This is a genomic window from Micromonospora sp. DT46 (assembly GCF_049841735.1).
Lineage (GTDB): Bacteria > Actinomycetota > Actinomycetes > Mycobacteriales > Micromonosporaceae > Micromonospora > Micromonospora reichwaldensis.
This window is the reverse complement of record NZ_JBNCKW010000013.1, coordinates 1-190,769: the sequence shown is the minus strand read 5'-3', so window position 1 is coordinate 190,769 and position 190,769 is coordinate 1. Positions and strand designations below refer to the sequence as shown.

Sequence of the window (190,769 nt, the reverse complement as noted above, 5' to 3'; positions counted from 1 at the left end):
CCAGTCCGGGGTATAAATCATAATTGGCACTGGCTTATCAAGCACCCTGTTGAGTTCTCAAAGAACAACCACACACCACTCAGGTGTCCCACATCGTGGGAACCCGCTTGGGGCAACCTCTTTACCTTACTCGGCCCACTTCCCATCGTCAACCCCGTGTCCGAGGTGATCAAGGAAGTGTTCCGAATCCACGATGACGCTCGCCGTATCACGGCGGTCGTTGCTGTCGTGGGGAACCGCAGACCGGCCGATCGCCACTGCATGGCCATCCGCCCGGCTCCTGCCGGCTTCCGAACTCTAACCGGTCGGCCTCGCGATCGCAACCCCATCTTGGAGTGTCCTCGCACCGCCCGGATCCTCAGCCTCGCTCGGCGTCTCCGCCACGAGCCTGGTGCCGTTGTCGGCCGGTTTGTCCGGCCTTCCGCGTGCAGAGAGAAAGTTACGCCGCCCGCCCGGAGAAGGCAAATCGGCGTTCGTCACTGTCAGTCCGGAACGACCGCCGGCGGTCGCGCATTCGTGATGACCGCCGGGGTCCGAAGGCGGTCCCGGCGTGCCAGAGTGTCTGTCATGGCTGACCTCCCGCGCACCCGGGTGACCGTGCTCGCCGAGGACGCGCTGACGGGACTGCTGCTGCCGTTCTGGCAGCTGGTCATCGGCGCCTTCGTGGTCTTCGTCGTCCTGGTCTCGGTGGCTCGGCTGGCCCGCCGTGGTCGGTCCCGCATGACGACGGCACTCCTGGTCACGGCCGCCGCGATCGCCGGCTTCGCCGTGCTGGGCGTACTGCTTCAGGGGTGAGCGTCAGAGGCGGCGGTTCGCGAGGCTGGGCAGCTCGGCGCGGATCGTCCGCAGCCGGTCGAGATCGAGGTCGGCGACGGCGAGGCCCGGGCCGTCGGGCACCTGGGTGAGCACCGTCCCCCACGGGTCGACCACCATGCTGCGGCCGTAACAGCTCCGGCTCGGCTGGTGGTCGCCGGTCTGCCCCGCCGCGGCGACGAAGCACTGGTTCTCGATCGCCCGCGCGCGCAGCAGCACCTCCCAGTGATCCCTACCCGTGTGGAGGGTGAAGGCCGCCGGCACCACGAGCAACTGGGCGCCGCCCTCGATCACGAGCCGCCGGTACAGCTCCGGGAACCGGAGGTCGTAGCAGATCGACAGGCCCACGCGAAGGCCCTCGACGTCGACGACCACCGGCTGGTCGCCCGGGGCCACGGTGGCCGACTCCAGGTAGGAGACCCGGCCGGGGATCTCCACGTCGTACAGATGGATCTTGCGGTAGCTGGCGGCGAGCGTGCCGGAGCGGTCGAAGACCAGGGAGGTGTTCCAGGTGCGGGCCGGATCCGGCCCGCGCTCGTGGATCGACCCGGCGATCAGCCACATGCCCAGCCGCCGGGCGACGCCGGCGAAGAACTGGCCGACCTCGCCGTCGACTGGCTCCGGTTCGGGGAGACCCGCGGTGGGGCCGAGGTAGTCGACGCACTCCGGCAGGAGCGCCAGGTCCGCGCCGGCTGCCGCCGCGCGTTCCAGCAGGGCCTCCGCGGCCGCGAGGTTCGCCTCACGGTCCTCCCGCGAGTTCAGCTGACAGACGGCGACGCGCATGGGATCAGCGTACGACCGGAGGGGGCGCGGCGACAGCGTCGAAGAGGTGGCGGGGCTCCCGGGCCACGGGTGGATCGGGCCACCGGCGTCGGCCGGGCCGGACACGACACCGCGCCCGACCGGAGTGGTCGGGCGCGGCGGCGGTGGATCAGGCCGACTTCTCCTCGCGGTCCCGCCGGGCACGCCGGCCGGTGAACTCGCGGGGAACGATCGTCGGGTTGACGTTCTCGAGCACCACCTCGCGGGTGATCAGCACCCGGGCGGCGTCGGGGTTGCTCGGCACCTCGTACATCACGGAGAGCAGGACCTCTTCCATGATCGCGCGCAGGCCGCGGGCGCCCGTGCCGCGCAGCATCGCCTGGTCGGCGATCGCCTCCAGGGCCGGCGGCTCGAACTCCAGCTCGACGCCGTCGAGCTCGAAGAGGCGCTGGTACTGCCGGACCAGGGCGTTGCGCGGCTCGGTGAGGATGCGCACCAGGGCGATGCGGTCGAGGCTGCGCACGTTGGTGATCACCGGCAGCCGGCCGATGAACTCGGGGATCAGCCCGAACTTCAGCATGTCCTCCGGCATGACCTGGCTGAAGATGTCGTCGGTCGACCGCTCGGAGACCGACCGGAGCCGGGCGCCGAAGCCCGTGCCGCCGTGGCCGGTGCGGGCCTCGATGATCTGGTCGAGCCCGGCGAAGGCACCACCACAGATGAACAGCACGTTTGTGGTGTCGATCTGGATGAACTCCTGGTGGGGGTGCTTGCGCCCACCCTGCGGCGGCACGTTGGCCACCGTGCCTTCCAGCATCTTGAGCAGCGCCTGCTGGACGCCCTCGCCGGAGACGTCCCGCGTGATCGACGGGTTCTCCGACTTGCGGGCGATCTTGTCGACCTCGTCGATGTAGATGATGCCGGTCTCGGCGCGCTTGATGTCGTAGTCGGCGGCCTGGATCAGCTTGAGGAGAATGTTCTCCACGTCCTCGCCGACGTAGCCGGCCTCCGTCAGCGCGGTGGCGTCGGCGATGGCGAACGGCACGTTCAGCATCCGCGCCAGGGTCTGCGCCAGGTGGGTCTTGCCGCACCCTGTCGGGCCGAGCAGCAGGATGTTGGACTTGGCCAGCTCGACGGCGTCACTGCCGGAGCCCGGCGCGCCGGCCGCCTCAGCCTGGATCCGCTTGTAGTGGTTGTAGACCGCGACGGCGAGCGCCTTCTTGGCCTGGTCCTGCCCGACGACGTAGGTGTCGAGGAACTGGCAGATCTCCATCGGCTTGGGAAGCTCTTCCCACTTCACCTCGCCGGACTCGGCCAACTCCTCCTCGATGATCTCATTACAGAGATCGATGCACTCGTCGCAGATGTAGACCCCAGGGCCCGCGATGAGCTTCTTGACCTGCTTCTGCGACTTCCCGCAGAACGAGCATTTCAGTAGGTCGCCGCCGTCACCGATCCGTGCCACCTACGTTCTCCCTGCACTCGTCGGCCGGAGACCCGGCCCTTGCCTGCGGACGTGGAAGCGCCCGCCTCGTTTCACCCCGCTCGTTTCACCCCGCCGGCGGACCGGTGGAGCGGCACAGACCCGACGTTACCCGCTGGCGGAGGTTTCTCCGACCCCCAAATCGGGTGTGTCAGACGGTCGGCCGGGAGCGGACTCCCGGCCGACCGCGACCCGAGCTGTTCAGCTGGCGGCGTTGGCCGCCAGCAGGCCCTTCTTGCGGCTGGTGAGGATGGTGTCCACCAGCCCGTACTCCTTGGACTCCTCGGCCGTCATGATCTTGTCACGGTCGATGTCCTTGCGGACCTTCTCGATCGGCCGGTTGCAGTGCCGGGAGAGCATCTCCTCGAGCTGCGTCCGCATCCGCAGGATCTCCCGGGCCTGGATCTCGATGTCCGAGCCCTGCCCGTAGCCGCCCTCGGTGGCCGGCTGGTGGATGATGATCCGCGAGTTCGGCAGCGCCATCCGCTTGCCCGGGGTGCCGGCGGCCAGCAGCACGGCCGCCGCGCTGGCGGCCTGGCCGAGGCAGACCGTCGAGATGTCCGGCCGGACGTACTGCATGGTGTCGTAGATCGCCGTCATGGCGGTGAACGAACCGCCGGGCGAGTTGATGTACATGATGATGTCGCGGTCCGGGTCGGTGCCCTCGAGCGTCAGCAGCTGCGCCATCACGTCGTTGGCCGACGCGTCGTCGACCTGGACGCCGAGGAAGATGATCCGGTCCTCGAAGAGCTTGTTGTAGGGGTTGGACTCCTTGACCCCGTACGACGTGCGCTCGACGAACGACGGCAGGACGTAGCGGTTGTGCACGGCCGCGAACTGGGGCGGCAGGCTCAGGTCGGTCATCGTCAGCTCCTCAGCTCAGGGTCCCGGCGCCATCCGGAACCTGGGCGGCCCCGATGATCACCTTGTCGATGAAGCCGTAGTCCAGGGCCTCCTGGGCGGTGAACCAGCGGTCGCGGTCGGAGTCGGCCTCGATCTGCGCCTGGCTCTGGCCGGTGTGGTGCGCGACCCGCTCCTGGAACATCCGCTTGGTGTAGAGCATCTGCTCCGCCTGGATGGCGATGTCGGACGCGGTGCCGCCCAGACCGCCGGAGGGCTGGTGCATCATGATCCGCGCGTGCGGCAGGGCGTAGCGCTTGCCCTTGGTGCCGGCGCAGAGCAGCAGCTGACCCATGGACGCCGCCATGCCCATCGCCACGGTCGAGACGTCGTTGTCGATGAACTGCATGGTGTCGTAGATCGCCATGCCGGAGTAGACCGAACCGCCCGGCGAGTTGATCCAGAGGTTGATGTCGCGGTCCGGGTCCTCCGCGGCGAGCAGCAGGAGCTGCGCGCAGATGCGGTTGGCGACCTGGTCGGTCACCTCGCTGCCCAGGAAGATGATGCGTTCCTTGAGCAACCGGTTGTAGACCGAGTCGTCGAGGTTGCCAATGGTGTCGCCACCGCGGGCATCGATCGCCCGGAGCGGCTTCGCTTGGATGTGCATGTCGGTCATGGCAGCCCTTCGCTCTCCGTACCGTCCTACCCGACACTAACCGCTCAGCCGGATGGCAGAGCGCCGGTCCGGGCAGTGTTCGCTATCAGCGCAGTACCGCCGAGGCGTACCCGAAAAGGGAATCGGCCGCCGTCCACCGCAGGCGGCGGACGGCGGCCTCCCCGCACTGTCAGTGCTCGTGGTTGTGCTCGGCCTCGTTCTCGGCGCGCAGCGCGTCGAGGGTGACCTCGTTGCCCGCCGAGTCCTTGATCTTGATGCGCTCCATGACCGAGGCCAGGGCCTTGCCCCGCCGCACGTCACCGAAGACGGCACCGGCCGCGCCCGAGCGGACCAGCTGGTCGTAGTACTGCTGCGGAGCCATCCCGGCGCGCTGGGCCCGGTGCACGATCTCGTGGCCGAACTCGTCGTCGGAGACCTGCACGTCCTCGGCGTCGGCCAGGGTGTCCAGCAGCAGCTGGACCTTGACGCCCTCGGTCGCCGCCTCGGTCAGCTCGGCGTCGATCTGCTCCTCGGTCTTCTCCTCGGCCGCGAGGTATTCCTCCAGGGAGGCGCCGATCCGCTCGAGCTGGTCGACCATCGCCTGCTTGCGGCTCTCGACCTCCTCGCGGACGATGCCCTCCGGCGCCGGCACCTCGGCGGCGGCCACCATCTGCTCCAGCGCCTTGTCGCGGGCGGCGTAGATCTGCTCGACCCGCTTGCCCCGGGTGACCCGCTCCCGCAGGTCGCCGCGCAGCTCCTCGATGCTGTCGAACTCGCTCGCCATCTGGGCGAACTCGTCGTTGAGCTCCGGCAGCTCCTTCTCCTTGACCGTGCGGACGGTCACCGCCACCTCGGCGTCGCGGCCGGCGAAGTCGCCGCCGACGAGCTGGGTGGTGAAGCTGGTGTCCTCGCCGGCGGCCAGGCCGACGACGGCCTCGTCCAGGCCCGGGAGGAGCTGCTTGCTGCCGACCTCGTGGGAGATGTTGCTGGCGGAGCCGCCCGGCACGTCCTCGCCGTCGACGGTCGCGTTCAGGTCGATCTGGACGTAGTCGCCCTCCTGGGCGGCCCGCTCGACGGTCTTCAGGGTGGCGAACCGCTCGCGCAGGTTCTTCACCTGCTCGTCGATCTCGCTGTCGTCGATCTGGAGCTCGTCGACGGTCACCTCGATGGTGGCCGGGTCCGGCAGGGTGATCTCCGGGCGGACGTCGACCTCGGCGGTGAAGTTCAGCGAGTCACCGTCGTTGAACTCGGTGATCTCGACCTCGGGGCGGCCGAGCGTCTTCAGGTCGTGCTCGCGGACGGCGGCGAGGATGTTCTGCGGGATGGCCTCCTGCACCGCCTCGTTGAGGACGGTGCCCCGGCCGACCCGCTGGTCGATCACGGCCGCAGGAATCTTGCCCTTGCGGAAGCCGGGCACCTGGACCTGCTGCCCGATCTCCCGGTACGCCTTCCTGAGGCTCGGCTCGAGCTCGACGAACGGCACCTCGATGGCGAGCCGCACGCGCGTCGGGCTCAGAGTCTCGACGGTGCTCTTCACAGGCGTACTCCTTGACGGATCTCGGTTTTAGTCTGGGCGTGATTAGCCCATCGAGTGTAGGCGAGCCGGCCGGACGCACCGGCAGCGGCCGGGGACCGCACAGAGGGCGACCCCGGCGACCGGCCGCGGACGACAGTCGGGGTGGCGGGATTTGAACCCACGGCCCCTCGCTCCCAAAGCGAGTGCGCTACCAAGCTGCGCCACACCCCGTGGCGACGAGCAGTCTATGCCGTCGCGACCCGCCGGAAGTCCCGGGGCGTCCCTCAACGCGCCGAAGGGGGACCAACCGGACATCCGACGCTCCGACACCACCCGCCGGGGATACGGCCGCGCGGAGCACGCGGGTCATTCGGTACGCTGTCGGCGCGCCCTGCGATGGCGGGGCGCACGCGGGCGTAGCTCAATGGCAGAGCTTCAGTCTTCCAAACTGACGGTGCGAGTTCGATTCTCGTCGCCCGCTCCAGCAGTACCGGCCCAGGTCAGCGGCGTTCTCGCCGAGCCTGGGCCGCTCTCGTCTCAGCTCTCTCTGATCTTACGTGCCATTGGCGGGCCAGTAGCGTCGGCCGTGCCGTCCGAGGCGGGTCCTTGTGCCGGTGGCCGACAGTCTGGTTCCCCGGCCGTCCGTTACCTTCGCCGACTCGTCGATGCCCCTGACCGATCCGTGTTGCTCAGCCGACCGGTCCCGTTGTCGCATGCGGCCGTACCGCCGGTTCGAGCAGTGACAACGTCCGCTGCTGGGCATCGAGGCCGACGTGGATGCCGACCGGCATCGGCAGATTCGGGCCGGCGTGTCCGAACTCGACGTTACCCAGGACCGGGATGTCACGTTCACCGAGGACGTCGAGGACTATCTCGGGCAGGGTCGGGGACGCGTCGGGCGCCCCGAGCCCGTCGATCGCGTACGGGACGCCCACGACCATGCCGGAGATCCGATCGAGGATGCCGCAGTGCCGCAGCACCTGCAGGTAGCTCCACACGTACGACGCGTGGCCGCCCATTTCCTCCCAAAACAGCACCGCACCGTCGAACCACTCGAGCGGCAGCGCGTAAGGCGTCGCCTGCGCCAGCACAATACGATTGATCACCCCGCCGATCAGCCGGCCTTCGGCACGACCGGCACGCCAGCACTCCCATGACGGGGTGGCAGGCAGCGCACCGATGGCCTCGGTACTGGTCAGCAACGTCGAGTAGAGCCTTTCAAGTTGCGCTCGGCGCGCTGCGGGCGCAACCTGCCACGCCCCGCCAAGTCCAGGCGTGGCCAAGTCGGCATGAAACCCGACGAGTCCCGTGCGTGCGTAGAGCACCAGATGCAGCAGCGAGATGTCGCTGTAGCCGAGGATCGGCTTGGGGTCGGCAGCGATCGCCGCAACGTCGATCAGGTCGAGGTAGCCGAGCGCTGTCTGGCCACCGTCGTGCGCGATGATGGCGCGCACCTCAGGATCACGCAGAAGAGCATTGAATTCCCTGGCGATCTCCGCTGGCGTAGCCGCGCTCCACCAATGGTGGCGTCCTGCTTCGAGTAGCGGAGCCCGACGCACGCGAAATCCCATCCGCTCGAGCACGACCATCGCCTGCTCGAGGTCGGGCTCGTAAGCGGCATGGAGCGGCCCGGACAGCGATGCGATGACGACGAGATCTCCGGGCCTCAGGGCACGAGGCCGAAGCAGCTGAGGCAGTGCGGATCCGGTCACCGGCGCAGTGTCCCAACACGCGCAAAGACACGCTACGCACTTACCGCCTGGACCGGAACGTACGGTCAGGCGTTGACCGAAGCAGGGTGAGGACCGCTTCCTCGATGGGTTCGATGACCGGATCCCCATGGCCTGAGGTGTCCACTTCGACGACGGCGTCGACTCCGTCCGGCGGCTCGAAGATCGACCGCTTCATGTCGCCTCGCTGGAACTGGGATTCGAGCTGTTGGTCGACAGCCGCGCCGCTGACCGCTCTGGCACGGAGGCGATCGCGGATCACTGCCTCATCGGCCACGACGTGCACAGCGAGCACTCGTGCGCCACACGTGATCAGCGCATCGAGCAGCCTGTGCGACAACACCGAGGACTCCACGACGAAACTCACCCGTGCGGTCGCGAACAGCCGGGCCGCGTCGGCCATCACGGCCTCGGCGCGGAGGCTGAAGGGACCACCGGCGATGTGGAAATCGGAATCGAGCTGGACACCGCCACCGTGCGTGACGGAAGCGGAGGACAACCCGAGACCGGCCTTCAACTCGTCCCGGGTCAGCAGCGGTAGCCCGAGGCGGCGCGCCGACGCGATGGCGACCGTGGTCTTTCCGGCTCCGGGAGATCCGCATACGGCAACCACCACCGGCCTCTCCCTTCCGAGCATCCGCCGATGGTGGCAAACCTCCAGCCGGCTGTCGACGGGCCCCACAGCTATCCCGGAGTCGTTCGCCGGGCGGGGTCGTCGACCGCGATGCCGGTCCCGCCCGCGCCTGGAGGTGACCCAGGGTCGCCGCCGAACCGGAGGGTGGTCGTCAGCGGGTCGCGGTCGGTGACCGATTACGGGCGGAGCCTCGTACCCGAACTTGAACGGCCTGCTGGCCCGCACGGCACGGCAGAAAGCGACATGGTACCGAAACACCGTCAGGCCGAGGCGGTAGTGAGCAAATTAGGTCGATCCGCCGATCACTCGCCTATCGTGGCCATTGATCACACCAGGGAATGGCCGAGGCGGAGCAATGACCGCCCTGTCGGAAGAGGTGGGAAATGGCGAAGAAGGTTGCCGTCAAAGTCAACGAGGATGCGATCGTCTGGAAGGAGTTCACCAGCGCCAGGGGGAAGAAGTACGAGGTGGGCTACCTCGGCGAATCCGGCGCGGACCAGGGCGGGTCGGGTGCACCCATGGGGAAGACCGACTTCGGCATCAGCTGCAACTGGCCTGTTGGCGGAAACGACTGGATAACCACCGAGAGCAGTTTCAAGACCACGACGGCCATCTCGAGGTACAAGCTGCATTCCAATGCTGACATGTCGGGTGACAATGTCGGCGGCTATGCCTACCGGCTGGATTTCTCCAACGAAGAGCATTACGACTACGAATTCTTCGACCAGGAAGGTGACAGCTACCGGTGCAACACCTTCAGCAATACTGACCATTTTGTTCGGTACAACTCCGACAAGCCCACGATTGCGTACATCAAAGGTAGTTAGCGTCGAGAGCCGCCGATCGGCAGGTGCACGGGCAGCGCCGGGAGGCGCTGGAAGCACCCGCCCGCGGCCCGCCGGGTGTGCTGGCCAAGCTGCTCCTGTGCGTTGTCGGCGGAGTTCATCGACGCGGTCGGGGGCCTGTCGACCTTCGACAACCCGGTCACCTTGCCGCCTACGCCGGCCTGGCGCCGGTAGAGCCCTCGGCGAACGCGCCGTCTCCACCCTCAAGACCACGCTGACCGGCAACAGCCGGTAGCCCCGGCCCGACCGATCACGACCCCGGTGGACTCGAAGTAGCGGGTGTGCGCGGTGCAGAAGAGCAGAGCCAGCCGGGCTTCTGGGCAATCACGACAGTGGCGCGGCGAGGAACGTCGCGACGACCGGCGCTCGGCTGGTGAACATGGGTCCATTAGACCGGAGCCGGGGCCAGGCATCGGTGGATGCCGACGTCGTCGACGAAACCCGACCGCCCCGGGCAGTGCTGGCGCGTACCCTTCGGACGTGGAACTTGATGATCTTTCCCCTGCGGAGTTCGCGTTCCCCGGGCCGCTGCGGGACCAGTTGGTGGCCGCGATCCTGTCCGGTGCGAAGACGTCGACGTCCAGCCTCGTGCTCGGCTACGAGCGGACGGACGAGCCGATGCCCGAGGTGGGTGAGCGCTCGGCGGTGGTCGACTCGGCGGGCCGGCGGGTCGCGGTGATCGAGGTGACCGAGGTACGCGTGGTCCGGCTCGGCGACGTCGACCTGCCGCACGCCCTCGACGAGGGCGAGGGCTACGAGTCGGTGGCGCAGTGGCGGGCTGGGCACGAGACGTTCTGGCACAGCGCGGAGGTGCGCGCGGAGCTGGGTGACCCGGGCTTCACCGTCGACGACGACACCCCGGTGCTGCTCGAGCGCTTCCGGCTGGTGCACACCGTCTGAGCGCCTCTTGGCGTACGCGGCGCGACCCGGGCGTGCGGCGGCGCGCGCCGTACGCCCGGGTCGGTCGCCCGCTCAGCCCCAGTTCTGCGGGGCGGGCTGGCGGGTGGTGGCGTTCAACCGGTTGAAGAAGTTGGTGGTCGCGAGCCAGAGCACCAGCGCGGCCAGTTCCTTCTCCTCGAAGTGCCGGGCGGCCTCGTCCCACACCTCGTCGGGCACGGGGTCGGCCCGGTCGGCCAGCCGGGTCGCGGACTCGGCGAGCGCGAGTGCGGCCCGCTCGGCGTCGGTGAAGTACGGCGTCTCCCGCCAGGCGGCCAGCGCGAACAGCCGCTCCTCGGTCTCCCCCGCCTTCCGGGCGTTGCGGGCGCCGGAATCGAGGCAGGCGCTGCACCCGTTGATCTGGCTGGCCCGCAGGTGGACCAGCTCCAGGGTGCTCCCCGGGACCCCGGCCGAGTGGGCCGCCTTGTAGAGCAGATTGATCGCCTTCACCGCGTCGGGAAGCAGGGTCGCGGGGTTCCGCATACGGGCCTGTACGGACATCGTGTGCCGTCCTTCCTGTTACGCTGCCGACGCCCCCGCCGCAGCGCTTTCCTCGTTCGTCACCCTGCTGTCGACAGCCGGAGGGGCGACGTGACAGATGTGACCCGGGCCACACGAAGGCCGGAGGCCGACCGGGATGGCGATGCCGTGAGCGACACCGACCTGCTCGCCGAGCGCTTCGAGGAGCAGCGCCACCGGCTGCGCTCCGTGGCCCAGCGGATGCTCGGCTCCCGGGCCGAGGCCGACGACGCGGTCCAGGACACCTGGCTGCGGCTCAGCCGCGCCGACGTCGATGGCATCGAGAACCTGCCGGGCTGGCTCACCACCACCGTCGGGCGGGTCTGCCTCGACCGGCTGGGCTCCAGCGCCGCGCGGCACGAGCGGCCCGCCGACGTGGCCGCCGACGAGTCGACCACGCCCGGAGACGGCGAGCCCGACCCCGAGCGGGAGGCGATGCTCACGGAGTCGGTCGGGCGCGCGCTGGACGTGGTGCTCCGGACCCTCGGCCCCACCGAACGGCTCGTGTTCGTGCTGCACGACATGTTCGCGGTCTCCTTCGACGAGCTCGCGCCCGTGGTCGACCGCAGCCCGGCCGCCGTCCGGCAGATCGCCAGCCGGGCCCGCCGGCGCGTGCAGGGCGGGTCGCCGGCGCCGGAGGCCGACCGGGCCCGGCAGCGTGGGACCGTCGAGGCGTTCCTCGCCGCGTCCCGCGAGGGGCGCTTCGACGACCTGCTCACCCTGCTCGACCCGCACGTCGTCCTGCGCTCCGACGCGGCGGCCGTGCGGATGGGCGGGGCCGGCGAGGCGCGCGGCTCGGCCACGGTCGCCAGCTTCTTCTCCGGCAAGGCGCAGGGGGCGGTGCCTGCGTTCGTGGACGGCGCACCGGGGGCGGTGGTGCTCGTCGACGGCCGTACCCGCCTGGTGCTCAGCTTCGTGGTCACCGACCGGATCCTCGGCATCGAGGTGGTCGCCGACCCCGAGCAGATCGCCGGCCTGGACCTGGTCGTCGGGTGACGGTGCGCGCCGCCTGAGTCGCACGTCAGGGCGCGATCGGCGCTGGTGCGGCTGCTGCGTACGATTCGGGGCCGGGCATCCCCTCGTCCCGCGGAGGTAACGGCAGATGGCAGGCCAGCACGAGGGGTACGCCCTCGGCGTCGACCTCGGCACGTCCCACACCGTCGCCGTGCTGCGCCGGCCCGACGGGCACACCCGAGCACTGCTCGTGGACGGGCAGCCGATCATCCCCTCCGGCGTGTACGCCGACGCGGACGGGCTGCTGCACGCCGGCCGGGACGCCCAGCGGCTGGCCCGCACCGATCCGGGCCGGTACGAGCCCAACCCGAAGCGGCGCATCGACGAGCCCGCCGTCGTGTTGGGTGACCGCCGGTATCCGCCGGCCGAACTGCTGGCCGCGACGCTGCACGCGGTGGCCCGGGCGGCCGTCGAGGCGGTCGGGTTCCTGCCCCCGGCGGTGCTGACGTGCCCGGCGACCTGGGACGCCGCCCGCCGCCAGGTGCTGGCCGACGCCCTGGCGACAGCGGGTTGGCCGTCGGCGGCCGAGCACACGCTCTCCGGTCCCACGCCGCCGGGCACCCGTCTGCTGCGGGAACCGGTGGCCGCCGCCCGCTACTACACGCAGGTGCTGCGCCGCCCGGTGCCGGTGGGCGGAACGATCGCGGTCTTCGACTTCGGCGCCGGGACGCTGGACGTCGCGGTGCTGCGCAACGAGGGCGCGGACCCGTGGGGCGACTCCGGGTTCACGGTCGTCACCGCGGGCGGCGCGGACGACCTCGGTGGCCTGGACGTGGACACCGCCCTGCTGGGTCGCCTCGGCGAACTGGTCGCCGAGGCGCACCCCGACCGGTGGGAGCGGCTCACCCGCCCGGAGTCCGCGACCCAGTGGCGGGAGCGCCACGAGCTCTGGGAGAACGTCCGGGGCGCGAAGGAGATGTTGTCGCGGGTGCCGGCGGCGCCGGTGGCCGTACCGGGGGTGGAGGCGGCGGTCACGCTCACCCGGGCCGACCTGGAGCGGGTGGCCGGGCCGCTGCTGGGCCGGGCGGTGGCGGTGACCCGGGACGTGATCGGCGCGGCCGGCCTCGACCCGCAGCAGCTCTCCGGCCTGTTCCTGGTCGGTGGCGCCACCCGGATGCCGATGGTGGCCCGGCTGCTGCACGCCGAACTGGGCATCGCCCCGACCGTGCTGGAGCAGCCGGAGCTGCCGGTGGCCGAGGGGGCGCTGACCGACCTGCCCCTGCCCCGGCGCGCCCGGGCCGCCGACGCCTTCGCCGCACCCGCGCAACCCCCCGCTGCGGCGCAACCGGCCGGCGCACCACAGCCCGATCCCGCCGCGCCGGCACCGCAGGCCTCCGCACCGGCACCGCCCGCCGTGCCGGCGCAGCCCGCATCCGCCGGCAGCACGCCGCACGCGCCCGCCGCGTCGGGGGACGGCGTCGGCGGCCAGGACGGCAGTGCGCCGACCGTGCCCGCCGGCCCGGCCCCCACGCCGACCGCCGTCGCCGGACCGGAGGGCGTCACGCCGGCCCTGCCCGCCGGGCTGACGCCGACCATGGTCGCCGGGCCGCCGACCGCCCCGACCGTGCCCGCCGCACCGTCACCGGCCGACCCGTTCGCACCACCGGGCGCGGGCCCGGCACCGTTCGCACCGCCGGGAGCGGGCCAGTCACCGTTCGCACCGCCGTGGGCGCCGGCCGCTGGCTCGTCGGGCGCACCGGCCGAAGGCTCGGCACCGTACGCACCGCCGGGGACTCCGGCCGCAGTCCCGGCCTCGGGCGCACCGGCGGGCGGCGCGGCACCCTACGCGCCGCCGGGCGTACCCCAGGGTGGTCCCGCGGGGGTATGGCCGGGCGTACCCGTCTCCGGCACGCCGGTGTCGGCGTCGCCCGGCGGCGGCCGGAGTGGGCCGGCGCTCCCCCGACGCCGGGCGCTGTGGGTCTCGCTCGCCGCCGTGCTCGCGCTCGCCGGCGTGGCGACGGCGGCGGTGCTGTACCTGACCCGCGACCGCTACCCCGCCCTGGAGTTCCGGACCGTCGACCAGCTGACCCGGGTGCCCGCCGGCACGGAACGACCGGCGGACATGTTCACCGCGGTCCTCGGGCAGCGGGCCTATCTCGGGTATCCGCTCGGCGACGGGCGGCTGGAGGTGGTGGCGGTCGACGCCGGCACCGGCGCGGTGAAGTGGCGCAAGCAGACCGCGGCGTCCTCCGAGCGGTGGAAGCGGATCGTCGCCCTGCCCGGCGCGGTCGCGGTCTTCGCCGACGCCATCGGCGACGACACCCCCCGGGACCTCGTGCTGCTCGCCGGCGACTCCGGCGACCAGCGGTGGCGCCGGTCGATCCTGGGCAACGACGACGTGATCTTCGGCGACGGCGTCGCGGTGCAGGTGGACCGCGCCGGGAAGCGGCTCGTCGGGCTGCGCCTCGGCGACGGCGGGGAGGTCTGGTCGCAGCCCACCCCGCGCGACGAGTACGACAACACCCGCACCAGCGTCCACCCGGTCACCACCGACAAGGCCCTGGGCGGCCCGGCCTTCCTCGACGGCTCCCCGCGCGATCCCTGGCGCGGCGAGGTCAACCGGATCGTGCAGGTGGGCGCGGACCGGTCCGTCCGACTGGTCGACATGGGCAGCGGCCAGGTGGTCCGCACCCGCGCCGGGGTGGCCGACCACGACGACCTGGTGGTGGCGCACGAGGACCGCCTCTACGTGGCCCGCGACGACGCCGGTTACCAGCTGCTCGCGTACGACCTGACGAGCGACGCCCAGCCGAAGGTGCTGTACACGGCCGAGGACGACAAGCGCCGGCCGGAGGCCCTGGTGCCCTGCGGCGAGCGGCGGGCGTGCCTGCTGGAGGTGACCGGCGGCGACGACGAGACCACCGAGGTCGTGGCGGCCACCGAGGAGAAGGTGAGCCGGTGGAAGGCGCCCCGGGCGACCCGGCTCGTGCCGCTCGGCGAGCACCTGCTCGCCCGGCGGACCTCCCCGGAGTCGGCCGGCACGCTGTTCGGCCCCGACGGTCGCGCCGTGCTCTCCGACCGTCGCGGGGTGGCGGTCCGGCTCGACGCGGGCAACCTGCTGCTCCTCGCCGACCCGCCCAGCTCGGTCGAGGACGACCGCAGCGTCGCCGGGCTGTCGGTGGGCTCGGGTGAGGTGGCCGAGCTGGGCCAGCTGGCGGACGTACGCAGCGACACGTGCTCGTGGAACACCAGCGTGATCGCCTGCGGTGCCGGCAGGCAGAGCGGGGACGCCGGGGCGGAGTCCCCGTACGGATTCGTGCTCTACCGGTTCGCCGGGTAGCCGACACCCCGACAGGCATTCAGATGGATCTATATAGCCGATAGCCTCCTCTCAACGGCCAGGCTGCTCCGCGTCCGGTCACGAGCCGGCGCGGGGCCGACAGGAGGAGGACCGGCAGATGACACTTCCCCGTACCCGGCGATGGCGGGCCCGCGCGGTGGGCGTACTCGCCGCCGCCGCGGTCGTCGCCGCGATGGGCACCCCCGCGGCGGCCACCCCGGCCACCGGCGAGATCCTGCACGCCGACGCCCCGAACGCGGTGACCGACGGATACGTCGTCGTGCTCAGGGACGACGCCATCGGACGCGCCGACGACCGGCGGGCCACCGTCACGGACGCCGCCGGGCGGCTGGCCGACCGCTACGGGGCCACCGTCGACCGCGTCTACGGGCACGCGCTCAACGGATTCGTGGCGCACCTGCCGGAGCGGGCCGCCCGGCGGCTCGCCGCCGACCCGGCCGTGGCGTACGTGGAGCGGGACCGGGTGGTGACCCTCGTCGGGCCGGGCGTACAGCTCAACCCGCCGTCGTGGGGCCTGGACCGCATCGACCAGCGCAACCTCCCGCTCGACGGCCGGTACGCCTACCCGAACACCGCGCACAACGTGCACGCGTACGTCATCGACACCGGCATCCGGAGTACGCACGGCGACTTCGGCGTCCGGGCCGGCGGCGGCGTCGACCTCGTCGACGGCGGCCCGGCGGACGACTGCAACGGCCACGGCACCCACCTCGCCGGCACCATCGGCGGCACCCTGCACGGGGTGGCGAAGGAGATCCGGCTGCGGCCGGTACGGGTGCTCAACTGCGCCGGCAGCGGCACCTTCTCCCAGGTGATCGCCGGGGTGGACTGGGTCACCGCGAACGCCGTGCGGCCGGCGGTGGCGCTCCTGGCACTCGGCGGCGGCGCCAGCACGGCGCTGGACGCCGCGGTGAACCGGTCGATCTCGTCCGGGGTGACCTACTCCGTCACGGCGGGCAGCTCGAACGCCAACGCCTGCAACTTCTCGCCGGCGCGGGTCGCGGCGGCGCTCACCGTGGCGGGCACCACCAGCACCGACGCCCGGATGCCGAGCGGCAACCACGGCAGCTGCATCGACCTGTTCGCCCCCGGCGCCAACATCACCTCCACCTGGCACACCGGCGACGCGGCGGTGACCACCATCAGCGGCAGCTCGATGGCCGCCGCGCACGTCACCGGCTGCGCCGCGCTCGCCCTCTCGGCCAATCCGACCTGGAGCCCGGCGCAGGTGGCCGCGTACCTGGTCGGCAGGGCGACGACGGGAGTGGTGACGGGCGTGGTCAGCGGCACGCCGAACCGTCTGCTCTACTGCGGCCCCTGACCCGCGCGGCCCGTCGCACCGGCGGGCCGCACGGCTCACCCGCGGCCGCGGCCGTGAACTCCGGCTGCGGCCGCGGCTGGGGCCAGGGCTGCGGCTGCGGCTGCGGCTGCGGCTGCGGCTGCGGCTGCGGCTGCGGCTGCGGCTGCGGCTGCGGCTGCGGCTGCGGCGGGAAGATCGATGTTCGGCGGGCCTTGTCCGCGCAGGGCTCGCCGACTACCGTTCAATCGATGATCGACTATCTGGTCATCGGCGGCGGAATCGCGGGCGCCAGCGCCGGACACCACCTCGCCGCGTACGGGACCGTGGTGCTGCTGGAGATGGAGCAGGTCCCCGGCCAGCACTCCACCGGCCGCTCGGCCGCCGTGTTCTCCGAGTACTACGGCGGGCCGGCGGTGCGCGCGCTGACCCGGGCCAGCCGGGGCTTCCTCACCGCGCCGCCGCCGGGGTTCGCCGAGCACCCGCTGCTCACCCCGCGCGGCACGCTCAGCCTCTGCCCACCGGGCAGCGAGGACGCCTTCGAGGCGGCGCTGCGCGACGGGGCCGAGGTGGACCCGCCGGCCCGCGAAATCGACGTCGCCGACCTGCCCCGGCACTGCCCCGTCGTACGGCCGCAGTGGTGCCGGCGGGCGATGGTGAAACCGGCCGTGCGGGACCTCGACGTCGCCGCGCTGCACCAGGGCTACCTGCGCGGCATCCGGGCGGCCGGCGGCCGGGTCGTGTGCGGCGCGCGGGTACGCCGGCTGCGGCGCGGCGGCGACGGTTGGCAGGTGGACACGGACGCCGGCGAGTTCACCGCCCGGGTCGTCGTCAACGCGGCAGGCGCCTGGGCCGACGAGGTCGCGACGGCGGCCGGCGTACGACCGGTGGGGTTGACGCCCCTGCGGCGCACCGCCTTCCTGGTGGACGCGCCGGCCGGTGTCCCGGCGGGGGACTGGCCGATGGTCAACGACGTCGACGGCACCTTCTACTTCAAGCCGGAGTCGGGGCGCCTGCTGGTCTCCCCGTGCGACACCACTCCCGTGCCGCCGGGCGACGCCCGCCCCGACGACCTCGACGTGGCGATCGGCGCCGACCGGGTGCAGGCGGCGACCACACTGGACATCCGTCGCGTCCACCAGCCCTGGGCCGGGCTGCGGACCTCCGTCCCGGACGACGTGCCCGTGATCGGCCCGGCGCCCGACGCGCCGGATTTCCTCTGGATGGCCGGGCTCGGCGGCTACGGCGTCCAGACCTCGCCGGCGGCGGGCGCCCTGCTAGCCGCGCTGGCGGTCGACGCCCTGCCCCCGGTCGACCCCACCCCGCTGTCCCCGTCCCGCCTCCCCTGACCCGACCCGGCCACCCGGCCACCCGGCCACCCGGCCACCCGGCCACCCGGGTCGATCATGAGGTTGGCGGGCGCCGAGGAGATCGGCTTCGCCGCCAACCCCATGATCAGCGAGGCATGGGTGGGTGGGAGGTCAGCCGGAGTGTTGGTTCAACGGGGAGCGGCGGGGCAGCATCGTCCACGCCGAGAGGGCCGCCGACAGCAGCGCCGCCAGCAGCATCACCTGGAAGACCGCCGGGTAGCCGGCCATGCTGGCGACCAGGCCGGCCAGCGGCGCCCCGGCCACCAGGCCGATGTCCCAGAACGAGGTGAACGCGCCGAGCGCCGTCCCCTGGTGGGCCGGGTCCGTGCGGTTGATCACCAACAGGGCCAGCGCCGGGAAGAGCAGCGAGAGCCCGGCGCCGATCACCAGCCCGCCGAGGACCGCGACCAGCAGGTTCGGCGCGACCGCGACCAGGAGCAGCCCCACCGCCTCCACCAGGGCCGACCCGACGGCCACCCGGCCGGCGCCGAGCTTGTCGGGCAGCCCGCCCACGACGAGCCGCACCCCCACGTAGGTGAAGCCGAACGCGTTGAACGCGACGATGCCGTTCTCGATGCCCCGCTCCGCCATGTGCAGGGCCACGAACGCGGCCAGCGCGGCGTAGCCGAACCCGGCCAGGGAGAGCGCGACGCCGGGCGCCACCGCGCTGCGCGGCAGGATGCCGGCCCGGCCCGCCGGGCTCGCCTGCTGCGGCCGCGGTCGGGTCGCGACGAGCGCGGCCCCGACGGCCGCCGCCAGGACCGCGAACAGCCACACCGCGGGATAGCCGGAGGTACGCAGCAGCACCGCGCCGAGCAGGGCGCCCAGCGTGATGCCCAGCCACATGTAGATGCCGTACAGGCCGACGACGCGGCCCCGCCGGTCGGCCGGCGCCAGCGCCACCAGCCAGGCCGCGCCGGCGGTGTAGACGGCCGCCTCACCGATCCCGTGCAGGACCCGGACGCCGACCAGCACGCCGATGTTGCCGGCCACCAGGTAGGCCGCCCCGGCGGCGGCACACACCACCGCCCCGCCCAGCATCACCGTCCGGTACCCGTGCCGGTCGCCGACCCGGCCGGCGATGGGCCGGGCGATCACGGCGGAGACCGCGATCGCGGCGATCACCACCCCCACCTCGACCCGGTTGCCGTCCAGCTCGTCGAGGACGTAGAACGGCAGCACCGCCAGGGACGCGCCCACGCCGAGCAGGCACAGGAAGATCGCGGCGAAGAGCGGGACGATGGGCCGGTAGAACGATAGTTTCCCGCCGGTCGTGGTCATGCGGTGACGCTCCTAGCCCGTGCTCCGTGAGGCCTTGCTGGGCGGTGAGGTGGTCCGGCATCGCGGTTGCCGACGCAGGTCGAGTCCCCAGTGGACCGACCAGCGACCAGGCAGACCGAAGGCCGACCGGGCACCTCGCGCTCAGGATAGCGGCATCGAAGCGGAACGATCCAATCGACGACTCAAGACCGTCGCCGACGGCTGCGCCACCACCTGGATCCACGACCCCTCAACCGGGTCCGCGAACGCACCAGCCCCGGCGGCAGCCTGCTGACGGAGCAGCCCCGGGGCGAACCTCCGCGTCGCGTGACCTCATCCAACGACCGCCAGGAAATCCGAGTAGAACAGGCCCAGGCCGACCGCCACACAGACACCGGCCACGATCCAGAACCGGACCACGATGTTGACCTCGCTCCACCCGGCCAACTCGAAATGGTGGTGCAGCGGCACCATCCGGAAGACACGTCTTCCGGTGGTCCGGAACGAGACGATCTGGATCACCCAGGTCGTCGTGATGATGACGAAGAGCCCGCCAATCATGACCGAAAGCAGCGTCGTGCGGGTTGCCACCGCGAGCCCGCCGATCAGGCCGCCGAGCCCGAGCGAGCCCACGTCACCCATGAAGATCCGCGCCGGAGACGTGTTCCACCACAGGAAGCCCACGCAGGCGCCGGCCGCCGCCGCCGCGATCATGGCGATCTCCAGGGGGTCCCGGACCTGGTAGCAATAGTCGTTCACGCGGGCGTACGCGTCGTCGGCACACCAGTGCCGGTACTGCCAGAAGCCGATCACCGCGTACGCGCCGAGCACCAGGATCGACGCGCCCGTGGCCAAGCCGTCGAGGCCGTCGGTGAGGTTCACGCCGTTCGACATCGCCATGATCACGAAGACGATGACCAGGACCGCGCCGACCTTGCCGACGTCCAGCCAGCTGATGTCGCGGATGAGCGAGATGTGCTCGCTGGCCACGGTCTGGCCGTCGGTGCTCGGCACGTAGAGCGCGGCGATGCCGAACCCGCCGCCGACGATCGCCTGGCCGAGCAGCTTGCCTTTGGCGGACAGTCCGTCGGAGTTGCGCCGGCGCACCTTCAGGAAGTCGTCGAAGAAGCCGACCGCGCCGCAGAAGACGAACAGGCCGAGCAGGACGAGGGCCGTCATTGTCGGGCCTTCCTGCGCGATCTGCCGTTCCGGGAGGGTGGTCAGGGCGATGTGCCCGGCGACGTAGGCGAAGACGGTCGCCACGATGAAGATGACGCCGCCCATCGTGGGCGTGCCCTTCTTTCCCTGGTTGCTGGCAAGCCCGATGGATCGGATCGGCTGGCCTGCCTTGAGCGCGGTGAAGACGCGAATCGCCACCGGCGTGCCGAACAGGGAGATGACGAATGCGACCACAGCCGCGACGATGACCGCCCTCACGGGCGAGCCTCCACGCCCGGGGTCACCCGCAGGTCGCTGCCGTCCGCGCCCTGCCACCGCGGCAGCGATTCCGAGAGCGGGCGGTCGAAGATCTCGCCAAGATTCCTGGCCTCCCCGGTCGCCAGGCGCTTGACCAGGCCGGGAGCATTCGTCCCTATCGCCTGACGGACAGATCTGAATCGGCCATGCAGGTTGTCCTTCGCGAGATCATCGATCACGGGACACGAGCATGCCATCCGACCGCGAGCGGAGCAGCCCCCTTTGAGGTACATGGCGTCCTGATCACGAACGACTGGTCCGGCGTTCGGTCGGGTAACCGCTGGGGGGAACCAGCATTCCGACCGAGGCGCGGGTTCGCGATGAACTCCAGGGTCCGTCATGGTGTCCGTCGGCGGAAGTGTCCGCACGTGGGACGCTGTCGAGCTGATGTCGCAGACGATTCACCGCCGTCTGGGGCCACGGTGGCCCGGACGACGCCTGATGTCACAGACGACTCAGCTCGACAGCGTCACACACCCTCCCACCCCAGACCGGCTCGGCGGCCACCACCGTCCCTAGCAGCCCGGATCACCCGGCCAAGGCTGTACGACGAGGCGCTAGGCCGGTACGACGTGGAAGAAGTGGGTCGGCAGGTGCACGGCCAGTCCCTCGTGGATCTCGGCGCAGACGGCCGGGCCGTCGGTGGACAGGGTGCCGGGCGGCGGGGTGTCGACGCGGATCGCGGACCGCCCCGCGTCCAGCAGGCGGGCCGCCATCGCGAAGTCGCCCACCACCGCCTCGCCCGGCGCCACCATCCGCGTACGGCTGATCTGGACGCCGTTGCGGGTCAGGTCCGTCAGGAGGGAGCCCTTCCCGAGCAGGTGGGTGTAGTAGTCCCGCGGGTTGACGATCATCGCGTGCGGGGTGGCCCCGGTCTGCTCGATCTCGTCGCAGGCGGCGAGCAGGCCGCTGAGCCAGTCGTGCCGGTACGGCAGCCGCCCGATCTCCGGGTGCCGCAGCAGGCCGCCCTCGCCGATGGTCAGCGCCTGGTTCTCGGCCGTGGCGAGGCGGACCAGCAGCCGGTAGTCGATGAAGGAGGCCAGCGCCTCCGGGTCGTCGGCGAGTTCCTCGGGGATACGCACCCAGGCGCGGATCGGGTGCACCCCGGCGGAGGCGGTGCCGAACCGGAAGGCGGCCTCCCGGCGCAGGACCGACTCGTGCACGGCGGCGGCCTCGCCCGCGTCGGGCCGGCCCTCGGACCAGAACCGGACCGGCTCCATGCCGACCGGCCGCTTGCGGAACAGGTTGCGCACGGTCACCCGGGGGCGTTCCTTGGTCGGCTGGAAGGCGTCCGTGATGGTGTAGTCGAAGCGCACCTCGGCGCCGGCGGGATCGTCGGCGTACGCGCGGGCGAACAGCTCACCCGGCGACAGCGTCGACGACGCGGTCACGGGCGGCGCGGCGGTGGTGGTCATGAGTCCTCCCCGATGGAGATGGCGTGCCGGATCAGCCGCTCGTAGAAGGGCTGGTGGTAGTCGTGGTACGACCGCAGGGTGTCGTTGTTGGCGACGGTCACCTCGAAGGACTTCTCGACCGGCGAGAAGCCCGAGGTGCGTTCGACGTCGAGGTGCCACTTGCGCGTACGCCGCCACTCGGTGCGCTCCCCCGGCGCCCAGTTCAGCGCCTCGGGCAGGAACGGCAGCCCCACGGCCTCGCACCAGGCCGACACCGTCTCCCCCGGGTGCCGCAGCAGGTCCTCGGCCCGGATCACCACCGGCGGCCGGTGCGCGGTCCGGCTGACCAGGTCGTACAGCTCCCACTGGTGCTCGTAGCCGATCTCCGGGCAGGTCACCGTCGGCTTGATCGCGTAGTGCGAGCTGATCGTGCGGGCCGGTTCCCGGACGATGAAGGTGTGCGTGACGTCGGCGATCGCCCCGGGATCGGCGAACAGGTGCCGGTAGCGGTATTCGAGCGTGTCCTTGACGAAGACGGTCCGGTCCCGGCCCAGCTCCGTCAGGTGCGCGACGACCTCGGCCGCATCGGTCACGGTGACGGTGCCGCCGTCGGCGGCGGGCAGCTCGACGTGTCCCTCGTCGACGAGGGTGACCAGGGGCTCGTGGACGACCGTGACGTCGCCGCGGGCGATCATCATGCGCAGGAACGCGGTGGAGAGCGCCCGGGGATGCGCCCACATGGCGATCACCGGCATGCCGGCCTCCCGTACCGCGTCTCCCGCCACCCCGGGGCGGCGCCGCGGCGGGGCGCGCTCACTGCGACCACGACGTCGGCTTGCGGTCCCACCGGTGGCCGCGCAGCGTGTCCAGCAGCCCGGCGTCCAGCGGTACGCCGTCGCTGACGGCCAGGTTGGCGCGGACGTGCTCGGCGCGGCGCATGCCGGGGATCACCGTGCTCACCGCGGGGTGGTGCAGGATGAACCGCAGCGCCAGCTCCGGCATGGTCATCCCCGCCGGCACGTCGGCGGCCAGCCGCTCGGCGCGCTCCACGCTGGGCAGCAGGTTCTCCGGCCCGAAGTACGTGCTGCGCCAGTCCTCCTCCGGCCAGGTGCTGTCGGCGGTCAGCGTGCCGGTCAGCGTCCCCTCGTCGAACGGGACGCGGGCGATGATCGCGATGTCGTCGCGCTGGGCGCGCGGGAACAGCTCGTCCTCCGGCGCCTGGTCGAAGATGTTGTAGATGACCTGCACGACGTCGATCAGGCCGGTGTCGAGGGCGGCGTGGCAGTTCGTCGGCTCCCACCGGTTGACGCTGATCCCGACGCCGTCGACCAGGCCCTCCCGCTTGAGGTCCGCGACGGCCTCCTGCCAGCGGCCGTCGGCGGCCCACCGGTCCTCCCAGACGTGGAACTGGAGCAGGTCGATCCGGTCCACGCCGAGGTTCTCGAGGCTGCGGTGGGTGAACTCGCGGATGTGCTCGGCCGGGAAGACGTCGTCCAGGGTGTCCTGGGGGCCGGGCGGCCACTCGCGGTTCTTCGGCGGGATCTTGGTGGCCAGGTACAGCCGGCGGTCCGGGTGCCGGCGCACCAGGCCGCCGAGGAGCTGCTCACTGACGCCCCGCCCGTAGACCCAGGCGGTGTCGAAGAAGTTGCAGCCCCGTTCCACCGCCTCGTCCAGGCAGGCCGGCGCGGTGTCGTAGTCCCAGCCGGTGAAGCCGCCGGGCCCGCCCCCGATGCCCCACATCCCGTACCCGACCTCGCTGACCTGCCAGTCGAGCCGACCCATCCTGCGGTATCGCATTCCACTCCCTCATCCGTGCCGGAAATTGCGTCGCGCGCGACCGTTCACCCTGGTCCCGCCGGCAGCAGCAGCCGGTCGGCCTCCCGCCCCTCGTGCGCGCCCAGCCAGGCGCGGTAGGCGCCGACGGACGGGCCGAGCCGGTGGTCGGTGAAGCCCCGGCGGCGTTCCAACTCGGCGCAGCCGTCGCGCCGGAAGAGCCGGGGGTTGTCGGTGAGCAGCGTCGCGAAGACCGCGCGCAGCCGCTCCTCGTCGGCGCCCGCGCCGGGCGGGAAGAGGGCCAGCAGCACGGCGGCGTCGCGGTCGCCCTCGCCGGCCGCCTCGCGCAGCCCCGCCAGGAACCGCGCGCAGCTCACCCGGGGCAGGGCGTCCGCGCCGCCCAGCGGCAGGTCGGTGAAGTCGACGCTCACCGGGTGCAGGACGTGCAGCGTGCCGCCCCACTGGCGCGGGTCGACGACCGTGGCGACGATCCGCCGGGCGGCCCAGTCCACCGGCGTCCAGTCGGAGCGCACGGGCGCGTCGGGCCGCATCCCCAGCCGGTGGCAGGCCGCCAGCAGCAGGTGGGTCAGGGCCCGGGGGTTGGGGTGGCCGTCGTCGGCCGCGGGCATCACCTCGCCGAGGCGCAGCACCGTGACGGTCGCGCCGCGCCGCCGGGCGTCGTCGAGGTACCGCTCCGCCACCCACTTCGACCGGCTGTAGCCGCTCGTCGGCGGGACGGCGAGGGCCGGGTCGTACGTCTCGGGCAGCGGCTGCGGATGGCGGGCGGCCTCGCTGTCGAGGACGCCGAGGGTGGAGACGTGGTGCAGCGGCTTCGGCCGTCCCGTCAGGCACAGCCGCAGCAGCTCGGCGGTGCCGAGGACGTTCGCTGCGCGGTGGGCCCGGTAGTCGAACAGGAAGTTGACAAGCGCCCCGGCGTGCAGCACGAGGTCGCAGTCGTGGGCCAGCCGGTCCCACGCCTGCGGGGTCAGGCCGAGGGCCGGGCTGCCGAGGTCGGCCGCGTACCCGTGCAGGCGCGGGCCGTGGCCGGGCCGCCACAGGCCCCGCTCGGCCAGCGCGCGCACGACGCGGGCGGTGGCCTCGGCGTCGTCGGCCGCGCGGGCCAGGCAGAGCACCCGGACGTCGGTGGTGGCGAGCAGCTCGTGCACCAGGCGCGCGCCGACGAAGCCGGTGGCGCCGGTTACCAGGACCGTACGCGGCGCCCGGCGCCGGCCGACGGGGCGTACGGGCAGGTCGGCCGGGATCTTCGCGTCCCGCTCCACCAGCTCGTCCTCGGTCTCGGTGGGATCGGCCGTGCGCAGCCGTACGGCGAGCGCCCGGGCGAGCCGGGCGGCGCTGCGGTGGGTGAACAGGTCCTGCACGCCGACGCGCAGGCTCTGGTCCGCGCCGAGGGCGGTGACCGCGTCGAGGGCCTGGAGCGAGTCGCCCCCGGCGTCGAGGAAGTCGGTGTCGGGGTCGAGGTCGGGCCGGCCGAGGACCGTCCGGAACACCCCCAGCACCCGCTCGGGCAGCGTCCGCGCCTCGGCGGGCGCGGCCGACGGACGGGTCCGGTCGGCGAACGTGCGGTCCAGCCATGCCTCCAGCGCCTGCCGGTCGACCTTGCCGTTGCCGGTCAGCGGCAGCGCGTCGCGCACGACGACGTGCCGGGGCACGTGGGTCCGGGGCAGCAGCAGCCGCAGGTGCGCCCGCACCTGCGGCTCGGTCACCTCGGGGTCGGCGGCGAGGAAGAGGGCCAGCGACTTCCCCCGGTGCTCGCGGGCGAGCAGGACCTTCGCCTGCCGTACGCCGGCCAGCCGGGTGGCGGCGGTCTCGATCTCACCCGCCTCGATCCGGACGCCGTTGACCTTGAGCTGGTGGTCGCGGCGGCCGGCGAAGTGCAGCCGGCCGTCGGGGGCGATCCGGCCGAGGTCGCCGGTGCGGTAGAGCCGGGCACCCGGGATGTCGGGCAGCGGGTTGGGCACGAACACCTCGGCGGTGCGGGCCGGGTCGCCGAGGTATCCCTCGCCCAGGCACACGCCGCCGATGACGATCTCGCCGGTCTCGCCCGGCGGCAGGGGGCGCAGCTCGTCGTCCACGACGGCGGCGTAGCAGTTGTCGATGGGCCGGCCGATGGGGATGACGTCGCCGTCGCTGCGGGCGACGGTGTGGAAGATCATTCCGATCGACGCCTCGGTCGGGCCGTAGCCGTTGGTGACCGCCACGCCCGGCACCAGTTCGACCAGCCGGTGCACCGCCCAGGGGTCGATCTCCTCGCCGCCGACGATCACGTTGCGCAGCGAGGCGACGGCGCGGCGGGCCGCCGGGTCCCGGTCCAGGACCGACACCAGCGCGCCGAGCACGCTCGGCACGAAGTCGGTCATCGTGACGGTCTCGTCGGCGATGGTCCGGATGGTCCGCTCGACGTCGAGGAACCCGCCCTCGACCGGCACCACCGTGCGGCCTCCGGTGGTCAGCGGCCAGAACATCTGCCACACCGACGAGTCGAAGGTGTGCCGGCTGTTCTGGAGCACCACCTCGTCGCCGGTCGCCGCGAAGTGTCGCGTCATGAACCGCAGCCGGTTGGCGATCCCGTCGTGCCGGTTCAGTGCGCACTTCGGGGTGCCGGTGGTGCCGGAGGTGAAGATGCCGTAGATCAGGTCGGCCGGGCCGATCGGCACGCCGGGCCGGCGGCGGGTCGGGGTGATCTCGTCGAGGTCGACGGGCAGGCAGGGGACGTCGCCGGTGTCGGGACGCGGGCCGGTGCCGCGTACCACCGCGAGCCGGGGCCGCACCTCCCGCAGCGAGGCGTGCAGCCGGTCCGCCGGCCAGCCGGGATCGACGGGCACGAAGGCCGCGCCGAGCTTCATCAGCGCCAGGTCGACGACGGGCAGCTCGAGCCCGTCGGCAATCAGGACGGGCACCACGTCGCCCCGCCGGACGCCCCGCCCGGCCAGGGCGGCGGCGACGCCGTTGGCCAGGTCGTCGAGTTCGCGGTACGTCAGCGAACGGCCCCGGAACGACACCGCCCGGCGGTGCGGGTGCCGGTCGACGCGCTCCTCGACCATGCCCGGCACGGCCAGGAAGGGCCGGTCGTCGTACGCCCTCCCGGCGGCCGCCGCAGTGGTGGCGGTGCACCGGCAGGTGGGCCCGTCGGAGACGGGAACCGCCGCCGCGGATCCGGTGTCGCCCGCCCTCATCACGCCTCCTGTCCCCGTGCCCGCAGGCCTGTCGTCATGCTGCGGACGGGACGAATCCGACCCGACGCGCAGCAAGGGTAGTTATCGGCGCCGGTCGATGCCCTGGCTGCTGGTCAAGGACACTAGAGGGCCGATCGATGGGAGGGAATATGCAACTTTCTGCTACATCGATTCCCGTCACTTGGAAGTGGTGACCGCGCTCCCCGCGCGCCGCCCGTCCGGCAGACAGGCCTCCCACCAGGGAATCCTTCGCCCACCTGCCGGCGTACGCGGAGATTCCACGCTGGACCGTCGGTTACGCGCGGAGGTGTACCGGCGGCGCGAACGGACACCCCCGCCACCCGACAAGCAGGCGCGATGACGGACGGTAGCCAGCAACGCGCGGGCCGTTCGAGCCGGCGCAGCGGGTCGCGGGTGTCCCGCTCGCTGGTCACCGCCGTCATCGCGATCAGCTCACCCGACGGTCGTGCCCCTGCCAGAACCTTTCCCGCAGCTCGCGCCGCAGGATCTTCCCGCTGGGGTTGCGCGGCACCCGGTCGATGAACTCGTAGTGCAGCGGCTGCTTGAAGCCGGCGAGCTGGCCGCGCAGGTGCAGCGCCAGGTCGCGCTCGGTGAGCTGCTGCCCCTCCACCGGCACCACGAACGCGTAGACGGCCTCGCCCCAGCGCTCGTCCGGCACGCCCACGACCGCCGACTCGGCGACCAGCGGGTGCCGGCTGATCACGTTCTCGACCTCGACGGGATAGACGTTCTCTCCCGAGACGATGATCATGTCCTTGATCCGGTCCCGGATGTACAGGTAGCCGTCCTCGTCCAGCAAGCCGGCGTCACCGGTGACGACCCAGCCGTCGACGAGCGTCTTCGCCGTGGCCTCCGGCAGGTTCCAGTACTCCACCATCACGCCCGGCGAACGCAGCCAGACCTCGCCGACCTCGCCGGCCGGCAGCGGGTCGCCCTTGTCGTCCACGATCTTGACCTCGAAGCCCGGGTACGGCAGCCCCGCCGACTGCATCTTGCCGCCGTCCGGGGTGTGGTCGGCCGGGGGCAGGCAGACGGCGGAGTTGCCGGTCTCGGTCAGGCCGTAGATCTGGGCGAACTCGCAGCCGAAGCCCTCGATGCAGCGGGCCAGCAGCGCCGTCGAGATGGGCGCGCTGCCGTAGACGATCTTCCGCAGCGAAGCGAAGTCCGCCTTGGTGACGCCGGGCTCCGCGAGCAGCAGTCGCAGCATCGAGGGCACCGCGAGGATGGTGGTGACGCGCAGCGATCTGATCAGCCCGACCGCGCCCGCAGTGTTGAACTCGCGCATCAGCACGTTCGTGGCGCCCGCGGCGAAACCCATCGCCGCCCACGACAGGCCGCCGATGTGGAAGCCGCCGTTGCAGAGGAGGCTGACGTCGCTCTCGCGCAGGTCGAGCCAGTCCAGGTTCTCCGAGGCGAGCCCGTCGCGTACCGCGAAGAAGCTGCGGTGCGCGAGGACGACGCCCTTCGGCAGCCCCGTCGTGCCGCTGGTGTACATCTGCGCCAACGGCGTGTCGGACGTGACCTTGGCCAGCACGTTCGCGTCCGGCTGCGCCGACACCCAGGCCGCGAAGCCGGCGCGGGCCACGCCGCCGTCGTCCAGCGCGACCACCTGTCGCAGCATCGGCAGCTCCGGCGCCAGCTTCTCGGCGACCGGGGTCGAGTCGGCGTCGACGAAGAGCAGGGCCGCGCCCGAGTCGCGCAGGATGTGCTCGACCTCGCCGGCGGCCAGCCGCCAGTTGATCGGCACGAACACCACGCCGGCCTTCGCGGCGCCGAAGAGCAGGTCGTAGAAGTGCTCGGACTCCCTGCCCAGGTAGGCGACGCGGTCCCCGGGGCGCAGGCCCGCCGCCTGGAGGCCGCGTGCCACCTGGTTGCTGACGCGGTGCAGGGTGGCGTAGTCGACGCGCCGGCCCTCGCAGATGATCGCGACGGCGTCCGGCTGCTGGACGGCGTGCCGGCGCGCCACGTCGACGAGCGTGCGCAACTGAACGGTCACCAAGTCCTCCTCAGTGGACGTACGGGTGGGGGCGGCTCACGCCGCGTCGGCCTGGGAACGCATGCCGGGCGGGTTGACCAGCGCCATCCGCACCTCGCACTCGGCGATGCCGCCGTCGTCGTCTGCAAGACGCCGGGGCATGTCGATGATCTGGACGAAATCGCCCTCCGCGCTCGCCAGCCCATCGGCCGCGCTGGGCCTGGCCCGCGACGTCGTCATCGCTGTTCCTCCTTGTGCACGAGTGCGAACTGAACGTAATCAGCGCGTGTCCATCACCCGGTAACAGCGGAAGAACTGGCCCACGGGCCCGATTCGGGACCCGTACCCGTGAGGTGAGGCGTCACCGCACCAACGGCCGTCGTCCCGGCAGTTACCCGAGCGTGGACGGCCTGAGGGCACCATGGGCGCGCGGGCGGTCCCTCCCGCCCGGCGCACCGCATCCGACAGCGATTCCTTCCGAGCGATCACAGCGAGGACGACATGGCGGACACGTGCCCGGTGCACGGGCATCGGCAACTGATGGACGACGACCACTTCGCGAGCCCGTACGCGTCGTACGACGCCCCGAAGCGGTTCCCCGACCCGCCCTCCGGGAGCTGTGCACCCGTTTCCCGGACATCGAGCTCGCCGCCCCCCGGGGGTCGCTGAAGGTCAGGCGTACGCCGCCGGTGCCCGCCCTGGTGTCCCTTCCGGTCACGGTCTGAGCGCATCCCCACCCACGGTCCGCATCACCACTGCTATCCGACAAGAGGTTGTTGAACCATGCCGCGTACCGATCTGCTCCGGCCCCTGCCCGAACTGCTCCGGACCAACGCCGACCGGTCCGGCAACCAGGTCGCGTACGCCGATTCGCGGCGGAACGTGACCCACGCGGAGCTGGAGATACGAACGGCGCGGCTCGCCGGCCACCTCGCCGACCTCGGCGTGTGGCCGGCGGACCGCGTCGTCGTCCTGCTCGACGGCGTCACGGCGGTGGAGGGCGTCCTCGCCGTCGTCCGGGCCGGCGGCATCGCGGTGCCGCTGGACCCGGCCCTGGACGACGCCGAGCTGGCCCGGCTGGTCGAGGACGCCGGCGCCGACGCGGTCATCACCGACGCGGCCAACGCGGCGCGGGTGTCCGTGTCGGTCCTCGTCGTCGACGGCGGGCACGACGGCGACGGGCACTCGTTCGAGGATCTGGCGACGACCGACCCGGCGTCGCCACCCCAGGACGACGCCGGCCTCGACGACCTGGCGTTCCTCACCTGGACGGCGGGGACGACCGGCCGCCGCAAGGGCGTGCTGTCCACGCAGCGCAACGCGCTGTGGCCCGCCGCCGCGGCAACGTACGTGGCCGGACTCGGGTGGACGGCGGACGACCGGGTGCTGTGGATGCTGCCGGTGCACGCCTGCTTCGGGCAGCTCCTCGCCGCCACCGCGGCGGGGGCGTCGGTACGCCTCGCCGGCGGCCTCTCCCCCGCCGAGCTGCGGGCCACGCTCGCCGCGCAGGGCAGCACCGTGCTGGTGGGCGCCGGCGCGACGCACCGCGCCCTGCTGGACGCCCCGGGCCCCGACCCGCAGGGGGTACGAATCGCGCTGGCCGTCGGCCCCGTGGACCCGGCGCTGCGCGGTTCCTTCGAGGCCGCGTTCGCCGCGCCGCTGCTCACCGGCTACGTGACCACCGAGACGTCCGGCCTGATCGCGGTGAGCTGGCCCAACGGCGACGCGGAACGACGCTGCCTGCCCCTGCCGGGCCTGAGCGTGCGGGTGGTCGACCCCGCATCGGGCGCCGACCTGGGCCCCGGCCAGGAGGGTGAGGTCTGGGTCAGCGGCCCGAACGTGATGGCCGGCGGCTACCACGACCTCGCCGCCGAGACGGCCGAGGCACTGCGCGGCGGCTGGTACCGCACGGGCGACCTGGCCCGCCGCGACGACTCCGGGCACCTCACGGTCACCGGCCGGCTGGCCGACGCGGTCGAGGTCGGTGGCGAGCGGGTCCGGCTGGACCGGATCGACGCGGTGCTGCGCGGCGTCGCGGGGGTGGCCGACGCGGCAGCCCTCGCCGGGCCCGACGGTCCGGTCGCGTTCGTCGTCGGGTCCGACGTGGACACCGCCGGCCTGCTGGCGCGGTGCCGCGCGGAACTGCCCGCCGCGGCCGTGCCGGTCGAGACGTACCTGGTGCGGGAGATCCCCCGCACCGCCCTCGGCAGCCCCGCCCGGCACCGGCTCCCCGAGCTGCCCGCCCGCCTGGTCGGCGTGGCCTCGTCGCTGCCCGACCGGCTGCACGCGCTGCGCTGGGAGCCGGCACCGGAGCCCGGCTCCGAGTCGGACTCCGGTCGGCTCGCCTGGGCGGTCGTGGGCCCGCCCGAGCTGACCGCCGACCTCACCGACGACGACCTGACCGTCGACAGCTACCCCGACCACACCGCGCTGTCCGAGCTGCTGGCGCGGGTGCTCGACGAGGACCACCCGGCGGACTCGCGCCTGGTCGTACTGACCCGGGGCGGCCTGCACGGCGACGACGAGGCGGCCCCCGGGCAGGCCGCCGCCTGGGCGCTCGCGCGGGCCCACCAGCTCCGCCGTCCCGGCCGGCTCGTGCTGCTCGACGCCGACCGGGTCGGCGCCGAGGAGCTGCGCGCGGCCGTGGCCTGCGGCGAGGACGTGCTGGCCGTACGCGAGGGCGAACTGCTCGTGCCCCGGTACGCGGACGTCCCCGCCCTGCCCGGCGGCGCACCGCTGCGGGGCACGGTCGTGCTCGTCGCCCGGTCGTACGACGCGGCGCTCACCCGCCACCTCGTGGCGGCCCACGACGTACGCGAACTGGTCCTGGTGGGGCCGGACGACGTGCCGGCGGGCGCCCCGGCGGAGCTGGCGGCGTTCGGCGCCGAGGTCTGCGTGCACCCGGACGTGCCGTTCGACCCGGAGACGCTGGCGGCCGTGCTCGGCGACCGGCCGGTCACCACCGTCGCGGCGGTGGACCTCACGGTCGAGGAGACGCTGGCGCTGCACACCGCGCCGCTCGGGCGCGCCCCGGCCAACCTCGTGCTGCTCACCGACGGCCGCGACGTCGCCGCCACCGTCGCCGCCGACGCGCTGGTGCGGCACCGGCGCGCGCTCGGCCTGCCCGGCGTCTCCGTGGCGTGGAGCGCGCCAGGGTTCGCCCGGCCCCCCGCGGCACGACGTAGCGCCCTCCTCGACGCCGCGCTGGCCTCGGGCGAGCCCTGCGTCGTCGCCGCGCGCCCCGTGCTGGCCGCCGACGCCGGCACCGACGGCGCCGGCAACGCCCTGGCCGAGCGGCTACTGGCGTCCCCGGCGGACGACCGGCTCGGCCTGCTGCGCGAACTCGTACGCGCCGCGACCGGCGAGGTCCTGGGTGACCAGGCGCCCGCGACGATCGACGGCGAGACGCCGTTCCGCCAACTCGGTTACGACTCGCTCATCGCCGTGCAGCTGCGCAACCGGCTCTGCGCCGCGACCGGCCTCAGCCTGCCGGCGAGCCTGGTCTTCGACTACCCGACGCCGGACATCCTCGCCGGCCACCTGCTCGACGCCCTGGGGCTGGGCACGGCCGAGGCGGCGCCGGCCACGGTCGAGGCGTACGACGAGAGCGAGCCGATCGCGATCGTCGGCATGGCCTGCCGCTACCCGGGCGGCATCACCTCCCCGGACGACCTGTGGCGGGTGGTCGCGGACGGCACGGACGTCATCGGCGAGTTCCCCACCAACCGCGGCTGGGACCTCGCGGCGCTGTTCGCGGGCGACGGGCCGGGCACGTGCAACGCGACCGCCGGCGGCTTCCTGCACGACGCGGACGAGTTCGACGCGGAGTTCTTCGGCATCAGCCCCCGCGAGGCGCTGGCGATGGACCCGCAGCAGCGGGTGTTCCTGGAGACCGCGTGGGAGGCGCTGGAGCACGCCGGCATCCCGCCGACCTCGATGCGCGGCAGCGACACCGCCGTCTTCACGGGCCTGCACGTGCAGAACTACGGCCGGCTCGGGCACAGCGAGGAGGACGGGGTCGACGGCCACCTCATCACCGGCACCGCGAGCAGCGTGGCGTCCGGCCGGGTCGCGTACGCCCTGGGCCTGGAGGGCCAGGCGATGACCGTCGACACCGCCTGCTCGGCGTCGCTGGTCTCCCTGCACCTGGCCGTACGCGCGCTGCGCTCCGGCGAGTGCTCGATGGCCCTGGCGGGGGGCGTGACCGTGATGGCCGGCACGGAGACCTTCACCGAGTTCTCCCGGCAGAACGGCCTCTCCCCCGACGGGCGGTGCAAGGCGTTCTCCGACGACGCCGACGGCACCGGCTGGGGCGAGGGCGTCGGCGTGCTGGTGGTCGAGCGGCTCTCCGACGCCCGCCGCAACGGCCACCGCGTACTGGCGGTCGTCCGCGGCTCGGCCGTCAACCAGGACGGCGCCTCCAACGGCCTCACCGCCCCCAACGGGCCCTCGCAGCAGCGGGTCATCCGCGCCGCGCTCGCCAACGCGGGCCTCGCGGCCGGCGAGGTGGACGCACTCGAGGCGCACGGCACCGGCACGGCCCTGGGCGACCCCATCGAGGCCCAGGCGATCCTCGCCACCTACGGCCAGGGCCGCGAACAGCCACTCTGGCTCGGCTCGCTCAAGTCCAACATCGGCCACACGCAGGCCGCCGCCGGCGTCGGCGGCGTGATCAAGATGGTCCTCGCCCTGCGCAACGGGCTGCTGCCGCGCACCCTGCACGTCTCGGAGCCGAGCCGCAAGGTGGACTGGTCGGCCGGGGCGGTGTCGCTGCTGACCGAGCCGGTCGCGTGGCCCGCCGGCGAGCGGCCGCGCCGGGCCGCCGTCTCGTCGTTCGGGATGAGCGGCACGAACGCGCACGTGATCATCGAGGAGCCGCCCGCCGCCGACGCCCCGGCCGCCGACGCCCCCGCCGCCCCGCCTGTGCTGCCGTTGCTGCTGTCGGCGCGCTCCGAGCAGGCGGTACGGGAGCAGGCCCGCCGGCTGCACGACCACCTCGCCGACCGGCCCGAGCTGTCGGTCGCCGACGTCGGCCGGTCCCTCGTCACCACCCGGGTCGCCTTCGGCCACCGGGCCGCGGTCACCGGCGCCAACCGGCAGGACCTGCTCGACGGCCTCGCCGCCCTCGCCGCCGGTCAGGGCACCGCCGACGTGTTCACCGGCACCGCCCGCCCCGGCGGGCTGGCGTTCCTGTTCACCGGTACGGGCGCCCAGTACCTCGGCATGGGCACCGAACTCGCCGCCGCGTACCCCGTCTTCGCGGACGCCTTCGACGAGGCCTGCGCCGAGCTGGACCGCCACCTGGACAAGCCGGTACGCGAGATCATCCGCAGCGACGACCTGCACCGCTTCGCGTACACGCAGCCGGCCCTGTTCGCCTTCGAGGTCGCCCTCCACCGGCTCGTCGAGTCGTGGGGCATCCGCCCCGACTTCGTGGCGGGGCACTCCCTCGGCGAGCTCTCCGCCGCGTACGTGGCCGGTGTCTGGTCACTCGCCGACGCCGCGAAGCTCGTCGCCGCACGCGCCACCCTCATGGCGGCCCTGCCGCTGGGCGGCGTGATGGTCGCCGTGCAGGCCACCGAGGAGCAGGTCACCCCGTACCTGAGCGAGCAGGTCGGCATCGCCGCCATCAACACCCCCACCGACCTGGTCATCTCCGGCGACGAGGCCGCCACCCTCGCCGCCGCCGAACAGCTCGCCGCGCTCGGGCACAAGACCAAGCGGCTGCCGATCCCACTGGGCGCCCACTCCCACCTGATGGACCCGATGCTCGACGACTACCGCGCCGTCGCCGCGTCCATCACCCACCACGAACCCCGCATCGGGCTGATCTCCACGGTCGACGGGCAGCCGCTGCGCTCCACGCCCGAGCACTGGGTCACCCAGGTCCGCCGGGCCGTACGCTTCCACGACGCCGTCGCCGCCCTCACCGCCGCCGGCCGCGTCGAGACCTTCCTCGAGATCGGCCCCGACACCGTCCTCGCCACCACCACCGGCGACGCCACCGGCATCGCCACCATGCGCCGGGGGCAGCCCGAGACGCACAGCCTCGCCCGGGCCGTCGGCCACCTCTTCACCGTCGGGACCAGCCCCGACGCCGACGCCTACTTCCCCGGCGCCCGCGAGGTGCCGCTGCCGACGTACCCGTTCCAGCGGAGGTCGTACTGGCTGCGGCCCACCGCCGGGGGCGACGTGGGCACGGCCGGCCTCACCGCGGCACGCCACCCGCTGCTCGGCGCGGTGCTGGGCGTCGTCGACACCGACCGGCTCGTGCTCACCGGGCGGCTCTCCCTACGCGAGCAGCCGTGGCTGGTCGACCACGCCGTCCTCGACACGGTCCTGCTGCCCGGCACCGCGTTCCTCGAACTGGCCGCGCACGCCGCCGAGCACACCGGCAGCGGCACGATCGAGGAACTCACCCTCCAGGCCCCGCTGACGCTGACCGAGGAGCAGCGGGTCAACCTCCAGGTGTGGGTCGGCCGACCCGACGAGCAGGGCCGCCGCGAGTTCGGCGTGTACTCCCAGCCGGCCGGGCAGCCGCCGGGCGCGGAGTGGACGTGCCACGCCTCGGGCACGCTGGCCGACGCACCCGCGCCGGCCCCGGTGGTCGACGAGTGGCCGCCAGCCGGCGCGGAGCCCGTCGACGTCGGCGACTTCTACGGCTGGCTGCTGGCGCGCGGATTCTGCTACGGCCCCGCCTTCCAGGGCGTCCAGGAGGTGTGGCGGCGCGGCGACGAGCTGTTCGCCCGGGCCACCCTGCGCACCGAGGACGAGCCGGCCGCCGTGCGCTACGGCGTACACCCGGCGCTGCTCGACGCCGCCATGCACCCGCTCGTGCTGCACCTCGACGGCGGCGGGAACCCGGCGGGCCGGGCCTGGCTGCCCTTCTCCTGGCGGGGGGTGCGGCTGCACCGCCGCGGGGCCTCGGCGCTGCGGGTCCGGCTGACCCCGGCCGGCGAGAACACCCTGCGGGTGAGCACCACCGACGACGACGGCAACCCGGTGCTGAGCGCCGACGCGGTCGCGGTCCGGCCGGTCACGACGGACGGCCTGGCCGGCGCGAGCGGCCCCACCGCCGCGCTGTACCGCACGGACTGGGTGCCCGTGGCCGCCCCGACCGGCACCGGCACGCCCGACGTCGAGGTGTTCCGGGTCGAGGCGGGCGACACCGCCGACGCCGTACGACAGTCCCTCCACGACACGCTGGCGACGCTCCAGCGGGCCGCGGCCGGCACCGCGCGGCTGGCCGTGGTCACCCGCGGCGGCGACCTCGCGGGCGCGGCGGCGTGGGGCATGGTCCGCTCCGCCCAGACCGAGCACCCGGACCGCTTCGTCCTCGTCGAGACCGACGGCACCGACAAGTCGGAGCGCGCCCTCGCCGCCGCGCTCGCCACCGGGGAGCCGCAGCTCGCCGTCCGCGACGGGGCGCTGACCGTGCCGCGGCTCGCGCGGCACGCCGCCGCCACCCAGGACGGCGCGCTGTTCGACCCGACGGGGGCCGTCCTGATCACCGGTGGCACCGGCACGCTCGGCGCCGCGCTCGCCCGCCACCTGGTCACCCGGCACGGCGCGGAACACCTGGTCCTCGCCTCCCGCCGGGGCCTGGACGCGCCGGGCGCCGCCGCGTTGGCCGAGGAGCTGACCGCCCTCGGCGCCACCACGGTCGACGTCGTCGCGTGCGACACCGCCGACCGCGACGCGCTGTCGGCGCTGCTCGACGGGCTCGCCCGGCCGCTGGTGGGCGTGGTGCACACCGCAGGCGTGCTCGACGACGGCATCCTGGAGTCGCTCACGCCCGACCGCCTCGACGCCGTCCTGCGACCCAAGCTCGACGCCGCGCTCAACCTGCACGAGCTGGCCGGCGACGTCGACCTGTTCGTGCTCTACTCCTCCGTCGCGAGCGTCATCGGCACCGCGGGGCAGGCGAACTACGCGGCGGCGAACGCGTTCCTCGACGCCCTGGCCGCACAGCGCCGGGCCGAGGGCCGGGCCGCCACCTCGCTGTCCTGGGGCCTGTGGGCCGAGGCCAGCGCGATGACCAGTCAGCTCGGCGAGACCGACCTGGCCCGCATCGCGCGCGGCGGTCTCCTCCCGCACAGCGTCGAGGAAGGGCTCGCGCTGTTCGACGCCGCGTGCCGCTCGGACCTCGCGCACCTGGTGCCCGTCACCATCGACGTCGCCGCGGTACGCGCCGCCACGAACGCCGCGCCGCCGCTGCACGGCCTGGCCAGGGTGCCGCGCCGGCGGCAGGCCGCGACCCGGCCGGGCGCCACCGCGCTGGCCCGCGAGCTGGCCGGGCGCAGCGAGGAGGAGCAGCGCGGGCTGCTGCTCGACATCGTGCGTACGCAGGTCGCGACCGTGCTCGCCCAGCCGGACGCGGACGCCGTCTCCGTGGCCGAACCGTTCCGCCAGCTCGGCTTCGACTCGCTGATGGCCGTCGAGCTGCGCAACCGGCTCAACACCGCGACGGGGCTGCGGCTGCCCGCGACGTTGACCTTCGACTACCCCACCCCGGAGGCCCTCGTCGAGTACCTGCGGGGCGAGCTGGGTGACCGGGAGGACGAACCTCGGCCCGTCGTGGCGGCGGTCGCCGCCCGCCCCACCGACGAACCCATCGCGATCGTGGGCATGGCCTGCCGCTACCCCGGCGGCGTCACCTCACCCGACGAGCTGTGGCAGCTGCTGCTCGACGGCCGCGAAGGCATCAGCGGCTTCCCGACCGACCGCGGCTGGTCGCTGGACACGCTGTTCGACCCCGACCCGGACACCCCCGGCACCAGCTACGTCGACCAGGGCGGATTCCTGCTCGACGCGGCCGGATTCGACGCGGAGTTCTTCGGCATCAGCCCCCGCGAGGCGCTCGCGATGGACCCGCAGCAGCGGATCTTCCTGGAGACCTGCTCGGCGGCGCTGGAGAACGCCGGCCTCCGGCCGGACGCGCTGCGCGGCTCAGCCACCGGCGTGTTCACCGGCCTCATGACGCACGACTACGCCGCCGGGGCGAGCGCCGTACCCGACGGTGTCGAGGGGTTCCTGGGCACCGGAACCGCGGGCAGCGTCGCCTCGGGCCGGGTGGCGTACACGTTCGGGCTGGAGGGGCCGGCGGTCACCGTCGACACCGCCTGCTCGTCGTCGCTGGTCGCCCTGCACCTCGCCGTGCAGGCGCTGCGCTCCGGCGAGTGCTCCCTCGCGCTGACCGGCGGCGTGACCGTCATGTCCACCCCCAGCCTGTACGTCGAGTTCTCCAAGCAGCGGGGCCTCGCCCCCGACGGCCGGTGCAAGTCGTTCGCCGCCGCCGCGGACGGCACCGGCTGGGCGGAGGGCGTCGGCGTGCTGGTGGTCGAACGGCTCTCCGACGCCCGCCGCAACGGCCACCGCGTACTGGCGGTGGTACGCGGCTCGGCCGTCAACCAGGACGGCGCCTCCAACGGCCTCACCGCCCCCAACGGGCCCTCGCAGCAGCGGGTCATCCGGTCGGCGCTGGCCAACGCCGGGCTGTCGGCCGACCAGGTGGACGCCATCGAGGCGCACGGCACCGGCACCTCCCTGGGCGACCCCATCGAGGCCCAGGCCATCCTCGCCACCTACGGCCAGGACCGCGAACGCCCGCTCTGGTTGGGCTCGCTCAAGTCCAACATCGGCCACGCCCAGGCCGCCGCCGGCGTCGGCGGGGTCATCAAGATGGTCCTCGCCCTGCGGCACGGGCTGCTCCCGCGCACCCTGCACGTCGACGAGCCGTCGCCGAAGGTCGACTGGTCGGCGGGCTCGGTCGCGCTGCTGACCGAGCCGGCCGAGTGGCAGCGCAACGGCCACCCGCGCCGCGCCGGGGTGTCGTCGTTCGGCGTCAGCGGCACGAACGCGCACGTGATCATCGAGGAGCCGCCCGCCGAGGCCGACAGCGCCGACGCCGGCACGCCGCCGCAGGCCCTGCCGTGGCTGCTGTCCGCCCGCTCGGAGCAGGCCCTGCGGGAGCAGGCCCGCCGCCTGCACGACCACCTCGCGGCCCGCCCCGAACTGCCGGACGCCGACGTCGCGCGCTCCCTGGCCGCCCGGGTCCGGTTCACACAGCGGGCCGCCGTCGTCGGGACCGACCGGCGGGAACTCCTCGACGGCCTCGCCGCGCTGGCCGCCGGCCAGGAGGCCGCCAACCTGGTCACCGGCACCCCCGGGGCCGGCAGGTTGGCGTTCCTGTTCACCGGGCAGGGCGCGCAGCGGCTGGGCATGGGCGGCGAACTCGCCGCCGCGTACCCCGTCTTCGCCACCGCGTTCGACGAGGTCTGCGCCGCCCTCGACGCGCACCTCGACCAACCGCTGCGCAAGGTCATCGACACCGACGAGGTGCACCAGACCGGCTACACCCAACCCGCCCTGTTCGCCTTCGAGGTCGCCCTCTACCGGCTCCTCGAATCCTGGGGCATCCGCCCCGACCACCTCGCCGGACACTCCATCGGCGAACTCGCCGCCGCCCACGTCGCCGGCGTCTGGGACCTCGCCGACGCCGCGAAACTCGTCGCCGCCCGCGCCCGGCTCATGCAGGCCCTCCCCACCGGGGGCGCCATGGTCGCCGTGCAGGCCACCGAGGAACAGGTCACCCCGTACCTCTCCGACGTGGTCGGCGTCGCCGCCGTCAACACCGGCACCGACCTCGTCCTCTCCGGCGACGAGGCCGCCACCCTAGCGACCGCCGAGGCACTCGCCGCGCAGGGCCACCGAACGAAGCGGCTCACCGTCTCGCACGCCTTCCACTCCCACCTGATGGACCCCGTCCTCGACGACTACCGAGCCGTCGCCGACTCCATCACCCACCGGGAGCCCACCGTTCCCGTCATCTCCACCGTCGACGGCCGACCGCTGCGTTCCACCCCCGACCACTGGGTCACCCAGCTGCGCCACACCGTCCGCTTCCACGAGGCCGTCGAGGCTCTCGCCGGCACGCACCACGTCGGCACCTTCCTCGAGATCGGCCCCGACACCGTCCTCGCCACGGCCGCCGCCACCGGCGACGCCACCGCCATCGCCACCGCCCGCCGGGGGCAACCCGAGACCGCGACCCTCGGCAGGGCCGTCGGACGACTCTTCACCGCCGGGACCGGCCCCGACGCCGGCGCGTACCGGGCGGGCGCCCGCGAGGTGGAGCTGCCGACGTACGCGTTCCAGCACCAGCGGTACTGGCTGGTCCCCGACGAGGGGCCGGCGGACGCCGCCGGGCTCGGGCTCGGGGCGGCGGACCATCCGCTGCTCGGAGCGGTGCTGGCGCTCGCCGACTCCCAGCGGAGCGTGCTCACCGGCCGGCTCTCCCTGCGCGAACAGCCCTGGCTCGCCGACCACGCCGTCCTCGGCACGGTCCTGCTGCCGGGTGCCGCGTTCGTCGAACTCGCGCGGCGGGCCGCCGAGCACGTCGACCTCGACCGCATCGAGGAGCTGACCCTGCACGCGCCGCTGGTGCTGCCGGCCGACGGCGCGGTACGGGTGCAGGTGGAGGTCGGGGAGCCCGACGAGGCCGGGCGCCGGCCGCTGCGGGTGCACTCCCGGCGCGAGGACGCGCTCGACGGCGAGCCGTGGACGCAGCACGCGAGCGGGCTGCTCGACGCCGCAGGGGAGGCCGAGGCCGGCTGGGCCGGTGAGTGGCCGCCCGCCGACGCCGTGCCGGCCCCGGTCGAGGAGTTGTACGACCGCATCGCCGACCTCGGCGTCGACTACGGCCCCGCGTTCCGGGGACTGGTGGCGGCCTGGCGGCGCGGCGACGAACTGCTCGCGGAGGTCGCGCTCCCCGTCGACGCGCCGGCGGGTCGCTTCGGACTGCATCCGGCGCTGCTGGACGCGGCCCTGCACCCGATCTCCCTGGCCACCGGGGCCGACGGTCCGCTGCGCCTGCCGTTCAGCTGGCACGGCGTACGAGTGCTGACCACCGGGACGACGGCCCTGCGGGTGCGGATCACGCCCACCGCCGGCGACGCCTACGCCCTGGCGCTCGCCGACGGCACCGGCATGCCGGTGGCCACGGTCGAGTCCCTGGTCGCGCGCCCGGTGACCATCGAGCAGCTGCGCACCACCGCCGGTCCGGACGGGCTGCACCGGTTGGAGTGGCAGCCCGTCCCCACGCCCGTGGCCCCCGCCGGCACCTTCGACGTGTTCCAGGTCGGGACCGGCACGGACGCCGAGGCGGTACGGGCCGCCGTGCACGACGCGCTCACGGCGGTCCAGGAGTGGCTGCCCGGCGACCGCTCCCCGCTGGTGTTCGTGTCCCAGGGCGCCACCGACGGCACGAACCCGGCGGGCGCGGCGGTCTGGGGCCTGGTCCGCTCGGCACAGACCGAGCATCCCGATCGTTTCGTCCTCGTCGACACCGACGACCCGGCTCTCGTCGGCGCGGCCGTCGCGACCGGGGAACCACAGGTGGCCGTCCGCGACGGGGTGCCGACCGTGCCGCGGCTCACGACGTTCGCGGCCGCCTCGGACCGCCGCCTGTTCGACCCGGCGGGCACCGTGCTCGTCACCGGCGGCACCGGAGCACTGGGCGCGGAACTCGCCCGCCACCTGGTCACCGCGCACGGGGCGCGGCACCTCGTGCTGACCTCCCGCCGTGGCCCGGCCGCGCCGGGCGCCGCGGAGCTGACGGCCGAGCTGGAGTCGCTGGGCGCCAGGATCACGGTCGCCGCCTGCGACGCCGCCGACCGGGCCGCGCTGGCGGACCTCCTGGCGTCCCTGCCCGACCTGGTCGGCGTCGTGCACGCCGCGGGCGTGCTGGACGACGGTACGGTCGAGTCGCTCACGCCGGAACGGGTGGACGCGGTGCTGCGGGCGAAGGTCGACGCGGCGCTCAACCTGCACGAGCTGGCCGGCGACGTCGAGATGTTCGTGCTGTTCTCCTCGGCGACCGGGGTGCTGGGCACGGCCGGCCAGGCGAACTACGCGGCGGCGAACGCCTTCCTGGACGCGCTCGCCGCCCGGCGTCGGGCATCCGGCCTCACGGCGACGTCGCTGGCCTGGGGCCTGTGGCGCAGCGGTGGCGCGATGACCGGTGGGCTCACCGAGGCCGACCTCGCCCGCATCGGGCGCACCGGCGTGCGGGCGCACACCGTCGAGGAAGGCCTCGCGCTGTTCGACGCGGCCTGCCGGACCGACGAGCCGTGCCTGGTCCCGATCAGGTTGGACGTGGGCGTCCTGCGCACGAGCACGTCGGCGCCGGCACCGCTGCGCTCCTTCACCCGCCCCCGGCGCGCCCCCTCGGCCGGCAGCGCGGCGTCGCTGTCCAGCCGGCTGGCCGGCCTCGCCGAGCCGGAGCAGCGCGAGGTGCTGCTGACCCTGGTACGCACGAACGTGGCCGCCGTGCTGGCCCACGGCTCGGTGGAGACCATCGCGGCGGACCAGGCATTCAAGCAGCTGGGCTTCGACTCGCTGACGGCGGTGGAGCTGCGCAACCGGCTCAACCAGGCCACCGGCCTGCGGATGCCGGCGACGCTGACGTTCGACCACCCCACGCCCGCGGCGCTCGTGGAGCACCTCATCGGGGAGCTGGGCGGCAACCAGGCGCAGCTCAACCTGCGCACCCTCGTCGACAGCATCGCCAGGGTCGAGGCGACGCTGGAGTTGGTGGACGCGGCGCAGACGGCGGAGACGGACATCGCCGCGGCCCTGCAACGGCTGCTCACCAGGTGGCGCGACAAGTCCAGCCCGGCCGAGGCCACGGACCTCGCCTCGGTCACGGCGGACGACCTGTTCGACATCCTGGACAGCGAGCTGGACAACGCCTGACCCCCGGGCGAGCCACGACCGCCCCCCACCCCGACGGACGACGGGGTGGGGGGCTGGTCCGTTCGCGGGACGCAGGACCGGGTGGAGGGCTGGTCCGTTCGCGGGACGCAGGACCGGGTGGAGGGCTGGTCCGTTCGCGGGACGCACGAGACGCCCGCCGGGGCCGCAAGCAGGCCGCGACCGGACCGGGAGCAGCCCGACCGGGGACGGCCGTCCCGCCCAGATCGGGAACGACCCGTCCCGCCCGGACCGGAAACAGTCCCGACCGGAGAAGGCCCACCCCGCCCGGACGGGAACGGCCCGCCCGGGCGGGAACGGCCACTCCGGAACGGAAAAGGCCCACCGGCCCCGGGCGTACCCGGGGCCGGTGGGCTGATCAAGCACGAGGGTGACCACCACCGGAACGCAGCCACTTCCAGCGCGACATGGCTCGGCTCAACGCACTACGCGCGGCGGGCTGGTTGGCGCTGCGCTTCAAGGCGGACGACGCAGTGCGGCACCCCGCCCGAATTGTCCGGCTAATAACTGACGCAATCCAGGAACGCCGCCCCAGCCAATGCTGATCAGGACGCCATGGACCTTAAAACGGCCGGATAACGTCCATGGCGTCCTGATCACCGGGGCGCTCGCACGCGAAGGCGGGGCGGCCGAGCGCTCCCCACGCGATAGCGCGGCGGCCGGGCGCCCCACGCGAGCGGCGGGACGGCAGGATGCTCCCCACACGAAAGCGCGGCGGCCGGGGCGCTCGCACGCGGCGGCGGGACGGCAGGGCACCCCCACATGAAAGCGTGGCGGCCGGGCGCCCTCCACACGAAAGCGCGGCGGCCGGGGCGCTCGCACGCGGCGGCGGGGCGTCGGGCGCTCCCCACGCGAAGGCGCGGCAGCCGTTTCGAGATGTCCTGGGGTCACCGGTGCTTCAGCCGGTCGTTCGCGGGTGCGGGATGTCGCCGGGCCGGACCGGTGGTGTCGCCGCGTGGCCGGGAGCCGGGCGCGGGACCCGGCCGCCGTCACCTCGTCGAGACGGTCTGTGCACCGGCCCGCGCGTCGAACACCGAGATTGCCTCTGCCGGACAGAAGCTGGCGTCACCGAGCCGGCCGGCCCTCAGCGGGCGGCCGGCCTCCAGCCGGCGGCCTACGTCAGCTCACCACCGAGTACTTCTGCCAACCCGTCGCGAGCACCTCGGGCGCGGAGAACGTGGCCGAGGGCCGCTCCGCGTCGAACTTGCCGTTGTGCAGGTGCACGACGAGCGTGCCGTCGGCGCGTACGGCCAGCAGGTCCGGCCGGCCGTCGAGGTCGATGTCGGTCACCGTGATGTGCGCGAACTCCTGCCAGCCCTTGCCGAGCGTGAACCACTGGCCCTCGCCGCGCCACCACGGGCCCTCGCCGGAGGTGTCGTGCGCGAACTCGTACAGGTCGAGGTCGCCGTTGGCGCGGCGGACCAGCAGGTCGGGCCGGCCGGTGCCGGTGAAGTCGGCCATCGCCAGCGGGAAGTCCTCGACGTCGATCGTCACCAGGCGGTGCGCGGTGCGGTCGTACGTCTCGTTCTGCGTGACCTGGCGCTTGTTGAAGAACGCGTCGACGTGGCCCGCGTCCTGCTCGCGGCCGAACATGTCGTCACAGCCGTCCAGGTCCACGTCGGCGATGCCGAGCGTCTCCCACTTCTTGTCGTCCCGGGCGCCGGAGATGCGGATCGGATCGCCGAGGGTGTCGAGACCGTTCAGCCCACCCCTGTTCGGATAGAGGAAGATCCCGTGCGTCTCGTTCATGTGTCGCATGCTCACGCCGATGACGTCGGCGTAGCCGTTGCCGTTGACGTCGATGGGACGGACCATCCCGTAGTTGCGATACGGATGGAAGTCGGTGCTGATCAGCACGGGCTCGTCGTATGTGTCGCCACCACGGAAGCTGCCGCTGTGCGGGAAGACCAGCAGTTCACCCGTGTCGTCGTCACGGGCCATGATGTCCATCCTCCCGTTCCCGTTGAACGAACGGCAGTGACCATTCCCGCCCATGCGTGCCACGAACTACCTCCCCGTACACCCCGAAATACGACAGTCCGATCATTACGAACAGGGGCTGGGGGTGGTAACCCCTACCCGCACCCCTCACCACCCGCAAGAAGGTGCTCGACAGGCGAGATCGACAGGCGACAAAGCCACCTACGCCTATCGGCGCTGATCCATGCCCCCATCGCCGGCCACGGGCATTAGGGGACCGATCGAAGAAGGGGCGTAGGCGACTTTCTGCCACCTCGGTCTTCTGTCACTTGAAGTCGAAGCCGCGGCCCGAGCGGCCCGCCGCGGGCCGACCGTCGCCGGGGCGGGCCGCTCGGGTAGGGGCCAGCCGTCGCGCAGGGCTGGCGCACGGGCAGAGGCCAGCCGGAGCACGCGCACGAGGGCCCGGCCGGACGAGCCGGCCGGGCCCCCAGGGTTGGTTCCGGGTCAGCCGCCGAGGCTCGCCGCCGCCGAGGCGATCGCCGGGGCGAAGGTGCTCACCTGCGTGTAGACGCCGGGGTAGGAGGGCCGGGCGCAGCCGTTGCCCCAGCTCACGATGCCGACCTGGATCCAGGCGTTGCTCGCGTCGCGCCGGAACATCGGGCCGCCCGAGTCCCCCTGGCAGGTATCGATGCCGCCGCTGGCGTAGCCGGCGCAGATCTCCTCGTTCGCGATGATCTGGCCGCCGTAGTAGGAGTTGCAGGTCGCGTCGCTGACGAACGGCACGCTGGCCTTGCGCAGGTAGCGCTGCTGCGCGCCGTTCTCGCGGGTGGCGCCCCAGCCGGCGACCGTGAAGGTGCCGTTGTCGTACGCGGTGCTGGTGGCGATCTTCAGCGTCGGGAGCGTGGTGACCGGCGTGGCCAGCCGGATCAGCGCCCAGTCCTTGCCGTTGCCGTTGTAGCCGGGCGCCCGGTAGACGTAGTTCGAGCGCACCTGGATCCGGCTCGACGACTGGAGGTCCACGACGCCGAGGGTGGCGGTGATGCTGGTGTTCGTACCGGTCCCGCCGACGCAGTGTGCGGCCGTCAGCACCAGGCGCGGGCTGTAGAGGGAACCGCCGCAGCCCATGGAGAGCCGGACCATGAAGGGGAACTCGCCCTGCGCGGCCAGCGTCCCGCCCACGACGTACGGGGTCACCTCGGGCCCGGGCTTGGCGGAGGCCGGAACGGCCAGGACGAACGAGCCGGCGGTGACCGCCACCAACGCGGCGGCCAACCGGCCGACGAGTGTGCGCCAACGGACCATGGGAGCCTCCCGAACCCTCGCGGCGGGCCGAGGCGGCACGCCGGAAACCGATGGCGGGAGCCTATGGAGATCTATCGATGGATAGCAATGCCCCGACACATCCCGCGTCGGTCATACCGCAGCCGACCAGGATTCGGCGCGCCGGACGCGCATCGCCCGTTTTGCGCCGGGACCGCCCGGGTACGGGCCTGGACATGGACACGAACAAGAAGGCACACCTCGTTGGCGGACCCCGGGACGGCAGCACCATCGACACGGGCGGCGACGCCCTGCTCGAGGTGGAGATCGACGGCATGATGCACCGCTACATCCGGACCACGAAGCAGCACGGCGAGGACGGCACGGTCTACAACTACGACGGAATGGTGGCGCCGGACGGCGGGGAGCCCGGCGTCGAGGACCCGGCGGCCCGGGTGGCCTCCCCGAAGGCCGACGCGGAGGGCCACGGCGGGAAGCACTGAGCTGCGGATCAGCTCCGGCCGGGCGCGGATGAACCGCGGCCGGCCGGGTAAGCAGCCGGCGACCTGGTGGAACGACCGGAGGTCGCGAGACGCCGCGACCGGGCGCGCGGGCGGGCGGCGCAGGCCGGCCCGCCCGGGCGTACGGTCAGTTGTTGCTGATCCAGTTCCAGGCCGACACGACCCACTCGGTCTGCTGGAGGTAGGCGATCCCGAGACCGGCCAGGAAGACCGCCGTCACCAGGTGCGCCCCGCGCGCGCTGCGCCGCACCCGGCCCAGCTGCCGCTCCAGCACCACCCGGCCGAGCAGTCGGGCCAACGCGAAGAGGCCGACGGCCACCAGCAGGCTCAGCAGGAAGATCAGGAACGGGCCGCCCAGGTTCCCGCCGCCCGAGATCGCCCAGATCCCCCAGCAGACGAAGGCGAAGAGCGCGCCGGCCGCACTCCACTCGCCGCCGCGCTTCAACTGCTCGACGTGCCAGCTCAGCGGCCGGCGCGGGGCCGGCGCGTCCGGCCACCCGGTGCCCGTCGGCTCGTGCTCAACGACGGGGAACGGCTCGGTGCGCGTCGTACGGGACTGCCCGACCGAGGCCACCCCCCGCTGGTACGCGTCGCGCTGCGGCGGCACCCCGGCACCGGGCTGCGGCGGCACCTCGACGGTCCGCTCGGCCCACGGCTGCGTCTGGTCGACCATCTCGTCCCTCCCCTGGACCGACGGCAACCACCGGCCGCCGTCCGTTCCGAGGGTAGCCAGCCCGCAAACCGGTCGCCGAGGCCGCACCCGGGCACGGGCCCCGATCCGCTGGCCACGGCGGGGCCGGCCGACCCCGCGTGCGCCGACGACCGGGGCGTCGTGACCGAGGTCACCCGGCCACTCCGCGCGCCACGCGCCGGACGCGCGAGCCGACGCGGGACCCGCAAGCCGACACCGAACCCGCAAGCCGACGCCGAACCCGCGAGCCAGCGCCGGACGCGCGAGCACAGCGCCGGACCCGCAAGCCGACGCCGGACCCACAAGCCGACGCCGGACCCGCAAGCCGGCACCGGACGCGCAAGCCGGCACCGGACCCGCGAGCCAGCGCCGGACGCGCGAGCCAGCGCCGATCGGGCCGGGGCGGTACGGTCGGCTGATGGGTGACACGGAGCGACGCCGGCGCCGGATACGGCACCCGAGCGGCGACGCGGGCGCGACCGGGGGCCCCGACGCGACGACCGCCGGGGTGCACGACGGCCCCGAGCCGCCGCGTGCCCGCCGGGGCGGCCCGGGTGACGAGGGCGACCGCGGCCTGCGTGGTCTCGTCGGCCCCGGCTCGTCCCAGGTGAGCGTGACCGCCGCGATGCGGGCCCGCGACGCCTCCCGCCCCACGGACGAGGACCTGGCCACGGCCGAGGAGCGCGTGGTGATCATCCGCCGCAACTGGACGCCCCGCGAGGACCTCCCCCGCCGCTGACCCCCGGTCCTGGCGGGAACCGCCCCACAGGGGGCACAGCCCGTCCGGAAGCTACGGCGATCCCACCACCCTCGGACCCGCCCGGCCGACCGGCCGAGCGGTCAGGCGGTCAGGCGGTCAGGGCAGCGTGGGGAGCTGGCGGGTGCTCTCGTAGTCGGCCACCTGGGCGATCCGGCGGGCGTGCCGCTCGTTGCCCGAGAACGGGGTCGTCAGGAACGCCTCGACGATGGCGGTGGCCTCGTCCAGCGTGTGCTGGCGGGCGCCGACCGCGACGATGTTCGCGTCGTTGTGCTCGCGGGCCAGCTGGGCGGTGTCGATGCTCCAGGCGAGGGCCGCCCGGACGCCGGCCACCTTGTTCGCGGCGATCTGCTCGCCGTTGCCCGAGCCGCCGATGACCACCCCGAGGCTGCCCTCGTCAGCCACCACCCGGTCACCGGTGTGCAGGCAGAAGGCCGGGTAGTCGTCGTCCGGGTCGAAGGCGTGCGGGCCGACGTCGACCACATCGTGCCCCTCCTTGGTCAGGTGGTTGACCAGGTGCACCTTCAACTCGAAACCGGCGTGGTCGGATCCCAGGTAGACGCGCATACCGCGCAGTCTGTCAGGCGCGCCTCCGGGACGACGCGCGGGCGGCGTCCCGGAGGCGGATTCGTCACAAGGTCAGCGGGACAGCTCGGCGACCACCAGGCCGCCGCGGGCCTTCGGGGTGAACCAGGTGCTCTTGCGCGGCATCTTCTCCCGCGCCAGGTTGACCGCGACGAAGTCGTCCACCGTCACCGGGGCGACCAGCACCGCCAGCTCGGCCCGGCCCGCGTCGACCTCGCCGGTCAGCCAGCTCGCCGGGTAGTCGCCGCCGACGTAGGTGATCCGCTTGTCGCCCGGGTCGAGCCCGAGCGCGTCGCGCAGCAGCAGCCGCTCGACCAGGGCGTGGTCCAGGTTCTCCAGCCGGTTGTCGCCGACGTGCGGCAGGGTGACCGCGTACCCCTGGCCGGCGAGGCGGAGGTGCACGGTGCCGCCGGCCGCCGGGACCTCGACCGGGCCGTCGATCGGGCTGATCTCCGCGCCGGCGGCGCGGAGCCGGCCGAGCAGGTCGTCGGCGGTGGTGGTCAGCTCGCTCACCAGCCGGTTGTAGGGCTGGATCGCCACCGACGCCGGGGTCGTGATGACCGACAGGAAGCGCGGCAGCCCGCCGGTCTGCGCGGCCAGGCTGCGGTGGTTGCCGTCGGCCACGACCAGCTCCCCGCCGCCCGCCAGGGCGGTCAGCTCGTCCTGGCGCGGGCCCGGCCCGAGCAGCCAGATGGCGTGGGTGCGCCCGGCCTGGTCGGTGTCGGTCGCCGCCGGCGCGCCGGCCGCGTCGGTCGCCGCCGCGAGGGCGGCGTGCAGCTCGTCGCCGCGCCCGGTCTGGAGCAGGAGTACGGGCGACAGCAGGTGCCCCAGGGCCTCGGCGAGCGCCACCCGCTCCCGCACCTTCGCGATGAAGACGTCCTCGTTGCGGATGACCAGGCCGGGCTCGTCGGCCCGGGTGGAGATCTGGTCGGTGTCCACCATGGCGAAGAGCCCGTACGCGTTCTCCTCCCCCGGCGCGCTGATCCGGTAGAGGACCACGACCTGCTCCGCCGGCGTGTAGCTGCCGTCGGCCTTGGCCTCGGCGAGCCGGGTCACCGCGTCCGGCAGGGCGTCGAGGAAGGACCTGCCCAGGCTCTCCGGAGCCCGGTGCGGCATCTCGATGCCGAGGGCACTGTGCGGGTTCGCCTCGATGATCGCGGTGATCTCCGCGTCGTCGGCGAACTCGTCGTAGTTCTGCGCGCCGGTGCCGCCAGTGGTGATCCAGGCCCGGGTGATCGGATGCACGACCGTCATGTGCGGAGACGCTACCGGCGACGCGAGTCCCGCCGGCGCGGGACCCGCGCGGGGTCCACCAGATGAAAGAGCTACCGGGGCGGGCGCCGGATTCAGGCGGTGCGGTCGGACTGTCCCGCAGTCCTGCGGTGCCGGCCGCCCGGCGTGGCGCCGCCCGCCGGTCGCCGGCCCGGCACGCCCGGTCCGGCGGGCACGATCCGCCGGGTCCCGCCCGGCACGGCCGGTACCAGCCGGTGCTCGGCCGGCGGGGTGAGCCGGGAGGTGGCCGGCACGCGGGCGACGCCGACCACGATCGGCGGGGCGAGCAGGTCCACCATGTGGGCGGGAAGGTCGGGACGGACCGCCGGCCAGCGGGAGTCGTCGACCGACCAGTACGCCGCGTCCGGGCGCTCGGTCACCCCCTCCCGGGTCGACGGGTCGTCACCGGGCACACGGTGCTTGGCCATCGGAACTGCCTCCACGAGCTGCGGGTGCGGCCCTGCGGGTCGCTGCGGCGGACACCCGGGCCAACGATCCCGCCGCCACCCCGGTGACGCCCCCGCCCTCCCCCGGGCCCCGCGCCACCGTCGCCGACCAGGGGGTTCACGACGCGAACCCCCTGGTCGGTCCGGGAGCTGCCCACGGTGGGGCCGAACGAAGGAGCGGTTCAGTCGAAGATGGGGTCCTGGTCTCGGGAGCGCTTCAGCTCGTAGAAGCCGGGGGTGCCGGCGACCAGCAGGACGCCGTCCCAGAGCCGGCCGGCGGCCTCCCCCTTCGGCGCCGGGGTGACCACCGGGCCGAAGAAGGCGACCGTGCCGCCGTCCGGGCCGGGCGCGTGGATCACCGGGGTGCCGACGTCGGTGCCGACCGGACGCATGCCGGCCTCGTGGCTGGCCCGCAGCGCCTCGTCGTGGGCGGTGTCCTCGGCCACGTCGGCCAGCTCCGGGTCGAGCCCGACGTCGGTCAGCGCGGCGACGAACAGCTCACGGGTGAGCTTCTCCTGCCCGAGGTGGATCCGGGTGCCGAGCGCGGTGTAGAGCTTCCGGACGGCGTCCTGGCCGTACCGCTGCTCCACCGCGATGCAGACCCGCACCGGGCCCCAGCCGGTCCGCATCAGCTCCTGGTACTGCTCCGGCAGCTCCCGGCCCTCGTTGAGCACCGAGAGGCTCATCACACGGAACCGGACATCCACGTCCCGGACCTGCTCCACCTCCAGCAGCCAACGGGAGGTGATCCACGCCCACGGGCAGAGGGGGTCGAAGAACATGTCTACGGCGGCACGCTCGCTCACGGCTGGTCCCTTCACGACGGGTGTGCGCCGGCCTCCCGGCGCCTCCTGCGATCTTCACCCCAGCGGGTGTCGACCCACAGCGGAATGAGAGCGTGACCTCGCCCACCACAGGGTGTTCGTGCATGGAAGACTCGAATCCGGCCGTCACGAGCGGTCGTTGACGGCGCCACCAAGGCGTGCGGCGAAACGGGATGGAGACGAAAAGTGCCGGGAGTGCGCAACCTGACGCAGGTCGAGGCCACCGAGCGGGCCCGCCTGCTCGACGTGACCGGATACGACATCAGTCTGGACCTCTCGTCCGCCGTACGGGCGGCGGCCGAGGCTCGCACCTTCCGTTCGAGGACCGAGGTGCGGTTCCGGTGCGCGGAACCCGGCGCGAGCACCTTCATCGAGCTGGCCGCCGACTCGGTGCGGTCCGCGACGCTGAACGGGACCCCGGTGGACCTGGGCGACTGGTCGGCCGAGAAGGGCCTGACCCTGTCGGGACTGGACAACGAGAACACGCTCGTCGTCGAGGCGGACTTCGCGTACTCGAACAGCGGGCAGGGCCTGCACCGCACCGTCGATCCGGTCGACGGCGAGACCTACCTCTACAGCCAGTTCGAGACGGCCGACGCCCAGCGGGTCTACGCCTGCTTCGACCAGCCCGACCTGAAGAGCGTCTACACCTGGCACGCCACCGTCCCGGACCACTGGAAGGTGGTCTCGAACATGCCGGTGGAGCGGGAGGAGGCGGCGGGCGAAGGGCTGAAGACGGTCCACCTCGCCACCTCGGTGCGGATGAGCACCTACATCACCGCCCTCTGTGCCGGGCCGTACCACGAGGTGCGGGACAGCCACGACGGCATCGACCTGGGCGCGTTCTGCCGGGCCTCCATGGCGCCGCACCTCGACTCGGACGACCTCTTCCTGGTCACCAAGCAGGGCTTCGACTTCTTCCACGAGCAGTTCGGCGTGCGCTACCCGCTGCCCAAGTACGACCAGCTGTGGGTGCCCGACTTCAACGCCGGTGCCATGGAGAACTTCGGCTGCGTCACGCACGCCGAGTCGCACTACCTCTTCCGCTCGCAGGTGACCGACTACGAGTACGAGCAGCGGGCCAACACGATCCTGCACGAGCTGGCGCACATGTGGTTCGGTGACCTGGTCACCATGCGCTGGTGGAACGACCTGTGGCTCAACGAGTCGTTCGCCGAGTGGGCCAGCCACTGGTGCAACACCCACGCCACCCGCTTCACCGAGGCCTGGACGACGTTCCTGTCCATCCGCAAGAACTGGGGCTACCGGCAGGACCAGCTCTCCTCCACCCACCCGGTCTACTGCGAGATGCCGGACCTGGAGGCGGTCGAGGTCAACTTCGACGGCATCACCTACGCCAAGGGCGCGAGCGTGCTCAAGCAGCTCGTCGCGTACGTCGGTGAGGAGCCGTTCCTGGCCGGCCTGCGGGCCTACTTCGCCAAGCACGCCTGGGGCAACGCCACCTTCGACGACCTGCTCTCCGAGCTGGAGACGGCCTCCGGCCGGGAGCTGCGCAAGTTCGCCGCCCAGTGGCTGGAGACGGCGCAGGTCAACACCCTGCGGCCCGAGCTGACGATCGGCGCGGACGGCACCTACGAGCAGGTGGTCGTGCTCCAGGAGGCGCCCACCGCGCACCCGACGCTGCGTACCCACCGGATCGGGGTGGGTCTCTACGACCTGACCGACGGCCGGCTGGTCCGCCGCGAGCGCCACGAGATCGACGTCGCCGGCGAGCGGACCGAGCTGACCGCGCTGCGCGGGGTGCCCGCCGCCGACGTGCTGCTGCTCAACGACGACGACCTCACCTACACCAAGCTGCGCCTCGACGAGCGGTCGATGGCCACCGTGGTGCAGCACATCGCCGGCTTCGAGTCGTCGCTGGCCCGCGCGCTGTGCTGGACCGCCGCCTGGGACATGACCCGCGACGCCGAACTGGCCGCCCGCGACTACGTGGCGCTGGTGCTGGCGGGGCTGCCCGCCGAGACCGACATCAACCTGGTCAACGCCGCCCTGCGCCAGGCCAAGACGGCGCTCACGTTCTACGCCGATCCGGCCTGGGCGCCGACCGGCTGGGCGGAGCTGGCCCGCACCGCGCGGACCACGCTGGCGGCGGCGGAACCGGGCAGCGGCTTCCAGCTGACCTGGGCCCGCGCGTACGCCACGGCGGCCCGCTCGGCCGAGGACCTGGCCACCCTGCGGGGCTGGCTGGCCGGCAGCGACGTTCCGGCCGGCCTGTCCATCGACACCGAGCTGCGCTGGGCCGTGCTGGGCGCGCTGGTCGCCAACGGCGCGGCCGGTCCCGCCGAGATCGAGGCCGAGCTGGCCGGGGACCGCACGGCCAGTGGCGAGCGCGAGGCCGCGTACGCGCACGCGCTGGTGCCGACGGCGGAGAACAAGGCCGCCGTCTGGGCTCAGCTGACCGGCCCGGAGTCGCTGCCGAACTGGCGCAACCGGGCGCTGTTGCAGGGTCTCATCCACCCGGCGCAGGTCGAGCTGACGGTGCCCTACCGCGACGCGTACTTCGCCACGGTGGACCAGGTCTGGGGCAGCCGGGACAGCGAGCCGGCGCAGGAGTTCGCGCAGCTGGCGTACCCGGCGTACCTGGTGGACGACGAGACCGTGGCGGCCACCGACGCGTGGCTGGCCGGCGACGGCCACTCGGCCCCGCTGCGCCGGCTGGTGGGCGAGGGTCGCGACGGCGTCGTCCGCGCCCTGCGGGCCCGCGAGCGGGACGCCCGCAGCGCCTGACGTACGCCCGACACGGTGAAGCCCGGTCCGCGGTGCGGACCGGGCTTCACCGTTGGACTCGCGTGGGGCTCCGGGTCGGTCAGCCCTTGCCGGCGTGGCTGGCGAGCTGGTCGAGGCCGTTGATGATGCCGCCGGCCAGGTCGCCGCCGCCGAACGCCGCCACCATCGACAGCGCGGCGAGCCGGGCGTAGGTGTCGGGGATGCGCTTGCGGGCGTGCCGGCCGGTGACGATCTCCAGCTGCCGCTGGTTGGGCGACACCGCGATCAGGACCGACCGGTCGGGCTCGGCGAGCTGGCGGTGCAGCCGCTCCGCGTGCTCCCGGATCGGCTCGTCGAGGCCGCCGACGAAGACCGAGAAGACCAGGCCGGTGCCCTGGTCCGCCAGGCGCAGGGCCTCGTCGATGCGCAGCAGCTGGCGGGTCGAGAACGGCCCGTCCAGCACCTCGGGCGGATTCCCCGTCCCGGCCTGCTTCTCACCAACGGTCACTTGCGCCTCCGGTTCCACCGGCCGGCGCCTCGATGCCGGCCTGCTCCTGCTTGCGGCTGGTCAGCGCCGGCGCCTGCGCGCCCGCTGCCAGGGCGGTGCCGGCCGAGTCGGCCAGCTGCTCCGGCCGGCCCAGGAACCAGACCGGAGTGAAGTCGAAGGACCGGCCCGGCCGGTAGCGCTTGGCGCCGCCACCGCCGCCGCCACGACTACCGGCGTACGCCAGACCGGCGATCACCAGCACCGCGGCCGCCGGGATGCCGACGAAGACCAGCAACGTCTCGGTTACAGACAATCCCAACGCCCCCAGGCGGAAGAAGAGACCTTAAGATTCCGGGTCGGGTGGACGATCATGGCGCCGACCTCCCGACACCGCTGCCATTCACGTTAGCGGAGCCCACGGCCCGCCAGATTGCGGGGTGGCGATCCCATCCGCCACTGGAGTGCTCCAGTTGCGCAGCCGTGGCGATCAACCTCGCGTCGTCGCCGTACCGGCCGGTCAGCAGGACCCCCACGGGCAGCCCTTCGGCGGTGACGCCCACCGGCAGGGACACGGACGGATCACCCGTGACGTTGAACACGGCGCAGTACGGCGAGAACCGGCGTTGCCGGTCGAAGTCCTCGGCCGGGTCGCCCCCCTCGGCGAACCAGCCCAGCGGCGCCTGCGGCGCGGCGAGGGTCGGGCAGAGCAGCAGGTCGCAGCCGGCGGTGCGGCGCACGCCGAGGCGTACCTGCGCCTGGAGTTCGCCGAGCGTGGCGGTGAGAGTACCGGCGGAGATCTCCGCGCCCCGGGCCCGCAGGTGGCGGGTCAGCGGCAGCAGCGCGCTCTCCCGCCCGAGCGGCACGGGCGCGAGCGCCAGCACGTACCAGACGATCTCGAACAGCGGCCACACGGCGGGCCCGAGGGGCGCGGGGACGTCGACCACCTCGTGGCCGGCGGCGGTGAGCAGCGCCGCCGCCCGGTCCACGGCGGCGAGGCAGTCGGGATGCACCGGCTCGTCGGCGAGCATCGGTGCGGTGAACCGCCCGACGCGCAGCCGCCCCGGGTCGGCCACGCGGGCCGCGCCGAGCCAGCCGCCCGGGGGCGGGGTGGGCGCCAGGTAGGGCTCGCCGGGCACCGGCCGGGCCAGCACGTCGAGCAGCGCCGCCACGTCGGCGACCGTACGCCCGATCGGGCCGTTGGTGGGCAGGCCGAAGGCGCCGGAGCCGACCGGCCCCCCGGAAACCAGCCCCCGGCTCGGCTTGTAGCCGACCAGGCCGCACAGCGACGCCGGGATGCGCAGCGAGCCGCCGCCGTCGGAGCCCTGAGCGACCGGCACCAGCCCGGCCGCGACGGCCGCCGCCGCCCCTCCGCTGGAGCCGCCGGCGGTGTACGCCAGGTCCCACGGATTACGGGCCGGCGGCGCGACCAGCCCCTCCGAGTAGAGCGAACAGCCCAGCTCGGAGGTGGTGGTCTTGCCCAGGCTCACCAGCCCGGCCTCCGCCATGAACCGGACCACGTCGGCGTCCACGGGCGGCACGAAGTCGGCGAACGCCGCCGAACCGAAGGTGGTGCGCACCCCGGCGGTGAGGGTCAGGTCCTTGATCGCGGTCGGCACGCCGTGCAACGGGCCGCGCTCGTCGGCGGGGACGGCGTCGGCGGCGCGGGCCGCCGCGCGGGCCCGCTCGCCGGTGACCGTGACGAACGCGCCGACGGTGTCGCCGAGCGCGTCGACCCGGGTCAGGTGGTGCTCGACCAGTTCGACGCTGGACAGCTCGCCGCCGGCGATCGCGGCGGCCTGCTCCAACGCGGTCAGGTCGTGCGGCTCGGCCATCCCCTCATCCTGCCCGCCCGGCCGCCGGTGTGCCGTACGACACGACCGGCCGGCGGTGCGACGAGCGCCATATCCCCCCGGACATGACCACATCGGGATGACCGGCCACCGGCACCCGGCACGCAGGATGGACCCGATCGATGGCGATCACCGTCCACCCGGTGGCCCCCCGCACCGCCGCCACCGACCCCCACCCCCGCAGGGAGCGTCGCCGTGCAACCTCTACCCGCTCTGCACCCGGTCCCCCGCCGCCGCTGGTCCTCGCGCGCCACCCGTCCGCTGCTGGCCCTCGCCCTGGTCGGCGCGAGCCTGGCCGCCGCCCCCGCCGCACCCGCCGGCGCCCGGGACCTGCCCACGGCCGCGCCGCTCGCCGCCAACCCCTACGAGCGCGGCCCCGCGCCCACCGTGGCCAGCATCGAGGCCACCCGGGGCCCGTTCGTCACCGCGCAGACCACCGTGGCCGCGAGCAGCGTCAGCGGCTTCGGCGGCGGGACGATCTACTACCCGACGAGCACCGCCGAGGGCACCTTCGGCGCGGTCGCCATCTCCCCCGGCTTCACCGCGCGCCAGACCTCGGTCGCGTGGCTCGGCCCCCGCCTGGCCTCGCAGGGCTTCGTCGTCATCACCATCGACACCCGGTCCGTGTACGACCAGCCGGCCAGCCGGGGCACCCAGTTGCTGGCCGCCCTGGACTACCTGACCAACACCAGCACCGTCCGCACCCGGATCGACCGGAACCGGCTCGCCGTGATGGGTCACTCGATGGGCGGCGGAGGCAGCCTGTCGGCGGCCAGCACCCGGCCCGCGTTGCAGGCGGCGATCCCGCTGACCGGCTGGCACTCCCAGAAGAGCTGGTCGTCGGTGCGCGTACCGACCCTGGTCATCGGGGCCGAGAACGACACCGTGGCCCCGGTCTCGTCGCACTCGGAGCCGTTCTACACCAGCCTGCCGGCCACTCTGGACAAGGCATACCTGGAGCTGAACGCGGCGAGCCACTCAGCGCCCACCTCGGCGAACGTGACGGTGGCGAAGTACAGCATCTCCTGGCTCAAGCGGTTCGTCGACGACGACACCCGCTACGAGCAGTTCCTCTGCCCGGCCCCGCGGGGCTCGGCGATCGAGGAGTACCGGGACACCTGCCCGCACTCCTGAATCCCATGCTCCGGAGCCGTCGCGCGCACTGGGGGCCGCGACGGCTCCGGATTCCACCCGCCGGGCGGCGCGGGGCCCCTCGGGGACCGCGCCGCCCGGGCGCGGCTCAGGAGCGGATGCCGAGGAAGCGCAGCGCGTTGCCGCCGAGCAGCAGGTCGCGCTGCTCGCCGGTGAGGAAGTCCGCCTCGCGCACCACCCGGCCGACCGGCCGCTCCCCCAGCGGATACGGGTAGTCGCTGCCGACGAGCACCCGTTCGGCGCCCATCGTGTCGACCAGCAGCCGCAGCGCGGGCGTGGAGAAGACCACCGAGTCGACGCAGAACCGGTCGACGTACGAGCTGGGCGGGGCGGTGGAGGCGCCGCGTACCAGGTCGCCCCGGCGGTGCCAGGCGTTGTCGGCGCGGCCCAGCCAGAACGGGAAGCTGCCGCCGCCATGCGCGAAGCAGATCCGCAGCGTGTCGGGCACCCGGTCGAAGACGCCGCCGAGGATCAGGGCCAGCACCGACAGGTGCGTCTCGGCGGGCATCCCGGCGAGCCAGCGGGCCATCCACCGGTCCAGCCGGGGGCCGCCCGGCATGTCCCACGGATGCACGAAGACCGGCGCGCCCACCTCGGCGCAGTGCGTCAGGAACTCCACGATCCCGGCGTCGTCCAGGTCGCGGTCGCCGACGTGGTTGCCGATCTCCACCCCGGCGTGCCCCGCCGCGAGGCAGCGGTCCAGTTCGGCGCAGGCCGCCTCCGGGTCCTGCAACGGCACCTGGCAGAACGGCACCAGCCGGTCGCCACCGGCGGCGGTGACCTCCAGGGTGCGGTCGTTGAAGATCCGGGCCACCTTCACCGCCTGGTCGGCAGGCCGGTCGTAGCTGAAGAAGACCGGGGTGGGCGACACGACCTGCACGTCCACGCCGTCAGCGTCCATGTCGCCGAGTCGGGTCGGCGCGTCCCAGCACTCCGCCCCGACCGGGCGGAACTCCGTCTCCCCCACCATGATCATGGCCGCCCGCTCGGAGTCGACCCGCAGCCAGGGCCAGTCCGACCCACCGCACGCCGCGCCGAGGTCCGGCCACCCCTTCGGTACGACGTGCGTGTGCACGTCGACCACGGGGGGCCGCGCCGGCCCGGGCCCGGCAGGCATCAGCCCTTGCCCGGGTGCAGCGCGCCGCAGTTCCCGCAGGTGCGGGCGGCCTCGTCGGCGTAGAACGCCTGGAACACCGGGGGCAGGTCGGCGGCGATGTCCCTGACCTGCAACTCCACCTCGTGCACCTGGTGCCCGCACTCGGCGCAGTACCACTGGAACTTCTCCAGCGTGCCCTCCTCGCGGACCCGCTCCACGACCACGCCGATCGAGCCGGCCTCGGGCCGCTGCGGCGAGTGCGGGGTGTTGCGCGGCAGCATCCACATCTGACCCTCGCGCACGTGCACCGTACGCGGCCCCTCCGGGGTCATCAGGTTGACGTGCATGTTGCCCTTGACCTGGTAGAAGAACTCCTCGTACGGGTCGACGTGGAAGTCGGTGCGCTGGTTGGGCCCGCCCACCACCATCACGATGAAGTCGTCCCCGCCCGGGAACATCTCCTTGTTGCCGACCGGCGGCTTGAGCAGGTGCTGGTTCTCCGCGATCCAACCGGGGAAGCTGAACGGCTCCGCGATCTCACTCACGACTGACCTCCTGACGGAAGAAGGGCCACGGCCTGGATTTCGATGAGCAGGTGCGGGTGGGGTAGCTGGTGCACGGCGACGGTGGTGCGGGTGGGGCCGGTGGCGTCGAAGTACTCGGCCCAGACCTGGTTGTAGCCGCCGAAGTCGTTCATGTTGACGAGGTAGGTGGTGACCTGCACGAGGTCGCTCAGGTCGGCGCCGACGGTGCGCAGCAGGTCGGCGATGTTGTCGATGACGGCGCGGGTCTGCGCGCGGATGTCGAGGTTGGTGGTGCCCAGCTCGTCGACTTCGACGCCCGCGAAGGTGTTGTCGGGGCGGCGGCTGGAGGTGCCGGAGACGAAGACGAAGCCGCCGGCGACCTTGACGTGCGGGAAGGCGCCACGCGGTACGGCCTTGCCGGCCACGACGTGCGCCTGTGCGCCCGTGCCGTGGCCTGCTGCCGTGCCCTGGTTCGTGGTCGTGTCCTGGTTCGTGGTCATGCGGTGGCTCGCAGGGAGGTGGTGCCGAGGTGTTCGACGACGGCGCGGGCGTGGGCGCCGGGTTTCAGGGGCACGGCGGCGGTGGCGGCGCCGGCGAGGAACACCCAGCCCTCGCGCAGCCGTACGCCGTGGCGGCCGGCGAGGCGGATGCCTTCGTCGAGGGCGCGGCGGGGGTCGCCGAGGATCGCGGCGGTGGAGCCGACCTGCGCGACGCGTCCGTCGATCTCCAGCAGCACCCCGAGGTTGTCGAGGCCGTCGGGGACCGGGGACCAGGCGCCGATGGTGAAGGCGGCGGCGGAGGTGTTGTCGGCGATCACATCCGGCAGGGAGAACGTGAAGTTGGCGTACCGCGAGTCGATGACCTCGATGGCGGGGGCGACCGCGCGCACGGCGTCGGTGAAGTCCCCGACCGGCTCGCCCGGCTCGGGCAGACGGTCGAGCAGGAACGCCACTTCGGGTTCGACGCGCGGGTGGATGAACCTGGTGGGGTCGAGGGTGCCGCCGTCGGGAATGCGCATGGTGTCGGTGAGGCGGCCCCAGATGACCTCGTCCACGCCGACCTGCGCCATCTTCGCCTTGCTGGTCAGGCCCATCTTCAACCCGATCAGACGCTCACCCCAGTCGAGGCGACGCTGGATCAACGCCGTCTGCACCCCGTACGCCGCATCCACGTCCAAGCCCGTCTCCGCAGCCAACTGCGCGATGGCGGTGGCGGTGTCGGCCGCCTCGCCGAGGCGCTCGGCGATACCCGCGGTGTCCGGCCCGATCATGGCAGCTCCCTCGTTCGCGACTGCGCGGCTCGCACGCCCGGCTCAATCCTCGCGCTCACTGTGCCGCACCCGTCTGCGCGCGACCGTCGGCGAGGTCCAGTGCCACGTCCACGATCATGTCTTCCTGCCCGCCGACCATGCGGCGGCGGCCCAACTCGACCAGGATCGAGCGCACGTCCACCCCGTACTTGTCCGACGCCCGCTCCGCGTGCCGCAGGAAACTCGAATACACCCCGGCGTAGCCGAGGGAGAGGGTTTCGCGGTCGACCTGCACGGGCCGGTCCTGCAACGGGCGCACGATGTCGTCGGCGGCGTCCATCAGGGCGAACACGTCACAGCCGTGCTCCCACCCGTGCAACTCGGCGACGGCCACGAACACCTCCAACGGCGCGTTGCCCGCTCCGGCGCCCTGCCCGGCCAGGGACGCGTCGACGCGGACCGTGCGCCGATGGCTCGCCTGAGCGCCTGCGGCGGCGTCGCCGAGGATGCGGCCGTGTTCCACGGCGACGACGCTGTTGGCGACGCCGAGGGACAGGTTGTGGTGGGCGTGGATACCGATCTGCGTGCTCGGCTCCAGCACCTGCCGGTAGGCGTCCACCCGCTGTGCTACGTCGGACATGAGGAGTCGGCCGCCGGAGTCGGTGACGTAGACGCAGTGCGCCCCGTACGACTCCATCAACTTCGCCTGCCCCGCCAGACCGGCCGCATCGTTCATGTGCGACATCATCAGGAACCCGGACACGTCCATGCCGTTCTCCCGCGCCCACGCAATGTGCTGCGCCGAAATGTCGGCCTCCGTGCAGTGCGTGGCGATGCGGACACTGGTCACCCCGAGCGCCTTCGCCGCCTTCAAATCGGCGATGGTGCCGATCCCCGGCAGCAGCAACGTCGTCAGCTTCGCGTTCGTCATCACCTCCGCCGCCGCCGAAATCCAGTCGGCGTCACTGGCCGCACCATGGCCATAGTTGACACTCGACCCGGCCAGCCCGTCACCGTGAGCGACCTCGATCGCGGCCACCCCGGCGGCGTCCAACGCCGCGGCGATGGTGCGGACCTGCTCGACGGTGTAGCGGTGGGCGACGGCGTGCATGCCGTCGCGCAACGTCACGTCCTGGATGTACAGATCAGTCATGACAGCACCCCCGAAGCAGCCTCGGAACGCACCGCCACCAGCCGCTCCGCCGTACGCAGCGCCGCCGACGTCATGATGTCCAGATTCCCCGCGTACGCCGGCAGGTAGTGCCCGGCGCCGGAGACCTCCAAAAACACCGACACCTGCAACCCGCGCAGATGCCGACCCAACGACGGCACATAGGTGTCGACCCGGTCGAACTGCACGTCCTGCTTCAGGCGATACCCCGGCACGTACTCCTGCACCGCCGCCACCATCTCCGCCACCGACCCGGCGATCGCCGCACGGTCGGCGTCGGCGTCCTCGCACAGGCAGTACACCGTGTCGCGCATCAACAACGGCGGATCAGCCGGATTCAACACGATGATCGCCTTACCCCGCTGCGCACCGCCGACCACCTCGATCGCCCGCGCCGTGGTCTCCGTGAACTCGTCGATGTTCGCCCGCGTCCCCGGCCCCGCCGACCTCGACGCGATGGAGGCAACGATCTCCCCGTACACCACCGGCGTCACCCGACCCACCGCCGCGACGATCGGCACCGTCGCCTGCCCACCACACGTCACCATGTTCACGTTGCGCTCACCCAGGTGCTCGTCCAGGTTCACCGGCGGCACCACATACGGACCGATCGCCGCCGGGGTCAGGTCCACTACGAGGCGACCGTGCGCGGCCAACACCGCATCGTTGCGCCGGTGCGCACCCGCCGACGTGGCATCGAACACCAACTCCACATCCGCGAACTCCGGCATCGCCACCAGGCCATCCACACCCTCGGCGGTGGTCGCCACACCCAACCGCCGGGCCCGCGCCAGACCGTCGGAGTCGGGGTCGATGCCGACCATCGCCACCATCCGCAGCGACTCCGACAACCGCAACACCTTGATCATCAGATCGGTGCCGATGTTGCCCGACCCGATCACCGCCACACCGGTGGTCACGACGCCTCCTTGGAGAAGCACGTGCGGACAGAGCCCAGGCCGGAGATCCGCGCCTCGTACGCCGCGCCCGGCGTCACCGGCACCATCGGGCCGAGCGCCCCGGAGAGCACCACATCCCCGGCACGCAGCAGATCACCCGAGCGGGCCATCGTCTGCGCCAACCACTGCACCGCATGCAACGGATTACCCAGACACGCCGCCCCCGCCCCCACCGACACCGGCTCACCGGCCTGTTCGAGCACCATCCCGCACAACCGCAGGTCCACGTCGGCCAGCCGACGCGGCGTCGTGCCCAGCACGAACAGGCCGCTGGAGGCGTTGTCCGCCACCGTGTCCACGATCGAGATGTCCCACCCCGCCACCCGCGAGTCCACGATCTCGATCGCCGGCAACACGTGGTCCACCGCCCGGATCACGTCCGCGCTGGTGATCCGCTCGTCGGGCAGGTCCGCACCCAGGACGAACGCGACCTCCGCCTCGACCCGTGGCTGGAGCAGCCGGCCCATCGGCACCTCAGCCCCGTCGGGCACCGCCATGTCGTCGGTCAGCACCCCGAAATCGGGCTGGAAGACACCGAAGCTCTCCTGCACCGCCCGCGACGTCAGCCCGATCTTCGCGCCCACCCGCCGCTGGCCGCGCTGCAACCACTGCCGCACCTGAAGCTGCTGCACCAGGTACGCCGACGTGACGTCGCCCTCCGGCAGCAACCGCCCCCGCAGCGGCGGACAGGGCTTGCCGTTCTCCCGCGCGTCGACCAGTTCCCGGGCCGCCGCCTCGTAATCAACGCTCATGTCAGCTCCCCACTCCACTCGGAGCCGCCAGGACACTCCGCGACACCGATGTGCTCGCCACGTCCACCGCGCCCGCGTCACCGATGCACACGCCGCGTCCGGTCATGTCAGATCCACGCAGACGTTGGTCAACTCGGAATAGAAATCAAGGGAGTGCACGCCGCCCTCGCGCCCGATCCCGGACGCCTTCACCCCACCGAACGGCGTCCGCAGATCCCGCAGGAACCACGTGTTCACCCACACGATCCCCGCGTCCAACCGCATACCGGCCCGGTGCGCCCGACCCACATCGCGGGTCCACACCGCCGCCGCCAGCCCGTACTCCGTGCCGTTCGCCAACGCGAACGCCTCGTCCTCATCGTCGAACGGGGCCACATGCACCACCGGCCCGAAGATCTCCTCGGTGTTGGTCCGCGCATCCGCGCCCAACCCCGTCAACACCGTCGGCTGTACGTACGCACCACCGTCACGGGCGTCACCGAAGGCCGGCACGCCGCCCCCGGTCAGCACCTGCGCACCCTCACCACGGGCCAGGTCGTAATAGCCCAGCACCTTCTCCCGATGCTGACGCGAGATCAACGGCATGTTCACCGTCGCCTCGTCGGCAGGCCACCCGAACGACAGCTCACCAGCCCGCTGCGCGAGCCGGGCCGTGAACTCCTCGAACACCGGCCGCTGCACATAGATCCGCTCGGTACACAGACACACCTGACCGCCATTGGTGAAACTGGACCGCACCGACCCCGCCACCGCCGCGTCCAGATCCGCGTCCGCGAACACCAACCCCGCGTTCTTGCCACCCAACTCGAACGACACGGCCTTCACCCCGTCGGAGGCGGCCCGCATGATCGCCCCGCCGGTGGACGACTCACCCGTGAACGTGATCGCGTCCACCCCAGGATGGCGGGTCAAAAACTCCCCCGCCGAATCCGGACCGAACCCGTGCACCAGGTTGAACACACCCTCCGGCACCCCGGCGGCGGCCATCACCTCCGCCAACAACGTCGCCGACGCCGGCGTCTCCTCACTCGGCTTCACGATCACGGCATTACCGCAGGCAAGGGCCGGAGCGACCTTCCACGTGAGCAGCAGCAGCGGCAGGTTCCACGGCACGATCACCGCCACCACACCCACCGGCTTACGCACCGCATAATTCAACGCCCGCCCACCCGACGGCGTCACCGTCGTGAACGACTCCGTCGGCGCCGTCGCCACGATCTCCGCGAACGCCCGGAAGTTCGCCGCACCACGCGGAATGTCCAACGTCCGCGCCTGCGAAATCGACTTACCCGTATCCGCCACCTCGGCGGTCACCAGATCGTCGAAACGCCGCTCCAGCTCGACGGCGACCCGGCGCAACACCTCCGCGCGCTCGCGCTCCCCCATCCGACCCCACGGCCCCCGCAACGCCCCCCGCGCCGCCGCGACCGCATCGTCCACACACGCCCGATCCGCCTCGACCACCTCGAACACCGGCTCACCCGTCACCGGGCTGCGCTTGACGAACCGCCGCCCACCCTCGACGAACTCACCGCCCACGAAGTTGCGCAGCAGGCCCGGGCCGTCGGGCGCCCGCCCGGCCATCAGCCGGGGATCCCAGGTCACGGTCATCGACGCCTCCCCCGGCTGATCGTGAGGCCGACCGCGCCGGCCAGCAGCGCCACGGCCCCGGCGGCCACCGCCCCGAGCAGGCGGTGCTGCCGGCGGACCCGCCGACGCACCTCGGCGTACGGGGTGGTCGAGAAGGACACCAGCTCGTAGCGGGAGACGTACCGGCCCGGCAGCACCCGCTCCAGCGCGTGCTCGACCTTCCGGCCGGCCTGGAACAGCGGCGAGGCGACCTTGTCCCGCATCTCCACGAAGTTCGCCAGCGCCATCTGCGCGATGGCCTCGGCGTTGGCCTGCCGGCGCTGCTGGAACAGCGGCAGCGCCTCGGACCAGTCGTCGGCGCACTCGTCCAGGCAGCGGTCCAGCTCGACGACGTCCTCGAAGGCGCAGTTCGCGCCCTGGCCGTAGAACGGGACGATGGCGTGTGCCGCGTCGCCGAGCAGGCCGACCCTCCCGTACGCCTGCCAGGGGGTGCAGCGGACGGTGCCGAGCACGCCCACCGGGTTGTGCTGGTAGTCGTCGACGAGGCCCGGGGCGAGCGGCGGCAGGTCCGGGTAGTGCTCGGCGAAGTGCCGCTCGATGGCCGCCGGGCTGCCCAGCGAGGCGAAGCTGGCGGTGCCGTGGGTGGGCCAGAAGAGCGTGCAGGTGAAGGAGCGGTCCGGGTTCGGCAGCGCGATCATCATCGAGGTGCCGCGCGGCCAGATGTGCAGCGCCTCCGGGTCGAGGGCGAAGTCCCCGCCCAGCGGCGGGATCGTCAGCTCCTTGTAGCCGTAGTCGAGGAAGTCCACGCTCTCGGTCAGCAGCCCGTACGCCAGCAGCTGCCCGCGCACCGCGGAGCCGGCGCCGTCGGCGCCGAGGACGACCGACGCGGTGGCCGCGACCGTGCCCTGCGGGGTCTCGAAGGTCATCTCGCCGCTGGTCGGGTCGAGCCCGACGAGCCGGTGGTCGAAGGCGACCCGCACCCCGGGCAGGCTGGTGGCCGCGTCGAGCAGGGCGTTGTTGAGCGCGCCCCGGCTGATCGAGTTGATCGCCCGGTCGCCGGCGGCGCTGTACGACTGGAACTGCGCCTCGCCGTCGACGGGGTGGATCATCCGGCCGCGCATCGGCAGCCCGTCGGCCAGCACCTGCTCGTCGAGGCCGATCCGGCGCAGCGCGTCGAGGCCCCGCTCGGAGAGCGCCAGGTTGATGGAGCGTCCCCGCTCCACCGTGCCGGTGCGCGGGTCGGGCCGCCGCTCGTAGAGCGCCACCGGGTAGCCGCGCCGGGCCAGGAAGCAGGCCAGCAGGCAGCCGGCGAGGCCCGCGCCGACGACCGCGATCTCGTCCCGCTGGTCGGTCATGAGCTCATCTCCGTTCGCGACTGCGGGGCTCGCAGCCCCAGCTCACTCCTCGCGCTCACCATGAGCTCATCTCCGTTCGCGACTGCGGGGCTCGCAACCCCAGCTCACTCCTCGCGCTCACCATGAGCTCATCTCCGTCGTGGCGGCCAGCGCGTCGGCGACCCGCCAGCAGTCGTGGAACGTGGAATAGAGCGGCACCGGAGCGAACCGGATGATGTCCGGCTCCCGGGCGTCGGCGATCACGCCGTGCTCGTGCCGCAGCCGCTTGGCCAGTTCGGCCGCGCTGCCCGCGCCGATGCGCACGGAGAGCTGGCAGCCGCGCCGCTCCGGCTCGCGCGGGGTGACCACGGTCAGCGGACGGTTCGCGGTCACCTCGTCCAGCAGCCCCGCCAGGTAGCCGGTGAGCCGGAGGCTGCGCTCGCGCAGCGCGGGCATCCCGACGGAGTCGAAGAGCTCCAGCGAGGTACGCACCGGGCCCATCGCGAAGATCGGCGGGTTGGAGATCTGCCACGCCTCGACGGTGGCCGGCGGCCGGGAGACCGGGGTCATCTCGAACCGGGTGGCCGCCTCGGTGCTCCACCAGCCCTCGAAGCGGGGCAGGTCGGGGTCGCCGAGGTGCCGCTCGTGCACGAAGACGCCGGCCAGCGCGCCGGGGCCGGAGTTCAGGTACTTGTAGGAGCACCAGGCGGCGAAGTCGACGTCCCAGTCGTGCAGGGCGAGCGGGACGTTGCCGGCGGCGTGCGCCAGGTCCCAGCCGACCACGGCCCCCGCCGCGCGGCCGGCGGCCGTGATGGCCGGGATGTCCATCAGCTCGCCGGTGAGGTAGTTGACCCCGCCGAGCAGCACCAGCGCCACCGTGTCGCCCTCGGCGGCCAGGTAGGCGGTCACGTCCTCGGTGCGCAGGGTGTCCTCGCCGGCGCGCGGGCGCAGCCGGACGACCGTGGTGTCCGGGTCGAGGCCGTGGAAGCGGGCCTGGCTGCGCACGGCGTAGCTGTCCGAGGGGAAGGTGCTGTCCTCGATGACGATCCGGGTGCGCGCACCGGCCGGCCGGTAGAAGCTGACCATCAGCAGGTGCAGGTTGACCGTCAGGGAGTTCATCACCACGACCTCCGCCGGGGCGGCGCCGACCAGTCGCGCGGCCGGCGCCGTCAGCAGCTCGTGGTACGGCAGCCAGGGCCGCTCGCCCTCCAGGTGTCCCTCGACGCCGAGGCGGCTCCACGCGTCCAGGTCGGCGGCGAGCTCGTCGCGGGTGGCCCGGGGTTGCAGGCCGAGGGAGTTGCCGGCCAGGTAGGCGGCCTCGGGGTACCGGCCGCCGTCGGCCGGCGGCACGCGGAACAGGTGGCGGTGCCCGGGATCGGCGGCGTCGAGGCGGCGCGCCTCGGCCTCACCGGCGGCGAAACCGGACGGATCGGATGCGGGGGTGGTCATAGCGTCGTCTCGCTCTCGGGTCACATCGCTGTCCGGGCCGACCACAGCTCGGGGAAGACCACCCGGGCCATGCTCCGCTGCAACCACGCCAGTCCGGCGGAGCCGCCGCTGCCCACCTTGGCGCCCATTGTGCGCTGCACCGCCTTGACGTGGTGCTGCCGCCAGTCGCCGAACTGCTCGGCCACCTCGGTCAGCGCCTCGCCCAGCATCCGCAGGTGGTTCTCCGGCCCGGGCTCGGCGTAGATCCGCACCCAGGCGGCCTCCACGGCGGCGTGCGGCTGGTGCTCGGCGTTGACGTCCCGGTCCAGCAGCTCAGCCGGAAGCTCGTGGCCGTGGCGGGCCAGCAGGGCGACCACGTCGTCCCAGAGGCTCGGCGCCGCCAGGGTGGCGCGCAGCTCGGCGTACACGTCGGTCTGCCGCCGGAACGGCCGGATCAGCGTCTCGTCGCGGAGACCGAGCAGGAACTCCAGGTGGCGGTACATCGCCGACTGGAAGCCGGAGCCCTCGCCCAGCAGGTTGCGGAACCGGTTGAAGTCGGCCGGGGTCATCCAGCGCAGCCCGTTCCAGGCCGCGTTCAGCCCCTCCAGGTGCAGCGCGGCGCGGCGCAGCGGGGCCAGCGCGTCCCACACCCGGTCGGCCCGCAGCAGCCGCTGCGTCTCGCGCAGCTCGTGGCAGCTCAGCTTGAAGTACAGCTCCATGATCTGGCTGACCATCAGGAAGGACATCTCGCCGGGGTCGTCGCTCAGCGGCTGCTGCAGTTGGTGCAGCGTGCTGGCGTGCACGTACGCGTCGTACGGCACCCGCTCGGCGAACTCCAGCGTCGGTTCGCCGCCGTTGCGGGCGGCGCGGGCCGCGCGTTGCCGCGGGGTCACCGGGCGCACCGCCGCCTTGGCGGGTACGCGCACGTCCGTCTGCTCCACCGGTGGCCTCCCTCTGCTTCGTCACCCGGGACGGCCGACGGTCGGCCGTTTTCGGGATGTCAACATGATCTCTCGGCGGAACCCCCGGATGGAATGCCGGATCAACGGCGCTCACCCCGTCTGACCTGCTACGCAGAAGGCATGAGCTGGATTCGGCTTCAGGAAAGTAAGGTCGCCTCATGGACGACATGGACTGGGCGCTGCTGCGGGAACTGCAGGCCGACGCGCGCCTCTCCTTCAGCGAACTCTCCCGCCGGGTGCACCTGTCGCCGCCGGCCGTGGCCGAGCGGGTGCGCCGGCTGGAGGAGTCCGGGGTGATCACCGGCTACCACGCCCACGTCGACCTGACCCGGGCCGGCCGCACCGTGGTCGCGCTGATCCGGATGTCCTGTTACGGGGCCCGGTGCATCCTGCACGACCCGGACGTGGCGAACTGGCCCGAGATCCTGGAGATCCACCGGATCACCGGCGACGCGTGCAGCATGCTCAAGGTGGCCGCCGGGTCGATCGACGACTTCGAGGGCGTCATCGACCGGCTCGCCCCGTACGGCCAGCCGTCCAGCACGATGGTGCTCTCCACCCCGCTGGAATGGCAGCCCGTCACCCCGCTGCCCCCCACCGACCGGCAGCGCTGACCCGCCCCGGGTTTGCCCCCCGGCCAGCGGGAAAGCAGGCCCCTGTTGCCCGGGGAGGATTCCGGTGATCGTCACCGGAAGGGGGGATCATGCCGGTGCTCACAGCGTTCCAACGTGCCCTGACCCGCGCTCTGACCGTCTTGGGGCTGGTCGGGGCCTTCGTCCTGACGACTCTCGCACCCGCCTGGGCGGGTGAGAACACCTTCGTCGAGGTGGTACCCAACAGCGCGCAGGCCGGCACCCGGGTCAGCATCCGGGCCGGCTGCGACAACGCCAACAACCGCCAGGCCGACGTGCACTCCGACGCCTTCGGGCGGGTGATGCTGCGGCCGGACAACGGCTTTTTGACCGGCCAGGTCACCATCCCGGGCAGCAAGGAGCCCGGCGACTACCCGGTGGACCTGCGCTGCGACAACGGCAAGACCGCGACCACCACGCTCACGGTGCTGAACATGGAGCAGCCGAGCAAGGGCCCGGCCACCGGGGGCGGCGGCACCGCCGGCGTCTCGGGCACCGGCTCGATGCTGATGATCGGTGGCCTCGCGGTCGTGGCCCTGGCCGTGGGCTTCGGCTTCTTCGGCAACCGCCGCCGGACCGGGTCCGGTTCCTGACCCGCCGTCGCCATGGCCGGCTCCCTGAGGCGTACCAGGCGATCGGATCCGGGCCGGGTCCGGGCGACCACCCGGCGGGCGCTGCGGGCGTCCCGCCGGGCGGCGGCCGCGACCGCGCGCCGGCTGCGCCGGGTGGCCGGGGAGGCGGTGTCGGCGAGCGTCGCCACCACCGACCCGGCCGCCGGTCCGCTGCCCGCCCGGCCCCGCTACCGCCGGATCCCGGCCGGCGGCCGCCGGCTGGCCCCGGGGCGGGGGCCCGGCCTGCCGGTCCTGGTGATCGGGACGTTGATGGCGCTGATCGTCACGATGCTCGGCGTGGAGCGGATCGCCGGCGTGAGCGTGCTGCCGGAGCGGTTCCTCGCGGGGCTGCGACCCGCGCCGAAGAAGTTCCCGGTGCTGCCCGCCAGCCGGCCCGTCGGCATCGCCATCGACCCGATCGACGTCCGGGCGCCCGTGCACGGCGTCGGCATCGCCCCGGACGGCAGCATCGCGGTGCCGGACGCCGCCCGCGCCCAGGAGGCCGGCTGGTACGACCAGGGCCCGACCCCCGGGCAGTACGGCCCGGCGGTGATCGTCGGGCACGTCGACACGACCAGCGGGCCGGCGGTCTTCCACAAGCTGCGGGACCTGGACGACGGCGACCGGATCGAGGTCGCCCGGCAGGACCGCTCGGTGGCCGTCTTCGAGGTGGACTCCGTCGAGCGCTTCGACAAGGACCGGCTGCCGGTGGACGAGGTCTTCGGCGACTTCGACCGCCCCCGGCTGCGCCTGATCACCTGCGGCGGGCGCTGGGTGGGCGGGCAGACCGGGTACGCCGACAACGTGGTGGTCTTCGCGTCCCTGGTCCAGGCGCGCACGACGTGACCGCCCGCCCGCGCGCCGCGTCGTGCGGGCGCGCGGGCGACGGGTCAGGCGGCCTCGGGCTCCCGGCTCAGGCGGCCTTCGGGCTCGCGCAGGTCGAGCCAGTCGGACCAGCGGGGGTCCGGCGCCCGGTGGCCGAGCACGCGCCAGGCGGTGCCCTTCGGGGCCGCCGGCAGCGCGTGCAGCCGCCAGCCCAGCTCGGCCGGCGTCTTGTCGCCCTTGGTGTGGTTGCACCGGGCGCAGGCCGCGACGACGTTCTCCCAGGCGTGCCGGCCGCCCCGGCTGCGCGGGAAGACGTGGTCGATGGTCTCGGCGGGACCCCGGCAGTAGGCGCACCGCCAGCCGTCCCGGGCGAAGATGGCGCGGCGGGAGAGCCCGACGTGGGTGCGGTAGGGCACGCGTACGAAGCGGGTGAGGCGGACGACCGACGGCACCGGCAGCGCGTCGCGGGCGCTGTGCAGGATGCCGTCGCCGTCGGCGACGCAGACCGCCTTGGCGGAGAGCACGAGAATGGCGGCGCGGCGCACCGACACGACACACAGCGGCTCGTAGGTGGCGTTGAGGACCAGCGCACCGGAGCCCACCGTGGGTCGTATGTCAGGCATCGCGTTCACCCTCCCGGTTCAGCGGCCCCCTGCTCGCCACCGCCGACCGGAAACGGGCGCAGTTGCCCACCACGGCCGACGCCGGCCGGATCACCGACGTCCGTGCGCCCATCGTCCCTGATCGGCCCCCGGATTGCACGCACTAATGTGACAAGCCAAGTGGGCATCACCCGGAAACGGGCAGATCTGGCCCCTGAGCAGGGCGGGACCCGTCAGCGCCTCTCGACGTTCTACACCCGTTTTCGATCTCAGTTGTGCCGGATCTGTGCCCGATGATCTTGCAGTTGCATTGATCTCCGTAAACTTGATCAAGGCAACTCAAGATCACTAAAGTGCTGATGTGAAGCGGAAGCCCCCTCCAAGCGGTGGCCCTGGGTTCTCCTGTCCCTCGTCGTCCATGGCCTGCACAGGTGCGCTGGCCGTTCCTGCGGCGTGGGCGGTGAGAGTCCAGGTTGAGGCGGCGGAACAGAGAGAGCGCGCTCCCAATGCGGCGGTGGCTGTCTACCTGCTACGGCTGAGGTCGTAGCTGGCACGGGGGGGTCGTCTGCTCGGCACCGCGGACGCTGCCCCCATGTCTGGGGCTTGCCGGTCCTGCCCTGCGGGTCATTCTCGGCGCCCAGTCCCCGGCGGCGGCCCGTTCTGACGCCGGGGTACACGAGGGTTGATACTCCAACGCCACTTGGCTCCGGCGTTGGGCGCGCGTGGGCATGAGGACGGGCCTCCCAGCAATAAGGGCCGATCGTCACGCATGTCCTGGGACGGATTCGTCACCGTGTGGTGGCGTCCGGGCGCGTCCAACCACTCCCACGACGTCCTGGTCCGGCCAGGAGTCGTTGGCGGTCACCCGTATGGCTTCCCTCCGGGTGCAGGAAATCCAACCCCCGGTGAACCGGGGTCGTGCCGGTGAATATGAGCGGTATGGGACTTCGGGAAGGCGGCCGACAGAGCCAAGACCTGTTGCGACGTCGCGAGGACGTGCAGCAGGCCAACTTCCTGGAACTGTTCGTCGACCTGGTGCTGGTGTTCGCCCTCGCCGGGGTGGTCAGCCGGGTGGCGCGGGAGATCGTCAGCGAAGACCTTGTCGTCCGGTGGTGGTCGATGGGCTTCCTGCCGGTGCTGTCGCTGCCGCTGATCTGGCTGTGGATCACGACCGCGCACATCACCAGCTGGTTCGACCCCCGCCGCCGCAAGATCCAGTGGGTCGTATTGGCCAGTGCCTTCGGGCTGCTGGTCATGTCGACCTCACTGCCGTACGCGTTCGTCAGCCGCGGGTGGGCGTTCGTGCTGCCGTACGTGATCCTGCAGTGCGGCCGGCCGCTCATCCTGATGCCCGCGCTGCGCGGGCACCCTCTTCGGCAGCTCTACCTGCGGTCGGTGCTGTGGCACTCGGCCACGGCGGTGATCTGGTTCGCCGGCGCGGCCGTCAGTGGCGACGCCCGGGTCGCCCTGTGGGGGGTCGCCGTGGCCGTCGACATCGTCGCCGGGCAGCTGCGCTGGCCGGTACCGGGGATGGCCCGGCAGCCGGTCAGTGCGTGGGCCATGGACAGCCGCCACCACCTGCCCGCCCGCTATCAGCAGTTCCTGATGATCGCCCTCGGGGAAACCGTGCTCGCCGTCGGCCTCACGGTGACCTATCAGCCGGTCACCGCGGTGACCGGCGCGGGGCTCGTGGTGGCGTTCCTGTCGACGGTGCTGCTGTGGCGCATCTACTTCTACCGTTCCGGCCAGATCCTCGGCGAAGCCGTCGCCACGGCGGGGGACCGGTACGCCGCCGGTCGCGCCACCGGCACTGCACACGTCGTCATGGTGATGGGCATCCTCACCGCCGCCGTCGGCTTCGAGATCGTACTGAAACACACGGCCGGCAAGCCCGAGCCGGTGTGGCTCGTCGCTATCCTCGGCGGTCCAGCACTGTTCCTCTACGGCCGCATCCGTCTGGAACGCGTCGTGTTCGACCGGCTTTCCCTCCGCCGCGTCGTCGCCATCGCCGCCCTGGCGGTCGCCGCCGTCCCCCTGTATTTCGCCCCGCCGCTGGCCGCTACGGTCGTGGCCGCGCTCGTACTGCTCGCCGTCGCCCTCGCCGACGCCCGCCACGCCGCCGGCCGTCCCGCCGAGGCCCCCTCCCCGGCACACTAGGTAACCCGGTCGGCCGGGGAGCTGCACTGCGACTGTCAAGGGCTTCCCTGATAGCCGTGTGCCGGGGCGTGACCGGCCGCCAGGCCGCACGCGCGCCCCGGTGCGATACGGCGGCGGGCCGCTTGCGCCCCGCCCTTGACGAAAGCGTCGCCAGATCGTCTGTCCTCCTTTACTTCGGGGTCCTTAAGAGCATTTTGAACGCCGCTGTTGTCGACAAGGTCCTTTCCGATAACCCATGTGACGGCGTGAAGCTTTCGCGCGGCTGTTTGGCTTGGAGCCGGCGAAGGCTTGCGCATCGGTGAGGTTCTGGGAATGAAAGCCGGCGCACGATGCAGGGACAGCCAGCCGATCGGCCCTGCTGGTCGAGATGGGATCTGAGTTGTGCCCAAGTTGTGCCGGATGATCTTCTCTTGACGTTCTTGCAGATCAACGCCTAATTGCACTAGTAAATCCCGGATTGCACGCGCACTAATGTCAGAAGCCGGCCAGGCATCACCCGGAAACGGGCAGATCCGCCCCTGAGCAGGGGCGGACCCCTCCGGCGCCGCTCGCCGTCCGGCACCCGCCACCGATTCCGACGCGCCGCATTCCAGGCCCCGATGATCATGTTTACGCCTTGAAGCCGATAAACGCGATCACGACGACCCGATCAATGCCGCACCGGCGGGTGCGACCCCCTGCGCGCATCATCGGCCGCGCTCGGCGTCGATCGGCCCGCCGGGTCCGTCAGAGCCGGGCCAGGGAGGAGAGCAGTGCCGCGGTCTCCCCGGGGCGGACGAGCACCGCGGCGTGGCTGACGTCGAGGGACCACACGTCGAACGGGTTGTCGGGGGTGAGCGCGTCGGCGTCGGCGATGAACCGGTCCTGGAGCGCGATCGGCATCGACCGGTCGGCGGTGAGCCGCAGGTAGGTGCGGGGGACGCGGCCCCAGGTCCCGGGGTCGGCCCGCTCCTCGCCGGCGTCCAGGCTCTCGTCCGGCTCCAGGGTGTTCAGGTAGCCGTGGAACTCGTCGTCGGTGCCGTCGGCCAGGATCGCCTCCCGGAGGGTGGCGAGCAGTGCGGGGTCGGCGGTGCGCCAGTTGAACCGCAGCGCGCCGAGTTCCATCGGGTTCGCGGCGAGCAGGCCGCCGACGCCGTTCAGGGCGCTCGACGCGTTCTCCGCCGAGGCCTGGTAGCCGGCCGGGGTGTCGGCGGCGCAGCACCACGCCGAGATGTAGACCAGCCGGTCCAGCAGCTCCGGGGCGGCGTTGGCGACCCCGGTCAGGGTGAGCCCGCCCCGGCTGTGCCCGACCAGGATGACCGGTCCGTGCTCGCGTACCCGCCGCACGACGTCCAGGACGTGGGCCACGTTGTCGGCGTGGCCGACGCCGGCCATCGCGCTCGGCGCGGTCGCCAGGGCGGCGAGGTCCTGCGGGGCCTGGTACGCCGCCGGGAACGTCGCGCCGAAGCCGTGCCCGGGCAGGTCGACGGCCAGCGAGCGGTGCCCCCGCAGGGCCAGCTCCCGCTGCATGGGCGCCCAGGTGAACGAGTTGCTGCCGGCGCCGGGCACGAAGACGAAGGTGGAAGCTGTCATTTGATCATGATAGTTGCGCCGTCACCTCGCGTTCCCGGGGCGGGACCTGACCGGTGCGACCGCGCCCGGGCGGCACGCTCCACCGGGGGCCGGGTCACGACGCGGAGGGTCGGGGGGTTCGGGCCCCCCCGGGTGCGGTACGAAGACAGCGTGACCGCTGCCAGCCTGACGCCGCCCGCCCTGCCCGCCGTCGAGGCGCCGGACCCGGCCCCGTCGCCGACCTGCCTGGACGACGCCCTCTGCAAGAGCGTCTACGACATGACCGGCTCGGTGTGGTTCGCCGAGGGCAGCTACTGGATCCTGCTCAAGCCGCTGCGGATCGTGATGATCCTGCTGCTGGCGGTCGCCGCCCGGTGGCTGGTGCACCGCACGATCCGGCGGCTGGTGCGCACCACCACCGACGCGGGCGTGCCGACCATGCTGCGTCCGCTACGCGAGCGGATCCCCACCGCCGCCGTCGAACCCGGCGAGTTCGTTCCGGAGCGGCGCCGGCAGCGGGCCGAGGCGATCGGTTCGGTGCTGCGCAGCCTGAGCACCGCGTTCATCTTCGGCATCGCGCTGCTGATGATCCTCAAGGAGTTCAGCTTCGACCTGGCCCCGCTGCTGGCCAGCGCCGGCATCGCGGGCGTGGCCCTCGGCTTCGGCGCGCAGAGCCTGGTCAAGGACCTGATCGCCGGCCTGTTCATGCTGATCGAGGACCAGTACGGCGTCGGCGACACCGTCGACCTGGGCGAGGCGACCGGCGTGGTGGAGTCGGTCGGGCTGCGGGTCACCACCGTCCGCGACGGGCGGGGCGTGCTCTGGTACATCCGCAACGGCGAGATCGTCCGGGTGGGCAACAAGAGCCAGGGATGGGCCCTGGTGGTGGTCGACCTGCCGATCGGCTTCGCCGGCACGGAGGAGGCCACCGCCGTGCTGCGTACCGCCGCCGCCTCGGTGGCGATCGACCCCGACCTGGCGCCGGAGATCGTCGAGGCGCCGGAGGTGCTGGGCGTCGAGCAGATGACGGTCGACGGCGCGGTGATCCGTACGGTGGTCAAGACGACCGCGGACGGGCAGTTCGCCGTCGGCCGGGAGCTGCGTCGCCGGCTCGCCGAGGCGCTGGAGAACTCCGGCATCACCGCGAAGATCGCCGCCGCCCGGTTCTACCCCGGCATGCCGGTCTCCACCCCCGGCGAGACCGGGCAGGGCGGCGCCACCTGAGGCGTCCAGAACGCCGGGCGGCGGGGGTCGCGAGCCGGGTGGCCCCTCGGGTATCGTCCGTTCGTTCAGTCGGAGATGCGACGATCAACCCCTTCGCCCTAGCCACTCGTCGGACGATCGGGCAAAATCCGGTGCAACGCGCTCCCCCGGAGCGTGATCACGTCCTCGCTGATCCGTAGATCTGACGACGGTTCCCGGGCCGTCCATCACGAGTGGCCCGCTCAGGGGAACGATGGAGGCGACGGTGCCTGACGAGCGACCATCCCCGGAAGGGCCGGCAACCTTCCGCGAGGTGTTCGCCAACCGCGAATACGGCGCCGTCTTCACGGCCAGCGCGCTCTCCTGGATCGGCGACTACATCGCCAAGGCCGCGGTCACCCTGCTGGTCTACGAGGAGACCCGGTCCGTCGCGCTCTCGGCCGCCGCCTTCGCGGTGAGCTACCTGCCCTGGCTGGTCGGCGGCCCCCTGCTCGCCACCCTCGCGGAGCGGCACCGCTACCGGCAGGTCATGGTGATCTGCGACCTCGTCCGGATGGTGCTGATGGTGTGCATCGCCATCCCCGGCGTGCCCGTCCCGATGATCCTGGCCCTGCTCTTCGCCACCACGCTGGCCAACCCACCGAGCCAGGCCGCCAAGTCGGCGCTGATCCCCCTGGTCCTCACCGGGGACCGCCTGGTGGTCGGGCTCTCGATGATCAGCAGCGTCGGCCAGGCCGCCCAGGTCGTCGGCTACCTGGCGGGCGCGGCCATCGCCGCCTTCAACCCGACCACCGCGCTCCTGGTGAACGCGGCGACCTTCGCCCTGTCGGCCGCGCTGGTCCGCTTCGGCGTGGCCGACCGACCGACGGCGATGACCGCCGCGCACCGCAGCCACCTGCTGCGGGAGACCGCGCAGGGCTTCCAGATCGTGTTCGGCACCCCGGTGCTGCGGGCCATCGCCGTGCTGGTCTTCGCCGCCATGCTCTTCTCCGTGGTGCCGGAGGGCCTCGCCGCCGCCTGGGCGAGCGAGCACGCCGGCCAACTGGACGCCGGCGCCGCGCAGGCGATCATCATGGCGGCGAACCCCGTCGGCTTCATCCTCGGCGGCCTCGTCGTCAGCCGGGCGTTCGGGCCGGACCGCCGGCTGAGCCTGATGCGGCCGTTGGCGGTGCTCTCCCCGCTGGCCCTGGTGCCCGCCCTGTTCGACCCGCCGCCCCTGGTGGTGGCGCTGCTCGCCGCAGCCTGCGGGTTCGCCGTCGCCGGCATGCTGCCGGTGGCCAACGGGCTCTTCGTCCGGGCGCTGCCCGACGGCTTCCGGGCCCGCGCCTTCGGCGTGATGGCGACCGGCGTCCAGGTCATCCAGGGCATGGCCGTCCTGGTCACCGGGTTGCTGGCCGAGCGATACTCCATCCCGCTCGTGGTCGGGGTGTGGAGCGCCGTCGGGGTGCTGCTGATGACGCTCGCCGCCCTGCGCTGGCCGAGCCGGTCGACGATCGACGCCGCGATCGAGGCGGCCCAGCAGGCGGGCGGAGCGGCCCCCCGGCAGGCAGCCGGTCCCGCCGCCCCGGCGGGCGCGCAGGGGCGGCCCGCGGAGGAGCGGTCCGGCGGGCCGGCGGGCCGTTGGGCGGTCGCCCCGGCGAGGCGGGACGGCGGCGGCACGCGGTGACCCGACCCACAGCCGGCACCCCCCGCTCGCCCGACGTGGCACCTGGCAGGATGGAACGGTGAATGCCGCAGGTGAGTCCGACCGTCCCGGTGCGTCGATGACCCTCTTCGAAGCGGTCGGCGGCGAGCCCACTTTCCGCAAGCTGGTGGACGAGTTCTACGCCGGGGTCGCCGACGACCCGCTGCTGCGCCCCATGTATCCGGAGGAGGACCTGGGCCCGGCCGCGGACCGGTTGACCCTGTTCCTCATGCAGTACTGGGGCGGCCCCAACACGTACTCGGCGCAACGGGGGCACCCGCGACTGCGGATGCGCCACGCGCCGTACCGGATCGGCGCCGCCGAGCGGGACGCGTGGCTGCTCCACATGCGCCGCGCCGTGGACCGGCTCGACCTGCCGCCGGAGATCGCCACCGCACTGTGGGACTACCTGGAACGGGCCGCCTACTTCATGGTCAACGCGATGGAGGACCCGGCGGGGCCGGCCTGACCGGGCCGCCCCTCGGGTGCCCGGCGGAGGCCGGGCGACCCGTCGGCGTTCGCCCGGGCACCGGATCGCCCGGCGGGCGTCCGGCGCCTCAGAGCAGAGCGCCCTCGTCGTGCAGCCAGTCCACGAAGCTGGTGGCGACCGCCGCGCCGCAGTCGAGCATCTCGACCAGCAGCGCGTCGTGCGCCCCGGCACCGAACGGCACCTGCAACTCCGCGTAGATCGGCAACTGGCCGCGCTCGGTCGGGTCGCCGATGTAGGCCTTGCAGAAGCGGCGGGTGTGGTTCCACTCGTTGACCACGCGGTAGGCGCGGTCGGCCCAGTCCGGCGGCACCGTCGCGTGTGGACGGGCCCGCATCACCAGGATCTCGTCCTCCGGACCCTCGAGTGTGACCAGCACGGCGTGCCGCTCCCACATGGCCAGCAGGTTGCCGTCGCCGTCGGCCAGGTAGCGCACGTCGAGCCTGTCGAGTGCGTCGCAGACGCGGCGTAGGGTGACCGGCTCGACCGTGGCGGGCATGTCCGCGATCACGGCTCGCTCCGTCGGCGGGCAGTCGTCTCCCGGCTGACGGGGGGTCGGTGGTCCGACCCGGACGGTGCTCTCCACTGTGACCCCGCTCCGCCTTTCCGGGTCGCCGCCGCCGTTGGCGGGACCGGGGCGCCATGACCACCACGGCATCGCTCGCGCACCTCACTCCCCAGCGGATCCACTCGCCTACGGTGCGTTGGATCCGAGGATGGACGGTACCCGGACAGCCGGGTTGAAGCACCCCCCCAACGGCAGCCCCAGGACAGAAGAATGACCGAGGGTCAGCCGAACGGATGAATTCAGAGGGGCCGCACGGCAAGTTCGGTGGCCTTCTGCGACCATATCGCTCCGTACGGTCCCACCAGGCCGACCCATCGGCCAACCGTGCGCACCTGGACGTCGCCCCCGCCGACCGTCCCGGCCACCCCCTCGGCGGGTCCCAGGAAGCCCATCCGGACCACCCCCTGGACCATCCGCTGGGTCACCTCGACCGGCTCGCCTGGCGGGTCCTCCGGGGTGACCACCACGGGCACGTGGTCGAGCAGCGCGTCCCGCAGCGCCCGCTGCCCCACCGCACGCCCGCCGACGCCGTGGGTGCTGGCGTCGCGCAGGGCTCCCGCTGCCGCCGCCGCGATCCGCCGCAGCTCCACGCCCGGCAGCGTCTCCACCCGGCGGCTCGCCGCGGGCGGCAGCGGCCACCGCCACCGCTCGTCCCGCCGCGTCGGCAGGGCCGCGCCGCCCGCCGCCAGCTCGGCCAGCAACTCGCGGGCCGGGACCGTGGCGTCGCCGGGGCCGTCGCCGGCCACCGTGCGGACGACCAGCACGCCCCACGGCAGACGCCCCCAGAGGGCCGTACGGCCCGTCGCGCCGGCCGACCTGAGCCGGACCGGCGCGTCGCCGTCCAGCCGGACGAGACGGGCCAGGAAGGCCCCCGCGTCGGCCGCGTCGGCGATCCCGTGCCCACCGGCGACCGTCCCGCCGCCACCGGCCCCCGCCGGGGCGACCGGCCCGCCGGCCGCCGTCACGCCACCCCGCCCTGCGGCGCGTACGTGAGCAGGAACGTGCGCTCCTCCGGGGTGATCCGCCGGGGCCGCTGCCGGGTCAGGTCGAACGGCACCAGCACCGAACGGGCCCGGCTGGCCAGCACCTCGCCGTCGAAGAGCTCGTAGGCGACGGTGAAGGACGCGCCCCGGATCTCCTCCACCCACAGCTCGATGCGCACGGTGGGGGCGGCCTCGGCGGTGGCCCGGCCGAGGGCGTACTCGACCGGGCGCAGGTAGTCGATCTCGTGCCGACTGATCACGACGCCGTCGGCGAACGAGCCCACCCCCCACGCCCGGCCGCCGGCGAACATCAACGCCACCCGCGCCTCCTCGTAGAGGGTGAGGAAGCGCGAGTTGTTGATGTGGCCGTACGCGTCCAGGTCGGACCACCGCAGGGTGCAGTGGTAGACGAAGCGATCGCTCATGATCGGCTGCGGTCCGCGCTCTTAGTCACGGGTCAGCTTGCGGTAGGTCACGCGGTGCGGGCGGGCCGCCTCCGCGCCGAGCCGGTCGATCTTGTTCTTCTCGTACGCCTCGAAGTTGCCCTCGAACCAGAACCAGCGGGACGGGTCCTCGTCGTCGCCCTCCCAGGCCAGGATGTGCGTGGAGACCCGGTCGAGGAACATCCGGTCGTGGGAGATGACCACGGCGCAGCCGGGGAACTCCAGCAGCGCGTTCTCCAGGCTGGAGAGGGTCTCGACGTCCAGGTCGTTGGTCGGCTCGTCGAGCAGGATCACGTTGCCGCCGATCTTCAGCGTCAGCGCCAGGTTGAGCCGGTTGCGCTCGCCGCCGGAGAGCACCTTGGTCGGCTTCTGCTGGTCCGGCCCCTTGAATCCGAACGCCGCGATGTACGCCCGCGACGGCATCTCGACCTTGCCCACCATGAGGTAGTCCAGGCCGTCGGAGACGACCTCCCAGACGCTCTTGTCGCCGTCGAGGCCCTGCCGGTTCTGGTCGACGTACGACAGCGAGACGGTGGGGCCGACCCGGACCTCGCCGCCGGTCGGCTGTTCCAGCCCGACGATGGTCTTGAACAGCGTGGTCTTGCCGACGCCGTTGGGGCCGATGATGCCGACGATGCCGTTGCGGGGCAGCGAGAACGACAGGTTGTCGATCAACAGCCGGTCGCCGAAGCCCTTGCTGAGGTTCTGCGCCTCGATCACCGTGTTGCCCAGGCGCGGGCCCGGCGGGATCTGGATCTCCTCGAAGTCGAGCTTGCGGGTCTTCTCCGCCTCGTTGGCCATCTCGTCGTAGCGGTCGAGTCGGGCCTTGGACTTGGTCTGCCGCGCCTTGGCGTTGGAGCGGACCCACTCCAGTTCCTCGGTGAGCCGCTTCTTCATCTTGGCGTCGCGGCGGCCCTCGACGGCCAGCCGGGCCGCCTTCTTCTCCAGGTAGGTGGAGTAGTTGCCCTCGTAGCCGATGGCCCGGCCGCGGTCCAGCTCCAGGATCCAGCCAGCCACCTTGTCCAGGAAGTACCGGTCGTGGGTGATCGCCATGACGGTGCCGGCGTACTTGGCCAGGTGCTGCTCCAACCAGGAGACGCTCTCCGCGTCCAGGTGGTTGGTGGGCTCGTCGAGCAGCAGCAGGTCGGGCGCCTCCAGCAGCAGCTTGCACAGCGCCACCCGGCGGCGCTCGCCACCGGAGAGCTGGGTGACGTCGGCGTCCGGCGGCGGGCAGCGCAGCGCGTCCATCGCCAGTTCGAGCTTGGAGTCGATGTCCCACGCGTCGAGGTGGTCCAGCTCCTCCTGGAGCCGGCCCATCTCCTCCATCAGCTCGTCGGAGTAGTCGGTGGCCATCTGCTCGGCGATCTTGTTGAACCGCTCCAGCTTGGCCTTGGTCTCGGCGACCGCCTCCTCGACGTTGCCGAGCACGGTCTTGGCGTCGTTGAGCGGGGGCTCCTGGGCGAGCATGCCGACGGTGTAGCCGGGCATCAGCCGGGCCTCGCCGTTGCTCGGCTTGTCCAGCCCTGCCATGATCTTGAGGAGGCTGGACTTGCCGGCGCCGTTGGGGCCGACCACACCGATCTTGGCCCCCGGCAGGAAGCTCAGCGTCACGTTGTCGAGCACGACCTTGTCGCCGTGCGCCTTGCGCGCCTTTTCCAGGACGTAGATGTACTGGGCCACGGTGTGGGCTACCTCCGTAGGGTTGCGACTGGGATCGGCGGGCGCGGGCGCGGGCTTCGACCTCCGCCCGCCGCCGCCGGCCGGTGGCCGGCCGCACGCACGCCATCCTCAATCCTGACAGGTACGCGGCGTCGCGCCCACATCACCCCGCCCCCGAACCTCCGGACGCGTCGCGCCACCCCTGCTTCCGAGCAGGGGTATCGACAAGATCACGCCAAGGGTTGGACCATCGTGGGAAGGGTAGGTGACTCCGGCACGGGGCCCCAGAAGCCGCAGCTACGCTCAGTACGCTCATTCGCGGTTGACCCGTCAGCACCCGGAGGTGGCCGAACGTGACCGTCCGCAGCTCCTTTGTCGTAGTGGCGAACCGGCTACCCGTCGACGAGGTGAGCACCCCCGAAGGACGGCAGTGGCGTCGCAGCCCCGGGGGGCTGGTGACCGCACTGCACCCCGTCCTCGCCGAGCACCAGGGCACCTGGGTCGGCTGGGCCGGTGGCACCGGCGCCGCCCCCGAGCCCTTCGACCTGGAGGGCATCCGGCTGCACCCGGTGCCGCTGAGCGCGGAGGAGCTGGAGCGCTACTACGAGGGCCAGTCCAACGCGACGATCTGGCCGCTCTACCACGACGCGGTGGAGACGCCCGCCTACAAGCGCCGCTGGCGTGAGGCGTACCGCCTGGTCAACGCCCGTTTCGCGGAGGCCGCGGCGGAGGTCGCGGCCGAGGGGGCGACGGTCTGGGTGCAGGACTACCAGCTCCAGCTCGTCCCGGCGATGCTCCGCGAGCTGCGGCCCGACCTGCGGATCGGCTTCTTCCTGCACATCCCGTTCCCGCCCATCGAGCTGTTCATGCAGATGCCGTTCCGCACCGAGATCCTGCGCGGCCTGCTCGGCGCCGACCTGGTCGGGTTCCAGCAGCGCCTCGCCGCGCAGAACTTCGTCCGGCTGGCCCGGCACCTGCTCGGGCTGCGCTACGAGGGGCAGATGATCCAGGTCGACGGGCGCCAGGTGAAGGCCGGCGCGTTCCCGATCTCCATCGACACGAAGGAGATGGAGCGGCTGGCCGCCGACGCGGCGATCCAGGCCCGGGCGAAGGAGATCCGCGAGGAGCTGGGCAACCCGAAGACGATCATCCTGGGCGTCGACCGGCTCGACTACACCAAGGGCATCGAGTTGCGGCTCAAGGCCTTCCGCGAACTGCTGGCTGACGGAAAGTTGACAGTTCCCGACGCGGTCATGGTGCAGGTCGCCACGCCCAGCCGCGAGCGCGTGGAGCACTACCAGGCACTACGCGTGAAGGTGGAGCGGGAGGTCGGCCGGATTAATGGCGAATTCGGCAGGGTCGGCGTGCCGGCGGTGCATTATCTGCATCAGTCGTACAGTCGCACTGAACTCGCCGCGATGTACGCCGCCGCCGACGTGATGATGGTGACCCCGCTGCGAGACGGAATGAACCTGGTAGCCAAGGAGTACGTCGCATCGCGCGCCGACCAGGGCGGTGCACTCGTGCTCAGCGAGTTCGCCGGCGCCGCCACCGAGCTGCGTCAGGCGTTCCTGTGTAACCCGCACGACCCTGACGCGGTCAAGGACGCCCTGCTGAGGGCCGTGCACGTCGAGAAGCCGGAGGCACGCCGCAGAATGCGGACAATGCAACGCCATCTTCGCACCCACGACGTGGGGCACTGGGCGAAGTCCTTCCTCACCGAGCTCGGTGTGCCTCAATCGGAGGACGCGTGAACGCCGCCAACGAGATCGTCACCCCGGCGGCCGGCACGATGGACCCGGAACTGCGGGCGGCCATCGGCCGCATCGCCCGGGTACCCCAGCTTCTGATCGCCTGCGACTACGACGGCACCCTGGCGCCGATCGTGGAGGACCCGAGCAAGGCCGTGCCGCTGCCGGAGTCGGTGGCGGCCGTCCGGGCGCTGGCCGCCCTGCCCCAGACCACCGTGGCGGTGGTCTCCGGGCGGGCCCTGCGCGACCTGGCCGCCCTCTCCCGGCTGCCCAGCGAGGTCCACCTCGTCGGCAGCCACGGCTCCGAGTTCGACATCGGCTTCGTCGAGCGGCTCTCCCCCGAGCTGATCGCGGTCCGCACCCGGCTGCGCGACGCCCTGCGCGAGATCGCCTCGGCCCACCCGGGAATCCGGCTGGAGCGCAAGCCGGCGAGCGTCGCCGTGCACACCCGCGGGGTGGCCCCCGAGATCGCGGCTGCCGCCATCGAGGCGGTCCGCAGCGGCCCAGCCACCTGGGACGACGTCACCGTCACCCAGGGCAAGGAGGTCATCGAGCTGTCGGTGGTCGCCACGCACAAGGGCACGGCCGTCGACCAACTGCGCACCCAGCTCTCCGCCAGCGCGGTGCTCTTCATCGGCGACGACGTCACCGACGAGAACGCCTTCGGCAACCTGCACGGGCCGGACGTCGGCATCAAGATCGGCCCCGGTGACACCCAGGCCGGCTACCGGGTCGCCGAACCGATCGAGGCCGCCCGCGCCCTCGGCCTGCTGCTGGAGACCCGGCGGCACTGGCTCTTCGGCGAGCGCGCGGTGCCCATCGAGCGGCACTCGATGCTGGCCAACGGGCGGACCGTGGCCCTGCTCACCCCCGAGGCCAAGGTCACCTGGCTCTGCCACCCAAAGCCGGACTCGGCGGCGATCTTCGCCGACCTGGTCGGCGGCAGCCCCGCCGGGCACTTCAGCGTGGCCCCGGAACGCGGGGGCATCCCGCTCGGGCAGCGCTACCGCTCGGGGACGATGACCGTCGAGACCCGGTGGTCGGGCCTGACCGTCACCGACTGGCTGGACAAGCCGGCCAGGGAGACCACGCCGGACGGCCCGGCCGTCGTGACCGGCGACTCGACAATGGTCCGGGTGCTCACCGGCTCGGGCCGGGCCCGGCTGGAGTTCGCGCCCCGGCCCGAGTTCGGCCAGGTCGCGGTGCAGTTGCAGCCGATCGGCGACGGCCTGCTGGTGCTCGGCTCCAACGAGCCGGTCGCGCTCTACTCGCCCGGGGTCGAGTGGCAGGTCACCAACGACGGCGGCTACGAGACGGCCAAGGCCGTCGTCGACCTCTCCGCCTCCGGTGGGCAGGTCGTGCTGGAGCTGCGCTTCGGCACGCACAGCCTGGAACACCACCGGATGTCGGTCCACGAGCGGCAGGCCCTGGCCGAGCAGCCCTGGAAGGACTGGGTGGCCACCCTGCGGCTGCCGAGCACCGCCCGGGACCTGGTGGTCCGCAGCGCGCTGACCCTGCGCGGGCTCTGCCACGAGGCCACCGGCTCGATCCTGGCCGCCGCGACCACCTCGCTGCCGGAGGAACTGGGCGGCGTCCGCAACTGGGACTACCGCTACTGCTGGCTGCGGGACGCGGCGATGACCGCGCGGTCCCTGGTCGACCTGGGCTCGATCGAGGAGGCCGAGGCGCTGCTGCGCTGGGTCGACGGGTGCATCGAGCGCACCGGCGGGCACCCGGAGCGGCTGCACCCGCTCTACACGGTGGACGGCTACGAACTGGGCGCCGAGGCGGTCATCGACACCCTGCCCGGTTACGCCGGCTCCCGGCCGGTCCGGGTCGGCAACCTCGCCAACCACCAGCTCCAGCTCGACGTCTTCGGCCCGATCGCGGACCTGATCGCGGCCGTGGCCGACGCCCGCGGCTCCGTCCGCGAGGACGAGTGGCGGGTGCTCGACAACATGGTCGAGGCGGTCCGCCGCCGCTGGCACGAGCCCGACCACGGCATCTGGGAGGCCCGCCTCCCCCCGCGGCACCACATCTTCTCGAAGGTGATGTGCTGGATGACCGTGGACCGGGCGCTGCACGTCATGCGCCAGCACGGCGGCGAGGACCGGCCGGAGTGGGTGGAGCTGCGCGACCGCATCGGCGCCAACGTGCTGGAGTACGGCTGGCACGAGACCGTCGAGGCCTACAGCGTGGCGTACGGGGACGAGGAGATGGACGCCTCGTCGCTATGGATCGGGCTCTCCGGCCTGCTCCCCGGCGACGACCCGCGCTTCCTCTCCACCGTCCTGCGGATCGAGGCGGACCTGCGCAGCGGCCCGGTCGTCTACCGCTACCACTGGGACGACGGCCTGCCCGGGCGGGAGGGCGGCTTCCACATCTGCACGGCGTGGCTCATCGAGGCGTACCTGCGCACCGGACGGCGTACCGACGCCGAGGAGCTGTTCTCGCAGATGGTGGACACCGCCGGCCCGACCGGCCTGCTGCCCGAGCAGTACGACCCGATGGCCGAGCGCGGGCTGGGCAACCACCCGCAGGCCTACAGCCACCTCGGCCTGATCCGCTGCGCCCTGCTGCTGGACAACATGCTCAAGCAGTGACCTGACCGGCGACGACGGCGGCCGGAGACTGTGTCTCCGGCCGCCGTCGTCATCCCGTCTGACTCTGCCCGGTCGAACCCGAGCCGCCCCACGGGCAACGCCCACCGGGGATTTCCGGGCAGCCCGCTCGCGCAGGGATCAAGCCTGACCGCCCGGAGCGAGTGGGCTGCCCGGAAATTCCTCAGGTCCAGCCCCGGCGAGAGCGTCGACCACGTCCCCCAGCACCACCACCGCGGGCGGGCGCAGCCCGGCGGCCGCCACGTCGGCGGCCACCGCGCCGAGCGTGGAGCGGAGCGCCCGCTGCGCCCCGGTCGTCGCCTCCTGCACCACGGCGGCCGGTGTCTCCGCCGGCTTGCCGTGCGCGATCAGCGTCGCGGTGATCGCCGCGAGGTTCTTCAGCCCCATCAGCACGACCAGCGTGCCGCGCAGCCCGGCCAGCGCCTCCCACCGGACCAGGGAGGCCGGCGAGTCGGGTGCGACGTGCCCGGAGACCACGGTGAACTCGTGGGCCACCCCCCGGTGGGTGACCGGGACGCCCGCCGCGGCCGGAGCCGCGATCGAGCTGGTCACGCCGGGCACCACGGTCACCGGCACGCCGGCCGCCGCGCAGGCCAGCAGTTCCTCGCCGCCCCGGCCGAAGACGTACGGGTCGCCGCCCTTGAGCCGCACCACGAACTTCCCGGCCAGGGCGCGGTCCACGAGGATCCGGTTGATCTCCTCCTGGCCCCGGGACGGGCCGTACGGGATCTTGGAGGCGTCCACGAGTTCGACGTCGGGGCGCAGTTCGTCGAGGAGCAGCCCGGGGACGAGCCGGTCGGCGACCACCACGTCCGCCTCGGTGAGCAGCCGCCAGCCCTTGACGGTGATCAGCTCCGGGTCCCCCGGACCGGCCCCCACCAACGCAACCCGCCCACCCTGTGTGGATGGCAGGGACCCTTCCTCCACCGCAGGCGTTGACCGGGGGCCCTTCCTCACGTCCAGGAGGGCGCGGACGGCGTCGCGGACGGCCATCGCCCGGCGCGGGTCGCCTCCGCCGAGCACCGCCACGGTCACCGGCCCGTGCCGGGTCACCGCCGGCGTCCATGCGGTGGCGGCGGCGCGGTCGTCGGCGCGTACGCAGAAGATGCGACGCTCGGCGGCGGCGGCGCTGACCGACGCGGCGGCGAGCGGGTCGTCGACCGCGACCTGGACCAGCCACGCGCCGTCCAGGTCGTCGGGGGCGAACCGGCGCGGTGCCCAGTGCAGCCGTCCGGCGTCGACGTGCGCGCGCAGCGCCGGGGTCAGCTCGGGCGCGACGAGGAAGACGTGCGCGCCGGCGTCGAGCAGGGCCGGCACCCGCCGGGTGGCCACCGCTCCCCCGCCCACCACGACCACCCGGCGGCCGGCGAGCCGCAGGCCGAGCGGGTACGGGTTGCCGCTCACGCCGCCGCCCCGCCCTGCTCGCCGGCGACGGCGGAACGCGACACGCCTGCGGGCCGCTCGCTCCGGTCGCTCACTTCTCGGCCACCCCCGCCGAGTCGAACGTGGCCACCTCGTGCAGCACCCGGACCGCGCCGGTGACCACCGGCAGCGCGAGCAGCGCGCCGGTGCCCTCGCCCAGGCGCAGCCCGAGGTCGATCAGCGGCGCCAGGCCCAGCCGGCGCAGCGCGACCGTGGCCCCCGGCTCGGCGGAGCGGTGCCCGGCCACCATGGCGGCCACGGCGTGCGGCGCGAGGGCCGCCGCGGCGAGGGCCGCGGCGACCGCGATCACCCCGTCCAGCAGCACCGGCGTGCGGCGGGCGGCGGCGCCGAGGATCAGCCCGGCCAGCGCGGCGTGCTCCAGCCCGCCGACGGCGGCCAGCACGCCCAGTGGGTCGGCGGGATCGGGGTCGTGCCGGCGCAGCGCGGCCCGCACGACGTCGACCTTGCGGGCGTACGTCGGGTCGTCGACCCCGGTGCCCCGGCCCGTCGTCTCCGCCGGGTCGATGCCGGTGAACGCGGCGATCAGGGCGGCGGCCGGCGTGGTGTTGCCGATGCCCATGTCCCCCGTGAGCAGGATGCCCGCGCCCGCGTCGATCAACTCGTCGGCCACCCGGATGCCGGTCTCGACGGCCGCGCGGGCCTCCTCGCGGGTGAGCGCGGCGGTCACCGCCAGGTCCCGGGTGCCGGGGCGGACGTTCGCCGCGACCAGCCGGGGCGCGTCGCGGGCCGGCAGGCTGTCCGCCGGGGGCCGGGTGAGCGGAATGGCCGGCGCGCCATCGGCGGCCAAGGCACCCGCCGGGCCGTCGGCGAGCGGGGCACCCGCCGGGGTGCCGGTGGCCGGGAGCGGGGTGGCCACGCCGACGTCGACGACGGTGACCGAGGCGCCGGCCTGCCGGGCGAACGCGTTGACGACCGCGCCGCCGGCCAGGAAGTTGCCGATCATCTGCGCGGTGACCTCCTGCGGCCAGGGCGTCACCCCCTGGGCGTGCACGCCGTGGTCACCGGCGAAGATCGCGACCGCGGCCGGCTCGGGCAGCGGCGGCGGGCAGTGCCCGGCCAGGCCGGCGAGGCGTACGGAGAGTTCCTCCAGGGCGCCGAGCGAGCCGGCGGGCTTGGTCAGCCGCCCCTGCAACTCCCGCGCGGCGGCCATCGCCGACTCGTCCGGCGGCCGGATCGCCGCGATCGTGGTCTCCAGCATCATCAGAATTCGCCCGTGAAACCCCTGGCTTCAGCCACGGGGAGGAAAGGATGGTCAGGCGTCGCGTTGGTTCTCGACATAGTGTTTGACGGCCTCCATGGTTGCGCCGCCGACAGTGGCGACAAAGTACGAGTGGCCCAGAGGGGCGGGTAGCCGGGACCGCGGTGACGGGAATTCGGCGCGCAGCAGACGCCACGTGCGGCCCTTGATCTGCTTGACGAGCCGGTGGATGCCGAACTGCGGATCGCATGTGATGAACAGGCGCACATGGTCGGCATCGTCAACTCCACGATGGGCGCGTCGCGTTCGGCGCATTCCTCGCGGATGATTTCTTTGAGACTTCCTCCATCCCCCACTATAAAGCTGACTGACGTATTGTGTTGATTGTGGACGAAACGGTGCGGTACACCTACCGGCTGCGCCCTGGCGCAACCGCGCGGGCCGCGCTGCTCACCGAGTGGGGCCGATGCCGATGGCTGTGGAACGAAGCCGTCCACCAGCAGAAGTCCCGCCGCAAGCCCACCTTCTGCACGCTGTCCAAAATGCTCACCGATGCACGCGCCCGGTCCTCGTGGCTGCGCGACGGCACCCAAGTCGCCCAACAGCAGACACTGCGCACCTACTCCCTGGCACTTCAGCACTCCTACAAGATCAAAGGCCGAGGGCGACCAACGGTCAAACGCCGGAAGTGCACCCTGCCCAGCCTTGAGTACACCCTGCGTGGGTTCACCATCCGGGAACGTCGGCTGCGCTTGGCCGGTGGCATCACTATCCCGGTGCTCTGGTCCCGAGACCTGCCGTCCACGCCGACCAGCGTGCGCATCTACCAGGACTCGCTGGGCCACTGATACGCCTCGTTCGTCGTTCGTCGCGAAGCGGAAGTGGCACCGGCCGTCGACAGGTCGATCGGCGTTGACTGGGGCGTCACCACCACCGCCACCACCACCGATCCCGCCTACGACCTGCCGCACCTCGGCCACCGCAAGCGGTGCGCTGCGGAGCTGGCCAAGGCACAGCGCAAGATGAGCCGTCGGCGTCGCCCCCGAGGCAACCCGCCGTCGAGGGGCTACCTGCAAGCCAAACGGCAGGCCGCCAGGCTCAACAAGAAGGCGGCCCGACAGAACGCACACGAAGCCCGACAGTGGGCAAAAAGGGTCGTGAACGACCATGACGTGATCGCCGTTGAGAACTTCAAGCCGACGTTCCTGACGCGAAGCACCATGGCGCGCAAGGTCGCAGACGCCGCGATCGGCGCGGCGAAGCGAGAGCTGATCGAACGCGGCGCGCGGGCGGGCCGAAAGGTGGTGCTGGTGCCGCCCGCCTACACCACGATGACCTGCTCGCAGTGCGGAACGAGAGCCAAGGAACGCCTCGGGCTGGGTGTGCGAACTTTCCGGTGCGACAGCTGCGGGCATACTGCCTGTCGAGACCGGAACGCCGCGGGGGCGATCCTCGCCACGGTAGAACGCGACCGTGCTGGTGCTGACGACGCAAGACACGTGAACACCTCCCTTCGGGGTTGGTAGCTGCGCGCAGTCCGAGCCAGAAATCCCCCCGACTTCCAGCCGTGGGGAAGCGTTAAGCCTCCAGGATCTCCGCCAGTACCTCGGTCAACGCGTCGGTGGTGGCCGTGTCGCGCACGGCGATCCGCAGCCAGTCCGGGCCGAGACCGGGGAACGTGTCGCCCCGGCGTACCGCCCAGCCGCGCTGCCGCAGGGCGACCCGCACGTCGGCGGCCCCGGGGACGTGCACCAGCACGAACGCGCTGGCGGGACGGCCGGCGACGCGTACGCCGGGCAGGGCCGACAGGCGGGCGACCAGGTGGTCGCGGTCGGCGGCGAGCCGGGCGGCGATGGCGCGCTCGGCCTCGACCGCGACGGGCGTGGCGCAGGCCGACGCGGCGGCCAGGGCGGGGGTGGAGACGGCCCAGAGCGGCTGGGCGGCGGCCAGCCGTTCCAACAGGTCCGCCTCGCCGAGCAGGTAGCCGATGCGCAGACCGGCCAGGCCCCAGGTCTTGGTGAGGCTGCGGACCACCAGCAGGCCGGGCAGGTCCCGCCTGGTGGCCAGCGACTCCGGTTCGCCGGCCACGCCGGGGGCGACGGTGGTGTCGGCGAACGCCTCGTCGACCACCAGCACCCGGCCGGGTCGGGCCAGGGCGGCCAGGTCGCCGGCGGGGTGCAGCACCGACGTCGGGTTGGTCGGGTTGCCGATCATCACGAGGTCGGCGTCGGCGGGCACCCGGGCCGGGTCGAGCCGGAAGTCGTCGTCCGCGTCGAGCAGCACCCGCTCGACCTGGTGCCCGGCGGCGCGCAACGCCGCCTCCGGCTCGGTGAACTGCGGGTGCACCACCACCGGTCGGCGTACCCCGGCGAGCGCCCGGGCGAGCAGCACGAAGCCCTCGGCCGCGCCGGCGGTCAGCAGCACCTCGGCCGGCGGGCGGCCGTGCCGGGCCGCGACGGCGGCCCGTGCTGGCCCCGGGTCGGGGTACGCGGCGAGGTCGCCGAGCGCGGCGGTGATCGGGTCGGCCAGCCAGTCCGGCATCGCGTCGCGCCGCACGTTGACGGCGAGGTCGACGAGCCCCGGCCCCACCTCGGCGTCGCCGTGGTGGGTGAGGTCGGGTTCGGGGAGGGTCCCGGTCGGCTGACCACGCATGTCCGCGATCCTGCCGGGAAGGTGCCGCGCGGGACAGCGGATCCCGGCGTGGGCCGCATCACCACACGGGCGTTTATGAATATTTCTCAGGTACGAATCGGAAATGTCATAACTTGAGCGTGTGAGCAATCGACCCCTTGCCGCCGCTGGTCGTCTCGTTCCCCTCCTCCGCGCCGGACTGATCGCCGGGATCGTGGTCGCCGCCGTGGCGTACCCCGTGGCCGCCGCCACCGGCCTCGGCGCCAAGGTCACGGCGCACGCCATGGAACACAAGACCGAGATCCTCACCACCGCGCTGCCGGCCGAGACGTCGTACGTCTACGCGCCGGACGGCAAGACGGTGCTGACGATGTTCTACGAGGAGTACCGGCAGTACACGAAGCTGGCCGACATCTCCCCGCACATGCAGCAGGCGATCGTCGCCGCCGAGGACAACCGCTTCTACCAGCACCGGGGCGTCGACCCGAAGGGCGTCGCCCGCGCCTTCGTGGCCAACGCCCGCTCCAGCGGCGTCTCCCAGGGCGCCTCCACGCTCACCATGCAGTACGTGCGGATGGCGCTGCGGGACAGCGCGAAGACGCCGAAGGAGGTGCAGGAGGCCACCCAGCAGACCAGCCTGCGCAAGGTCCGCGAGATGCGGATGGCGATGGACCTGGAGAAGGAACTCAGCAAGGACGACGTCCTGGAGCGCTACCTCAACTCCGCGTACTTCGGGCACCGCGCGTACGGCATCTACGCGGCCAGCGAGATCTTCTTCTCCAAGGCCCCCAAGGACCTCAGCCCCGTCGAGGCGGCCACCCTCGCCGGCCTGGTCAAGTCCCCGTCCGAGTACGACCCGGCCAGCTCCGACCAGAAGGACGCCACCGGCCGGCGCAACTACGTGCTCGACCGGATGGCCCAGCTCGGATACCTCTCGCCGGACGCCGTCACGCAGGCGAAGACCGAGCCGATCCGGCTGAAGCTGACGTACCCGCCGAACGACTGCGCCTCCGTGCCCGAGAAGTGGAACAGCTGGGGCTTCGCCTGCGACTACCTGAAGAACTGGTGGAGCACGCAGCCCGCGTTCGGCGAGAACCGGCTGGAGCGGTTGGACAAGCTGCGCCGGGGCGGCTACCGGATCGTGCTCAGCCTCGACCCCAAGATCCAGGAGGCGGCCGAGCAGAACGTCGGCACCAAGGAGAACACCGGCAGCCCCTTCGCCAACGGCATCGTGGTCTCCGAGCCCGGCACCGGGCGGGTCAAGGCGATGGCGGTGAACCGGACGTACTCGCTGGACCTGAGCGAGAACGGGCAGAGCTCCAACCCCGAGGCCGGGCCGAAGGTCAAGGCGAACTACCCGAACACCGTGGCGCCCCTGCTCGGCGGCGGCGACCTGGCGGGCTACCAGGCCGGCTCGACGTTCAAGATGTTCCCCATGCTGGCCGCGCTCAACGCGGGCATGCCGCTGTCCACCTCGTTCAACGCACCGCACCGGTACCGCTCCGAGGTCTACGACGGTTGGTCGCCGTCCAACGCCAGCGGCGCGATGAGCGGCAACCAGACCATGTGGTCCGGCTTCGGCAAGTCGGTGAACACGTACTTCGTGTGGCTGGAGGAGCAGGTCGGCGCGGACAAGGCGGTCCGCCTGGCCGAGCAGCTCGGGCTGCGCTGGCGCACCGACGTCGACCGGGAGCACGCGTCCCCGGCCAAGGCGAAACAGTGGGGCGCGTTCACCCTCGGCGTCTCCGACGCCACGCCGCTGGAGATGGCCAACGCGTACGCCGCGATCGCCGCGGACGGCCGCTACTGCGAGGCGATCCCGGTGCAGGCGATCTACAACCGGGACGGCACGCCGACCACCTGGAAGACCGCCTCCGGCATCGAGCGGGAGGTCGCCAAGCCGCGCTGCCGGCAGGTGGTGAACGCCGACGCCGCCCGCGCCGCCACCGACGCCGCCCGCTGCCCGACCGGCGACACCCCGGCCCGCGGCAGCTGCGGCGGCTGGTCGACCGCGGACAGCGTGCGGGGCACCGTCGGCCGCCCGGTGGCCGGCAAGACGGGCACCACCGACAGCACCCGGTCGGCCTGGTTCGTCGGCTACACCCCGGAACTGGCGGCGGCGAGCTTCATCTCCGACCCGGACAACCCGTTCAACGCGGTCGGCGACGGCCAGTCGCAGATCCCGATCAAGGCGGTGGCGCAGACCCTCCGCGACGGCCTCAAGGGCCAGCCCACCCGCCAGTTCACCCCACCGTCGGACCGCATCGTCGGCTGAGCCGGGGTCGCACGGCCACCGGCCCCGGTCCCGGTGCCGCCCGGGGTCGGGGTGGGTCAGCGCAGGTCGGCGGAGACGAGGGACCAGACCTCCAGGTCGACCCGGCCGCCCCGGACGAAGCCGGCGTTGCGGAGCAGGCCCTCATAGCTGAACCCGGCCTTCTCGGCGACCCGTCGGGAGGCCAGGTTGCCGGGAGCGACCCGCAGCTCGACGCGCTGGAAGCCGTGTTCGAGGATCAGCGCGATGGCGAGCGCGTCGACCGCCTCGGCCGCCAGGCCGAAGCCCCGCGCGTGCGCCGCCATCGCGTAGGAGACCTCGGTGCACCGGGCGCCCCAGTCGGTGCGCCGCGTCCACAGGCAGCCCACCACCAGGTCGTCCTCCCGGCGTACCACCGCGTAGTGGTCGCCGTCGCCGCTGTCGCGCCGCTGCCGCGCCAGGTCGGTGCACCAGGCCAGGCCGTCGATCTGCCCGGAGGTGTCGGCCAGCGGCAGCCACCGCCGGGTCTGCCGGTCGGCGAAGACCTCGTCGGCCGCCGCCGCGTCGGCCCCGGTCAGCGCGCGTACCTCGGTGCGGGGCGTGGAGACGGTCAGCGCCGGAAAGCGACGGACCGCCACCTGACCGATCACGCGGGCACCCCGTCGGGCCGGGCGGTCGCGGGGTCGGCCGCCGCCGCCACCGCCGCGTCCACGAGGCGGGCCGCCAGCTGCGGGTACGCCGCCCAGTGCAGGGTGAGCTGCGAGGCGTGCACGCCCCGCCAGACGAAGCCCTCGGGCGCCCCGCCGTCCCAGCTCCACGCCGGCCGCGCCCCGGCGCGCGGGGTGAGCACGCCGCGGTGCTCCTTGTGCCCCGCCACCACCGTCCCCGCCGGCCCCACGAGGCTGTCGGTCAACGCGGTCGCCTGCCGGTAGCCCACCACCAGGCCGTCGCGGCGCGTCCCCACCGCGTCGAGCACGCCGCACATGGGCAGCCCGTCCAGTTCCCGGGCCAGCCAGAGCAGGCCGGCCCCCTCGGCGACGACCGGCCGCCCGGTGCGGGCCAGCTCGGCGACCGCGATGCAGAGCCGGCGGTTGGCGGAGAGCTGCTCGGCGTACGACTCGGGCAGCCCGCCGCCGACGACCAGCGCGCCGGTGCCGGCGGGCAGCGCCTCGTCGTGCAGCGGGTCGACCGTCACCACCTCGGCGCCGGCCGCCCGGAGCAGCTCGACGGCCTCGGGATCGCTGTAGCTGCCGCCCGGCGCCCCGGCGACCGCGACGACCGGGCGCGGCCCGGCGACCTCCCGCCCGGGCTGCGGCGTCCAGGGCGGCGCGGGCAGGGGCGGCGCGGAGCGGGCCAGGCCCAGCAGCCGGTCCAGCTCGACGGTGGCGGCGACCGCCTCGCCGAGCCGGCGGACCGCGCGGGTGGCCTCGTCGGTGCGGGCGAGCGCGGGCACCGCCCCGTACCGGCGGGCGGGCAGCACGGACGGCAGGTCCTGGCGGCGCAGCGCGCCGTAGACGGGCACGCCGATGTCGTCCAGCGCCGCGCGCAGCAGCTCCTCGTGCCGGGAGGACGCCACCCGGTTGAGGATCACCCCGCCGAGCCAGAGCTGCTCGTCGTACGAGCGGAAGCCGTGCACCAGGGCGGCCACCGACTGCCCCGTCGCCGCGACGTCGACCACGAGCACGACCGGGCTGCGCAGCGCGGTGGCCACGGCGGCCGTCGACTCGCTCTCCGGGCGGCCGGCGAGGCTGTCGTACAGGCCCATGCTGCCCTGCACCACGGCGAGCCCGGCGCCGGCCGCGCCGTGGCCGACGAGGGGGGCGATCCGGTCGGCGCCGACCAGCCGGGGATCGAGGATCCGACCGGGGCGGCCGGCGGCCAGCCCGAGGTACGCGGCGTCCACGCGGTCGGGGCCGACCTTGAACCCGGCGACGTCGACGCCCCGGTCGGCGAACGCGGCGAGCAGCCCGATCGCCAGCGCGCTCTTGCCGTGGCCGGAGGACGGCGCGCTGAGCACCAGGCGCGGCACGACGGTCATCATCGACTCCCTTGCGGGGCGGCGGGGGGACCTGCGGCGGGCCGACCGCGCGGTCCGCCCGCGTGACGATAGCCGAAGCGGCCGCCGCGCGGTCGCCGCCGAACGGGCCCGCCGGCGGTGTCGGGCGTCGCCGGGCGGAGTCGTCGACACCCCGCCCGGGCCCGCGATGGGGGCTGTCGAAGCGAGTGCCTCCGGTCACAGGGGTAGCCTCGTGGGCGTGTACCGGTTCCTGCTGACGCCGCGCTGGCTGGGCATTCTCGCACTGACCCTGGTCGCCTCGGCGGTGATGGTGCTGCTCGGCAACTGGCAGCTGGACCGCTACCACGGCCGTACGGAGGCCAACGAGCGGATCGACGCCGGCCTGCGGATGGCCCCGGTGCCGCTGCGGGACGTGCTGCCGGCCCCGACGGGCGGCAACGGCACGGCCGGCCCCGCCCCCGTCGCGGAGAAGGCCTGGACCAAGGTCACCGTGACCGGCCGCTACGACCCGGCGAACGTGGTCCTGGTCCGGGGCCGCTCGGTGGACCGCACGGTCGGCTTCGAGGTGGTCGCCCCGCTCGTGCTGGCCGACGGCACGGCTGTGCTGGTGGACCGGGGCTGGATCCCGCCGGCCCGGGGCGGCGACGCGACCGTCCAGCCGGAGGTGCCGGCCCTCCCGCCCGGCGAGGTCACCGTGACGGGGCGCGTGCACCTGAGCGAGAGCGGCTCGGTCGCCGTGACCCGGCGTGACGGCAAGCTGGAGACCCGGCGGATCGGCGTGCCCCGGCTGGCCCGGGAGCTGCCCTACCCCGTGCACGGCGCGTACCTGCTGCTCGACGAGCAGACCCCGGCGGCCGACCCCGCGTTCAAGGACGTGCCGGTCGGATACAACAACAACTGGCAGAACTTCGGCTACGTCGTGCAGTGGTGGATCTTCGCCGCGATGACCCTGTTCGGCTACGGCTGGGTGGCCCGCCGGGAGGCCCGTCGGCTGGCGGGCGTGGGACCGCGGCAGCCCGTCGACCGGGCCGCCGAGCCCGCGCCGCAGGGCGCCGCCTGACCCGCCCCGCCAACCCCGCTCAGCCGGTGACGCGGCCGGCGTGGATGGCGCGTACGGCGTCGATGGTGTCGGCCTCCGCCGCCGTCTTGTCGTCGCGGTAGCGCACCACGCGGGCGAAGCGCAGCGCCATCCCGCCCGGGTAGCGGGAGCTGGTCTGCACCCCGTCGAAGGCGATCTCGACCACCTGCTCGGGGCGGACCCGCACCTCCCAGTCGCCGTGCTCGACGGCGAGGGCGAGGAAGCGCTCGGTCTGCCAGCGCAGCAGCTCGTCGGTGAGGCCCTTGAACGTCTTGCCGAGCATGACGAAGTCGCCGGTGCGCGGGTCGCGGGCGCCGAGGTGCAGGTTGGACAGCCAGCCCTCCCGCCGGCCGCTGCCCCACTCGACCGCGATCACCACCAGGTCGAGGGTGTGCCGGGGCTTCACCTTCACCCAGGCGGATCCCCGCCGGCCGGCGTCGTAGGGTGCGTCGGGCGCCTTCACCACCACCCCCTCCTGGCCGGCGTCGATGGCGGCCGCGAACGCCTCGCCGGCCCGCTCCGGGTCGTCGACCTCCACCCGGCCGACCACGAGCGAGGCGTCGACCGCGGCGTCGAGCGCGGCCCAGCGCTCCCGGCCGGGCAGGTCGATCAGGTCGTCGCCGTCGAGGTGCAGCAGGTCGAAGAAGTACGGCGTCAGCACGGTCGCGCCCGTCGCCCCGGCGGCGGCCACGGCCGGGGCGACCGGGGCGGCGCCGGTGCTGCTCGGCGTGGTGCGCCGCGCCGCCCGGCTCGACGTCTGCTGGAAGGGCAGCGGACGGCCCGTCTCGTCGAGCCCGATCGCCTCCCCGTCGAGCACCAGCTCGCGAGCGGGCAGCGCCCGCACGGCGGCGACCACCTCCGGCACCCGGGCGGTGATGTCGTCCAGGCTGCGGGTGAACACGGCGATGTCGTCGCCGGAGCGGTGCACCTGGATCCGGATGCCGTCGAGCTTGACGTCGACCACGGCGGGGGTGCCCGTCGCCGCGAGCGCCTCGTCCACCGAGGGCGCGCTCTGCGCCAGCATCGGCGCGAGCGGGCGGCCGACCTGGAGGCCGAAGGCGCCCAGCGCCGCCGCGCCCCCGTCGAGCGCGGCGACCGCGACCGCGCGCAGGTCACCGGCGAGCAGCAGCGCCCGGCGTACGGCGACGAGCGGCACGTCGGCGGCCCGGGCCACCGCGTCGGCGAGCAGCCCCGCCTGCGCGCCCTGGCGCAGCTCACCGCTGAACAGGCCGGTCAGCAGCCGCTGCTCCTCGGCGGTGGCGGCGGCGTAGAGCGCGCCCAACAGCGCCCGGCGGCGGGCCTGGGAACCCGGCCCGTGCACGGACGCGATCTCGTCGATGGCCGCGTCGACGGCGGACACGGTCAGGGTCGGCTCGGTGGCCGGCGGCGGCAGGTCACGCAGGCTCGCCCAGCCGACCCCGGTCTGCCGCTGGCGCAGCTCGCCGGCCAGCCAGCCGGCGCCCGCCGGGACCTCGGACGGGTCGAGCGCCCGCAACGCGGCGGCGAGCAGCTCCACCTTGGTCCGCCGGGCCCGGGTGGCGCCGACGGCGGCGGAGGTGGCTGCCAGGTCGAGGAACCGCACGGCTCCATCCTGCCAGCCACCCCCGACACGACCCCGGGCATTGCCGTGCCCGGGCGCCGGAAAACCTCCGCCCGCCGGGATGGCGGGTCAGGCCGAGACGGGTTCCTCGATGCGCAGCCCGCGGGCGCGGATCTCCTCGGCGACCCGGGAGAGCACCGTGTCGAGAGCGACCAGCGCGGCGGACAGGTCGCCGAGCTGTTCCTTGAGCGTGTCCTCGGACCACGCGGAGACGTCGACGTCCCCCAGGGCGCTGACGGCGGCGTCGAGCCGGCCCATCACCTCATTCGTACGCATGTTCGAGAGGCTATAACAACCCGACCGGCGACACACCGCAAACTCCCACATCGACCCGGAAGTTACGGTTCCGACACCTAACGCCCGTCGACGCCCGCCTCGGCGACCTTCTTCAGCAGCAGCGCCTCGGCCAGACAGACCCGGGCGAACTCCCCGAGGTGCAGGCTCTCGTTCGGGCCGTGCGCCCGGGCCTGCGGGTCCTCCACGCCGGTCACCAGGATCGCCGCGCGCGGGAACATCTCCTGGAAGGTGGCGATGAACGGGATCGAGCCGCCGATGCCGAGGTCCACCGGGTCGGTGCCGTCCCAAGCGGTCCGGAACGCCGAGCGGGCCGCGTCGAACATCGGCCCGGACGCGTCGATGACGCACGGCGCGCCGTCGTGTTCGAAGACGACTGTCACCCGCGCGCCCCACGGGGCGTGCTTCTCCAGGTGGGCGCGCAGGGCCGCGTACGCCCGCTTCGGGTCGTCACCCGGCGCCAGCCGTACGCTCAGCTTGGCCCTGGCCGCCGGCACCAGGGCGTTCGGCGCCTCGGCGGTGGACGGGGCGTCGATGCCGAGCACCGCGAGGGCCGGCTTGGTCCAGAGCCGCTCGGTGATCCGTCCGGTGCCGATGAGGCTGACGCCCTCGGCCAGCCCCGCCTCGGCGCGGAACCGGTCCTCCGGGTAGTCGACGCTCGCGCCCTCCCGGGCGACCAGCCCGTCGACGGCCACGTCCCCGGCCTCGGTGTGCAGGGTGGCCAGCAACCGCGCCAGGGCGGTCAGCGCGTCCGGCACGGGACCGCCGTAGACGCCGCTGTGCACGGCGTGGTCGAGGGTGCGCACCTCCACGAAGCAGTTGACGATGCCGCGCAGGGACGTGGTCAGCGCCGGTACGCCGATGTCCCAGTTGGTGGAGTCGGCGATCACGATGACGTCCGAGGCGATCTCGTCGCGGTGCTCGGCGAGCAGCCGCTCCAACGAGTCGGAGCCGTACTCCTCCTCGCCCTCGACGAAGAGCACCACGCCGACCGGCAACGCGTCACCGTACGCGCGCAGCGCCGCCACGTGCGCCATGATGCCGGCCTTGTCGTCGGCGGCGCCCCGGCCGTAGAGCCGACCGTCCCGCTCCACCGGCTCGAACGGGTCCGACTCCCACAGCGTCAGGTCGCCGACCGGCTGCACGTCGTGGTGGGCGTAGAGCAGCACCGTCGGCGCCCCGGGCGGGGCCGCCTTCCGCCCGATCACGGCCGGCTGGCCGCCGGAGCGCACGATCTTGACGTCGAGACCGCAGCCGCGCACCAGCTCGGCCACCGCCTCGGCGGAACGCTCCACGTGCGAGTGGTCGAAGCCCTCGAACGCGATGCCGGGAATGCGGACGAGGCGTTCCAGGTCGGCGCGGACGCCGGGCAGCTCCCGCTCGACGGCGGCCCGGACCTCGGACTCGGACATGAGGGGTGTGGTCATGACCGGCATCGTATGCCGGCCTTACCGACCGTCCCATCCCGCCCGAGGCCGGAGTGACGGTTCGGTACCGGCCGGCCCGACCGCTCAGCGGCGGCGCACGTAGTAGCGGTCGGCGTCGTGCGGCAGGCCCGGGGCGCCGTCGACCACCAGGTCCGCGCGCGCCTCGGTGTCGTCGGCGGCGAAGTGCGACCGCTCCCCGAGGTGCCAGCGACGCAGCTCCGGCAGGATCTCCGGGCCGTCGCGCTCGATCGCCCGGGCCAGCCGCAGCGGCGCCGGGGCGGTGACGAAGACGGCCAGGGTCAGGTCCGCGGTGGCGGCGGCCCGCGCCGCGCTCACCCCCTCGACGAGGAGCACCGGCGCGACCGGGACCGGCACCGGGCGCGGCAGGAAGGCCCGCCGGACCCAGCTGAACCGGCGGTACGCCCCCGGCCGACCGGCGCGCAGCGGCCCGAGCACCCACTCCTCCAGCCGGGGCCAGAAGGTGAGCTGGTCGTCCCAGCCGTCGAGCAGGTCGTCGGTGTGCACCACCGGCGGCGGGCTGCCGCCGGGCAGGGCGGCGAGGGCGTCCGCGAGCCGCGCCGCGAACGCGCTCTTGCCCGCGCCGCTCGGCCCGTCCACCGCCACCAGCCGGGTCCGCCCCAACCGCGCCGGCCCGGCGAGCACCCGCCGGGCCAGCCGGTCGTACGCCTCGACCACCGCCACCGCCACGTGCCCGACGGTAACCAGGCCGGGCCCCCCGTCACGGAGCGGGCCTGCGGTGACGGGCGGCCCGGCGTCGGCGGGCCGCGCGGGACGCTCCGATCGGGGGTCGCCCGAACGAGCGTTCGTCGGGTGCGGCGGGGCGTTCGGCGGGCGGACTCAGCGACGGGGCGGGATGATCTGCTGGTGTCCCACAGCGTGATGAGTCCGGGCGTCGACGCCCTCCTGGAACAGGCCCGCGCCGGGGTACGCCGGCTGACCCCGCACCAGACCGTCGAGGCGGTCCGTACCGGGGCGTTGCTTATCGACACCCGCACCGACACACAGCGGCAGGAGCAGGGCGACCTGCCCGGCGCCATCGTGATCGACCGGACGGTGCTGGAGTGGCGACTCGACCCGGCCAGCGCATGGCGGATCCCGGAGGCCACGGCGTACGACCAGCGGATCGTGGTGGTGTGCCGCCAGGGCTACAGCTCCAGCCTCGCGGTCGCGAGCCTGCGGGCGCTCGGGCTGCACCTCGCGACCGACATGATCGGCGGCGTGCAGGCCTGGCGCGAGGCGGGGCTGCCCATGTCCGACCGCCCCGCCGACATCCGCCCCTGACCCACCGCCCGACCCCCCGCACCCCACACACCCCGCCCCGCAGCCCGCAGCCCGCAGCCCGCAGCCCGCAGCCCGCAGCCCGCAGCCCGCAGCCCAGGCGATGATCAAGAGGTTTGCGCCCTGATTCGAGCCTCCACAGGACGCAAACTTCTTGATCACCCCCGCGAGACGTGGCACGGGGGGGTGCGAGGGCGGGCGGGGTGCGGGTGCGGGTGGGGGTGGGGGTTGGCAGGGCGGGGGTGGTGGGGCGCACCCGGGGGTCCGCGAGGCCGCCGTGGTGGGCACACCGCACTCCGACCTCGGGTCGGGGATTCCTGGGGTTCGGTCAGGGGGTTTCCGGGGCTCCGGGTGGGATGAAGGGGAGGCCGGCGGGCGGGCCGGACTCGACGAGGCGCCAGAGAGCGTCGGTGTCGAGGTGCTCCTCGACCAGGTCGCCGAGCAGGTCCAGGGAGCGCTCGCGGGCGGCGGCGAAGGCGGTGTCGGGGGCCACCGTGAAACCGGTGCGGCCGGCGAGCCGGGCCACCTCGGTCAGGAACCGGCGGCGGAACCCGTCGGACTCGAAGGCGCCGTGCCAGTGGGTGCCGTGCACGGCACCGACCACGGCGCCCTCGCCGCTGCCGTCCGCGCAGGTCAGCAGCGGGGTCAGCGCCGGATCGGCATGTGAGACGTACCCGTGGTGGATCTCGTAGCCGTGGACCGGGACGTCGCCGCGGGCGGTGCCGACCGACTGCCGGACGGTCTTGCGCGGGTCGAAGGTGACCTCGATCGGCAGCAGGCCCAGCCCCGGTGCGCTGCCCTGCCGGCTCTCCACCGGGTCGTGGATCGCCCGGGCCAGCATCTGGAAGCCGCCGCAGATGCCGAGCAGCGGCTTGCCGGCCGCCGCGTGCGCCAGGACGGCGTCGGCCAGGCCGGTCTGCCGCAGCCAGGCCAGGTCGGCCACGGTCGACTTCGAGCCGGGCAGCACGACGAGGTCGGCGGCGGCCAGTTCGGCCGGCTCGACGGTCAGCCGGACCCGCACGCCCGGCTCGGTGGCGAGCGCCTCGACGTCGGTGGCGTTGCTGATCCGGGGCAGCCGGACCACGGCCACGTCCAGCCAGTCGGTGCCGCGCGGGGCCGCCGGTCGGCCGAGCACCCGGCCGTACGCGAGCGAGTCCTCCGCGTCGAGCCAGAGGTCGAGCGCCCAGGGCAGCACCCCGTACGTCGGCCGGCCGGTGACCTGGCGCAGCATGTCCAGCCCCGGCCGGAGGAGGCCGAGGTCGCCCCGGAACTTGTTGATCACGAAGCCGGCGATCAGCGCCTGGTCGGCCGGGTCCAGCAGGGCGAGGGTGCCGAACATCGAGGCGAAGACCCCGCCCCGGTCGATGTCGCCGACCACGATCGCGGGCAGGCCGGCGTGCCGGGCCAGGCCCATGTTCACGTAGTCGCCGGCCCGCAGGTTGATCTCCGCGGGGCTGCCAGCACCCTCGCAGATCACCACGTCGTACGCGGCCCGCAGCTCGGCGAGCGCCGCGTACGCCGTCTCGGCGAGCCGGGGCCGCAGCTCGCGGAAGTTGCCCGCGGTGACCGTGTCGACGGCCTCGCCGAGCAGCACCACCTGGCTGGCCAGGTCGCTGCCCGGCTTGAGCAGCACCGGGTTGAACCGCAGGTCGGGGGCGAGTCCGCAGGCGGCGGCCTGCATCGCCTGCGCCCGCCCGATCTCGCCGCCCCGGCCGTCCGGGCCGACGACGACGGCGGAGTTGTTGGACATGTTCTGCGCCTTGAACGGCGCCACCTTCACGCCCCGGCGGTGCAGCCAGCGGCAGATGCCGGCGGTGAGCACGCTCTTGCCGGCGTCGGAGGTGGTGCCGGCGACCAGCAGGCCACCGCTCACCGGCGCCCCTCCCGCCCGGCGGCGACGCTCCGCTGCGCGGCCCGACGGCCGGCGGCGCCCACCAGCCGGCCGAGGGTCAGCGGGTACGTGGCGGCCAGCCCGAGCGCGGCCAGCCCGACCGCGCCCGAGATCCGGGCGGCCCGCTTGAGGTGCCGCGCCTCGGGACGGGGGCCGTCGCCGAGGAACGGGCGTACCTCGGAGCGCCCGAAGTAGACGTTGCGCCCGCCCAGCCGTACGCCGAGGGCGCCGGCCATCGCCGCCTCGCACTGCCCGGCGTTCGGGCTGGGGTGGTCGTTGCGGTCCCGGCGCCACACGCGCCACGCCCGGTCCCGGTCGCCGTGCGCGGTCGGCGCGACCGCGACGGTGAGCAGGCCCGTCAGCCGCGCGGGCACCAGGTTGAGCAGGTCGTCGAGGCGGGCGGCGGGGGTGCCGAACCGGGCGTACCGCGGCGAGCGGTGGCCCACCATCGCGTCGAGGGTGTTCGCCGCGCGGTACCCGAGCAGGCCGGGCAGCCCCGCGACGGCGCCCCACAGCAGCGGGGCGACGACCGCGTCCGAGGTGTTCTCGGCGAGCGACTCCACGGTGGCGCGGGCCAGTTCGGGCTCGTCGAGCGCGGACGGGTCCCGGCCGCAGAGGTGGCCGAGCCGCTGCCGGGCGGCCGGGAGGTCGCCGGCGCGCAGCGCACGCCCCATGACGGTGGCCTCGTGCCGCAGCGTGCGGCCGCCCAGCACCGTCCAGGTGCCGGCGGCGACCAGGACGGCCCGGGCCACCGGCCGGCGCCGGGTGGCGACCGTGGCGGCCACGCCGAGCAGCACCGGCGCGCCGACCGCCAGCGCGGTGAACGCCGCTCCGGCAAGCCGGTCCGGGCGGTACGTCCGCCGCTCCAGTGCCCCGGCGGCGCGACCGAAGCCGGCCACGGGGTGGTACCGGCGGGGGTCTCCGAGGAGCGCGTCGAGGGCGTACCCCGCGACCAGTCCCGCCGCGGTCGCCACCGGCGTCGCCTGTCGCACCCGTCACCACCTCCGGCCGGCCAGCCTAGCCGAGCGCCAGGCCGGCCTCCGGCACGTCCGCGACCCGTGCCGCCGGCGGGGTGACCGCGCGCCGCCCGGGCCGTTGCCCGTGGACGGGACAGGGACCGGTCAGGAGTAGCGGAAGTCAGCTGGCGAGACGGGCTTGCCGCCGCAGGTGGGTGGAGTTCCCGCGCAGCCCACCCAATGGTCCGCCCCGGCCATGACCCGATATCCGCGCGGGCTGACGAAGCCGGTGGTGCGGAACGACTGGCCGTGGTTGGTGACCTCGACGCTCTGCGCCTTCCCGTCCACGACGAGGTCGAGGACGATCACCCACTCGACGGTGCCCTTCGTGGTGGCGGTCAGCTCGAAGACCTCGGTCTCCCCTTTCTGCAGGGTGAATCCGAACAGCGGCAGCCGGCCGTCGACCTTGGTGGCGTACTCGGCCGACGGTTCCGCCCTGTCCAGGTCCATGGCGATCCGCCGCGGCGTGGCGACGCCCTGCGGGCCACCGCAGGCCAGTGAGATGCCGCCCGGGTCCGGGGTCGCCGTCCGCCGGATCGGTCGTGCGCGCATCCCGTCGATGAGCACCCCCTTGTCGGACGCGCCCTGCACCACGAGGCGTACCCGGGTGGCCTCCTGGTCCACCCCGCCGTTGCCGTGCGCCCAGTCCAGGATCGAGCCGCAGGTGAGCGGAGGCGGCGTGGCGGGACGCGCGTCCGCGGGCAGGACGACCGAGAACGTGTCGTTTCCCCAGGCCGCCACGGTGGCCGGGTTGCTCACCACGTTGACGGCGATCGGCCGCTGCGGGTCCAGCGCCTTCGGCACGAAGAAGCCCACCACTCCCCCGATGACCGCCGTGACGGTCCCGGCCACCACGAACCACCAGCCCCTGCTGAGGGATTGCAGCACCCGTTGCTTCGGCGTCAGTTCCTGCTGCGCGGCGGCACTGTCACGCGGACGCCGTCGGGTATCGACCAGACCTGCCCGCCCTCGCCGCCGTCGAGAAGCAGCCATTTCCCGTCCTCCGTGAAGTGCGGCTCTACCCCGAAGTACCTCAACTGATGGTCCCCGTTCAGCGGCGGTCGCTCAGGCAGCGCCCAGACCCGCTGCTCGCGCCGGCTGGCCACGTCCCACAGCGTCAACCTGTTGTCCGGAATGACCAGCGCCACCCGGCTTCCGGCCCGGTCCACCGCGCCGGTGTCCGCCCCACATCCGCACGGCACCCAGGTGAGTTGCTGGCTCTCCACCGCCCAGTGCAGGAACCCGTCGCTGCCTGCGGCAACGGCCTGCCTTCCCTGGTCGAAGACGGCGAGCGATCCCGAGTACCAGTAGGAGCCTGGGTCGTTGGACACCTCTATCTGCGGCGGCACCGGCGAGGCGACCCACTTCCCCGTCGCGATGTCGATCACCACGAGGCGACCGTTGCGGACCTTCTGGTAGTGCTCCCGGCCGACGAGGTGAGTGCTGTCCGCCGAGAAGCGGATGCTCTCCAGGGGTGGCGTGAACAGCGCCTTCGGCCGCTTGGTCGTCAGGTCGTAGGCGATGACCGTGTCGGGATGGGCTACGGCGAGATAGTGCCCGTCGGGTGAGAAGTCCATGCCGATGATCCGGTCGACAGCGGTGCCGAACCGGCCGAACTCCTTGCCGTCGCGAGTGACCACGACCCATTCGTCGACGTGCTTCGCCGCGAACCGCCCGTCCCGGCTGAGATGCTGGTCGAGCTGGCGCCACGACAGTTCGAAGGTCTCGGCCGGCAGCGTGATCGAGGTCGGTGCCGCGCTGGTCGTGACGATCGGGTCCGACCCGTCGGAGGTGGCTACTTCGGGAGCTGACTGGCAGGCCGCCAGGCACGCCAGCGCCACGAACCCCGCCATCAATCTCATCGACAACCTTCTTTGGAATCGTCGGATGTCAATTCGACATCCTATAAAGTCCGGGCCGGCCCCGCTGTACCGCCGGCCGGGCCAGGGGCGCCTCCCCGACCCGCCCGTGGCCCGTACCGCCGATCAGGTCGACGCGCGTCGCCCGGCGGCACGCGGGGTGACGCCGGTGCTGCCGACGCCACCCCGCCCCCGTCGTGCCGCCCGCGACCGGTCACGCGGGCTGCGGCACCCGCCCCCGGCCCCGGCGGCCACGGCCGGCCGGCGAGACGCCCGCCTCGGCCGCCTCGGACGACGGGCCCGACTCCCCCACGGCCACGTCGTCCCGACCATCGCGGGCACCCGGGGCGTCCTCCGGTGGGTCGGTCACCGGCGCCGGGCCGTCGGCCTCCGGCTCCGGCCCGTCGGGCTCCCCGCCGTGGGGGTCGTCCGCCGGGTCGTCGAAGGGGTCGAGCGAGCCGTCGGCGGCGGGGTCGGCCGGCAGGCCGCGGCGGGCCGGGTACGCGCCGAAGTCGGGCTCGAAGTCGTCGTCGAGCGGACGGCGGTCCGGCAGGACCGGGGCCTCCTCGTCGGGCACCGGCTCGGTCGCCTCACCGTGCACCCGGTGCTCGGCCTCGGTGTCCTCGACGGTGCTGGTCGTCATCGTCGGCCGGTTGCGCTGGAACCGGCTGCGGCCCCGCGACAGGTCGTGGCCGACGGCAACCGCCTCCAGCTCGTAGAGCGAGCGGTGGTTGCCGGCGTCGTCCGTCCAGTCGCGGGTGTAGAGCCGGCCGCAGACCACCACCGGGTCGCCGACCATCACCGAGGCGGCCACCCCCTCGGCGAGCTTGCGCCAGCAGTTGACCCGGACGCGCAGGCTGTTGCCGTCGACCCAGCGCCCGCTGTCGCGGTCGAGCCGGCGGGCGGTCGAGGCGACCTTGAAGTTGGCCACCAGGGTGTTGCTCTGGGTGGTGCGACGCCACTCCGGCGCGGTCAGCACGTTGCCCACGATCGTGACGTAGGTGTCGAACATCGTCCCTCCAGGGGGAGATCGGGCTTGCCATCGCGAGTCGACTCGGTGCCGAGCCTGGGCCCTCGGCGCGGGCGCCGCCAGCACCGCGCCCCGGCCTGTGGACAACCGGACCGCCTGTGGACAAAGACCTGATCAAGGTCCCGGTGTGCTAGGGCCGGGCGACCCTGGGAAGCCCGCCCGACCGGCTCGATGATCGGGAGGCGGGGCCACGCTTCCGGCGCCGCCACGGGCGGGGCGACATGTCACGTTCCGGACGGAGCCCGGCGGGGTATGGATTCGATCAACCGCACCGCCGACAGCACGACGAACGAGAGGTCAGCGATCATGAAGATGACCAGCACCGCAGCCGCCATCGTCTCCGGCGAGGTGCGGCGATGAGCGCCGTCGCCAACCCGGCCACCGTGGCGGAGTGCCTGCGGGTCGGCGCGGGGTTCTCCCAGGGCGACCGGAACTGGATCGCGGAGCAGTTCGCCACGCTCGACTCCCGGCTGGCCGGGTTCCACGCCGACGCCACCGAGCTGGAGGTGTCGGTCAAGGACCGGGAGGCCAGGGGCCAGAAGGTCACCCTGGAGTGCTGGATCGCCGGTCGCCAGAAGATCGTCACCACCTCCGCCGAGGAGGACCTGCACGCCGCGCTCAACGACGTCCGGGACGACCTGCGGCGGCGGCTCAACGACTCGAAGACGAAGCAGGAGCCGCGGCACAACAAGCACCTGCGCGACGTGCCCCCGCCGGTCGCCGAGGTCGAGCCCGACACCGACCCGGCCCGCGCCGAGGCCGAGACCGTCTGACGCGTACGCCTGAGGCCCCGTCCGCCGGGTGCGGGCGGGCGGGGCCGGGCGGCACCCAGGGCTACCGCCCGGTAGCTTCCCGGCGTACCGTCGCGGTCGTGGAACCGGACGTGCTGGGCCCGCCGTACGAGCGGCAGACGATCGACCTGGGCAGCGACGACGAGGGACCGGTGGTCGCCACCCTGGTCCGTCGCCGGGCCGACCGCCCGACGGGGCGGGCCGTGCTCTACGTGCACGGCTTCACCGACTACTTCTTCCAGGGCCACCTCGGTGACTTCTTCGCCGAGCGGGGCTGGGACTTCTACGCCCTCGACCTGCGCAAGTACGGACGCAGCCTGCGGCCCCACCAGACGCCGAACTTCTGCCGCGACCTCAGCGACTACTTCCCCGAGCTGGACGCCGCCGCGCGCATCATCCGCGAGGACGACGGGCACGACACGCTGCTCGCGATGGGCCACTCCACCGGTGGGCTGATCATGCCGCTCTGGGCGCACGCCCGCCGCGACGCCGGGATCATCGACGGCCTCTTCCTGAACAGCCCCTTCTTCGACATCAACGCGCCGTGGCTGGTGCGCCGACCGCTCGCCGCCGCCGTCGGCCGGCTGGGCCGCCGGGCGCCGCGCCGGGTGCTGCCGTTCGGGCTGGGCACGGTCTACAGCGAGAGCATCCACGCGGAGCACCACGGCGAGTGGAACTACGACCTGACCTGGAAGCCGCTGGCCGGATTCCCCGTCCGGGCCGGCTGGCTGAACGCCGTCCGCACCGCCCAGCGGCAGCTGCGCGCCGGCCTGGACATCCAGGTGCCGGTGCTGCTGGCCTGCTCGACCCGCTCGTTCAAGGGCACGAAGTGGCACGAGTCGGCGGCCCTCGCCGACGCGGTCCTGGACGTCGAGCACATGGTGCGCTGGGCGCCCCGCCTCGGCCGGCACGTCACCGTGGCGCGCTTCGACGGCGGGATGCACGACCTCACGCTCTCCGGCACCGCCGTACGGGAGAAGGTCTTCCAGGAGGTCGGGCGCTGGGCCGACGCGTTCTTCGACGCCGGGCCGACGGTCCGCGCCGGGGAGCGCCCACCGGCGAGCCGGCTGCCGGCGGACGACGCCGACCCGGCTGGTGCCCCCGCGCAGGGCGGCTGAGCGCAGGTCGCCAAACCGCCGCCAGCCACGCCGCGCGTCGCCGGCCTCACGTCGCGTCGACGGCCGCCCGGATGCGGTCGAAGGTGGCCAGCGGGTGGCCGCCGTCGCGGGCCGGCAGCACCAGGCCCAGGCACCGCAGCCCCACCTCGCCGTCGCCGCCGGCCTGCACGCCGAACACCGGCGCCCCCACGTAGCCGGCCGGCAGTTCCGCCATGAGCCGGACGGCGTCGCCCACGCGCGCCACCCGCTCGATCGCGACCTCCAGCGGCCGGGCGCCGCCCGCGCCGACGCCGTGGGCGAGCACCACGGCGGAACCCGGCTCCACGCCGATCCGGGCGATCGCGTCCCGATCGGCCGCGATCGGATCCGGCACCTGCTGGGTACGCCACCGCCAGCCCGCTCCGGCGGCGTGCTCGTGCAGGCCGCCGGTGGGCAGGACGGCGACGCCGACCTCCTCGTGGTGCCGCCACCCGTCGGCGAGGTCGGGCAGGGCGACGGCGTCGGCGGCCACCCCGGCCGGCTCGGTCACGCTCGCCCGCAGCCCGATCTCCCCCGCCCCGGACCGGGTGAGCGCGTCGGCGGTCAGCAGGTACTCGCGCCCCTGCCCGGTGAAGAGGAACGCGGTGCCCTCGCCCCGGTCGCCGTCCCCCGCCCCGGCCTCGGTCCGGCGGATGGGCAGGATCGCGCGGCCGAGCAGTTGACACAACTCGTACGCGACGTCGTTTTCGGTCTCCGGGTCAAGCAGCACCAGCCGAGGGTACGACCCGCCGGTCCCGAGCCGCGCGGACGCCGGAACAGGGGTGACCGGCACCGGAGGCGCATGCGACCCTCTTGGGCGACGTGAGACGCGACCACCCGTTCCACCGGTCACCCGGTGGGCGGCGGTACCCTTCTCGCGCGACACGCACGCGCGCGCCCGTAGCTCAGCGGATAGAGCAGGGGACTTCTAATCCCAAGGCCGCAGGTTCGAATCCTGCCGGGCGCACAGGTACTTCTCTCAGCCGGACGGCTCCCGTGGAGCTATCCGTGGTGCGAGCGAGCCCGGTTTGCCGCGAAAGCGGCACTACCTGACCGGGTCACCGACATGGCCAAGGACCCTGCGGTCGCGGTGCCATCACCCGCTCGGGCCGTCTCCTTGGATCCTTGGCTCGCTGGTTCCTCCGGCGGCGGCGATCGGCGGGTCTGGCACGCGCCTCCGTCCGGTCCGGTCACCTGTCGAGCAACGGCGGAGTGGCCCCGGCGCTTGATCCACAGGTCCCATATAGGTGTTCGCCTATCGGAAGGGGCACGACAGTGCACAGACGAACGCTCTTGGCCGCAGCCGTCGCCGCGCCCATCGGGGCCGCCATCGCCGCGGCTCCGGCCTCGGCCCACCACGGGCACGGCCGGTATCCCTCAGTGATCAACCTGCCGAACGGGTTCTGCCCGGAGGGGATCGCCCGGGGAACCGGCACGAAGATCTACGTCAGCTCCATGGCCGACGGATGCATCTGGTGTGCCGACCTGCGCACCGGCAAGGGGAAGCTCCTCGTGCCGCCCGTGTCCGGCACCCAGGCGACGGGTCTGGACGTCGAACGAGGGCGGATCTGGGCGGCCTGCGGCAACATGGGCGGCGCGGCCGTCTACCGTGAGTCGACCGGCGAATGCCTGGCGACGTACGACTTCGGTGGCGGGTTCATCGACGGCGTGACCGCAACGAGCAAGGCCGTTTTCTTCACCGACTCGGAGAAGGCCAGGATCTACTGCGTCGAGTTCGGCCGCCGTGGCTCGCTGCCCAAACAGTCGGGAGTACGCACGCTGCCGTTGCCGGGTGGGCTCGGTGACCCCACCGCCTGTAACACCGGCATCGTCGCCGCCTGGGCGGGCAAGCTCATCGTCGTGCAGGCCAGGACCGGCCGGCTCTACTGCTTCGATCCCCGCGCGGGCATGGCCGCCCAGATCAGCACGGGCGGCGTATCGGTGTCCAATGCCGATGGTCTCCTGCTCAAGGGGCGCACGCTGTATGTGGTGCGCAACCGGAACAATGTGATCGCCAAGTTCCGCCTCAACGAGCGGCTGACGCGGGCCATGCCGGTCGACGTGATCCGTGACCGCGACCTCGATGAGCCGTCGGCTGTGGTTTCCTTCGGCTCGAGCCTGTACGCGGTCAACGCGCGGTTGTCCGTCCCGGCGACCCCCGGCACCACCTACTGCGTCGTGCGGGTGCGCGACTGATCACTCATCTTGCACCATCCGGCCGGGGATATCCCCGGCCGGATAAAAGGTGAGCCTCCCGGGTTGGCGTGGCAGTACCCCTAGCGGGGGATTCTTTCTGGTCCGACGTGACGGATGCCTCTACCCCTCGTTGCCACCGTTGTCAACGATCAACGCACGGGGGATTTACATGAGCAGAACCTCTATCACGAACGGACCCGCCCGCCTCTGCGCCCGGCTGGCCGCCTTCGCGATGCTGGCCGGTGCCCTGCTGCTGGGCGGCTCGCCGGCCCTGGCGGCGGAGACCATCAACATCAATCCAGGCAACGTGCCGACGACGGCGGCCCAGGCCACTCAGAACTGCGACCCCAACCTGGGCGGCGGGCCCTTCGCCAACGAGGACGTCTGGGTGTTCAACCTGCCGGGCAACCAGCAGACCAGCGGCGATTTCCTGTCGATCACGGCGACGTTCAGCACGCCTGGCGGCGCCGTCACCCGGACGATCCCGACAGACCCCAACAGCGCCATCGTCAACAACTTGGGCACCAGCAAGGCCTGGATCAGGCTCCCGGCTGGTTGGACGTTGACCGGCGCCTCGGCGGTCATTTCCGGCACCGCCGACTTCTTCGTGCTCACCCACACGTGCGCCGCTTCGAGCCCCGAGGTGAACCCGAGGCTGACCCTGACCAAGACCGGCACACCGGCCAGCGGTCTCCAGGCCGGCGACGAGGTCACCTACACGTACACGGTGACGAACCAGAGCACCGGCACGGTCAACCCGATCACCGGCATCACCGTCAACGACAACACGGTCACCGGCATCACCTGCCAGGCCACCTCGCTGGCGCCGGGGGCGAGCACCACCTGCACCGGCACGTACACCATCACAGCGACCGACGTGACCAACGGCAAGGTCGTGAACACCGCCCAGGCGATCGGATCCTTCGGCCAGCAGCAGGTGCCGTCCAACAATGCCTCGTTCACCGTCACGACCGTGAACGTGAAGCTGGGGCTGACCAAGACCGGCACACCGACCAGCGGTCTCCAGGCCGGTGACAAGGTCACCTACACGTACACGGTGACGAACCAGAGCACCGGCACGGTCAACCCGATCACCGGCATCACCGTCAACGACAACACGGTCACCGGCATCACCTGCCAGGCCACCTCGCTCGCGCCGGGGGCCAGCACCACCTGCACCGGCACGTACACCGTCACCAAGGCCGACGTGGCCAACGGCAAGATCGTCAACATCGCCCAGGCGACCGGCTCGTTCAGCGAGCGGCCGGTGACGTCCAACGAGGCCACCTTCACCGTGACCACCCAGGAGGCGCAGGCCAGCCTGTCGATCGACAAGAAGGCCCGGGTCGAGTCGAAGTGCCACGACAAGTGTGAGAAGGACGGCTTCGCGGCCAAGGGCGACAAGATCTTCTACACCTACCGGGTGGCCAACACCGGCACCGTCACCATCACCAACGTCGCGGTCAACGACCCGACCGCCGGACCGGTGGTCTGCAACAACACCACCCTGGCACCGGGTACGAGCACCGACTGCCACGCCGTCAACCCGCACGTGGTGACCGCGGCTGACGTCAAGAAGGGCAAGGTGGTCAACACCGCCCGGGCGACCGGCAAGTTCGGCAGCGAGACCGTGACCTCCGACCCGGTCACCGTCACCGTCTGCATCCGGCACGGCAAGTACGACCCCCGCAAGCACGACAAGGACAAGGGCGGCTGGGACAAGGACAAGGACAGCTGGGACAAGGACAAGGGCGGTTGGGACAAGGACAAGGACGGCAAGCCCCACCTGCCGGTCACCGGCGTCAGCTCCACCCAGGCCCTCTCGCTGGGCGGCGGCCTGCTGGCCGCGGGCGCTCTCATGGTCGGCGCCAGCCGGCTGCGCCGCAGGGAGACTCAGGCCTGACCCGTACGGCGGCACTCCAGGCAGCGCGTTCGGCCTGGTGAGCCACCGTCGGCGGACAGGGTGACCGGACGCGTCACCTGCAGGCCGGCACGGACACTGAACTCACAGTGCCCGTGCCGGCCGTGTCCGTTTTGCCGGGACGGTCAGCGGAGCCGGACGTCGAGGGTCGGGAAGTCGTACCAGGTCAGCTCGAAGGACGACCCGGTCTCCGGCACCACCGGGAACACGGCCCAGCTCTCCACCCGCTCCCCCGGCGCGATGCTGAAGGACTCGTCGGGCCGCGTGGTGGTGCACCAGGTGGACTCGGGACGCACCGTCCGGCCGTCCGGCAGGACGATCTCGGAGGAGGTCCGGTCGACCTCGGCGGTCGGGCAGCTCACCGGCCACGGCACCGGCGAGCCGTTGCGGTACGTCAGGTTCAGCCGCAGCTTGCCGCCGGTGGTTGCCGCGCTGACCAGCGTGACCGTCAGGCCCGACTGGCTGTAGACCGACCGGTCGAGCTGATACGTCCGGCCGGCGGGCTGCTCCTTCGTCGGCGACGCACCGGCGCCCGGCGACGCGCCGGCAGCCGGGGAGCCCGTCGACGGGCCGCCGACGGCGCCGGTGGTGGCCGCGTCCCGCGCGGATGGCGTCGGGTCGGCCCGCCCGGAGTCGCCTCGGCCGGCCAGGAACCAGCCGCCGAGGGTGCCGACCACGGCGAGGCACGCCGTCACGGCGACGAGGGCGAGCAGACCGACGTACCTTTTCGTCACGGTGGGCTCCCGACGGCGGTGAGAACGGCGACGGCGCGAAGGTAGCACCACCGTCCAAAGTCGGCGGCTCCTCAGTGGCGTCCAACCGCGCGGGCACAGCACCGTCCCGATGGCGGTCGGGCAGGGCGACCACCTGATCGACTTCGCGATGCCGCAGCCCGAGCCCGCGCCCGTCACCACGATCGCCTGGCGACTCGGGCACCCGGCTCCGCGCCGGGTGCCATATGCTGCGCCGGTTGTCACGGGGCGCGGGGAGGACCACATGCGACGCTGGCTGGGCGTCACGGCTTCGGCCGCGCTGGTCGCGGCGGCGGTGAGCGGGTGCGGCACGCCGGCCGGCACCGACGGGGACCTGACCGACGACTGGCGGCCCGTGGCCGAGGCCCGCCAGTTCGCGCCGCAGGCCGGCGAGTGCCACGTCGTCGCCGAGCCGACCGCCTACCTCACCAGCCACCAGCCGGTCGACTGCGCGAAGGCGCACCTCGTCGAGACGTTCCACATCGGCACGTTCACCGGTGACCTGGCCGCCCGCCCGATCCCGCCCCGCGTCGGGTCGGCGGCGATGCGGTCCGCGTTCGCCGAGTGCGACGCCAAGGCCAAGGAGTTCGTCGGCGGCGAGTGGCGCGACGCCCGGCTGTCGGTGCAGGTGGCGCCCACGTCGCCCGCCGGCTGGACGGGAGGCAGCCGGTGGTACCGGTGCGACCTGTTCGAGCTCTACCTGGTGAACGGCGGTAACGGCGACGTCGACGCGCCCGTCAACCGGGCGGGCAGCCTGCGGGGCGCGCTGAAGGCGGCCACCCCGCTGCGGTACGGCTGCGCCGAGGAGGACGAGTGGTCGAACCTGCTGGCGGTGCCGTGCACGAAGGTCCACCGCTTCGAGTACGTGGGCGTCTGGACCGCGCCCGACGTGTCGTACGAGGACGCGACGAAGGACGAGGACGCCGTGCACGCGAAGTGCCGGCCGGTGATCGCCCGCTACGCGAAGGTGCCGGTCGACGGGATGCTCCGTTACCGCACGGGCAGCACGTACCGGTTCCCGTCCGAGGAGGCATGGGCGCGCGGCGACCGGGGGGTGCGCTGCTGGTACTGGTCCAGCGGGAAGAAGCTGACCCGGTCGATCGCCGGCGGCGGGGCGAAGGTCCTCCCGATCAACTGACCGGGCGCCCGCAGGGGCGGGTGGGCAGGTCAGCGTCCTGTCGAGGGTTCCGGGAAGAGCTGACCGAACGGCGACACGGCGCGCACCGAGGGTGATCGCGGACGGCTGCTCGTGCTATTCTCCGGCGTCGATCCCCCGTTTTGGCCCGGATCGGGTCGTTGTCGCAGAAGGACCCTCTTTCCCGATGCCGGCCGTTGCCGCCCCGACCACGTCGCCGACCGCGCTGGACAACCCGGCCGGTGGCGCGTTCACCCTCATCTTCACCCGCCTGCCGGCGTTGCTGCGCCTGGCCTGCGGCCTGGCCGGCGCGGTGGTCGCCCTGTCGGTGCGCAGTGCGCCCGTCGAACCGGCGCTGCTGTTTCCGGCTGTCGCTGCCCTGACCGCCTGGTCGGTCTGGTACGCGTTCCGCGCGCTGCGCCACGGCATCGGCCGCCCGATGGTGCTCGGCGACGTGGCGCTGACCGCCGCCGCCTGTCTGGCGATGCCGGTGCTGGTCGCCCCGGAGGTGCTCCCCGGCGAGGTGAGCTGGATCGCGGTGCTGGCCAGCACCACCGTCCTCAACGCGCAGGCCAACGCCTCCATCGGGTGGTCGGTTCCGGCCGGGCTGCTGGTGACGGCGGCGTACGCGACCGGCGCGCACGCCGCCGGCCAGCCCGACGAGGCCGTCGCGCACGCGGTGACGCTGCTGGTGCAGACGGCCTGCGGCGCGCTGATCACCGCCATCATGCGGCGGCGGATCGGTCGGGCCGACGACGCCTTCGTGGCGCACCAGCGGCTCACCCGGGAGTCGCTGGTCGCCCGGACCGCGCGGGACGCGGAGCGGCGGCAGAACCGGGACCTGCACGACACGGTGCTGGCCACGCTGACCATGGTGGGGCTGGGCGCGGTCGCCGGCCCGTCCGCCGCGCTGCGCGAGCGGTGCGCCGCCGACCTGCGTACCCTCACCGCGCTGGCCGACGCGCGGTCGACTCCCGCCGCGGGTCGGGTGCCGCTGGACGAGCGGCTGCGGGCGGTGCGCGCCCGGCTGCCGGAACTGCCGGTCACCACCGAGCTGGCGCCGTGCGTCGTGCCCGCCCCGGTCGCGGAGGCACTCGCGGAGAGCACGTACGCGGCGCTGTCCAACGTGGTCCGGCACGCGCCGGGCGCGTCCGCCGCGCTGCGGCTGAGCCGGGTCGCCGACACCGTCGTGGTCGAGCTCGCCGACGACGGTCCGGGTTTCGACCCGGCGGCCGTTCCCGCGCACCGGTACGGGCTACGCGAGTCGGTAAGTGGCCGGATGTCCTCCGTCGGTGGGCGCGTCCAGATCGACTCGCGCCCCGGCGCCGGTACCCGGATCCGGTTGGAGTGGTCCGGTGTCGACTGAGACGACGACCGCCCCGGTGCCGGCGGCGCGTACGCCGGACGAGGGCCGGTCCCCGGTGGACCCGGCGGCGGCGGTGGCCGCTGCCTCCGACGGCGGCGCCCGGATCGTGACGGTGGTCATCGCGCTGGCCTGGCACACGGCGATCGCGCTGCCCGCGGTGCTGGGCGCGTGGGCGGAGCTGGCCGCGCCGGCGGTGGTCCTCGCCGGCTGGCTGCTCGTGGCGGCGGTCGGGGTGCTGGCCGGCCTCCGGCTGCTGCGCGGCGCCGCCCTGCCGGCCTGGCCGCTGGCCGCGCTGCTGCTGGTGGTCGACGCGGTGGTTGTCACGGCGGCCGGTGAGCGGCACCTCTTCACCGCCGCGAACTGGGTGTGGGGCACGCTCGGCTGGTTCTTCGTCATGGTGCTGTGGGGGCGGCGGGCCCACGGGCTGATCGCGGCGCTGGGCGTGCACGCGCTGATCGCGCTGGCCGGGGTGCTCGGTCACGGCGCGACCGCCCCCGCCGACCTGGCCCGGTACGCCATGTCCGTCTACGCCACGTCGACCCTTCAGGTGGCGGTCTTCGTGGGCGGCACGGCGATCGCGAGGCTGGCCCGGCAGCGGGCCGGCGCGGCGGCGGACGCCCACGCGGCGGCGGCCGAGCGGGACGCCGCCGAACGGGCCCGGCAGGAGCGGCGCGCCCGCCTGACGCTGGTCAGCGGCGCCGCCGAGGAGGTGCTCGCGGAGCTGGCCGACGGTCGGGCGGACCCGGCCGACCCGGACGTGCAGCGGCGGGCGGTGCTGGCCGCCGCCCGGCTGCGCCGGCTCATCGCCGAGTCCGACGACGTGCCCGACCCGCTGCTGCACGAGCTGCGGGCCGCCGCCGACCTGGCGGACCGCAACGGGCTGCCGATCGACCTGGTGACGATCGGCGACCCGCCGCCCCTGCCGGTGCAGGTGCGCCGCCGGCTGGCCGACCCGCTCACCGCGCTCCTGGCCGACGCCCGGGGCTGGGCCCGGCTGACCGTGGTCGCCGGACCCGACGAGGTGGTGGTCAGCCTGGTCACGCCCGACCGGGCCGGTCCCGACACCGCCGGACCGCCGGGCGACGACGGGCGGGTGGAGTACCTCTACGAGCGGGACGGGGAGATCAGATGGGCGCAGACGCGGTGGCGGGGGTGACCGCCGGTCGGCCGGTCGGCGTGGCGATCGTCGACGATCACCCGGTCGTCATCGAGGGGGTCCGCGTCTGGCTGGCCGCCGAGCCCCGGCTGCGGGTCCTGGCGACCGGCGACGACCCGGACGCGGTGCTGCGGGCCGCCCCCGACGCCGACGTGGTCCTGCTCGACCTGCGGCTGCACGGGCGGATGGCCCTGGACAAGCTCGCCGAGCTGAGCGCGGCCGGCCGGCGGGTGGTGGTCTACTCGGAGCACACCGACCCGCAGACGATCCTCGCCGCCCTGGACGCCGGGGCGGTCGCGTTCCTGGCCAAGCACGAGGGGCGGGAACACTGCGTGGCCACCGTGCTGGCCGCCGCCAGCGACCGCCCGTACGTGCCGCCGGCGCTCGCCGGGGCGATCGTGGGTGACCCCCGCCCGGACCGGCCCGCCCTGTCCGACAAGGAACGCGAGGCGCTGCTGCTGTGGTTCCAGTCGATGTCGAAGGCGTCGGTGGCGCGTCGGATGCGGATCAGCGAGCACACCGTGAAGCAGTACGTCGACCGGGCGCGGATCAAGTACACCCGAGCGGGGCGGCCGGCCGCCACCAAGGCGGCACTGCTCGCCCGGGCGATCGAGGACGGCCTAGTCCGGCCGGAGGAGATCGGCATCTATCGGTCACAGGCTTCCTACGACCGGCCGACCCCCTAACGGGCGTCATGACAGCCGGCCTGGGGTCGGCGACGCTCATGGTGAGATGCCATCGGCACCGGAGGTCATGACGATGCACGATGACGCGTCCCCCTTCTTCATCGGCCCGCACCGCTTCGACGCGGACGACGACCTGGCCCCGGCGCTGGACCGGCGGCACGAGCTGGTCGTCGAGGCCGGTGAGCGGGTGCTCGCCCGGCACCGGCTGCACGCGTCGGGGCATCTGCTCGGCCCGACGGAGGCACGGCGGCGGTGGACGCTGCCCGAGCCGGTGGCGGTGACCGTCACGGACCGGCGGATCGCGTACGTCGGCGGCGGGCCACAGCTCGCCCTGGTCGACGGCGTCGGTGACGGCGCGCGGCACCGCCGGGGCGTCCGGCTGCCGGGTCTGATCAGCGGTCAGATCCGCTGGCAGTGGCCGTCCCGGCTGGAGCTGCTGGCGGCGGGGCCCGGTGAGCGCGCCCGCCTGCTGGTGGTCTGCGACGCGCTGCGCACCATCCAGCAGCCGGCCCTCGGCCTCACCGGCCCCGCCGGGGAGATCACCGGGCTGACCCGCCAGGTGCGCCGGGCGGTGGCCGGGTTCCGGCTGGCCCACCCCGAACTGGTGGACCTGTCGCCGCCCGAGCGGGACGTGCTGGTGGTGCGGGCCGGGGGCGGGCCGGGCGCCGGCGAGACCCGGATCACCCTGCCCGGGTCGCTGCCGGTCGAGTTCCAGTCCCGGGACGACTACTACCGGCCGGGGCGCTTCGATCGCGGGTGGCACGGGCCCGCAGCCGGCGCAGCATCCGGGCATCGGTGAAGCCGACGGTACGGGCGGCCCCCTCCACGGTGGCTCCGTGCCCGATGAGGTGCTCGGCGCGTTCCACCCGCAGCAGTTGCTGGTAGCCGAGCGGGGTCAGCCCGGTGGCCCGCCGGAACAGTCGGGTCAGCGTCCGCTCGGCCACCCCGCCGACGGCGGCGAGGTCGGCCAGCGGCAGCGGCTCGGCGAACCGGCGGTCGATCAGGTCCTGCACCCGGTGCACGGCGTCGGAGAGGTGGGACCGGTGCCGCAACATGGCGCCGGCCTGCGGCTCGTGACCGTTGCGCCGGGAGTGCAGGACCAGGGAGCGGGCGATCCGGGCCGCCACCGCCGGCCCGTGCCGGGTGGCCACCAGGTGCAGTGCCACGTCGATGCCGCTGGCGATGCCGGCGGAGGTCACCACCCGCTCGTCGACCACGTAGAGCACGTCGCGGACCACCCGCGCCGACGGGAACCGGCGGGCCAGCTCGTCCTGCACGTCGTGGTGGGTGGTGCAGCGGCGTCCGTCGAGCAGGCCGGCCCGGCCGAGGGCGTACGCGCCGGCGCAGACGCTGGCGACGGTGCCGCCGCCGGCGTGGTGGTCGGCCAGCCGCCGTAGGTCGTCCGGCCCGACCGGCCCCTGCGGTCCGTGCGCGTGCAGCCGCCATCCGGGTACGACCACCAGGTCGTCGCGGGTCAGCTCGGGCCACCGGAGCCCGGCCACCAGCGGTACGCCCTGCACGGTCGGCACGACCTCCCGGTCGGCGACGTAGTGCAGCCGGTAGTCGTACCCGAGGTCGGCGGCGGTGGAGAAGACCTGGGCCGGGCCGGCGAGGTCCAGCAGGTGCAGCTGCGGGACGAGCAGGAAGACGACCCGGGCCATCGGCTCAGGCCCGCGCGCCGGCCGGGGCCGCGCCGGTCAGTTCCGCCACGCTGCGGATGGTGGCGAAGCGGCCGGCGAGGGCGTACTCGGTGCGGGCGGTCATCTCCTCGCTCGACAGGGTGCGCGGGTCGGCGAGGATCTCCTCCAACGTGGCCGTGGCCGGCAGGTCCCGGTGCGGGGTCGGGAAGGTGACCGTCGCCTCCGTCACGAAGGTCACCTCGTAGCCGAGGTCGCAGCCGACCCGGGCGGTGGTCTCGACGCACTGCTCCGTACGGATGCCGCAGACGGTGATCTCGCGGACGTCCGCCGTCGTCAGCACCTGCTGGAGGTTGGTGGTGGTGAAGGCGTTGTGCGACGTCTTCACCAGCGTGGGCTCCCCCGGGGCGGGCGACAGGCCCTCGATCAGGCAGACGTGCCCGTTGGCCGGGTCGAAGACCCCGCCGGTGCCCGGCTCGGCGTGCAGGACCCAGACGACCAGGTCGCCGCGTCCCCGGGCGGCGGCGACGAGCCGGTCGACCCGGCCGACGATGTCGGGGTTGGAGGCGTACGCCCAGTTGGGGCGGCGGCGGAAGGACTCCTGCACGTCGATGACGACGAGTGCTGATCTGCTCATGGGTTGAATCCTCGCCGGGTACGCGCCGCCGCGGCAGGCACCATCCCGCCCCGCTGCGGAACGATCCGGCCGCCCCCGATGCCCGGGCGGCCCTTCCCCCGGGCGTCGGGTCGATCGGGGCCCTCGGTCAGGCGTCGGGGTCGACCGCGGCGGCCCGGCGGCGGACCTCCAGGTCGGCGGCCTCCTCCAGGCTTGGCGCGGTGCCGCCCAGGTGCGCCGGGAGCCACCACGTGTCGTCCGGGCCGGCAGGGGCGTCGGGGTACTCCCGCTGAGCCCGGTCGACCAGCGCGGTGAGCCGCTCCTTCAGGTCGACGGTCATCGCGTTGGCGTCCGGGTAGGCCGCCGGGTCCATCGGCTCGCCGATCAGGATCGTGATCGGGGTGTGCCGGCGGGTCAGGGTGCGCGGTCGGCCCTTGGTCCAGAGCCGCTGGGTGCCCCAGATTGCGACCGGCAGCACCGGCACACCGGCCTCGGCCGCCATCCGGGTCGTCCCGCTCTTGAGCGACTTGACCGTGAACGACCGGCTGATCGTCGCCTCCGGGAAGACGCCGACCACCTCACCGCGCTTCAACGCGCTGACCGCCGTCGCGTACGACCCGGCGCCCGCCCGCCGGTCCACCGGGATGTGCCGCATGCCCCGCATCAGCGGGCCGGACACCTTGTGCGTGAAGACGGACTTCTTGGCCATGAACCGCACCAGCCGCTTCGCCGGGTTCGCGCCCAGCCCGCAGAAGATGAAGTCGAGGTAGCTGACGTGGTTGCTGGCCAGCACCGCCCCGCCCGTACGCGGCACGTGGTGGGCGCCCTCAATCGTGATCTTCAGGTCGAGGACCCGGAACATCGTCTTGGCGGCGGCGATCACGGGCGGGTACACGAGTTCCGGCATGGCGCGAACTTACCCTGCCCGCCTGAACCCCATGCCGACCCGCCGGGCCGCCGCGCCCAGCCCGCTCCCGCCCGCCTGTGCGGGCCGGCCCCCGGTCGCGGGAGGCCGGCGGCGCCCGGTCCGCCCGGTCGCCGCCGGCCTCCCGCGGGAGCCGGGCCCGCGCTAGTCGGTGAGCCGGTGCATGTCGAGGCGGCCCCGGGCGAACGCGTCGACGCGGCCCCACCGGCCCGGGATGTCCAGCACCTCGATCCGCCCCATCCCGATCGGCAGCCGGGGCTCCACCGCGAGGTGCCCCTCGTGCGGCTCCAGGCCGAGCATCGTCCGCAACAGCAGCAGTGGCGTGCCGGTCGACCAGGCCTGCGGGCTGCACGCCGTCGGGTACTCCACCGGGAACTTGGTCAGCTCGCGGGGATAGCCCCCGAACGCCTCCGGCAGCCGGCCCTGGAAGTAGGTGGCCGCGTCGAGGATGCCGTTGGCGATGACCGCCGCCTCCTCGGCGAAGCCGTACCGGCGCAGGCCCCAGGCGATGAAGGAGTTGTCGAACGGCCAGATCGTGCCGTTGTGGTAGCCGATCGGGTTGTAGCGGACCTCGCCCTCGGCCAGCGTCCGCACCCCCCAGCCGGTGAAGAGCCGGGGCCCGACCAGGTGCTCGGCGATCTTCTCGGCCCGGTCGTCGTCGACGATGCCGCTCCACAGCAGGTGACCGATGTTGGAGCTGAGCACGTCGCACTGGCGCCCGTCCGGGTCCAGGGCGAGGGCGTAGTACTCGCCGTCCGCCACCCAGAAGTCCCGGTTGAACCGCTCCTTGAGCGCCGCCGCCTCCCGCTCCAACCGGTCGGCGAAGTCCGGGTCACCCCAGAACTCGCGCGCCAGGCGGGCGGCCCGCAGCTTCGCGTCGTACGCGTACCCCTGCACCTCGCAGGTGGCCCGGGGGAACGGCGGCAGCGTGCCGTCCCGGTAGGAGATGGAGTCCCAGGAGTCCTTCCAGCACTGGTTCTCCAGGCCGGTGTCGGTGTTGCGCCGCTCGTACCAGATGTAGCCGCTGCCGACCAGGTCGGCGTAGTCGTCGATCCACTCCAGCGCGGCCCGGCACTCCCGCTCCAGCTCCCTGACCAGCTCGACGTCCCCGCTCCACTTCTCGTACTCGTCGAGCAGCACCAGGAACAGCGGGGTCGCGTCCACCGACCCGTAGTACGGCGAGTGCGGCTGTTCCTCGAAGGCGGCGGTCTCGCCGTACCGCATCTCGTGCAGGATCCGGCCCGGGTCCTCGTCCCGGAAGTCGTCGAACCGGGTGCCCTGGAGCGAGGCCAGGATCCGCAGCGTGGTCTTCGACAGCTCCGGCGTGAACGGCAGCGTCTGCAGGCAGGTGAGGATGCTGTCCCGCCCGAACATGGTCATGAACCAGGGCAGGCCGGCGGCCGGCAACGACGCCCCGCCGAGGGAGAGCGGCGAGAAGCGCAGCGCGGCCAGGTCGATCAGGCTGCGGCGGTACGTCGAGGCGACCCGGTCGTGCTGACTGTTGACCTTGGGGGCCCTGGCGATCCACTCCTCGAGGTCGTGCTGGAGGGCGAGCCGCTCGGTGGTGTGCGCCCGCAGCCCCATCCGCAGGTCCCGCCCGCCCGGGGAGACCGCCATCGTCTTGACGTCGATCTCGGATTTCCACTGCTCGTTGGGCTGGAGGTGGATCGAGTAGGCGAAGCCCTTGCGGTCGTAGCGTGGAGCCGGGGACGCGGAGATCAGCGTCTCCCGGATGAAGTTGCCCCGCCGGTAGCCCAGGCGCAGCCGGTCGGACTCGACCTCCGTGTAGATCTCGCCCTTCTTGTTGAGGATCTCGTCCTTGACCTGGAACAGGTCGGCGAAGTCGGACGCCGCCTCCATCCTGATCTCCAGGTCGATCGGCTTCTCGTCGTGGTTGAGGATGGTGAGCGTCTCCCGGAAACTGCCCCCCACCGCCCGCTCCCGGACGATCGACAGCTTCGCGTCGACGTAGTGGGTGGCCATCCCCGGCACCAGGAAGAAGCGGGCCTCGTAGTACTGCAGGTCGTCGTACGACAGGGGGGTGAGTCGGTCCCCGTTGACCGTCAGCACCCACGTCGACAGGAAGCGGGTGTCCAGCGAGAAGAACCCGGTCGGCTCGCTCGGCGTCGCCTCGATGTCCCCGGTGTCCTCTGACACCACGAAGGTGCTGCCGTCCAGGATCCGGATCGTGTTCTGCGCCATCACCGCACCTCCTGACGGGACCTGAAATGCCGACGTGGTCCACGGGTGTCCGGATGGCTGGGGAAGAGCCGCTCCATCTGCACCACCAGCCGCAGGTCCCCGCTCACCGTTATGTCCCCCCGCAGCAGCGCGGCCACCCCGTGCTCGCGGCCGGCGGCGATCTCCTCGAATAGCTCGGGGCTGGTCCCGACCACCGTGTCGGCATCCTGGTCCTCCTGGCTGACCTGGAGCCGCCCGCGGTCGATCCGCAGCAGCCAGTGCGTCGTGTGCGCCCCCTCGTGCAGGTCCAGGCGCAGGGTCCCGGAGGACTTCGCCAGCAGGGGGTCGTACCCCCGCCGGTCGAGGTCCTCGAAGAACCTCGTCGTCGCGTCCACCATCGGGTCTTCTCCTCCCCCGTCGGGCAATGTCCCTGCACGGGGTCCCCGTCCGGTGCCGGGCCAACCTCGCCCGGACCGGGTGAGTCGCCCGCCCGGCGGGGGTGGCCCTGCGCGTACGGGCTAGATCAGGAGGGTGTCGTGGCGGTCGTTCCGGCGGCGGACGTGGCCGCGCCACCCGGCGAGCAGTGCGATGAAGGTCCAGCCGGCACCGCCGAGGAGCAGGGCCGCGACCATGCCGCCGGAGTCGACCCGGTCGGCGGCCTCGAGTTCGACCACCCCGTCGGGATCGGTGAGCACGGCGAGCCTGTCGCCGACCTGGTAGCTGGGGTTGCTGCCCTGGTGGACCAGCGGCTCGTCGAGGCGCCCGTCGGCGCCCTGGAGCGTGAAGGCATGCCGCTTGCCGACGACCGACACGTCGACGATCGTCACCTCCTGGCGGACGCCGCGCGCCTCCAGCACCGCCTCCGGGGCGAGCTGCACGGAGCCCACGAGAACGAACAGGGCCGGCCCCATGGCGAGGAACGCCAGCCACGCGGCCCGGTGCAGCAGACGCACGGCGAGCACGAACACCAGGCAGAGGAGCAGCCCGGTGACGATCGGGACGACCTTCGCACCGACCGCCACGTACGCGATGGCGGTGTTCACCCCGACCACGGCCAGGCCGAACAGGACCAACAGCACCGTCATCGCCGTCGACCTGCCGGCCGACCACGCTCCCGCGATCGGCACGGGCCCCGTCGGCGGAACGGGCCCGGTTGGCGGCAGGGTGGGTCGGACGTCGGGGCGCCAGCCGGTCGGCGCGTTCCGGCCTGGTGCGGGGGGCTCTGCGGACACGCCGGGATCATAGATCCGGCGGTCCAGCCGAGGGCCGGCGCGCCGGCCCCCATCTCGGGGAGCCGGCGCGTCGACGCGTACGGTCAGTTGTTCGGTTCGTCGGCGCTGATGTCGGCGAGCACCGACTGCGGTTCCCGCTCCACGGCGAGGTCACCCATCGAGACCAGGCCGACCAGCCGCCCGTCGTCGATGACCGGCAACCGGCGTACGGCGTAGGTCCGCATCAGGTCGGCGGCGGCGACCGCGTCGTCGTACTGGCTGACCGTGATCACGTCCTTGCTGGTGATCTGGTTGAGCGGGGTCGAGTTCGGGTCCATGTTCTCGGCCACGCCCCGGACCGTGATGTCCCGGTCCGTCACGATGCCGATGACGTCGTCGCCGTCGGTCACCACCACGTCGCCGATGGCGCTGTCGCGCATCTCCTGCGCCGCGGCGATCAGCGTGTCGTTGCCGTCCATCGTCACCAACCGGGTCGTCATGAACTCTCCGACCGTTGTCATGGTGCTCCCCTCTCGGTGTCGGCACCGCCGTCTACCCGCCGACCGCACGGGGTAACGCGCGCGACCCCGGCCCGGGTCAGGCGCGCGGCGGGAGGCCGTAGAGGCGCTCGACGTGCAACCGGAGCACGAGGCGCCCCTCGGCGACCATCGCCCGCCGGTAGTCGGCCCAGTCCGGATGCTCGCCCTGGATCGCCCGGTAGAGGTCGACCAGCTCCGCCACGGTCGCGTCCTGCGGGTCGGCGGCCACCGGCGTCAGCTCGGCGCGCCCCTCCGCGACCGCGTACGCCCAGCCGTCGTCGCTGGCGACGTGGAACGAGGCGCGCGGGTCCCGGCGCAGGTTGGCGGTCTTGGCCCGGCCGTCGGTCACCGAGACGCGGATCAGGGCCGCGCCGCTGTCGAAGGCGTAGATGACGGTGGAGAGCTGCGGGCGCCCGTCCCGCTTGAGCGTGGCCAGCACCCCCAGCCGGTGGCCGGCGATCAGCTCCGTCAACGCCCGCTGGGTCTCGTCGTCCGCCACGGCAACCTCCGCTTCGACCGGTCACGGCGTTCCCATCGAACCACGGCGGACGCCCCGCCCGCGCCCGTGTGCCCGCCGTACGCCGACGCGACGGGCCGCACCGGGGGGACGCGACGGGCCCCCGCCACAGCTGGCGGAGGCCCGGGGAAGGCGCGTCGGTCAGCGGCGCTCGGCGGCGACCAGCTCGGCGAGCTGCACCGCGTTGAGCGCGGCGCCCTTGCGCAGGTTGTCGTTGGAGCAGAACAGGGCGAGGCCGTGCTCGACGGTCTCGTCGGCGCGGATCCGCCCGACGAAGGTCGGGTCCTGGCCGGCCGCCTGCAACGGGGTCGGCACGTCGGCGAGCGCCACGCCGGGAGCGCCGTCGAGCAGCTCGCGGGCCCGCTGCGGGCTGATCGGGCGGGCGAAGCGGGCGTTGATCTGGAGCGAGTGGCCGGTGAAGACGGGCACCCGTACGCAGGTGCCGGAGACGCGCAGCCCGGGGATCTCCAGGATGCGGCGGCTCTCGTTGCGCAGCTTCTGCTCCTCGTCGGTCTCGAAGCTGCCGTCGTCGACGATCGAGCCGGCGAGCGGGAGCACGTTGAACGCGATCGGCCGGGCGAACGAGCGGGGGGCCGGGAACTCCACGGCCGCGCCGTCGAAGGCGAGGCCGGCGGCGTGCTCGGCGACCTTGCGGACCTGCTCGTCGAGTTCGGCGACGCCGGCCAGGCCGGCGCCGGAGACCGCCTGGTACGTCGAGACGACCAGGCTGACCAGTTCCGCCTCGGCGTGCAGCGGGCGCAGCACGGGCATCGCGGCCATCGTCGTGCAGTTCGGGTTGGCGATGATCCCCTTGGGGCGTACGGCGGCGGCGTGCGGGTTGACCTCGGCGACGACCAGCGGCACCTCCGGGTCCATGCGGAACGCCGAGGAGTTGTCGATGACGACGGCGCCGGCGGCGGCGACCCGGGGCGCGAGTTCCTTCGCGCTGCCCTTGCCTGCGGAGAAGAGCACGATGTCGAGCCCGGAGTAGTCGGCGGTGGCCGCGTCCTCCACGGTCACCTCGCCGTCCCGCCAGGGCAGGGTGCGCCCGGCCGACCGCGCCGAGGCGAACAACCGCACCTGCTCCGCCGGGAACTCCCGCTCCGCCAGCACCTGCCGCATCACGCCACCGACCTGGCCGGTGGCCCCCACAATGCCGATCCTCATGCCCGCGAGGCTACCCAGCCCGGCGACCCGACCGGGAACGCTTTCCCACCCACCGGGGTCGGCGGCGCTCCCGCCCGGCGGTGGCCGTGGTCACCCCGGGCCGCGCCGGGACGCAACGACCTCGCCGGAGGGGCCGGTGGGACGGGAGGATCGTCAGCCGGCGGGGCGGCCCGCCGGAGCATCCACGCCGGCCGCCCCGGCCGGGCCACCCGCGCCGGCCGGGGGCGGCGCGACCCATGTCACACCGCCCCGGGCCGCTCAGGAGGCGTGGTCGACCAGCTCGCCCAGGCCGGTGGCGACGAGTTCGTCGCGGATCACCGCGGCGTCGCCCTCCACCACGATGGTGAGGTCCTCCGGGCGCAGGTGCGTGGCGGCCGCCGCGGAGACCTCCGCCACGTCGGCGGCGAGCAGCGACTCGCGCAACCGGGCGTGGTAGTCGTCGGGCAGGTCGTGCACGACCAGGGTGGTCAGCGCGGAGGCGATCGACCGGGGGCTCTGCAACTCGACGGAGAGCTGCCCGGCCCGCCAGGAGCGCGCGACCGCCAGCTCCTCCTCGGTCACCCCGGTCTCCCGGGTACGGGTGATCTCGCCGACCGACTCGACGACGGCCGGCGCGGTGACCGCCGTCTGCACCCCGGAGCTGACCCCGAACCGGCCGAACCGGCGGGACGAGGCGAAGTCGCCCCGGATGCCGTACGTGTAGCCGCGCACCTCGCGGATCAGGTGGTTGAGCCGGGAGGTGAACGCCCCGCCGAGCACCGTGCCGGCGAGCGTCATCGGCACGTGGTCGGGGTGGGAGCGGTGCGGCGACGGGTGGCCCAGTCGCAGCGTGGACTGCACCGAGCCGGGCCGGTCCACCAGGATGATCCGCCGGCCGGGCCGGGTCGGCACCTCGATCGGGCCGCCCCGGTCGACCGGCCCGCCGCCGGTGCCCGCGAACGCCGCCGCGCCGAGCGCGTCCAGGTCCAGCCGGTCCAGGTCCCCGGCGACGACCAGCGTGCCGGGGCGGATGAACCACTCGGAGTGGAAGACCGTGACGTCCTCGACGTCCAGCGCCGCCACCGACTCCGGGTCGCCGTAGAGGGGACGGCCCCAGCGGTTGCCGGCGCCGAACAGGTCCGCGCGCAGCGCCGCGTCGGCCCGCGGGCCGGGGTTGGCCCAGTCCATCCGCAGCGCGGTCGCCTCGTCGTCGCGGACCCGCCGGACGTCGTCCGGGTCCAGCTTCGGGGTGCGCACCGCCTCGGCGAGCAGCTCCACGGCGGCGTTCAGCCGCTCCACCGGCACCTGCACGCTGACCTGGAAGGAGTCCCAGTCCAGCCCGATCACCAGCTCGGTGCCGAGCCCTTCGATCGCCAGCGCGTACGCCGTCGCGTCGCGCTGCGCGGTCCCCTCCTCCAGGGCCTTGGCGAGCACCGCGCCGAGCCCTTCCTTGCCGGTGGGTTCGCGGCCGGCGCCCGCGTCGAGCAGCAGCAGCGCCACCGCCAGGTTCTGCCCGGGCAGGTGCGCGGCGACCACCTGACCACCCGCCACCGTGCGGCGGACCACCTGCGGGAACCGGTACGGGCGGGCGGCGCCGGGCCCGGGACGGTCGGCGATCAGCGTCATCAGGGCTTCTCCTCGGGCAGGTAGGTCAGGGTGACCCGGTCGTCGGCGGCGAGCACCTCGGCGGCGGCCTCGGCGATCTGCTCGGCGGTCACCGCGAGCCAGGCCGGCAGCCGCTCCGCGGCCTTCGCCGGGTCGCCGAACTGGGTGGCGTAGCGCCCGAGCGTGTCCGCCCGGCCGTCCACCGTGGACATCTGCCGCCACCACGAGGTGCTCAGCAGGGACTTGGCCCGGTCCAGTTCGGTGGTGGTGACCGGGACGGTGGCCAGTTCGTCGACCACCTCGGCCAGCCCGGCGCCCAGCCGTTCGGCGCTCACCCCGGGGCGGGCCGTGGCGGTGGCGATCAGCGGCGCGGGGGCGTGCGCCAGGTCCACCCCGTACGCCCCGACCATGTCGGGCTGGGCGATCCGCTCGCCGTCGGCGAGGCGCTGGTAGAGGCGGCTGCCCCGGCCGCTGCCCAGCACGGTGGCGAGCACCGTCAGCACGTCGTAGCCGGGGCTGCCGAAGGGGTGGGTGCGGTGCGCGATGTAGACGCGCGGCGCCGGCACCTCGGCGGTGACCGTCTCCACGGCGGGTCGGCCGGTGGCCGGGACGGTCCGGCCGTCCGGGGCCGGCGGGATCTCCGCGCGCGGCGGGAGGGCGCCGAAGTACTTGTCGGCCAGCGCGAACACCTCGGCGGCCGAGGCGTCGCCCACGACGGTGAGCACGGCGTTGTTCGGTGCGTAGTACGTCCGGTGGAACGCCTGGAAGGTGGCCAGGTCGGCGGCGTTCAGGTCGGCCATCGACCCGATCGTGGCGTGGTGGTAGGGGTGCCCGGGCGGGTAGAGCAGCGGCAGCAGCCGCAGCCAGGCGTCGCCGTAGGGCACGTTGTCGTAGCGCTGGCGCCGCTCGTTCTTGACCACGTCCCGCTGGTTGTCCAGCGTCTCCTGGGTCAGCGCGGGGACCAGGCCGCCCATCCGGTCCGCCTCGAGCCACAGCGCCAGTTCCAGGTGCTCGGCGGGGACGGTCTCGAAGTAGTTGGTGCGGTCCGGGTTGGTGGTGGCGTTGAGCGAGCCGCCCGCGCCCTGCACCAGCTTCATGTGCTCGGTCTTCGCCACGTTGACCGAGCCCTCGAACATCAGGTGCTCGAAGAGGTGCGCGAAGCCGGTCTGCCCCTCGGGCTCGTGCCGGGAGCCGACGTCGTACCAGAGGTTCACGGCGACCGCCGGAGCGGTGCGGTCCTCACTCACCACCACGCGCAGGCCGTTGTCCAGGCGGGTGGTCTCGATGGGCCAGGGGTAACCGCTGTCGGGCATGGCACGACGCTATCCGATCAGGTGCGCGGGAGGGGACGCGCCGCACGCGGCGAGGCATCGACCGCCGGCCGCCGGGTACCGGGGAGGCATGCCGCCTGCCGCCACCGTGACCGACCGGGCCGCCGTCGCGGTCGACCGCGCGACCGCCGCCCTGACCCGGCTGCGCCGGGCCCGCCTGCTGCATCCCGCGGGCCGCTCGTTCGCGGGCGAGGTCGTCGTCTGGGGTACGTCGGGACCGCCGACCGGGGTGCCGCTGCTGGACGGCCCGGGCCGCTTCCGGGCGACCGTCCGGCTCTCCAAGGGCGTGCCCACGCCGGGCGCCTGGCCGGACGTGCTGGGGCTGGCCGTGCGGCTGCACCGCGACGGTGAGCGGCCGTTCGACCTGCTGGTCAGCTCCAGCGGGGCCGCGCCGCTGCTGCGGAATTTGCCGCTGCCCCGGCGGCGCTTCGCGGGGACGTACAGCACGATCATGCCGTTTCGCGCGGGCCGGCGGCGGCTCTTCCTGGCCGCGCTGGCCGACCCGGAGTCGCCCGGCCTGGGCCGCAGCCTGGCCGAGGTGGCCGCCGCGGCCCGGGCGGACGCGCCGCGCCTGGTGCTCGCGGTCGCGTCCGCCGTCGGGCCGTGGCGTCCGTTCGGGCAGGTCAGCCTCGGTGCCCAGCTCGGCGCCCGGGAGGACGCGGCGCTGGCCTTCGACCCGATCGGCAACCTGCCGCCGGGGCTGCGGGCGGTCGGCCCGATCGCCTGGCTGCGGGAGCACAGCTACCGGGGCTCGCGACGGGCCCGGGGGGCCGTGGCTCAGTCGGGGGGCTCGATGGGGGTCACCGTCTGATCGGAGGTACGCCGCTCCAGCACGGTGTCGGGGGCGGCGTTGCGGTCCTCCTCCCGGAGGTCGGACTCGGCGAGGATGGCCTCCGCCTGCGCGTGGGGGTCGTCGCTGCCGGCCGCCGCCTCCTCCGGCAGGAGGTGTGCGCGGGACTCCACTCGTTCCTGGTCGCTCTGCTCGTGACTCATGACCGCCCACATACCCCGCCGCCGCCTCCGGCACGCCGCATGATCGCGCCCGGATGATCGCGACCGGCCCCGGCGGCGGCGGGCCGCTCAGGAGCGGAACGGTCCGCGTACCTCGTAGGTGACGCCACCCGAGGAGGAGCCGGACGTGCCGCGCTGCGACGAGAAGTAGAACCGGCTGCCGTCGGGCGAGAACGCCGGCCCGCAGATCTCCGACGAGGACTGGCCGGTGATCCGCAGGAACGGGGCGACCACCCCCGCCGGGGTGATCACGTTGATCTCCATGTTGCCGCCGTCCTCGGCGACGTAGAGGTCGCCCGAGCGGGCCCCGGTGATGTTGTCCACCCCGGTCAGCGGCGCCGTCCCGGAGACCAGCGAGTCGTCGTACGCCAGGTCGATGCGCTGGTCGACCGCGTCGTAGGCCCAGACCCGGTTGTCGCCCTTGGTGGTGAACCAGCAGGTGCCGTCGGCGTACCAGCAGCCCTCGCCGCCGTTGAACCTCTTCGCCCCGGCGACCTGGTCGCGGGTGAGCGTGGGCGAGCCGTCCGGGTCGGGCACCCGTGCCCAGCTCACCGGGCCGCTGGTGCCCGTGCCGGCGACCAGCACCTCCAGGGTGCCGGCGGAGAGGTCGCCCCAGGTGGTCGGCCGGAACCGGTAGAAGCAGCCGTTGGTCTCGTCCTCGGTGAGGTAGACGACCCGGCGGTCCGGGTCGCAGGCGGCGGCCTCGTGGTTGAACCGGCCCATCGCGGCCCGCCGGACCCCGGCCCGGCCGCCCTGGGGGTACGTCTCGTAGACGTACCCCCGGTTGACCTCCTCGCCGGAGAGCCAGGTCCCCCACCCGGTCGCGCCGCCCGCGCAGTTGCGGTTGGTGTTCGACAGGATGCGGTACGCCGAGACGACGCTGCCGTCGGCGGCGAAGCGCACCGCGGATGCCCCACCGGTGCTCAGGATCTCGGAGTTCGAGACGTAGATCCAGTCGGTGCCGGCGACGAAGCAGGCGCCGCCGTCGGGCGCGTCGTGCCAGGTGTACGACGTGCCGGGCACCGCCTGGCGGGAGCGGGCGACGACCCGGCTGGTGAAGCCGGCGGGCAGTTGGATGCCGTTGGCGTCGGCCGCGCCGAGCGGCCCGTAGGGGCTGGCACCCGGCTGAGCAGGGGCGGCATGGGCGGCGCCGGCCCAGAGACTGCCGGAGAAGGCGGCGGCGCCGCCGACGACGGTGGCGCGCAGGACGGTACGACGGTCCATCGGGAACCTCCGGGAACCAGCGGTCGGTGTCGATGAAGCTACCGTCGCACGCATCGATGGAGGTGAACACGAAGCGAGTCTTTCCCGACGACCGGGTGGACCTTCCCGCACAACCGGGTACGCTTGGCCGCGTGACGCGTTCGTATCGATGGTTTAGGCAGCCGGCTCGCACGCCGGTGACTTCACCATGATCTGACGTCACCACATTCGAGCCGGCCGGGCAGGAGCTCTCGTTCCTGCCCTTTTGCGTACGAGCAGCCGGCTCGACCTGGGCACCGGCCCCGGGGCACGGTCGGCGGAAGGATTCCCACCGTGACCACCCCGGAGACCGTTCGGGTCAGCGATCAGCGGATCGACCGTGTCGTGCCGCTGACCACCCCGGCCCTGCTGCACCACGACCTGCCCCTCGACGACACGCTCGCCTCGGCCGTGCTGGCCGGGCGACGCGCGGTCGGCCGGGTGCTGGACGGCGCCGACGACCGCCTGCTGGTGGTGGTGGGCCCGTGCTCGGTGCACGACCCGGCCGCCGCCCTGGAGTACGCCCACCTGCTCCGCGACGCCGCCGCCCGGGTGGCCGACGACCTGCTGGTGGTGATGCGGGTCTACTTCGAGAAGCCGCGCTCGACGGTGGGCTGGAAGGGCCTGATCAACGACCCCGGGCTGGACGGTTCCGGCGACGTCAACACCGGCCTGCGTACCGCCCGGGCGCTCCTGCTCGACGTGCTGCGCCTGGGGCTCCCCGTCGGCTGCGAGTTCCTCGACCCGATCACCCCGCAGTACATCGCCGACACGGTGGCGTGGGGCGCGATCGGCGCGCGGACGGTGGAGAGCCAGGTGCACCGGCAGCTCGCCTCCGGCCTGTCGATGCCGATCGGCATGAAGAACCGCCCGGACGGCAGCATCGGCACCGCCGTGGACGCCATCCGCGCCGCCGGCGTACCGCACGTCTTCCCCGGCATCGACGTCTCCGGCACGCCGGCGATCCTGCACACCCGGGGCAACGCGGACGGGCACCTGGTGCTGCGCGGCGGCGGCGGGCGGCCGAACTACGACGCGGAGTCGGTGGCCGGCGCCCTGGAGCTGCTGCGGGCGGCGGGCCTGCCCGAGCGCGTGGTGATCGACGCGAGCCACGCCAACAGCGGCAAGGACCACCGCAACCAGCCGCGGGTGGCCGCCGACGTGGCCGCCCAGCTCGACGCCGGCCAGCGCGGCATCGTCGGGATCATGCTGGAGAGCTTCCTGCTCGCCGGCCGCCAGGACCTCGACCCGACCCGCGAGCTGACCTACGGCCAGTCGGTCACCGACGCCTGCATCGGCTGGGACACCACCGAGGAGGTCCTCAGCCACCTGGCCGCCGCCGTCCGCACCCGCCGCCGTACCCCGGCCCCCGCACCCGCCTGACCCCCACCCCGCACGCAGGGGGAGGTGGAGACGGACAGTGCCGCCCCCGGGCCCGGGAGGGCTCGGGGGCGGCACCGGTGTCGGTGTGCAGGTCGCCTCTCGGCGAGTGGCACGACGCGGCTCCAGCCGAACGGTATTCCGCGAAGGCAATTAGGTGAGGCCCGGGGACACTGGACACACCGACACCTGACTCAACCGGGGACCCGCCGCCGGTGTTCCGACCCGCGCCATGACCGCCGTCACAGCCCCGGCGACCACTTCCGCGCGCGGCCCGGCGACGTTTCACCGGTTCGGACGCGGGTAGCTGACCGTCGTGACCGACGACGCACCCGTGACGGACGCGCCCGTGGTCGAGGAGCCGGACATCCGGCGCCTCGACGACCTCCTCGAGGATCTCTACCACGGCCAGGAGCGGATCAGTCAGGCGGACATCTACCGCCGGGCCGTCGCCGCCGAGCTTCCCGCGCAGCTCCTCACCCGCATGGCCGCCCTGCCCGAGGGCGAGTACGCCGTGGACGAGGTGGCCGACCTGCTCGGCGGTTCGGTCACCTGACGCCAGGGGGCCGGGACCGGCACGGCCCCGGCGGGCCGTGACGACCCGTCGTGGGGCGAGACCGCCGCCCACCCATCCCCCCGGGGGCGGACGGCCTTCCGCACCGGAGGCCGACGAGCAGTGAGGAGAGCGAGATGTCCCACCACGAGGAAGAGCACGAGAAGCTGCCGGCACTCGGTCAGCCCCCCGAGGGCCGGGACACCCTGCCGGAACCCGACTTCGCCAACGAGCACGACCGCACCGCGGTCGACCGGGACGTCATCACCGGGGCGGACGCCGACGAGCGCGAGCCGGAGGCCTCCCGCGGCTGGGCCGGCCAGGACCACGGCACGACCCCGACCTGAGGACAGCCACGACGAAGGGGGCCGGCCCGAGCGCCGGCCCCCTTCGTCGTACGTCGTCAGTCCTCGTCGTGGTCGCCGCCCTCGGCGGCCTGCTGGGCCACCGCGTACGCCATCTGGAGGAAGTCCGAGGCGGCCACGGCGGTCAGCGCGGTCGCCACCAGACGGGTGAGCCGGGGGGCGAGCACCAGGCCGCCGGTGAACCCGGTGGCGACCCAGACGGCGAGGCAGAACGGGCAGCTCAGCAGCTCCCCGATCGCGTGCCGGGTGGAGCTGCCCTGGTCACGGACCTGCTCCATCACCTCGCCGCTGCCGATCGGCTTGTCGTACCGGGTGAACGGCGCCCGCAGGGGGCTCGTCACCGCGTCCTTCGTCAGCAGCCGGCTCAGCTTGTGGGTGGCGATGCTCAGCAGCACCACGTCGGCCGGGGCGGGACGCTCGGGGACCGGACGGCCGGTCGCCCTGACCAGACCGGCGATGCCGGCGGTCACCCCGGCGTAGGTTCCCATCGCCGCCAGGTACCCGCCCAACGGTCGGTGTTCGTGCGGCGCGTACGCCTGGCGCAGCCGCGCCACCTTCTCCTTCAGGGCGGTCACCCGGTCTCCTCGATCCTCTCGGGTGCGGTCCGGCTCAGCCGGCCTGCAGGTTGTCGGCCACCTCGCGGGCGAGACTGTCCAGCGCCTCGTCGGCCAGCCGCTCGGCGTCCGGCCCGCCGGTGAGGTCGAGCCGCATCCGGGCGCCACCGGCCTGGGCGGGCTCCACCAGGATCTCCGCCGACCAGTCCTCGGCGGCGCTCCAGCGGGCCCGCAGTTCCTCGGCGCTGACCTCGTCCGCCGGGCTGCCGTCGGCCCGCAGCGGCTCGGGCAGCCACGCCGACGCCCGCGCGGGGTCGGTGGCGGTGTTGAACACGACCTCCGGCGGCGCGGACATCCCGCGCTCGGCGGACGCCATCAGGCGTCCCGCAGCCGGCTCGGGTCGACCTCGCGGCCGGGGTGCCGGGCGAGGTACTCGGTCTCCAGCTCGGCGGTGCGCCGCAGGTGGTTGGCGAGCGCGGAGTCCGCCGCGTGGCGCAGGGTGTCCAGGCGGGTCCGGTGCAGGCTGTGCATCTCCCGGATCAGGTCCTCGTCGGCCAGCTCGGCGGGGTCGACGCCGAGCAGCTCGCCGTCGGGCGGATCCGCCTCGCCGGAGGCCCTGTCGTGGACATGGTCGCCGTCCCACTCGGGCATCCGCTGCTCCGGGCTGCCGAAGTCGTCCTGCCGTACCGATCCCGTCATGATCGACCCCCTGCTCTGGTTTGGGCTCGCGTCTAGACGGATGCCCACACCGGCAGGCACCAAACCCCACCCGCACCTACGACGCCGCGTCGGAGACCCCGGCGACCCCCGGTACTCTCGATGCCATGAAACGGCTCTGGACCCCGGCGTGGATCGCGCGCCACGTGGCCATGGTCGTGCTCGTCACCGGTTTCCTGGCGCTGGGCTGGTGGCAGGTCAGCCGGGCCGCCGCCGGCAACGCGATCAGCTGGGGCTACGCGGTCGAGTGGCCGATCTTCGCGGGCTTCGTGGTCTTCGTCTGGTGGCGTGAGGTCCGGCACACCCTGCGCGGGCCGGCGGCGCCGGCCGACGCGCAGGGAGAAACGTCGAGCGCCGCCGGGACGCGACCGGCCGACGCCCCGCAGGCCGCCGCGACGCGCCCGGTCGTACGCCGACCCGTGCGGGTCGCCCGCGGGTCCGCGGCTGCCGGCGGCGGCGAGGACGGCGACCTCGTCGCCTACAACCACTACCTGCAATGGCTGAACGACAACCCGGGTGCCAAGCCCGGTGACTACCCCGGCTGAGGCCGGACGCGAAAGGACGGACGACGGTGGGCGCAGCCCTGACCCGGTACCGAGTCATCGCCTGGATCGTCGGCGTGGCACTGATCCTGCTGGTCGTGATCGGCATGCCGATGAAGTACGGCTTCGACGACCCGATCCTGGTGGAGACCGTGGGCCAGGCGCACGGCTTCCTCTACATGCTCTATCTGGTGGCCGCCTTCGACCTGTCCCGCCGGGCCGGCTGGCCGCTGAAGCGGATGGTCCTGGTGATGCTGGCCGGCACGGTGCCGTTCGTCTCCTTCTACGCGGAGCGCCGGGTCAGCTCCTGGGTGACGGCGGAACAGTCCGAGCGCACCCCGGAGCCGGTCGCCGGCTGACGCCGGTCACCGGGCGGGCCGCCACGGGTCGACCGAGGCGAGCGGGTCCTCCCAGCCGCCGTACCGGTTCATCTCCCGGGCCCGGCGCAGGGCCCGGGTGACCTGGCCGAACTGCCGCTCGTCGTCGCTGCTGAACAGCAGCACCCGGTCGCCCCGGCGCCGGCCCCACAGCTCGTACGCGGGCGGCCGCCACCGGTCCCCCACCAGCGCGACCAGCACCGGCAGCAGGAACACCAGGCCCAGGACGAGGTACGCCCCCGCGGTGAGCCGTTGCAGCCCGCCGGTGAAGCCGAGCAGCAGGCCGACGCCGCCGATCATGGCGCCGGTGACCAGGACGGCCCGTACGGCGACGCGGTCGTGCGGGCCGCGGCCGGTCTGCAGGTGGGTCAGCTCGGTGACCTGCCAGCTGTTGCGGCCGACGGTGAAGCGGTCGACCGTCACGATGATCCCGGGTCGGGCGTAGAGGAGGGTGTTCTTCTGCGCGGTCGTCCGCGATGACCGCGTCTGTCGGGTGGCGCCTTGAGGGTTCACGGTTCTACCTCCCGCGGCTGGTGCCGGGTCGGCTCCCGTCGACGGTCTCGCATCGCCGGTCGACGGGATTCCCGGCTGCGCGCTTCATTGTGTGGCGCACGTGCCAGCCCGGACGGCGATTTCGGCTCGCGTCCGAGGGCTGCGGTCAGGTGGCCCGCCGGTTCCGACCGTCATGTCGGTCTTGTCGGTCATAACGGCTCACGTTCCGACGGCATACGCCGACAACGACGAACGGCACGGATCGCCCGATCGCCGACAATAGCCGTCGCCCGCCGCGGCGAGCCGGAGGAGTCGATCACGCGCCGCACCCGTCGTGATCCACAATTTCCGTCACTCGGCCAACATTCGACCCTGCTTCAACTGCGCATCACTCCTGCCCCGGGATAGGTTGTCCCGGTCGGCCCGGTCGAACGCCGTCCACCCGGACGGCACCGGCCCGGTGCCGCCGGGGGCGTCAGCAGCCCGTGGCGGCCGATGGGAGAGGAGCCTTCCGCTCTTGTCGTCCCTCAGGAACACGCTGCGCGCCCTGGCGGTCGCCGTGGTGTCGGCCACGCTGCTCGCCCCGGCGATACCCGCCCGGGCCGAACCGTCCCCCGCCGAGCTGACCCGGCGGATCGAGAATTCCTCCTCCCAGCTGGAGCACGTCGTCGAGGCGTACAACAAGCTCCGGGAGGAGATCAAGACCAACCAGGCCGCCGTCGCGCGGGTGCAGAGCCGCATCGGTCCGCTGGAGCAGGAGACCGAACGGAGCCGGGCGGACGTCGGCGAGATGGCGGTGACCGCGTACAAGACCGGCAACAACCTGAGCACCGCGGAGGCGCTGCTGCGTCCCGGCGGCGCCGACACCCTGCTCGACCGGCTGAGCATGCTCGACCAGCTCACGCGGCAGCGGCAGGCGAAGATCTCGAACTTCACGGGCAACCAGCGCCGGCTGCTCGACGAGAAGACCCGGCTGGAGGTCACGCTGGGCCGGCAGGCGGCGCAGGCCCGCGAGATGACCGCCACGAAGAAGCGGATCGAGGGCGACCTGGCCGAGCTCTACGAGCTGCGCCGGCAGGCGTACGGCCGGGCCACCGAGAAGCCGGCCGCCCGGTCCGACAGCGCGAAGGAGGCGCCGACGGTCTCCGGCAAGGCCGGCGTCGCGGTGCGGTACGCGTACGGCGCGCTCGGCAAGCCCTACGTCTGGGGCGCCGACGGGCCGAACGGCTACGACTGCTCGGGCCTGACCTCGGCGGCCTGGCGGGCGGCCGGCAAGTCACTGCCGCACAACACCCGGATGCAGTGGGGCGCGGTGGCCCACATCAGCCGCAGCGAACTGCGCCCCGGCGACCTCGTCTTCTACAGCGGGCTCGGGCACGTGGGCCTCTACGTCGGCGGTGGTCAGGTGATCGACGCGCCGAGCGCCGGGCGCAACGTGCTCAAACGGGGCATGAACCTGATGCCCATCCAGGGCTACGGTCGGGTCCGCTGACCCACCGGCAACGCGAACGGCCGGCGTCCCCCTATCGGACGCCGGCCGTTCGCGTTGTTCCTACCCTGCTCAGGCCGCCTGTAGGCCCTCGGCCCGGGCCAGCTCACGGAGCCGACCGAGCGCCTGGATCTCCAGCTGCCGGATCCGCTCCCGGGAGAGCGAGAACCGCGAGGCCACCTCGGTGAGGGAGTGCTCCCGGCCGTCCTCGAGCCCGTAGCGGGCCCGCATGATGCCGGCCGAACGGTCGTCGAGGTGGTTGAGCAGACCCTCGATCCGCTGCCGCTCCAGCCCCGTCAGGACGATCTCCTCCGGCGACGGCGCGTCGCTGTCGGCGACCAGGTCACCGAGGTTGGTGTCGCCGTCGTCGCCCACCGGGGTGTCCAGCGAGACGGTGTCCTGCGACCAGCGGACCAACTCGTTGACCCGCTCGACGGTGACCCCGAGGGACGCCGCGATCTGCTCCGGCTCCGGGTCGCTGCCCAGCTCACGGGTGAGCTGCCGGGCCACGTTGCGCATCCGGTTGACGTCCTCGACCAGGTGCACCGGCAGTCGCACGGTGCGCTCCTGCTGGGCGATCGCCCGGCTGATCGCCTGGCGGATCCACCAGGTCGCGTAGGTGGAGAACTTGTAGCCGCGCACGTAGTCGAACTTCTCGACCGCCCGCACCAGGCCGGTGTTGCCCTCCTGGATCAGATCCAGCATGGGCATGCCCGAACGCACGTAGCGGCGGGCGATCGACACGACCAGTCGCAGGTTGGCCCGGATGAACAGGTCCTTGGCCCGCTCGCCCTCGGCGACCAGCCGCTCCAGGTCGTCCCGGTCGGCGCCGGCGGGGACGCGGTCCGCACCGAGCAGGTGCTCGGCGTAGAGGCCGGCCTCGATGGCCTTGGAGAGGTCGACCTCCTTGGCGGCGTCCAGCAGTGGCGTCCGGGAGATCTCGTGAAGGTAGACGCCGACCAGGTCGCGCTCCTCGGCAACCTCGTCGGTTCGCATGCCGATGTTCTTGTCCACGTTGCCCACGGTCCCCTCGCTCGCGCCGGTTGCCCGGTTCCTTGCCATCCCCACGTCCATCAGCCCTCCCCCGTAACCCGCTGTGCCCACCGGTGCTGACACCTACACAACAGTTGAGACGCGCCGGGGATTCCATGTCGTGAGTCGAAAGTGTCACGAATGCCTGATAATCCGCTGAGAGCGCGGTCCATGTTTGCTGTCAGCACCCCGGGTGGCGGCTCTCCGATGGGCACCACGCCAGGGGCGGCGGATCGACGTGTCGCCGTGTCCCGGTCCATGGCAGCACCGCCCCGCCCGCAGACGCAGCGACCCGGGTCACCGTCGGGCTGCGATCCTGGTCACTGCGGAGTCACGCACGGGTGGACCGGTCGGTTCATCCACGCCCGTGGTAATACCCCACCCCCCGGTGAACAATCCGCACCGCGGACCCGTGCCCGTACGTGACGGGGATCGCAGGGCAGCCGCGGCGAGGGCAGGGTGTGGGGTCGGCTCAGGAGGCGAGCAGGGCCAGGGCGCCGCGGACCTGGCCGGCGGAGCGGGCCAGGGCGGCCCGCGCGGCGGACACCTCCACCCCGGAGACGAGCGAGACCAGCGCCACCTTCATGTCCCCGTCGGCCTCGTTGAGGGCCCGCCGGCAGATCTCCTCCGAGCAGCCTGTCGCCTCGATCAGGATCGAGATCATCCGGCCCCGGAGCTTGGCGTTGGTGGCGACCATGTCGATCATGAGGTTCGAGTAGACCCGGCCCAGCCGGACCATCACGGCCGTGGAGAACGTGTTCAGCACCAGCTTCTGCGCGGTGCCCGCCTTCATCCGGGTCGACCCGGTGACGACCTCCGGTCCGGTGTCCACCCCGATGAAGACGTCCACCGACCGGGCGGCCTGCGCCTCCGGGTTGGCACAGAGCAGCACGGTCGAGGCCCCCTTGGCACTCGACGCGGCGAGCGCCCCCAGGACGTACGGTGTGCGTCCGCTGGCGGCGAGCCCGACCACCAGGTCCCCGGCCCGTACGCAGTCGGCGGCCTCCGCCGCACCGCCCCGGTCGTCGTCCTCGGCGTCCTCGACCGCCCGCCACATGGCCTCCGGCCCGCCCGCGATGTGGGCGCAGAACCAGTGCCGGGGCGAGTTGAAGGTGGGCGCCAGCTCGGCGGCGTCGAGCACGCCGAGCCGGCCGGAGGTGCCGGCGCCGAAGTAGTGCACCCGGTGCCCGCCGCGCAGGGCGGTCACCGCCAGGTCCACCGTCGCCGCGATCTCGTCGAGGACGGCCGCGACGGCGCCGGGCACCCGCCGGTCCGCCTCGTTGATGACCGTGAGCACGTCCCGGGTCGACATGAGGTCGAGGTCCGCGCTGAGCGGGTTGCGCCGCTCCGTCGGCGCGCCGACCCGGATCACCGGCCGGGCCGTCACCGGGGTCGTCACCTCGTGGGGTTCCACCGCGCCCGCCGTCATGCCCGCCTCCGTCCCGGGCCGACCCGGTGCGACCGGACCGCCTCGGCTGTCGCTTCGAGGGCCTTCCTGGCCCGGGACCGGTTGCGCGCGGCCACCCCGACGAAGAGGCAGTCGACGACGGTGAGCTGGGCCAGCCGGCTCGCCATCGCGCCCGAGCGGTAGGTGGTCTCGCGGGCGGCCGTGGTGAGCACGAAGTCGGCCACCTCGGTGATCGGCGACCGGGGGAAGTTGGTGAGCGCCACCGTGGCCGCCCCCCGGGCCCGCGCCTGTTCCAGCACCTCGATCACGTCGGAGGTGGTGCCGGTGTGCGAGATGCCGACCGCGACGTCGCCCCGCCCGAGCAGCGCGGCCGACGTCAGCGCGGTGTGCACGTCCGGGAAGTAGAAGGCGGTGCGGCCGATGCGGTGCAGCTTCTGCTGGAAGTCCGAGGCGACGAAGCCGCTGGCGCCCGCCCCGTAGACGTCGATCCTGCCGGCGCCCGCGATGGCGTCGACGACCTGCTCGCAGATCGCCGGGTCGAGCTGCTCGGCCGTCTCCTCGACGGCCCGCGCGTCGTTGAAGGCGATGGTCGCGATGATCTGGGCGAGGTCCGCCCCGGGCGGGATGTCCCCGCCGACGACCCGCGCGTCGGGCGGCTCGATCCGGCGGGCGGCCTCGGCGGCGAGCCGGATCCGCAGCTGCGGGTAGCCGTCCATGCCGACCGATCGGCAGAACCGGATGACGGTCGCCTCGGATGTCTCGGCGGCGGTGGCGAGGTCGGTGATGGTCCGACGCGAGGCGGCGGCCGGGTCGGCGACCACCAGCCGGGCGACCCGCTGCTCGGCCGGCGACAACGACGGGAGCAGGCCGCTGATGTGGACGATAAGCCCACCCGGCTCGTGACTCGCAGAAATCTTCGGACTCTTCGCCACGGATGAAACTTACTTTCACGAGGCGTGAGCGTCAACCATGACTGCGCGTATTGAGGAAAGTACCGCCCGCCCGGACATGCCGTTTCGTCCAGCGTGCCATCCGTACCGCCCAGCGTGCCATTCCACGGAGGAGGTCGCCTCCCCCGCCGGACCTGCGTGGAGAGGCCGCCCGGTCGCCGCCGGCCCGCACTCGGCCCCGTACGGACGATGCCATCACGCCGCCTCCCGCGGCGCCCCGTCACGAGGCCGGATCCCGGGCAGCCGGCCGGAGGTCCGTCGGCTCAGGCGCTCAGCCGGCCGATCGCGACCGGTTCCGCGCCCGGCGGCGCGGGCACGACGGCGGACCGCACGTCCCGCCCGTCGGGCGCCCGGCCGTCGCGATCGTCGGTCGGCCGGCCGTCGCGACCGTCGGCGGACGACGCCAGCCAGCCCGCCAGGTGGGCCTGGATCAGCCGGGAGACCTCCTCCGGCGGGCGCCCGGCGTCCACCACGACGAAGGTCGGATACTCCGGCAGGGTCCGGTACGCGGTGTCGGCGGCGGTCAGGTAGCGCATGCTCTCGTGGTCGGTGCCGCGCTGCTCGATCCGCCGGTACGCCTCGGCGGGATCGACGGTCAGCAGGAAGGTCAGCTGCGGTCGCGGGAACATCCGGTAGCCGGCGCGGGCCAGCCGCTCCCAGCGCTGGCCCCCGTGCGCCCGGATGCTCGCGTACTGGCAGGCGGAGTAGCGGTCCATCACCGCGACCCGGCCGGTGGCCAGGCAGCTGAGCAGGGCGAGGGCGATCGCCAGCCAGCGGAGCACGGACTCCACCGCCAGCATGCCGCTGCGCCCGACGAGGCGCTGTGCGTCCGGACGGCCGAGGCGGTGCGCGAGGCGGCCCAGCCAGCGCCGCCCGCCGGCGTTGCGGTGGTAGGTGGCGGGGCGGCCCGCCGCGGTGAGCGCGTCGGCGAGCCGGTGCGCCTGGGTGGTCTTGCCCGAGCCGTCGATGCCGATCAGGGCGACGGCGCGCAATCGGGCCCTGCCGCGCCGCGCCCCCGGTGATCTGGACACTCTGCACAGGCTATCCGACCCACGCTCGCGTACCCGGAGATTTGTGCCGTGTCCTCCCGGTTGACCCCGACCGTGCCACCTGCCAGGTGTGGCCCGCCGGGATGCCGGGTACCGGAGTTGGATCAGCCGCCCACCACCATCGACGGGAGACGCCAATGGCAGAGCGCGGGGACGAGAGCCTGGTGCACACGTTGAAGAAGGTCGCCGCCGTGCTCAAGCAGGAAGAGATTCCCTTCGCGCTCGGGGGCAGCTTCGCGGTGTACGCCCACGGCGGTCACTCCAGCGACCACGACGTCGACTTCCTCATCCGGGAGGTCGACGTGGAACGGTCCCTCGAGGCGCTGGTCGCGGCGGGCTTCACCGCCGAGCGGCCGCCCGAGGACTGGCTGGTCAAGGTGTTCGACGACGGTCGGATGGTGGACCTGATCCACCGGCCGATCGAGACGCCGGTCACGGAGGAGACGTTCGCCGACACGGTCGTGCGGCCGGTCGACGCGATCCACATGCCGGTGCTCTCGGCCAGCCAGCTCATGGTGCACAAGCTGCTGAGCTTCTCGCAGCACTACTGCGACTTCGCCCGGGGACTGCCGCTGGCCCGTTCCCTGCGGGAGCAGATCGACTGGGAACGGGTACGCAAGGAGACGCAGCACTCCCCGTACGCGGAGGCGTTCCTGGTGCTGCTGGACCGGCTGGAAGTGGTGCCGCACTCCGGCACCGGCGAGGGAGAGGGGACACCGTGACCGAGCACCGCGACGTCGCCACCGGACCGCCCGACGAGTACGTCGAGGCGGAGATCCACCGGCTGCTCGCCGAGGACCCGGACGTGGCCGAGCAGGGGATCACCGTGGTCCGCCGCGAGCGCGGCCTCGTGCTCTACGGCGAGGTCGAGAGCCCGCACCGGCGCGAGGAGATCCTGCGCCGGGTGGCCGAACGCTTCCCCGACGTGCCGGTCACCAGCGACATCGGGGTGATCCGCGCGCAGGCGCCCACGGAGATCGAGCAACTGCCCTGAGGAGGTTCCATGGTGATCCGGATCGCCGCCGTGGGCGACGTGCATCTGGACGAGGACGTGGTCGGCCGGTTCCGGCCGGCACTGGACGAGCTGCCCGAGCACGCCGACGTGCTGTTGCTCGCCGGCGACCTGACCCGGCACGGGACGGAGTCGGAGGCCCGGTGCGTGGCCACCGAGTTCGGCGGGCTGGGCGTGCCGGTGGTGACCGTGCTGGGCAATCACGACCACCAGTGCGACCAGGTGCCGCAGGTGGTCAAGGTGCTCGAGGACGCCGGGATCACCGTGCTGGAGGGCGACGGCGTCGTGCTGGACTGCGCCGGCGGCCGGCTGGGTGTGGCCGGGGTGAAGGGGTTCGGCGGGGGGTTCGCCGGCCGCTGCGCCAGCGACTTCGGCGAGCCGGAGATGAAGGCGTTCGTCCGGACCACCACCCAGAGCGCGGACGCCCTGTCCGCCGCCCTGCGGGGACTGGAGTGCGACGTGCTGGTGGCACTGACCCACTACGCGCCGGTGCCCGACACGCTCGCCGGTGAGCCGCTGGAGATCTACCCGTTCCTGGGCTCGTACCAGCTCGGGCAGGCGATCGACTCGGCGCCGACCGCGCTGGCCCTGCACGGGCACGCGCACGCGGGCTCCGAGCGGGGCACCACGCCCGGCGGGGTACGCGTCCGCAACGTCGCCCACCCCGTGATCAAGCAGGCGTACAGCGTCTTCCACCTGGGCGACCACCTCGATCACGCACAGGTTTCCGGCGTCGGCGGGTCGGGTATTCAGCAAACATGGAGCTGATTCTCTGGATTCTCGCAGTCGTACTCGTGGTCGCCGGCATCCTCGCGCTGTTCCGGCGGCAGATCCTGTGGGGCATCGTCCTCATCGTGGTCGGCCTGCTCGTCGGGCCGGGTGGTGTGAGCATCTTCAATTGACGAGGCGGCTACAGGCCGCCGTTCAGGACCCACCGGGGTCGTCGTGACCGGAACTCCGTCCTCCCGACAGGAGCATCCGGACACGACGACCCCGGTGTCGTGCCGGCCGGAGGGTGACCGCGGGTTTACCGTCCACCTTCAGCGGACATATCTCGACCATGGAGATGTCCAGGAGTGCGGAACGGACCGGCGGGGCCCGGCAGTGGTGGGCACTGCTCGGCTTCGGGGCGGCGGTGTTCGTCGCCGCGGCGATCGGCGGGCTCGGCGTGCAGGGCACCTCGGCCGAGTACGCGAGCCTCGAACAGCCCGCCTGGGCTCCCCCGTCCTGGCTCTTCGGACCGGTCTGGAGCCTTCTCTACGCGATGATCGCGGTGGCCGGCTGGCTGGTCTGGCGGCGGGTCGGCTTCGGCCCGGCCCTCTGGGCGTGGATCGCCCAGCTGGTGCTCAACGCCGTCTGGACGCCGCTCTTCTTCGGCGCCGGCCGCTACGGGCTGGCGTTCGCCGAGATCCTGGTGATGTGGGTGGCGATCGGCGTGACGGTCGTGCTCTTCCGCAAGGTGTCCCGCCCGGCGACCCTGCTGATGCTGCCCTACTGGGCGTGGGTCACCTTCGCGGCCGCCCTCAACTTCGCGATCTGGCGCCTGCACAGCTGAGCGCCATCTGGCGCCGGAACGGCTGAGCCGGGCGACGGAGCACACGACGACGGAACGGGGCCCCGGCGCGCAGCCGGGGCCCCGTCACCCGTTCAGCAGCGGGGTACGCCGGGGATGTAGCCGTCGGAGCCGGTGTAGACGTAGGAGTCGGAGATGAAGCGGCCGGAGCCGATCCGGTCCCAGATCGTGCTGGTGCCGTAGGTGCCGGTGACGCTGGTGCCGCTGGTCTGGCACTGGATGGTCACCCGGGCGCCGTCGGCGACCGTGCCGACGGCGGCGTAGCCGGTGCCGGGGCCGGACCGCACGGTCAGCGCGATCCCGCTGGTGGTGTTGACCGTGCCGGAGCCGGCGCTGCTGCCGCAGCCGTTGTCGCTGGAGTAGTTCTTCGTGCCCCAGTAGAGGGCGAGCGCGCCGTTGAACCGCACCTGGATGTCGGCGCCGTTGAGCCGCTGCTCGTAGTGCAGGTGCGGTCCGGTGGAGCCGCCGGTGCTGCCGACCCAGCCGATGACCTTGCCGTAGCCGACCGCCTGGCCCACGGAGACGTTGAAGCCGTTCAGGTGGGCGTAGTAGGTGTGGTAACCACCCGCGTGGCTGATCCGGACGTACTTTCCGTAACTGGTGCCGCCGAGATCCGTGACCCGGTCGACGGTGCCGGGCGCGCTCGCCACCACCGCGTCACCGAGGTCGTCGGTGCGGTTGAAGTCGAGCGAGTACGCCGGGCTGTGGTTGGTCCGGGTCTGACCGGACCAGGACTGCCCGCACGGGAACGGGACCTTGAACGTGGGGGCCGCCATCGCCGGGGCCGCCGGGACGACCAGCGCGCCCACAGCCAGCAGACCGGCCGCCAGCAGGCCCAACCAGCGCTTGCCCATCCAACACCTCCTATGTCGAAATCCTTCGATCACTGACCTCCAGAGTGTCAGAAAATGACATCGATGGAAAGGGGTCGAATTCCCGTGTGGGAGCGTGCCCAACAGGGGGTTTACGGGTTTCCGGATTGTTACTCGCTCGTGTCCGGATAGGGGTGGACCAGGCCAGATGCAAGCGCTTACATGTGGTGACGCCCATCGGACCGGCGCGGGTTCGATCCCTGACGCGCCGGCAAGGAAGGAGAACGGCATGGCGTTTGCCAGATCACGCCAGGCTCTCGCGATCGCCGGCGTGCTGGGGCTGGCGCTGAGCGCCACCGCCTGCGGCACCGGCGACGACAAGAAGAGCGACACCGCGGGCTCCGCGGAGTGCGCCGCATACGAGAAGTACGGCGACATCGACGGCAAGAAGGTCAAGATCTACTCGTCGATCCGGGAGATCGAGGCCGACCGCCTCGCGGAGTCCTGGAAGCAGTTCGAGGACTGCACCGGCATCAAGATCGACCACGAGGGCAGCGGCGAGTTCGAGGCGCAGCTCAACGTCCTGGTCGACGGCGGCAACGCCCCCGACCTCGCGTTCATCCCGCAGCCGGGTCTGCTCAAGCGGTTCGTCGACTCGGGCAAGCTCAAGCCGGTCGGCGCCGAGACGAAGAAGATGGCCGAGGAGAACTACCCGGCCGACTGGCTGAAGTACAGCACCGTCAACGGCCAGTTCTACGGCGCCCCGCTCGGCTCCAACGTGAAGTCCTTCGTGTGGTACTCGCCGAAGACCTTCAAGGAGAAGGGCTGGACGGTCCCGACCAGCTGGGACGAGCTGATCAAGCTCAGCGACCAGATCGCCGCCACCGGCACCAAGCCGTGGTGCGCCGGCATCGAGTCGGGTGAGGCCACCGGCTGGCCGGCCACCGACTGGATCGAGGACCTGATGCTGCGGACGCAGACCCCCGAGGTCTACGACCAGTGGGTCACCCACGGCATCCCGTTCAACGACCCGAAGGTCGCCGAGGCCCTCGACAAGGCCGGCACCATCCTCAAGAACGAGAAGTACGTCAACGGCGGCTTCGGCGGCGTGAAGAGCATCGCCACCACCTCCTTCCAGGAGGCCGGCGTGCCGATCACCACGGGCAAGTGCGCGCTGCACCGCCAGGCGTCCTTCTACGCCAACAACTGGCCGGAGGGCACCAAGGTGGCCGAGGACGGCGACGTCTTCGCCTTCTACTTCCCGGCGATCGACGCCAGCAAGGGCAAGCCGGTGCTGGGCGGCGGCGAGTTCGTCGCGGCCTTCAACGACCGCCCCGAGGTCCAGGCCGTGCAGACCTACCTCGCGTCCGGCGAGTACACCAACAGCCGCGCCAAGATCGGCGACTGGGTGTCGGCCAACAACAAGCTCGACCTGGCCAACGTCCCCAACCCCGTCGACAAGCTCTCCGTGCAGATCCTCCAGGACAAGTCCAGCGTCTTCCGCTTCGACGGCTCGGACCTGATGCCGGCGGCCGTCGGCTCCGGGACGTTCTGGAAGGCCATGGTGCAGTGGATCAACGGTAAGGACACCGCGACCGTGCTCCGGGACGTGGAGAGCGGCTGGAAGTGATCTGACCGGTGGGCCGGTCCGCGGGGACGCGGGCCGGCCCACCGGCCGGTCAAGGACCTGGGAGGGTCGATGGAGTTCGACTTCGCTGCGGAACAGCCGAAGTTCCTCATGCTGATGTACGGGCTGGTCGCCTTCGTCGCGGTGGTGGGCGGTCTGCTCCTGCTCCTCGACGTGGTGCCGGCCTGGTTCGCCCGCCGCCGGGAGGCGCAGCTCGTCGCTGCCTCCGCGAGCGGCGCCCCGATCCCCCGCCGGCGCAAGCCGCGCGAGGGTGTCTTCGCGCTTTTCTTCCTGCTGCCCACGCTGCTGCTGCTCGCCATCGGGCTGGTGGTCCCGGCCGTCCGCACCGTGCTGCTGTCGTTCATGGACCAGGGCAGCAACGACTGGGTAGGGCTGCGCAACTACGGCTGGATGTTCTCCGAGGACTCCATCGTCCGGGTGTTGCTCAACACTCTGATCTGGGTGCTCCTCGTCCCGCTGGTGGCCACCACGTTCGGCCTGGTCTACGCCGTGCTGGTGGACAAGGCCCGGTTCGAGGCGGTCGCCAAGTCGCTGATCTTCCTGCCGATGGCGATCTCCTTCGTCGGCGCCAGCATCATCTGGAAGTTCGTCTACGCCTACCGGGGCGACGGGCAGGAGCAGATCGGTCTGCTCAACCAGATCGTGGTCAGCCTCGGTGGCGAGCCGAAGCAGTGGCTGCTCGACTCACCGCTGAACACGCTGCTGCTGATCGTGATCATGGTCTGGATCCAGGCCGGTTTCGCGATGGTGGTGCTCTCCGCCGCGATCAAGGCGATCCCCGCTGACATCGTGGAGGCCGCCCGGCTCGACGGGGTCACCCCGTGGCAGATGTTCTGGCAGATCACCATGCCGAGCATCCGGCCGGCGCTGATCGTGGTCGTGGTGACGCTGTCGATCGCCACCCTCAAGGTCTTCGACATCGTCCGGACGTCCACCAACGGCAACTACGACACCAGCGTGATCGCCAACGAGATGTACAACCAGGCGTTCCGCTACGGCGAGAACGGGCAGGGCTCGGCGCTGGCGGTGTTCCTGTTCGTCCTGGTGATCCCGATCGTGATCTACCAGATCCGCAACATCCGTCAGCAGCGGGAGGGCTGAGATGACCACCGCGACGCCCACCGTCGCCGCCGGCACCCAGAAGACCGGCGGCCGGGGCACCAGCACCGCCGGGCGGGTCCGCAGGCGGCTGAACAGCCGTACCGCGACCGTCGTCTCGATCGTCATCGCGGTGTTCTGGACCATCCCCACCTTCGGCCTGTTCGTCTCCTCGATCCGGCCGGAGGACGAGATCAAGAGCAGCGGGTGGTGGAACTTCTTCACCAGCCCGTCGTTCACCCTCGAGAACTACCAGGAGGTGCTGTTCGGGCGCTCCTCGTCGTCCGGGCAGCTCGCCAGCTACTTCATCAACTCGCTGGCGATCACCATCCCGTCGGTGCTCTTCCCGATCGCCTTCGCGGCCCTGGCCGCGTACGCGCTCGCCTGGATCAACTTCCGGGGCCGGGACTGGCTCTACGTCGCGATCTTCGCGTTGCAGATCGTGCCGTTGCAGATGGCCCTGGTGCCGCTGCTGAAGTTCTTCTCCACCGGCGTCACCGTCGGCGGGGTCACCATCCTGCCGGCCTGGGACCTGGTCGACGAACAGAAGTTCGCGCAGGTGTGGTTCGCGCACACCTGCTTCGCGCTGCCGTTCGCCGTCTTCCTGCTGCACAACTTCATGTCGCAGCTGCCCGGAGAGCTGATGGAGTCGGCCCGGGTCGACGGGGCCACCCACCCGAAGATCTTCCGCAGCATCGTGCTGCCGCTGATCACCCCGGCGCTGGCCGCGATCGGCATCTTCCAGTTCCTCTGGGTCTGGAACGACCTGCTGGTCGCGCTGATCTTCGCCGGTGGCGGCGACGAGACCGCCCCGCTCACCGTCCGGCTGGCCGAGATGGCCGGCACCCGGGGCAACGAGTGGCAGCGGCTCACCGCCGGCGCGTTCGTCTCGATCGTCGTACCGCTGATCGTCTTCCTGTCCCTCCAGCGCTACTTCGTGCGCGGCCTGCTCGCCGGCAGCGTCAAGGGCTGAGGCGTCTCCGCCGCCGCCGGTGACCCGGCGGCGGCGGAGCTGCACGGAGCGGGGGGTAGCGTGACGAGGATCGATGATGTCGCACGCCTGGCCGGGGTCTCCACCGCCACCGTGTCCCGGGCGCTGCGAGGGCTGCCGACGGTCTCGGCCGCGACCCGGCGCCGGGTGCTCGCGGCGGCCGAGCAACTGGACTACGCCGTCTCGCCGAGCGCCTCGCGGCTGGCCGGCGGACGCACCGGCACGGTCGCCGTCGTGGTCCCCCGCATCACCCGGTGGTTCTTCGGCACCGTCGTCGAGGCGGTCGAGGACATCCTCCAGCAGTCGGGCTACGACCTGCTGCTCTACAACCTCGGCGGGCGGGAGCAGATCCGTCAGCGGGTGCTGCGCACCGCCAACCTGCACAAGCGCGTCGACGCGATCATGCTGGTCGCCACGCCGCTGCGGCCCGCCGACCTGACCGCCCTGACGAAGCTGAAGCTGCCCGGGGTGACCATCAGCTCCGGCACGGTGGTGCCCGGCTGGCCCTGCGTACGCATCGACGACGTGGGCGTCGCGCGGACCGCCACCCGGCACCTGCTCGACCTGGGGCACCGGCGGATCGCCCACATCTCCGGCGACCCGGACGACGAACTGGCCTACACCACCCACCTCGACCGGCGGCGCGGCTACCGGGAGGCGCTGCGCGACGCCGGGCTGGTCCCCGATCCCGAGCTCGACGTGGAGTCACAGTTCACCATCAGCGGCGGCACGCGGGCCACCGAGGAGTTGCTCCGGCGCGGCGACCCGCCGACGGCCATCTTCGCGGCCTGCGACGAGATGGCGATGGGGGCGATGACCGCGCTGCGCGACGCCGGCCTACGGGTGCCGCAGGACGTCAGCGTGATCGGCGTCGACGACCACGACCTGGCCAGCGTCCTCGGGCTGAGCACGATCGCCCAGCCGGCGGCGGAACAGGGCCGGCTCGCCACGCGGATCCTGCTCGACCCGCTGCACGGCCGGGCCCTGCCGCCGGGGAGCACCCCCTACCTCGACACGCCGGGATCACCGGTGATCCTGCCCACTCGGCTGATCGTGCGTGAATCGACCGCACCACCCCGGGCACACTAACGGGAACCGGCGACGCCCGGCAGCATCCGACCGTCCGGCTCGACACACGGGAGAAGGCCCTGAACAGCAACCCGACGCACCAGGACACGCCTGCCGGCCCGGCCACCGGTTGGTGGACCAGGGCCACCATCTACCAGGTCTACCCGCGCTCCTTCGCCGACTCCGACGGCGACGGGATCGGTGACCTGCCCGGCATCACCGCCCGCCTGGACCACCTCGTGGAACTGGGCGTGGACGCGCTCTGGCTGTCGCCGTTCTACCCGTCGCCGCAGGCCGACGCCGGGTACGACGTGGCCGATTACCGGGACGTGGACCCGCTCTTCGGCACCCTCGCCGACGCCGACCGGCTGATCGCCGGGGCGCACTCGCGCGGGCTGCGGGTCATCGTCGACCTGGTGCCCAACCACACGTCGTCGGCGCACGAGTGGTTCGCCGCGGCGCTCGCCGCCGCCCCCGGCAGCCCGGAGCGCGACCGCTACGTCTTCCGTGACGGCCGGGGGCCGGACGGCGCGCAGCCCCCGAACGACTGGCAGAGCGTCTTCGGCGGGCCGGCCTGGACCCGCGTCACCGGGGCCGACGGCCACCCCGGCCAGTGGTACCTGCACCTGTTCGACTCGGGTCAGCCCGACCTCAACTGGGACAACTCCGAGGTCCGGGAGGAGTTCCTGGAGGTGCTCCGGTTCTGGCTGGACCGCGGCGTCGACGGCTTCCGCGTCGACGTGGCGCACGGCCTGATCAAGCAGGCCGACCTGGCCGACTGGCAGGAGCCGCAGGAGATCCTCTCCGGTCAGGAGATCGACAAGCCGCGCCCGCCCATGTGGGACCAGGAGGGCGTGCACGAGATCTACCGGGACTGGCGGCGCGTGCTGGACGGCTACCCCGACGAGCGGGTCCTGGTCGCCGAGGCGTGGGTCGAGCCGGCCGAGCGACTGGCCCGGTACGTCCGCCCGGACGAGATGCACCAGGCGTTCAACTTCGAGTACCTGCTGGCCGCGTGGACCGCCCCGGCCCAGTACGCGGTGATCACCCGCTCGCTGGAGGCCACCGACGCCGTCGGCGCCCCGACCACCTGGGTGCTCTCCAACCACGACGTGGTCCGGCACGCCTCCCGGCTGGGGCTGCCGATCGGCGAAAAACGGCCCAACGGCATCGGCATCGGCGACCCGCAGCCGGACGCCGCGCTCGGCCTGCGCCGGGCCCGGGCGGCCACCCTGCTGATGCTCGCCCTGCCCGGCTCGGCCTACCTCTACCAGGGCGAGGAACTGGGCCTGCCGGAGCACACCACGATGCCCGACGAGGCCCGGCAGGACCCGACCTGGGCGCGCAGCGGTCACACCGAGCGGGGTCGCGACGGCTGCCGGGTGCCGATCCCGTGGGAGGCCGACGCCCCCTCGTACGGCTTCGGGCCGACCGACGCGAGCTGGCTGCCGCAGCCGTCGCTCTGGGCGGAGTTCGCCCTGGACCGGCAACGGGACACGCCCGGCTCGACGTACGAGCTGTACCGGACGGCGCTGCGGCTGCGCCGCGAGCACCGGCTCGGCGAGGGCCCGCTGGAGTGGCTCGCCTCCGGCGACGAGGTGCTCTCGTTCCGCAACGGGGGGCTGACCGTGCTGACCAACTTCGGCGACGCCGCCGTGCCGCTGCCCGCCGGGTCCGAGCTGGTGCACGCCAGCGCCCCGCTGGACGCCGACGGCGCCGTGCCCACCGACGTGACGGTCTGGGTCCGCCCGGTCTGACGGGTAGGCAAGGGGCACCTTCCCCAACGCTGTGCGTGGGGAAGGTGCCCTTCGCTCACAGCCGTTCGGCGCGGTCGTGCAGCAGGTCCCGGACGTCGTCGATGTCGCCCGGCGAGGTCCGCGAGGCCAGCCAGTACATGACGCCCGTCGGGATGAAGAAGAGCTGGAAGGCCGCCAGCCCGACGGCGTAGTTCAGCGGCGGCGGAAAGGCCGCCCGCAGGCCGTGGAAGGCCACCCCCACCAGCCCGTTTCCGGCCGCCCGGCCGACGCCGTTGACCAGGTTGCCGAGGCTGTAGACGGTGCCCCGGTGCTCGGGCGGGTTGACGTCGGCGATCAGGGCGAACCAGTTCGGCGAGTTCGCCGAGGTGAGCGCCAGCGCCACGACGGCGGTGAGCAGGCTCAGCCCGACCGTCGGCTCGGTGAACACGCTGGTCAGCACCGCCCGCACCACCGCGCCGGCGCCGGCGCCGTCCGGCACGTCGATGCGTACCGGCACGAAGAAGAGGACCAGGTAGAACGGCAGCGCCGCGAGGATGCCGACCGCCGCGACCAGGGCCCGGCCCCGGGGCGTACGCCGTTGCAGCGCGTCGCCGACCAGCCCGCCCACGATGGAGAGCACCCCGCCGAGCTGGAACAGGGTGGCGAAGACGCTGCCCACGACCACGGCGGTGGCGGCGGAGTAGCCCTGGTCCTCGGCCCGCTGGGCGAAGAGCACCGGCAGCCAGACCAGCGACCCGAAGGCAGCCTGGGCGGTGAGGCCCTGGAGGATCAGCCAGCGGTTCGTCCGCCGGCCGAGGATCCTCGGCAGGTCCGCCCGGCTGATCCGGTAGTCGTACTCGGCGCCGGTGGCGAGCGCGTCGGCCAACTCCGGCTCGCTCTGCCCGCGCCGGATGTCGTAGGTGAACACGTAGGCGACGGTCGCCGCGACGCCGACCACGGTCAGCAGCAGGAACGGGCGTCGCCAGTCGGCGGCCCCGAGGAGCCCGCCGACCAGCGTGCCGGCCAGCGTGCCGACGCCCTGCGACAGCCCCCAGAAGCTCATCACCAGCCCCCGGCGGCGGGGCGAGATCAGGTCGGTGACGACCGAGAAGCCGACCGACCCGACCGCACCCAGGCCGACCGCCGCCAGGATCTGCGCCGCCAGGAAGGCGGGATAGTTCGCCGCGACCGCGCTGCCGCCCGTGCCCAGCGCCCAGATGAGGGTGCCGACCATCAGCAGCGGCTTGCGGTTCGCGCGGTCGCCCACGTACGCCCAGCCCACCGCGGCGACCGCGCTGGCCAGGAAGCTCACGGCGGTGACCAGGCCGAGCAGCCGCTGCGGCACGTCGAAGGCGGCGGAGATGGGCCCGTACAGCGGGGGCACCAGACCGATCGCCACGTTGTCCAGCGAGGCGAGCAGCACGAAGACCACGACGCTGTAGAACCGGTGCGTGGGCGTCCCGCCCCGGGCCCGCGCCGGCCCGCCCCTGGTCAAGGTCATGTGCGGCAGCCAACCAGGATCAGGTCACGAGCGGGTGACGACGCGCGGGCGCGCCGGGGCGCTCAGAGATAGCCGCCGATCGCGGGCGGGGCGGTGGGCGCGGCCGGCGTGCCCGCCCGCAGCGCGTACAGCTCGGCGAGGGTCGCGCCCTGGGGCGGCACCCCCGCCGCCGTGCCCAGCCACCCGGTCGCCTCCCCGTACGACAGCGGGCCCACCTCGATGCGGGCCAGGCAGCGACCCGGGCGGACCACCGCCGGGTGCAGCCGGGACAGGTCCTCGTTCGTGGTGATCGCGACGAGCACGTCGCGCCCCTGCCCGAGCAGCCCGTCGGTGAGGTTGAGCAGCCGGGACAGGGCCTGCCCGGCGGCCTGCTTCGCCTCGCCCCGGATCAGCTCGTCACAGTCCTCCAGGATGAGCAGCCGCCACCGGCGGCCCGTCCCCGGCTCGCCGTCCTCGTCCCCGACCGCCACCTCGGACAGGTACGCCGTGTCCGCGAAGAGCACGTCCGGGTCGAGCACGGCGTCGACCTGGCACCAGTCGCGCCACTGGCGGGTGAGGGCGCGCAGCGCGGTGGTCTTTCCCGTCCCGGGCGCCCCGTGCAGCAGCACCAGCCGGCCGGAGAGGCGCTCCGGGGTGGTCGCCATCAGCTCGTCGAGCGCGTCGCGTGCCGCGGCGGCGTAGTTCGGCCGGATCGCCGCCCACTCCGGCGCGGCGATGGAGCGTACGTCGCGCTGGCTGCCCCGGCGGGGGTTCTGGTGCCAGAAGCCGATCCGGCCGGCGCCCGGATCCTCCGGTTCGGCGGCGCCGTCGACGATCCGGTCCAGGGCCGGCCGGCCCACCTCCTCCGAGATCGCCGTGACCGTCACCTCCGCGCCGCGCCCCTTCCAGGTGACCACCCGGGCCGTCCAGCCGTCGCCGGCCAGCAGGCGGGACAGCTGGCGGTTCTCCACCGCCGTGCGGAGCAGTCGCCCGTCCGGGGCGGTCAGCGGCGCGTCGGGGCGCACCCGGGAGAGCCGGACGGTGTGCGACCACGGGTGGCGGCCGGTGACGAAGTCCGCCAGGACCAGCGCGTCGATGACGTCGCAGGGGGTGTCCGCGTCGTCGTACTGGAGCATCGAGGGAATGCCGGTGCCGGGCGCCTCGTCCGCTTCGGGGGTGGTTCGCATCCGTCGATGATCGCGAGCCGGGGCGCGCCCGTACAGTCCTTTACCCCGCCACGGCGTCGACCCGGTCGAGGAAGTGCTCGCGGGCGGCGGCGTACCGCTGCCGGATGGCGGGGACGGGGGCGGCGGCGTACTCCTCGGTGCCGTGGACGGACCACGTGGGGGGCGCCGCGCCGCCCAGGGCGACCCACGCGGCCTGGCGGGCGGCGCCGTCGGCGACGTACTCGCCGGGCGGCGGGACGACCACCGGCACGCCGAGGACCTGCGGCGCGATGCGGCGCACCGCCGCCGAGCGGGCGCCCCCGCCGACCAGGATCACCCGGCGCACGGCGGCGCCCTGGGCGGTGAGCGCGTCGAGGCCGTCGGCGAGGGCGCAGAGCAACCCCTCGACGGCGGCGCGCGCCAGGTGGGCGGCCGTCGAGGTGCGCAGGGTCAGCCCGTGCACGGCCCCGGACGCCAGTGGCCGGTCGGGCGTCCGCTCGCCCTCCAGATAGGGCACCATGACCAGCCCGTCCGCGCCGGCGGGGGCGGAGAGCGCCAGCCGGGCCAGCTCGTCCAGGTCGACCCGGAGCATCGCCGCCGCGGCGTCGAGCACCCGCGCGGCGTTGAGCGTGCAGACCAGGGGCAGGAAGCGGCCGGTGGCGTCGGCGAAGCCGGCGACCGTGCCGCTCGGGTCGGCGGCCGGGGCGTCGGCGACGCTGAACACGGTGCCGGAGGTGCCGATCGAGACGACGACGTCGCCCGGGCCCGCGCCGACGCCGAGCGCGGCGGCGGCGTTGTCCCCGGTGCCGGGGCCGAGCACCGCCCCACCGGCGGGCAGGCCCGGCAGGGCGTCGGGGCGTACGGCGCCCGCCGGCTCCGCCGGGCCGAGCACGGTCGGCACGTGCGGGCGCCGGCCGAACGCCCGCTCCAGCAGGTCGAAGCGGTAGTCGCCGGTGGCCGGGGACCAGTAGCCGGTGCCGCTGGCGTCGCCCCGGTCGGTGCGCAGCGCCGGCAGGCCCGGCGCGCCCGCCAGCCGCCAGGTCAGCCAGTCGTGCGGCAGGCAGACCGCCGCCACCCGGGCCGCGTGTGCCGGCTCGTGCCGGGCCAGCCAGCGCAGCTTGGTGACGGTGAAGCTGGCGACCGGCACGCTGCCCACCGCGTCGGCCCAGAAGCGGCGGCCGGCCTCCCCGCCGCCGGCCTCCTCGACCAGCTCGGCGGCGGCCCCGGCGGAACGGGTGTCGTTCCACAGCAGCGCCGGCCGGACCACGTCGCCCGCCTCGTCGAGGCACACCATGCCGTGCTGCTGGCCGGCGACGGAGACCGCCGCCACGTCGGCCAGCCCGCCGGCGGCGTCGACCGCCGCGCCCAGCGCGGTCCACCACGCCGCCGGGTCGACCTCGGTGCCATCCGGGTGCGGCGCCCGGCCCTGCCGGAGCAGGGCGCCGGTCTCCGCGTCCCGGACGACGACCTTGCAGGACTGGGTCGAGGAGTCGACCCCCGCGACGATCGGCATCTCCGGCGGCCTCAGCGGGCGCCGAGCAGGTGCTCGACGGCGAGCTGGTTGAGCCGGACGAAACCGAAGCCCTTCGCGGCGGCCCCGTCGACGTCGAACTCCTCGAACGCGGAGCGGTCGGCGAGCAGGTCGGCGTAGCCCTCGCCCGGCGCCAGCGTCGGCGTGCCCAGGTCGGCGACCCGGCTCGCGGCCAGCGCCTCGGCGACCTCCGGGTCCGCCCGGAATGCCGCCGCCCGCTCCTTGAGCAGCAGGTAGGTGCGCATGTTCGCCGCCGCCGACGCCCAGACGCCGGTCATGTCCTCGGTGCGCGAGGGCTTGTAGTCGAAGTGCCGGGGGCCGTCGTAGGCGGGCCCGCCGCCGGGGCCGCCGTGCTCCAGCAGGTCGACCAGGGCGAACGCGTTCAGCAGGTCGCCGTGGCCGAAGACGAGGTCCTGGTCGTACTTGACGCCGCGCTGGCCGTTGAGGTCGATGTGGAACAGCTTGCCCTGCCAGAGCGCCTGGGCGATGCCGTGGGCGAAGTTCAGGCCGGCCATCTGCTCGTGCCCTACCTCCGGGTTGAGCCCGACCAGCTCGGGGCGGGCCAGGGTGGAGATGAAGGCCAGGGCGTGCCCGACGGTGGGCAGGAGGATGTCGCCGCGCGGCTCGTTCGGCTTGGGCTCGATGGCGAAGCGCAGGTCGTAGCCGGAGTCGACGACGTACTGGCAGAGCAGGTCGACGGCCTCCCGGTAGCGGTCCAGCGCGGCCCGGACGTCCTTGGCGAGGTCGTACTCGGCGCCCTCCCGGCCGCCCCACATCACGAAGGTGCGGGCGCCCAGCTCGGCGGCGAGGTCGACGTTGCGCAGCACCTTGCGCAGCGCGTAGCGCCGGACGTCGCGGTCGTTGCTGGTGAAGCCGCCGTCCTTGAAGACCGGGTGGGTGAAGAGGTTGGTGGTCACCATCGGGACCGCCAGGCCGGTCTCGTCGAGCGCCTTGCGGAAGCGGGCCACGTGCTGGTCGCGGGTGGCGGCGTCCGCGCCGAAGGGCACCAGGTCGTCGTCGTGGAACGTGATCCCGTACGCGCCGAGTTCGGCGAGCCTGTGCACCGCCTCGACCGGGTCCAGCTCGGGGCGGGTGGCGTCGCCGAACGGGTCGCGGGCCTGCCAGCCCACCGTCCAGAGGCCGAAGGAGAACTTGTCGGCGGGGGTGGGACGGGGTGCCATGGCAGACCTCCGAGGTGTCGTCCGCTATTTGTTCAGTGGTTGAATTATTTGGCGGGCCTGTGGCAGTGTCAAGGGGTGACCCGACCCGACGCCCCGCCCGGACCGGTGCGGCAGGGCAGCCTGCGCGAGTGGAACCTCGCCGTGGTGCTCGGCCGGATCGCCGCCGCCGACCGCCCGCCCTCCCGGGCCGAGCTGGCCGCCGGCACCGGCCTCACCCGGGCCACCGTCTCGGCCGTGGTGGAGGACCTGCTCGCCGGCCGGTTGGTCGCCGAGTCGGAGCCGACGCCCCGGACCGGCGCGGGACGGCCCTCACGGGGCCTGGTGCTCGCCACGGACGGCCCGGCCGGGCTCGGCCTGGAGGTCAACGTCGACTACCTGGCCGCCTGCGTGGTCGACCTCGCCGGCCGGGTCCGCCACCACACCGTGCACCGCGCCGACCTGCGGCCCGTCTCCCCCGCCGAGGCGCTCGCCCGGCTGGCCGACCTGGCCGCCCGCGCCCGCGCCGACGCCGCCCGCGAGGGGCTCACCCTGGCCGGCGCCGCCCTCGCGGTGCCCGGCCTGGTCGACGACGCCGGCCTGGTCCGTCTCGCCCCGAACCTCGGCTGGCGCGACGTGCCCGTCCCCGCGCTGCTCGCCGAGGGGCCGCCGCTGACCGCGCACGTCGACGGCGTACCGCCGCTGGTGGTCGACAACGAGGCCAACCTCGCCGCGCTGGGCGAGCTGCACGCCGGGCCGGCGGGTCGGGCCAGCTTCCTGCACATCTCCGGCGAGGTCGGCATCGGCGCCGGGATCGTGCTCGACGGAGCCCTGTTCCGGGGCGCACGCGGCTGGAGCGGGGAGATCGGTCACCTCCCGATCCGGCCCGACGGCCCGCCCTGCCGGTGCGGCGGGCGGGGCTGCCTGGAGACGTACACCGGTCAGGAGGCGATCCTCGCCGCGGCCGGCCTCGCCGGCGCGGACCTGCCGGCGGACACCGCGACGACCCGGCTGGCCGAGCTGGCCGGGGCCGGCGACCCGGGCGCGCTGCGGGCCCTGGCCGAGGCCGGCACCGCCCTGGGGGTCGCCGTCGCCGGCGTGGTGAACCTGCTGGACCTGGACACCGTGGTGCTCGGCGGCGGGTACGCCCCGCTGGCGCCGTGGCTGCGCCCGCCGGTGCTCGCCGAGATCTCCCGGCGGGTGCTCACCGCGGCCTGGTCGCCGGTCACCGTCCGCCCGGCGTCCCTCGGCGCCGCCGCCGCGGCCGTCGGCGGGGCCGGCTCGGTGGTACGCCGGATCCTGGCGCGCCCGGCCGGCTGGCTGGCCCGGGCGGCCTGAGCCGGATTCCCCCGGGGGTGGCGTCGCCCCGCCTCGGTACGCTTGTCCCGAGGCAACCACCCCCAACCGAGGAGAGCACGACCAGCATGCGCACAGGTCGACCGACCGGGGCGCCCGGCGAGCGGCGGTGACCACCGTTCCCGGGGGCGGTGGCACGCGCCCGGCCGACGGCGGGCAGCCCGCCCGCTTCCGCTCCGGCCTCTCCCCCGACCCCGCGCGCCCGGTCGACTCCCGGCTGACCCGGGAGGTGCTCGACGGGCTCACCGAGGCGGTCGTGACGGCCGACCGGGCGGGGCTGGTGACCCTGGTCAACGCGATGGCGACCGCCCTCCTCCCCGAGCTCGTGCCCGGCACCGACCTGCGCACCTGTCCGATACCAGCCATGGCCCGGTCGGTGAGGGCCGGGGCGGACAGCTTCGACGCCGAACACGGCGGTCGCCGGCTGCGGGGCGTACGACGCGACCTGGCCGACGGGCGGCACGCCTGGTACGTGCGGGACGTCACCGAGGAACACGCGCGCACCGAGGCGCTCGGCGTCGAGCGGTCCCGGACGACGTTCCTCGCCCAGGCCGGCAGCCGCCTCGGGCTGTCGCTCCAGCGCGAGCAGACGCTGCGGACCGCCACGACCCTGCCCGTCCCCTACCTGGCCGACCTGGCCATGGTGGTCCACCTGCCGCCCCCGCCCGCCGAGGGCCAGCCGCACTGGATCCGGTACGACGGGGTCGATCCCGCCCCGGCGACCGGGCTGGCGACCTGGTCGCTGACCGGCTCGCTGCCCGGCCTGGCCGAGGCGCTGGCCGGGCACGCGGCCAACCCGGCCCCGTGGCCGGATCAGGAGACGGCCGGCCTGTCCTCCGTGCTTCCGCCCGGCTTCGGCCGGCCCGGCACCGTGCTGGTCAGCCCCATGCGGGGCGCCGGACGCACCACCGGAGCCCTGGTGCTGGTCCGTCGTGCCGGGCGGGCCGGCTTCGCCGGGCGCGACGTCGAGCTGGCCCGGGAGTTCGCCGCCCGCGCGGGCGCGGCCCTCGGCGCCGCCGAACTCTACGGCGAACAGGTCCACCTGGCGCGGGTGTTGCAGAACAGCCTGCTCCCGCCCGACCTGCCGGCCGTGCCGGGCGCCACCCTCGCCGGCGGGTACCGGGCGGCCGGGGACCGGCTGCGCATCGGCGGCGACTTCTACGACGTCTTCCCCATCCCGGGAGGCGCGATCTTCGCCCTCGGGGACGTGGCCGGCAAGGGCGTCGGCGCGGCCGTCCTCACCGGGCGGGTCCGCCAGTCCCTGCGGACCCTGCGCCTGGTCGAGCAACGGCCGCTGGAGTTGATGCGGCTGCTCGACCAGGCGCTTCTCGACTCCCCGGACGCGGCCCGCCGCAGCCAGTTCACCACCCTGCTGCTCGGCACCCTCCACGCCGCGCCCGGCGGCGGGTGCACCGTCCGGATCGCCGGCGGCGGCCACCCGTCCCCGCTGCTGGTCCGGGCCGACGGTGAGGTCGCCCCGGTCGCGGTCGGCGGGATGCCGGTGGGCGCGCTGGCCACCGCCCGGTTCGCCGAGGCGGAGCTGTGCCTCGGCCCCGGCGAGCTGCTGCTCGCGTACACCGACGGGGTCGTGGAGGCGCGCGGCGGCCCCGGCGGCCAGGAGATGTTCGGCGAGGAGCGGCTGCGCGCGGCGCTGGCCTCGGCCGCCGGGTTGGCCCCGGCCGCGCTGGTCGACCGGCTCCTCGACGCCGTCGACGAGTGGCTCGACGGGCAGAGCCAGGACGACATCGCGATGTTGGCCGTCGCGGCGGCAGCGCCCTGACCGGCCGAACCGTCGCGGCCGGGTGTCCGCCGGCCACGCCCGATCCTTCGGCGAACCCCGTCGACGCGGGGAACCCGTGTGCCCGCTCCGGCCGGGTCAGGCCGTCCTGGCCACCCGCGGCCCGTTCCCCGGCTGCTCCTGCGCCGGTAGGCCGACCGGGCGCTCCCGCGGCACCGCCGGCCAGGGGCCGGCCGCCTCGACGGACTGCACGGAGGCGTTCCGGTGCCGTGCCGCCTCGTCGAACTCCCGCATGCCCCGCAGGAGAGCCTGCCGCCCCTCGGCGGTCATGTCGGCGAGGATCGCCGCGAGCTGCTGGCGCCGGTCGTCCCGCAGCTCGGCGAGGAGCCGGCGGGACTCCGGGGTCAGGTGCAGCGAGATCTCCCGCCGGTCGAACCGGCCGGGCTCCCGTTCCAGCATGCCCGCCGCCACCAGGCGGTCGCAGAGCCGGCTGGCGGAGGAGAGCAGCATGTCGAGCCCGGTGGCCAGGCCGCGGAGGTTGATCCCCTCGTGCTGCTCGACCAGCATGATCGCGCGCAACTGCGCGCCGGAGACGCGACTGGTCGTCCGCTCCCGCGCGGCCTCCCAGACCGTCAGCAGGGCGTCGGCCACCGCGTCGAGCTCGACGGCCATACTCGTCTCGGGTCCGGAGGGACCGTGCACATCCGCCATGGTGGGCCCGAGACTACTCCGAATCCCCAAGTCTGGGCTCGTGACGAGGGAGCGATGATGAGCGAACCGGTCAACCGGGCACGGCAGGTCCTCAACGAGGCGCCCGCCGACCTGCTGCTGGACCGGATCGCCGACGTCCTGGCCGCGGACTACGGGATCGCCCGGGTGGAGCTGCTCCAGGTCGACTACCGGCTGGCGGCGCTGCTGCCGCTCGTCGGGGACGAGCCCGTCACCGCGCCGGGGCACCCCGCCTGGCGCTGCTTCGACCACCAGGCCCCGATCGTCGCCGACGACACCGGATACCTCCCGGTGTCCATGCGCGGGGAACGCCGCGGCGTGCTGGTCGTGACCCCCGTGCCGGCCCGGCCGGCCGCGCTCGACGAGCTGACGGAGATCGCCACCACGCTCGCCCACGAGATCGCCGCGGTCACCCCGGGCACGGACGTGTACCGGTCCGCACGGCGTAGCAGGCGGCTCACCCTCGCCGCCGAGATGCAGTGGGAGATGCTCCCGGGCCGCAGCCGGACCCGCCCGTCGTTCAGCCTCGCCGGACAGCTGGAACCGGCGTACGCGGTGCGCGGCGACAGCTTCGACTGGTCCGACGACGGCAGCCGGGTCTGGTTGGCGACCATCAACGGCACGGGCGAGGGGGTGGCCGCCGCGATGCTCACCTCGCTCGCCACCCACGCGCTGCGCAACGCCCGCCGGTCCGGGCTCAGCCTCGCCGACCAGGCGGCCCTCGCCGACCAGGCGGTCTACGACCTGCACCGGGGAGACCAGCACCTCGCGGTGCTGCTGATGGAGCTGGACCTGCGCTCGGGGCTGCTCACCGTGGTCGACGCCGGGTCGCCCCGCCTCGTGCTGCTGCGCGACGGGCAGGTCCGGGAGCTGCCGCTGGAGGCGCAGTTCCCGCTCGGCATGTTCGAGGCCACCGACTACCGGGAGCAGCACTTCGAGCTGTGCCGCGACGATCGGCTCTTCGTGGTCAGCGACGGCGTCATCGAGGCCACCGGGCAGGACGTCCGGTACGGCGAGACCGCGCTCGACCGGTTCCTGCGCCGGACCGGACCGATGGAGCCGCTGGACGCCGTCCGCTCGCTGATCGGCGACCTGCGCGCGTTCGTCGCCGGCGACCTGACCGACGACGCGGTGGTGGTGTGCCTGGACTGGACGGGCCCGCAGGACTGAGCGGCCGGCCGCTCAGTACGCCCCACGGCTGTTGACCACCGCGCCGAAGGTCTTCCAGAGGATCGTCAGGTCGGCCGCGAGCGACCAGTTCTCCACGTAGTAGAGGTCGAGCCGGATGCCGTCCTCCCAGCTCAGGTCGGATCGGCCGCTCACCTGCCAGAGCCCGGTCATGCCCGGCTTGACCAGCAACCGGCGGGCCACGTCGCCGTCGTAGCGGGCCACCTCCGAGGGCAGCGGCGGTCGGGGGCCGACCAGGCTCATGTCCCCGAGCAGGACGTTGACCAGCTGCGGCAGCTCGTCCAGCGACCACTTGCGCAGCAGCCGCCCGATGCGGGTCACCCGCGGGTCGTCGCGCATCTTGAACATCAGGCCGTCGGTCTCGTTGCGGACGGCCAGCGCGGCCAGCAGGGCGTCGGCGTTTACCACCATGGTGCGGAACTTGTAGACGCCGAACTCCCGCCCGCCCTGCCCGACCCGGGTCTGCCGGAACAGCACCGGCCCCCGGCTGTCGACCTTGATCGCCAGCGCGACGACGGCCAGCAACGGCAGCAGCAGCGTGAGGGCGACCGACGAGACGGCCCGGTCGACGAAGCCCTTTACCAGCTTGCGGGCCCCGCGGAACTCGGGCGCCTCGACGTGGATCAGCGGCAGGCCGGCGACCGGCCGGGTGTGGATGCGCGGGCCGGCGACGTCGGTCAGCGCCGGGGCCACCACCAGGTCGATGCCGGTGCCCTCCAACTGCCAGCCCAGCCGGCGCAGGCGGGTGGCGGTCAGCTCGCCGGAGGCGGTCACCGCGACGGTGTCCGCGCCGATGGCGGTGGCCGCCTCGGGGATGCCCCGGAACGAGCCGACCACCGGCACGTCGCCCAGCCGCTGCGCGACCGGGGCGAGCAGCGCGTCCGGGATGCAGGCCCCGACCACCTGGTAGCCCGCGTACGGCTCGCGCCGCAGGGTGTGCACCAACTCCAGCACGTGCGCGGTGTCGCCGACCACCAGCACCTTGCGCGACCAACCGGCGCCCTCGGAACGCGCCCGGTGCAGCCGCTTGCGGGCGGCGAACCGGGCCACCTCCAGGCCGAGCATGCCGACGGCGAACGAGATGCCGAGGAATCCCCGGGAGACGCCCACGTCGGCGATGTAGCCGGCGATCGCGATGCCACCGGCGAGGCGCAGGCTGGCGGTGCCGACCCGCCGGTACTCGTCGGCGCCGTAGCCGAGGACGCGGTCGTCGTAGCAGCGCAGCACCCGCAGCGAGACCAGCCAGGCGAGGACCAGCCCGGGGGCGACCAGAACGTACGGAATCTTCGATCCGCCGGGGGCGTCGTCGCCGAACCGGGCGACGTACCCGACGAGCACGGCGAGGGTCAGGACGGTGGTGTCCAGCACCACCAGGGAGCGGACGTAGGCACGCTCGCGGGTGCGGGCCGGCCCTGGCCGCGGTTCGTCCGGTCTCGACGACGTGCTGGCGGGGGTCAACAGCGTCGCTGAGGTCACCGGCCCTCCCCACTTCGGTCGCCGACGGCCCGTACGCCGGGCCCGGGTCGCGGGCCGGCCGTAGGGGCACCAGGACATCGTGCCCCGACAACCCCGCTCGCCGATTGCTTCGGACGCATTACCGTCACTACTTTCCCCGAGGAACCCCTTGCGGGGAAAGGGCCCACGGCACCGGATCCCGTGCGGCGGGTGTGCCCCGCGCTGCGTTGCGGCTCAGGCCGGGGCCTTGCGCAGCGCGATCGCCTTGAGGAAGATGTCGCCGATCTTGGTCGGGTCCTCGGTGACGAAGGCGCCTCCGCCGGTGACGTCGGTGATCGACTTCAGCTCGGCCTTGCTCACGTCGCTGCCGATACCGATGATCACGACCTGCACCGGCCGCTCCGGGTCCTTGAGCTTGTTCAGCTCGGCCAGCAGCTTCTGCTGCGTGATGCCGTCGGAGTCCTCGTTCTTGCCGTCGGTGAACAGCACGATCGAGTTGACCCGGCCGGGCTCCCAGTTGTCCTGCACCTCTTGGTACGCCGCCAGCACGGTGTCGTAGAGGCCGGTGTCACCATTCGACGAGCGGATCGAGCCCAGGGACTGCTCCAGCTTGCCGCGCTGGCGGGACAGCGGCCCGATGGTGAGCAGTTCCCGATGGTCGCGGGCGCCCACCAGCTGCGTGGAGAACGTCCAGAGACCGATCGACCAGGAGTCGTCGAAGAGGTTCAGCCCGCGCCGGGCCGCCTCGACGGTGACCTGCTGCCGGGTCGCGTTGCCGGCGTTGGCCACCTTCTCCTTCATCGACCCGGAGACGTCGATGACGGCGAGCATCCGGCCGGACTGGGTGGCGATCGACCAGCTGGAGACGGCGCGCTCCATGGCCTGCGGGTCGAGCCCGCCCGGAGCCGATCCGCCGCCGTTGGCCGGCGGGGCGGGAGCGCCGCCGGCCGGGCTGGGCGCGCCCTGCGGCGCGTCGAAGCCCGCGCCCCAGTTGCCGTCCGGCGCGCGCAGCGACCGGCTCGCCAACTGGTCACGGAAGTCGTCGGTGACGAGCACCTCGTAGAGCACCCTCGCCGCCGCCGCCTTGGCCGGCTCGATGCCGGGCAGCACCGCGTACGGGTAGTCCAGCGGCGCGGGCGCCGGCTCCAGGTAGAGCGCGGCCAGCGGCACCGGCGGCTTCTTGCTGTTGTACTGGATCACGTCCTCTTCCGAGAGCGCCGCCGCACCCAGGCTGCTCGCGATCGTCGTGGGATCCGAGGCGGTGGGGAACCGGGCGAGCAGGTCCGGCCGCAGCGCCGAGCGGTCGGTGGCGAGCGCCCGCAGCGCGGCCACCTTCTCCTTCTCCGCGTCGGGGCCGCCGGAGGCGCTGGCGGCGGCCGTCAGCGAGAGCAGGCCGGACAGGCCGGCGGCGTCGCGGGTCGGCTCGACGATCCCGGTGCGCAACGGCTTGTCGCTCTGCACCTGCTGCAGGAGCTGGGTCCAGCTGAACTTCTTCTGCGGCCAGCCGAGCCGCGTGGCGATCGGCACCGGCATCGCCACGACCACCGGGCTGCGGGCGATGGACGCCCCGTTGCCCGGCTCGAAGGCGGTGGCGCCACCGGTCTTGAGCCGCAGCAGCCACGTGGAGGAGTCGGGCACCCAGACGTCCGGGCTGACCGAGGTGCCGCTGGCCTGCCCCACGCCGGCCAGGGTGACGCCGTGCTTGGCGGCGACCGTCGCGGCCACGTCGACCGGATCGGACGCCGTGACGTTCACCGCGATGCAGGTGCCGCCCACGGCGGCACCGTCCTTCACCCACCGCGCGGCGGCGGCGTCGACCGCCGGGGCGAGCTCGGCCGCGACGGCGACGGACAGCTCGGTACGGCCCGAGCAGTTCGGTTGCGCCAGCTGCTGGTAGCCGAACCAGCCGCCGGCCGTGACGGCGAGGACGCCCACGGCAGCGGCGGCGGTGGCTGCGTGGAAATTCGTACGCATGCGATGGCGGCCTGCTGACACGGTGACCATCTTGCGGACCTGTCGGGACGACTGCCACGGGCCGTTCGGACGAAAGTTACGCAGAAGAAATAGTTGATCACCGAATTGCTACGGTGCGTGGTTATGCCGCCCCGTGGCGTCGATGTCGCGGACATGTTGGCTGGTCAGGGCACCACACAGGTGGGGGACGTCACAGCCACCGGCTCCCCGACCGGAGCCGGGACGCCGGTGCCCGCGTCCACCCGGAAGACCCGGATCATGTCGGCCCGCTCGTCGGCGACGTAGAGGTGCTCGCCGGCCAGGGCGAAGTGCCGCGGCCACTCCCCGCCCGTGTCCACCTCGGCGACCAGCTCCGGCAGCTCGCCGGCCACGGCGAAGACCGCGACGGTGCCCACTCCCCGGTTGGCGACGTAGAGGAAGCGTCCGTCCGGGCCGACCGCGATCTCCGACGGCTGGACGGGCCCGGTGCGGTCGCTGGCCTCGACGCGGCCCCGCTGGTGCAGCGCGCCGTCGCCGGTCAGCTCGTAGGCGGTGACCGAACCGTCCAGCTCCCCCGCCACCCAGCAGCGCCGCCCGTCCGGGTGCCGGGCCAGGTGCCGGGGACCGACGCCGGCGGCCGTGCGCACCCGGGGTGCCCGGGGTACCAGCCGGCCGGAGGCCGCGTCCAGGTCGTAGCGGTAGATCGAGTCGGTGCCCAGGTCGACCGCGAGCAGCGGGCCCTGGCCCGGATCGGGGTTCACCATGTGGGCGTGCGCGCGTTCCTGGCGCTCCCGGTCCGGCCCGTGCCCCTCGTGCTGCACCAGGTCGCTGCGCTCGCCGGGGGCGCCGTCGGGGTCGAGCGGGAACACCGTCACGCTGCCGCCGCCGTAGTTGGCCACCACGAGGTGGCCGCCGTCCGGGACGACCGCCAGGTGGCAGGGCTCCGCGCCCCCGGTGGGCCGGGTGCCGAGCGGGGTCAGCTCGCCGTCGGCGCCGACGCGGAAGGCGCTGACCTGCCCGTCGGGCAGCTCGTTCACCGCGTAGAGGACGGGCAGCCGCGGGTGCCGAGCCAGGAAGGAGGGCGAGGGGGTGACCGCGACGGTGCCGAGCGGGGTCAGCTCACCGGAGACGGGGTCCCGCCGCGCCGCGACGATGCCGGCGGCCCGGCCCCCGCTGTGCGCCGTGTAGCCGCCGATGTGGACGATCTCGCCCTGACCTGTCACCGCGTCCGCCTTCCGCCGATTCCTCCGTCGATCCCACCAGCGTTCCCACTGGGCCGCTTGCTTAGCCCCGAAACCCCCACCGAATCGTGGCGGCCCGCCGGCAGACGCCCGCCGGGCCGCCGCCGGCTCAGGCCGCCGGGACGGGCTCGCCGCGCTGCCGGGCCACGTGCTCGACCAGCGCGATCAGCACCTCCTTGCCGGACTGCCGGTCCCGCGCGTCGCAGAGCACCAGCGGCACGTCGGGGTCGAGGTCCAGCGCCTGGCGTACGGACTCCAGGCTGAACCGGCGGCCGCCGTCGAAGCAGTTGACCCCCACGACGAACGGGACGCCCCGCTGCTCGAAGTAGTCGATCGACGGGAAGCAGTCGGCCAGTCGGCGGGTGTCGGCGAGCACCACGGCCCCGAGCGCGCCGAACGCCAGCTCGTCCCAGAGGAACCAGAACCGGTCCTGGCCCGGGGTGCCGAAGAGGTAGACCTGGAGGTCGTCGTTGATCGTGATCCGGCCGAAGTCCATCGCCACCGTGGTGGTCGACTTCGCCTCTACGCCGGAGAGGTCGTCGGTGCCGATGCCGGCACCGGTCAGCACCTCCTCGGTCTGCAACGGCCGGACCTCGCTGAGCGCGCTCACCAGCGTCGTCTTGCCGGCGCCGAACCCCCCGGCGATCAGGATCTTCAACGCGAGCGGGATCCGGGATTCGGATCCGGTCCGGTCATAGCGCACGGAGTCCACTGACCACCGCCTTGAGGATGTCGTCGTCGGGCAGGTATGCGGCGGCCGTCGGCTGGTGCACCGCGACCAGCCCGCGCGACAGCAGGTCGCCGAGGAGCACGCGGACCACGCCCACCGCGAGGTCGAGGTCGACCGCGAGCTCCGCGACGGGGACCGGTCGGGCGGCCAGCTCCACCAGGCGCCGGTGCTCGGGGTGCAGCTCCGGGTGGACGGTCGGGTCGGCGGCCGCCTCGGCCAGCACGTACGCGACCAGGTCGAAGCCGACCGCGCCCGAGCGGACCCGACCGCCGGTGAGGGTGTAGGGCCGCACGACCGGGCCGGCGTCGTCGTCGAGCCACTCGTGCTGCGGCCCGGGCGAGTCAGCCCGCATCGGCGGTCCCCGCCGTCGTCCGGGCCGGGGCGCTGAGGTACTCCCCGACCCGGGTGACGAGCATCGCCATCTCGTACGCCACGAGGCCGATGTCCGCGTCCGCGTCGGCGACCACGGCCAGGCAGGCGCCCTGCCCGGCCGCGGTGACGAAGAGGTACGCGGACTCCATCTCCACCACGGTCTGCCGGACCGCCCCGCCGGCCACCTGCCGGCTCGCGCCCCGGGCCAGGCTGGAGAAGCCCGACGCCAGCGCGGACAGGTGCTCGGCGTCGGCACGGTCCATCCCGGCGGAGGCGCCCATCAGCAGCCCGTCCGCCGAGAGCACCACCGCCTGTCGGGCGGGCGGCACCCGTTCCACCAGCTCGTCGAGCAACCAGTCGAGATCGGCGCTCTGCCTAGTCGGATGCATCAGGCGTCCCTCTCAGTCGCGGTCCTGGGTTCGGTGTCCACCGGCTGCTCGGCCGGCGTCGGGTTCGGGTCCGCACTCGGCGGGTCGGCCGGCGTCGGGCTCGGGTCCGCACGAGGCGGGTCCGGCCGGTCGGCGGCGGGCGCGGCCTGTCGCGGGGTCGTCCCGGTGGCCGCCGCCCGGCCACGGGCGGTGCCGGCCTGGAGGGCGGACATGATCCGCCGTGCCTCCTCCGGGCTGCGCGGGGCGGGACTGGCGATCACCGGCTGCCGCAGCGTCGGGCCGTCCAGCGCGGACCGCCGCCCCGACGCGTCCCCGGCGGAGGAGTGCTCCCCGGTCGTGTCCGGGTGCCGGGGCCGGACCGCCGGAGGCCGGCGGCGTACCCGACGGGGCAGCCCGTCGATCTCCCCGACGGCCTCGACCGGGGCGGGACCGCCGGTATCCGCCCCACCCGGGGCCGAACCGGGGGCCGCGCCGTCCGGGGCCGGCCGCGCGGGGCCCGTGCCGGCGTGGGCGGAGCGGGAGGCGGCCGGAGCCCCGGTGGAGGGTGCCGTGGCGGGCCCGGTGGAGCGGGCCGGGCGGGGCAGCGTGCCCAGCCGGCTCGCCCGGGCGAGCCGCCGCTCCTCCGACGTCGAGGCGGGCCGGGGCGCCACCGGCGGGCCGCCGGTCGGGGGCAGGGAGGGCTCGTCGGTGACCAGGTCGGCGGGGATGAGCACCACAGCGGTCAGCCCGCCGCCGTCGGACGGGCGCAGCCGCACCCGGACCCCGTGCCGGGCGGCGAGGCGGGCCACCACGAAGTGTCCGAGGCGGGCGGTCTCGGAGGGCTCGAAGTCGGGCGAGCGGGCCAGCCGCCGGTTCGTGTCCTCCAGCGCGGCGGCGGACATGCCCAGGCCCCGGTCGGTGACCTCCACCGCGTAGCCGTTCGCCACGTGCTGCCCCGAGACCTCGACCCGGGTCTTCGGCGGCGAGAACGCGGTGGCGTTCTCGATCAGCTCGGCGAGCAGGTGGATCACGTCGCCGACGGCCCGCCCCAGCACGCCGGCGGGTGCCACGGTGGTGATGTCGACCCGGTCGTACGACTCGACCTCGGAGATCGCGCCCCGGACCAGGTCGACCGTCGCGACCGGGTTGCGCCAGCCCCGCCCGGGGGCCGCGCCGGCCAGGATGACCAGGTCCTCGGCGTGCCGCCGCAACCGGGTGGCGAGGTGGTCGACGCGGAACAGCTCCGCCAGCTCGTCCGGGTCCTCGGTGTGCCGCTCCATCCGGTCGAGCAGCGCGAGCTGCCGGTGCACCAGCCCCTGGCTGCGCCGGGCGATGTTGAGGAACACCTCGTTGAGGCCCCGGCGCAGGGTCACCTCGTCGACGGCCGACTGCACGGCGGTGCGCTGCACCGCGGTGAACGCCCGCGCCACCTGGCCGATCTCGTCGCCGCCGTACTCCAGCGGGGGCGCCTCCCGGGCGACGTCGACCTGCTCGCCCCGGCGCAGCCGGGCCACCACGTCGGGCAGCCGGTGCTCGGCCGTCTCCAGCGCGGTCGTGCGTACGCCGGAGAGCCGGTGCGCGAGGCTGCGGCCGACCCGCAGCGACACGAGGACCGAGACCACGACGGCGGCCAGGCCCAGCAGCCCGGCGGCGCCGAGGCGGACCAGGATGCGCACGGCCGACGGCACCGACCGCTCGGCGAGCCCGTCGGCCTGCGCCAGCTCGAACTCCCGCAGTGCCTGCTGCACCGCCTGGTAGTTCTCCTGCCAGGCCCTCGGGTCCACGGTCGGCCGGGTGGCGGAGCCGGCGCCCACCAGCTCGTCCTGCATCGCCCGCAGCCGGCCGAAGGTCGCCCCCTCGGTCAGCCGTTGGAACGCGGCGCGCTCGGCGTCGGGCAGGTCGGCGATCGCCGTCTCGGCGAGGAACCGCTGGTTGCCGACGGTCTGCACCAGCTGGAGGTGCTCGCCGTCGGCGAACCGGCCGGCGGTGAACGCCCCGGCGAGCAGGGCGTCGGTCTGCCCGAGCAGCTCCCGGGACCGGCCGAGCCCGGTGACGGCCAGGGCCTGCCGGTTGAGGTCCCGGTCGGGCAGGTTGGCCATCGCCGAGAACGCCTGGAAGGCCGAATTGATCATTCCGCTGTAGAGCCCGACCGCGCCGGCCCGGTCCACCGCCCGCCGGTCGATGAACCCCCGCCCGGCGGGCAGCGCGTCCAGCGCGGTGACCAGCTGGTCGAGCCGGGCGTCGAGGATGTCGTCGGCGGCGTCGCGCAACTCCTCCCCGCCGACCCGCCGGCGCAGCTCCGCGATCGCCCGGTCGGTCCGCTGCCGCTGCTCGGCGAGCCCCGGCGCGTCGCTCTCGCCCGCCAACTGCACCACCGAGAGCCGGCGTTCCCGTTGCAGCTCGGCCACCACCGTCTCGCCGGGACGGCCGAGGTCGTAGAGGAGCGTCCGGGCGGCGAGCAGGTCGAGGGCGGGCCCGAAGGTGAGCGTGGTGGCGAAGATCCAGAGTGCCAGCAGCGCGGTCACCGGCACGACGACCAATGCGGTCAGCTTCGAGCGGATCGGCCAGTCGCGGGTGTTCAATCAGACCTCGCCCGAAAGGTGTGGCTGCGGGGGCGCCGGCGCCGGCCGGGCAGCGTCGCGGTCGGACTGTTCCGGCCCGCGGTGCCGGGCAGGTCCGGCTGACGCCTTGGGCAGGATACGTAATCCTCGCCCGATGCACTACCGTCCGTCGCGCCGGGCCTACCGGACGAACGTCCATGATCGACGAACGCCCCGCCGGGGGCCGGCGGGGCGTTCGTGGGTGGTACGGATCAGGCGTCGACGGAGATGCCGAGGCCCTCGGCGACCCGGCGGCCGTAGTCGGCGTCGCACTGGCTGAAGTGCCAGACCATCTTCTCCTGGATGTGCTTGTCGCACTGGGCCAGCAGGGTGGTGAGGTTGAGGATCAGGTCGTCCCGCTCCCAGTCGGCCATCTCGCGGTAGCGCCGGCCGGCCTGGGAGTAGTTGTTCTGCCGCTCGATCGGGGCCTTCATGACCTGGCCCGAGACGAACGGACGGTACTCCCGGTAGGACTCGTCGGCCTCCCGGAGACCGGCGACCGAGGACGGCTCGAAGTTGATGTGCGGGTTGGCACCACGGTCGTCCACCCCGTACGACATCTGGCCGCCGGTCTGGTTGGTGCTGACCCGCACGTCCTCGCGCGGCCGGTTGACCGGCAGCTGGAGGTAGTTCGGGCCGACCCGGTAACGCTGGGTGTCCGAGTAGGAGAACGTCCGGCCGATCAGCATCTTGTCGTCGGAGAAGTCGATGCCGTCGACCAGCACGCCGGTGCCGAAGGCGATCTGCTCGTTCTCGTTGTGGTGGTCGGTGATGTTGCGGTTGAGCGTCATCATGCCGACCGGCAGGTAGGGGAAGTCCTCCGCCGGCCAGATCTTGGTGTCGTCGAGCGGGTCGAAGTCCAGCTCCGGGTGCTCGTCGTCGCTCATCACCTGGACGTTGAGCTCCCACTTCGGGTGGTCGCCGCGCTCGATCGCCTCGTAGAGGTCCTTCGAGGCGTGACCCAGCTCGGTGGCCTGGATGGCGTCCGCCTCGGCCTGGGTGAGGTTGTGCTCGCCCTGCTGGGACAGCCAGTGGAACTTGACCAGCACGCCCTCGCCCTCGGCGTTGACGAGGCGGTAGGTGTTCACCCCGGAGCCGCGCATCGTCCGGTAGTTCTTCGGGATGCCGTACGGGGAGAAGAGCCAGGTCAGCATGTGCATCGACTCGGGCGTGTTCGACATGAAGTCGAAGATCCGGTTCGGCTCCTGACGGAAGGTGACCGGGTCCGGCTTCAGCGCGTGGATCACGTCCGGGAACTTGATCGCGTCGCGGATGAAGAAGACCTGAAGGTTGTTGCCCACCATGTCCCAGTTGCCGTCCTCGGTGCGGAACTTGACGGCGAAGCCGCGCGGGTCGCGCGCCGCCTCGGAGGAGTCCCGGCCGCCGATGACGGTGGAGAAGCGGATGGTCACGGGCGTCTTGTTGCCCCTGGTCTGGAACAGCTTGGCCCGGGTGTACGTCGACGCCGGCTGGTCGCCGATCGTCCCGTACGCCTCGAACTCGCCGTGCGCGACGAAGCCGCGGGCGTGCACCACCCGCTCCGGGATGCGCTCCCGGTCGAAGTGGCTGATCTTCTCCAGGAAGTGGTAGTTCTCCAGCGTCGCCGGGCCGCGCGAACCGACCGTCCGCTGCTGCTGGTTGTTGTGCACGGGGTGACCCTGACGGGTGGTGAGGATCGGCCTGTTGGCCTGCGGGTCGCTCATGGCTCTCCTCCGGTGGTCGTGGTCGTCCCCCCCAGCTCGTACCGGGCCGGTCCGCCGGCCGGGGCGAACCGGCGCAGCAGGATCCGACCGGCATCACCCCACCCAAGCGCGTTTTCTGGAACGAGTCAAGTTTTGGCAGCCGGTCACGCTGTGTGACTCGTCATGCCATGGCGGGGAATCAGCGGGGGCCGGGTCCGCCGGGCAGCGGGGTCGGGTTCGTCAGGAAAGTGCACCGGAACGGGATTGGCGGGCAGTGAGCGGAGGGAATACCACCTGACGAAGGAGGAGCCATGTCGCCCACGCAGATAGTCGTCATCGTTCTCGTCGTGCTGGTGATCGCGGCCGTAGCCGTGGCCGCCCGGTCGTACGCCCGCCGCCGCGCGCTGCGGTCGCGGTTCGGTCCCGAGTACGACCGTGCCGTCGCCGAGCAGGACAGCCGGACCGCCGCCGAGCGGGAACTGCGGGAGCGGGAGCGCCGCCACGCGGAGCTCACGCTGACCCCCCTCGCCCCCGAGTCCCGGGCCCGGTACTCCGCCGCGTGGGAGGAGCTCCAGGTCCGCTTCGTCGACTCCCCCGCCGAGACCGTGGGTGAGGCGGACGAACTGGTCACCCGGCTCATCGCGGAACGTGGCTACCCCACCGGCGAGTTCTCCGACCAGATCGCCCACCTCTCCGTCGAACACGCCCGCACGCTGGGCCACTACCGCGACGCCCACGACATCCACCTGCGCAACTCCCGGGGCGAGGCGAGCACGGAGGAACTCCGCCAGGCCGTCGTCCACTACCGCGCCCTCTTCGCAGACCTGCTCGGCGAGGAGCCGGTCGGAGCCCGACCGTCCGAGCAGCACGACCCGGACAGCCAGCACGACGTCACGAGCCGCTAGGAGGATGACCATGCGCCAGGAAGAGCAGCGGGTGGGCAACGAGCACCCCGAGGCCGTCCGCTCCGAGCCGGTGCCGGTGCCGCCTCCGGGCGACCGGTCCGGCCGGGCCGACGTACCCGAGGACGTCCTCGACGACCGGGGCACCTTCGACGATCCGGCGGTCGCCGACCGCGACCGGACCGGCCGCAACCGGACCGGCCGCGACGACGACGAGCCGTCGCGCGACCGGGACGCCGGCCGGGCCCGGCCGGACGACCGGGACGCCGACCGCGACCGGGGCGGGTTCCACGAGCCGGGGCCGGTGCCGACCGCCTTCGGGGCCACCAGCGTCGGCGGCGCGGTCGCCGCGTCCGCCCTGGCCAGCCCCCTGCCGGAGGACGAGCCCGACCCGCGTACGGAGTCGACCGCGCGCCCGGGCGACGGTGCCGTGGGCGGCCCCCGGGAGGGCCGCCGGGCGGACCCGACCGCCGAGTTCCACCGTTCCGTCGGGCTCGGCGACGACCGTTCCGACGACCGGCAGGACCGCCGGGACGGCGCCGAGGTGCTGCCGCCGGACGCCGCAGACGGCCGTCCCGAGCGCCGGGCCGACGTCACCGGGTGGGCCGGCGACCCGGAGGGCGGCGCGGCCGGGGCTGCTGGGTACGGCAGCGCCACGCCCACGATGGTCGACCCGGACGCCGAGCACGCGCCGGCCGGGCGGGCGGCCACCGGGGAACTGGGGGTCGCCGGCACCGACCGGCCGGCGGGCGCGACCGTGGCCGCCGAACCGGCCAGCCTCTTCGACCCGGCGACGGCGCAGGGCTTCCGGGACCGCTGGCGCAACGTCCAGCTGCGCTTCGTGGACGATCCCCGCGCGGCGGCCGGGGAGGCCCAGTCGCTGGTCGACGAGGCCATCCAGGCGCTCTCCTCGGCGCTGTCCGCGCAGAAGAACAAGCTGGGCGGCTGGCAGGACGCCGGCTCCGCCGACACCGAACAGCTCCGGATGGCCGTCCGCCACTACCGCGACTTCCTGGACCGGGTGCTCGGGCGCTGACCCCGGTTCCCCACAGGCGCCCCCGGCCGACCGGCCGGGGGCGCCTCCGCGTCCGGACCCCGCTGTCGGCGGCCGCCCTCCGACACCTCCGGTGAGGCCGTCCCGTCCGTGCCTTCCGGGGTCGGGAAGCAGGGTGCGGGCGGGTTTGGCCGTCGCAGGCGTGAAACTGCGCGTTCGGGGTAATTGCCCGCGCACACTCATCGGGCACGGACGGTCGACGAAGGGTTACCGGGATGGACGGCGATGGCCTGCGGCTGAACATGAACGTCCTGGACTACGGCATCCTGGCGCTCTACTTCGTCACGGTGCTCGGTGTCGGTTTCGCCGCCCGGCGGGCCATCCGGACCAGCGTCGACTTCTTCCTCTCCGGCCGCTCGCTGCCCGCCTGGGTGACCGGCCTGGCCTTCGTCTCGGCCAACCTCGGGGCGTTGGAGATCATCGGCATGGCCGCCAACGGCGCCCAGTACGGCGCGATGACGCTGCACTACTACTGGATCGGCGCCGTGCCGGCGATGGTCTTCCTCGGCATCGTGATGATGCCGTTCTACTACGGCTCCAAGGTCCGCAGCGTGCCCGAGTACCTGCGACTGCGCTTCAACCGCCCCACCCACCTGCTGAACGCGCTCAGCTTCGCCGTCGCCCAGGTGCTCATCGCCGGCGTGAACCTCTACGCCCTGGCACTGATCATGCAGGCGCTGCTCGGCTGGCCGCTCTGGGTCGCCATCGTGGTCGGCGCGCTGATCGTGCTGGCGTACATCACCGTGGGTGGGCTCTCCGGGGCGATCTACAACGAGGTGCTCCAGTTCTTCGTGATCATCGCGGGCCTGCTGCCGATCACGATCCTGGGACTGGTCAAGGTGGGCGGGATGTCCGGCCTGATGGACGCGGTGCGCGAGTCCAAGCTGGGCGAGGCGGGGCTGCACACCTGGCAGGACACCGGCGGCACCGACAACCCGCTCGGCGCGCACTGGATCGGGATCGTCTTCGGGCTCGGCTTCGTGCTCTCCTTCGGCTACTGGACGACCAACTTCGCCGAGGTGCAGCGCGCGCTGTCGGCCAAGAACATGAGCGCCGCCCGGCGGACGCCGATCATCGCCGCGTACCCGAAGCTGCTCATCCCGGTGGTCACGGTGATCCCCGGCCTGGTCGCCCTGGTGACGGTGCAGGGGCTCGGCGCGGAGAGCGGCGACCTGGTCTACAACAACGCGATCCCGCTGCTGATGCGTGACCTGCTGCCCAACGGCGTGCTCGGGATCGCGGTGACCGGCCTGGTCGCGTCGTTCATGGCCGGCATGGCGGCGAACGTGAGCGGCTTCAACACCGTGTTCACCTACGACATCTGGCAGCAGTACGTGCGGCGGGACCGCCCCGACGACTACTACATCCGCATCGGCCGGTGGGCGACGGTCGGCGGCGTGCTGGTCGGCATCGGCACGGCGTTCATCGCCGCCGGCTTCAGCAACATCATGAACTACATCCAGGCGCTGTTCTCGCTGTTCAACGCGCCGCTGTTCGCCACCTTCATCATCGGCATGTTCTGGCGGCGGATGAGCGCGGCGGCCGGCTTCCTCTCCCTGCTGCTGGGCACCCTGGCGGCGCTGGCCACCTACCTGCTCTACAAGGCCGGGGTGGTGCACTTCAACTCCGACCTGGAGGAGAGCTTCTGGGGCGCCGGCATCGCGTTCGTCACGGCGGCCGTCGTCGCCGCCGTCGTCACCCCGTTCACCGCGAAGAAGCAGGACGAGGACCTGCGCGGGCTGGTCTACGGCATGGGCGCCGTCGACGTGAAGGGCGACCTGCTGACCGGGGACGCCGTCTGGTGGCGCTCCCCGGTGCTCCTCGGCCTGATCGCGGTGGCGCTGTCCCTCCTCCTCTACGTGCCGTTCTTCTAGGAAGGGGCGCTCGGCCATGAGCATGGAAAACCTCAACCCGCACGGGCACGACCGGTCGGTCGAGGCCACCGAGGAGGCCCGCCGCCGTTCGGCCGCCGCCCGGCTGTTCGACATCCGCCGGGTGATCGGTGGCCTCTTCACCGCGTACGGGGCGATCGTCACCCTGATCGGCGTCTTCGACGGCGATTCCGCCGTGCAGAAGGCGCAGGGGGTCCGGATCAACCTCTGGGCGGGTCTCGGCATGCTCGCCTTCGGCGTGCTGATGCTGCTCTGGCAGTGGCGCAATCCGGTCGAACCGCCGGAGACCCCCGACGAGGAGCGCTGAGCCGCCCCGCCGACACCCGGCATGGGCACCGCCCCGCCGGGTACGCGAGCAGGATCAGGAGACCACCTGGCGACAGGAGGGCAGCGACATGACGGATCGTGACCGTGACCGACCGCTAGAGGAGAGCCCGGAGGTGGCCGCGGCGGTCGAGGACGACACCGGCATCCCGCAGCTGAGGACCGGCGGCGGCGCCGACCGCGACACTCCGTCGTTCACCGGGGACCGGTCGGGCGGCGACGAGCTGATCGGCGACCCGTACGCCGCCGGCACCGGCGCGACCGGCACCGGCACCGGCGCGGCCCCGGACGACATCCGTACCGGGGCGGAGCAGCCCTGGGAGCCGGAGGACCTGGTCGCGGCCCGGGGGCAGGACATCACGCCGGAGAACGTCGAGCGGGCCCGCCGGGACCTGGCCGAGCTGGGCCGCGCGGCGATCGAGAAGACGGTGCCCTGACCGGCGTACGCGAGGGGCCCCCGGCCCGACCGTCGGACGGTCGGACCGGGGGCCCGGGGAACCTGCCGCTGGAGCGCCTCACCTACTGCCAGCGGCGGGTGGGCTCCAGTCTCAGAGCGCCGGGTACGCGTTCTGCATGAGCTGCGTGAACTGCGCCGGGAACCAGGCGCCCGAGATCGGGGCGTCCGGCAGGGCGCCGCTCATGCTGTTGCCGTTGCGGGCGTTGCCGGTGTAGGTCGGGTCGCACATCCGGTCGAAGCCCTTGCCCTCGTTGTTCGGGATCTCCTTGCTGGAGCCGTCCGACTCGCCCGGGGGCTTCACCCAGACGTAGGCGTCGATGCCCGGCTCCGGCGCGGCCTTCGGGCGCTCGCCCAGGCCGGCCCCGGCCTGGTTGCACCAGTTGCCGGCGTGGATCCGACGGTCCACCCGACCGCCGTTGACGTACGTGTCCACGTTGGTCGTCGCGCCCGGGCCGGTGGGCCGGGCGGTGCCGCCCCAGCCGTTGCGGGACGTGTCGATCAGCATGCCGATCTTCGAGTCGAAGCCCTTGGCGACGAGCTCGTTGCGGAACGCCTGGGCGAACGAGAGCTCGTCCACGTAGAAGTTCCAGTCGATCCACTTCGACTGCCGCACGCTGGTGCCGTTGACGTTGTCGGTGATCTTGATGTACGGCTCACGCAGCGCCGAGTAGTTGGCGGTGTTGACGATGAAGCCGTGCACGTTGTTCACGTTGCTGCCGGAGGCGACGGCGGCGTCCTTCAGGATCTGCGCGGTCGGGCTGAAGTTGCTGTCCCAGCCGATCCAGCCGTGGTGGGCGGCGTCGATGTAGTTGTAGACGTTGCCGATCGCGCCCAGCTTCGACAGGGCGTACCCGACGCCGTTGACGTAGGCGCCGTTGGCCTTCACCGTGTCGCACATCGCGGTGCCGCCGGGGTTGCCGGAGGTGTTGGTCACCAGGTTCGGCAGCGAGTCGATCTCGATGATGTTGACGATCCGCAGGCTGGCGTACTTCGGGTCGGCCTGGATCGCGGCGATCGGGTCGATGTACTCGGCCTTGTACCGGGGCAGCTCGTGAGCCTGCAGCTCACCGTTCGAGGCCAGCGCGGCGCAGTCGCGGCCGGGCAGGTTGTAGATGACGAACTGGATGTAGTTCGCCCCCTGCTCGAGCGCCTTGTCCAGGTGGTTCCGGACGCCCATCGCGCCGTTGGAGCTGCTGTCCGGGGTGCCGTTGATGGCGGCGATCCGGTCGATCCAGACGGCGGTCGGGTTGTTCGACACCCGGCTGCCGCCGGAAACGGACTCGGCCTTGGCCTTCCACTCCGGGTTCACGTACCCCTTGGCGTTCAGGTACGGGTTGTCCACCCGCTGACCGGGGGGCGGCGTGGTGGGCGGCGGGGTCGTCGGCGGCGGCGTCGACGGCGGCGGGGTGCTGGGCGGCGGGGTGGTGGGGTTGGTGCCGCCGTTGCAGGTCACGCCGTTGAGCGTGAACGACGTCGGCTTCGGGTTGCTGCCGCTCCAGGCGCCGTTGAAGCCGAGGCTCACCGTGGCGCCGCTGGCCACCACGCCGTTGTAGGACTCGTTCTGCGCGGTGACGTTCTGGCCGCTCTGCGACCAGCGGGCCGACCAGCCCTGCTGCACCCGCTGGCTGCCGTCGGGGAAGGTGAAGCCCAGCGTCCAGCCGTTGAGGGCGTCGCCGGTGTTCTTGATGTTGACGGAGGCGGTGAACCCGCCCTGCCAGTCGCTGGTCGTGTACGACACGTCGCACTGGGTGGCGGCGTGCGCCACGGTGACCGGCAGGGTCACCAGTCCGCCCGCGACCAGAGCGCCCGCGCCACCGAGCGCGAGGGCCCGGCGGGGGCCGGACAGCCTTCTCCACACATTCATGCCACTGATCTCCTTGGGCGAGACCGGATCCGCGAACGGCCCGGCGATAAGGCCCGATGGGCGTCCTGCGCGGACGTCCGCCGGTACCACGGGTTCTTCGGGGGGTGCCCGACCCGGACGGGCGTTTGGTGGTGGTCCGACCGGCGACGATGGGCCGGCCGGGAGGCGGGATGTCGTCCGGCGGACCGGTGCCCTCGACTCCTGCCTGCGCGGTGTGGCTCCCCGAACCGCGTGCAGCGATTCTTGCATGGGAGCGCTTCCATGGCAATGCCTCGATGTGGCAGGGAGCGGCCGGAGGGGACGCCCGGTGCCGGCGGGGCGGACGGGACGGGACGCGACCACCGGCGCGGGCACGCGCCGCGCGACCGGCCCTCCGGGTGCCGGGAGGGCGGGAACCACCCGAGCCGGTCGGGCACGTTACCAAAGCGGCGTAGCTCCCCTACCGCCCTTAGCCTCCATAAATACCAAAACACGAATCTTTCCCTGCATAGCTCGTGAATCGGTCTAACGTCGTCCTTAGCTCGGTTGTCACCGGGCTCGAGGACAACAGGGATGGAGTGACGCAGGTCATGGCAAACAAGATGCTCGGGAAGGTCGTTGCTGGCGCGGCCCTCGGTGGCGCCTCCTTGCTCGTGTTCACGCCGGGGATCGCGTTCGCGGACGGTCACCACGACGACGAGGGCAAGGTCTACGCCAAGCCGCACGTCGTCAGGGCGGGCGAGACGGTCAAGCTGCTCGAGGTCTGCCCGGACCGGCAGGAGCACGCCTTCGTGTGGTCGAAGGTCACCGGCAAGGTCAAGCTCAAGCCGGCCGAGGGCCGCAACGACTGGCGTGGCGGGGAGGAGGACTCCCGCGACCACGACAAGGGCAAGGACCACGAGGACAAGGGCAAGGACCACGACAAGGGCAAGGACCACGAGGACAAGGGCCGCGACCACGAGGACAAGGGCCGCGACCACGAGGACAAGGGCCGCGACCACGGCAAGGACGACAACGGCAAGGACGAGACGCCCAAGCCGCAGCCGTCCGCCACCGCCACCGCCACCGGAGAGCCGAAGCCGCCGACCAACGGCCAGGGTGGCGGCGCCGCCGACGCCGGCGCCGAGGGCGACTGGAAGGGCTACGAGCACGGCCAGGACGCCGAGGGCGACCGCGAGGGCCGCGAAAAGGGCCACGACAAGAGCGACCGCGAGGGCCGCGAGAAGGGCCACGACAAGGGCGACCGTGAGGGCCGCGAGGGTCGCGAGGACAAGTACGGCTCGGGCAGCAACGGCTCGGACGAGTACGACCGCGAGGACCGCAAGGACCACGACGGGAACGGCTCGGACAGCAACGGCTCGGACGAGTACGACCGGAAGGGCCACGACAGCGGCTGGTCGGACGAGGAGTCCGAGGGCAACGGCAAGGACGAGGACCGCTGGGAGCACAAGCGGGACTTCATCTACTACGGCGAGGCCGAGGTCTCCGAGGACGCCAAGCCGGGCCGCTACGAGCTCAAGGGCTCCTGCGGCGAGGGCGAGCTGGTCGTGCTGCCGCGCGGTGGGGTCGACGGTGGTGACGGTGGCGTCGCCGCCGGCACCGACCGGGGCCTGGCCGCCGGTGGGGCGAGCCTGATCGGCGCGGCCGCCCTGGGCGGCCTCGTGCTGATGCGCCGGCGTCGGACCGATGAGTCCTTCGTCTGACATGACGGCGACACCGGCCGGCGGCCGTCACGGGACACCGTGGCGCGCCGCCGGCGCGGCCGTCGTCGTCGTGGTCGCCATGGTCGGCGCCGGTCTGATCGGCGCCTCGGCCAAGACCGGGCCCGCGCCCCGCCCCCCGCAGCCCCTGGCCGCGCCCGCCAGCACCGGGCCGGCGGACGCCGACGTGCCGAACCCCGACGCGGACCCGGACGTCTCCGGCACGGGCCTGGCGCGCTCCGCCCCCACCACGATCGCCATCCCCCGCATCGGGGTCGACGCCTCGATCATGTCGCTCGGCACCAACCCGGACGGCACCGTCCAGGTGCCCCCGCTGGAGCAGGCGCAGCTGGCCGGCTGGTACGAGCCGGGGCCGAGCCCGGGTGAGATCGGCAACGCGGTCATCGTCGGGCACGTCGACTCCGCGGAGATCGGGCCGGCGGTCTTCTTCTCCCTCGGTGCCCTGCAACCGGGCGACACCATCACCGTCACCCGGGAGGACGGGCAGCAGGCCACCTTCACGGTCGAGTCGGTCAAGGCGTACCCGAAGACGGAGTTCCCGACCGAGCAGGTCTACGGTCCCAGCGACCGGCCCGGCCTGCGCGTGGTGACCTGCGGCGGGACCTTCGACCAGGCCGCCGGCAGCTACCCCGACAACGTGGTCGTCTTCGCCTCCATGCCGGCGTGAGCCGGCAACCACGCGGCAGCCTCCACCGGGGGACACGACGCGGCCCGGCCGGTCGGGAGACCGGCCGGGCCGCGTGCCGTACGCGTCAGGCGGCGGCGGAGGTCCGCACCAGGGTGCGGATCTGGCGCAGCAGCACCGACAGGGCGGCGAGGTCCGCCCGGGACTCGTCGAACTCCCCCATCGCCCGCTCGGCGCGGTGGATCGACGTGGCGTTCGACTGCTCCCACTGGAGCACCCGCTCCTGCGGCGACAGGCTGCCGGCGGTGGAGTCGAGCACCTCCGCGGTCAGCGCGGCCAGCGCGGCGTACAGGTCGTAGCGCAGCGCCATCCGAGCCAGCGTCTGCCAGCGGTCCTCACGCGGCAGCAGGGAGATCTTCGACAGCAGTGAGTCGACCCGGAACCGGTCGGAGAGCACGAAGTAGACCGAGGCCACCTCGCCGACGTCCCGCCCGCTGCTCGCCGCGGTCTCCACCACGTCGAGCAGGCCGAAGCTGTACATCAGCCGGGTCGCCTGCTCGGCCAGGTCACGCGGCAGCCCCCGCTCGGTGAGCGAGTCGATGTGCGCCGCGAGGGAGTCCCGCTCGCTGCCGTAGAAGCGCTCCTCCAGGTCGGGCAGGAGCTGGGCCACCCCGTCGCGCAGCCGGGCGATCTCCGCCGGCACGTCGATCGGCGACCGGCGGTTGGTCACCAACCACCGCACCGCCCGGTCGACCAGCCGCCGGGTGTCCAGGTACACGCTGGTCTGCAACTCCGGGTCGACCTTGTTGTCCAGGTCCTCCACCGCGTCCCAGAGCGCGCCCAGCCCGAACACCTCGCGGACCACCACGTACGCCCGGATGACGTCCGCCGCCGGGGCGGCCGTCTCCTCGACCACCCGGAAGACGAACGAGATGCCGCCCCGGTTGATCGCCTCGTTGACCAGCACCGTCGTCACGATGTCCCGGCGCAGCCGGTGCTGGCCCATCCGGTCGGCGAACCGCTCGCGCATCGGCGTCGGGAAGTAGTTGACCAGGACGTCGGTCGTCCACTCCTCGTCCGCGAGCCCCTCGGCCAGGATCTCCGTCTCAAGGACGATCTTGACGTACGCGAGCAGCACCGCGAACTCCGGCGCGGTCAGCCCGGACTCGGTCCGCACCGCCATCTCGTCGTCCGGCGGCAGCGCCTCCAGGGACCGGTCCAGCGCCCCCGAGCGCTCCAGATCGGTGATCATCCGCCGGTGCACGGGCAGCAGCGAGGCGGCCTGAGCCTGCGCGTTGTTGATCGCCCGGGCCTGGTCGTAGTTGTCCCTCAGCACCAGCTCGGCGACCTCGTCGGTCATCGCGGCGAGCAGCTCGTCCCGCTCGGGGACGGTCAACGCGCCGTCGGCGACCGCCGTGTTCAGCAGGATCTTGATGTTCACCTCGTGGTCGGAGCAGTCCACCCCGGCCGCGTTGTCGATGAAGTCCGTGTAGATCCGGCCGCCGGTCTGGGCGTACTCGATGCGACCGAGCTGGGTCCAGCCCAGGTTGCCGCCCTCGCCGGCCACCCGGCACCGCAGGTTCCTGCCGTCCACCCGGATCGCGTCGTTGGACTTGTCGCCCACCTCCGCGTTGGTCTGGCTGGAGGCCTTCACGTACGTGCCGATGCCGCCGTTCCAGAACAGGTCGACCGGCGCCGTCAGGATCGCCTTCATCAGCTCCTGCGGCGACATCTGCGTGACGTCGTCGCCCAGGCCCAGCACCGCGCGGACCTGCGGCGAGACCGGCACCGACTTGGCGGTACGCGGGTACACCCCGCCGCCGGCCGAGATCAGTCCCCGGTCGTAGTCCTCCCACGACGAGCGGGGCAGGTCGAACAGCCGCTTCCGCTCGGCGTACGAGGCGGCGGCCTCCGGGTCGGGGTCGAGGAAGATGTGCCGGTGGTCGAACGCGGCCACCAGCCGGATGTGCTCCGACAGCAGCATCCCGTTGCCGAACACGTCGCCGGACATGTCGCCGACACCGACCACGGTGAAGTCCTGGGTCTGGGTGTCGTGACCCATCTCGCGGAAGTGCCGCTTCACCGACTCCCAGGCGCCCCGGGCCGTGATGCCCATCTTCTTGTGGTCGTACCCGGCCGAGCCGCCGGAGGCGAACGCGTCGCCGAGCCAGAACTGGTGCGCCGTGGAGATCTCGTTGGCGATGTCCGAGAACGTCGCCGTGCCCTTGTCCGCCGCGACCACCATGTACGGGTCGTCGCCGTCGTGCCGGACCACGTCCTCCGGCGGCACGATCTCGCCGCTGACGATGTTGTCCGTGACGTCCAGCAGCGCCGAGATGAACTCCTTGTAGCAGACGACCGCCTCGTCGCGGTCCCCCGGCTTCTGCTTGAGCACGAAGCCGCCCTTGGCGCCCACCGGCACGATGACGGCGTTCTTCACCATCTGCGCCTTGACCAGGCCGAGCACCTCGGTGCGGAAGTCCTCCCGGCGGTCGGACCAGCGCAGCCCGCCCCGGGCCACCGGCCCGAACCGCAGGTGCACGCCCTCGAAGCGCGGCGAGTACACGAAGATCTCGAACTTCGGCCGCGGCGCCGGCAGGTCCGGGATCGCCTGCGGGTCCAGCTTGAGCGCCACGTACGACTTCGGCCGCCCGTCGGTGCGCTTCTGGTAGAAGCTGGTGCGCAGGGTGGCCTGGATCATCGTCAGGTAGGCGCGCAGGATCCGGTCCTGGTCGAGGCTGGCGACGTCGTCCAGCGCGGCCCGGATGTCGCCCACCAGCTCGGCGCTGCGCTGCTGCCGCTGCTCGTGGCCGTCCTCGCCGGGCGCGAACCGCACCTCGAACAACTCCACCAGCAGGGCGGCGATCCTCGGGTACGCGATGAAGGTCTGCTCCATGTACTCCTGGGAGAAGACCGTGCCGGCCTGGCGCAGGTACTTCGCGTACGCGCGCAGCACCACGACCTGCCGCCAGGTGAGGCCGGCGCGCAGCACCAGCTCGTTGAAGCCGTCCACCTCGGCCTCGCCCCGCCACGCCGCCGCGAAGGCGTTCTCCACGTGCGGGCGCACCTCGGACAGCTCCTGGTGGCCCTCCGGCAGCCGCAGCCCGAAGTCGTAGAGGTAGACCCGACCGTCGATCCGGTCCACCTCGTGCGGGTGCTCGTCGACCACCTTGACGCCGAGCGAGTGCAGCACCGGCAGCACGGCGGAGAGCATCATCGGCTCGCCGTAGCGGTAGACCTTGAAGCGGACGTCCATCGCCTCGTCGACGTCCGGCCCCCGCCCGCCGGCCCGCGGCGCGAGCTGCTTGCGGAACAGGTGCATCTCCAGCTGGCCGGGCTCCTCCAGCAGCTCCAGCTTCGCCAGGTCCTTCATGGCCTCGTACGGCGTGTGGCCGTCCTTGTAGCCCTCAGGGAAGGCGTCGGCGTAGCGGGTGAACAGGTGCTTGGCCTGCTCGTCGCCGAGCTTGCGCTCCAGCACCAGCCGGTAGTCGTCGTCCCAGAGCCGGGTCGCGTCGGCCAGCTCCTCGGCGAGCAGGTCGGCGTCGATGTCGCCCGGAGTCCTGCTCGGGTCGGTCCGGACGATGAAGTGCACCCGGGCGAGCATCGACTCGGTGACCCGGGTCGTGTAGTCGACCCCGACGCCGTTCAGCTCGCGCAGCAGGATGTCCTGCATCCGCAGGCGGTTCTGGGTGGTGAACCGGTCCCGGGGCAGGTAGATCAGGCAGGAGATGAACCGCCCGTACGCGTCCCGGCGCAGGAACACCCGCAGCTGCCGGCGGCCGGCCATCCGCAGCACCCCGATGACCGCGTGGTAGAGGTCCTCGGTCTTGATCTGGAACAGCTCGTCGCGCGGGTAGGTCTCCAGGATCTGGAGCAGGTCCTTGCCGGAGTGGCTGCGCTGGCTCAGGCCGGAGCGGTCCAGCACCTCGGCCACCTTGCGGCGGACCACCGGCAGCTCCTGCACGCTGGTCCGGTACGCGGCCGTGGAGAACAGCCCCAGGAAACGCCGCTCGCCGATCACCTCGCCGGCCTCGTTGAAGATCTTGAAGCCGATGTAGTCGAGGTAGGCGGAGCGGTGCACGGTGGCCCGCGAGTTCGCCTTGGTGATGATCAGCAGCCGCTTCTCGGTGACCTTGTCGTGCGCCTCGGACGTCATCGACGACAGCGGCCGGGCATCCGGGGAGTCCTGGCGCAGGATGCCCAGCCCGGTGCCGAGCACCGCCTCCAGGGCCTGGCCGCTGCCCCGCTCCCCGTCCGCGGCACCCGACTCGCCGGTGTCGACCAGCCGGTACTCCCGGTAGCCCAGGAACGTGAAGTGGTCGTGGGCGAGCCAGCGGAGCAGCTCCACCGAGTCCGTGATGTCCTTCTCCGGCACCGGCGGCCGGTTGTCCGACGTCCGCGCGGCGGCCAGCTCGTCGGCGAGGGCGAGGGCGCGCTGGCGCATCTTCGGCCAGTCCTCCACCGCCTCCCGCACGTCGGTGAGCACCCGCTGGAGCTCCCGGCGCAGCCGGTCCCGCTCGGCGGCGTCGCGTACCGGGTCGATCTCGATGTGCATCCAGCTCTCGACCAGGTCGCCGGCGATGGCGTCGTCGGGCTCGACGTCGGCGGAGACCTCGACCAGCCGGCCCAGCGGCTCGCGCCGGACCACCACCAGCGGGTGGACCAGCAGGTGCACGTCCAGGTGGTGCGAGTTGAGCAGGGCGGTCACCGAGTCGACCAGGAACGGCATGTCGTCGGTGACGATCTCGATGACGGAGTGGTGCTGCTCGGCGTCGGGCTCGTGGATGCGCAGCTTCAACTCGCCCGGTACGCGCTGCTCGGCGAGGTCGCGGTGCGCGCGGGCCGCCTCCAGCATCTCCTCGGCGGTGAAGCCGATCAGCTCCTCGTCCGGCGCGAACCGCCAGAAGCGGCTGACCAGGGTCGCCGCGTCGTGGTCGTCGCCGGCGAGCGCGACCGCCTGGGCGACCAGGCGCTCCACGTTGGGAACGGGCTCATCGAGCTCGTTGTCCTCCACGTCGTCGGCCAGCGCGTCGACGGGCAGGCCCAGATCGTAGAGGGTGTCGATACTCGAACCGGTCATCCCGGTCACTCCTGTGTCGAGCCGGCCGAAGCCGTCCCCGTCGGTCGCCGAATCGAAGCTGTCGTCCCGGCCGGTGTCATCCTGCCGGAGGTCGGGTCCCGGTTTGATCGCCGGACGCCGGTCCATCGGTGCCACTCCCCTCGACCCACCGCATTGTGGGTCACTCTGCCGCCCAGCCTAGGCCCTGCCGTTCCGCCCCTTGCTCGGCGGACCACAGTGCGGACGTCCGGTTCCGGACTTCGTCCTTTCACCCGTTGCGGGTACGAGGTTGGCCGGTTCGGGAGTACCCCGCCACCAGTCGTTCATCACCCGGGCAGCGGCTCTCTTTCCGCACGTCCCGGTGCGGGGGGACGGTGCGGACGGCGCCGCCGTACTAGCGTGCAGGGCAGTTCCGAGATCGGAGATCCGCTTCCATGCGCCTGTCGTACCCCCGCCGCCCCCGCCGCAACCGGCTCCGCCCGCCGCTGGCGCTGCTCGCCGCGACCGCGCTCGCAGCCGGCGCCCTCACCGCGTGCTCGGGCGGTGACGGACCGGAGCGCAGCGTCGACGCGTTCCTGGCCGGCTGGCGCTCGGGCGACCTCCAGGCCGTCGGCCTCGTCGACCCGACCGGCGCCAAGGTGCCGGCGGCCGACGTCGCCCGCGAGCTCAAGGAGCTCTCCGGCGAGCTGGCGGCCACGCCGCCGACGCTGACCCGCCGGGGCGAGGCGAAGGTGACCAAGGACATCGCGACCGCGGTGGTCAAGGTCGACTGGGCCCTCCCGGGCGGGACCCGTTGGGCGTACGAGCGTCCGGTGCGACTCACCCGCGGCGGCGACGAGTGGCGGGTGATCTGGGAGCCGCAGGTGGTGCAGGAGCAGCTCACCCGGGGCGACCGGCTCGGGCTGCGCCGCGACACCGCCACCCGGGCCGCGGTGCTCGACGCCGCCGGCCAGCCGATCGTGGCGCCCCGACCCGTGGTGCGGGTCGGGCTCCAACCGGGCGAGGTCACGGACCTCCCGGGCCTGACCCGGAAGCTGGACGCGGCCTTCCGGGCGATCCGGCCGGCGATCACCCCGCCGGTGGACCTCTCCGATCTGCGCAAGCGGCTCGCCGACGCGGATCCGGGCGCGTTCGTCGAGGTGGTGACCCTGCGCGAGGAGGCGTACCGGCAGATCAAACCACGCATCTACGACCTGCCGGGCACCAAGTTCCGCAGCGACAAGCTCGACCTGGCCCCCACCCGCGAGTTCGCCCGGGCGGTGCTCGGCTCCGTCGACCCGGCCCAGGCCGACGACCTCGCCCAGCACCCCGACCGCTACGAGGCCGGCGACCTGGTCGGCCACGGGGGCCTCCAGGGCCACCACGACGAGCGGCTACGCGGCGCGCCGGGGCTGACCGTGATCACCGAGCGCCCCGGCCCGGACGGCACGCTGGTGCCCACCGGCACCGAGGTGTTCCGCAGCGAGCCGAAGTCGGGGCAGCCGGTCAGGACCACGCTCGACGTGGCCACCCAGAACGCGGCCGACACCGCCCTGCGCGGCGAGAAGCGCCGGGCGGCGCTGGTCGCGGTGCGGATCAGCGACGGCGCGGTGCTCGCCGCGGCCAACGGTCCCGGCGCCGCCGGGGAGAACCTGGCCTTCACCGCCCAGGTTCCGCCGGGCTCCACCTTCAAGATGGTCAGCGCGCTCGGTCTGCTCGACCGGGGCGCGGTCACGCCGGACGCGACGGTGGACTGCCCGAAGACGTTCACCGTCGACGGCAGGCCGTTCAAGAACTCCGACAACTTCGTGCTGGGGCCGGTGCCCTTCCGCACCGACTTCGCCAAGTCCTGCAACACCGCGTTCGCCGCGCTGGCGCCGAAGCTCGGCCCCGACGGACTGGCCGTGACCGGTCGTTCCCTCGGGCTGGAGGGGCAGTGGGACGTCGGCCTCGACGCCTTCACCGGCAAGGTCTCGGCGAACGGCGGGGCGACCGAGCAGGCCGCCGCCGCCATCGGCCAGGGCACCACGCTGGTCAGCCCGCTGGCCATGGCGTCGGCCACCGCGGCGGTCGCCCGGGGTCGGTTCGAACAGCCGAAGCTGGTCCTCGACCCCGCCCCGGCCCAGCCCGCCGCCCCCGGCCCGCAGCTCAAGCCGGAGTCGGTCGAGGGGGTCCGGGCGATGATGCGGGAGGTGGTCACGGCCGGCTCCGGCAGCGCGCTGCGGGACGTGCCGGGCGCGCCGGTGCACGGCAAGACGGGCACCGCCGAATACGACGACAACCCGGCGCACACGCACGCCTGGTTCGTCGGCTGGCAGGGCGACGTCGCGTTCGCGGTCTTCGTCGAGAAGGGCGGAGCCAGCACCGCCACCGCCGTCCCGGCCGCCGAGCGCTTCCTCCGCGCCCTCTCCCGCTGACCAGCCTCACCGACACCGGTCTCGGCACCGGTGGCGGTGGCGGTGGCGGTGGCGGTGGCGGCGGCGGCGATGGCGGCGGCGTTGACTGGCGGCGTCGGGCACCCGTGGGCACCGCCGCTTCGCGGTTCACGCGGCCACGTCCTGGTCGGCGTGGTCCGTCACGTGTCGGCGACGGCGACGTGTAGTTGCGGCAGCCTCGGCGGCCCAAGCCGGCCGCACAAAGGGCCGGTCGCCGCACCGGGAGCCCCACCTGCCTGCCGCCAGGAAGCGAGCATTGGTGATCAGGACGCCATGGACGTTACCGGGCGGTTTTAACGTCCATGGCGTCCTGATCACCACTGGATGGCGGGCGTTCCCGCGCAACCGGAGCGACGCTGTGGAGCTGCCCCTACCGACGGGGCAGGCGCCGACGCCCGCCGGGCGCACGTCCGGCAATCCACCGGTGGAACACCAGGGGTGTCAAAAACCTTCGGTGACACCCCTGGTGTTCCACCCGTCACCTCGCGTCCCACCAGCCTCCCCGGCCGGACCCGGCAGGTGCGCCGGCCCTAGAGCAATCGGCCCTGCCTCGACCGCGCCAGTCTCGATCGTCTTGGGCACGTGCCACCAGCCGCCCGGCCGTGACCTGCCCTGGGCACGTGCCACCAGCCGCCCCGCCTTGCCCTGAACCGGGCACATGCGATCAGCCGCCCCGCCTTGCCCTGAACCGGGCGCGTGCGATCAGCCGCCCACCTCGCCCTGCCCTGGGCACGTGCGATCAACCGCCCACCTCGCCCTGCTGTCAACGCCGGCCGAACTTTGACCCCTCTGTTCCGGCCGAATGTTGACCCCCTCGCTGGTTGTTGATGTTCAGTC

At 73.1% G+C, this 190,769-nt stretch carries 160 protein-coding genes, 3 tRNA genes and 1 pseudogene; 65 read left to right on the top strand and 99 right to left on the bottom strand.

The features are described 5' to 3' along the window. The first annotated feature begins 567 nt into the window (after positions 1–567). Entirely contained in the window at positions 568–795 is a 228-nt protein-coding gene (locus tag ACLQ20_RS29540; RefSeq protein WP_121399376.1) for a hypothetical protein, read from the top strand. Positions 796–798: 3 nt separating this feature from the next. Here ACLQ20_RS29540 and ACLQ20_RS29535 read toward each other — a convergent pair whose 3' ends face one another. The 6 genes from ACLQ20_RS29535 to ACLQ20_RS29510 form a co-directional block, all read right to left on the bottom strand. Continuing rightward, complete coding sequence (locus tag ACLQ20_RS29535; protein WP_425858209.1) at positions 799–1,596, bottom strand: carbon-nitrogen hydrolase family protein; 798 nt, start codon at positions 1,594–1,596, stop codon at positions 799–801. A gap of 148 nt (positions 1,597–1,744) precedes the next feature. Then, on the bottom strand, positions 1,745–3,040 hold the full coding sequence (gene clpX, locus ACLQ20_RS29530; protein WP_151455911.1) for an ATP-dependent Clp protease ATP-binding subunit ClpX: 1,296 nt from the start codon (positions 3,038–3,040) through the stop codon (positions 1,745–1,747). 219 nt (positions 3,041–3,259) lie between these two features. Further along, on the bottom strand, positions 3,260–3,922 hold the full coding sequence (locus ACLQ20_RS29525) for an ATP-dependent Clp protease proteolytic subunit (RefSeq protein ID WP_327029345.1): 663 nt from the start codon (positions 3,920–3,922) through the stop codon (positions 3,260–3,262). A 10-nt stretch (positions 3,923–3,932) separates the two neighbouring features. Further along, positions 3,933–4,574, bottom strand: a complete 642-nt coding sequence (locus ACLQ20_RS29520; RefSeq protein ID WP_091628855.1) for an ATP-dependent Clp protease proteolytic subunit — start codon at positions 4,572–4,574, stop codon at positions 3,933–3,935. A gap of 169 nt (positions 4,575–4,743) precedes the next feature. Next, the gene (tig, locus tag ACLQ20_RS29515; RefSeq protein ID WP_327029346.1) at positions 4,744–6,090 is read right to left on the bottom strand and encodes a trigger factor; all 1,347 of its coding nucleotides are present in this window, start codon (positions 6,088–6,090) and stop codon (positions 4,744–4,746) included. A gap of 136 nt (positions 6,091–6,226) precedes the next feature. After that, positions 6,227–6,300 (bottom strand) — tRNA-Pro (locus ACLQ20_RS29510). 179 nt (positions 6,301–6,479) lie between these two features. On the opposite strand from ACLQ20_RS29510, the gene ACLQ20_RS29505 reads away from it, so the two are divergent. Beyond that, positions 6,480–6,553, top strand: a tRNA-Gly gene (locus tag ACLQ20_RS29505). A 205-nt stretch (positions 6,554–6,758) separates the two neighbouring features. Here ACLQ20_RS29505 and ACLQ20_RS29500 read toward each other — a convergent pair. Both ACLQ20_RS29500 and ACLQ20_RS29495 read right to left on the bottom strand, forming a co-directional pair. Then, positions 6,759–7,781 (bottom strand): S66 peptidase family protein, encoded by a 1,023-nt coding sequence (locus ACLQ20_RS29500; RefSeq protein WP_327029347.1) that lies wholly within the window; start codon positions 7,779–7,781, stop codon positions 6,759–6,761. A 40-nt stretch (positions 7,782–7,821) separates the two neighbouring features. After that, positions 7,822–8,436, bottom strand: coding sequence for an AAA family ATPase (locus tag ACLQ20_RS29495; protein WP_151455988.1), 615 nt, complete (start codon positions 8,434–8,436; stop codon positions 7,822–7,824). Between the two features lie 380 nt (positions 8,437–8,816). Between ACLQ20_RS29495 and ACLQ20_RS29490 the strand changes: the two genes are divergently transcribed. Continuing rightward, positions 8,817–9,260, top strand: a complete 444-nt coding sequence (locus ACLQ20_RS29490; protein ID WP_151455989.1) for a hypothetical protein — start codon at positions 8,817–8,819, stop codon at positions 9,258–9,260. 498 nt (positions 9,261–9,758) lie between these two features. Continuing rightward, on the top strand, positions 9,759–10,178 hold the full coding sequence (locus ACLQ20_RS29485; RefSeq protein WP_225852340.1) for an ASCH domain-containing protein: 420 nt from the start codon (positions 9,759–9,761) through the stop codon (positions 10,176–10,178). A 72-nt stretch (positions 10,179–10,250) separates the two neighbouring features. Here the strand turns inward: ACLQ20_RS29485 and ACLQ20_RS29480 are convergent, their stop codons facing one another. After that, positions 10,251–10,715, bottom strand: coding sequence for a carboxymuconolactone decarboxylase family protein (locus tag ACLQ20_RS29480; RefSeq protein ID WP_225852341.1), 465 nt, complete (start codon positions 10,713–10,715; stop codon positions 10,251–10,253). Between the two features lie 147 nt (positions 10,716–10,862). Here ACLQ20_RS29480 and ACLQ20_RS29475 point away from each other — a divergent pair, with 147 nt between their 5' ends. The 4 genes from ACLQ20_RS29475 (at position 10,863) to ACLQ20_RS29460 (ending at position 17,694) form a co-directional block, all read left to right on the top strand. Then, entirely contained in the window at positions 10,863–11,729 is an 867-nt protein-coding gene (locus tag ACLQ20_RS29475) for a sigma-70 family RNA polymerase sigma factor (RefSeq protein WP_425858208.1), read from the top strand. 106 nt (positions 11,730–11,835) lie between these two features. Then, entirely contained in the window at positions 11,836–15,027 is a 3,192-nt protein-coding gene (locus ACLQ20_RS29470; RefSeq protein ID WP_425858207.1) for an Hsp70 family protein, read from the top strand. 118 nt (positions 15,028–15,145) lie between these two features. Then, positions 15,146–16,369, top strand: coding sequence for a S8 family peptidase (locus ACLQ20_RS29465; protein ID WP_151457581.1), 1,224 nt, complete (start codon positions 15,146–15,148; stop codon positions 16,367–16,369). 227 nt (positions 16,370–16,596) lie between these two features. Continuing rightward, positions 16,597–17,694, top strand: a complete 1,098-nt coding sequence (locus ACLQ20_RS29460) for an FAD-binding oxidoreductase (RefSeq protein ID WP_327029350.1) — start codon at positions 16,597–16,599, stop codon at positions 17,692–17,694. 132 nt (positions 17,695–17,826) lie between these two features. Here the strand turns inward: ACLQ20_RS29460 and ACLQ20_RS29455 are convergent, their stop codons facing one another. The 9 genes from ACLQ20_RS29455 to ACLQ20_RS29415 form a co-directional block, all read right to left on the bottom strand. Next, on the bottom strand, positions 17,827–18,996 hold the full coding sequence (locus ACLQ20_RS29455) for an MFS transporter (protein WP_425858206.1): 1,170 nt from the start codon (positions 18,994–18,996) through the stop codon (positions 17,827–17,829). 312 nt (positions 18,997–19,308) lie between these two features. Beyond that, positions 19,309–20,412, bottom strand: a complete 1,104-nt coding sequence (gene mraY, locus ACLQ20_RS29450; RefSeq protein ID WP_425858205.1) for a phospho-N-acetylmuramoyl-pentapeptide-transferase — start codon at positions 20,410–20,412, stop codon at positions 19,309–19,311. Next, on the bottom strand, positions 20,409–20,630 hold the full coding sequence (locus tag ACLQ20_RS29445) for a hypothetical protein (protein WP_358122259.1): 222 nt from the start codon (positions 20,628–20,630) through the stop codon (positions 20,409–20,411). Before ACLQ20_RS29445 ends, mraY begins: the two co-directional genes overlap by 4 nt. 378 nt (positions 20,631–21,008) lie before the next feature. Further along, on the bottom strand, positions 21,009–21,866 hold the full coding sequence (locus tag ACLQ20_RS29440) for a family 3 encapsulin nanocompartment shell protein (protein WP_151454978.1): 858 nt from the start codon (positions 21,864–21,866) through the stop codon (positions 21,009–21,011). Then, positions 21,863–22,600, bottom strand: coding sequence for a sulfotransferase family protein (locus ACLQ20_RS29435; RefSeq protein WP_151454977.1), 738 nt, complete (start codon positions 22,598–22,600; stop codon positions 21,863–21,865). Before ACLQ20_RS29435 ends, ACLQ20_RS29440 begins: the two co-directional genes overlap by 4 nt. Positions 22,601–22,658: 58 nt before the next feature. Beyond that, a complete protein-coding gene (locus ACLQ20_RS29430; RefSeq protein WP_151454976.1) occupies positions 22,659–23,642 on the bottom strand; it encodes an aldo/keto reductase in 984 nt (327 codons plus the stop codon). A 44-nt stretch (positions 23,643–23,686) separates the two neighbouring features. Then, positions 23,687–26,812 carry a non-ribosomal peptide synthetase gene (locus ACLQ20_RS29425; RefSeq protein WP_425858204.1) on the bottom strand — a complete coding sequence of 1,042 codons (3,126 nt, stop codon included), beginning with the start codon at positions 26,810–26,812 and terminating at the stop codon, positions 23,687–23,689. A gap of 448 nt (positions 26,813–27,260) precedes the next feature. Continuing rightward, complete coding sequence (locus ACLQ20_RS29420) at positions 27,261–28,829, bottom strand: fatty acid--CoA ligase (protein ID WP_327029353.1); 1,569 nt, start codon at positions 28,827–28,829, stop codon at positions 27,261–27,263. Positions 28,830–28,865: 36 nt separating this feature from the next. After that, positions 28,866–29,048 (bottom strand): hypothetical protein, encoded by a 183-nt coding sequence (locus ACLQ20_RS29415; RefSeq protein WP_151454973.1) that lies wholly within the window; start codon positions 29,046–29,048, stop codon positions 28,866–28,868. A 543-nt stretch (positions 29,049–29,591) separates the two neighbouring features. Here ACLQ20_RS29415 and ACLQ20_RS29410 point away from each other — a divergent pair. Next, positions 29,592–42,563 carry an SDR family NAD(P)-dependent oxidoreductase gene (locus tag ACLQ20_RS29410; protein WP_425858203.1) on the top strand — a complete coding sequence of 4,324 codons (12,972 nt, stop codon included), beginning with the start codon at positions 29,592–29,594 and terminating at the stop codon, positions 42,561–42,563. Between the two features lie 1,137 nt (positions 42,564–43,700). Here ACLQ20_RS29410 and ACLQ20_RS29405 read toward each other — a convergent pair. Both ACLQ20_RS29405 and ACLQ20_RS29400 read right to left on the bottom strand, forming a co-directional pair. Continuing rightward, positions 43,701–44,522, bottom strand: coding sequence for an FG-GAP-like repeat-containing protein (locus ACLQ20_RS29405; RefSeq protein ID WP_192581577.1), 822 nt, complete (start codon positions 44,520–44,522; stop codon positions 43,701–43,703). Positions 44,523–45,005: 483 nt separating this feature from the next. Then, positions 45,006–45,803 (bottom strand): S1 family peptidase, encoded by a 798-nt coding sequence (locus tag ACLQ20_RS29400; RefSeq protein ID WP_327029356.1) that lies wholly within the window; start codon positions 45,801–45,803, stop codon positions 45,006–45,008. Positions 45,804–45,997: 194 nt separating this feature from the next. On the opposite strand from ACLQ20_RS29400, the gene ACLQ20_RS29395 reads away from it, so the two are divergent. Beyond that, on the top strand, positions 45,998–46,264 hold the full coding sequence (locus tag ACLQ20_RS29395) for a hypothetical protein (protein WP_151457191.1): 267 nt from the start codon (positions 45,998–46,000) through the stop codon (positions 46,262–46,264). 145 nt (positions 46,265–46,409) lie between these two features. On the opposite strand, the gene ACLQ20_RS29390 is transcribed toward ACLQ20_RS29395, so the two are convergent. Next, the gene (locus ACLQ20_RS29390) at positions 46,410–46,955 is read right to left on the bottom strand and encodes a hypothetical protein (RefSeq protein WP_151457190.1); all 546 of its coding nucleotides are present in this window, start codon (positions 46,953–46,955) and stop codon (positions 46,410–46,412) included. Positions 46,956–47,391: 436 nt separating this feature from the next. Between ACLQ20_RS29390 and ACLQ20_RS29385 the strand changes: the two genes are divergently transcribed. Next, positions 47,392–47,712 (top strand): hypothetical protein, encoded by a 321-nt coding sequence (locus tag ACLQ20_RS29385; protein WP_425858202.1) that lies wholly within the window; start codon positions 47,392–47,394, stop codon positions 47,710–47,712. A 117-nt stretch (positions 47,713–47,829) separates the two neighbouring features. Here ACLQ20_RS29385 and ACLQ20_RS29380 read toward each other — a convergent pair whose 3' ends face one another. From ACLQ20_RS29380 to ACLQ20_RS29365, 4 genes are all read right to left on the bottom strand, one after another. After that, positions 47,830–48,297 carry a ribose-5-phosphate isomerase gene (locus ACLQ20_RS29380; RefSeq protein ID WP_151457188.1) on the bottom strand — a complete coding sequence of 156 codons (468 nt, stop codon included), beginning with the start codon at positions 48,295–48,297 and terminating at the stop codon, positions 47,830–47,832. A gap of 72 nt (positions 48,298–48,369) precedes the next feature. Next, complete coding sequence (locus ACLQ20_RS29375; protein ID WP_151457187.1) at positions 48,370–49,569, bottom strand: DUF1015 family protein; 1,200 nt, start codon at positions 49,567–49,569, stop codon at positions 48,370–48,372. 92 nt (positions 49,570–49,661) lie between these two features. Then, positions 49,662–50,015, bottom strand: a complete 354-nt coding sequence (locus tag ACLQ20_RS29370; RefSeq protein WP_425858201.1) for a hypothetical protein — start codon at positions 50,013–50,015, stop codon at positions 49,662–49,664. Positions 50,016–50,215: 200 nt separating this feature from the next. Continuing rightward, a complete protein-coding gene (locus tag ACLQ20_RS29365) occupies positions 50,216–50,839 on the bottom strand; it encodes a DsbA family protein (protein WP_425858199.1) in 624 nt (207 codons plus the stop codon). Between the two features lie 213 nt (positions 50,840–51,052). On the opposite strand from ACLQ20_RS29365, the gene pepN reads away from it, so the two are divergent. Continuing rightward, positions 51,053–53,605: an aminopeptidase N gene (pepN, locus tag ACLQ20_RS29360; RefSeq protein ID WP_425858198.1), complete on the top strand. Its 2,553-nt coding sequence runs from the start codon at positions 51,053–51,055 to the stop codon at positions 53,603–53,605. Between the two features lie 79 nt (positions 53,606–53,684). On the opposite strand, the gene ACLQ20_RS29355 is transcribed toward pepN, so the two are convergent. The 3 genes from ACLQ20_RS29355 to ACLQ20_RS29345 all read right to left on the bottom strand — a co-directional run bounded on the left by ACLQ20_RS29355 (position 53,685) and on the right by ACLQ20_RS29345 (position 55,903). Continuing rightward, on the bottom strand, positions 53,685–54,092 hold the full coding sequence (locus ACLQ20_RS29355; RefSeq protein ID WP_132239293.1) for a DUF5130 family protein: 408 nt from the start codon (positions 54,090–54,092) through the stop codon (positions 53,685–53,687). Beyond that, positions 54,079–54,366 carry an aa3-type cytochrome oxidase subunit CtaJ gene (locus tag ACLQ20_RS29350; RefSeq protein WP_132239469.1) on the bottom strand — a complete coding sequence of 96 codons (288 nt, stop codon included), beginning with the start codon at positions 54,364–54,366 and terminating at the stop codon, positions 54,079–54,081. Before ACLQ20_RS29350 ends, ACLQ20_RS29355 begins: the two co-directional genes overlap by 14 nt. Positions 54,367–54,439: 73 nt before the next feature. Then, on the bottom strand, positions 54,440–55,903 hold the full coding sequence (locus ACLQ20_RS29345; RefSeq protein ID WP_425858197.1) for an amidase: 1,464 nt from the start codon (positions 55,901–55,903) through the stop codon (positions 54,440–54,442). A 213-nt stretch (positions 55,904–56,116) separates the two neighbouring features. On the opposite strand from ACLQ20_RS29345, the gene ACLQ20_RS29340 reads away from it, so the two are divergent. Continuing rightward, positions 56,117–57,055 (top strand): alpha/beta hydrolase, encoded by a 939-nt coding sequence (locus tag ACLQ20_RS29340; protein WP_425858196.1) that lies wholly within the window; start codon positions 56,117–56,119, stop codon positions 57,053–57,055. 106 nt (positions 57,056–57,161) lie between these two features. Here ACLQ20_RS29340 and ACLQ20_RS29335 read toward each other — a convergent pair whose 3' ends face one another. From ACLQ20_RS29335 to ACLQ20_RS29285, 11 genes are all read right to left on the bottom strand, one after another. Continuing rightward, positions 57,162–58,190, bottom strand: a complete 1,029-nt coding sequence (locus ACLQ20_RS29335) for an amidohydrolase family protein (protein ID WP_425858195.1) — start codon at positions 58,188–58,190, stop codon at positions 57,162–57,164. Beyond that, positions 58,190–58,714, bottom strand: coding sequence for a 3-hydroxyanthranilate 3,4-dioxygenase (locus ACLQ20_RS29330; protein WP_151457027.1), 525 nt, complete (start codon positions 58,712–58,714; stop codon positions 58,190–58,192). The genes ACLQ20_RS29335 and ACLQ20_RS29330 overlap by 1 nt, the downstream gene beginning before the upstream one ends. Further along, positions 58,711–59,193, bottom strand: a complete 483-nt coding sequence (locus ACLQ20_RS29325) for a RidA family protein (RefSeq protein WP_151457026.1) — start codon at positions 59,191–59,193, stop codon at positions 58,711–58,713. Before ACLQ20_RS29325 ends, ACLQ20_RS29330 begins: the two co-directional genes overlap by 4 nt. Next, a complete protein-coding gene (locus ACLQ20_RS29320) occupies positions 59,190–59,963 on the bottom strand; it encodes a 2-keto-4-pentenoate hydratase (protein WP_425858194.1) in 774 nt (257 codons plus the stop codon). Before ACLQ20_RS29320 ends, ACLQ20_RS29325 begins: the two co-directional genes overlap by 4 nt. Before the next feature lie 55 nt (positions 59,964–60,018). Then, a complete protein-coding gene (dmpG, locus tag ACLQ20_RS29315; protein ID WP_425858193.1) occupies positions 60,019–61,095 on the bottom strand; it encodes a 4-hydroxy-2-oxovalerate aldolase in 1,077 nt (358 codons plus the stop codon). Further along, entirely contained in the window at positions 61,092–62,033 is a 942-nt protein-coding gene (locus ACLQ20_RS29310) for an acetaldehyde dehydrogenase (acetylating) (RefSeq protein WP_425858192.1), read from the bottom strand. Before ACLQ20_RS29310 ends, dmpG begins: the two co-directional genes overlap by 4 nt. Beyond that, complete coding sequence (locus tag ACLQ20_RS29305; RefSeq protein WP_425858191.1) at positions 62,030–62,824, bottom strand: 2-keto-4-pentenoate hydratase; 795 nt, start codon at positions 62,822–62,824, stop codon at positions 62,030–62,032. The genes ACLQ20_RS29310 and ACLQ20_RS29305 overlap by 4 nt, the downstream gene beginning before the upstream one ends. A 102-nt stretch (positions 62,825–62,926) precedes the next feature. Further along, positions 62,927–64,408 (bottom strand): 2-hydroxymuconic semialdehyde dehydrogenase, encoded by a 1,482-nt coding sequence (locus tag ACLQ20_RS29300; RefSeq protein WP_327029365.1) that lies wholly within the window; start codon positions 64,406–64,408, stop codon positions 62,927–62,929. Positions 64,409–64,431: 23 nt separating this feature from the next. Next, complete coding sequence (locus tag ACLQ20_RS29295; protein ID WP_327029366.1) at positions 64,432–65,769, bottom strand: NAD(P)/FAD-dependent oxidoreductase; 1,338 nt, start codon at positions 65,767–65,769, stop codon at positions 64,432–64,434. A 117-nt stretch (positions 65,770–65,886) separates the two neighbouring features. Then, positions 65,887–67,197: a kynureninase gene (gene kynU, locus ACLQ20_RS29290; RefSeq protein WP_327029367.1), complete on the bottom strand. Its 1,311-nt coding sequence runs from the start codon at positions 67,195–67,197 to the stop codon at positions 65,887–65,889. Between the two features lie 20 nt (positions 67,198–67,217). Continuing rightward, positions 67,218–68,117 (bottom strand): tryptophan 2,3-dioxygenase, encoded by a 900-nt coding sequence (locus ACLQ20_RS29285; protein WP_151455961.1) that lies wholly within the window; start codon positions 68,115–68,117, stop codon positions 67,218–67,220. A gap of 179 nt (positions 68,118–68,296) precedes the next feature. Here ACLQ20_RS29285 and ACLQ20_RS29280 point away from each other — a divergent pair, with 179 nt between their 5' ends. The 3 genes from ACLQ20_RS29280 (at position 68,297) to ACLQ20_RS29270 (ending at position 70,227) form a co-directional block, all read left to right on the top strand. After that, positions 68,297–68,752 (top strand): Lrp/AsnC family transcriptional regulator, encoded by a 456-nt coding sequence (locus ACLQ20_RS29280; protein WP_425858190.1) that lies wholly within the window; start codon positions 68,297–68,299, stop codon positions 68,750–68,752. A gap of 89 nt (positions 68,753–68,841) precedes the next feature. After that, positions 68,842–69,363, top strand: a complete 522-nt coding sequence (locus ACLQ20_RS29275) for a hypothetical protein (protein WP_151455963.1) — start codon at positions 68,842–68,844, stop codon at positions 69,361–69,363. A 12-nt stretch (positions 69,364–69,375) separates the two neighbouring features. Continuing rightward, positions 69,376–70,227: a class F sortase gene (locus tag ACLQ20_RS29270; protein ID WP_425858189.1), complete on the top strand. Its 852-nt coding sequence runs from the start codon at positions 69,376–69,378 to the stop codon at positions 70,225–70,227. A gap of 44 nt (positions 70,228–70,271) precedes the next feature. On the opposite strand, the gene ACLQ20_RS29265 is transcribed toward ACLQ20_RS29270, so the two are convergent. Then, positions 70,272–70,829 (bottom strand): HNH endonuclease, encoded by a 558-nt coding sequence (locus ACLQ20_RS29265; RefSeq protein WP_132239323.1) that lies wholly within the window; start codon positions 70,827–70,829, stop codon positions 70,272–70,274. 957 nt (positions 70,830–71,786) lie between these two features. Here ACLQ20_RS29265 and ACLQ20_RS29260 point away from each other — a divergent pair. Next, the gene (locus ACLQ20_RS29260) at positions 71,787–72,965 is read left to right on the top strand and encodes a low temperature requirement protein A (RefSeq protein ID WP_425858188.1); all 1,179 of its coding nucleotides are present in this window, start codon (positions 71,787–71,789) and stop codon (positions 72,963–72,965) included. A 726-nt stretch (positions 72,966–73,691) separates the two neighbouring features. Here the strand turns inward: ACLQ20_RS29260 and ACLQ20_RS29255 are convergent. Beyond that, on the bottom strand, positions 73,692–74,537 hold the full coding sequence (locus tag ACLQ20_RS29255) for an alpha/beta hydrolase (RefSeq protein WP_151455966.1): 846 nt from the start codon (positions 74,535–74,537) through the stop codon (positions 73,692–73,694). A 150-nt stretch (positions 74,538–74,687) separates the two neighbouring features. Here ACLQ20_RS29255 and ACLQ20_RS29250 point away from each other — a divergent pair, with 150 nt between their 5' ends. The 3 genes from ACLQ20_RS29250 to ACLQ20_RS29240 all read left to right on the top strand — a co-directional run bounded on the left by ACLQ20_RS29250 (position 74,688) and on the right by ACLQ20_RS29240 (position 77,872). Beyond that, positions 74,688–75,740, top strand: a complete 1,053-nt coding sequence (locus ACLQ20_RS29250; RefSeq protein ID WP_425858187.1) for a mechanosensitive ion channel family protein — start codon at positions 74,688–74,690, stop codon at positions 75,738–75,740. Positions 75,741–75,972: 232 nt separating this feature from the next. Next, positions 75,973–77,385, top strand: coding sequence for an MFS transporter (locus tag ACLQ20_RS29245; protein WP_425858186.1), 1,413 nt, complete (start codon positions 75,973–75,975; stop codon positions 77,383–77,385). Between the two features lie 97 nt (positions 77,386–77,482). Beyond that, a complete protein-coding gene (locus ACLQ20_RS29240) occupies positions 77,483–77,872 on the top strand; it encodes a globin (protein WP_192581484.1) in 390 nt (129 codons plus the stop codon). An 88-nt stretch (positions 77,873–77,960) separates the two neighbouring features. On the opposite strand, the gene ACLQ20_RS29235 is transcribed toward ACLQ20_RS29240, so the two are convergent. From ACLQ20_RS29235 to ettA, 4 genes are all read right to left on the bottom strand, one after another. Continuing rightward, positions 77,961–78,548, bottom strand: coding sequence for a YbjN domain-containing protein (locus tag ACLQ20_RS29235; protein WP_151455969.1), 588 nt, complete (start codon positions 78,546–78,548; stop codon positions 77,961–77,963). A 149-nt stretch (positions 78,549–78,697) separates the two neighbouring features. Further along, positions 78,698–79,423 (bottom strand): hypothetical protein, encoded by a 726-nt coding sequence (locus ACLQ20_RS29230; RefSeq protein ID WP_425858185.1) that lies wholly within the window; start codon positions 79,421–79,423, stop codon positions 78,698–78,700. Further along, positions 79,420–79,866 carry an acyl-CoA thioesterase gene (locus tag ACLQ20_RS29225; RefSeq protein ID WP_151457130.1) on the bottom strand — a complete coding sequence of 149 codons (447 nt, stop codon included), beginning with the start codon at positions 79,864–79,866 and terminating at the stop codon, positions 79,420–79,422. Before ACLQ20_RS29225 ends, ACLQ20_RS29230 begins: the two co-directional genes overlap by 4 nt. 21 nt (positions 79,867–79,887) lie before the next feature. Then, positions 79,888–81,564, bottom strand: coding sequence for an energy-dependent translational throttle protein EttA (gene ettA, locus ACLQ20_RS29220; protein ID WP_151457131.1), 1,677 nt, complete (start codon positions 81,562–81,564; stop codon positions 79,888–79,890). Between the two features lie 332 nt (positions 81,565–81,896). Here ettA and ACLQ20_RS29215 point away from each other — a divergent pair, with 332 nt between their 5' ends. Together ACLQ20_RS29215 and otsB are read left to right on the top strand one after the other, a co-directional pair. Continuing rightward, complete coding sequence (locus tag ACLQ20_RS29215; protein ID WP_151457132.1) at positions 81,897–83,297, top strand: alpha,alpha-trehalose-phosphate synthase (UDP-forming); 1,401 nt, start codon at positions 81,897–81,899, stop codon at positions 83,295–83,297. A gap of 38 nt (positions 83,298–83,335) precedes the next feature. After that, positions 83,336–85,897 carry a trehalose-phosphatase gene (gene otsB / locus ACLQ20_RS29210; RefSeq protein WP_370519000.1) on the top strand — a complete coding sequence of 854 codons (2,562 nt, stop codon included), beginning with the start codon at positions 83,336–83,338 and terminating at the stop codon, positions 85,895–85,897. Between the two features lie 138 nt (positions 85,898–86,035). Here otsB and cobA read toward each other — a convergent pair whose 3' ends face one another. The 3 genes from cobA to ACLQ20_RS29195 all read right to left on the bottom strand — a co-directional run bounded on the left by cobA (position 86,036) and on the right by ACLQ20_RS29195 (position 88,823). Beyond that, a complete protein-coding gene (gene cobA, locus ACLQ20_RS29205; RefSeq protein WP_425858183.1) occupies positions 86,036–87,319 on the bottom strand; it encodes a uroporphyrinogen-III C-methyltransferase in 1,284 nt (427 codons plus the stop codon). A 70-nt stretch (positions 87,320–87,389) separates the two neighbouring features. Then, a complete protein-coding gene (locus ACLQ20_RS29200) occupies positions 87,390–88,556 on the bottom strand; it encodes a nicotinate-nucleotide--dimethylbenzimidazole phosphoribosyltransferase (RefSeq protein WP_151456080.1) in 1,167 nt (388 codons plus the stop codon). A 54-nt stretch (positions 88,557–88,610) separates the two neighbouring features. After that, on the bottom strand, positions 88,611–88,823 hold the full coding sequence (locus ACLQ20_RS29195) for a transposase (protein WP_192581492.1): 213 nt from the start codon (positions 88,821–88,823) through the stop codon (positions 88,611–88,613). Between the two features lie 119 nt (positions 88,824–88,942). Between ACLQ20_RS29195 and ACLQ20_RS29190 the strand changes: the two genes are divergently transcribed. Further along, the gene (locus ACLQ20_RS29190; protein WP_425858182.1) at positions 88,943–89,404 is read left to right on the top strand and encodes a helix-turn-helix domain-containing protein; all 462 of its coding nucleotides are present in this window, start codon (positions 88,943–88,945) and stop codon (positions 89,402–89,404) included. Positions 89,405–89,416: 12 nt separating this feature from the next. Next, positions 89,417–90,082: pseudogene (locus ACLQ20_RS29185) on the top strand (RNA-guided endonuclease InsQ/TnpB family protein); the annotation flags it as partial. 52 nt (positions 90,083–90,134) lie between these two features. On the opposite strand, the gene cobC reads toward ACLQ20_RS29185, so the two are convergent. Continuing rightward, positions 90,135–91,208 carry an Rv2231c family pyridoxal phosphate-dependent protein CobC gene (cobC, locus tag ACLQ20_RS29180; protein ID WP_151456076.1) on the bottom strand — a complete coding sequence of 358 codons (1,074 nt, stop codon included), beginning with the start codon at positions 91,206–91,208 and terminating at the stop codon, positions 90,135–90,137. A gap of 121 nt (positions 91,209–91,329) precedes the next feature. Between cobC and ACLQ20_RS29175 the strand changes: the two genes are divergently transcribed. Further along, a complete protein-coding gene (locus ACLQ20_RS29175; RefSeq protein ID WP_151456075.1) occupies positions 91,330–93,462 on the top strand; it encodes a transglycosylase domain-containing protein in 2,133 nt (710 codons plus the stop codon). A gap of 56 nt (positions 93,463–93,518) precedes the next feature. Here ACLQ20_RS29175 and ACLQ20_RS29170 read toward each other — a convergent pair whose 3' ends face one another. Together ACLQ20_RS29170 and ACLQ20_RS29165 are read right to left on the bottom strand one after the other, a co-directional pair. Beyond that, a complete protein-coding gene (locus ACLQ20_RS29170; protein ID WP_132239339.1) occupies positions 93,519–94,088 on the bottom strand; it encodes a GNAT family N-acetyltransferase in 570 nt (189 codons plus the stop codon). Continuing rightward, positions 94,085–95,476 carry a cobyrinate a,c-diamide synthase gene (locus ACLQ20_RS29165; RefSeq protein WP_151456074.1) on the bottom strand — a complete coding sequence of 464 codons (1,392 nt, stop codon included), beginning with the start codon at positions 95,474–95,476 and terminating at the stop codon, positions 94,085–94,087. Before ACLQ20_RS29165 ends, ACLQ20_RS29170 begins: the two co-directional genes overlap by 4 nt. Positions 95,477–95,687: 211 nt before the next feature. Between ACLQ20_RS29165 and ACLQ20_RS29160 the strand changes: the two genes are divergently transcribed. Continuing rightward, a complete protein-coding gene (locus ACLQ20_RS29160) occupies positions 95,688–96,515 on the top strand; it encodes an SURF1 family cytochrome oxidase biogenesis protein (protein ID WP_192581491.1) in 828 nt (275 codons plus the stop codon). A 19-nt stretch (positions 96,516–96,534) separates the two neighbouring features. Here the strand turns inward: ACLQ20_RS29160 and ACLQ20_RS29155 are convergent, their stop codons facing one another. From ACLQ20_RS29155 to ACLQ20_RS29140, 4 genes are all read right to left on the bottom strand, one after another. Continuing rightward, on the bottom strand, positions 96,535–98,115 hold the full coding sequence (locus ACLQ20_RS29155) for an ATP-dependent DNA ligase (protein WP_151456072.1): 1,581 nt from the start codon (positions 98,113–98,115) through the stop codon (positions 96,535–96,537). Between the two features lie 87 nt (positions 98,116–98,202). Next, positions 98,203–98,409 carry a hypothetical protein gene (locus tag ACLQ20_RS29150; protein WP_151456071.1) on the bottom strand — a complete coding sequence of 69 codons (207 nt, stop codon included), beginning with the start codon at positions 98,407–98,409 and terminating at the stop codon, positions 98,203–98,205. Positions 98,410–98,486: 77 nt separating this feature from the next. Next, complete coding sequence (locus tag ACLQ20_RS29145; protein WP_192581493.1) at positions 98,487–99,839, bottom strand: dipeptidase; 1,353 nt, start codon at positions 99,837–99,839, stop codon at positions 98,487–98,489. 99 nt (positions 99,840–99,938) lie between these two features. Further along, complete coding sequence (locus ACLQ20_RS29140) at positions 99,939–100,562, bottom strand: hypothetical protein (RefSeq protein ID WP_425858179.1); 624 nt, start codon at positions 100,560–100,562, stop codon at positions 99,939–99,941. Between the two features lie 192 nt (positions 100,563–100,754). On the opposite strand from ACLQ20_RS29140, the gene ACLQ20_RS29135 reads away from it, so the two are divergent. Further along, positions 100,755–101,156, top strand: a complete 402-nt coding sequence (locus tag ACLQ20_RS29135; protein WP_151456079.1) for a rhodanese-like domain-containing protein — start codon at positions 100,755–100,757, stop codon at positions 101,154–101,156. Positions 101,157–101,481: 325 nt separating this feature from the next. Here the strand turns inward: ACLQ20_RS29135 and ACLQ20_RS29130 are convergent, their stop codons facing one another. The 5 genes from ACLQ20_RS29130 to ssb all read right to left on the bottom strand — a co-directional run bounded on the left by ACLQ20_RS29130 (position 101,482) and on the right by ssb (position 106,931). Next, positions 101,482–103,026, bottom strand: coding sequence for a cobyric acid synthase (locus ACLQ20_RS29130; RefSeq protein ID WP_425858178.1), 1,545 nt, complete (start codon positions 103,024–103,026; stop codon positions 101,482–101,484). Next, positions 103,023–104,036, bottom strand: a complete 1,014-nt coding sequence (locus tag ACLQ20_RS29125) for a cobalamin biosynthesis protein (RefSeq protein WP_151457555.1) — start codon at positions 104,034–104,036, stop codon at positions 103,023–103,025. The genes ACLQ20_RS29130 and ACLQ20_RS29125 overlap by 4 nt, the downstream gene beginning before the upstream one ends. A gap of 129 nt (positions 104,037–104,165) precedes the next feature. Then, positions 104,166–104,948 carry a hypothetical protein gene (locus tag ACLQ20_RS29120; protein ID WP_425858177.1) on the bottom strand — a complete coding sequence of 261 codons (783 nt, stop codon included), beginning with the start codon at positions 104,946–104,948 and terminating at the stop codon, positions 104,166–104,168. A gap of 14 nt (positions 104,949–104,962) precedes the next feature. Further along, positions 104,963–105,922, bottom strand: a complete 960-nt coding sequence (locus ACLQ20_RS29115; RefSeq protein WP_425858176.1) for a WD40 repeat domain-containing protein — start codon at positions 105,920–105,922, stop codon at positions 104,963–104,965. A 211-nt stretch (positions 105,923–106,133) separates the two neighbouring features. Further along, entirely contained in the window at positions 106,134–106,931 is a 798-nt protein-coding gene (ssb, locus tag ACLQ20_RS29110; RefSeq protein ID WP_425858175.1) for a single-stranded DNA-binding protein, read from the bottom strand. A 374-nt stretch (positions 106,932–107,305) separates the two neighbouring features. Here ssb and ACLQ20_RS29105 point away from each other — a divergent pair, with 374 nt between their 5' ends. Continuing rightward, positions 107,306–107,722, top strand: a complete 417-nt coding sequence (locus ACLQ20_RS29105; protein ID WP_132239353.1) for an HPF/RaiA family ribosome-associated protein — start codon at positions 107,306–107,308, stop codon at positions 107,720–107,722. 98 nt (positions 107,723–107,820) lie between these two features. Further along, positions 107,821–108,858: an alpha/beta hydrolase gene (locus tag ACLQ20_RS29100; RefSeq protein ID WP_192581488.1), complete on the top strand. Its 1,038-nt coding sequence runs from the start codon at positions 107,821–107,823 to the stop codon at positions 108,856–108,858. 46 nt (positions 108,859–108,904) lie between these two features. On the opposite strand, the gene ACLQ20_RS29095 is transcribed toward ACLQ20_RS29100, so the two are convergent. Beyond that, complete coding sequence (locus ACLQ20_RS29095; protein WP_425858174.1) at positions 108,905–109,606, bottom strand: hypothetical protein; 702 nt, start codon at positions 109,604–109,606, stop codon at positions 108,905–108,907. A gap of 164 nt (positions 109,607–109,770) precedes the next feature. Between ACLQ20_RS29095 and ACLQ20_RS29090 the strand changes: the two genes are divergently transcribed. The 3 genes from ACLQ20_RS29090 to ACLQ20_RS29080 all read left to right on the top strand — a co-directional run bounded on the left by ACLQ20_RS29090 (position 109,771) and on the right by ACLQ20_RS29080 (position 112,975). Beyond that, positions 109,771–109,843: transfer RNA gene (locus ACLQ20_RS29090), tRNA-Arg, on the top strand. A gap of 413 nt (positions 109,844–110,256) precedes the next feature. Then, positions 110,257–111,072 (top strand): superoxide dismutase, encoded by an 816-nt coding sequence (locus tag ACLQ20_RS29085; protein WP_151456002.1) that lies wholly within the window; start codon positions 110,257–110,259, stop codon positions 111,070–111,072. Between the two features lie 169 nt (positions 111,073–111,241). Continuing rightward, positions 111,242–112,975, top strand: a complete 1,734-nt coding sequence (locus ACLQ20_RS29080) for a DUF7507 domain-containing protein (RefSeq protein ID WP_425858172.1) — start codon at positions 111,242–111,244, stop codon at positions 112,973–112,975. Between the two features lie 143 nt (positions 112,976–113,118). On the opposite strand, the gene ACLQ20_RS29075 is transcribed toward ACLQ20_RS29080, so the two are convergent. Beyond that, positions 113,119–113,727: a hypothetical protein gene (locus ACLQ20_RS29075; RefSeq protein WP_151456000.1), complete on the bottom strand. Its 609-nt coding sequence runs from the start codon at positions 113,725–113,727 to the stop codon at positions 113,119–113,121. A gap of 262 nt (positions 113,728–113,989) precedes the next feature. Here ACLQ20_RS29075 and ACLQ20_RS29070 point away from each other — a divergent pair, with 262 nt between their 5' ends. The 5 genes from ACLQ20_RS29070 (at position 113,990) to ACLQ20_RS29050 (ending at position 118,887) form a co-directional block, all read left to right on the top strand. Beyond that, a complete protein-coding gene (locus tag ACLQ20_RS29070) occupies positions 113,990–114,883 on the top strand; it encodes a septum formation family protein (protein WP_151455999.1) in 894 nt (297 codons plus the stop codon). Positions 114,884–115,067: 184 nt separating this feature from the next. Then, positions 115,068–116,246 carry a sensor histidine kinase gene (locus tag ACLQ20_RS29065; RefSeq protein WP_151455998.1) on the top strand — a complete coding sequence of 393 codons (1,179 nt, stop codon included), beginning with the start codon at positions 115,068–115,070 and terminating at the stop codon, positions 116,244–116,246. Further along, a complete protein-coding gene (locus ACLQ20_RS29060; protein WP_370518970.1) occupies positions 116,236–117,402 on the top strand; it encodes a hypothetical protein in 1,167 nt (388 codons plus the stop codon). The genes ACLQ20_RS29065 and ACLQ20_RS29060 overlap by 11 nt, the downstream gene beginning before the upstream one ends. Next, entirely contained in the window at positions 117,375–118,088 is a 714-nt protein-coding gene (locus ACLQ20_RS29055; RefSeq protein WP_151455997.1) for a response regulator transcription factor, read from the top strand. Before ACLQ20_RS29060 ends, ACLQ20_RS29055 begins: the two co-directional genes overlap by 28 nt. 73 nt (positions 118,089–118,161) lie before the next feature. Further along, a complete protein-coding gene (locus ACLQ20_RS29050; RefSeq protein WP_151456004.1) occupies positions 118,162–118,887 on the top strand; it encodes a hypothetical protein in 726 nt (241 codons plus the stop codon). Here ACLQ20_RS29050 and ACLQ20_RS29045 read toward each other — a convergent pair. The 11 genes from ACLQ20_RS29045 to ACLQ20_RS28995 all read right to left on the bottom strand — a co-directional run bounded on the left by ACLQ20_RS29045 (position 118,769) and on the right by ACLQ20_RS28995 (position 129,778). Then, positions 118,769–119,749, bottom strand: coding sequence for a GlxA family transcriptional regulator (locus ACLQ20_RS29045; protein WP_151455996.1), 981 nt, complete (start codon positions 119,747–119,749; stop codon positions 118,769–118,771). The two genes, ACLQ20_RS29050 and ACLQ20_RS29045, sit on opposite strands and share 119 nt — an antisense overlap. Before the next feature lie 4 nt (positions 119,750–119,753). Then, on the bottom strand, positions 119,754–120,362 hold the full coding sequence (locus ACLQ20_RS29040; RefSeq protein WP_425858170.1) for an isochorismatase family protein: 609 nt from the start codon (positions 120,360–120,362) through the stop codon (positions 119,754–119,756). 127 nt (positions 120,363–120,489) lie between these two features. Beyond that, positions 120,490–121,248: a lysophospholipid acyltransferase family protein gene (locus ACLQ20_RS29035; RefSeq protein WP_151455994.1), complete on the bottom strand. Its 759-nt coding sequence runs from the start codon at positions 121,246–121,248 to the stop codon at positions 120,490–120,492. A 162-nt stretch (positions 121,249–121,410) separates the two neighbouring features. After that, a complete protein-coding gene (locus tag ACLQ20_RS29030; RefSeq protein ID WP_151456411.1) occupies positions 121,411–123,468 on the bottom strand; it encodes an amylo-alpha-1,6-glucosidase in 2,058 nt (685 codons plus the stop codon). Further along, positions 123,468–123,845: an SCP2 sterol-binding domain-containing protein gene (locus ACLQ20_RS29025; protein WP_358119398.1), complete on the bottom strand. Its 378-nt coding sequence runs from the start codon at positions 123,843–123,845 to the stop codon at positions 123,468–123,470. The genes ACLQ20_RS29030 and ACLQ20_RS29025 overlap by 1 nt, the downstream gene beginning before the upstream one ends. Positions 123,846–123,965: 120 nt before the next feature. Continuing rightward, positions 123,966–124,532 (bottom strand): hypothetical protein, encoded by a 567-nt coding sequence (locus tag ACLQ20_RS29020; protein WP_425858169.1) that lies wholly within the window; start codon positions 124,530–124,532, stop codon positions 123,966–123,968. A gap of 230 nt (positions 124,533–124,762) precedes the next feature. Next, on the bottom strand, positions 124,763–125,179 hold the full coding sequence (locus ACLQ20_RS29015) for a CBS domain-containing protein (RefSeq protein ID WP_151456414.1): 417 nt from the start codon (positions 125,177–125,179) through the stop codon (positions 124,763–124,765). A gap of 76 nt (positions 125,180–125,255) precedes the next feature. Further along, complete coding sequence (locus tag ACLQ20_RS29010; protein WP_425858168.1) at positions 125,256–125,696, bottom strand: PPOX class F420-dependent oxidoreductase; 441 nt, start codon at positions 125,694–125,696, stop codon at positions 125,256–125,258. A gap of 159 nt (positions 125,697–125,855) precedes the next feature. Further along, entirely contained in the window at positions 125,856–126,881 is a 1,026-nt protein-coding gene (locus tag ACLQ20_RS29005) for an aspartate-semialdehyde dehydrogenase (protein WP_151456416.1), read from the bottom strand. Positions 126,882–127,139: 258 nt separating this feature from the next. After that, a complete protein-coding gene (locus ACLQ20_RS29000) occupies positions 127,140–128,486 on the bottom strand; it encodes a M16 family metallopeptidase (RefSeq protein ID WP_151456417.1) in 1,347 nt (448 codons plus the stop codon). Next, a complete protein-coding gene (locus tag ACLQ20_RS28995; protein WP_151456418.1) occupies positions 128,486–129,778 on the bottom strand; it encodes a M16 family metallopeptidase in 1,293 nt (430 codons plus the stop codon). The genes ACLQ20_RS29000 and ACLQ20_RS28995 overlap by 1 nt, the downstream gene beginning before the upstream one ends. Before the next feature lie 88 nt (positions 129,779–129,866). Between ACLQ20_RS28995 and ACLQ20_RS28990 the strand changes: the two genes are divergently transcribed. Continuing rightward, positions 129,867–130,607 (top strand): phosphodiesterase, encoded by a 741-nt coding sequence (locus tag ACLQ20_RS28990; protein WP_358119387.1) that lies wholly within the window; start codon positions 129,867–129,869, stop codon positions 130,605–130,607. Here ACLQ20_RS28990 and ACLQ20_RS28985 read toward each other — a convergent pair. Further along, a complete protein-coding gene (locus ACLQ20_RS28985; RefSeq protein ID WP_101415193.1) occupies positions 130,574–130,789 on the bottom strand; it encodes a hypothetical protein in 216 nt (71 codons plus the stop codon). The two genes, ACLQ20_RS28990 and ACLQ20_RS28985, sit on opposite strands and share 34 nt — an antisense overlap. Positions 130,790–130,876: 87 nt before the next feature. Continuing rightward, positions 130,877–132,031, bottom strand: a complete 1,155-nt coding sequence (locus tag ACLQ20_RS28980; protein WP_425858167.1) for an alkaline phosphatase PhoX — start codon at positions 132,029–132,031, stop codon at positions 130,877–130,879. Between the two features lie 303 nt (positions 132,032–132,334). Here ACLQ20_RS28980 and ACLQ20_RS28975 point away from each other — a divergent pair, with 303 nt between their 5' ends. The 3 genes from ACLQ20_RS28975 (at position 132,335) to ACLQ20_RS28965 (ending at position 134,329) form a co-directional block, all read left to right on the top strand. Beyond that, the gene (locus ACLQ20_RS28975) at positions 132,335–133,432 is read left to right on the top strand and encodes a 3-deoxy-7-phosphoheptulonate synthase (RefSeq protein ID WP_327031086.1); all 1,098 of its coding nucleotides are present in this window, start codon (positions 132,335–132,337) and stop codon (positions 133,430–133,432) included. Between the two features lie 304 nt (positions 133,433–133,736). Beyond that, entirely contained in the window at positions 133,737–133,985 is a 249-nt protein-coding gene (locus tag ACLQ20_RS28970) for a hypothetical protein (protein WP_192581295.1), read from the top strand. A gap of 134 nt (positions 133,986–134,119) precedes the next feature. Further along, on the top strand, positions 134,120–134,329 hold the full coding sequence (locus ACLQ20_RS28965; protein ID WP_132239399.1) for a hypothetical protein: 210 nt from the start codon (positions 134,120–134,122) through the stop codon (positions 134,327–134,329). Between the two features lie 56 nt (positions 134,330–134,385). Here the strand turns inward: ACLQ20_RS28965 and ACLQ20_RS28960 are convergent, their stop codons facing one another. From ACLQ20_RS28960 to ACLQ20_RS28950, 3 genes are read right to left on the bottom strand one after another with little or no spacing between them, the layout of a single operon-like run. Next, positions 134,386–134,922, bottom strand: a complete 537-nt coding sequence (locus ACLQ20_RS28960) for a DUF1360 domain-containing protein (RefSeq protein ID WP_132239401.1) — start codon at positions 134,920–134,922, stop codon at positions 134,386–134,388. 34 nt (positions 134,923–134,956) lie between these two features. Then, positions 134,957–135,277 carry a hypothetical protein gene (locus ACLQ20_RS28955; RefSeq protein ID WP_132239403.1) on the bottom strand — a complete coding sequence of 107 codons (321 nt, stop codon included), beginning with the start codon at positions 135,275–135,277 and terminating at the stop codon, positions 134,957–134,959. Next, entirely contained in the window at positions 135,277–135,603 is a 327-nt protein-coding gene (locus tag ACLQ20_RS28950) for a DUF6158 family protein (protein ID WP_132239489.1), read from the bottom strand. The genes ACLQ20_RS28955 and ACLQ20_RS28950 overlap by 1 nt, the downstream gene beginning before the upstream one ends. Positions 135,604–135,725: 122 nt before the next feature. On the opposite strand from ACLQ20_RS28950, the gene ACLQ20_RS28945 reads away from it, so the two are divergent. Both ACLQ20_RS28945 and ACLQ20_RS28940 read left to right on the top strand, forming a co-directional pair. After that, entirely contained in the window at positions 135,726–136,163 is a 438-nt protein-coding gene (locus ACLQ20_RS28945; RefSeq protein ID WP_151453282.1) for a hypothetical protein, read from the top strand. A gap of 26 nt (positions 136,164–136,189) precedes the next feature. Then, positions 136,190–136,519: a DUF3817 domain-containing protein gene (locus ACLQ20_RS28940; RefSeq protein WP_091628654.1), complete on the top strand. Its 330-nt coding sequence runs from the start codon at positions 136,190–136,192 to the stop codon at positions 136,517–136,519. Positions 136,520–136,525: 6 nt separating this feature from the next. Here ACLQ20_RS28940 and ACLQ20_RS28935 read toward each other — a convergent pair whose 3' ends face one another. Further along, positions 136,526–137,050 (bottom strand): DUF6232 family protein, encoded by a 525-nt coding sequence (locus ACLQ20_RS28935; protein WP_151453283.1) that lies wholly within the window; start codon positions 137,048–137,050, stop codon positions 136,526–136,528. 496 nt (positions 137,051–137,546) lie between these two features. On the opposite strand from ACLQ20_RS28935, the gene ACLQ20_RS28930 reads away from it, so the two are divergent. Next, positions 137,547–138,521: a C40 family peptidase gene (locus tag ACLQ20_RS28930; RefSeq protein WP_151453284.1), complete on the top strand. Its 975-nt coding sequence runs from the start codon at positions 137,547–137,549 to the stop codon at positions 138,519–138,521. A 69-nt stretch (positions 138,522–138,590) separates the two neighbouring features. Here the strand turns inward: ACLQ20_RS28930 and ACLQ20_RS28925 are convergent, their stop codons facing one another. The 4 genes from ACLQ20_RS28925 to ACLQ20_RS28910 form a co-directional block, all read right to left on the bottom strand. Continuing rightward, positions 138,591–139,580 carry a sigma-70 family RNA polymerase sigma factor gene (locus ACLQ20_RS28925; protein ID WP_192581293.1) on the bottom strand — a complete coding sequence of 330 codons (990 nt, stop codon included), beginning with the start codon at positions 139,578–139,580 and terminating at the stop codon, positions 138,591–138,593. Positions 139,581–140,022: 442 nt separating this feature from the next. After that, positions 140,023–140,979, bottom strand: coding sequence for an N-acetylmuramic acid 6-phosphate etherase (murQ, locus tag ACLQ20_RS28920; RefSeq protein ID WP_425858165.1), 957 nt, complete (start codon positions 140,977–140,979; stop codon positions 140,023–140,025). Next, positions 140,976–141,890, bottom strand: coding sequence for a MurR/RpiR family transcriptional regulator (locus tag ACLQ20_RS28915; protein WP_151453287.1), 915 nt, complete (start codon positions 141,888–141,890; stop codon positions 140,976–140,978). Before ACLQ20_RS28915 ends, murQ begins: the two co-directional genes overlap by 4 nt. 281 nt (positions 141,891–142,171) lie before the next feature. Then, on the bottom strand, positions 142,172–142,939 hold the full coding sequence (locus ACLQ20_RS28910) for a dTMP kinase (RefSeq protein ID WP_151453288.1): 768 nt from the start codon (positions 142,937–142,939) through the stop codon (positions 142,172–142,174). Between the two features lie 101 nt (positions 142,940–143,040). Here ACLQ20_RS28910 and ACLQ20_RS28905 point away from each other — a divergent pair, with 101 nt between their 5' ends. The 5 genes from ACLQ20_RS28905 (at position 143,041) to ACLQ20_RS28885 (ending at position 145,524) form a co-directional block, all read left to right on the top strand. Further along, the gene (locus ACLQ20_RS28905; protein ID WP_132239419.1) at positions 143,041–143,679 is read left to right on the top strand and encodes a nucleotidyltransferase family protein; all 639 of its coding nucleotides are present in this window, start codon (positions 143,041–143,043) and stop codon (positions 143,677–143,679) included. Continuing rightward, complete coding sequence (locus ACLQ20_RS28900) at positions 143,676–143,951, top strand: hypothetical protein (RefSeq protein ID WP_132239421.1); 276 nt, start codon at positions 143,676–143,678, stop codon at positions 143,949–143,951. Before ACLQ20_RS28905 ends, ACLQ20_RS28900 begins: the two co-directional genes overlap by 4 nt. A gap of 9 nt (positions 143,952–143,960) precedes the next feature. Beyond that, entirely contained in the window at positions 143,961–144,737 is a 777-nt protein-coding gene (locus tag ACLQ20_RS28895; RefSeq protein WP_151453289.1) for a metallophosphoesterase family protein, read from the top strand. After that, the gene (locus ACLQ20_RS28890) at positions 144,728–144,871 is read left to right on the top strand and encodes a GPGG-motif small membrane protein (RefSeq protein ID WP_007464364.1); all 144 of its coding nucleotides are present in this window, start codon (positions 144,728–144,730) and stop codon (positions 144,869–144,871) included. The genes ACLQ20_RS28895 and ACLQ20_RS28890 overlap by 10 nt, the downstream gene beginning before the upstream one ends. A gap of 158 nt (positions 144,872–145,029) precedes the next feature. Further along, the gene (locus tag ACLQ20_RS28885; RefSeq protein WP_425858164.1) at positions 145,030–145,524 is read left to right on the top strand and encodes a TspO/MBR family protein; all 495 of its coding nucleotides are present in this window, start codon (positions 145,030–145,032) and stop codon (positions 145,522–145,524) included. 92 nt (positions 145,525–145,616) lie between these two features. On the opposite strand, the gene ACLQ20_RS28880 is transcribed toward ACLQ20_RS28885, so the two are convergent. Beyond that, positions 145,617–146,396, bottom strand: coding sequence for a peptidoglycan DD-metalloendopeptidase family protein (locus ACLQ20_RS28880; protein ID WP_151453291.1), 780 nt, complete (start codon positions 146,394–146,396; stop codon positions 145,617–145,619). A 247-nt stretch (positions 146,397–146,643) separates the two neighbouring features. On the opposite strand from ACLQ20_RS28880, the gene ACLQ20_RS28875 reads away from it, so the two are divergent. From ACLQ20_RS28875 to ACLQ20_RS28855, 5 genes are all read left to right on the top strand, one after another. Then, complete coding sequence (locus ACLQ20_RS28875) at positions 146,644–147,984, top strand: ABC transporter substrate-binding protein (protein WP_151453292.1); 1,341 nt, start codon at positions 146,644–146,646, stop codon at positions 147,982–147,984. Between the two features lie 69 nt (positions 147,985–148,053). Next, a complete protein-coding gene (locus ACLQ20_RS28870) occupies positions 148,054–149,103 on the top strand; it encodes a carbohydrate ABC transporter permease (RefSeq protein WP_151453293.1) in 1,050 nt (349 codons plus the stop codon). Between the two features lies 1 nt (position 149,104). Further along, positions 149,105–150,073 carry a carbohydrate ABC transporter permease gene (locus tag ACLQ20_RS28865; protein ID WP_327029401.1) on the top strand — a complete coding sequence of 323 codons (969 nt, stop codon included), beginning with the start codon at positions 149,105–149,107 and terminating at the stop codon, positions 150,071–150,073. A 60-nt stretch (positions 150,074–150,133) separates the two neighbouring features. Next, complete coding sequence (locus tag ACLQ20_RS28860) at positions 150,134–151,180, top strand: LacI family DNA-binding transcriptional regulator (RefSeq protein ID WP_425858163.1); 1,047 nt, start codon at positions 150,134–150,136, stop codon at positions 151,178–151,180. 59 nt (positions 151,181–151,239) lie between these two features. Further along, positions 151,240–152,916 carry a glycoside hydrolase family 13 protein gene (locus ACLQ20_RS28855; RefSeq protein ID WP_425858210.1) on the top strand — a complete coding sequence of 559 codons (1,677 nt, stop codon included), beginning with the start codon at positions 151,240–151,242 and terminating at the stop codon, positions 152,914–152,916. 55 nt (positions 152,917–152,971) lie between these two features. Here ACLQ20_RS28855 and ACLQ20_RS28850 read toward each other — a convergent pair whose 3' ends face one another. The 4 genes from ACLQ20_RS28850 to xylA form a co-directional block, all read right to left on the bottom strand. Then, positions 152,972–154,396, bottom strand: coding sequence for an MFS transporter (locus tag ACLQ20_RS28850; RefSeq protein WP_425858162.1), 1,425 nt, complete (start codon positions 154,394–154,396; stop codon positions 152,972–152,974). 62 nt (positions 154,397–154,458) lie between these two features. After that, entirely contained in the window at positions 154,459–155,562 is a 1,104-nt protein-coding gene (locus tag ACLQ20_RS28845) for a DUF5925 domain-containing protein (protein ID WP_425858161.1), read from the bottom strand. A 40-nt stretch (positions 155,563–155,602) separates the two neighbouring features. Further along, positions 155,603–157,054 carry a xylulokinase gene (gene xylB, locus ACLQ20_RS28840; RefSeq protein WP_425858160.1) on the bottom strand — a complete coding sequence of 484 codons (1,452 nt, stop codon included), beginning with the start codon at positions 157,052–157,054 and terminating at the stop codon, positions 155,603–155,605. An 11-nt stretch (positions 157,055–157,065) separates the two neighbouring features. Next, on the bottom strand, positions 157,066–158,253 hold the full coding sequence (gene xylA, locus ACLQ20_RS28835) for a xylose isomerase (RefSeq protein ID WP_151453299.1): 1,188 nt from the start codon (positions 158,251–158,253) through the stop codon (positions 157,066–157,068). A 75-nt stretch (positions 158,254–158,328) separates the two neighbouring features. Between xylA and ACLQ20_RS28830 the strand changes: the two genes are divergently transcribed. Next, the gene (locus tag ACLQ20_RS28830; protein ID WP_225852012.1) at positions 158,329–159,567 is read left to right on the top strand and encodes an ROK family protein; all 1,239 of its coding nucleotides are present in this window, start codon (positions 158,329–158,331) and stop codon (positions 159,565–159,567) included. A 127-nt stretch (positions 159,568–159,694) separates the two neighbouring features. Further along, positions 159,695–161,365, top strand: a complete 1,671-nt coding sequence (locus ACLQ20_RS28825; RefSeq protein ID WP_327029408.1) for a PP2C family protein-serine/threonine phosphatase — start codon at positions 159,695–159,697, stop codon at positions 161,363–161,365. A gap of 96 nt (positions 161,366–161,461) precedes the next feature. On the opposite strand, the gene ACLQ20_RS28820 is transcribed toward ACLQ20_RS28825, so the two are convergent. Further along, the gene (locus ACLQ20_RS28820; RefSeq protein WP_151453300.1) at positions 161,462–161,995 is read right to left on the bottom strand and encodes a MarR family transcriptional regulator; all 534 of its coding nucleotides are present in this window, start codon (positions 161,993–161,995) and stop codon (positions 161,462–161,464) included. 96 nt (positions 161,996–162,091) lie between these two features. Here ACLQ20_RS28820 and ACLQ20_RS28815 point away from each other — a divergent pair, with 96 nt between their 5' ends. After that, complete coding sequence (locus ACLQ20_RS28815; protein ID WP_327029409.1) at positions 162,092–163,222, top strand: PP2C family protein-serine/threonine phosphatase; 1,131 nt, start codon at positions 162,092–162,094, stop codon at positions 163,220–163,222. 12 nt (positions 163,223–163,234) lie between these two features. On the opposite strand, the gene ACLQ20_RS28810 is transcribed toward ACLQ20_RS28815, so the two are convergent. The 8 genes from ACLQ20_RS28810 to ACLQ20_RS28775 all read right to left on the bottom strand — a co-directional run bounded on the left by ACLQ20_RS28810 (position 163,235) and on the right by ACLQ20_RS28775 (position 173,662). Next, positions 163,235–164,716: a sugar transferase gene (locus ACLQ20_RS28810; RefSeq protein ID WP_151453302.1), complete on the bottom strand. Its 1,482-nt coding sequence runs from the start codon at positions 164,714–164,716 to the stop codon at positions 163,235–163,237. 213 nt (positions 164,717–164,929) lie between these two features. After that, entirely contained in the window at positions 164,930–166,690 is a 1,761-nt protein-coding gene (locus tag ACLQ20_RS28805; protein WP_151453303.1) for a VWA domain-containing protein, read from the bottom strand. 143 nt (positions 166,691–166,833) lie between these two features. Next, positions 166,834–167,871, bottom strand: coding sequence for a lactonase family protein (locus tag ACLQ20_RS28800; protein WP_151453304.1), 1,038 nt, complete (start codon positions 167,869–167,871; stop codon positions 166,834–166,836). Positions 167,872–167,998: 127 nt separating this feature from the next. After that, entirely contained in the window at positions 167,999–168,601 is a 603-nt protein-coding gene (locus tag ACLQ20_RS28795; protein ID WP_151453305.1) for a GTP-binding protein, read from the bottom strand. Continuing rightward, entirely contained in the window at positions 168,582–168,971 is a 390-nt protein-coding gene (locus ACLQ20_RS28790) for a DUF742 domain-containing protein (protein ID WP_151453306.1), read from the bottom strand. Before ACLQ20_RS28790 ends, ACLQ20_RS28795 begins: the two co-directional genes overlap by 20 nt. Continuing rightward, positions 168,961–169,380 carry a roadblock/LC7 domain-containing protein gene (locus tag ACLQ20_RS28785; protein WP_151453307.1) on the bottom strand — a complete coding sequence of 140 codons (420 nt, stop codon included), beginning with the start codon at positions 169,378–169,380 and terminating at the stop codon, positions 168,961–168,963. Before ACLQ20_RS28785 ends, ACLQ20_RS28790 begins: the two co-directional genes overlap by 11 nt. Further along, positions 169,380–171,941: a nitrate- and nitrite sensing domain-containing protein gene (locus ACLQ20_RS28780; RefSeq protein ID WP_425858159.1), complete on the bottom strand. Its 2,562-nt coding sequence runs from the start codon at positions 171,939–171,941 to the stop codon at positions 169,380–169,382. The genes ACLQ20_RS28785 and ACLQ20_RS28780 overlap by 1 nt, the downstream gene beginning before the upstream one ends. Before the next feature lie 230 nt (positions 171,942–172,171). After that, the gene (locus tag ACLQ20_RS28775) at positions 172,172–173,662 is read right to left on the bottom strand and encodes a catalase (protein ID WP_358119335.1); all 1,491 of its coding nucleotides are present in this window, start codon (positions 173,660–173,662) and stop codon (positions 172,172–172,174) included. Positions 173,663–173,952: 290 nt separating this feature from the next. Between ACLQ20_RS28775 and ACLQ20_RS28770 the strand changes: the two genes are divergently transcribed. The 5 genes from ACLQ20_RS28770 to ACLQ20_RS28750 all read left to right on the top strand — a co-directional run bounded on the left by ACLQ20_RS28770 (position 173,953) and on the right by ACLQ20_RS28750 (position 178,250). Beyond that, positions 173,953–174,546: a hypothetical protein gene (locus ACLQ20_RS28770; RefSeq protein ID WP_151453310.1), complete on the top strand. Its 594-nt coding sequence runs from the start codon at positions 173,953–173,955 to the stop codon at positions 174,544–174,546. A 10-nt stretch (positions 174,547–174,556) separates the two neighbouring features. Beyond that, the gene (locus tag ACLQ20_RS28765; protein ID WP_151453311.1) at positions 174,557–175,579 is read left to right on the top strand and encodes a hypothetical protein; all 1,023 of its coding nucleotides are present in this window, start codon (positions 174,557–174,559) and stop codon (positions 175,577–175,579) included. A 233-nt stretch (positions 175,580–175,812) separates the two neighbouring features. Further along, positions 175,813–177,471, top strand: coding sequence for a sodium:solute symporter family protein (locus ACLQ20_RS28760; RefSeq protein WP_425858158.1), 1,659 nt, complete (start codon positions 175,813–175,815; stop codon positions 177,469–177,471). 16 nt (positions 177,472–177,487) lie between these two features. Next, positions 177,488–177,796: a hypothetical protein gene (locus ACLQ20_RS28755; protein ID WP_151453313.1), complete on the top strand. Its 309-nt coding sequence runs from the start codon at positions 177,488–177,490 to the stop codon at positions 177,794–177,796. An 88-nt stretch (positions 177,797–177,884) separates the two neighbouring features. Further along, positions 177,885–178,250, top strand: coding sequence for a hypothetical protein (locus ACLQ20_RS28750; RefSeq protein WP_327029414.1), 366 nt, complete (start codon positions 177,885–177,887; stop codon positions 178,248–178,250). A gap of 111 nt (positions 178,251–178,361) precedes the next feature. Here the strand turns inward: ACLQ20_RS28750 and ACLQ20_RS28745 are convergent, their stop codons facing one another. Then, a complete protein-coding gene (locus ACLQ20_RS28745) occupies positions 178,362–180,134 on the bottom strand; it encodes a glycoside hydrolase family 6 protein (protein WP_425858157.1) in 1,773 nt (590 codons plus the stop codon). A 569-nt stretch (positions 180,135–180,703) separates the two neighbouring features. On the opposite strand from ACLQ20_RS28745, the gene ACLQ20_RS28740 reads away from it, so the two are divergent. Next, positions 180,704–181,816: a hypothetical protein gene (locus ACLQ20_RS28740; RefSeq protein ID WP_425858155.1), complete on the top strand. Its 1,113-nt coding sequence runs from the start codon at positions 180,704–180,706 to the stop codon at positions 181,814–181,816. 1 nt (position 181,817) lies between these two features. Then, positions 181,818–182,501, top strand: a complete 684-nt coding sequence (locus ACLQ20_RS28735; protein ID WP_358119322.1) for a class F sortase — start codon at positions 181,818–181,820, stop codon at positions 182,499–182,501. A gap of 85 nt (positions 182,502–182,586) precedes the next feature. Here ACLQ20_RS28735 and ACLQ20_RS28730 read toward each other — a convergent pair whose 3' ends face one another. Then, positions 182,587–187,665, bottom strand: a complete 5,079-nt coding sequence (locus tag ACLQ20_RS28730; protein ID WP_425858154.1) for an NAD-glutamate dehydrogenase — start codon at positions 187,663–187,665, stop codon at positions 182,587–182,589. Positions 187,666–187,952: 287 nt separating this feature from the next. Between ACLQ20_RS28730 and ACLQ20_RS28725 the strand changes: the two genes are divergently transcribed. Continuing rightward, on the top strand, positions 187,953–189,914 hold the full coding sequence (locus tag ACLQ20_RS28725) for a penicillin-binding transpeptidase domain-containing protein (protein WP_425858153.1): 1,962 nt from the start codon (positions 187,953–187,955) through the stop codon (positions 189,912–189,914). Positions 189,915–190,769: the final 855 nt, after the last annotated feature.

Bases quoted from the DNA above. Each gene is read 5' to 3' on its own strand.
- ACLQ20_RS29040 (WP_425858170.1), bottom strand. From the start codon at position 120,362: ATGAGCAGATCAGCACTCGTCGTCATCGACGTGCAGGAGTCCTTCCGC.
- ACLQ20_RS28980 (WP_425858167.1), bottom strand. From the start codon at position 132,031: ATGGACCGTCGTACCGTCCTGCGCGCCACCGTCGTCGGCGGCGCCGCC.
- ACLQ20_RS29440 (WP_151454978.1), bottom strand. From the start codon at position 21,866: ATGACCACCACCGCCGCGCCGCCCGTGACCGCGTCGTCGACGCTGTCG.
- ssb (WP_425858175.1), bottom strand. From the start codon at position 106,931: ATGTTCGACACCTACGTCACGATCGTGGGCAACGTGCTGACCGCGCCG.
- ACLQ20_RS29370 (WP_425858201.1), bottom strand. From the start codon at position 50,015: ATGGCCAAGCACCGTGTGCCCGGTGACGACCCGTCGACCCGGGAGGGG.
- ACLQ20_RS29080 (WP_425858172.1), top strand. From the start codon at position 111,242: ATGAGCAGAACCTCTATCACGAACGGACCCGCCCGCCTCTGCGCCCGG.
- ACLQ20_RS29115 (WP_425858176.1), bottom strand. From the start codon at position 105,922: ATGAGATTGATGGCGGGGTTCGTGGCGCTGGCGTGCCTGGCGGCCTGC.
- ACLQ20_RS29535 (WP_425858209.1), bottom strand. From the start codon at position 1,596: ATGCGCGTCGCCGTCTGTCAGCTGAACTCGCGGGAGGACCGTGAGGCG.
- ACLQ20_RS28735 (WP_358119322.1), top strand. From the start codon at position 181,818: ATGACGGCGACACCGGCCGGCGGCCGTCACGGGACACCGTGGCGCGCC.
- ACLQ20_RS28730 (WP_425858154.1), bottom strand. From the start codon at position 187,665: ATGGACCGGCGTCCGGCGATCAAACCGGGACCCGACCTCCGGCAGGAT.
- ACLQ20_RS28820 (WP_151453300.1), bottom strand. From the start codon at position 161,995: ATGGCCGTCGAGCTCGACGCGGTGGCCGACGCCCTGCTGACGGTCTGG.
- ACLQ20_RS28765 (WP_151453311.1), top strand. From the start codon at position 174,557: ATGCGCCAGGAAGAGCAGCGGGTGGGCAACGAGCACCCCGAGGCCGTC.
- ACLQ20_RS28985 (WP_101415193.1), bottom strand. From the start codon at position 130,789: ATGAGTCACGAGCAGAGCGACCAGGAACGAGTGGAGTCCCGCGCACAC.
- ACLQ20_RS29345 (WP_425858197.1), bottom strand. From the start codon at position 55,903: ATGGCCGAGCCGCACGACCTGACCGCGTTGGAGCAGGCCGCCGCGATC.
- ACLQ20_RS28895 (WP_151453289.1), top strand. From the start codon at position 143,961: ATGGTGATCCGGATCGCCGCCGTGGGCGACGTGCATCTGGACGAGGAC.
- ACLQ20_RS29145 (WP_192581493.1), bottom strand. From the start codon at position 99,839: ATGTCCGAGTCCGAGGTCCGGGCCGCCGTCGAGCGGGAGCTGCCCGGC.
- ACLQ20_RS29525 (WP_327029345.1), bottom strand. From the start codon at position 3,922: ATGACCGACCTGAGCCTGCCGCCCCAGTTCGCGGCCGTGCACAACCGC.
- ACLQ20_RS29240 (WP_192581484.1), top strand. From the start codon at position 77,483: ATGACCCTCTTCGAAGCGGTCGGCGGCGAGCCCACTTTCCGCAAGCTG.
- ACLQ20_RS29025 (WP_358119398.1), bottom strand. From the start codon at position 123,845: ATGGTGGACGCGACGACGAGGTTCTTCGAGGACCTCGACCGGCGGGGG.
- ACLQ20_RS29380 (WP_151457188.1), bottom strand. From the start codon at position 48,297: ATGCGCGTCTACCTGGGATCCGACCACGCCGGTTTCGAGTTGAAGGTG.
- ACLQ20_RS28845 (WP_425858161.1), bottom strand. From the start codon at position 155,562: ATGCGAACCACCCCCGAAGCGGACGAGGCGCCCGGCACCGGCATTCCC.
- ACLQ20_RS29375 (WP_151457187.1), bottom strand. From the start codon at position 49,569: ATGACGGTCGTGCATCCGATCACCCGGGCCTGGATCACCACTGGCGGC.
- dmpG (WP_425858193.1), bottom strand. From the start codon at position 61,095: ATGACTGATCTGTACATCCAGGACGTGACGTTGCGCGACGGCATGCAC.
- ACLQ20_RS29280 (WP_425858190.1), top strand. From the start codon at position 68,297: ATGGACGACATGGACTGGGCGCTGCTGCGGGAACTGCAGGCCGACGCG.
- ACLQ20_RS28755 (WP_151453313.1), top strand. From the start codon at position 177,488: ATGAGCATGGAAAACCTCAACCCGCACGGGCACGACCGGTCGGTCGAG.
- ACLQ20_RS28865 (WP_327029401.1), top strand. From the start codon at position 149,105: ATGACCACCGCGACGCCCACCGTCGCCGCCGGCACCCAGAAGACCGGC.
- ACLQ20_RS29325 (WP_151457026.1), bottom strand. From the start codon at position 59,193: ATGACCACGAACCAGGACACGACCACGAACCAGGGCACGGCAGCAGGC.
- ACLQ20_RS29400 (WP_327029356.1), bottom strand. From the start codon at position 45,803: ATGGTCCGTTGGCGCACACTCGTCGGCCGGTTGGCCGCCGCGTTGGTG.
- ACLQ20_RS29465 (WP_151457581.1), top strand. From the start codon at position 15,146: ATGACACTTCCCCGTACCCGGCGATGGCGGGCCCGCGCGGTGGGCGTA.
- otsB (WP_370519000.1), top strand. From the start codon at position 83,336: ATGGACCCGGAACTGCGGGCGGCCATCGGCCGCATCGCCCGGGTACCC.
- ACLQ20_RS29320 (WP_425858194.1), bottom strand. From the start codon at position 59,963: ATGATCGGGCCGGACACCGCGGGTATCGCCGAGCGCCTCGGCGAGGCG.
- ACLQ20_RS29385 (WP_425858202.1), top strand. From the start codon at position 47,392: ATGGGTGACACGGAGCGACGCCGGCGCCGGATACGGCACCCGAGCGGC.
- ACLQ20_RS28995 (WP_151456418.1), bottom strand. From the start codon at position 129,778: ATGCCCGACAGCGGTTACCCCTGGCCCATCGAGACCACCCGCCTGGAC.
- ACLQ20_RS29245 (WP_425858186.1), top strand. From the start codon at position 75,973: ATGGAGGCGACGGTGCCTGACGAGCGACCATCCCCGGAAGGGCCGGCA.
- ACLQ20_RS29425 (WP_425858204.1), bottom strand. From the start codon at position 26,812: ATGAGGGCGGGCGACACCGGATCCGCGGCGGCGGTTCCCGTCTCCGAC.
- ACLQ20_RS28990 (WP_358119387.1), top strand. From the start codon at position 129,867: ATGCCGCCTGCCGCCACCGTGACCGACCGGGCCGCCGTCGCGGTCGAC.
- ACLQ20_RS28790 (WP_151453306.1), bottom strand. From the start codon at position 168,971: ATGCGGGCTGACTCGCCCGGGCCGCAGCACGAGTGGCTCGACGACGAC.
- ACLQ20_RS29135 (WP_151456079.1), top strand. From the start codon at position 100,755: ATGAGTCCGGGCGTCGACGCCCTCCTGGAACAGGCCCGCGCCGGGGTA.
- ACLQ20_RS29050 (WP_151456004.1), top strand. From the start codon at position 118,162: ATGCACGATGACGCGTCCCCCTTCTTCATCGGCCCGCACCGCTTCGAC.
- ACLQ20_RS29165 (WP_151456074.1), bottom strand. From the start codon at position 95,476: ATGACCGTCGTGCCGCGCCTGGTGCTCAGCGCGCCGTCCTCCGGCCAC.
- ACLQ20_RS28850 (WP_425858162.1), bottom strand. From the start codon at position 154,396: ATGACCTTGACCAGGGGCGGGCCGGCGCGGGCCCGGGGCGGGACGCCC.
- ACLQ20_RS28955 (WP_132239403.1), bottom strand. From the start codon at position 135,277: ATGGCGTCCGCCGAGCGCGGGATGTCCGCGCCGCCGGAGGTCGTGTTC.
- ACLQ20_RS28875 (WP_151453292.1), top strand. From the start codon at position 146,644: ATGGCGTTTGCCAGATCACGCCAGGCTCTCGCGATCGCCGGCGTGCTG.
- ACLQ20_RS29295 (WP_327029366.1), bottom strand. From the start codon at position 65,769: ATGACCGACCAGCGGGACGAGATCGCGGTCGTCGGCGCGGGCCTCGCC.
- ACLQ20_RS29395 (WP_151457191.1), top strand. From the start codon at position 45,998: ATGGACACGAACAAGAAGGCACACCTCGTTGGCGGACCCCGGGACGGC.
- ACLQ20_RS28885 (WP_425858164.1), top strand. From the start codon at position 145,030: ATGGAGATGTCCAGGAGTGCGGAACGGACCGGCGGGGCCCGGCAGTGG.
- ACLQ20_RS29455 (WP_425858206.1), bottom strand. From the start codon at position 18,996: ATGACCACGACCGGCGGGAAACTATCGTTCTACCGGCCCATCGTCCCG.
- ACLQ20_RS29335 (WP_425858195.1), bottom strand. From the start codon at position 58,190: ATGCCTGCCGGGCCCGGGCCGGCGCGGCCCCCCGTGGTCGACGTGCAC.
- ACLQ20_RS28740 (WP_425858155.1), top strand. From the start codon at position 180,704: ATGGCAAACAAGATGCTCGGGAAGGTCGTTGCTGGCGCGGCCCTCGGT.
- ACLQ20_RS29300 (WP_327029365.1), bottom strand. From the start codon at position 64,408: ATGGCCGGGCGGGCGCCCGACGGCCCGGGCCTGCTGCGCAACTTCGTG.
- ACLQ20_RS28870 (WP_151453293.1), top strand. From the start codon at position 148,054: ATGGAGTTCGACTTCGCTGCGGAACAGCCGAAGTTCCTCATGCTGATG.
- xylA (WP_151453299.1), bottom strand. From the start codon at position 158,253: ATGGCACCCCGTCCCACCCCCGCCGACAAGTTCTCCTTCGGCCTCTGG.
- ACLQ20_RS29460 (WP_327029350.1), top strand. From the start codon at position 16,597: ATGATCGACTATCTGGTCATCGGCGGCGGAATCGCGGGCGCCAGCGCC.
- kynU (WP_327029367.1), bottom strand. From the start codon at position 67,197: ATGACCACCCCCGCATCCGATCCGTCCGGTTTCGCCGCCGGTGAGGCC.
- ACLQ20_RS29020 (WP_425858169.1), bottom strand. From the start codon at position 124,532: ATGACGGTGCTGTTGGTCCTGTTCGGCCTGGCCGTGGTCGGGGTGAAC.
- ACLQ20_RS29035 (WP_151455994.1), bottom strand. From the start codon at position 121,248: ATGCCGGAACTCGTGTACCCGCCCGTGATCGCCGCCGCCAAGACGATG.
- ACLQ20_RS29470 (WP_425858207.1), top strand. From the start codon at position 11,836: ATGGCAGGCCAGCACGAGGGGTACGCCCTCGGCGTCGACCTCGGCACG.
- ACLQ20_RS29410 (WP_425858203.1), top strand. From the start codon at position 29,592: ATGCCGCGTACCGATCTGCTCCGGCCCCTGCCCGAACTGCTCCGGACC.
- ACLQ20_RS29015 (WP_151456414.1), bottom strand. From the start codon at position 125,179: ATGACAACGGTCGGAGAGTTCATGACGACCCGGTTGGTGACGATGGAC.
- ACLQ20_RS28750 (WP_327029414.1), top strand. From the start codon at position 177,885: ATGACGGATCGTGACCGTGACCGACCGCTAGAGGAGAGCCCGGAGGTG.
- ACLQ20_RS29005 (WP_151456416.1), bottom strand. From the start codon at position 126,881: ATGAGGATCGGCATTGTGGGGGCCACCGGCCAGGTCGGTGGCGTGATG.
- ACLQ20_RS28925 (WP_192581293.1), bottom strand. From the start codon at position 139,580: ATGGCAAGGAACCGGGCAACCGGCGCGAGCGAGGGGACCGTGGGCAAC.
- ACLQ20_RS29045 (WP_151455996.1), bottom strand. From the start codon at position 119,749: ATGGCCCGGGTCGTCTTCCTGCTCGTCCCGCAGCTGCACCTGCTGGAC.
- ACLQ20_RS29065 (WP_151455998.1), top strand. From the start codon at position 115,068: ATGCCGGCCGTTGCCGCCCCGACCACGTCGCCGACCGCGCTGGACAAC.
- ACLQ20_RS28945 (WP_151453282.1), top strand. From the start codon at position 135,726: ATGAAACGGCTCTGGACCCCGGCGTGGATCGCGCGCCACGTGGCCATG.
- ACLQ20_RS29540 (WP_121399376.1), top strand. From the start codon at position 568: ATGGCTGACCTCCCGCGCACCCGGGTGACCGTGCTCGCCGAGGACGCG.
- ACLQ20_RS29430 (WP_151454976.1), bottom strand. From the start codon at position 23,642: ATGCGATACCGCAGGATGGGTCGGCTCGACTGGCAGGTCAGCGAGGTC.
- cobC (WP_151456076.1), bottom strand. From the start codon at position 91,208: ATGCGTGGTCAGCCGACCGGGACCCTCCCCGAACCCGACCTCACCCAC.
- ACLQ20_RS29520 (WP_091628855.1), bottom strand. From the start codon at position 4,574: ATGACCGACATGCACATCCAAGCGAAGCCGCTCCGGGCGATCGATGCC.
- ACLQ20_RS28760 (WP_425858158.1), top strand. From the start codon at position 175,813: ATGGACGGCGATGGCCTGCGGCTGAACATGAACGTCCTGGACTACGGC.
- ACLQ20_RS29490 (WP_151455989.1), top strand. From the start codon at position 8,817: ATGGCGAAGAAGGTTGCCGTCAAAGTCAACGAGGATGCGATCGTCTGG.
- murQ (WP_425858165.1), bottom strand. From the start codon at position 140,979: ATGACGGCGGGCGCGGTGGAACCCCACGAGGTGACGACCCCGGTGACG.
- ACLQ20_RS29055 (WP_151455997.1), top strand. From the start codon at position 117,375: ATGGGCGCAGACGCGGTGGCGGGGGTGACCGCCGGTCGGCCGGTCGGC.
- ACLQ20_RS29305 (WP_425858191.1), bottom strand. From the start codon at position 62,824: ATGAGCGTTGATTACGAGGCGGCGGCCCGGGAACTGGTCGACGCGCGG.
- ACLQ20_RS29200 (WP_151456080.1), bottom strand. From the start codon at position 88,556: ATGCTGGAGACCACGATCGCGGCGATCCGGCCGCCGGACGAGTCGGCG.
- ACLQ20_RS29255 (WP_151455966.1), bottom strand. From the start codon at position 74,537: ATGACAGCTTCCACCTTCGTCTTCGTGCCCGGCGCCGGCAGCAACTCG.
- ACLQ20_RS29480 (WP_225852341.1), bottom strand. From the start codon at position 10,715: ATGTCCGTACAGGCCCGTATGCGGAACCCCGCGACCCTGCTTCCCGAC.
- ACLQ20_RS28965 (WP_132239399.1), top strand. From the start codon at position 134,120: ATGTCCCACCACGAGGAAGAGCACGAGAAGCTGCCGGCACTCGGTCAG.
- ACLQ20_RS29070 (WP_151455999.1), top strand. From the start codon at position 113,990: ATGCGACGCTGGCTGGGCGTCACGGCTTCGGCCGCGCTGGTCGCGGCG.
- ACLQ20_RS28785 (WP_151453307.1), bottom strand. From the start codon at position 169,380: ATGCATCCGACTAGGCAGAGCGCCGATCTCGACTGGTTGCTCGACGAG.
- ACLQ20_RS28890 (WP_007464364.1), top strand. From the start codon at position 144,728: ATGGAGCTGATTCTCTGGATTCTCGCAGTCGTACTCGTGGTCGCCGGC.
- ACLQ20_RS28905 (WP_132239419.1), top strand. From the start codon at position 143,041: ATGCCGGGTACCGGAGTTGGATCAGCCGCCCACCACCATCGACGGGAG.
- ACLQ20_RS29275 (WP_151455963.1), top strand. From the start codon at position 68,842: ATGCCGGTGCTCACAGCGTTCCAACGTGCCCTGACCCGCGCTCTGACC.
- ACLQ20_RS28815 (WP_327029409.1), top strand. From the start codon at position 162,092: ATGAGCGAACCGGTCAACCGGGCACGGCAGGTCCTCAACGAGGCGCCC.
- ACLQ20_RS29390 (WP_151457190.1), bottom strand. From the start codon at position 46,955: ATGGTCGACCAGACGCAGCCGTGGGCCGAGCGGACCGTCGAGGTGCCG.
- ACLQ20_RS28880 (WP_151453291.1), bottom strand. From the start codon at position 146,396: ATGGGCAAGCGCTGGTTGGGCCTGCTGGCGGCCGGTCTGCTGGCTGTG.
- ACLQ20_RS29265 (WP_132239323.1), bottom strand. From the start codon at position 70,829: ATGCCTGACATACGACCCACGGTGGGCTCCGGTGCGCTGGTCCTCAAC.
- ACLQ20_RS29415 (WP_151454973.1), bottom strand. From the start codon at position 29,048: ATGACGACGTCGCGGGCCAGGCCCAGCGCGGCCGATGGGCTGGCGAGC.
- ACLQ20_RS28745 (WP_425858157.1), bottom strand. From the start codon at position 180,134: ATGAATGTGTGGAGAAGGCTGTCCGGCCCCCGCCGGGCCCTCGCGCTC.
- ACLQ20_RS28725 (WP_425858153.1), top strand. From the start codon at position 187,953: ATGCGCCTGTCGTACCCCCGCCGCCCCCGCCGCAACCGGCTCCGCCCG.
- ACLQ20_RS29405 (WP_192581577.1), bottom strand. From the start codon at position 44,522: ATGGCCCGTGACGACGACACGGGTGAACTGCTGGTCTTCCCGCACAGC.
- ACLQ20_RS29000 (WP_151456417.1), bottom strand. From the start codon at position 128,486: ATGACGCTGATCGCCGACCGTCCCGGGCCCGGCGCCGCCCGCCCGTAC.
- ACLQ20_RS28770 (WP_151453310.1), top strand. From the start codon at position 173,953: ATGTCGCCCACGCAGATAGTCGTCATCGTTCTCGTCGTGCTGGTGATC.
- ACLQ20_RS29225 (WP_151457130.1), bottom strand. From the start codon at position 79,866: ATGAGCGATCGCTTCGTCTACCACTGCACCCTGCGGTGGTCCGACCTG.
- ACLQ20_RS29435 (WP_151454977.1), bottom strand. From the start codon at position 22,600: ATGCCGGTGATCGCCATGTGGGCGCATCCCCGGGCGCTCTCCACCGCG.
- ACLQ20_RS29030 (WP_151456411.1), bottom strand. From the start codon at position 123,468: ATGGCGCAGAACACGATCCGGATCCTGGACGGCAGCACCTTCGTGGTG.
- ACLQ20_RS28775 (WP_358119335.1), bottom strand. From the start codon at position 173,662: ATGAGCGACCCGCAGGCCAACAGGCCGATCCTCACCACCCGTCAGGGT.
- ACLQ20_RS29270 (WP_425858189.1), top strand. From the start codon at position 69,376: ATGGCCGGCTCCCTGAGGCGTACCAGGCGATCGGATCCGGGCCGGGTC.
- xylB (WP_425858160.1), bottom strand. From the start codon at position 157,054: ATGCCGATCGTCGCGGGGGTCGACTCCTCGACCCAGTCCTGCAAGGTC.
- ACLQ20_RS29150 (WP_151456071.1), bottom strand. From the start codon at position 98,409: ATGCGTACGAATGAGGTGATGGGCCGGCTCGACGCCGCCGTCAGCGCC.
- ACLQ20_RS29235 (WP_151455969.1), bottom strand. From the start codon at position 78,548: ATGCCGTGGTGGTCATGGCGCCCCGGTCCCGCCAACGGCGGCGGCGAC.
- ACLQ20_RS29495 (WP_151455988.1), bottom strand. From the start codon at position 8,436: ATGCTCGGAAGGGAGAGGCCGGTGGTGGTTGCCGTATGCGGATCTCCC.
- ACLQ20_RS29105 (WP_132239353.1), top strand. From the start codon at position 107,306: ATGAGCGCCGTCGCCAACCCGGCCACCGTGGCGGAGTGCCTGCGGGTC.